The sequence below is a fragment of the Knoellia locipacati genome (assembly GCF_007992835.1).
Classification (GTDB): domain Bacteria; phylum Actinomycetota; class Actinomycetes; order Actinomycetales; family Dermatophilaceae; genus Knoellia; species Knoellia locipacati.
This window is the reverse complement of record NZ_BKBA01000003.1, coordinates 1-227,914: the sequence shown is the minus strand read 5'-3', so window position 1 is coordinate 227,914 and position 227,914 is coordinate 1. Positions and strand designations below refer to the sequence as shown.

General features: G+C 71.6%; 209 protein-coding genes and 1 riboswitch (1 of these 210 cut by a window edge). Of the genes, 96 read left to right on the top strand and 113 right to left on the bottom strand.

The genetic code is table 11. From position 1 onward, the window contains the following. Positions 1-231, top strand: partial view of a hypothetical protein gene (locus KLO01_RS02565; protein WP_147061984.1) — the 3' portion only. 114 nt of this gene lie to the left of the window's left edge; the window shows 231 of its 345 coding nt (coding positions 115-345); its start codon lies beyond the left edge, outside the window; it ends in the stop codon at positions 229-231. 45 nt (positions 232-276) lie between these two features. On the opposite strand, the gene KLO01_RS02560 is transcribed toward KLO01_RS02565, so the two are convergent. From KLO01_RS02560 to KLO01_RS02525, 8 genes are read right to left on the bottom strand one after another with little or no spacing between them, the layout of a single operon-like run. Next, entirely contained in the window at positions 277-1,278 is a 1,002-nt protein-coding gene (locus KLO01_RS02560) for a quinone oxidoreductase family protein (RefSeq protein ID WP_147061983.1), read from the bottom strand. Between the two features lie 22 nt (positions 1,279-1,300). Then, positions 1,301-2,332 carry a sulfate/molybdate ABC transporter ATP-binding protein gene (locus KLO01_RS02555; RefSeq protein WP_246136019.1) on the bottom strand — a complete coding sequence of 344 codons (1,032 nt, stop codon included), beginning with the start codon at positions 2,330-2,332 and terminating at the stop codon, positions 1,301-1,303. Between the two features lie 23 nt (positions 2,333-2,355). Further along, a complete protein-coding gene (locus KLO01_RS02550; RefSeq protein ID WP_147061981.1) occupies positions 2,356-3,150 on the bottom strand; it encodes an ABC transporter permease in 795 nt (264 codons plus the stop codon). Positions 3,151-3,160: 10 nt separating this feature from the next. After that, a complete protein-coding gene (gene modA / locus KLO01_RS02545) occupies positions 3,161-4,006 on the bottom strand; it encodes a molybdate ABC transporter substrate-binding protein (protein ID WP_147061980.1) in 846 nt (281 codons plus the stop codon). After that, a complete protein-coding gene (locus KLO01_RS02540; protein WP_147061979.1) occupies positions 4,003-4,395 on the bottom strand; it encodes a TOBE domain-containing protein in 393 nt (130 codons plus the stop codon). The genes modA and KLO01_RS02540 overlap by 4 nt, the downstream gene beginning before the upstream one ends. A gap of 41 nt (positions 4,396-4,436) precedes the next feature. Further along, entirely contained in the window at positions 4,437-5,294 is an 858-nt protein-coding gene (locus KLO01_RS02535) for a uracil-DNA glycosylase (protein WP_147061978.1), read from the bottom strand. Then, entirely contained in the window at positions 5,291-6,280 is a 990-nt protein-coding gene (ligD, locus tag KLO01_RS02530; protein WP_147061977.1) for a non-homologous end-joining DNA ligase, read from the bottom strand. The genes KLO01_RS02535 and ligD overlap by 4 nt, the downstream gene beginning before the upstream one ends. Positions 6,281-6,339: 59 nt before the next feature. Beyond that, positions 6,340-8,055 carry an HNH endonuclease signature motif containing protein gene (locus KLO01_RS02525; protein ID WP_147061976.1) on the bottom strand — a complete coding sequence of 572 codons (1,716 nt, stop codon included), beginning with the start codon at positions 8,053-8,055 and terminating at the stop codon, positions 6,340-6,342. Positions 8,056-8,324: 269 nt separating this feature from the next. Between KLO01_RS02525 and KLO01_RS02520 the strand changes: the two genes are divergently transcribed. Both KLO01_RS02520 and KLO01_RS02515 read left to right on the top strand, forming a co-directional pair. Beyond that, the gene (locus KLO01_RS02520; protein ID WP_147061975.1) at positions 8,325-8,669 is read left to right on the top strand and encodes a PadR family transcriptional regulator; all 345 of its coding nucleotides are present in this window, start codon (positions 8,325-8,327) and stop codon (positions 8,667-8,669) included. Positions 8,670-8,731: 62 nt separating this feature from the next. Beyond that, on the top strand, positions 8,732-9,340 hold the full coding sequence (locus KLO01_RS02515) for a hypothetical protein (RefSeq protein WP_147061974.1): 609 nt from the start codon (positions 8,732-8,734) through the stop codon (positions 9,338-9,340). Positions 9,341-9,379: 39 nt separating this feature from the next. Here KLO01_RS02515 and KLO01_RS02510 read toward each other — a convergent pair whose 3' ends face one another. Further along, entirely contained in the window at positions 9,380-9,958 is a 579-nt protein-coding gene (locus KLO01_RS02510) for a TMEM165/GDT1 family protein (protein ID WP_147061973.1), read from the bottom strand. Positions 9,959-10,259: 301 nt separating this feature from the next. Between KLO01_RS02510 and pcrA the strand changes: the two genes are divergently transcribed. Further along, a complete protein-coding gene (gene pcrA, locus KLO01_RS02505) occupies positions 10,260-12,749 on the top strand; it encodes a DNA helicase PcrA (RefSeq protein ID WP_147061972.1) in 2,490 nt (829 codons plus the stop codon). Positions 12,750-12,886: 137 nt separating this feature from the next. Here the strand turns inward: pcrA and KLO01_RS02500 are convergent, their stop codons facing one another. Further along, positions 12,887-13,585: a M23 family metallopeptidase gene (locus KLO01_RS02500; protein ID WP_147061971.1), complete on the bottom strand. Its 699-nt coding sequence runs from the start codon at positions 13,583-13,585 to the stop codon at positions 12,887-12,889. 246 nt (positions 13,586-13,831) lie between these two features. Further along, positions 13,832-14,830 carry an esterase/lipase family protein gene (locus KLO01_RS02495; protein ID WP_246136018.1) on the bottom strand — a complete coding sequence of 333 codons (999 nt, stop codon included), beginning with the start codon at positions 14,828-14,830 and terminating at the stop codon, positions 13,832-13,834. A gap of 170 nt (positions 14,831-15,000) precedes the next feature. Here KLO01_RS02495 and sucC point away from each other — a divergent pair, with 170 nt between their 5' ends. The 7 genes from sucC to KLO01_RS17025 all read left to right on the top strand — a co-directional run bounded on the left by sucC (position 15,001) and on the right by KLO01_RS17025 (position 21,808). Continuing rightward, positions 15,001-16,173 (top strand): ADP-forming succinate--CoA ligase subunit beta, encoded by a 1,173-nt coding sequence (sucC, locus tag KLO01_RS02490; protein WP_147061970.1) that lies wholly within the window; start codon positions 15,001-15,003, stop codon positions 16,171-16,173. 39 nt (positions 16,174-16,212) lie between these two features. Beyond that, on the top strand, positions 16,213-17,094 hold the full coding sequence (gene sucD, locus KLO01_RS02485) for a succinate--CoA ligase subunit alpha (RefSeq protein ID WP_147061969.1): 882 nt from the start codon (positions 16,213-16,215) through the stop codon (positions 17,092-17,094). A 149-nt stretch (positions 17,095-17,243) separates the two neighbouring features. Beyond that, complete coding sequence (locus KLO01_RS02480) at positions 17,244-18,491, top strand: cell division protein PerM (protein WP_147061968.1); 1,248 nt, start codon at positions 17,244-17,246, stop codon at positions 18,489-18,491. Between the two features lie 23 nt (positions 18,492-18,514). Beyond that, positions 18,515-19,114: a phosphoribosylglycinamide formyltransferase gene (purN, locus tag KLO01_RS02475; RefSeq protein ID WP_147061967.1), complete on the top strand. Its 600-nt coding sequence runs from the start codon at positions 18,515-18,517 to the stop codon at positions 19,112-19,114. A gap of 1 nt (position 19,115) precedes the next feature. Continuing rightward, positions 19,116-19,195, top strand: a riboswitch (ZMP/ZTP riboswitch). 48 nt (positions 19,196-19,243) lie between these two features. Beyond that, positions 19,244-20,881 (top strand): bifunctional phosphoribosylaminoimidazolecarboxamide formyltransferase/IMP cyclohydrolase, encoded by a 1,638-nt coding sequence (gene purH, locus KLO01_RS02470; RefSeq protein ID WP_147061966.1) that lies wholly within the window; start codon positions 19,244-19,246, stop codon positions 20,879-20,881. 557 nt (positions 20,882-21,438) lie between these two features. Further along, positions 21,439-21,639 (top strand): hypothetical protein, encoded by a 201-nt coding sequence (locus tag KLO01_RS02465; protein WP_147061965.1) that lies wholly within the window; start codon positions 21,439-21,441, stop codon positions 21,637-21,639. Then, a complete protein-coding gene (locus KLO01_RS17025) occupies positions 21,632-21,808 on the top strand; it encodes a hypothetical protein (protein WP_186827886.1) in 177 nt (58 codons plus the stop codon). The genes KLO01_RS02465 and KLO01_RS17025 overlap by 8 nt, the downstream gene beginning before the upstream one ends. Before the next feature lie 56 nt (positions 21,809-21,864). Here the strand turns inward: KLO01_RS17025 and bar are convergent, their stop codons facing one another. The 18 genes from bar to KLO01_RS02375 form a co-directional block, all read right to left on the bottom strand. Next, the gene (bar, locus tag KLO01_RS02460; protein ID WP_147061964.1) at positions 21,865-23,013 is read right to left on the bottom strand and encodes a barbiturase; all 1,149 of its coding nucleotides are present in this window, start codon (positions 23,011-23,013) and stop codon (positions 21,865-21,867) included. 65 nt (positions 23,014-23,078) lie between these two features. Next, positions 23,079-24,020 carry a carbamate kinase gene (locus tag KLO01_RS02455; RefSeq protein ID WP_222611912.1) on the bottom strand — a complete coding sequence of 314 codons (942 nt, stop codon included), beginning with the start codon at positions 24,018-24,020 and terminating at the stop codon, positions 23,079-23,081. Positions 24,021-24,203: 183 nt separating this feature from the next. Next, positions 24,204-25,730: a carboxyl transferase domain-containing protein gene (locus tag KLO01_RS02450; protein ID WP_147061962.1), complete on the bottom strand. Its 1,527-nt coding sequence runs from the start codon at positions 25,728-25,730 to the stop codon at positions 24,204-24,206. Then, the gene (locus KLO01_RS02445) at positions 25,727-26,899 is read right to left on the bottom strand and encodes a CaiB/BaiF CoA transferase family protein (protein ID WP_147061961.1); all 1,173 of its coding nucleotides are present in this window, start codon (positions 26,897-26,899) and stop codon (positions 25,727-25,729) included. The genes KLO01_RS02450 and KLO01_RS02445 overlap by 4 nt, the downstream gene beginning before the upstream one ends. Positions 26,900-27,010: 111 nt before the next feature. Next, entirely contained in the window at positions 27,011-27,625 is a 615-nt protein-coding gene (locus KLO01_RS02440; RefSeq protein ID WP_147061960.1) for a DUF1700 domain-containing protein, read from the bottom strand. After that, positions 27,622-27,966 (bottom strand): PadR family transcriptional regulator, encoded by a 345-nt coding sequence (locus KLO01_RS02435; protein WP_147061959.1) that lies wholly within the window; start codon positions 27,964-27,966, stop codon positions 27,622-27,624. Before KLO01_RS02435 ends, KLO01_RS02440 begins: the two co-directional genes overlap by 4 nt. 53 nt (positions 27,967-28,019) lie before the next feature. Further along, complete coding sequence (locus KLO01_RS02430) at positions 28,020-28,496, bottom strand: nucleoside deaminase (RefSeq protein ID WP_147061958.1); 477 nt, start codon at positions 28,494-28,496, stop codon at positions 28,020-28,022. A 57-nt stretch (positions 28,497-28,553) separates the two neighbouring features. Next, positions 28,554-29,063: a hypothetical protein gene (locus tag KLO01_RS02425; protein WP_147061957.1), complete on the bottom strand. Its 510-nt coding sequence runs from the start codon at positions 29,061-29,063 to the stop codon at positions 28,554-28,556. Positions 29,064-29,150: 87 nt separating this feature from the next. Further along, the gene (locus KLO01_RS02420; RefSeq protein WP_147061956.1) at positions 29,151-30,020 is read right to left on the bottom strand and encodes an NmrA family NAD(P)-binding protein; all 870 of its coding nucleotides are present in this window, start codon (positions 30,018-30,020) and stop codon (positions 29,151-29,153) included. A gap of 7 nt (positions 30,021-30,027) precedes the next feature. Then, complete coding sequence (locus tag KLO01_RS02415) at positions 30,028-32,025, bottom strand: hydantoinase B/oxoprolinase family protein (protein ID WP_246136016.1); 1,998 nt, start codon at positions 32,023-32,025, stop codon at positions 30,028-30,030. Then, entirely contained in the window at positions 32,022-34,127 is a 2,106-nt protein-coding gene (locus tag KLO01_RS02410) for a hydantoinase/oxoprolinase family protein (RefSeq protein WP_147061955.1), read from the bottom strand. The genes KLO01_RS02415 and KLO01_RS02410 overlap by 4 nt, the downstream gene beginning before the upstream one ends. A 370-nt stretch (positions 34,128-34,497) precedes the next feature. After that, positions 34,498-35,430 carry a carbon-nitrogen hydrolase family protein gene (locus tag KLO01_RS02405; RefSeq protein ID WP_147061954.1) on the bottom strand — a complete coding sequence of 311 codons (933 nt, stop codon included), beginning with the start codon at positions 35,428-35,430 and terminating at the stop codon, positions 34,498-34,500. Then, positions 35,430-36,092: an SRPBCC family protein gene (locus KLO01_RS02400; RefSeq protein WP_147061953.1), complete on the bottom strand. Its 663-nt coding sequence runs from the start codon at positions 36,090-36,092 to the stop codon at positions 35,430-35,432. Before KLO01_RS02400 ends, KLO01_RS02405 begins: the two co-directional genes overlap by 1 nt. Beyond that, the gene (cutA, locus tag KLO01_RS02395; protein ID WP_147061952.1) at positions 36,089-38,527 is read right to left on the bottom strand and encodes an aerobic carbon-monoxide dehydrogenase large subunit; all 2,439 of its coding nucleotides are present in this window, start codon (positions 38,525-38,527) and stop codon (positions 36,089-36,091) included. The genes KLO01_RS02400 and cutA overlap by 4 nt, the downstream gene beginning before the upstream one ends. Next, complete coding sequence (locus KLO01_RS02390) at positions 38,524-39,057, bottom strand: (2Fe-2S)-binding protein (RefSeq protein WP_147061951.1); 534 nt, start codon at positions 39,055-39,057, stop codon at positions 38,524-38,526. The genes cutA and KLO01_RS02390 overlap by 4 nt, the downstream gene beginning before the upstream one ends. Continuing rightward, entirely contained in the window at positions 39,054-39,956 is a 903-nt protein-coding gene (locus KLO01_RS02385; RefSeq protein WP_147061950.1) for an FAD binding domain-containing protein, read from the bottom strand. Before KLO01_RS02385 ends, KLO01_RS02390 begins: the two co-directional genes overlap by 4 nt. A 94-nt stretch (positions 39,957-40,050) precedes the next feature. Next, positions 40,051-41,562, bottom strand: a complete 1,512-nt coding sequence (locus KLO01_RS02380; protein ID WP_147061949.1) for a uracil-xanthine permease family protein — start codon at positions 41,560-41,562, stop codon at positions 40,051-40,053. A 162-nt stretch (positions 41,563-41,724) separates the two neighbouring features. After that, positions 41,725-42,927: an ROK family transcriptional regulator gene (locus tag KLO01_RS02375; RefSeq protein ID WP_147061948.1), complete on the bottom strand. Its 1,203-nt coding sequence runs from the start codon at positions 42,925-42,927 to the stop codon at positions 41,725-41,727. Positions 42,928-43,047: 120 nt separating this feature from the next. Between KLO01_RS02375 and KLO01_RS02370 the strand changes: the two genes are divergently transcribed. Continuing rightward, positions 43,048-44,334, top strand: a complete 1,287-nt coding sequence (locus KLO01_RS02370) for a DUF1479 domain-containing protein (RefSeq protein WP_147061947.1) — start codon at positions 43,048-43,050, stop codon at positions 44,332-44,334. A 211-nt stretch (positions 44,335-44,545) separates the two neighbouring features. Here KLO01_RS02370 and KLO01_RS02365 read toward each other — a convergent pair whose 3' ends face one another. Beyond that, entirely contained in the window at positions 44,546-45,874 is a 1,329-nt protein-coding gene (locus KLO01_RS02365; RefSeq protein ID WP_246136015.1) for a PucR family transcriptional regulator, read from the bottom strand. A gap of 78 nt (positions 45,875-45,952) precedes the next feature. On the opposite strand from KLO01_RS02365, the gene KLO01_RS02360 reads away from it, so the two are divergent. The 4 genes from KLO01_RS02360 (at position 45,953) to KLO01_RS02345 (ending at position 50,647) form a co-directional block, all read left to right on the top strand. Further along, complete coding sequence (locus tag KLO01_RS02360; RefSeq protein ID WP_186827885.1) at positions 45,953-46,648, top strand: oxamate carbamoyltransferase subunit AllH family protein; 696 nt, start codon at positions 45,953-45,955, stop codon at positions 46,646-46,648. Further along, entirely contained in the window at positions 46,645-48,141 is a 1,497-nt protein-coding gene (locus KLO01_RS02355) for an AllF/FdrA family protein (protein WP_147061945.1), read from the top strand. The genes KLO01_RS02360 and KLO01_RS02355 overlap by 4 nt, the downstream gene beginning before the upstream one ends. Then, positions 48,138-49,577, top strand: coding sequence for a YlbE family protein (locus KLO01_RS02350; protein WP_147061944.1), 1,440 nt, complete (start codon positions 48,138-48,140; stop codon positions 49,575-49,577). The genes KLO01_RS02355 and KLO01_RS02350 overlap by 4 nt, the downstream gene beginning before the upstream one ends. Positions 49,578-49,783: 206 nt before the next feature. Beyond that, positions 49,784-50,647 (top strand): bifunctional methylenetetrahydrofolate dehydrogenase/methenyltetrahydrofolate cyclohydrolase, encoded by an 864-nt coding sequence (locus KLO01_RS02345; RefSeq protein ID WP_147061943.1) that lies wholly within the window; start codon positions 49,784-49,786, stop codon positions 50,645-50,647. A 161-nt stretch (positions 50,648-50,808) separates the two neighbouring features. On the opposite strand, the gene KLO01_RS02340 is transcribed toward KLO01_RS02345, so the two are convergent. The 4 genes from KLO01_RS02340 to KLO01_RS02325 all read right to left on the bottom strand — a co-directional run bounded on the left by KLO01_RS02340 (position 50,809) and on the right by KLO01_RS02325 (position 55,465). Continuing rightward, a complete protein-coding gene (locus KLO01_RS02340; RefSeq protein ID WP_246136014.1) occupies positions 50,809-52,275 on the bottom strand; it encodes a S8 family peptidase in 1,467 nt (488 codons plus the stop codon). A 180-nt stretch (positions 52,276-52,455) separates the two neighbouring features. Beyond that, positions 52,456-53,499, bottom strand: coding sequence for a glutathione synthetase (locus tag KLO01_RS02335; RefSeq protein WP_147061942.1), 1,044 nt, complete (start codon positions 53,497-53,499; stop codon positions 52,456-52,458). Beyond that, a complete protein-coding gene (locus KLO01_RS02330; protein WP_147061941.1) occupies positions 53,496-54,665 on the bottom strand; it encodes a peptidase MATCAP family protein in 1,170 nt (389 codons plus the stop codon). Before KLO01_RS02330 ends, KLO01_RS02335 begins: the two co-directional genes overlap by 4 nt. After that, positions 54,662-55,465: an N-formylglutamate amidohydrolase gene (locus KLO01_RS02325; RefSeq protein WP_147061940.1), complete on the bottom strand. Its 804-nt coding sequence runs from the start codon at positions 55,463-55,465 to the stop codon at positions 54,662-54,664. The genes KLO01_RS02330 and KLO01_RS02325 overlap by 4 nt, the downstream gene beginning before the upstream one ends. Before the next feature lie 92 nt (positions 55,466-55,557). Between KLO01_RS02325 and KLO01_RS02320 the strand changes: the two genes are divergently transcribed. After that, a complete protein-coding gene (locus KLO01_RS02320; RefSeq protein WP_246136013.1) occupies positions 55,558-56,427 on the top strand; it encodes a ceramidase domain-containing protein in 870 nt (289 codons plus the stop codon). Between the two features lie 60 nt (positions 56,428-56,487). Here the strand turns inward: KLO01_RS02320 and KLO01_RS02315 are convergent, their stop codons facing one another. Continuing rightward, the gene (locus KLO01_RS02315; RefSeq protein WP_147061939.1) at positions 56,488-57,477 is read right to left on the bottom strand and encodes a malate dehydrogenase; all 990 of its coding nucleotides are present in this window, start codon (positions 57,475-57,477) and stop codon (positions 56,488-56,490) included. A 96-nt stretch (positions 57,478-57,573) separates the two neighbouring features. Between KLO01_RS02315 and galE the strand changes: the two genes are divergently transcribed. Further along, a complete protein-coding gene (gene galE, locus KLO01_RS02310; protein ID WP_147061938.1) occupies positions 57,574-58,587 on the top strand; it encodes a UDP-glucose 4-epimerase GalE in 1,014 nt (337 codons plus the stop codon). Further along, a complete protein-coding gene (locus KLO01_RS02305) occupies positions 58,584-59,039 on the top strand; it encodes a GNAT family N-acetyltransferase (RefSeq protein ID WP_147061937.1) in 456 nt (151 codons plus the stop codon). The genes galE and KLO01_RS02305 overlap by 4 nt, the downstream gene beginning before the upstream one ends. Before the next feature lie 79 nt (positions 59,040-59,118). Here KLO01_RS02305 and KLO01_RS02300 read toward each other — a convergent pair whose 3' ends face one another. The 3 genes from KLO01_RS02300 to aqpZ form a co-directional block, all read right to left on the bottom strand. Beyond that, entirely contained in the window at positions 59,119-59,529 is a 411-nt protein-coding gene (locus tag KLO01_RS02300; protein ID WP_147061936.1) for a nitroreductase family deazaflavin-dependent oxidoreductase, read from the bottom strand. An 88-nt stretch (positions 59,530-59,617) separates the two neighbouring features. Further along, entirely contained in the window at positions 59,618-61,828 is a 2,211-nt protein-coding gene (locus tag KLO01_RS02295; protein ID WP_147061935.1) for an NADP-dependent isocitrate dehydrogenase, read from the bottom strand. A 66-nt stretch (positions 61,829-61,894) separates the two neighbouring features. Next, positions 61,895-62,731, bottom strand: a complete 837-nt coding sequence (gene aqpZ / locus KLO01_RS02290) for an aquaporin Z (RefSeq protein WP_222611911.1) — start codon at positions 62,729-62,731, stop codon at positions 61,895-61,897. A gap of 85 nt (positions 62,732-62,816) precedes the next feature. On the opposite strand from aqpZ, the gene KLO01_RS02285 reads away from it, so the two are divergent. The 4 genes from KLO01_RS02285 (at position 62,817) to KLO01_RS02270 (ending at position 67,945) form a co-directional block, all read left to right on the top strand. Further along, entirely contained in the window at positions 62,817-63,983 is a 1,167-nt protein-coding gene (locus KLO01_RS02285) for a nucleotide sugar dehydrogenase (protein WP_147061933.1), read from the top strand. A 530-nt stretch (positions 63,984-64,513) separates the two neighbouring features. Beyond that, positions 64,514-65,437 (top strand): O-antigen ligase family protein, encoded by a 924-nt coding sequence (locus KLO01_RS02280; protein WP_147061932.1) that lies wholly within the window; start codon positions 64,514-64,516, stop codon positions 65,435-65,437. After that, a complete protein-coding gene (locus tag KLO01_RS02275) occupies positions 65,434-66,501 on the top strand; it encodes a glycosyltransferase (protein ID WP_147061931.1) in 1,068 nt (355 codons plus the stop codon). Before KLO01_RS02280 ends, KLO01_RS02275 begins: the two co-directional genes overlap by 4 nt. Position 66,502: 1 nt before the next feature. Next, positions 66,503-67,945, top strand: coding sequence for a lipopolysaccharide biosynthesis protein (locus KLO01_RS02270; RefSeq protein ID WP_147061930.1), 1,443 nt, complete (start codon positions 66,503-66,505; stop codon positions 67,943-67,945). Here the strand turns inward: KLO01_RS02270 and KLO01_RS02265 are convergent. From KLO01_RS02265 to KLO01_RS02225, 9 genes are read right to left on the bottom strand one after another with little or no spacing between them, the layout of a single operon-like run. After that, positions 67,919-69,148 carry a glycosyltransferase gene (locus KLO01_RS02265; RefSeq protein ID WP_147061929.1) on the bottom strand — a complete coding sequence of 410 codons (1,230 nt, stop codon included), beginning with the start codon at positions 69,146-69,148 and terminating at the stop codon, positions 67,919-67,921. The two genes, KLO01_RS02270 and KLO01_RS02265, sit on opposite strands and share 27 nt — an antisense overlap. Beyond that, positions 69,145-70,278: a non-hydrolyzing UDP-N-acetylglucosamine 2-epimerase gene (wecB, locus tag KLO01_RS02260; RefSeq protein ID WP_147061928.1), complete on the bottom strand. Its 1,134-nt coding sequence runs from the start codon at positions 70,276-70,278 to the stop codon at positions 69,145-69,147. Before wecB (KLO01_RS02260) ends, KLO01_RS02265 begins: the two co-directional genes overlap by 4 nt. Next, on the bottom strand, positions 70,275-71,381 hold the full coding sequence (locus KLO01_RS02255; protein ID WP_147061927.1) for a polysaccharide biosynthesis C-terminal domain-containing protein: 1,107 nt from the start codon (positions 71,379-71,381) through the stop codon (positions 70,275-70,277). Before KLO01_RS02255 ends, wecB (KLO01_RS02260) begins: the two co-directional genes overlap by 4 nt. Then, on the bottom strand, positions 71,378-72,406 hold the full coding sequence (locus KLO01_RS02250; protein ID WP_147061926.1) for a polysaccharide biosynthesis protein: 1,029 nt from the start codon (positions 72,404-72,406) through the stop codon (positions 71,378-71,380). Before KLO01_RS02250 ends, KLO01_RS02255 begins: the two co-directional genes overlap by 4 nt. Continuing rightward, the gene (locus KLO01_RS02245) at positions 72,403-73,623 is read right to left on the bottom strand and encodes a glycosyltransferase family 4 protein (protein WP_147061925.1); all 1,221 of its coding nucleotides are present in this window, start codon (positions 73,621-73,623) and stop codon (positions 72,403-72,405) included. Before KLO01_RS02245 ends, KLO01_RS02250 begins: the two co-directional genes overlap by 4 nt. Next, a complete protein-coding gene (locus KLO01_RS02240) occupies positions 73,620-74,243 on the bottom strand; it encodes an acetyltransferase (protein ID WP_147061924.1) in 624 nt (207 codons plus the stop codon). The genes KLO01_RS02245 and KLO01_RS02240 overlap by 4 nt, the downstream gene beginning before the upstream one ends. Next, positions 74,240-74,854: a sugar transferase gene (locus KLO01_RS02235; RefSeq protein WP_147061923.1), complete on the bottom strand. Its 615-nt coding sequence runs from the start codon at positions 74,852-74,854 to the stop codon at positions 74,240-74,242. The genes KLO01_RS02240 and KLO01_RS02235 overlap by 4 nt, the downstream gene beginning before the upstream one ends. Beyond that, a complete protein-coding gene (locus KLO01_RS02230; protein WP_186827884.1) occupies positions 74,851-75,999 on the bottom strand; it encodes a DegT/DnrJ/EryC1/StrS family aminotransferase in 1,149 nt (382 codons plus the stop codon). Before KLO01_RS02230 ends, KLO01_RS02235 begins: the two co-directional genes overlap by 4 nt. Next, entirely contained in the window at positions 75,996-77,807 is a 1,812-nt protein-coding gene (locus tag KLO01_RS02225) for a polysaccharide biosynthesis protein (RefSeq protein WP_147061921.1), read from the bottom strand. Before KLO01_RS02225 ends, KLO01_RS02230 begins: the two co-directional genes overlap by 4 nt. A gap of 150 nt (positions 77,808-77,957) precedes the next feature. Between KLO01_RS02225 and KLO01_RS02220 the strand changes: the two genes are divergently transcribed. Then, a complete protein-coding gene (locus KLO01_RS02220; protein ID WP_147063045.1) occupies positions 77,958-79,400 on the top strand; it encodes a tyrosine-protein kinase domain-containing protein in 1,443 nt (480 codons plus the stop codon). A gap of 78 nt (positions 79,401-79,478) precedes the next feature. On the opposite strand, the gene KLO01_RS02215 is transcribed toward KLO01_RS02220, so the two are convergent. Beyond that, a complete protein-coding gene (locus tag KLO01_RS02215) occupies positions 79,479-80,063 on the bottom strand; it encodes an arsenate reductase/protein-tyrosine-phosphatase family protein (RefSeq protein WP_147061920.1) in 585 nt (194 codons plus the stop codon). A gap of 95 nt (positions 80,064-80,158) precedes the next feature. Here KLO01_RS02215 and KLO01_RS02210 point away from each other — a divergent pair, with 95 nt between their 5' ends. Next, entirely contained in the window at positions 80,159-80,968 is an 810-nt protein-coding gene (locus KLO01_RS02210; RefSeq protein ID WP_147061919.1) for an exodeoxyribonuclease III, read from the top strand. On the opposite strand, the gene galK is transcribed toward KLO01_RS02210, so the two are convergent. After that, a complete protein-coding gene (gene galK, locus KLO01_RS02205) occupies positions 80,955-82,124 on the bottom strand; it encodes a galactokinase (RefSeq protein ID WP_147061918.1) in 1,170 nt (389 codons plus the stop codon). The genes KLO01_RS02210 and galK overlap by 14 nt on opposite strands. Positions 82,125-82,155: 31 nt before the next feature. Between galK and trpS the strand changes: the two genes are divergently transcribed. From trpS to KLO01_RS02190, 3 genes are read left to right on the top strand one after another with little or no spacing between them, the layout of a single operon-like run. Continuing rightward, the gene (gene trpS, locus KLO01_RS02200) at positions 82,156-83,190 is read left to right on the top strand and encodes a tryptophan--tRNA ligase (protein WP_147061917.1); all 1,035 of its coding nucleotides are present in this window, start codon (positions 82,156-82,158) and stop codon (positions 83,188-83,190) included. A gap of 10 nt (positions 83,191-83,200) precedes the next feature. After that, positions 83,201-83,713, top strand: a complete 513-nt coding sequence (locus KLO01_RS02195) for a 2'-5' RNA ligase family protein (RefSeq protein ID WP_147061916.1) — start codon at positions 83,201-83,203, stop codon at positions 83,711-83,713. A gap of 2 nt (positions 83,714-83,715) precedes the next feature. Further along, the gene (locus tag KLO01_RS02190; protein WP_147061915.1) at positions 83,716-84,903 is read left to right on the top strand and encodes a YihY/virulence factor BrkB family protein; all 1,188 of its coding nucleotides are present in this window, start codon (positions 83,716-83,718) and stop codon (positions 84,901-84,903) included. Between the two features lie 12 nt (positions 84,904-84,915). Here the strand turns inward: KLO01_RS02190 and KLO01_RS02185 are convergent, their stop codons facing one another. The 3 genes from KLO01_RS02185 to manA all read right to left on the bottom strand — a co-directional run bounded on the left by KLO01_RS02185 (position 84,916) and on the right by manA (position 88,678). After that, positions 84,916-86,205, bottom strand: coding sequence for a D-alanyl-D-alanine carboxypeptidase family protein (locus KLO01_RS02185; RefSeq protein ID WP_147061914.1), 1,290 nt, complete (start codon positions 86,203-86,205; stop codon positions 84,916-84,918). Positions 86,206-86,253: 48 nt separating this feature from the next. Then, positions 86,254-87,420: a glycosyltransferase family 4 protein gene (locus KLO01_RS02180; protein WP_186827883.1), complete on the bottom strand. Its 1,167-nt coding sequence runs from the start codon at positions 87,418-87,420 to the stop codon at positions 86,254-86,256. Positions 87,421-87,493: 73 nt separating this feature from the next. Beyond that, positions 87,494-88,678 carry a mannose-6-phosphate isomerase, class I gene (manA, locus tag KLO01_RS02175; RefSeq protein ID WP_147061913.1) on the bottom strand — a complete coding sequence of 395 codons (1,185 nt, stop codon included), beginning with the start codon at positions 88,676-88,678 and terminating at the stop codon, positions 87,494-87,496. Between the two features lie 73 nt (positions 88,679-88,751). Here manA and KLO01_RS02170 point away from each other — a divergent pair, with 73 nt between their 5' ends. Then, positions 88,752-89,837: a mannose-1-phosphate guanylyltransferase gene (locus tag KLO01_RS02170; RefSeq protein WP_147061912.1), complete on the top strand. Its 1,086-nt coding sequence runs from the start codon at positions 88,752-88,754 to the stop codon at positions 89,835-89,837. A gap of 49 nt (positions 89,838-89,886) precedes the next feature. Here KLO01_RS02170 and KLO01_RS02165 read toward each other — a convergent pair whose 3' ends face one another. After that, on the bottom strand, positions 89,887-91,479 hold the full coding sequence (locus KLO01_RS02165; protein ID WP_147061911.1) for an ABC transporter permease: 1,593 nt from the start codon (positions 91,477-91,479) through the stop codon (positions 89,887-89,889). Continuing rightward, positions 91,476-92,417, bottom strand: coding sequence for an ABC transporter ATP-binding protein (locus KLO01_RS02160; RefSeq protein ID WP_147061910.1), 942 nt, complete (start codon positions 92,415-92,417; stop codon positions 91,476-91,478). Before KLO01_RS02160 ends, KLO01_RS02165 begins: the two co-directional genes overlap by 4 nt. 53 nt (positions 92,418-92,470) lie before the next feature. Between KLO01_RS02160 and KLO01_RS02155 the strand changes: the two genes are divergently transcribed. The 6 genes from KLO01_RS02155 to KLO01_RS02130 all read left to right on the top strand — a co-directional run bounded on the left by KLO01_RS02155 (position 92,471) and on the right by KLO01_RS02130 (position 98,230). Next, on the top strand, positions 92,471-92,989 hold the full coding sequence (locus tag KLO01_RS02155) for a GbsR/MarR family transcriptional regulator (RefSeq protein WP_147061909.1): 519 nt from the start codon (positions 92,471-92,473) through the stop codon (positions 92,987-92,989). A gap of 109 nt (positions 92,990-93,098) precedes the next feature. Continuing rightward, a complete protein-coding gene (locus tag KLO01_RS02150) occupies positions 93,099-94,322 on the top strand; it encodes an amidohydrolase (RefSeq protein ID WP_147061908.1) in 1,224 nt (407 codons plus the stop codon). Continuing rightward, positions 94,315-94,713, top strand: a complete 399-nt coding sequence (locus KLO01_RS02145) for a cytidine deaminase (RefSeq protein WP_147061907.1) — start codon at positions 94,315-94,317, stop codon at positions 94,711-94,713. The genes KLO01_RS02150 and KLO01_RS02145 overlap by 8 nt, the downstream gene beginning before the upstream one ends. A gap of 49 nt (positions 94,714-94,762) precedes the next feature. Beyond that, positions 94,763-96,052: a thymidine phosphorylase gene (locus tag KLO01_RS02140; RefSeq protein ID WP_147061906.1), complete on the top strand. Its 1,290-nt coding sequence runs from the start codon at positions 94,763-94,765 to the stop codon at positions 96,050-96,052. After that, positions 96,052-97,149: an adenosine deaminase gene (locus KLO01_RS02135; RefSeq protein ID WP_147061905.1), complete on the top strand. Its 1,098-nt coding sequence runs from the start codon at positions 96,052-96,054 to the stop codon at positions 97,147-97,149. The genes KLO01_RS02140 and KLO01_RS02135 overlap by 1 nt, the downstream gene beginning before the upstream one ends. 166 nt (positions 97,150-97,315) lie before the next feature. Then, positions 97,316-98,230, top strand: coding sequence for a putative endonuclease domain-containing protein (locus KLO01_RS02130; RefSeq protein WP_147061904.1), 915 nt, complete (start codon positions 97,316-97,318; stop codon positions 98,228-98,230). A 180-nt stretch (positions 98,231-98,410) separates the two neighbouring features. On the opposite strand, the gene KLO01_RS02125 is transcribed toward KLO01_RS02130, so the two are convergent. After that, positions 98,411-99,232, bottom strand: a complete 822-nt coding sequence (locus tag KLO01_RS02125) for an RDD family protein (RefSeq protein WP_147061903.1) — start codon at positions 99,230-99,232, stop codon at positions 98,411-98,413. A gap of 43 nt (positions 99,233-99,275) precedes the next feature. Between KLO01_RS02125 and KLO01_RS02120 the strand changes: the two genes are divergently transcribed. Continuing rightward, positions 99,276-100,271, top strand: coding sequence for a stage II sporulation protein M (locus KLO01_RS02120; protein ID WP_147061902.1), 996 nt, complete (start codon positions 99,276-99,278; stop codon positions 100,269-100,271). A gap of 126 nt (positions 100,272-100,397) precedes the next feature. Here KLO01_RS02120 and KLO01_RS02115 read toward each other — a convergent pair whose 3' ends face one another. The 14 genes from KLO01_RS02115 to KLO01_RS02050 all read right to left on the bottom strand — a co-directional run bounded on the left by KLO01_RS02115 (position 100,398) and on the right by KLO01_RS02050 (position 116,663). Then, the gene (locus KLO01_RS02115) at positions 100,398-101,690 is read right to left on the bottom strand and encodes a DUF58 domain-containing protein (RefSeq protein ID WP_147061901.1); all 1,293 of its coding nucleotides are present in this window, start codon (positions 101,688-101,690) and stop codon (positions 100,398-100,400) included. Between the two features lie 18 nt (positions 101,691-101,708). Then, entirely contained in the window at positions 101,709-102,752 is a 1,044-nt protein-coding gene (locus KLO01_RS02110) for an AAA family ATPase (protein WP_147061900.1), read from the bottom strand. Next, positions 102,749-103,936: a DUF4350 domain-containing protein gene (locus KLO01_RS02105; protein WP_147061899.1), complete on the bottom strand. Its 1,188-nt coding sequence runs from the start codon at positions 103,934-103,936 to the stop codon at positions 102,749-102,751. The genes KLO01_RS02110 and KLO01_RS02105 overlap by 4 nt, the downstream gene beginning before the upstream one ends. Then, the gene (locus KLO01_RS02100; protein WP_147061898.1) at positions 103,933-104,565 is read right to left on the bottom strand and encodes a DUF4129 domain-containing protein; all 633 of its coding nucleotides are present in this window, start codon (positions 104,563-104,565) and stop codon (positions 103,933-103,935) included. The genes KLO01_RS02105 and KLO01_RS02100 overlap by 4 nt, the downstream gene beginning before the upstream one ends. Next, positions 104,562-105,788 (bottom strand): DUF7544 domain-containing protein, encoded by a 1,227-nt coding sequence (locus tag KLO01_RS02095; protein ID WP_147061897.1) that lies wholly within the window; start codon positions 105,786-105,788, stop codon positions 104,562-104,564. The genes KLO01_RS02100 and KLO01_RS02095 overlap by 4 nt, the downstream gene beginning before the upstream one ends. 73 nt (positions 105,789-105,861) lie before the next feature. After that, positions 105,862-107,874, bottom strand: a complete 2,013-nt coding sequence (locus tag KLO01_RS02090) for a vWA domain-containing protein (RefSeq protein WP_147061896.1) — start codon at positions 107,872-107,874, stop codon at positions 105,862-105,864. Positions 107,875-107,979: 105 nt separating this feature from the next. Beyond that, positions 107,980-109,365 (bottom strand): magnesium chelatase ATPase subunit I, encoded by a 1,386-nt coding sequence (locus tag KLO01_RS02085; RefSeq protein WP_147061895.1) that lies wholly within the window; start codon positions 109,363-109,365, stop codon positions 107,980-107,982. A 77-nt stretch (positions 109,366-109,442) separates the two neighbouring features. Next, a complete protein-coding gene (locus KLO01_RS02080; protein ID WP_147061894.1) occupies positions 109,443-110,060 on the bottom strand; it encodes a uridine kinase family protein in 618 nt (205 codons plus the stop codon). Next, positions 110,057-110,968 (bottom strand): aldehyde dehydrogenase family protein, encoded by a 912-nt coding sequence (locus KLO01_RS02075; RefSeq protein ID WP_147063041.1) that lies wholly within the window; start codon positions 110,966-110,968, stop codon positions 110,057-110,059. Before KLO01_RS02075 ends, KLO01_RS02080 begins: the two co-directional genes overlap by 4 nt. Before the next feature lie 8 nt (positions 110,969-110,976). Beyond that, the gene (locus KLO01_RS02070) at positions 110,977-112,416 is read right to left on the bottom strand and encodes an aldehyde dehydrogenase family protein (RefSeq protein WP_147061893.1); all 1,440 of its coding nucleotides are present in this window, start codon (positions 112,414-112,416) and stop codon (positions 110,977-110,979) included. A 29-nt stretch (positions 112,417-112,445) separates the two neighbouring features. Next, on the bottom strand, positions 112,446-113,456 hold the full coding sequence (gene deoC / locus KLO01_RS02065; RefSeq protein WP_222611910.1) for a deoxyribose-phosphate aldolase: 1,011 nt from the start codon (positions 113,454-113,456) through the stop codon (positions 112,446-112,448). A gap of 47 nt (positions 113,457-113,503) precedes the next feature. After that, positions 113,504-113,977, bottom strand: a complete 474-nt coding sequence (locus tag KLO01_RS02060; protein WP_147061892.1) for a DnaJ family domain-containing protein — start codon at positions 113,975-113,977, stop codon at positions 113,504-113,506. 120 nt (positions 113,978-114,097) lie between these two features. Beyond that, positions 114,098-115,804 carry a phospho-sugar mutase gene (locus KLO01_RS02055; RefSeq protein WP_147061891.1) on the bottom strand — a complete coding sequence of 569 codons (1,707 nt, stop codon included), beginning with the start codon at positions 115,802-115,804 and terminating at the stop codon, positions 114,098-114,100. Between the two features lie 10 nt (positions 115,805-115,814). Continuing rightward, positions 115,815-116,663, bottom strand: a complete 849-nt coding sequence (locus KLO01_RS02050; RefSeq protein WP_147061890.1) for a purine-nucleoside phosphorylase — start codon at positions 116,661-116,663, stop codon at positions 115,815-115,817. 37 nt (positions 116,664-116,700) lie between these two features. Here KLO01_RS02050 and KLO01_RS02045 point away from each other — a divergent pair, with 37 nt between their 5' ends. Together KLO01_RS02045 and KLO01_RS02040 are read left to right on the top strand one after the other, a co-directional pair. Further along, positions 116,701-118,110: an NAD(P)H-quinone dehydrogenase gene (locus KLO01_RS02045; RefSeq protein WP_246136012.1), complete on the top strand. Its 1,410-nt coding sequence runs from the start codon at positions 116,701-116,703 to the stop codon at positions 118,108-118,110. A 96-nt stretch (positions 118,111-118,206) separates the two neighbouring features. After that, entirely contained in the window at positions 118,207-118,950 is a 744-nt protein-coding gene (locus tag KLO01_RS02040; protein WP_147061888.1) for an antitoxin, read from the top strand. Positions 118,951-119,025: 75 nt separating this feature from the next. On the opposite strand, the gene KLO01_RS02035 is transcribed toward KLO01_RS02040, so the two are convergent. From KLO01_RS02035 to KLO01_RS02025, 3 genes are all read right to left on the bottom strand, one after another. Beyond that, positions 119,026-119,718 (bottom strand): peptidylprolyl isomerase, encoded by a 693-nt coding sequence (locus tag KLO01_RS02035; protein ID WP_147061887.1) that lies wholly within the window; start codon positions 119,716-119,718, stop codon positions 119,026-119,028. 89 nt (positions 119,719-119,807) lie between these two features. Further along, positions 119,808-121,580, bottom strand: a complete 1,773-nt coding sequence (locus tag KLO01_RS02030; protein WP_147061886.1) for an acetyl/propionyl/methylcrotonyl-CoA carboxylase subunit alpha — start codon at positions 121,578-121,580, stop codon at positions 119,808-119,810. Positions 121,581-121,660: 80 nt separating this feature from the next. Beyond that, entirely contained in the window at positions 121,661-122,164 is a 504-nt protein-coding gene (locus KLO01_RS02025) for a MarR family winged helix-turn-helix transcriptional regulator (protein ID WP_147061885.1), read from the bottom strand. Positions 122,165-122,204: 40 nt separating this feature from the next. Between KLO01_RS02025 and KLO01_RS02020 the strand changes: the two genes are divergently transcribed. Next, positions 122,205-123,206 carry an EamA family transporter gene (locus KLO01_RS02020; protein ID WP_246136011.1) on the top strand — a complete coding sequence of 334 codons (1,002 nt, stop codon included), beginning with the start codon at positions 122,205-122,207 and terminating at the stop codon, positions 123,204-123,206. Continuing rightward, positions 123,182-124,018: an aldo/keto reductase gene (locus KLO01_RS02015; RefSeq protein WP_147061884.1), complete on the top strand. Its 837-nt coding sequence runs from the start codon at positions 123,182-123,184 to the stop codon at positions 124,016-124,018. The genes KLO01_RS02020 and KLO01_RS02015 overlap by 25 nt, the downstream gene beginning before the upstream one ends. A gap of 117 nt (positions 124,019-124,135) precedes the next feature. Here KLO01_RS02015 and KLO01_RS02010 read toward each other — a convergent pair whose 3' ends face one another. Beyond that, entirely contained in the window at positions 124,136-125,596 is a 1,461-nt protein-coding gene (locus KLO01_RS02010) for a VWA domain-containing protein (protein ID WP_147061883.1), read from the bottom strand. A gap of 20 nt (positions 125,597-125,616) precedes the next feature. Further along, positions 125,617-126,525, bottom strand: a complete 909-nt coding sequence (locus KLO01_RS02005; RefSeq protein WP_147061882.1) for an AAA family ATPase — start codon at positions 126,523-126,525, stop codon at positions 125,617-125,619. 45 nt (positions 126,526-126,570) lie between these two features. Between KLO01_RS02005 and KLO01_RS02000 the strand changes: the two genes are divergently transcribed. Next, a complete protein-coding gene (locus KLO01_RS02000) occupies positions 126,571-127,494 on the top strand; it encodes a PfkB family carbohydrate kinase (protein ID WP_186827882.1) in 924 nt (307 codons plus the stop codon). 19 nt (positions 127,495-127,513) lie between these two features. Here the strand turns inward: KLO01_RS02000 and KLO01_RS01995 are convergent, their stop codons facing one another. The 4 genes from KLO01_RS01995 to KLO01_RS01980 all read right to left on the bottom strand — a co-directional run bounded on the left by KLO01_RS01995 (position 127,514) and on the right by KLO01_RS01980 (position 130,260). Then, on the bottom strand, positions 127,514-128,284 hold the full coding sequence (locus KLO01_RS01995; protein WP_147061881.1) for a LuxR C-terminal-related transcriptional regulator: 771 nt from the start codon (positions 128,282-128,284) through the stop codon (positions 127,514-127,516). Further along, entirely contained in the window at positions 128,281-129,507 is a 1,227-nt protein-coding gene (locus KLO01_RS01990) for an ATP-binding protein (RefSeq protein WP_147061880.1), read from the bottom strand. Before KLO01_RS01990 ends, KLO01_RS01995 begins: the two co-directional genes overlap by 4 nt. A gap of 121 nt (positions 129,508-129,628) precedes the next feature. Beyond that, on the bottom strand, positions 129,629-129,820 hold the full coding sequence (locus KLO01_RS01985) for a hypothetical protein (RefSeq protein ID WP_147061879.1): 192 nt from the start codon (positions 129,818-129,820) through the stop codon (positions 129,629-129,631). Positions 129,821-129,849: 29 nt separating this feature from the next. Further along, the gene (locus tag KLO01_RS01980) at positions 129,850-130,260 is read right to left on the bottom strand and encodes a MerR family transcriptional regulator (protein WP_147061878.1); all 411 of its coding nucleotides are present in this window, start codon (positions 130,258-130,260) and stop codon (positions 129,850-129,852) included. A 63-nt stretch (positions 130,261-130,323) separates the two neighbouring features. Here KLO01_RS01980 and KLO01_RS01975 point away from each other — a divergent pair, with 63 nt between their 5' ends. From KLO01_RS01975 to KLO01_RS01965, 3 genes are all read left to right on the top strand, one after another. After that, positions 130,324-131,514, top strand: coding sequence for an acyl-CoA dehydrogenase family protein (locus tag KLO01_RS01975; RefSeq protein WP_147061877.1), 1,191 nt, complete (start codon positions 130,324-130,326; stop codon positions 131,512-131,514). A 44-nt stretch (positions 131,515-131,558) separates the two neighbouring features. Continuing rightward, positions 131,559-133,136 (top strand): acyl-CoA carboxylase subunit beta, encoded by a 1,578-nt coding sequence (locus tag KLO01_RS01970; protein WP_147061876.1) that lies wholly within the window; start codon positions 131,559-131,561, stop codon positions 133,134-133,136. A 105-nt stretch (positions 133,137-133,241) separates the two neighbouring features. Then, positions 133,242-134,306 carry a S8 family serine peptidase gene (locus tag KLO01_RS01965; protein ID WP_147061875.1) on the top strand — a complete coding sequence of 355 codons (1,065 nt, stop codon included), beginning with the start codon at positions 133,242-133,244 and terminating at the stop codon, positions 134,304-134,306. 58 nt (positions 134,307-134,364) lie between these two features. Here KLO01_RS01965 and KLO01_RS01960 read toward each other — a convergent pair whose 3' ends face one another. From KLO01_RS01960 to KLO01_RS01950, 3 genes are read right to left on the bottom strand one after another with little or no spacing between them, the layout of a single operon-like run. Next, on the bottom strand, positions 134,365-134,670 hold the full coding sequence (locus KLO01_RS01960) for a winged helix-turn-helix domain-containing protein (RefSeq protein ID WP_147061874.1): 306 nt from the start codon (positions 134,668-134,670) through the stop codon (positions 134,365-134,367). Then, positions 134,667-135,173, bottom strand: coding sequence for a hypothetical protein (locus KLO01_RS01955; protein WP_147061873.1), 507 nt, complete (start codon positions 135,171-135,173; stop codon positions 134,667-134,669). The genes KLO01_RS01960 and KLO01_RS01955 overlap by 4 nt, the downstream gene beginning before the upstream one ends. 31 nt (positions 135,174-135,204) lie before the next feature. Further along, positions 135,205-135,885, bottom strand: a complete 681-nt coding sequence (locus KLO01_RS01950) for a Maf family protein (RefSeq protein ID WP_147061872.1) — start codon at positions 135,883-135,885, stop codon at positions 135,205-135,207. Positions 135,886-135,959: 74 nt separating this feature from the next. Here KLO01_RS01950 and KLO01_RS17020 point away from each other — a divergent pair, with 74 nt between their 5' ends. Next, entirely contained in the window at positions 135,960-136,556 is a 597-nt protein-coding gene (locus KLO01_RS17020) for a hypothetical protein (RefSeq protein ID WP_186827881.1), read from the top strand. A gap of 98 nt (positions 136,557-136,654) precedes the next feature. On the opposite strand, the gene KLO01_RS01940 is transcribed toward KLO01_RS17020, so the two are convergent. Beyond that, positions 136,655-138,553 (bottom strand): Na+/H+ antiporter, encoded by a 1,899-nt coding sequence (locus KLO01_RS01940; RefSeq protein WP_246136010.1) that lies wholly within the window; start codon positions 138,551-138,553, stop codon positions 136,655-136,657. Between the two features lie 130 nt (positions 138,554-138,683). Here KLO01_RS01940 and KLO01_RS17340 point away from each other — a divergent pair, with 130 nt between their 5' ends. Further along, positions 138,684-139,115, top strand: a complete 432-nt coding sequence (locus tag KLO01_RS17340; RefSeq protein WP_246136009.1) for a hypothetical protein — start codon at positions 138,684-138,686, stop codon at positions 139,113-139,115. Beyond that, positions 139,116-139,961, top strand: a complete 846-nt coding sequence (locus tag KLO01_RS01935) for a lipase family protein (protein WP_246136008.1) — start codon at positions 139,116-139,118, stop codon at positions 139,959-139,961. It abuts the gene before it with no gap. A gap of 100 nt (positions 139,962-140,061) precedes the next feature. Here KLO01_RS01935 and KLO01_RS01930 read toward each other — a convergent pair whose 3' ends face one another. Next, the gene (locus KLO01_RS01930) at positions 140,062-141,795 is read right to left on the bottom strand and encodes a DUF885 domain-containing protein (RefSeq protein WP_246136007.1); all 1,734 of its coding nucleotides are present in this window, start codon (positions 141,793-141,795) and stop codon (positions 140,062-140,064) included. A gap of 194 nt (positions 141,796-141,989) precedes the next feature. Further along, positions 141,990-142,904 carry an endonuclease domain-containing protein gene (locus KLO01_RS01925; RefSeq protein ID WP_186827880.1) on the bottom strand — a complete coding sequence of 305 codons (915 nt, stop codon included), beginning with the start codon at positions 142,902-142,904 and terminating at the stop codon, positions 141,990-141,992. Between the two features lie 68 nt (positions 142,905-142,972). On the opposite strand from KLO01_RS01925, the gene KLO01_RS01920 reads away from it, so the two are divergent. After that, positions 142,973-143,629: an MOSC domain-containing protein gene (locus KLO01_RS01920; RefSeq protein ID WP_147061868.1), complete on the top strand. Its 657-nt coding sequence runs from the start codon at positions 142,973-142,975 to the stop codon at positions 143,627-143,629. Between the two features lie 187 nt (positions 143,630-143,816). On the opposite strand, the gene KLO01_RS01915 is transcribed toward KLO01_RS01920, so the two are convergent. Continuing rightward, positions 143,817-144,080 (bottom strand): acyl-CoA carboxylase epsilon subunit, encoded by a 264-nt coding sequence (locus KLO01_RS01915; RefSeq protein ID WP_222611909.1) that lies wholly within the window; start codon positions 144,078-144,080, stop codon positions 143,817-143,819. Positions 144,081-144,118: 38 nt separating this feature from the next. After that, the gene (locus tag KLO01_RS01910) at positions 144,119-145,759 is read right to left on the bottom strand and encodes an acyl-CoA carboxylase subunit beta (protein ID WP_147061866.1); all 1,641 of its coding nucleotides are present in this window, start codon (positions 145,757-145,759) and stop codon (positions 144,119-144,121) included. Between the two features lie 24 nt (positions 145,760-145,783). Between KLO01_RS01910 and KLO01_RS01905 the strand changes: the two genes are divergently transcribed. From KLO01_RS01905 to KLO01_RS01890, 4 genes are read left to right on the top strand one after another with little or no spacing between them, the layout of a single operon-like run. Next, positions 145,784-146,545 carry a biotin--[acetyl-CoA-carboxylase] ligase gene (locus KLO01_RS01905; RefSeq protein WP_246136006.1) on the top strand — a complete coding sequence of 254 codons (762 nt, stop codon included), beginning with the start codon at positions 145,784-145,786 and terminating at the stop codon, positions 146,543-146,545. Between the two features lie 27 nt (positions 146,546-146,572). Continuing rightward, positions 146,573-147,640, top strand: coding sequence for an adenylate/guanylate cyclase domain-containing protein (locus tag KLO01_RS01900; protein ID WP_246136005.1), 1,068 nt, complete (start codon positions 146,573-146,575; stop codon positions 147,638-147,640). 28 nt (positions 147,641-147,668) lie between these two features. Beyond that, the gene (locus KLO01_RS01895) at positions 147,669-148,346 is read left to right on the top strand and encodes a response regulator transcription factor (RefSeq protein ID WP_147061865.1); all 678 of its coding nucleotides are present in this window, start codon (positions 147,669-147,671) and stop codon (positions 148,344-148,346) included. Positions 148,347-148,353: 7 nt separating this feature from the next. Then, positions 148,354-149,370, top strand: a complete 1,017-nt coding sequence (locus KLO01_RS01890) for a sensor histidine kinase (RefSeq protein WP_147061864.1) — start codon at positions 148,354-148,356, stop codon at positions 149,368-149,370. A 14-nt stretch (positions 149,371-149,384) separates the two neighbouring features. Here the strand turns inward: KLO01_RS01890 and KLO01_RS01885 are convergent, their stop codons facing one another. Further along, a complete protein-coding gene (locus tag KLO01_RS01885; protein WP_246136004.1) occupies positions 149,385-149,876 on the bottom strand; it encodes a GtrA family protein in 492 nt (163 codons plus the stop codon). A 69-nt stretch (positions 149,877-149,945) separates the two neighbouring features. Between KLO01_RS01885 and KLO01_RS01880 the strand changes: the two genes are divergently transcribed. Both KLO01_RS01880 and purE read left to right on the top strand, forming a co-directional pair. Next, on the top strand, positions 149,946-151,118 hold the full coding sequence (locus tag KLO01_RS01880) for a 5-(carboxyamino)imidazole ribonucleotide synthase (protein ID WP_147061862.1): 1,173 nt from the start codon (positions 149,946-149,948) through the stop codon (positions 151,116-151,118). Continuing rightward, positions 151,115-151,654 carry a 5-(carboxyamino)imidazole ribonucleotide mutase gene (gene purE, locus KLO01_RS01875; protein WP_147061861.1) on the top strand — a complete coding sequence of 180 codons (540 nt, stop codon included), beginning with the start codon at positions 151,115-151,117 and terminating at the stop codon, positions 151,652-151,654. Before KLO01_RS01880 ends, purE begins: the two co-directional genes overlap by 4 nt. A gap of 33 nt (positions 151,655-151,687) precedes the next feature. On the opposite strand, the gene KLO01_RS01870 is transcribed toward purE, so the two are convergent. Continuing rightward, entirely contained in the window at positions 151,688-152,140 is a 453-nt protein-coding gene (locus KLO01_RS01870; RefSeq protein WP_147061860.1) for a CoA-binding protein, read from the bottom strand. A 62-nt stretch (positions 152,141-152,202) separates the two neighbouring features. On the opposite strand from KLO01_RS01870, the gene KLO01_RS01865 reads away from it, so the two are divergent. The 4 genes from KLO01_RS01865 (at position 152,203) to KLO01_RS17465 (ending at position 158,488) form a co-directional block, all read left to right on the top strand. Then, complete coding sequence (locus tag KLO01_RS01865) at positions 152,203-153,219, top strand: LLM class F420-dependent oxidoreductase (protein ID WP_147061859.1); 1,017 nt, start codon at positions 152,203-152,205, stop codon at positions 153,217-153,219. A gap of 71 nt (positions 153,220-153,290) precedes the next feature. Continuing rightward, on the top strand, positions 153,291-155,378 hold the full coding sequence (locus KLO01_RS01860) for an acyltransferase family protein (RefSeq protein ID WP_147061858.1): 2,088 nt from the start codon (positions 153,291-153,293) through the stop codon (positions 155,376-155,378). A 78-nt stretch (positions 155,379-155,456) separates the two neighbouring features. Beyond that, positions 155,457-156,623: an acyl-CoA dehydrogenase family protein gene (locus tag KLO01_RS01855; RefSeq protein ID WP_147061857.1), complete on the top strand. Its 1,167-nt coding sequence runs from the start codon at positions 155,457-155,459 to the stop codon at positions 156,621-156,623. A 65-nt stretch (positions 156,624-156,688) separates the two neighbouring features. Next, positions 156,689-158,488, top strand: coding sequence for a glycosyltransferase (locus tag KLO01_RS17465; protein ID WP_147061856.1), 1,800 nt, complete (start codon positions 156,689-156,691; stop codon positions 158,486-158,488). Positions 158,489-158,567: 79 nt separating this feature from the next. On the opposite strand, the gene KLO01_RS01845 is transcribed toward KLO01_RS17465, so the two are convergent. Further along, entirely contained in the window at positions 158,568-159,896 is a 1,329-nt protein-coding gene (locus KLO01_RS01845) for an LCP family protein (protein ID WP_246136003.1), read from the bottom strand. 95 nt (positions 159,897-159,991) lie between these two features. Here KLO01_RS01845 and KLO01_RS01840 point away from each other — a divergent pair, with 95 nt between their 5' ends. The 5 genes from KLO01_RS01840 to KLO01_RS01820 all read left to right on the top strand — a co-directional run bounded on the left by KLO01_RS01840 (position 159,992) and on the right by KLO01_RS01820 (position 165,063). After that, positions 159,992-160,999, top strand: coding sequence for a glycosyltransferase family 2 protein (locus tag KLO01_RS01840; protein WP_147061855.1), 1,008 nt, complete (start codon positions 159,992-159,994; stop codon positions 160,997-160,999). Next, positions 160,996-162,189: a glycosyltransferase gene (locus KLO01_RS01835; protein WP_222611908.1), complete on the top strand. Its 1,194-nt coding sequence runs from the start codon at positions 160,996-160,998 to the stop codon at positions 162,187-162,189. Before KLO01_RS01840 ends, KLO01_RS01835 begins: the two co-directional genes overlap by 4 nt. 67 nt (positions 162,190-162,256) lie before the next feature. Further along, a complete protein-coding gene (locus KLO01_RS01830; RefSeq protein WP_246136002.1) occupies positions 162,257-163,147 on the top strand; it encodes an ABC transporter permease in 891 nt (296 codons plus the stop codon). Further along, on the top strand, positions 163,125-163,955 hold the full coding sequence (locus tag KLO01_RS01825; RefSeq protein ID WP_246136001.1) for an ABC transporter ATP-binding protein: 831 nt from the start codon (positions 163,125-163,127) through the stop codon (positions 163,953-163,955). The genes KLO01_RS01830 and KLO01_RS01825 overlap by 23 nt, the downstream gene beginning before the upstream one ends. 4 nt (positions 163,956-163,959) lie before the next feature. Beyond that, positions 163,960-165,063 (top strand): glycosyltransferase, encoded by a 1,104-nt coding sequence (locus tag KLO01_RS01820; protein WP_147061853.1) that lies wholly within the window; start codon positions 163,960-163,962, stop codon positions 165,061-165,063. On the opposite strand, the gene KLO01_RS01815 is transcribed toward KLO01_RS01820, so the two are convergent. Together KLO01_RS01815 and KLO01_RS01810 are read right to left on the bottom strand one after the other, a co-directional pair. Next, the gene (locus KLO01_RS01815; RefSeq protein WP_147061852.1) at positions 165,056-165,817 is read right to left on the bottom strand and encodes a hypothetical protein; all 762 of its coding nucleotides are present in this window, start codon (positions 165,815-165,817) and stop codon (positions 165,056-165,058) included. The genes KLO01_RS01820 and KLO01_RS01815 overlap by 8 nt on opposite strands. Next, positions 165,814-167,166, bottom strand: a complete 1,353-nt coding sequence (locus KLO01_RS01810; RefSeq protein WP_147061851.1) for a glycosyltransferase — start codon at positions 167,164-167,166, stop codon at positions 165,814-165,816. Before KLO01_RS01810 ends, KLO01_RS01815 begins: the two co-directional genes overlap by 4 nt. 71 nt (positions 167,167-167,237) lie before the next feature. On the opposite strand from KLO01_RS01810, the gene KLO01_RS01805 reads away from it, so the two are divergent. From KLO01_RS01805 to KLO01_RS01790, 4 genes are read left to right on the top strand one after another with little or no spacing between them, the layout of a single operon-like run. Beyond that, the gene (locus tag KLO01_RS01805) at positions 167,238-168,356 is read left to right on the top strand and encodes a glycosyltransferase family protein (RefSeq protein WP_147061850.1); all 1,119 of its coding nucleotides are present in this window, start codon (positions 167,238-167,240) and stop codon (positions 168,354-168,356) included. A gap of 43 nt (positions 168,357-168,399) precedes the next feature. Next, positions 168,400-168,999, top strand: a complete 600-nt coding sequence (locus tag KLO01_RS01800) for an acyltransferase (protein WP_147061849.1) — start codon at positions 168,400-168,402, stop codon at positions 168,997-168,999. Continuing rightward, positions 168,996-170,093 (top strand): DegT/DnrJ/EryC1/StrS family aminotransferase, encoded by a 1,098-nt coding sequence (locus tag KLO01_RS01795; protein WP_147061848.1) that lies wholly within the window; start codon positions 168,996-168,998, stop codon positions 170,091-170,093. The genes KLO01_RS01800 and KLO01_RS01795 overlap by 4 nt, the downstream gene beginning before the upstream one ends. After that, positions 170,093-171,079, top strand: coding sequence for a Gfo/Idh/MocA family protein (locus KLO01_RS01790; protein ID WP_147061847.1), 987 nt, complete (start codon positions 170,093-170,095; stop codon positions 171,077-171,079). The genes KLO01_RS01795 and KLO01_RS01790 overlap by 1 nt, the downstream gene beginning before the upstream one ends. An 86-nt stretch (positions 171,080-171,165) precedes the next feature. Here the strand turns inward: KLO01_RS01790 and wecB (KLO01_RS01785) are convergent, their stop codons facing one another. Further along, positions 171,166-172,233: a non-hydrolyzing UDP-N-acetylglucosamine 2-epimerase gene (wecB, locus tag KLO01_RS01785; protein ID WP_147061846.1), complete on the bottom strand. Its 1,068-nt coding sequence runs from the start codon at positions 172,231-172,233 to the stop codon at positions 171,166-171,168. A 96-nt stretch (positions 172,234-172,329) separates the two neighbouring features. On the opposite strand from wecB (KLO01_RS01785), the gene KLO01_RS01780 reads away from it, so the two are divergent. From KLO01_RS01780 to KLO01_RS01755, 6 genes are all read left to right on the top strand, one after another. After that, positions 172,330-173,010, top strand: coding sequence for a class I SAM-dependent methyltransferase (locus KLO01_RS01780; RefSeq protein WP_147061845.1), 681 nt, complete (start codon positions 172,330-172,332; stop codon positions 173,008-173,010). Then, a complete protein-coding gene (locus KLO01_RS01775; protein WP_147061844.1) occupies positions 173,011-173,757 on the top strand; it encodes a hypothetical protein in 747 nt (248 codons plus the stop codon). Between the two features lie 127 nt (positions 173,758-173,884). Continuing rightward, positions 173,885-175,375 (top strand): FG-GAP repeat domain-containing protein, encoded by a 1,491-nt coding sequence (locus tag KLO01_RS01770; RefSeq protein ID WP_147061843.1) that lies wholly within the window; start codon positions 173,885-173,887, stop codon positions 175,373-175,375. After that, a complete protein-coding gene (locus KLO01_RS01765) occupies positions 175,372-176,349 on the top strand; it encodes a hypothetical protein (RefSeq protein WP_147061842.1) in 978 nt (325 codons plus the stop codon). The genes KLO01_RS01770 and KLO01_RS01765 overlap by 4 nt, the downstream gene beginning before the upstream one ends. 111 nt (positions 176,350-176,460) lie before the next feature. Then, the gene (locus tag KLO01_RS01760) at positions 176,461-177,771 is read left to right on the top strand and encodes a nucleotide sugar dehydrogenase (RefSeq protein WP_147061841.1); all 1,311 of its coding nucleotides are present in this window, start codon (positions 176,461-176,463) and stop codon (positions 177,769-177,771) included. A 2-nt stretch (positions 177,772-177,773) separates the two neighbouring features. Then, positions 177,774-180,365 carry a glycosyltransferase gene (locus KLO01_RS01755; RefSeq protein ID WP_246136000.1) on the top strand — a complete coding sequence of 864 codons (2,592 nt, stop codon included), beginning with the start codon at positions 177,774-177,776 and terminating at the stop codon, positions 180,363-180,365. Between the two features lie 79 nt (positions 180,366-180,444). On the opposite strand, the gene KLO01_RS01750 is transcribed toward KLO01_RS01755, so the two are convergent. Then, positions 180,445-181,914: an FG-GAP repeat domain-containing protein gene (locus KLO01_RS01750; RefSeq protein ID WP_147061840.1), complete on the bottom strand. Its 1,470-nt coding sequence runs from the start codon at positions 181,912-181,914 to the stop codon at positions 180,445-180,447. 170 nt (positions 181,915-182,084) lie between these two features. Here KLO01_RS01750 and KLO01_RS01745 point away from each other — a divergent pair, with 170 nt between their 5' ends. Further along, the gene (locus tag KLO01_RS01745) at positions 182,085-184,037 is read left to right on the top strand and encodes an FG-GAP-like repeat-containing protein (protein ID WP_147061839.1); all 1,953 of its coding nucleotides are present in this window, start codon (positions 182,085-182,087) and stop codon (positions 184,035-184,037) included. A gap of 84 nt (positions 184,038-184,121) precedes the next feature. Here the strand turns inward: KLO01_RS01745 and KLO01_RS01740 are convergent, their stop codons facing one another. After that, a complete protein-coding gene (locus tag KLO01_RS01740) occupies positions 184,122-184,760 on the bottom strand; it encodes a 3-oxoacid CoA-transferase subunit B (protein ID WP_147061838.1) in 639 nt (212 codons plus the stop codon). 3 nt (positions 184,761-184,763) lie between these two features. Beyond that, positions 184,764-185,549, bottom strand: coding sequence for a CoA transferase subunit A (locus KLO01_RS01735; protein WP_147061837.1), 786 nt, complete (start codon positions 185,547-185,549; stop codon positions 184,764-184,766). Positions 185,550-185,846: 297 nt separating this feature from the next. Here KLO01_RS01735 and KLO01_RS01730 point away from each other — a divergent pair, with 297 nt between their 5' ends. Beyond that, positions 185,847-187,709, top strand: coding sequence for a peptidoglycan-binding domain-containing protein (locus KLO01_RS01730; RefSeq protein ID WP_147061836.1), 1,863 nt, complete (start codon positions 185,847-185,849; stop codon positions 187,707-187,709). Between the two features lie 30 nt (positions 187,710-187,739). Here the strand turns inward: KLO01_RS01730 and KLO01_RS01725 are convergent, their stop codons facing one another. Beyond that, positions 187,740-188,444, bottom strand: coding sequence for a TIGR03089 family protein (locus tag KLO01_RS01725; RefSeq protein ID WP_147061835.1), 705 nt, complete (start codon positions 188,442-188,444; stop codon positions 187,740-187,742). A 101-nt stretch (positions 188,445-188,545) separates the two neighbouring features. On the opposite strand from KLO01_RS01725, the gene KLO01_RS01720 reads away from it, so the two are divergent. Next, positions 188,546-190,654: a hypothetical protein gene (locus KLO01_RS01720; protein ID WP_147061834.1), complete on the top strand. Its 2,109-nt coding sequence runs from the start codon at positions 188,546-188,548 to the stop codon at positions 190,652-190,654. Positions 190,655-190,761: 107 nt separating this feature from the next. On the opposite strand, the gene KLO01_RS01715 is transcribed toward KLO01_RS01720, so the two are convergent. The 3 genes from KLO01_RS01715 to KLO01_RS01705 form a co-directional block, all read right to left on the bottom strand. Further along, positions 190,762-191,550, bottom strand: a complete 789-nt coding sequence (locus tag KLO01_RS01715) for an inositol monophosphatase family protein (protein ID WP_147061833.1) — start codon at positions 191,548-191,550, stop codon at positions 190,762-190,764. Between the two features lie 194 nt (positions 191,551-191,744). After that, positions 191,745-192,785, bottom strand: coding sequence for a succinylglutamate desuccinylase/aspartoacylase family protein (locus tag KLO01_RS01710; protein WP_147061832.1), 1,041 nt, complete (start codon positions 192,783-192,785; stop codon positions 191,745-191,747). Beyond that, the gene (locus KLO01_RS01705; RefSeq protein ID WP_147061831.1) at positions 192,782-193,261 is read right to left on the bottom strand and encodes an ATP-dependent zinc protease family protein; all 480 of its coding nucleotides are present in this window, start codon (positions 193,259-193,261) and stop codon (positions 192,782-192,784) included. The genes KLO01_RS01710 and KLO01_RS01705 overlap by 4 nt, the downstream gene beginning before the upstream one ends. Positions 193,262-193,286: 25 nt before the next feature. Between KLO01_RS01705 and KLO01_RS01700 the strand changes: the two genes are divergently transcribed. Next, complete coding sequence (locus KLO01_RS01700) at positions 193,287-194,477, top strand: RimK family alpha-L-glutamate ligase (protein WP_147061830.1); 1,191 nt, start codon at positions 193,287-193,289, stop codon at positions 194,475-194,477. 173 nt (positions 194,478-194,650) lie between these two features. On the opposite strand, the gene KLO01_RS01695 is transcribed toward KLO01_RS01700, so the two are convergent. After that, complete coding sequence (locus tag KLO01_RS01695; protein WP_147061829.1) at positions 194,651-195,688, bottom strand: DNA polymerase III subunit beta family protein; 1,038 nt, start codon at positions 195,686-195,688, stop codon at positions 194,651-194,653. A 176-nt stretch (positions 195,689-195,864) separates the two neighbouring features. Continuing rightward, positions 195,865-196,065 (bottom strand): hypothetical protein, encoded by a 201-nt coding sequence (locus KLO01_RS01690; protein ID WP_147061828.1) that lies wholly within the window; start codon positions 196,063-196,065, stop codon positions 195,865-195,867. A gap of 127 nt (positions 196,066-196,192) precedes the next feature. Between KLO01_RS01690 and KLO01_RS01685 the strand changes: the two genes are divergently transcribed. Further along, complete coding sequence (locus KLO01_RS01685; protein ID WP_147061827.1) at positions 196,193-196,888, top strand: class I SAM-dependent methyltransferase; 696 nt, start codon at positions 196,193-196,195, stop codon at positions 196,886-196,888. Positions 196,889-196,915: 27 nt separating this feature from the next. Here the strand turns inward: KLO01_RS01685 and KLO01_RS01680 are convergent, their stop codons facing one another. Next, complete coding sequence (locus tag KLO01_RS01680) at positions 196,916-197,551, bottom strand: trimeric intracellular cation channel family protein (protein WP_186827879.1); 636 nt, start codon at positions 197,549-197,551, stop codon at positions 196,916-196,918. 69 nt (positions 197,552-197,620) lie between these two features. Between KLO01_RS01680 and KLO01_RS01675 the strand changes: the two genes are divergently transcribed. From KLO01_RS01675 to KLO01_RS01650, 6 genes are read left to right on the top strand one after another with little or no spacing between them, the layout of a single operon-like run. Further along, on the top strand, positions 197,621-198,841 hold the full coding sequence (locus KLO01_RS01675) for an MFS transporter (RefSeq protein WP_246135999.1): 1,221 nt from the start codon (positions 197,621-197,623) through the stop codon (positions 198,839-198,841). Between the two features lie 11 nt (positions 198,842-198,852). Further along, entirely contained in the window at positions 198,853-199,920 is a 1,068-nt protein-coding gene (locus tag KLO01_RS01670; protein WP_147061825.1) for a glycosyltransferase family 2 protein, read from the top strand. Continuing rightward, complete coding sequence (locus KLO01_RS01665; RefSeq protein ID WP_147061824.1) at positions 199,913-201,850, top strand: glycosyltransferase family 4 protein; 1,938 nt, start codon at positions 199,913-199,915, stop codon at positions 201,848-201,850. Before KLO01_RS01670 ends, KLO01_RS01665 begins: the two co-directional genes overlap by 8 nt. Positions 201,851-201,871: 21 nt before the next feature. Further along, a complete protein-coding gene (locus tag KLO01_RS01660) occupies positions 201,872-202,804 on the top strand; it encodes a lysylphosphatidylglycerol synthase domain-containing protein (protein ID WP_147061823.1) in 933 nt (310 codons plus the stop codon). Next, complete coding sequence (locus KLO01_RS01655; protein ID WP_222611907.1) at positions 202,801-203,655, top strand: class I SAM-dependent methyltransferase; 855 nt, start codon at positions 202,801-202,803, stop codon at positions 203,653-203,655. Before KLO01_RS01660 ends, KLO01_RS01655 begins: the two co-directional genes overlap by 4 nt. Beyond that, a complete protein-coding gene (locus tag KLO01_RS01650) occupies positions 203,652-204,584 on the top strand; it encodes a DNA-3-methyladenine glycosylase family protein (RefSeq protein WP_147061822.1) in 933 nt (310 codons plus the stop codon). The genes KLO01_RS01655 and KLO01_RS01650 overlap by 4 nt, the downstream gene beginning before the upstream one ends. Positions 204,585-204,605: 21 nt before the next feature. Here the strand turns inward: KLO01_RS01650 and KLO01_RS01645 are convergent, their stop codons facing one another. From KLO01_RS01645 to cofD, 4 genes are all read right to left on the bottom strand, one after another. Next, on the bottom strand, positions 204,606-206,237 hold the full coding sequence (locus tag KLO01_RS01645; protein ID WP_147061821.1) for a vWA domain-containing protein: 1,632 nt from the start codon (positions 206,235-206,237) through the stop codon (positions 204,606-204,608). Positions 206,238-206,298: 61 nt separating this feature from the next. Then, the gene (locus KLO01_RS01640; RefSeq protein ID WP_147061820.1) at positions 206,299-206,910 is read right to left on the bottom strand and encodes a hypothetical protein; all 612 of its coding nucleotides are present in this window, start codon (positions 206,908-206,910) and stop codon (positions 206,299-206,301) included. An 84-nt stretch (positions 206,911-206,994) separates the two neighbouring features. Continuing rightward, positions 206,995-208,131, bottom strand: coding sequence for a coenzyme F420-0:L-glutamate ligase (locus tag KLO01_RS01635; protein WP_147061819.1), 1,137 nt, complete (start codon positions 208,129-208,131; stop codon positions 206,995-206,997). Continuing rightward, positions 208,128-209,096, bottom strand: coding sequence for a 2-phospho-L-lactate transferase (cofD, locus tag KLO01_RS01630; RefSeq protein WP_147061818.1), 969 nt, complete (start codon positions 209,094-209,096; stop codon positions 208,128-208,130). Before cofD ends, KLO01_RS01635 begins: the two co-directional genes overlap by 4 nt. A gap of 200 nt (positions 209,097-209,296) precedes the next feature. On the opposite strand from cofD, the gene KLO01_RS01625 reads away from it, so the two are divergent. From KLO01_RS01625 to KLO01_RS01615, 3 genes are read left to right on the top strand one after another with little or no spacing between them, the layout of a single operon-like run. Continuing rightward, entirely contained in the window at positions 209,297-209,560 is a 264-nt protein-coding gene (locus KLO01_RS01625; RefSeq protein WP_147061817.1) for a WhiB family transcriptional regulator, read from the top strand. Positions 209,561-209,600: 40 nt separating this feature from the next. After that, positions 209,601-212,624 (top strand): glycosyltransferase, encoded by a 3,024-nt coding sequence (locus KLO01_RS01620; protein WP_186827878.1) that lies wholly within the window; start codon positions 209,601-209,603, stop codon positions 212,622-212,624. Continuing rightward, entirely contained in the window at positions 212,621-214,099 is a 1,479-nt protein-coding gene (locus KLO01_RS01615; RefSeq protein WP_147061815.1) for a DUF5719 family protein, read from the top strand. The genes KLO01_RS01620 and KLO01_RS01615 overlap by 4 nt, the downstream gene beginning before the upstream one ends. Before the next feature lie 13 nt (positions 214,100-214,112). Here KLO01_RS01615 and KLO01_RS01610 read toward each other — a convergent pair whose 3' ends face one another. After that, positions 214,113-214,538, bottom strand: a complete 426-nt coding sequence (locus KLO01_RS01610) for a metallopeptidase family protein (RefSeq protein ID WP_246135998.1) — start codon at positions 214,536-214,538, stop codon at positions 214,113-214,115. Between the two features lie 60 nt (positions 214,539-214,598). Between KLO01_RS01610 and KLO01_RS01605 the strand changes: the two genes are divergently transcribed. Further along, positions 214,599-214,970, top strand: coding sequence for a DUF3499 domain-containing protein (locus tag KLO01_RS01605; protein WP_147061814.1), 372 nt, complete (start codon positions 214,599-214,601; stop codon positions 214,968-214,970). Positions 214,971-215,085: 115 nt separating this feature from the next. Here the strand turns inward: KLO01_RS01605 and KLO01_RS01600 are convergent, their stop codons facing one another. Beyond that, positions 215,086-217,449, bottom strand: a complete 2,364-nt coding sequence (locus KLO01_RS01600; protein ID WP_147061813.1) for an ATP-binding cassette domain-containing protein — start codon at positions 217,447-217,449, stop codon at positions 215,086-215,088. Between the two features lie 54 nt (positions 217,450-217,503). Between KLO01_RS01600 and KLO01_RS01595 the strand changes: the two genes are divergently transcribed. Genes KLO01_RS01595 through KLO01_RS01585 form a run of 3 tightly spaced genes read left to right on the top strand, consistent with a single transcriptional unit; the run spans position 217,504 to position 220,349 of the window. After that, the gene (locus KLO01_RS01595) at positions 217,504-218,952 is read left to right on the top strand and encodes a phosphomannomutase/phosphoglucomutase (protein WP_147061812.1); all 1,449 of its coding nucleotides are present in this window, start codon (positions 217,504-217,506) and stop codon (positions 218,950-218,952) included. Then, positions 218,952-219,137 (top strand): Trm112 family protein, encoded by a 186-nt coding sequence (locus KLO01_RS01590; RefSeq protein ID WP_147061811.1) that lies wholly within the window; start codon positions 218,952-218,954, stop codon positions 219,135-219,137. The genes KLO01_RS01595 and KLO01_RS01590 overlap by 1 nt, the downstream gene beginning before the upstream one ends. Positions 219,138-219,167: 30 nt before the next feature. Next, on the top strand, positions 219,168-220,349 hold the full coding sequence (locus KLO01_RS01585; RefSeq protein WP_147061810.1) for an SIS domain-containing protein: 1,182 nt from the start codon (positions 219,168-219,170) through the stop codon (positions 220,347-220,349). 24 nt (positions 220,350-220,373) lie between these two features. On the opposite strand, the gene KLO01_RS01580 is transcribed toward KLO01_RS01585, so the two are convergent. Both KLO01_RS01580 and KLO01_RS01575 read right to left on the bottom strand, forming a co-directional pair. Then, on the bottom strand, positions 220,374-220,934 hold the full coding sequence (locus KLO01_RS01580; protein WP_147061809.1) for a YbaK/EbsC family protein: 561 nt from the start codon (positions 220,932-220,934) through the stop codon (positions 220,374-220,376). A 5-nt stretch (positions 220,935-220,939) separates the two neighbouring features. Next, complete coding sequence (locus tag KLO01_RS01575) at positions 220,940-221,932, bottom strand: DUF808 domain-containing protein (RefSeq protein WP_147061808.1); 993 nt, start codon at positions 221,930-221,932, stop codon at positions 220,940-220,942. Between the two features lie 254 nt (positions 221,933-222,186). Between KLO01_RS01575 and KLO01_RS01570 the strand changes: the two genes are divergently transcribed. Continuing rightward, complete coding sequence (locus KLO01_RS01570; protein ID WP_186827877.1) at positions 222,187-222,813, top strand: C39 family peptidase; 627 nt, start codon at positions 222,187-222,189, stop codon at positions 222,811-222,813. Between the two features lie 46 nt (positions 222,814-222,859). On the opposite strand, the gene KLO01_RS01565 is transcribed toward KLO01_RS01570, so the two are convergent. Then, the gene (locus KLO01_RS01565; protein WP_147061806.1) at positions 222,860-223,153 is read right to left on the bottom strand and encodes a hypothetical protein; all 294 of its coding nucleotides are present in this window, start codon (positions 223,151-223,153) and stop codon (positions 222,860-222,862) included. Between the two features lie 177 nt (positions 223,154-223,330). Here KLO01_RS01565 and ahcY point away from each other — a divergent pair, with 177 nt between their 5' ends. Next, the gene (gene ahcY / locus KLO01_RS01560; protein ID WP_147061805.1) at positions 223,331-224,764 is read left to right on the top strand and encodes an adenosylhomocysteinase; all 1,434 of its coding nucleotides are present in this window, start codon (positions 223,331-223,333) and stop codon (positions 224,762-224,764) included. A gap of 77 nt (positions 224,765-224,841) precedes the next feature. On the opposite strand, the gene KLO01_RS01555 is transcribed toward ahcY, so the two are convergent. Together KLO01_RS01555 and KLO01_RS01550 are read right to left on the bottom strand one after the other, a co-directional pair. After that, positions 224,842-226,320 carry a hypothetical protein gene (locus KLO01_RS01555; protein ID WP_147061804.1) on the bottom strand — a complete coding sequence of 493 codons (1,479 nt, stop codon included), beginning with the start codon at positions 226,318-226,320 and terminating at the stop codon, positions 224,842-224,844. Beyond that, the gene (locus KLO01_RS01550) at positions 226,317-226,940 is read right to left on the bottom strand and encodes a methyltransferase family protein (protein ID WP_186827876.1); all 624 of its coding nucleotides are present in this window, start codon (positions 226,938-226,940) and stop codon (positions 226,317-226,319) included. The genes KLO01_RS01555 and KLO01_RS01550 overlap by 4 nt, the downstream gene beginning before the upstream one ends. A 371-nt stretch (positions 226,941-227,311) precedes the next feature. Between KLO01_RS01550 and KLO01_RS17015 the strand changes: the two genes are divergently transcribed. Genes KLO01_RS17015 through KLO01_RS01540 form a run of 3 tightly spaced genes read left to right on the top strand, consistent with a single transcriptional unit; the run spans position 227,312 to position 227,879 of the window. Continuing rightward, positions 227,312-227,482 carry a hypothetical protein gene (locus KLO01_RS17015; RefSeq protein ID WP_186827875.1) on the top strand — a complete coding sequence of 57 codons (171 nt, stop codon included), beginning with the start codon at positions 227,312-227,314 and terminating at the stop codon, positions 227,480-227,482. Between the two features lie 41 nt (positions 227,483-227,523). Continuing rightward, the gene (locus tag KLO01_RS01545) at positions 227,524-227,694 is read left to right on the top strand and encodes a Flp family type IVb pilin (protein WP_147061802.1); all 171 of its coding nucleotides are present in this window, start codon (positions 227,524-227,526) and stop codon (positions 227,692-227,694) included. Positions 227,695-227,708: 14 nt separating this feature from the next. After that, entirely contained in the window at positions 227,709-227,879 is a 171-nt protein-coding gene (locus KLO01_RS01540) for a Flp family type IVb pilin (protein WP_147061801.1), read from the top strand. Positions 227,880-227,914 lie beyond the last annotated feature (35 nt).

Genomic DNA, 227,914 nt, shown 5'->3' with positions numbered 1-227,914 from the left:
GCTCGCGCGCAGATCCTCACCGGGCTGCTGCTCGTCGGGCTCAACGAGGCCGGTGACGACCCGGTCAACCACACCAAGGTCGCCGTCAAGCTGCTCGTCGCGCTCGGGGTCGCCGCGTGCGCCGAGATCGCCGCCGGTCGCGAGCGTCGCGGCGAGGGCAACCCCAACCTCGTGCACGCCGCGGGCGGGCTCGCCGTGCTCAACACCCTCGTAGCGGTCCTGTGGACCTGACCCAGCTCTGACACTTTTCGACCAAGTGGTCCAAAAGTGTCGACGTCAGGGGACGAGGATGAGCTTGCCCTGCGTGCGTCGTCCCTCGAGATCGGCGTATGCCGTCCGCGCGTCCTCGAGCGGGTAGCGCCCCCCGATCGTCACCTGGACGTCGCCGGACTCGATCCAGTCGAACAGCTCGGTCGTGCGGGCCCGCAGCTCGTCAGGGGTCGCGATGTAGGCGCCCAGGCTCGGACGGGTGACGAAGAGCGAGCCGAGCTTGTTGAGCCGCTGGAGGTCGAAGGGCGGGACCTGCCCGCTCGCGCCGCCGTAGAGCACCATGAGGCCGCGCGGCTTGAGTGAGTTGAGCGACGCCTCGAAGGTGTCCTTGCCGACGCCGTCGTAGACGACGTCGACCCCGACGCCGTCGGTGAGCTCGCGCACGGCGGCGGCGATGTCGTCGACCTGGCTGTAGTCGATGAGCTCGTCGGCGCCTCGAGCGCGTGCGGTCTCGAGCTTCTCGGCGGAGCCGGCCGTGGCGATGACCCGGCCGCCGCGCTTCTTGACCATCTGGGTGAGCAGCTGGCCGACGCCGCCCGCTGCGGCGTGGACGAGGGCCACGGTGCCCTGCTGGACGGCATACGTGCTCGTCGAGAGGTAGTGCGCGGTGAGGCCCTGGAGCATCGCGGCGGCAGCGGTCTCGAGGTCGACGCCCGGGGGGACGTGGACGAGGTTCTTGGTGTCGACGGGGGCGTAGGCCTGCGACGAGCCGAGGCCCTGGCCCCACGCGACCCGGTCACCGACGACGAAGTTGCTCACGCCGTCGCCGACCTGCACGACCTCGCCGGCCCCCTCGCTCCCGGACACGAACGGCGTCGGGATCGGGTAGACGCCCTCGCGCTGGTAGGTGTCGATGAAGTTGACCCCGGCGGCCGCGACCCGCACGAGCACCTGGTCGGGGCCGGGCTGGGCGAGCGGCTGGTCGCGCACCTCGAGCACGTCGCCACCGCCGTTGCGGGTCACGACGAGGGCGGGGGCGGACTCGGGCAGGGAGGAACCGGACGTCATCACCTCAGGCTAGCGACGTGCCTCAGGCCGGGTGCAGGTGGACCTCGGTGGCCTTCACGGAGAGCACGACGCGCGACCCGCGGGCCAGACCGAGGTCGGCGACGGCGGGCGGGGTGATGTCGGCGCTGAGGAGGTCGGTGCGGACCCGGACGAGCTGGCCGTGCGGCTCGAGGTCGGTGACCGTCGCGTTCAGGCTGTTGCGGGGGCTGCCGTGCGGGGTGTCGAGGTGGACGCTCACCGCGGAGGGGGCGACGACGGCGGCCGCGGGGGCGCCGTCGTCGAGCGCGGTCTCGGCGATGCCGTGGAGGAGGCGACCGTCCGGCATACGGAGGTCGCCGTCGCTCGCGACGCCCCGCACGAGGTTGAGCCCGGCGAACCGCGCGCCGAAGTCGCTCGTCGGCCGGCTGAGGACCCGGCTCGTCTCACCCTCCTCGACAACGCGGCCGGCGTGCAGGACGGCGACCCGGTCGGCGAGGAGCGCAGCGTCGAGGACGTCGTGGGTCACGACGAGGGTGGTCCGGTCGTGGGTCACCCGGCGCAGGAGGTCGCGCACGTCGGGTGCGGACTCGACGTCGAGGGCGGACAGCGGCTCGTCGACGAGGAGGACGGCGGGTTCGGTGGCGAGGGCGCGGGCGATCGCGACCTTCTGCGCCTGGCCTCCCGAGAGCTCGCGCGGGCGACGACGCGCGTATGCCGTCATGCCCACCTCCTCGAGCCAGCGCGTGGCCACGGTGGTGGCGTCGCGTCGTGGGGTGCCCTGTGACCGGGGCCCGAAGGCGACGTTGTCGAGGGCGCTGAGGTGGGGGAAGAGGCGCGCGTCCTGGGCGAGGAGCGCGATCCGGCGCTCGTGCGGCGGGACCCAGGTGCGGGTGGCGGCGTCGAAGAGGGCGCGGTCGCCGAGCCTGATGCTGCCGCGGTCGGGTCGCAGCAGGCCCGCGACGGCCCCGAGGACGGTGGACTTGCCGGCGCCGTTGGGGCCGAGCAGGGCGACGGTCTCGCCCTGCCCGACCGTGAGGTCGAGGGCGACGTCGCGGTCGTCGACGGTGAGGTCCACGTGGAGTGCGTGGGGTTCGCCCGTCACGGGGCGCCCCCGGCGAGGGAGTCGCGACGCGCGCGGGTGAGCCCGATGACGAGGACCGCGACGGCGACGAGCACGAGGCTCAGGGCGACCGCGGCCCTCGGGTCGCCCTCGCGCTGGAGGTAGATCTCGAGCGGCAGCGTCCGGGTCGTGCCCTGCAGGCTGCCGGCGAAGGTGATCGTCGCGCCGAACTCACCGAGGCAGCGGGCGAAGGCGAGGATCGAGCCGGAGATGAGGCCCGGGAGCGCCAGCGGGATCGTCACCCGGCGGAAGGTCGTCGTCGGTCCGGCGCCGAGGGTGGCGGACACGTCCTCGTAGCGCGTGCCCGCGGTGCGCAGCGCGCCCTCGAGGCTGAGGACGAGGAAGGGCATCGCGACGAAGGTCTGGGCGATGACGACGGCCGTGGTCGAGAAGGCGACCTGGAGCCCGAGGACGTCGAGGGTGGAGCCGAGCAGGCCCCGGCGCCCGAAGGCTTGGAGCAGCGCGATGCCTCCGACGACCGGTGGGATGACGAGGGGGACGAGGACGAGCGAGCGCAGAAGGGTGGCGGCCGTGCCGGTCGCCCGGGCGAGGACGACGGCGAGCGGGATGCCGAGGATGAGGCACAGGAGCGTGCTGACGGCGGCGGTGCGCAGGCTGAGGAGGAGGGCGTCGGTGGAGGCCTCGGTCGTCACGAGCGACCCGAAGCTGGACCAGTCGACGCTCAGCGCCATCGCGACGATGGGCAGCCCGACGAAGAGGGTTCCGAGGGCGGCCGGGACGAGCAGCCACCGCGGGACCAGCGTGGTGGTCACGGCGCGCGTCTCACGGCGCGGTGAAGCCCGCGTCGGCAAGGGTCTCGAGACCCTGGGTGCCGGTGACGGCCTCGACGAACTCGTCGGCGAGCGAGGCGTCGGCGGCGTCGCGCAGGGTGGCGATCGGGTAGGTGTTGACGGCGGATGCAGCCTCGGGGAAGTCGATGCCGGTGACCTCGTCGCCGGCACCCGCGACGTCGGTGACGTAGACGAGCCCGGCGTCGGCCTCGCCCGAGCGCACCTTGCCGAGGACGTCCGTGACCGACTGCTCCTCGCTCACCGGTGTGAGGTCGACCCCGGCGGCCTTCTCGACGGCGGCGCTCGCGGACCCGCACGGCACGGCGGGCGCGCAGAGCACGACCTTGGTGCCGGACCTGGTGAGGTCGGCGAGCGAGGAGATCCTCGCCGGGTTGTCGGCGGGGACGACGATCTGGAGGGTGTTCGACGCGAACGGCGTGGGTGTTCCCTTGACGAGGTCGTCGGCGACGGCCTTGGCCATGGTCTGCTCGTTGGCCGTGGCGAGGACGTCGGCCGGTGCGCCCTCGGAGAGCTGCGCGACGAGCCCGGACGAGCCGCCGAAGCTGAACTTCACCGTCACGCCCGGGTGCGACCCCTCGAACGCCCGGCCGATCTGCTCGAACGGCTTCTGGAGCGAGGCGGCGGCGAAGACGGTGAGCGTGCGTGCCTCGGTCGGCTGCGAGCCGCCCTCCGTCCCCAGGGGCTCGGGCGTCCCGCTCGACGTCCCGCAGCCGGCGAGGACGAGGGCCGCCGTCGCGGCGACCACGGCGGCCGCGACGACAGCGGTCCTGGAGCGGACGGCATACGACGTCCTGGAGCGGACGGCATACGACGTCATGGCGTCTCCACGATCACCGAGGTGGACTTCACGACGGCCACGGCGACCGAACCCGGCTCGAGCCCCAGCTCTCGGACGGCTTCGGACGACATGAGCGACACGACGCGGAAGGGCCCGCACTGGAGCTCGACCTGCGCCATGACGGTGTCCATCGTGATCTCGGTGACGAGCCCGACGAACCGGTTGCGGGCCGAGCGGCCGACGGTGGACGGGTCCGCGACAGCGCGCGCCTGCTCGCGGGCGAGGAGGGCGACGGCGTGTCCGTCGACGACCTTGCGCCCGGCGTCGTCGACCGAGGCGTCGAGGGCGCCGCTGTCGACCCAGCGTCGGACGGTGTCGTCACTGACGCCGAGGAACATTGCGGCTTCGGAGAGGCGCATCTGCGGCATGGGGAGGAGTCTAGCCCCGCAGGTGCGGTGAGGAGTGCCCGTCAGTGCCGCAGGCTCGTGAGGACGTCGTCGAGCATCGCCGGGGTGAGCCGCTTGGTGTAGGTGTTGTGCGGGCTCACGTGGTAGCAGCCGACGAGCCGCACCGGGTGGCCCGTCGGGGTGTGCAGGGTGGCCTCGGCGGCGTGGCCGAACCGGGGGCGCGGGCGGGGTACGACCCAGCCGAGGGTCGTGGTGGCGGCCAGGACGCCGCGCCAGCCGATCTCGCCGAGCGTCATGATGACGCGCAGCCGGTCGCCGAGCAGCTCGAGGTCGCGGCCGAGCCAGGTGGCGCAGGTGGCGCGTTCGGCCGGGGTGGGGACGTTCGCGGGTGGCGCGCAGCGCACGGCCGCGGCGATCCGTATGCCGTCCAGCTCGAGACCGTCGCCGGCACCGACCGAGGTGGGCTGGCTGGCGTAGCCGGTGCGGTGGAGCGCGGCGTAGAGGAAGTCGCCGGAGGCGTCGCCGGTGAACATGCGGCCGGTGCGGTTGGTGCCGTTGGCGGCGGGAGCGAGGCCGACGATGAGAGTGTCGGCGTCGGGGTCGCCGAACGACGGACCCGGGCGGCCCCAGTAGGGCTCGTCGGCGAACGAGGCCCGACGGTCCTGTCTTGCAACGGTTTCGCGCCACTCGACGAGTCGCGGACAGGCGCGGCACACGGAGACGCGGGCGTCGAGGTCCGCGAGGGTGTGGGCGTCGGCGGCGAGGGCGGCGACGTCGTCCGCGGTGTGGGCGACGGGGGTGCTCGCGTCGGCGGGGTCGGTCGGCCAGCCGGTGCCGGGAGGGACGGGGGAGAGGAAGGGGTCGTGTGTGAGCGGGTGCGGGTCGGGTCCGACGCGGACGACGTCATCGTCCTGGGTCATGGCTTCGTGTCGTCGTCCTCGGGCTCTGGTGGCGTGTCCGCGCCCTCGCGCTCGTCGCGCTCAGCCCACTCGAGCAGCGGCGTGATGTCGAAGACGGCCTTGTCGATGTCGGCATGCAGGTCGCCGAGCTCGGCGAAGCGCGCCGGGACGGTGGCGATCGTGAAGTCCTGCGGCTCGACGTCGTCGACCTCGTCCCACCGGATCGGGGTCGAGACGGTGCCGATCGGGTTGCCGCGCACCGAGTACGCGCTGGCGATCGTGTGGTCTCGCGCGTTCTGGTTGTAGTCGACGAAGACAGCCGCGGGGTGGCGGTCCTTGCGCCACCACGTCGTCGTGACGTCCTCGGGTGAGCGGCGCTCCACCTCGCGGGCGAAGGCGAGTGCGGCGCGGCGCACCTCCTTGAACCCGTGGTCGGGGGTGATCCGCACGTAGACGTGGAGTCCGTTGCCGCCGCTCGTCTTGGGCCAGCCGGTGGCGCCGAGCTCGTCGAGGACCTCGTGCGCGACGTGGGCGACGCGACGAACGCGGTCGAACGGCGCGTCCGGCATCGGGTCGAGGTCGATCCGCCACTCGTCGGGCTTCTCGGTGTCGGCACGGCGGCTGTTCCACGGGTGGAACTCGACGGTGCTCATCTGAACGGCCCACACGACGTGCGCGAGGTCGGTCGGGCAGAGCTCGTCGGCGTGGAGCCCGTAGCGCGGGAAGTGCAGCCGGACGGTCTCGAGCCACGGGGGTGCACCGCGGGGGACCCGCTTCTGGTGGACCTTGGCGCCGTCGACGCCGTCGGGGAACCGGTGCAGCATGGTCGGTCGCTCGCGCAGGGCGTTGACGATCCCGTCGCCCACGGAGATGTAGTAGTTCGCGAGGTCGAGCTTGGTCTCACCGCGCTCCGAGAAGTAGACGAGCTCCGGGCTCGACAGCCTGATCTCGTGGCCGGCGACGTCGAGGATCACCGGTTCGCCGAACTTCCCCTTGCTCGAGGCCATGCACGACACCGTATGCCGTCCGACTCCCGATCCGGGGCCCTCTGGGCCGCGTTCGGTGCTCAGAAGGGGATCGCCTCAGGGTCGGCTGTCGACCGGTACGGGCGGTGGCGTCGGTGCGCCAGGTCGAGGACGAGGGTGTGGTGGCGTCCGGTGGTGGGGTGGGTCAGGTGTCCGGGGGCGGTGTCGATGCGCGGTGGGGGTCCGCAGATGAGGCGTCCTCGGGCGTCCCAGACCTTCGGGTGGGCTCGGGGTTCCAGGGGGATGGCTTCGTGCTCGAGGAGGGCGGCGAGCTCGTCCTCGAACGTGGAGGGCGGCGGCACGTGCGGTCCGGGAGTGGGTGCGGGCGTGCTGGAGCGTGTGGCGGTGGCGAGGTGGAGGTGGTCCACGGGCCACGTGGTGCTCTCGTGCCCGGTGGGGTCGCGCCAGGTGACGGTGCGGTCGGGGTGCAGGCGCAGGGTCCAGCCGGTTCGTTGCTTGATGCGGTGGTGGTGTCGGCACAGGGCGATGAGGTTGGCCGCGCTGGTGGGTCCGAGCGGCCAGGGTCGGACGTGGTCGAGGTCGCAGAGGCGGGCGGGGGTGGAGCAGCCGGGGAAGCGGCAGGATCCGTCGCGCAGCCGCACGAGCCGGGCCATCGCGGCGGGGATCCGGTAGGCCTCGCTGGCGTCTTCACCGGCCCGATTGCTGCGTCGGGTGCGGCCGGAGGCGAGGGAGGCGGGTACGTCGCCGGACAGCAGCGCGCCGGTGTCGGGGTCGCACACGAGCCCGCTGTCCTGGTCGAGTGCACTGTCTGCGGCGGCGAGGGCGTCGTCGACCCAGGCGCGACGCACGAACGTCGTGCCGGGCGCGCCGAGGCCGCCGACCTCCATCAGTCCGTCGGCACAGGAGGGGGCCGCCGGACCAGGGTCTTCGTCGCTGCCAAATGCGCTGCCCGCGTTGGCGTCGGTGCTGTTGCCCGACGTGGCGCTGGTCGCCGGGGCGGCCTCGTCGGTGGCGGCGCGGGTGGTGTGGACGACGACGGACACGTCGCTGTGGTCCAGGACGAGCTCCATGAGCGCATCGGCACGGGCGATCTCGAGAGTGGGAGCGGACCCCTCACGGACCTTGCGTCGGGCGAGCTCGGTGACCGCGGCCCACGCGGCCCGCGACTGCTCGACGAGGAACTCCCCACGCCACGCGTCGGTGCCGTGGCTGCCCACCCGCCGGGTCAGCCCTCGGCGGGAACGTTCGTCCTCGGCGTGCGCAGCCACGGCGTCGGGGTCCACGATCGCCGCAGCCCGCGCCAGGAGCCGGCGCAGCGGTCCGACGGTCAGCTCACTCCAGCGGGGAGCGACCAGCCCGATGACCGCGGCAGCCGACTCTGCTGTCAGGAACTCGGTCTCCTCGGTCACGGCCGCGGCCCGCTGCTCGTCGAGGTCCCCGCACGCCATCGCATCCACCACTGCGGGGGTGCGGGTCAGCTGGTCGATCGCCTGGCTCACCCGCCGGGTGGCGACGTGCACCGAGACCCCCATCCGTGGTGCCGCGAGCTCGGGAGCGTCCATCCGCTGGTGACCGACCCCGTGGTGGACCTCGACCGTGGTGCCGTCCTCGAGCAGGTGCGGCTCACGCGCCGACAGGTGCGCCAACGCCACCGCCTGCCGCGCCGACGCCGCGTCCTTCTCCCGCTGCGCGTCCTCGATGACCTCGAGCAGCTCCTGCGTGCTCAGCCCCGCCACCTCGGCGAGCAGCACGGCATACCGGCCCTCGTGGGCGGCAGACGCGGAGGTGGCTTCCATGAACCGATCTTACTCGAACACGCGTTCGATGGCAAGCCTTTGGCACGCGAATCCCGTTCTGCTGCAGGCGAAATCGAAGTGAGGTGGCGGTGGCCGCGGCGCGGCCGAACTCCGTGACGGGCGCAAGGCTGCAGAACTAGTTGACATTCCTAACTAGGTTGCAGAACCATCTAGCCATGGCGCTCCTGGGGCTGATCCGCGCGGCGGGGGCAGCGCCCACCGACACATCGACACATCGACACATCGAGCTGGATCGGAGCCGACCCGACATGGGCCGTCGCAACGTACGTGAGGACAGGCAGAGCCAGTGGCTCAAGGGCGTCCTCGACCTGGCCGTGCTCGCGGCCCTGTCGCGGGAGACGTCGGCCTACGGCTACACCCTCATGGCGTCGCTCGCCGACCTCGGGTTCGACGGGATCAAGGGCGGCACGATCTACCCGCTCCTCGGTCGGCTCGAGGACGACGGGCTCGTTAAGAGCGAGTGGGTGACGGGTGAGGCGGGGCCGCCGCGCAAGTACTTCTGGCTCACCGCCGCCGGTCGTGCGGAGCTCGACGCCGGCCGCGACGGATGGCACACCTTCTCGACGTCGATGACCAAGGCACTGGAGGGGTGACGATGTCGACATCGCAGTGGCACTACAGCAGAGCCCTCGCGGAACAGCTCCGCATCAACGGGGTGAGTGAGTCGAAGGTGCGCGAGATCGTCGCGCAGGTCGAGTCGCATGTCGGTTCGACGGGTGAGGATCCGGTCGACGCCTTCGGGCAGCCCGTCGCGTATGCCGCTCAGTGGCAGCCGTTGTCACCGTTGTGGTGGGTGCGGCGAGTTGGCGTGGCGGGCGTCGTGAGCGTCGGGGTCTTCTGTGTCGTCATGGCGGTCGTCAAGGGTGGTCCGTGGACCGCTGCCGTCACGATCGACCGCAGCGATGTCGTCACCCTCGCGACCCTGTTCGTCCTCCTCGCGATCCTGCCGTGGACGAGCGAGCTCTGGCTGAGTCGCCGGCGCGGAGCCAACCTCGGAGAGAGCCACCCGCCGTCCGACTGGCCGGTTCGCATCGCGTCATCGGCGGTCGCCATCCTCGGTGTCACGGCCTTCGCCTGGCTCAGCGATGGTTCCGAGTCCACGATCCTGCAGGTCACTCGGTGGCACCTGGTTGTCGTCGGTCTGATCGGAATGAGCCTCATGTTCCGGGCCCCGGCTCACCCCGGCGACCCTGCCCGTCCGGTCGACGCCCCATGGGCGCCACACCGCACGTGGCGAACTCGGCTGCGCCGGCTCCTGCCCTGAGCCCGGACCAGGGGGCGGAGCCGGCGCCACCGAACAGCGTCAGCGCGAGGTGATGCCCTCGATGATGAGGATGACGCCGAACACGACGAACGCGATCGTCGCGCCGTACTTGATCGCCTTCTCGGGCAGCTTCTTGCCGAGCAGGGCGCCGGCGCCGATGGCGAGCGCGTCGGCGAGGACCATGCCGAGCGTGCTGCCGATCCACGTGCCGAACCAGCCCTCCTGGGTGGCGAGGGTGATCGTGGCGAGCATCGTCTTGTCGCCGAGCTCGGCGAGGAAGAACGCCACACCGACGGCGAGCACGGCCGCGCCGGTGCTGCGACGGGCCTTGTCGGCCTCGTCCTCGGTGAGCTCGTCCCCGCGCAGCGTCCACGCCGCGAACGCGAGGAACGCGACACCGGCGACGATCGAGATGAGCCACTGGTAGCTCGAGAAGCTCGTCCCCACCCACGCCCCGATGCCGACGGAGAGCAGGTGGACGATCGCGGTGGCGGCGGTGATGCCGATGAGCACCTGTTTGACGGTGTAGCGGGTGGCGAACGTCATCGCCATGAGCTGGCTCTTGTCACCCAGCTCCGCCACGAAAATCACGACGGTGCTCAGCAGGAATGCGTACATGGGGGTCTCGGTCTCCTTGTCGCCCGGCCGAGGATCCCCGGGGGGACGTCCCTTCGACCAGGCACGTCCGGTCAAAGGGTCGTGGTACTGGTCGAAAGTCTCGTCCGCCACCTCGAGGTGGCCCACCGCACCGGACCCGGAGGTCAGTATGTCGACGCGGTTGTTGGGGACTACTCCCTTTCGCACCTCGAGCATAACGGCGCCGCCGGCGCATCCGAAAATCGTCCGTATGCCGGCCGCCCACCCGAGCGCCCGAGACGGGTCGGCGCTGTGGGCGCCACGACGTAGGGTTGGACGCGAGATGAGCACCCTTTTCGACGGCATGGACTTCGGTCACTCCGACTCCGCCAAGGACCCGCAGACCGCCCCCTCGACCGACCCCGCCACGCACGACAGCGCGCACGCCGCCCTGGTCAACGCGGCCGGTGTCCCGTCGTGGGCGGTCTCCGACGCCGCCGGCGAACAGGCTGCACCCGCGCCCTCCTGGGGCGGACGCACGCACGACCCCGACGAGCTGCTCGAAGGCCTCAACGAGGAGCAGCGCGAGGCCGTCCTGCACGCCGGCAGCCCGCTGCTCATCATCGCCGGCGCCGGCTCGGGCAAGACCCGGGTCCTCACCCACCGCATCGCCTACCTCCTGGCGGCACGCGGTGTTCAGCCCGGTCAGGTCCTCGCCATCACCTTCACCAACAAGGCCGCGGCCGAGATGCGCGAGCGCGTCGCCGACCTCGTCGGCCCGCGTGCCAAGGCCATGTGGGTCATGACCTTCCACAGCGCGTGCGTGCGGATCCTGCGCCGCGAGGCCGACAAGGTCGGCATGAAGTCGACCTTCTCGATCTACGACGCCGCCGACAGCCAGCGCCTCATGTCGATGGTCATCCGTGACATGGACCTCGACCCCAAGCGCTACAACCCCCGCACCTTCAGCCACCAGGTCTCCAACCTCAAGAACGAGCTCGTCGACGAGGAGACGTATGCCGCCCGCGTGGGTTCCGAGCCCAGCGCCGAGAACCCGGGTGGCACCCACACCGAGCGGCTCCTCGCGGAGGCCTACACGGCATACCAACGTCGTCTACGGCAGGCGAACGCGCTCGACTTCGACGACATCATCATGCTCACGGTCCACATGTTCCAGGCGTTCCCGGACGTGGCCGAGCACTACCGACGGCGGTTCCGGCACGTCATGGTCGACGAGTACCAGGACACCAACCACGCGCAGTACCAGCTGATCCGTGAGCTCGTCGGGCACGAGGGCAAGCGGTCCGAGCACGCCGTCGAGCCGAGCGAGCTCGTCGTCGTCGGTGACGCCGACCAGTCGATCTATGCCTTCCGGGGCGCGACGATCCGCAACATCGTCGAGTTCGAGGAGGACTACCCGGACGCGCGCACGATCCTGCTCGAGCGCAACTACCGCTCGACCCAGACGATCCTCACCGCCGCCAACGCGGTGATCTCGCGCAACGAGTCGCGGCGCAAGAAGAACCTCTGGACCGACTCCGGTGCGGGTGCCTCGATCATCGGCTATGTCGGCGACAACGAGCACGACGAGGCGTCGTTCGTCGCGCGCAGCATCGACAGGCTCGGCGACGAGCACGGCACCAAGCCCGGTGACGTCGCGGTGTTCTACCGCACCAACGCGCAGTCGCGTGCCCTCGAGGAGGTCTTCGTCCGGGTCGGCCTGCCCTACAAGGTCGTCGGCGGCACCCGGTTCTACGAGCGGCGCGAGGTCAAGGACGCGCTCGCCTACCTGCGCGTGCTCTCCAACCCCGCGGACACGGTCAACCTGCGTCGCATCCTCAACGTGCCCAAGCGCGGCATCGGGGACCGCGCCGAGGCGGTCGTGGCCGCTCTCGCCGAGCGCGAGCGGATCTCGTTCGTCGAGGCGCTGGGTCGCCCGGAGGATGCACCCGGCATCGCCACCCGCTCGGTGACGTCGATCAAGGCCTTCACCGCGCTGCTCGAGGACCTCGGCAAAGTCCGTGACGACGACGAGGCCGGGGTGTCCGACCTGCTCGAGGCGATCGTCGAGAAGTCCGGCTACCTCGCCGAGCTCCGCGCCAGCCACGACCCGCAGGACGAGACCCGGATCGAGAACCTCGCCGAGCTCGTCGCCGTCGCCCGCGAGTTCGACGAGGCCCGGGCCGAGACCGGCGAGGTCAACAGCCTCGAGGACTTCCTCGAGCGCGTCTCGCTCGTCGCCGACGCCGACGAGATCCCCGACTCCGCCGAGGCCGAGGAGCAGGGCGTCGTCACGCTCATGACGCTGCACACCGCCAAGGGCCTCGAGTTCCCCGTCGTCTTCCTCACCGGCATGGAGGACGGCACCTTCCCGCACCTGCGTTCGCTCGGCGACCCCAAGGAGCTCGAGGAGGAGCGGCGGCTCGCCTACGTCGGCATCACCCGCGCCCGCGAGCGGCTCCACCTCTCGCGCGCGGCGGTGCGGTCGGCCTGGGGCGCGCCCCAGTACAACCCGCCCAGCCGGTTCCTCGACGAGATCCCCACCGAGCTCCTCACCTGGGAGCGCGAGCTCAGCGGTGCCGCGGCGATCGGCCACCGCGGTCAGCGCCCGGCCGTCGCCTCGCTCGCCGCCCGCCCCGGCGTCCGCTCACCGGGCAACCGCCCGATCATCCCGCTCTCGGCCGGCGACAAGGTCACCCACGACGCGTTCGGGCTCGGCTCCGTCGTGCGCACGATGGGGGAGGGCGACAAGACGCAGGCCGAGGTCGACTTCGGTGGCGACACCGGCGTCAAGCGCTTCCTCCTGCGGTTCGCACCGCTCGAGAAGCTCTGACCTCGCTCGAGAAGCTCTGAGCCGCTAAGCGGGCGCTGACCCGCGCGGCCCGGACACGGCATACGCGAAGGAACGCCGAAGGGCGGCACCCGAGGTGGGTGCCGCCCTTTGTGACGGTGTCGTGCCGGAGCCTCAGCTCACTGCAGGCCCTTGGCGCGCAGCCACGGGGCGGGGTTGACCGCGCCGCCGCCGTTCGGGTGGATCTCGAGGTGCAGGTGCGGGCCGGTCGAGCGACCGGTGTTGCCGCTGCGGCCGACGATGTCACCGGGCATGACCGTCTCGCCGACGTGCGCCGAGAAGCTGTCCATGTGCGCGTAGTAGGACTCGGTGCCGTCCCAGTACTTGATCCGGACGAGGTTGCCCATGTTGCCGTGGCGGCCGACGAAGGTGACCTCGCCGCGCGACATGGCGCGCAGGGGAGTGCCGACGGCGGTGCCGAAGTCGTTGCCGTAGTGCATCCGGCCCCAGCGCATGCCGTAGCCCGACGTGAACTGGGCGCCCGCGATGGGGCTGACCCAGCGCTTGCCCTCGCGCTCGGCCTTCGCCTCGGCGACGGCGAGCGCGGCAGCCTTGGCCTTGGCGGCAGCGGCGACACGGGCGTTGTTGCGGGCGACGCGCTTCTTCTCCGTGGCGCGGCCCTGGAGGGCGGCGGTCTGGATCGCGATCTGCTGGCGACGCGTCGAGAGGTCGGCCTGCTCGGCGACCTCCGTGGCGGCCTGGTCACGCGCCGTCTGCGCCTGGGCAGCGGTCAGGTCCAGGGTCAGCGGAGCGGACTCGGCGACGGAGGCACCGGTGGCCGTGACGACGAGCGCCGCGGCAGCGGCGCTGGGCAACACGAAGCCCGGGTGCAGGGCGCGCGGGACTCGACTTGTCGCAGGTTTGCGATGCCGGCCACGGTGGCGCCCCTCATAGGGGGTACTCAAGGCAGGGATACCTCACGTGCAGGGGACACGGGAGCGTCAACCGTACCGTGACCTGACCGTTATCCAAACCCGAGTGTGGAAAATCGGTGGAAGGGGGTAGGTCGCGCGAGGCCGTTTCCCCCGTCTCACCTCGGTGTTCACCTCACGGTGTGACGCACGTCACTTTTGTGAGGACGCCGTATGCCGTCCGCCCACCTCGCGTGTCGCGGGCCTCGAGCCGTGGCCCTGGCGGCCGCGGGGAGCAAGCGGGGTGACGCCCGGCGTGACCGTCGCGCCCTCGGGGTCGAGCTCGGCGAGGGCCGTCGAGATCCCGTGGACGACGTCGCCGACGATCGCGAGCGAGATGTGCCCGACGCCGTGCAGGCGGATGTTGCGCACGGACAGGTCGGGGTGACGCAGCGCGCCGCTGCTCTGCGGGACGATGACGAGGTCGCTGTCGGACCAGTAGCAGATGAAGCGCGTCGTGCAGCCGGGCGCGGGCTCGTCGAGCTCGCGGATGAGGCCGCTGCCCGGGCGCATCTGGCCGATGAGCCGCGTGGGGGCGGCGTACGCGGCATACGTGCCCTGGTGGGGCGTGCCGAGCGTGACGAGGGTGTGGACGCGCTCGTCGCCGCCGAGACGGGTGACGTAGTAGCGCGCGATGAGGCCGCCGAGGCTGTGGCCGACGATGTGGATCTTCTCGTAGCCGGTCTCGGCGACGATCGCCTCGATCTCCTCGCCGAGCTGGGCCGCGGCGGTGCGCACGTCGGCGGTGAACGGCGAGTAGTTCATGGCATAGATCGAGCCGAAGCCGCGACGGGTCAGTCCGCGACGCAGCAGCGTGAAGATCGAGCGGTTGTCGATGAGGCCGTGCACGAGCAGGATCGGCGTCCCCGCCGCCTCGACGTTGGAGATGAGCAGGCCGCGCTGCACCGGGGCGAGGTGCTCGATCCGGTAGGGGTGGCGGCCGTCGGCGCGCTCCTGGAAGATCCCGAGCGGGTAGGTCGCGAGGTGCGTACTCATCCAGGCCGTCTCGATGGCCATCCCGACCATGGCCCGCGGGGTGAGCAGCGGGCCGAGGCCGCGGGCGGCCGCCGAGGCGCTGCCCAGGGCGCGACGGGCGCGACCCATCGCTGACGTCCGCGGCTCCGCGGGCTGCATCCACATCGAGGCATCCATGGTTTCCTCACCGTATAGCGCCGTCGGCGGCCGTGCGGTTGTCGTGAGGATCACGGTTTGTCACGTGTCCGGATCGAGACCCGTGGACGAGGCCACCCCCGTCACGGCGCTAGTCTCGTCCCGGACAAACCAGTGGTCACCCAATGACACGTGAGGACGGGAACGAATCCGTGGACCTTTTCGAGTACCAGGCACGAGATGTGTTCGAGAAGCACGGTGTACCCGTGCTGGCAGGCGCGGTGGCCACCACCGCCGCGGAGGCCCGAGCGGCCGCCGAGACCATCGGGGCCAAGAGCGGCGGCGTCACCGTCGTCAAGGCCCAGGTCAAGACGGGCGGGCGTGGCAAGGCCGGCGGCGTCAAGGTGGCCAAGTCGGCTGACGAGGCCGAGCAGCTCGCCGGCGACATCCTCGGCATGGACATCAAGGGCCACACGGTCCACCAGGTGATGATCGCCCAGGGCGCGCAGATCGACGAGGAGTACTACTTCTCCGTCCTGCTCGACCGGACCAACCGCACCTACCTTGCGATGTGCAGCAAGGAGGGCGGCATGGAGATCGAGCAGCTCGCCGTCGAGCGTCCCGAGGCCCTCGCCCGGGTCGCCGTCGACCCCAACGTCGGCATCGACACCGCCAAGGCGCAGGAGATCGTCGACGAGGCCGGCTTCGACGCCGAGACCGGCGCCAAGATCGTGCCCGTCCTCGAGAAGCTGTGGCTCGTCTACCGCGACGAGGACGCGACGCTCGTCGAGGTCAACCCGCTCGTGCGGACCAACGACGGCGACATCGTCGCGCTCGACGGCAAGGTCACCCTCGACGAGAACGCGGAGTTCCGTCACGAGGACCACGCGGCGCTCGAGGACAAGGCCGCGGCCGACCCGCTCGAGGCCAAGGCCAAGGCCAAGGGCCTCAACTACGTCAAGCTCGACGGCCAGGTCGGCATCATCGGCAACGGCGCGGGGCTCGTCATGAGCACGCTCGACGTCGTCGCCTACGCCGGCGAGAAGGACGGCGTGAAGCCCGCGAACTTCCTCGACATCGGTGGCGGCGCCAACGCGCAGGTCATGGCCGACGGCCTCGACGTCATCCTCGGCGACGAGCAGGTCCGCGCCGTCTTCGTCAACGTCTTCGGTGGCATCACCGCCTGTGACGAGGTCGCCAACGGCATCAAGGGTGCGCTCGAGATCCTCGGCGACCACGCCACCAAGCCCCTCGTCGTCCGCCTCGACGGCAACAACGTCGACCAGGGCCGGGCCATCCTCAACGAGCTGGACCACCCGCTCGTGACCCAGGTCGACACGATGGACGGCGCCGCGGCCAAGGCCGCCGAGCTGGCCGCCAACTGACCGCCCGACGGCTGACGAACTTCAAGGAAGCGCACACACATGTCTATCTACCTCAACGCTGACAGCAAGATCATCGTCCAGGGCATGACCGGCGGCATGGGCTCCAAGCACACCGCCCTCATGCTCGACGCCGGCTCCAACATCGTCGGTGGCGTCAACGCCCGCAAGGCCGGCACCACCGCCGAGATCGGCGGCAAGGAGCTGCCCGTCTTCGGGTCCGTCAAGGAGGCCATGGAGGCCACCGGCGCCAACGTCTCCGTCGCCTTCGTCCCGCCGCAGTTCGCCAAGGACGCCGCGATCGAGGCCATCGACGCCGAGATCCCGCTGCTCGTGGTCATCACCGAGGGCATCCCGGTCAAGGACACCGCCGAGTTCTTCAACTACTCGATCGGCAAGAAGACCCGGATCATCGGCCCGAACTGCCCCGGCATCATCACGCCGGAGGAGTCGCTCGCCGGCATCACGCCGCACACCATCGCGGGCAAGGGCCCGATCGGCCTCGTCTCGAAGTCCGGCACCCTGACCTACCAGATGATGTACGAGCTGCGTGACTACGGCTTCACGACGGCCATCGGCATCGGCGGCGACCCGATCATCGGCACGACGCACATCGACGCCCTCGAGGCGTTCGAGGCCGACCCCGAGACCAAGGCGATCGTCATGATCGGCGAGATCGGTGGCGACGCCGAGGAGCGTGCCGCGGCCTACATCAAGGAGCACGTCACGAAGCCGGTCGTCGGCTACGTCGCCGGCTTCACCGCCCCCGAGGGCAAGACCATGGGCCACGCCGGCGCCATCGTCTCCGGCTCCTCCGGCACCGCGCAGGCCAAGAAGGAGGCCCTCGAGGCCGCCGGCGTCAAGGTCGGCAAGACGCCGTCCGAGACCGCCGACCTCATGCGCGAGATCATGCGGAGCCTCTGACCCAGAGCCTCGCAGCGCACCGCGAGCGGGCGGCATACCGAGAAGTCCTTCGGTATGCCGCCCGCTCGCGTTCCCCGGTCCGCTCGCGATCGCGTCCCTCGGCGTGTGCGCCGGGGAGCGGCGGGCCGTTCGGGGGAGACTGGGGCGCGATGACGGTTCTGGAGATGCTTCGTGGTGCGCGCCCCTCGGCGGACGAGGTGGGTGGCGCCCCGTCGCAGCGTCCCTCGTGGCTGCCCGGACCGGTGCGGGACGTCCTCGTCGGTGTCGCCACCGGCGTCCTCTCGCTCCTGCTCGTGGTCGTCCCCACCGTGCTGGGCTGGTTGCTCGACCCGCGCCCCGGCGCCTCGCTGGCCGAGCCCCTCGGGGCCGGCTCGTCGCTGTGGCTGCTCGTCCAGGGCGCCCACCTCGGTGCCGGCGCGACCAAGGTCGCCTTCGTCCCGCTCGCCCTCGGCGCTCTCGTGGTCTGGCTCGCCTCCCGCGGTGCCGGCCGGGCCCTCGAGACCTCCGACGTCGACGACGAGTTCCTCGGCGACCTGCTTCCTCGCTCGGTCACGGCCGTCGCCGCCCGCTGGTGGCTCGGGTATGCCGTCACCGTCGGTCTCGCCTCGGCCCTCACCCTCGTGGGGTCGCTCCCGCTGCGCTGGCTCAGCCTGCCCGTGCCCGTCCTCGTCGTCCCTGCGCTGGCCCTCGTGCTGGCGGTGCGGCGGCTCAGCCGTGGGGCCGACGTGCTCGGGCCCCGGTTCGACGTCCTCGTGCCGCCCGAGACCGCCCGCCGCGCGGCCGGGCCGGCCGTCCGGGGGCTGGCCATGCTGCTCGGACTCGCGACCCTGACCGTCCTCGCCGCCGTGTTCGTGCGCTGGGACGCGGTCTCCGGCCTCCAGGGCGAGATCGGTGCCGGGTTCCTCGGTGGTCTCCTCCTCACCGGCGCACAGGCCGCCGCCCTGCCCAACCTCGCCCTCTGGGTCGTCGCCCTGCTGGCGGGGCCGGGCTTCTCGGTCGTCGACGGCGCGCACACCTCGCTCGCCGGGTCGGCCAGCGGGCTCATGCCGCTCGTGCCGGTGCTCGGCGCCATGCCCGGGCCGGGTCCGTGGCCGTGGTTCGCGCGCCTCCTCGTCCTCGTGCCGGTCCTCGTCGGGGCCTACGTCGGTCGGCGCTCGCTCAACGCCGTGGCCCGGCTGTCGTCGCTGCGCACCAAGGCGTCGGTGGCGGTCCTCGCCTGCGTGGTCGTCGCCGTCGTCATCGGGCTGCTCGACGGTCTGGGCGGTGGGTCCCTCGGGGCCTACCGGCTCTCGGACATCGGGGCGCACGCGCTCAGCACGGCGGTCGCCGTCGGCGGCGAGCTCCTCGTCGGTGCCCTCGCCGTGGTGGCGTGGGACGCCTGGCGCCTGCGCCGCTGAGCCCACCCGTGCTAGTCGATAGGGTGCTGGGCGTGACTGAACCCGCCGGCATCGTCGTCCTCGTCTCGGGCTCGGGAACCCTGCTCCAGGCGCTGCTCGACGCGAGTCTCGACCCGGCATACGGGGTCCGGGTCGTCGCGGTGGGAGCGGACCGGGACGACATCGAGGGCCTGCGTCGCGCCGAGCGTGCCGGGGTCGAGACGTTCGTGTGCCGGGTGCGCGACTTCGCGGACCGTGGCGCGTGGGACGAGGCGCTGGCTGGCGAGATCGCCTCACGCGCACCGGACTTCGTCGTCACGGCCGGGTTCATGAAGATCCTCGGGCCCGCGACGCTGGCCGAGCGGACCATCCTCAACACCCACCCGGCGCTGCTGCCCAGCTTCCCCGGCGCGCACGCCGTGCGGGACGCGCTGGCCCACGGCGTCAAGGTCACAGGGACGACGGCGCACCTCGTCGACGCCGGGGTCGACACCGGTCCGATCCTCGCCCAGCGAGCGGTCGAGATCCGTGCCGACGACACCGAGGACTCGCTGCACGAGCGGATCAAGGTGGAGGAGCGTGAGCTGCTCGTCGACCTCGTCGGGCGGCTGGGGCGTGACGAGCTGCCCCTGCCCGGCCGGTAGTATCGGGGGCGACGACTGGCGAGGGTGGACCACCACCGGGGAGTCACATTGGGAGCTGCATCGCCCGCCTGGGTGCACCCGGTAGTTCACCGCCCGACCGCACCCAACGCCGCGAATGGAGCCATCACCATGGCCGTCTCCGTCACCCCTCCCGGACCCACGCAGGACGTCCGCCCCGTCCGCCGGGCGCTCGTCTCGGTCTTCGACAAGACCGGGCTCGAGGACCTCGCACGAGGTCTGCACGAGGCCGGTGTCGCGATCGTCTCGACCGGTGGCTCGGCTGCCCTCATCGAGGGTCTGGGCATCCCCGTGACCGAGGTCGCGGACCTCACCGGCTTCCCCGAGTGCCTCGAGGGTCGCGTCAAGACCCTCCACCCGCTCGTGCACGCCGGCATCCTCGCCGACACCCGCAAGTTCGACCACGTCGAGCAGCTGGGTGGGCTCGGCGTCGAGCCGTTCGACCTCGTCGTCGTCAACCTCTACCCGTTCGCCGACACGGTGGCCTCCGGCGCCGACCCCGACGCCATCGTCGAGAACATCGACATCGGTGGCCCGTCGATGGTCCGTGCGGCCGCGAAGAACCACCCGAGCGTGGCCGTGGTCGTCGACCCGACGGCATACGACACGGTCCTGGAGGCGGTGCGCGGGGGCGGGTTCACGTTCGAGCAGCGCAAGGCCCTCGCCGCGAAGGCGTTCGTGCACACGGCGACCTACGACGTGCACGTGGCTTCGTGGATGGGCAACGCCTACACCGACTCCTCCGACGGGTCCGGCTTCCCTGCGTGGGCCGGTGCGACGTGGACGAAGTCGGCGGTGCTCCGCTACGGCGAGAACCCGCACCAGGGCGCCGCGCTCTATGCCAACGGCTTCGCGCCCCAGCCGGGTCTGGCCCAGGCGAAGCAGCTCCACGGCAAGGAGATGTCCTACAACAACTACGTCGACGCCGACGCCGCGGTGCGCGCCGCCCACGACCACGGAGACCAGCCGACCGTCGCGGTCGTCAAGCACGCCAACCCGTGCGGGATCGCGGTCGGCGCGGACGTCGCCGACGCCCACGCCAAGGCGCACGCGTGCGACCCGGTCTCGGCGTTCGGCGGCATCATCGCCACCAACCGCCCGGTCACCGTCGAGATGGCGCGCACCATCGCCGACATCTTCACCGAGGTCGTCGTCGCGCCCGGGTTCGACGACGACGCCCTCGAGGTGCTCACGGCGAAGAAGAACATCCGGCTGCTCGAGGCAGCAGCTCCCGCGCGCGAGGGCGCCGAGATCCGCCCGATCTCCGGCGGCCTGCTCATGCAGCAGCGCGACACGGTGGACGCGGTCGTCACCGACGACTCGGGCGCCGTGACCGGCGGCGACGACGCGGCCAACTGGCGTCTGGTGTCGGGGGAGGCGGCCGACGAGGCGACGCTCGCCGACCTCCAGTTCGCGTGGCGCTCGGTGCGTGCGGTGAAGTCCAACGCCATCCTGCTGGCCTCCGGCGGCGCGTCGGTGGGCATCGGCATGGGCCAGGTCAACCGGGTCGACTCGTGCCACCTCGCGGTCTCGCGGGCCAACTCCGGCGAGGTGGAGCGGGCCAGGGGCGCCGTGGCCGCGTCAGACGCGTTCTTCCCGTTCGCCGACGGCCTTCAGGTCCTCCTCGACGCGGGCGTCAGCGCCGTCGTCGCACCGGGTGGGTCGATGCGCGACCCGGAGGTCATCGAGGCCGCGCAGGCCGCCGGCGTGACGATGTACTTCACCGGGACCCGCCACTTCGCCCACTGACCAGCCCGTCGGGGTGCTGGGCTCCGCGCGGCTTTGGCGGCACACTGGCCTCGACACCGGCATCGTCGCCGGTGGAGAGGAGCAGGGGGCCATGGCAGTCGGGGTACTCATGATGGGGGTCATTGCGCTCGTGGTGGCGCTGGCCGTCGGGGTCGTCATCGCCGTCGTGGCGTCGGCCGGACGATCCCGGGCGGGAGGTGGTCGCTGATGTTCTGGACCCTCGCCGGGATCGTGCTAATCGCCGTGCTGGTCGGAGCCTGGCTCTACGACCGGAGGTTCGGTCATGACAGGACCTACCGCGGGGCGGGTGGCGCCGACCAGGGGCGGGCCGACGGGTCGGTGACCCAGCTCGGCCAATGGAATGGCCCTGGCTGACCCGGACCTCCCGCGCTTCTTGCCCCAGGACCACCGTTCGGGCCCGAAAATGGGGCTGTGACGGTGGTCCTCGGGCAAGAAGTGCACCTGTGGGCCAGGTCCATCGGGCCCTCGACAGGCCCCTGAGCCGGGTCCACACTGGTCCCGACCCGACAGCGGTGCCGGGTGGAAGGAGAGGTCCCATGCTCTGGCTCTGGGGAACGATCGCCCTCGTCCTGGCCGTCGTGTTCGTCGCGTCCACCTTCTACGACCGTCGCCACAAGGGCTCGACCTTCGGTGAGGGCCTCGAGACCCGGCGTCACGCGCAGGACGCGAAGAACGACCAGGACAACTTCGGCGGGGCTGGCGGGTTCAGCGGCGGCATGGGTGGGGGCGGTGGCTGACGTGTTCTGGGTCATCGCCGGCATCGTGCTGCTGGTCGTGCTCGCGGCGGCCTGGCTCTGGGACCGCGGACACACCTCGGGGTTCACCCCGCGTGACAGGCAGGACATGGACCGGGCCCAACGCGACGCCGTCGCGGACTGGTTCAACGCCGGCGGCACCCGGCCCTGACGACCGAGTGCCCCGGGACGGTGGTCCCGGGGCACTCGGTCGCTGCAGCGCCGGGGTCAGGCGTTGGGGGCTCCCGGAGCGGCGTAGCCGGTGGGCTCGCCCTCACCGAGGTCGACGATCGCGGCGACGGGGCCACCACCGTCGGGGCCCTGGTGGGCGGCCGACACGGACACGAACACGGCCGGGTCGCCGGTCACCGAGGCGGTGACGCCACCGACGGCGGACTTGATCTGGCGGTGCCAGTGCACGTCCGAGTCGTCGAGCATGGCGTTGCGGCGACCACGGACCGCGCCGTCCTGGCTGACCTCGCACTTGAGGAACACGTTGACGAGGCGGCCCTTGATGTCGCTCGTGTGGGGGCGCTCGGGCAGCTCGAGGCCGGCGTCCTTGATGGCCTCCCAGATGCCGTCGGCGTCGAGGGCGTCACGCATGACGGAGTGGCCGATGCGGTAGCGGCCACCGACACCGCGGGCGTTGCCCACGACGACGACCTGGGCCTGGTCGAGCTCGACGCCGGACGAGCACGAGGCCACCGACGAGAAGAGCGAGCGGTTCTCCATGACGTCCGCGTCGGTGGGCATCTCGATCTCGCCGAGGGCGACGGCGATGCCGAGACCCGTCGTGCCGTTGGAGAGGTCCATCGACTCGTGCGTGTGGTGGGTCCACACCTTCTCGCCGCGCGACTCCGCGTCACGGATCGTGTGGATCGTGAGCAGCGGGGTCTTGGTCTGGACGTAGTGCACGTCCTTGGGGTCGGTGATGCCGGCGCGCTCCATGGCGACCTTCACGGCCTCGGCGACCTTGGAGATCATGCCGGTGTAGCCGATCTCCTCGGGCTTGATCGGCTCACTCATGGCGAAGCCGACGGTGAGCCGCGGCTCGTCGGTCTTCTCGGTCTTGTCCTCGGGCACGGTCGCGAAGATCGTGGCGTGGGGGCTGATGATGCCGTCGGTGCCGCCGGACCACACGATCGGGACCTGCTTGACCTGGTCGGCGGGGGCGCCCTTCTCGACGAGCACCTCACGGAACGCGCGGTCGGCGATGATCCGGGTGTAGTCGTTGACGCCACCGTTGCCCTCGGTCTTGCCGATGATGGCGATGACGCGGCTGGCCTCCATCACGCCGTCGTCGATGAGCTTGGCGAGCTCGGAGGCGTCCGAGACGCTGTGGATCGGAACCTTGCGGACCTCGATGGCTTCTGGCACGGCGTGACCTTTCTGGATGCGGAAACCGCAGTGGGACAGCGGAACTGGTGGGTGAATCGGGTGGATCAGTCTTCGGGGCTGGCGTCGATGACGGTGCCGAACTCGCTCTCGACCGCATCGGTGATGTGCTCGAGGGACGTGATGATGCTGCGGCCACCACTCTCGGCGAAACGCAGCGCGGCGTCGACCTTGGGGCCCATCGAGCCGGACGCGAACTGGCCGTCCGCGGCATACGACTGCATCTGCGCGAGCGAGGTGACGCCGAGCGGACGCTCGTCCGGGGTGCCGTAGTCGACCATGGCGTGGTCGACGTCGGTGGCGATGATGAGGATGTCGCAACCGAGCGCCCTGGCGAGCAGGGCCGCGGTGAGGTCCTTGTCGATGACCGCCTCGACGCCACGCAGGGTGCCGTCCTCCTCGCGGACGACGGGGATGCCGCCACCGCCGGCGGCGACGACGACGTGCCCGGTCTCGACGAGGGCGCGGATGGCGCCGAGGTCGAGGATCTCCTGGGGCTCGGGGGAGGCGACGACGCGGCGCCAGCCCTTGTCGCCGCGGTCCTCCCACTGCTGTCCGTGGTCGATCATCTGCTGCGCCTGGTCGGCCGGCAGGTAGCGCCCGACGGGCTTGGTGGGCGACTGGAAGTGCGGGTCCTGTGCGTCGACGAGGGTGCGGGTGACGAGCGCGGCGACCGGACGGGCGACACCGCGGCGGGCGAGCGCGGGCTCGAGGGCGTCGAGGATGGTGAAGCCGATCGTCCCCTGCGTCTGCGCGCCGCACCAGTCGAGCGGCACCGGCGGGACGACGTGCGCGGCGACCTCGTTCTTGACGAGCAGGTTGCCCACCTGGGGGCCGTTGCCGTGGGTGAGGACGACGTCGTGGCCGGCGCTGACGAGCTCCGCGACGTGCTCCATCGCCTCGCTGATGGCGCGGACCTGGTCGGCCGGGTGGGCCGTCCCGTCGGGGGACGTCATGGCGTTGCCGCCGAGTGCCACGAGTACGCGCACCGACCCACCTCCTGCTCGGGGAGGCACACCCCGTCGGTATGCCGTTGCGGCGAGCCTATGGAGGGGGCCGGGTACGGGCGTTGGCATGACCTGACAGGTGAGGCGTCCCCGTTTGGCAGGTGTCGGTGGTCACGGGGCCCGGGTGCTGGTGGGCGTGCGGTCGTGCCCGCCGGCGCGCACGCCTCAGCGCGGGTCGGCGCCCCCGCCGAGGCGACGGTAGCGGGCGTGGCGGTCGTGCAGGCGCCGCTCGCGGTCGCGGTCGCCGAGGTCGGCGAGCTCGTGCCGGATCGCCTGGGCCATGCGGCGGCAGAACGCCTCCGGCTCGTCGGACGCGTCGGGGTGCTCGGCGACGATCCGGTCGACGATCCCGTCCTCGAGCAGGTCGAGGGATCGCACGCGCTGGCGCTCGGCGAGCTCGGGCGCGCGGTCCGGGGTGCGGTAGAGGATGGCCGACGCGCCCTCCGGTGGCAGCGGGGACAGCCACGAGTGTTGGGCGCTGATGACGCGGTCCGCGGGCATGAGGGCGAGGGCGCCACCGCCGGTGCCCTGGCCGAGCAGCACGCAGACCGTCGGCACCTCGAGCACGACGAGCTCGGAGAGGCAGCGGGCGATCTCGCCGGCCATGCCGCCCTCCTCGGCCTCCTTGGAGAGTGCGGCGCCGGCGGTGTCGATGATGGACACCAGCGGCAGGTCGAGCTCGGTCGCGAGCTTCATGCCACGACGGGCGACGCGCAGGCCCGACGGGCTGAGCGGCGCCTCGGTCTGCTCGCCGCGACGGTCCTGCCCGAGGACGACGCACGGGGTGCCCTCGAACCGGGCGAGCGCGAGGAAGAGCGAGCGGTCCCACTCGCCGGCGCCGGTGCCGAACAGCGGGAGCACGTCGGTGGCGCCGAGCTTGAGCAGCGCCCGAACGCCGGGGCGAGCAGCGTTGCGGGAGCGCACGATCGAGTCCCAGGCCGGGACGTCGGCCAGCGGCTCCTTCGGCACGTCCGGTGCCGGAGTCGAGTCGTGCGGCGCGAGCACGAGGTCGAGGAAGCGGGCCGCCGTGGCGGTGAGCAGCTCGACCGGGAGCACCGCGTCGAGCAGGCCGTGGGCGAAGAGGTTCTCGGCGGTCTGCACGTCGTCGGGGAACGGCTGGCCGTAGAGCGCCTCGTAGACCCGGGCGCCGAGGAAGCCGATGGTCGCGCCGGGCTCGCCGACGGTGACGTGACCGAGCGAGCCCCACGAGGCGAACACGCCGCCGGTCGTGGGGTGGCGCAGGTAGGTGATGTAGGGCAGGTGCTCGCGCTTGTAGGCGGCGACCGCCGCCGAGATCTTCACCATCGTCACGAACGCCGGGGTGCCCTCCTGCATGCGCGTGCCGCCGGAGGCGGGTGCAGCGAAGAGGGGCAGGCGCTCGCGGGTGGCTCGCTCGAAGGCGAGTACGATGCGCTCCGCGGCGGCGACGCCGATCGACCCCGCGAGGAACTTGAACTCGCCCGCGATGACCGCGACGCGGTGACCACCGATCCGCCCCTCGCCGGTGACGATGGACTCGTCGGTGCCGGCCTTCTCGGCAGCGGCGGTGAGCTCGACGGCATACGGGCTGCCCTCCTGCGCCACGGCGAGAGGTGCCTCGTCCCAGCTCTGCCACGTGCCGTCGTCGAGGACGGCCGCGATGAGCTCGCTGGAGGTGGGACGTGCCGGCTTGGCGGTGGGCCCGTCGCTCATGCCGGGTCCTCGTCGGCGAGCCAGGCGCGCACGCTCTCGTTGTGCTGGCCCAGCATCGGTGGCGCGAGGTGCGTCTCGCGACCTCCGGCGAAGGCGTTGTCGTCCAAGCGGATCGGCGGGCCGGGGATCTCGATCGACCCGAGCACGGGGTGGTCGACATCGAGGACGAGCCCCTGCGACCGCGTCTGGTCCCAGTCGTAGACGCGGTCGATGGTGCGGACCTCGCCGGCCGGGATGCCGAGCTCGTCGAGCCGGGGGAGGAGGTCGTCGAGGCGCCACGTCGAGAACGCCTCGTTGAGGGCGGCGGTCACCCGGTCGCGGTTGGCCGCGCGCTCGCGGTTGGTCGCCATGCCCGGCGTCGCAGGGTCGATCCCGAACGCGTTGGCGAGCTTGACCCACAGCGACTCGCTGCCGCACGCGACCTGGACGTCGCCGTCGGCGCAGTGGAACAGGCCGTAGGGCGACAGGGCCGGGTGGTGGTTGCCCTGGGCGTGCCCGACGTGTCCGGCGACCGTGTAGGCCGTGCCCTGGAACGCGTGCGCGCCGACGACCGCTGCGAGCAGCGACGTGCGCACGACGCGTCCGGTGCCGGTGGTGTTGCGCTCGTGGAGGGCGGAGACGACGCCGTAGGCGCCGTACATGCCCGCGAGGAGGTCGCCGATGGGGACGCCGACCCGCTGCGGGGTGTCCGCGTCGGGACCGGTGACGGACATGAGCCCGGCCTCACCCTGCGCGATCTGGTCGTAGCCCGCGCGCCCGCCCTGCGGACCGTCGTGTCCGAAGCCGCTGATCGCCAGGACGACGAGGCGCGGGTTGAGCTCGTGGAGGCGCTCGTTGCCGAAGCCGAGGCGGTCCATGACGCCCGGACGGAAGTTCTCGATGAGGACGTCGGCGCGCTGCACGAGCCTCGTGAGGACGTCGCGCCCGTCGTCGGACTTGAGGTCGAGGGTGATCGACTCCTTGTTGCGGTTGGCGCTGAGGAAGTACGTCGAGATCGGGTCGTCCTCGGGCCCGACGAAGGGTGGCCCCCAGCCCCGGGTGTCGTCGCCCGTGGGCGACTCGACTTTGATGACGCGAGCACCCATGTCGCCCAGCATCATCGCGGCGTGCGGGCCGGCGAGAGCTCGGGACAGGTCGACGACGGTGATGTCCTGCAGGGGTCCGGTCATGTCCCGAGCCTAGGGAGCGCGGTTGCTCTCGTGATCGGGCAGGTCGTGGCAAGACGGACCCCGCAGCGTGTCACCTTCTGCCAAAACCCAGCCGTATGCCGTGTGCTCACCTCAGCGCAGCGCGCTGCGTCCCAGCCGGACGAGGACGCACAGGGCTGCACCGAGCACGGCCAACGTGGGCACGAGGTTGACGGGGTGCGGACCGATGAGCGCCATCATGATCCCGATGACCAGTGTCACTGCGACGACTGTCGTGGGGATGACGAGCGCCGATATCGCCTTCTCACGTGGATTCCACCGTGCGCTCATCGCCGTGAGGACGCACACCACGAGCCATGGCAGGACGAAGACGGGGAAGGCGAACAGGAGGCTTGACGCAGCCGAGATCCCGAAGGTGACCAGCGGTAGCAGGAGGAGGAGCGCGAAAGCATTCCCGGCAGTTGCGAGAACCGCGGTCCACGGCGACGCGGGGCGACGCGGAGACGGGACGACAACGGTCGCGGGGCGGCCGGCATACGCCTCATCGGCGACCGACTGCGGTGAGCCGAGCTCGGTCAGGACCCGGCGGACGTCGTCCTCGGACGCGTCCCGACGCAGGCTCGCGTCGAGGTGCTCGTGGACGCCGGCGAGGACCTCGGCGCGTTCGCCCGGATCGACGCCGTGGAGCAGCAGCTCGAGGTCACGCAGCCAAGCAGCCGCGAGCGGGTGGGTCGTGGCTGGAGTCATGCTGGGCCCCCTTGGATGGCGGAGTCGACCGCGTCCCGGAACGGCTTCCAGGTGCGGGTGAAGGTGTCGAGAGCGGCGCGCCCGTCGCGGGTGAGGACGTAGTAGCGCCGGGGCGGGCCCTCGGCGGACTCGCGCCACGTCGTGTCCACCAGCCCGGCCTTGCGGAGCCGTGCGAGGAGTGGGTAGAGCGTGCCCTCGCCGGAGAGGAGGATCCCGTCGGTGCTGAGCCGGCGAGCGATGTCGAGGCCGTAGAGCTCGTCGTCGCGCAGCATGGCGAGCACGCAGTACTCCAGCGCACCGCGCCGCAGGTGCGTCAGGATGGCGTCGTCGCCGGGTACCATGCGAGACAAGATAGCGCACCTGCGACCGGATGAGGGTCGACCGGTGGAAAGGCTCAGTAGGCCGTGCGGTCGGCCGTCGCGGTCCAGGCGGCGAAGGGCTCGTCCGACCGTAGTGTCGGCAGGTGGACACGACGCAGCGGCCACGCGTCGAGGTCGGGCGAGGGGTCGAGGAGGCCGTGGAACTCGGCGTCGTCGAAGCCGGCCCCCGCAGCGGCGTGCCGGTCGGCGGCGTGCACGACGGCGTCGACCCGGGCCCACAGCGCCGCGGAGAGGCAGAGGGGGCAGGGCTCGCACGACGCGTAGACCGTGGCGCCCTCGAGCGAGAAGTCGCCGACGGCCTGACAGGCGGCGCGGATCGCGACGACCTCGGCATGCGCCGTCGGGTCGAGCGTGGCCGTGACGCGGTTGGCTCCCTCGCCGACGATGACGCCGTCGCGTACGACGACCGCTCCGAACGGGCCGCCGCCGTCGGCGACGTTGGCGATGGCGAGGTCGACGGCGCGGTCGAGGAAGGTCTGGTGGTCGGTCACCGGCTCATGGTGCCACCGGCACCCCGGTGGCCGGGGTCGGGGCCGGTGGCCCGCCCCTCAGATGCCGGACGACGGGTCGCGGTCGGCCTCGGGCTCGGCGTGCGTCATGAACTCCCAGACGAGCCAGTGGGCCAGGGCCACGAGGAGGATGAGCAGCGTCGCCTCCGCCTGGAGCGGGGTGACCCCCAGCGGCTCCACGATCTCGGGTGCCACTCCGAGCACCGCGATGAGCAGGTAGATCGTCGCGGCGATCCAGCGGTGCCGGGCGAACAGGCCCGAGTCCCCGTCGGCCCGCGAGCGCTGGAGGAGCCGCAGCGTCGACCAGCACCCGATGAGCGCCACGACGACGAAGCTCACCCGCCAGATCGCCGGGTTCTCGGTCCCGCCGACCTGCGCGAAGAGCCCCATGAGTGCGGGGAGGAGGAACGCGAGGTAGATGCCACCCGCGTCGCGCCGGCCGTGCGGGGTTCGCAGCCACGCCTCGTGCCGCTGGACGACGGTCCACCACAGCCCGACGAGCGTGAAGCACGTGGCGGAGAACAGCGCATAGAACGTCGACACATCCATCCCGGGCCTCCCGCTGCGGACGTCCGTCAACGCTAGCGCCGGTCGCGACGCACGCCTAGGCCCCGCGGATGACCCGGAGGTGCGGGGTCAGGCAGTGGCGGCGTCGGCGAGCACGTCGGTCCAGGTGCGCGGCTCGCGTCCGAGGAGGTCACGCAGCGTGCCGACGCCGCCGACGAGCCCGTCGCGGTCGTAGGACCGGAACATCGCCAGCAGGTCGTCGCGGGCCTGCGCCGTGAGCGATGCGCCGGGACCCGTGGTCCAGGTGTCACGGGAGAGCTCCGCTGCCTCGACCGGACGACCCAGGACGGCCGTGGCCCGCGCGGCCATCTCCCGGACGGTGAGGGCCTCGGGACCGGCGAGGTCGAGGGTCTCGTCCTCGAGCCTGCCGTCGCAGAGCACGAGCGCCGCCACCTCGGCCACGTCGTCGAGGTCGACGTTCGTGAACGCCGAGTCGAGCGAGTAGGGGACGACCATCCGTCCCGCGAGAGCGGCGTCGACGAGGTTCTGGTGGTACGCCGCCGGACGCAGGACCGTGGCGGTCCTGACGAACGACCGGATCTCACGCTCGGCCTCGGCCTTGCGCAGGTGGTGGGGCATCGACGCGTCGTCCGGGTGCAGCACGGAGTGGAAGGCGAAGCGTGAGACGCCCTCTGCCACAGCGGCTTCCGCGACCCGTCTCGCGATCCCGACCTCGTCGGGGTGGACGTTGGGTGCGAGGTGGTAGACCCCGCTGACGCCGGCCATCGCGACCGGCAGCCCGGCCCCGGACTCGAGGTCCACGGGGACGGTGTGGACCTCGGGAGCCGCGTCGGTCCCGGGACCGGGCACGCCGGCATACACCGCACTGCTCGACCCGGGACGGACCGCAGCCCGCACGGTGACCCCACGCGCCAGCAGCGCGCGCGTCACGGCGCGACCGGTCTTGCCGGCCGCGCCGATGACGAGCACCTCGGTCATCGACCGGTCACATCCAGTCGTACTCGCTGGCCGTGGCGCCGTCCGCCAGCTGGGCGTAGCCGGGGCCGCGGTCGAAGAACGGCTCGTCCGAACGCTGCTCGCGCATCTGCGCACGAAGCGACTCGCTCGCTTCGACGTCGATGCTCACGTCGTCCTTGCCGCCCGTGGCGACGACGCCGTATGCCGTCCGCGCACCGTCGAAGGACACCTTGCCCCAGCGGAGGTCGCGCTCGACCTCGTCGAGGGGGCGCTCGAGCGGGTCGCCCCAACCGCCACCACCGGTGGTGCGGATGCGGATGACCTGCCCGGCCTTGACCGGCTCGGCGTCGGCGAGGGCGTCGACGACGCGCTCGTCGGGCCCACCCACGTCGATGGTGACGTGGAACGGCATACCGGCCTTGCCACCCTTGACGCCCCAGCAGGCGAGGATCGAGCGGTCGGCGATGGACATGAAGTTCGCGTCCTGGAGCATCCGGATGTGCTTCTCGTAGCCCAGGCCGCCGCGGTAGCGCCCGGCGCCACCGGAGTCCACGGCGAGGCCGAGGCGCTCGACGATGAACGGGAAGCGCGACTCGGTGAACTCGGTCGGGAGGTTCCGCGAGTCCGGGACGACGTGGATGGTGTCCTCGCCGTCGGCGTAGTAGCGACCGCCGGAGCCACCGCCGAGCACCTCGCGCATGAGGTAGTCGTTGCCGTCGCGGTCCTTGCCGTAGACGCCGGTGTAGCGGATCGTCTCCTGGTCGGCCGGCATCTTGCCGTCGACGGCCTTGGCGACGACGCCGCCGAGGACACCGAGCAGGCGCAGGATGACGAACGTACGGGCGTTGGTCGGCGCGGGGTAGATCGGCGTGAGCAGCGTGCCCTTCTCGGGGAAGCGCATCTCGATGAGCGGCACGATGCCCTCGTTGACGTCGAGCTCGGCCATCCGCTCGGGGGTGTCGGCGAGGTTGCGCAGGATCGGCGCGAGCCACTTCTTGAGGAAGTTGCCACCGACGTAGTCGCCGCAGTGGTTGATCGGGCCCTTGGCCTGCTTCGCGGTGCCGGTGAAGTCGACGATGAGTCGTGCGCCGCCGGTGAAGTTCGTATCCGGGTCGGCGGGTGCGTCGTCGACCTTGGTGAGCGTGATGCGCTGCGTGTGCAGCATCGGCTCGTCGACGCCGTCGTGCTCGGCGTAGTCCTCCCAGACGTAGGTGCCAGCGGGGATCTTCGACAGGATCTCGCGACGGTAGGTCTCCGTCGTGCTGTCGAGGATCGCGTCGAACGCCGCTTCCACGCTGTCACGGCCGTAGCGCGCGAACAGGTCCGAGAGCCGGCGGGCACCCATGAGGCAGGCGGAGCACTCGGCGTCGAGGTCGGCGGCGAGGCTGTCGGGCATGCGCGAGTTGCGCGTCATGATCCGCAGCGCGGCCTTGTTGGGCACGCCGGCGTCCCACAGCTTGATCGGGGGGACCGACAGGCCCTCCTCGAAGACCGACTGCGCGCCGCTGGGCATGGAGCCGGGGCAGGCGCCGCCGATGTCGTCGTGGTGGCCGAAGGCCTGGACGAACGCGACGACCTCGCCGTCGTGGAAGACGGGCACGGTGACGCAGAGGTCGGGGAGGTGGCCGATGCCACCCTCGGACTCGTAGACGTCGTTGTGGAAGAAGACGTCGCCCTCGTTCATCTCCTCGAGCGGGAAGTCCCGCGCGATCGGGTGGACGAGCGCCGAGTACGAGCGGCCGGTGAGCTTGCGCAGCTGGCGGTCGTGGATGCCGGCGCGGAAGTCGTGGGCGTCGCGGATCATGGGGGAGCGCGAGGTGCGGGCGATCGAGGTCTCGACCTCCATCTCGACGCTCGCCAGGGTGCCCTGGACGATCTCGACGAGGATCGGGTCGACGGTGCTTCCGGGCTCGGTGAGCCGCTTGCCGTGCTCGTATGCCGTGGGCAGGCCGGCGGGGTTTCCCGACGCGGCCGGCGCGGCTGGGGTGGCCGGCGTGGCCTGGGGCGCAGCGGACGTGGTGCTCACTTGTCCTCCTTGGTGATGACGAGGTTGCCGTAGGTGTCGACGCGGACGACGAAGCCGGGGTGCACGGGGACCGTGGAGCCGAACTCCTCGATGATCGCCGGGCCGGTGATCGTGTCGCCGACGGCGAGATCGGGGCGCCACCAGACGCCGGTCTCGACGTAGCCGTCCTCGGCGTCGAAGCAGACCTCACGGGTCGAGCGGCGGGCACGGTCCTCGACCGAGCCTGCGTCGTCGGCGACGGGGGCCAGCTCCTGCAGCTCGGGGCGCGTGATCGGGCCGACGCCGGTGACGCGCAGGTTGACCCACTCGACCTGCTGAGTCGGGTCGTTCCGGAAGTCGTAGCCGTAGAGCTGGCGGTGCTCGTCGTGGAAGGCCTCTGCGACCTTCGCGGCATACGCGTCGTCGATGGCGGCGTCGGTCGGTGCGTTGACGCGGACCTCGTAGGCCTGGCCGAAGTAGCGCAGGTCGACGGTGCGGGTGAACTGGTGCTCCTCCGCGGCGAAGCCCTCCTTGGACAGGGCGGCGGCGGCGCGCTCGGTGAGCGAGGAGAAGGTCTTCTCGATCGCGGCGTGGTCGAGCGCGGCCTGCTTGGCGACCTGCGTCTGCACGTAGTCGTTCTTGACGTCGACGGTGAGCAGGCCGAAGGCGCTGACGTTGCCCGGGTTCGGCGGGACGACGACACCGGCGAGGTCGAGGATGTCGACGAGGCGGCAGGCGAGCAGCGAGCCGGAGCCGCCGAAGGTGGTGAGCATGAAGTCGCGGACGTCGAGCCCACGCTTGACGCTCACCTGGCGCAGGGCGTTGGCCTGGTTCCACGCGGAGATCTCGAGGATGCCGGTGGCGCAGCGCTCGAAGTCGAGACCGAGCCGCTCGGCGAGGGCCTGCACGCCGGTGCGCGCGGCCTCCACGTCGAGCGGGATCTCACCGCCGAGGAGGTGCGGCGGGATCCGGCCGAGGGTGACGTGCGCGTCGGTGATGGTCGGCTCGGTGCCGCCCTTGCCGTAGCAGAGCGGGCCCGGGTCGGCGCCGGCCGAGTGCGGGCCGACCTTGAGGGCGCCCTCGGGCGAGACCCAAGCGATCGAGCCGCCGCCCGCGCCGACGGTGACGACGTCGATCATCGGGATCTTGCTCGGGTAGGCGCCGACGGTGCCCTCGGTCGTGAGGGTGGGCTCGCCGTCGAGGACGACGGAGACGTCGGTCGAGGTGCCGCCACCGTCACAGGTGAGGATCTTGTCGAAGCCGGCCTTCTGCGCGATGAGCGCGGCGCCGAGCGCACCGGCGGCGGGGCCGGACATCGTCGTCGTGATCGGCTGGTGCACGACCTCGTCCGCGGAGAGGACGCCACCGTTGGACTTCATGATGTAGAAGGGGATCTGGCGGCCGGAGCCCTGGGTGAAGCCGTCGAGCCGCTCGTGGATGTTGGTGACGTAGCGGCTGACGTTGGGCTTGACCGCGGCGTCGACGAGGGTGGTCATCGAACGCTCGTACTCGCGGTACTCGCGCAGCACCTCGCTCGAGATCGACACGATCGCCTCGGGGTGCTCCTCGCGCAGGATCTCGCGCATCCGCAGCTCGTGCTCGTCGTTGGCGTAGGAGTGCAGGAAGCAGACGCCGATCGTCGTGATGCCCTGGTCCTTGAACCAGCGGGCCGCGGCGACGGCGCTCTCCTCGTCGAAGGGGCGGATCTCGTTGCCCTCGAAGTCGAAGCGGCCACCGACGGTGCGGACCGACTCGGCGGGGACGATGCGCGCCGGCTTGACCCAGAAGTAGGAGTTGCCGTAGCCGTCGGGCACGGCCTGGCGGGCGATCTCGAGCATGAACTCGTAGCCCTCGGTCGTGATGAACCCGAGCTGCTCGACCTTGCCCTCGAGGAGCTTGTTGGTCGCCACCGTGGTGCCGTGGCAGACGGCGGTGATGTCGTCGCCGCTGGCCTCCATCAGACCGAGCACCTTGTCGATGCCGTTGATGAACCCGTCGGCGGGGTTGCTGGGGGTGCTGGGGGTCTTCGTCGTGACGAGATCCCCCGAGTCCTCGTCGAAGGCCACCACGTCCGTGAACGTGCCGCCGGTGTCGATCCCGATCCTGATGCGTCGCTGAGCCATGTCAGAGATTCAAGCGGGGTATGCCGGGTGGTCGCCTTGTCAATCTCTGCCAACGGATCGCGGATATCGCCCCAAACCCCACCAAGTGCCGCGTCGTCGCCGGGTGGGGTCGCCTGCGCGACGTCTCCGTCGCGTCCCGCGCTGTGCACTGCTGCGCCGTGGTGCAGCAGTGCACTGTCTGCCCGAACGGCACAGTGCAGTGCTGCGCTGGGGTACAGCAGTGCACTGTCAGCCCGAACGGCACAGTGCAGTGCTGCGCTGGGGTGCAGCACTGCACTGCCGCCCCGAACAGCACTGTGCACTGCTGCGCGAGGGCGCAGCAGTGCACAGTGGCGACGGCCCATCGTGGCCGCGGCGAGCCTTCGAGCGGTCAGTCGCCTTCGGGCTTGTGGTCCGGGCGCGGGCCGCCGTGCGGGAACGCCGTCTTGGCCGGCGACTCGAGCTCCTCGCGGTGGCCGCGGATGAGGTCGAGGTTGCGGTCACGCAGGTGGTCGAACCCCTGCGAGATGTTCGAGCCCGGGGTGAGCGACGACAACGCCGTCTCGGGGTCGAGACGGGCCGAGACCCAGCCCTCGTGCGACGCGGCCTTGGCCACGATCGTCGCGTTGGGCGTGACGATGTGGCTGTTGCCGAAGTAGATGACCCCGGCCGGGTCGATGCCGGTCGCGTTGGCGCCGATGACGTAGACGTGGTTGTCGTAGGCACGGGCCCGCGACGTGAGCTCCCAGATGTCGGCCGAGCGGAGCAGCGCCGACGGCCGGCAGATGATCTCGGCGCCCTGGACGGCCTGGATCCGCGACAGCTCCGGGTAGTCGCCGTCGAAGCAGATGATCATGCCGATGCGGCCGAGGGCGGTGTCGGACACCGTGACCGTATCGCCCGGCGTGACCCAGCCACCGCCGGAGACGGCCTCGGTGCAGAACGGGTGGGTCTTGCGATAGACGCCGAGCAGCGAGCCGTCGGTGTCGACGAGGATCGACGCGTTGTAGACGATCCCGCGCTCGGGGCCGCGCTCGTAGGTCCCGACGCAGAGGACGATGCCGAGCTCACGGGCGAGGTCCTGGAACGGCTGCGACATGGCGCCCGGCAGCTCGCTCACGAGGTCCCAGAGCTGCTCGGTCGAGCAGTCCGGCGTGAAGCCGGTCGTCGCCGACTCGGGCAGCACGACGAGCTCGGCACCGGTCTCGGCGACGCAGCGCCGCACGAAGTCGAGGCACCGCTCGATGTTGGCCTCGATGACCTGGGGGGTGAGCGACCCGCGGACGGGCGCCACCTGGATGGCAGCAGCAGTGAACGGACGCATCAGCGACCTCCGATGAGCCAGCCGACGACGACGCCGGCGAGTGCGACGCCCGCTCCGAAGAGGGCGCCCTGGACAAAACCCGAGCCGGAACCGCCGGCCGCAGCGGAAGCCGCGGAGCCGGCATACACGCCGGTCTGCTGTGCGCCGACGGGTGCGGGCACGCCCGCGCCACCAGCGACGGCCCCCGCACCGACAGCCGCGGGTGCGGCGGCTGCGGGACGCTCGCCTGCGATGTCGCGGTCGAGGGCGGTGAACATCTGGCCGGCCATCTTGCGGGCGACGCCGGCGAGCATGCGCTGGCCGACACCGCCGATGGGTCCGCCGACGATGGCGTCGGCCTCGTAGGAGATCGCCGTGCCGCCGCCCTCACCCGGCGCGAGCGAGACGTCGACGGTCGTCGCGATCGTGCCCGGAGCGCCGGCGCCCTCGGCCTTCATCGTGAAGGCGGTCGGCTCGGTGACGTCGGTGATCGCGACCTCGCCGTCGTACGAGCCCTTGATCGCCGCGACACCCGCCATGACGGTCATGGCGTAGCGGCCGGGTGAGAGCTCGCGCAGCGACTGGCACCCGGGGATGCAGCGTGCGAGGACGGCGGGGTCGTGGACCGCGGTCCACACCTGCTCGGGGGAGGCGGCCATGGTGGCCGTGCCGGAGATCTTCATGCGGACTCCTGGGTCGGGGTCGTCGTCGTGGTCGGGGTCGAGGCGCTCGTGGACTGCGCGGCGGCGGCGTGCTCACGTCGCAGGTCCCAGAGCTCGGTCGGGCTGATGGGCATCGAGCGGATCGGGAAGCCCTCGGCGTCCTCGATGGCCGACGCGATGACGGCGGTGACGGGGATGGTGCCTGCCTCGCCGGCACCCTTGATCCCCAACGGGTTGAGGGGCGAGGGCGTCTCGAGGTGGTCGGTCTCGATGTGCGGGACCTCGGAGGCGTAGGGGATGAGGAAGTCCATGAACGACGCGTTGAGCAGCTGCCCGGTCTCGTCGTAGGCCATCCGCTCGTAGAGCGCGCCGCCGACGCCCTGCGCGACGCCGCCGTGGACCTGGCCCTCGACGATCATCGGGTTGACGACGGTGCCGCAGTCGTGGATGACGCAGTAGCGCAGGATCGTGATCTCGGCGGTGACCGGGTCGGTCTCGACGATGGCGGCGTGCATGCCGTTGGCGAAGGTCGCCTGCGTGGGCGAGTAGTAGTCCTTGCCCTCGAGGCCGGGCTCGTCGTCGTCGGCGACCGGCGGCTTGTCGGGGTCGAACGCGCCGGCGAACTGCGTCGCGGCCTTGGCCGACTCGTCGAAGGCGTAGCGGAGCGGGTTCGACATCACGGCCACGGTCGACAGCGCGATGGAGGCGTGCGGTGCGCCCTTGACGCTGATCGTGCCGTCCTCGATCTGGAGGTCGGCCTCGCTGACCTCGAGCGCGTCGGCGGCGATCCGCAGCGCCTTGGCCCTCACCGCACGCGCGGCCAGTGCCACGGCGTTGCCCGACATCACGGCACCGCGCGACGCGAACGTCCCCACGGCATACGGCATCCGCCTCGTGTCACCGGTGGTGACGTGGACGTCGTCGATCGAGACGCCGAGCTCGTCGGCGACGATCTGGGCGAGGATCGTCTGGTGCCCCTGGCCCTGGGTGGTGAGGCCGGTGGCGACGTTGACCCGTCCGCTCGTCTCGACGTGGACGTGCCCGCCCTCGTAGGGGCCGACTCCGGTGCCCTCGACGTAGCAGCCGATGCCGAGACCGACCTTGCGCCCCTCGGCCTCCGCCTGCTCCCGGTATGCCGTGAAGTCGTCCCAGCCCACGAGCGCCTTGAGCTTGGCGAGGGAGGCGGGGAAGTCGCCCGAGTCGTACTTGAGCGGGCGGCCGTCCTGGAAGAGCAGGCCCTGGTCGTAGGGCATCTCCTCGGGCTGGATGAAGTTGCGCGAGCGGACCTCGGTGCGGTCGATGCCGAGCTCGGCGGCGATGGCGTCCATCGTCCGCTCCATCGCGAAGCAGCCCTGGGGGCGGCCGGCGCCCCGATAGGGCGTCACGAGAACGGTGTTGGTGTACATCGACCAGAACTCGACGCGGTAGTTCTGCGGCTTGTAGGGGCCGAGCAGCTGGGTCGCGGTGATGATCGGGACGATGACGCCATAGGGGAGGTAGGCGCCGTTGTCGTGCCAGAACTTCACGTCGAGGGCGAGCAGCCGCCCGTCGTCGTCGAACCCGACGGTGACCTGCTGGAGCTGGCCGCGCTCATGGGCGCTGGAGGTGAAGTGCTCGCGGCGGTCCTCGGTCCACTTGACGTCGTGGTCGAGCCTGCGCGCGGCCCACGGGATGAGCACCTCCTCCGGCCACGGGTGCATGATCTTGACGCCGAAGCCGCCGCCGACGTCGGGCGCGATGCACTCGACCTGGGCGAGGGGCAGCTGGAGCTTGGAGGCGACGGCGGCGCGCACACCGGTCGTGGTCTGCGTGGACGAGTGGATGCGCATCCGCTGCTCGTCGGCGTCCCAGTGCGCGAGGACGCCCTTGCCCTCCATCGGCATGCACGCGCTGCGCTCGATCTCGAGGTCGAGGGTGAGGGTGCGCGGCGCCTTGGCCATCGCGGCCTCGACGTTGCCGACCTCCTGGAGCAGGTGTGCCGCGACGTTGCCCGGTGCGTCGTCGTGGACGAGACCCTCGCCGTCACGGGACTTCTCCAGCCCGACGATGGGAGGCAGGAAGTCGTAGCTCACGACGATGCGCTGGGCGGCGTCCTCGGCGAGGTAGCGGTCGCGCGCGACGACCATGACGATGGCCTCGCCGACGTGGTTGACGTCGTCCTTGGCCAGGGCGTGGCCGGTGCGCCCGGCGACGATGCTCGGGTGGGGGATGAGCAGCGGGAGGCGGTCGCCGACCGGACCGTCGAGGTCCTCGTGGGTGTAGACGGCGATGACCCCGTCGACCTCGAGCGCGCCGTCGACGTCGATGTCGGTGATCCGCGCGTGGGCGTGCGGGCTGCGGACGAAGGCGACCTCGTATGCCGTGTGCCCCAGGTCGTCGAGGTAGCGCCCGTTGCCGGTGACGAGGCGCGGGTCCTCCTTGCGCTGGACGGGGGCGCCGAACTGGCGGGTGGTCACGCGCGCTCACCCGCCTCGGTGCTGCTCGTGGACCGCTCGCGCCTGATCTCGGCGGCGCGCACGACGGCCTTGCAGATGTTCTGGTAGCCGGTGCAGCGACAGAGGTTGCCCGAGATCGCCTCGCGCGCCTCCTCGAGCGTGGGGTCGGGGTTCTCCTCGATGAAGGCGGAGATCGTCGTGACGAATCCCGGTGTGCAGAAGCCGCACTGGAGTCCGTGGCACTCGACGAACGCCTGCTGGACGGGGCCCATGGCCTCCTGCGTGCCGAGGCCCTCGACCGTCGTGAGCTCGTGCTCCTGGGCCGAGACGGCGAACATCAGGCACGAGCGCATCGGGTCGCCGTCGACGAGGACGGTGCACGCGCCGCAGACGCCGTGCTCGCACCCGACGTGGGTGCCGGTGAGCCGCAGGTCGTGGCGCAGGAAGTCCGAGAGCAGGCGGCGGGGTTCGACGGTCCGGGTGTGCTCGACGCCGTTGACCCGAAGCGTCACGTCCACGAGGGCGGGTGCGGTCTGGTCGGTGTCGGTCATGCGTGTCCCTCGGTCGTGGTGGTCGCCGGCTCGGTGGTCGTGGCTGCAGTGGTCAGCGCCCGCCTGGTGAGCTCGACGGCGAGCGCGCGGCGGTAGTCGCTGCTCGCGTGGATGTCGGCCTCGGGCGCGATACCCGCCTGCACGAGCTCCTCGACGCCGTCCCAGCTCGCCGACGAGACCCGCTGTCCCGCAACGGCTTCGGAGAGGTCGAGGACGACGGGGATGTCCGTGACCGAGACGTATGCCGCACGCGCACCGCGCACGACCGCGTCGGGTCCGTCGCCCTCGACGTCGACGGCGACGCCGAGCCCGGCGAGGGCGTAGTCGCCGTGGCGGCGGGCGGACTCGAGGAACGCGGTGCGGGTGCCGGGGGCGAAACGTCCGAAGCGCACGGCCTCGAGGATCTCGTCGGCCTCGAGCAGCGTCTGGAGCGGCCCCTCGAAGAACTCGCGCGCTGCGATCTCGCGTCGACCGCGCGGCCCGATCGCCTCGATGACGGCGTCGGTGAGGACGGCGATCGAGGGCATCTCACCGGCGGCGTCGGCGTGCGCGATGGAGCCGACCGTGGTGCCGCGGTTGCGGATGGCCGGGTGGGCCACGTTGCGGAGCGCCTGACGCAGGAGGGGGAGGACGGCATACGCGCCGTCGTGCTTCTCGAGCTGCGCGTGCCGCACGATGGCACCGACACGCACGGAGGTGTCGGTGACGGTCACGGTGTCGAGGCCGGCCACCCGGTTGATGTCGACGAGGTGCGCGGGCTGCGCGAGCCGCATGTTGAGCACCGGGATGAGGCTCTGGCCTCCGGCGAGGACCTTGCCGTCGTGCCCCACGTCACCGAGGACCGCGACGGCCTCGTCGAGCGTGCGGGGGGAGTGGTGCACGAACGGTGCGGGTTTCACCTGGAGGGCTCCTTGCCTGCTGGTCGTGCTGTGCGTTCTGGGGGAATGGCGCCGCCCCGCCCGGAGTCGGCCCCGGGCGGGGCGGCGGTGAGTCTCAGGGCCTGCGGTCGCGGTCCTGGTCGCGCCGGCCCGGGTCGCCCGGGTAGCCGGACTGGTAGAGGTCGTCGATGCCGTCCTCGTCACCGTAGACGCGGTCTCCGGTGGTGATCGCGGTGCCTCCGGTGGCCCCGTGCCCGTCGGCGCGGTGGCGCAGGTCGGCGGGTGCGATCGAGCGGGCGAGGTGGAAGGCGCCGATGGCGACGATCGTGCCGAGGGCGATGCCGCTCAGGGTGAAGTCCTCGCTGAACTTCATCTTGACGTCACCGATGCCGATGACGATGCCGGCCGCGACCGGGACGAGGTTGATCGGGTTCGCGAAGTCGACCCCGTTCTCCTTCCAGATCTTGGCGCCGAGCAGGCCGATCATGCCGTAGAGGACGACCGTGATGCCGCCGAGGACGCCGCCGGGGACGGAGGCCACGAGGGCGCCGAACTTGGGCGAGAGGCCGAAGAGGATGGCGACGAGCGCGGCGACGTAGTAGGCGGCGGTCGAGTAGACGCGGGTCGCGGCCATGACACCGATGTTCTCGGCGTAGGTCGTGGTCGGCGAGCCACCCACGGAGGAGGCGAGGATCGTGCCGACGCCGTCGGCGGCGATCGCGCGGCCCATGTCCTTGTCGAGGTTGTGGCCGGTCATCTCGGCGACGGCCTTGACGTGGCCGGTGTTCTCGGCGATGAGGGCGATGACGGCGGGGAGCACGAGGAGGATCGCCGCGGTGGAGAAGCTCGGGGTGTGCCAGCCGGGGACCTCGGTGCCGTCGGCGTTGAAGATCGTCTTGGCCGGGAAGCCGAACCAGGCGGCGTCACCGATGCCCGCGGTGTTCCAGCGGAAGTGGTCGGTCGCCTCGGTGGCGCCACCGAGGACGGAGTTGATCTGACCCGCGGTCTTGTCGAGGATCCACGAGAGCAGCGTGCCGAAGATCAGCGCGAGGAAGATCGCGATCCGGCTGATGAAGCCCTTGAAGGCCACGGCGCAGACGATCGTGAAGAGCATCGTCAGCAGGGCGACCCACTGGTCCTGCGGCCAGTAGATGTTGGCCACGACGGGGGCGAGGTTGAAGCCGATGAGCATGACGACCGCGCCGGTGACGACGGGCGGCAGCACCTTGTGCAGCACGCCAGAGCCGACGAAGTGGATCGCGACGCCGACGAGGGCGAGCACGACACCGGCCACGAGGATCGCGCCGGTGACCTCCGAGGAGTCGCCACCCTGCGCGCGGATGGCGGCGACACCACCGACGAACGCGGCGGACGTGCCGAGGTAGCTCGGGACGCGGCCCTGGACGATGAGCAGGAACGCGATGGTCGCGATACCGCTCATCATGATCGCCAGCTGGGGGTTGAGACCCATGACCAGCGGGAAGACGAAGGTGGCGCCGAACATCGCGACCACGTGCTGTGCGCCGAGGCCGACGGTGCGACCCCAGTCCAGGCGCTCGTCGGGCGCGACGACGTCATCGAGCCCGAGCGTGCCCTCCTTGACCTTCCAACCAAGACCAAGAGCCATGTGTGCCTACTTTCGTCAGCGGACGGCGTGCAGGGGTCACGTCGTCGTGGTGATGAGGACGCTAGTTGTGCGGTCCTCCGGGACATTCGTCAATCTCTGACAGGGGAGCCCGCGGACCGTTGGCAACTCGGGGTGGCCCGTGTCACACGGCTGTCATACGCGTCATGTTGACACGGTGCCCGGCTGCGCGGACCACGTTGCGAGCAACTCGCCGAGAGCGTGGATCCGGGCTCCGGTGAGGGGTGCGTCGTCGGTGATGCCGGCGCGTTCGACCGTGGTGGCGACGCCTCCCGCGTCGGCGAGCGCGGTGGTCACCGCCTCCACGACCTCCGTATGCCGTCCCCAGCGTCCGCTGAGCACGACCAGCTCCGGGTCGAGCAGGTAGGCGTGGGCCCGGGCGACCTCGGCGACGGCGGCAGCGAGGCGCCTGGCCTGGCCGGCACCGCGGTCGAGGTCCTCGAGCAGCGACTCGACCTCGATGGCCTTGCTGCCCTCGCGGAGGTAGCCGAGCGAGGCGACGCACTCCATGAGCGTGCCGCTGGGAGCGGCAGACGTGGCCTGGGTGCTCCGGGTGCCCCGGGTGCCCCGGGTGCCCCGGGTGCCCCGGGTGCCCCGGGTCGGGACCGAGGTGCGCGAGTAGGCGACCTCACCGGCAAGGCCGCGGGCGCCGTGCAGCGGTCGGCCACCGGCCCACATCGCAGCACCCATGCCCTCGTCGAGGTGGAGCTGGAGGACGTCGTCGACCCCGACCGCGACGCCCTCGGTGTGCTCGGCGAGCAGGGCCCAGCTGACGTCGTTGTCGACGACCGGTGGGACGGGGACGACCTTGGCGAGGAGCCGGACGGGGTCGAGCTCGCCGACGAGGAAGGGGCTGGCGGGCAGCTCGACCACCCGGCCGGTGCGGCGGTCGACGGGGTCGGCGACGGACACGGTGACGACACGGACCGGTCCGGGGGAGTCGGAGGTGAGCGCACGGCATACGGCGGTCAGGGCGCGACCGAGCGAGCCCGGGGTGACGGGCGACGACAGGGTGCGCCGATGCGTGGCGAGCACCCGGCCGTCGAGGGCGACGACCTCCCCGACGACACCCTCGGGCCCGGCCTGCACGGCGAGCGCGCAGCCGGCCGCGTCGTTGACCGTGAGGTAGGTGCCGGCCCGGCCACGCCCGCCCGAGGCGCGCTCGCCTTCGACGACGACCCCGGCCTCGAGGAGGCGGGCGACGCTCTGGGACACGGTGGGCTTTGACAGGCCGGTCGCCGTGGCCGCTGCGGCGCGGGTGAGCTGGCCCGCGCTCGCGACGGCGGCGAGGACGTGCCGGTCGCTGAGCGAGCGGAGCAGGTCGAGCGAGGGGAGGTCGACGGTCACGGACCAGCCTTTCGTTAGGACTCCTTGCAAACTAGCAGAGGTCGCCGCTACGATCGGCGCAACGGGTTCCAGTCAGGAGTCCTTACGAACCGCAGTCGAGTGAAGAGGGAGTGGTCGAGGATGACCGCGAACGTCGAGGCCCATCCCCTGCCGCACTGGGAGACCAAGCCGGAGGACGTCACCGGCGCGACCGTCGAGATCAAGCGGGCGCTCAAGGCGCGCATCGCGCAGAGCGGCCGCACCGTCGAGGAGCTCTTCGCCGAGCTCGAGGCCCGCATCGCCCGGCGCGTCGAGGCGATCAAGGCCGAGCGCGAGGCCGGCGAGCAGGTCTGGCCCGTCATCGACTTCGCCGACATCGAGGCCGGGACCGTGCCGGCCGAGCTCGTGGCCAAGGTCAAGGAGCGCGGCTGCGCCGTCGTCCGCGGCACCTTCCCGCACGAGCAGGCGCTCCAGTGGGACCGTGACATCGTCGACTACACGACGCGCAACGAGTTCTTCGAGAAGTACACCGGGCCCGCCGACGACTTCTTCGCCAGCGTCGAGAGCGCACCCGAGATCTACCCGATCTACTGGTCGCAGCCGCAGATGGAGGCGCGCCAGAGCCCGAGGATGGCGGCGGTGCAGGGCTTCCTCAACAGCCAGTGGACCCACGAGTCGCAGGGCCGCCAGTGGTTCGACCCGAACCGCGACTCGCTCTACCCGGACCGCATCCGGCGCCGCCCGCCGGGCACCGACTCCGCGGGGCTCGGCACGCACCTCGACACCGGCAGCATCGACCTCTACATGACGCAGGGCTACCAGGAGGTCTTCCGCCACCTCTTCTCGGGCGACGTCGAGAGCTACGACCCGTGGGACGCGGCGCACCGCACCGACGCGGTGAACTACCCGGCGTCGACGATGTGCTCGGCGTTCCGCACCTTCCAGGGGTGGACGGCCCTGTCCGATATGGGCCACGACCAGGGCGTCCTGCACACGGTGCCGATCCCCGAGGCGATGGCCTACCTCATGCTCCGTCCGCTGCTCGACGACGTCGCCGACGACGAGCTCTGCGGGATCGCGCACAACCAGACCTTCCCGATCTCGTGGAAGTGGCACCCGCTGCTCATGGAGGCTGTCTCGGGCATCCCGGACGTGCAGGCCGGCGACACCGTGTGGTGGCACTGCGACCTCATCCACTCCGTGGCGGAGGTCGAGGACCAAGTGGGCTGGGGCAACGTCATGTACATCCCGGCCGCGCCGTGGTGCCCCCGCAACGAGGCGTATGCCGGGTCCGTGCGAGAGGCGTTCCTCACCGGTTCCAGCCCGAGCGACTTCCCCGAGGAGCACTACGAGCGCGACTGGGAGGGGCGCTTCCAGCCCGAGCAGCTCAACGAGATCGGTCGCCGCGGCCTCGGCATGACCGACTGACCACCTGCCGACCGGCCGACCGGCCGACCGCACGAGCGGCGCACAACGTGACGAGGGGCGCAGCATGGCTGCGCCCCTCGTCACGTCCTGCGCCGGTGACCCGTTCTCGCCCCCGGTCACCCCCGACTTATTGCCCGAAGGGGAGATTCCGCGGCCGCAAAGGCCGCGACATACGTCCCATTCGGGCAATAAGTCGCTGAGGGGGGTTGCGTCAGACGCCGCGCATCTGACGGATCCGCAGTGCCAGCGCGAGGGTCAACCGGAGCTGCGGGTCGGTCGTGAACGGGCCGAGCATCTGCTCGAGCTTGGCGATCCGGTAGCGCAGCGTGTTGTAGTGGAAGAAGAGGATGCGCGCGGTCTCGGCGACGTTGAGGTTGGTGTCGAGGAGCACCTGGAGCGTCTGGCGCAGGTCGGCGTAGGACGACTGGTCGTCCGTGGCCAGCTCACCGAGCGCCTCGTCGACGAAGGCCCGCAGGTCGGCCGAGTCGGGGATGAGCGACAGCAGCCGATAGATCCCCAGGGCGTCGAAGTGCATCACCGCGGCCTCGCCCTGCATCTGCCGTCCGACGGCGACGGCACGCAGCGCCTCGGAGTACGCGCGCGGGATGTCGGCCACCGACTCCAGGGGGCGCGACACACCGGTCGAGAACGACCGACGCCCGCCACCACCGTCACCGCTGACGACCTTGATGATCTCGCCGACCGAGCGCATCACCGTCTCCTGCTCGCCCTCGCCACCGCAGGGTGCGGGGAGCAGTGCGACGACCTCCTGCGAGAACCCGGCCACCGGGGCCTTGGGCTCGCGGGTCCGCACCGCCTGCACCCAGGCCCGCACGAACCGCTCCTGGAGCGAGCGGACCTCGTCACTGGCCCGCGAGGTGTGGGAGTCGTCCTCGTCGGTCTCGGCGACGACGACGACCATCCGCCGGTCGAGGTCCCAGCCGAGCGAGGCGGCGTGGGCGACCGCCTCCGCGGGTCCGCCCCCGCGCCCGACGAGGGTGTCGCGCAGGAACTCCGCGCGGTACTTGCCCTCGACGGCCGAGACCGCCTGCTCCTTGGTGATGGCGAGCGCGGCGACGGTGGCCGCCCGCTCGAGCCCGTGCACGTCGGTCGTCGTCAGGGTCCGCCCGGGAGTGAACACCGCGAGCAGCCCGTGGTCCGAGGTCCCGGCCACGATCCGCACCAGGGTCCGCTCGGACTTCACCCCACCGGGCTCGCGCTCGCCGACCGGCTCGTCCTCGACGATGAGCCGGCCGGTGCGGTCGAAGCAGTCGAGCGCCAGCACCTCGGCGACGTCCTCCTCGGAGCCCGCCGTCGTCATGACCCGGCCGTCGGTCGTCAGGACGAGCGCGACCCCGGTGAAGAGCTCGACCAGCGCCTCGCAGAGATCGCCCAGCGAGCCTCCGCGCAGCACGGTCTGCACGAGGATCCGGTTGACCTCGTCCTCGCGGCGCAGCAGCTCGGCCTGGTGGTCGACGACGCGTCGCAGCGACTCCACGGTCGTGGCGTCCTCGACGGTGCCCGGGCCGTCCGATGGCAACTGCTGGGCCTGAGACGCCGGATCGTTGGCAACTTTTACCATCCGGCCAGAGTAGCCCGGCTGACTAGCGTCATCAGGGTGCATCCCAGAATCCCGGCCGCGGCCTCACCGCTCACGCAGGGTCTCGTCACGGGTGCACGCCGTCCCGCCGTCGTGCTCGCGGCCTTCCCGACCGCGCTCTACCTCGGGCTGCCCGACCACGCGTCGGTCCTGCCCGTGGTCACGAGCGACGCGCTCATCCTGCCGACGGCGATCCGCCTGCCGACCCCCGGTCCGCGCGACTGGGGCGTGCGCGCCGGAGACGTCGTGACCGTGGGTGGCTACGTCGTCTCGCTGCCGAGCCACGGCATACGCGTCGTGCGGTCGTGGCGGCCCCGACAGGTCACGAGCGGCGCCGCGCGAGCGGACGGCTTCGACTGGGCCCCGCTGCTCGCCGAGGTCGGTCGCGGCGAGGGACTCACCCCGCGCGCCGACGACGTCCTCTGCGGGGCGCTCCTCGCCGCTCGCGCCCTCGGTCTCGCGCTGCCGGAGGCCCTCCCGCTCGAGCGCACCACGAGCCTGTCGGCGTCACTCCTCGTCGCTGCCAGGGCCGGGTATGCCGTGTCCTGCGTCGTCGACCACGTCACCGACGCGGTGGCCGGCGTCGCCGACCTCACCCCCACCCGCGAGCGTGTCCTCGCCATCGGACACACCTCCGGCGAGGCACTCCTCGCCGGAGTCGACCTCGCCCTGAACCACGTCAACAGCCCTCTGCCGGAAGGAATCCCGTCGTGAGCATCACCCACGTCGATGTGCGCCGAGGCGCCTACCACGACTCCGTGACCCTGCTCCAGGTGTCACGGACCGTCGCCGACGTCGACGGCGTCGAAGCCGCCCAGGTCGCCATGGCCACCGAGCTCAACGTCGAGGTGCTGAGCGGCATGGGCTTCGACGTCCCCGAGGGCGCCGGCGCCAACGACCTCGTCGTCGCCGTCCGCGCCGCCGACGAGGATGGCGTGGCCGCCGGCATCGCCGCCGCCGAGGCCGCCCTCTCCGCGAAGTCGACCACCCCCAGCGGTGGCTTCGGTGACCCGCCGCCCCCGCGCACGACCGCCGCGGCCGTCCGCGCCGGTGGGGCCGACATCGCGCTCATCTCCGTGCCCGGCCGCTACGCCGCGACCGAGGCGCTCGACGCCATCGGCGCCGGGGCGTCCGTGATGCTGTTCTCGGACAACGTCTCCGTCGAGGACGAGGTCATGCTCAAGGACGCCGCGGCCGCCGCCGACGTCCTCGTCATGGGCCCGGACTGCGGCACCGCCGTCGTCGGGGGAGTGGCACTCGGCTTCGCCAACGTCGTGGGCGCCGGACCGGTCGGCATGGTCGCCGCGTCGGGCACCGGCGCGCAGCAGATCATGTGCCTGCTCGACGCCGCCGGCGTGGGCATCTCGCACTGTCTCGGCGTCGGTGGCCGCGACCTCAAGACCGCGGTCGGCGCCCGCTCCACCCGCCAGGCGCTGGCGGCGCTCGCCGCCGACGAGGGCACGACCTCGATCGTCGTCGTCTCCAAGCCGCCGGACGAGGAGGTCCTCGCCGACCTCGAGACGTATGCCGCCGGGCTGGGCGTCCCGGTCCGCTGGGCCACGCTCGGGTCGGGTCGTCCCGACCTCACCTCCGCCGTCGAGGCGGTGCTGCGGGCCGAGGGTCGCGACGTGCCGGAGTGGCCGAGCTGGGTGGCGGAGGGCGACCCCGAGGCGGGGTCGGTCGCCGGCAGCCTGCGCGGGCTCTTCTGTGGTGGCACCCTCGCCGACGACGCGATGTTGCTCGCCGCCGATGCGCTCGGCGACATCCGGTCCAACATCCCGCTGCGCGACGACCTCGCGCTCGGCTCGGACATGAGGGACGACGGTCACCTCGTCATCGACTTCGGCGACGACGGACTGACCCAGGGCCGGGCGCACCCGATGATCGACCCGACGCTGCGGATGGAGCGGATCGCGGCCGAGGCCGCCGACCCGACGTGCGGCGTCCTGCTGCTCGACCTCGTGCTCGGCTTCGGTGCGCACCAGGACCCCGCCGGCGAGCTCGCCGACGCGATCCGAGCCGCCAAGGAGTCGGCCCGTGCGCAGGGCCGTGAGCTCCCCGTCGTCGTCTCGGTCACCGGCACCGAGTCCGACCCGCAGGGCCTCACCCGCACCGGCGAAACCCTCGCTGCCGCCGGTGCCTCCGTCTTCCTGTCCAACCGCGATGCCACCCGGCACGCCCTGTCCTTCCTCGGGAGCACACGATGACGTCGCCCACCACCGCCACCTCCACCGGCTCCCCGCTGCGCGGTCTGCTGTCCGTCGAGTCGCCGGCCGTCGCCACCGCCGGTGTCGGGCTCTTCGCCGACGCGCTGCGCGGCCAGGCCGTGACCGTCGCCGAGGCCGACTGGCAGCCGCCGATGCCCGGGACCGAGGCCGACCTCGCCCGCGTCATGGCCGACGCGCGTCGAGCGGAAGCCAACGCGACGGCATACGCGCGTCTCATCGCCTCGACCGCCGAGCTCTGCGACGTCAAGCAGGCCAAGGACGCGCTCGGGCTCGAGCGCGGCACGTTCCTGCACGCGGGACCGCCCATCGACTGGGAGCGGGCCTCGGGTCCACTGAGGGGTGCGTTCATCGGCGCCGTCCTCTTCGAGGGCCTGGCCGACAACGCCGAGGAGGCCGAGAAGAAGCTCGCTGCCGGCGAGTTCACCTTCGAGCCGTGCCACCACCGCGACGCCGTCGGCCCGATGGCCGGTGTCGTGTCGCCGTCGATGTGGATGTACGGCCTGCGCGACGAGGTCCACGACGCGTGGTCCTGGTGCTCGCTCAACGAGGGTCTGGGCAAGGTGCTGCGCTACGGCGCCTACGGGCCCGAGGTCGTCGACCGCCTGCACTGGATGACCGACGTCCTCGGCCCCATCCTCCAGCAGTCGGTGCGGGCGACGGGTCCGTTCGACATCAAGTCGATCCTCGCGCAGATGCTCCAGATGGGCGACGAGGGCCACAACCGCAACCGCGCCGGCTCGCTCATGCTTCTGCGCGAGCTGCTCCCGGGGATGATCACGGCCGACGCGTCGTCGAACGACATCGCCGAGGCGGTGCGCTTCTCGGGTGCCAACGAGCACTTCTTCCTCAACCTCGGTATGCCGGCCTGCAAGCTCGCGACGATGGCGGCGCACGGCGTCCCGGGCTCCTCGCTCGTGACGACCATGGCGCGCAACGGCACCGACTTCGGGATCCGGGTCTCGGGCACCGGCGACGAGTGGTTCACCGGTCCGGCCAACACGCCGCAGGGACTCTTCCTCGGCGACTACGGACCCGACGACGCGAACCCCGACATCGGCGACTCGGCGATCACCGAGACGGCGGGCATCGGTGGGTTCGCGATGGCGGCGGCCCCGGCGATCGTCAAGTTCGTCGGTGGCGACGTGCCGTTCGCGCTGCGGGCGACCCAGACGATGTACGAGATCACGCTCGGCGAGCACCCGATGTTCCAGGTGCCGATCCTCGACTTCCGGGGCACGCCCACGGGCATCGACGTCGTCTCCGTCGTGCGGACCGGGATCCTGCCGCAGATCAACACCGGCATGGCCGGTCGGGTCGCGGGCACGGGCCAGGTCGGCGCCGGGCTCGTCAACCCGCCCACCGAGTGCTTCCCGGCGGCGCTGGCCGCGCTGGGCCGGGCGGTCCCACTCGCCTGACCTCCGTCCCGGGGGGTGTCTTTGCTCCCCCCGGTGACGCAAAGACACCCCCATCTGCTTCGCCTCGTGACGCGAAGGCCCGTTGCGTCAGGCACCGGAGCGAATGGGGGTGTCTTTGCATTGTGGGGTGGAGCAAAGACACTCCTCCGGCGAGGTGGTGGGTGGCGCCGCCCGCCCGGGGGCGTGGCTCTGGGAGGATTGCCGTCGTGACGGCTCAGATACTCGACGGCAAGGCGATCCTCGCGACCATCAAGGAGGAGCTGCGCGGCCGCGTGGCCGTCCTCGCGGAGCGCGGCATCACGCCGGGGCTCGGCACCGTGCTCGTCGGTGACGACCCGGGCAGCACCTGGTACGTCGGCGCCAAGCACAAGGACTGCGCCGACATCGGGCTGTCGAGCATCCGGCGCGACCTGCCCGCGTCGTCCTCGCTCGACGACGTGCTCGCCGTCGTGCGCGAGCTCAACGCCGACCCCGCCTGCACCGGCTTCCTCGTCCAGCAGCCCACCGGGCTCGACGAGAACCGCATCCTCGCCGAGGTCGACCCGGCCAAGGACGTCGACGGCCTCCACCCGACCAACCTCGGCTGGCTCGTCCTCGGACAGGAGGCCCCCCTGCCGTGCACACCCGTCGGCGTGGTCGAGCTCCTGCGCCGCTACGACGTGCCGATCGCCGGCGCCCGCGTCGTCGTCGTCGGTCGCGGCATCACCGTCGGCCGCCCGCTCTCGCTCATCCTCACCCGACGCTCGGAGAACGCGACCGTCGTCCAGTGCCACACCGGCACGGTCGACCTCGCTGCCGAGGTGCGCCGCGCCGACATCGTCGTCGCGGCGGCAGGTGTCCCCGGTCTCATTACCGGCTCGATGGTCAAGCCGGGCGCCGCCGTGCTCGACGTCGGCGTCAGCCGGGTCGTCGAGGACGGCAAGTCGGTCATCGCCGGCGACGTGGCCGCCGACGTCGCCGAGGTCGCCGGCTGGGTCAGCCCGAACCCGGGCGGTGTCGGACCGATGACGCGCGCGATGCTCCTCACCAACGTCGTCGAGATCGCCGAGAAGCAGGCCGGCCTGCGCTGAGCCGCAGCCCTGCGCTGAGCCGCAGCCCTGCCCGCCGCACCCACCGCAGCACGCACGAGGCCCGTGTCCCCCAGGGAGGGGGCACGGGCCTCGTGGTCCGGCGGTGGGTCAGCAGCGGCTCAGCAGCGGCTCAGCCGCCGGTCACCTGCTCAGGACGGGCGTCACGGGGTGACGGCGTCCAGGGCGTCGACGAGGCCGGCGCCGTAGTAGCCGGCGCCCTTCGCGCCGCCCTCGCACGTGGCGTCGTTCACGCCGTCACGGTTGGCGTCGTAGAACTCCGGGCAGGCCAGAGTGTCGGCCTCGCGCTCGAGGGTCTTGACCGTCTGCTTGGCGTTGAGCTTCATCTCCGTGCCACGCAGCAGGGCGACGACGCCGGCCACGTGCGGGCCCGCCATCGAGGTGCCCTGCTTGTAGCCCCAGCCGCCACCGACGACGGTGGAGAGGATGCGGCCGTTCTTGTCGGGGGTGTTCGCGGCGACGCGCGAGTCGCCACCGGGAGCGGTCACGTCGATGACGTTGCGGCCCCAGTTGGAGTAGTACGACTTCACGGCCGTCGGGCCGACCGACGACACGGCGACGGTGTTGCCGAGCTCGACGGGCATGTCGTAGCAGTGCTGGTCGGTGTCACGCGGCTGCGGCTCGGGCGTGTTGTTGGGGCTGCCCGTGTCGGTGATCGGCTTGGAGAGGTCCCAGGCCGAGTTGCCGGCGGACGCGACGTTGACGACGTTCTTCTTCTCGGAGTACTTCAGCGCCCGCTCGACGGCGAGGATCGCGGCCTTCTCGTCGAGGTTGGACTTGCACCAGAGGGCGTACGGGTCGATGTAGTACGAGTTGTTCGTGACCTGCATGCCCTTCTCCGCCGCCCAGATGAAGCCGCAGATGGCGTACTCCGGGTAGATGTAGCCGGCGTCCTCGACGACCTTGACCGAGGCGAGCTTGACGTTGGGGGCGACACCGACGATGCCGATGCCGTTGCGGGCCGCGGCGATCGTGCCGGCCACGTGGGTGCCGTGGTCGGACGTCGTGGGCTGCCACTTCGCGGGGCTCGTGTTGGGGACGCCGCGGTCGGTGCAGTCGACCGACTGCGAGGCGTCGACGTTGGCGGCGAGGTCGGGGTGGTCGGCCTCGATGCCGGAGTCGAGCACGCCGACGGTGATGGCGCGGTTGCCGTCGGTCTTGAGGTGGGCCTTGTCTGCACCGATCTGGCGCATGTCCCACTGGTTGGCGTTGAGCGGCTCCTTGGTGTCGTCACCACCGGACGTGCCCGGGCCGAGACCCTTGACCGTGCCGTCGGGGACGATCGTCGAGGCGGGCTCGTAGGCCTGCATCGCGCGCGAGGGGCCCGCGGCGACGATGCCGGGGGAGGTGCGTGCCTTGTCGTCGAAGGTGTCGTCGCTCGCGCTCGCGATGACGATGCCGATCTGCGGCCACTCCTGCACCACGGTGCCACCGGCGGCCTTGACGGCGGCGACGGCCTTGTCCGTGCCGGTGCCGCCCTGGGCGACGATGAACGACGTCGATCCGATCGGGGCTGCTCCGGCGGGAGCGGACGCCATGGCGGTGGCTGCCAGCGCGCACGTCGCTGTGGCGGCGATGGCGGCGGCCTTGCGCATGAAGGTCGGGTTCACGTTTTCCTCCTGGTCGTGGACCGCCCCATCGCGGCCCCACACGCACCCTGCCAGCGCCGCGGGACCCGCGTCCATAGTCCTCACAGTTTTTTCTGCGATTCGCCTGCGCGGATCCACGAAAAGAGGTATGCCGTCCGCGCGGGGTGCGCGGACGGCATACCGGGTCGTTCGAAGGGACCCTCAGAGGGTGGCGAGACGCAGGTTCGTCAGCTCGTTCGGGTAGTGGCGCTTGATGCCGACCTTGCGCTCGAGGTCGGCGATGATGGGCGGCGCGTAGTCGTGGCCGTAGAGCTGCTGGCACGAGCCGAGGCCGCCGGGGCTGAAGACGTTGACCTCCATGAGCTTGTCGCCCACGATGTCGAGCCCGACGAGGAACATCCCGTCGGCGACGAGCTTGGGGCGCACGGCCTCGACGAGTGCGAGCATCTCGTCGGTGACCGCGACCTTGCTCGCCTTCCCACCGGCCGACATGTTGGAGCGGAGGTCCTCGCTGCTGCTCTTGCGGCGGAACGCGGCGACGCGTCCGTCGACCTCGAGCGGCCGTCCGTTGAGGACGAACATCCGCACGTCGCCCTCCGAGGCCGCCGGGAGGTACTCCTGCGCGACGACGTAGCCGTCGCGGGCGATGGCCTCGATGATCTGGCTGAGGTTGGGTGACTCGTCGCTGTTGACGAGGAAGACCCCGCTGCCACCGGAGCCCTGGAGGGGCTTGAGGACCGCGCGGCCGCCGAGGTCGGAGATGAAGGACGCGATCTGGTCCTCGTCGCGCGAGATGAGCGTCTGCGGGCGGACGGCCTCGGGGAAGTGCTGGAAGTAGGCCTTCGACAGGGCCTGGGCGAGGTTGGTGGGGTCGTTGACGACGAGGACGCCGGAGGCGGCGAAGAGCTCACCGAACGCCACGGCCGCGGTGTTGGCCCACGGCCGTTCCTCGGCGTCCTCGGCGGGGTCGTTGCGCAGCATGACCACGTCGAACTCGCCGAGCGGGAGGCGTTCCTCCACGTCCGGCTTCTGCACGTCGGCGAGGTAGCGCTCGTGCGAGCGGTAGCTCTTGGCCTTGCCACCTCGCGCCCGGGCCGTGAGCGAGCCGTCCGGCTCGTAGGCGAAGTCCCCGATGCCCATGAGGTAGGCCTCGTGGCCCATTTGGGTCGCGGCCATGGCGAGCCTCGTCGTGGTGTAGACGGGGGACTCGCTGAGGACGTCGTTGACGACGAAACCGATCTTCATGCTGCTCCTTGGATGAGGTGCGCGACGTCGTCGGCCTGGTCGGCCGCGGTGACGAGTCGCTGTGCTGCTTCGGGGTCCTCGAGATAACGAGGGGTGAGTCGGGGAGGGTTGAGCACGCCGCGCTCGTCGAGGTCGCGGATGAGCGGCAGGTCCTCGAGCGAGAACTTGCCGAGCCACAGCAGGTCGAGGTCGCCGCCGCCACGCAGGTGGCCGAGGAGCTCGACGAGGCCGCGCAGGTAGATCGCGTCCTTGCTCAGGCCGCCGGAACGGTAGGCGCGCATCGTCGTGGTGAAGGCGCTGTTCTCGGGGAAGCCCTCGTCGACGAGTGCCCGCCAGGCCTCGACGAAGTCGGCGCCGCCGTGCATCCGGTGCACGGTGAGCACGCGGGCTGCGAGCTGGCGCAGGCGGAAGGGCGTGAGCTGGCCGCACCCGATCTCGGCGAGCACCGCCAGGCCCTCCTGCGTCTCGTCGTAGCCCGCGAGACCCGAGCCGAGGACCCGGACCGGCTGGGCGGCGCCGTTGACCTGGGTGACGAGGTGGGTGCCGACCTCGTGCTGGATGAGCGCGTTGGCCCGGGCGCGCTGGACGACGGAGTCACGGTCGATGAGCAGCGTGTTGCCGCTCACCATGACGCCGTTGACGTCGTCGCGCACCTCGGCGTGGATGTCGATCTCGGGGTCGATCTCGCGGTAGTGCTCGATCTCGGCCTGCGCCAGCTCGAGGAACTCGCTCGCCTCGAGGCTGTCGCCGGCGCTCTCGGTGCGGTGGACCCGGGCAAGGATGTTCTCGGCCTGCGTCCGCAGCTCGGGGGAGGCGGCGCCGTAGAGCTGGATGCTCAGGGCGCTGAAGTCCTCGGTGTCGCGCGCCTTGAGCATCTCGATCTGGAGCGCGAGCTCGCGGTGCTTGGCCCGCAGCAGGTGCCCGAGCGTGGGGTCCTCGACGGTCGCGACGTCGATGTTGTCGAGGGCCTTGGCGAGGACGTCGGGCGAGACCTCGAGCGGGCGGTAGGTGAACTCGGGCTCGGCGACGTGGCCGTCCGCGAACTCCTGACGGACCTCGTCGGCGTTGACCGGCGTGACGTCGAGCAGGAACTGCATGCCGCCGGCCGTCTGCGCCAGGGCGTGGTCGATCGCGAGGTCCGCGATCGACAGGGTGACGCGGCTCATCGAGCCGAGCTCGACCCCAGCGCGCGCAGCACCGGGTCGACGGTCTCGCCGAGGGCCTGCGCCAGGGCCGCGATCCGTGCCCGGTCGGGCTGCCCGGTCCACTCGTCCATGTAGGTCTTCTTGAACTCGAGTGCGAGGGCGATGCCGTGGTCGGGGTAGCGGCCGTGGACCCACGCGCAGAGGTGGGCGCCCTTGAACCGGACGTTCTCGCGCACGTCGATCTCGCCGCCGGCCGTCTGCGTTCCGCCGAGCGTCGTCATGAAGGTGTCGACGACGTCGCCCCAGCGGTCGCGGTCGAGCGAGCCGGTGCCGACGTTGACCTCGGGGTTGTCCTCGCCGGGCGCCTCGGGCTCGTCGGCGCCGTCCCGGCGGTGGTTGTAGGAGTGCACGTCGTAGAGGACGAACGGGCCGCGCTCGGCGACACGGTCGAGCCGCTCGCCGAGCTCCGCGTAGAAGGCGTCATGGATGGCGAGCGAGCGCTCGGTGACGTCGTCGGGCAGCGGCGTCTCCCGCCAGACCCCGAGGTCCCAGGCGTCCTCGGGCCGGCGGTAGACCGCCTCCTCGCGGGCGCGGTTGAGGTCGACCTCGAACCGGGACCGGTGGACGACGAGCCGGGCCGGGCAGGCCGCGCCGATCGCGTCGGTGAACGGGTCCTCCTCGCGCAGCCGCGTGGCCTCGTCGAGGACCATGTGGGAGGCGGTCTCCTCGCGCAGGTCGTGTCCGGTGTGGATGGCCGTGGCGACGAGCTGGCCGCTCCAGTCGCCATCGAAGGAGAAGGCATCGTTGCTGGTGGGAGGCATCCGACCTGTCTACCTGACGCACCCCCGGGTGCAGGTCACTGGCCCTGACCAACTTCGATCTGGTGCTCCGGAGCCGCAGATATCGTGACGCTGTGACGAGCCGGGGCGCGGAGCAGACGCGCGAGCATTCGCAGGAGCGGACGCGGGACGTGCCCGACCGGCGCCCGCTGCTCGTCACCGGGGTCACCGCGGCCGCCTCGCTCGCCCTCGTCCTCGCCGCCGTGCGGTGGGGGTGGCTCGGTCCCGACATGGGCCGCGGCGACGGCTTCTGCGAGGCCGCGCGCCCCGGCTGGGTGCGGCAGCCCGCCAACACGTGGAGCAACCTCGGCTTCGTCCTCGCGGGCCTCGCAGTCGCCGCGCACGCCGCTCACCGTCACCGCCTCGGCCTCACCCTGGGCGCCCACCCGGGCCTCGCGACCGCGTTCGCCGCGCTCGCCGTCCTCCTCGGGCCGGGGAGCATGGCGATGCACGCCACCCAGAGCGACCTCGGCGGCCACCTCGACCTGCTGAGCATGTTCCTCGTGTCGGGCTTCGCCCTCGCGTATGCCGTGATGCGCTTCCTGCGCCGCGGGCCCGTGGTCTTCGCCGCGGTCTTCGTCGTGGCCGTCCTCGCCGGCATGGCCGTGCACCTGCGTGGCGGCAGCGTCCCCGTCCTCGGACACGTCGGCAACGCCGCCTTCGCCGCCGAGCTGTGGCTCGCGATCGCGCTCGAGGTGGTGCTCGCCCGCCGCCCGGAGGCACGCCAGGACAGGTGGTGGGCGCTGGCGTCGGTCCTCACCCTCGGGGTCGCCTTCGCCATCTGGACCACGGGCACGCGGGGTCACGCGTGGTGCCGCCCGGACTCGCTGCTCCAGCAGCACGGGGTCTGGCACCTGCTCTGCGCCGCCGCGGCCTACCTCCTCTTTCGGCACTACGCGGCCGAGCGGCCCCGGGAACGCGAGCACCCGGCATACCGTCCCTGAGAAGGAGGTATGCCGGGTGCCCGGCTCGCGCTGTCGCGCTCGGCTCAGATGAGGCGCGCCTTAAATCAGACCCAGGCCCTTGACGGCGTCGCGCTCCTCGGCGAGCTCGGCCACGGAGGCGTCGATCTTGCCGCGGGAGAACTCGTCGATGTCGAGGCCCTGGACGATGCTCCACTGGCCGTCCTTGACGGTGACGGGGAAGGAGCTGATGAGCCCCTCCTCGACGCCGTAGGAGCCGTCGGAGCGCACGGCCATCGAGACCCAGTCGCCCTCGGCGGTGCCCTCGACCCAGGTGCGGGCGTGGTCGATGGTCGCGCTCGCGGCGGAGGCGGCCGAGGACGCACCGCGCGCCTCGATGATGGCGGCGCCGCGCTTGGCGACGGTGGGGATAAAGGTGTCGGCGAGCCAGGCCTGGTCGCCCACGGTCTCGGCGGCGTTCTTGCCGGAGACCTCGGCGTGGAAGAGGTCGGGGTACTGGGTCGCGGAGTGGTTGCCCCAGATCGTCATCTTCTTGATCTCGGTGACCGGGACGCCGAGCTTGGCTGCGAGCTGGCTGATGGCGCGGTTGTGGTCGAGGCGGGTCAGCGCCGAGAACTGCGACGTGGGGATGTCGGGGGCGTTGCTCATCGCGATGAGGGCGTTGGTGTTGGCCGGGTTGCCGGTGACGGTGATGTGCACGTCGTCGGCGGCGACCTTGTTGAGGGCCTTGCCCTGCGGGGCGAAGATGCCGCCGTTGGCCTCGAGGAGGTCACCGCGCTCCATGCCCGGGCCGCGCGGACGGGCGCCGACGAGGAGGGCGTGGTTGACGCCGTCGAACACCTTCTCGGCGTCGTCGCCGATCTCGACCTTGGCGAGCGTCGGGAACGCGCAGTCGTCGAGCTCCATGACGACGCCCTCGAGGGACTTGAGTGCGGGGGTGATCTCGAGCAGTCGCAGCTCGACGGGGGTGTCGGGGCCGAGCAGGGCGCCGGACGCGATGCGGAACAGCAGGCTGTAGCCGATCTGACCGGCAGCGCCGGTGACGGCCACCTTGACGGGGGTCGGGCTCACGATGAGTACCTCTTCATGCGGGGACGAGAGTGGTCGCTCTCGACGCTATCAGCGCCCGCACAGGGTTGGTGCAGAGCCCGGCCCTAGGGTGGGAGCATGCACGTTCTCGTCTCCGGGGGAGCCGGCTACATCGGCTCGCACACCGTCGTCCAGCTCGTCGCCGCGGGGCACGGGGTCACCGTCGTCGACTCGTTCGCCAACGCCAAGCCGTCGGTCGTCGGACGACTCGAGGCGCTCACCGGGCAGCCGCTCGACGTGCGGTCGTTCGACCTCACCGACCGCGACAAGACCGAGGCGACGTTCGTCGACACGCAGATCGACGCGGTGATCCACTTCGCGGGGTTCAAGGCCGTCGGGCAGAGCGTCTCGGAGCCGCTGGCCTACTACGAGAACAACCTCGACACGACCCTGTCGCTGCTGCGGGCCATGGACCGGCACGGCGTGCGCAAGCTCGTCTTCTCGAGCTCGGCCACGGTCTACGGCGCCACGCCCGTCGTGCCGATGACCGAGGAGGCGCCCACCTCGGCGACCAACCCCTACGGCTGGACCAAGGTCATGAACGAGCAGGTCCTGCGCGACATGGCCGTCGCCGACCCGACGTGGCGGATCGCGCTGCTGCGCTACTTCAACCCGGTCGGCGCGCACTCGAGCGGCACCATCGGCGAGGACCCGAGCGACGTGCCCAACAACCTCATGCCCTATCTCGCACAGGTGGCCGTGGGCCGGCGCGAGAAGCTCTCGGTCTATGGAGGCGACTACCCGACGCCCGACGGCACCGGAGTGCGCGACTACATCCACGTCGAGGACCTGGCCGCCGGTCACGTCGCCGCGCTGCACCGCCTGGGCGCCACCGACACCGCGCTCAACACGTGGAACCTCGGCACCGGACACGGCACGTCGGTCCTCGAGATGCTCCACGCCTTCGAGCGGGCGGTGGGTCGCGAGCTGCCGCACGAGATCGTCGACCGGCGTCCGGGCGACATCGCCGAGTCCTATGCCGACCCGACCAAGGCCGAGGCCGAGCTCGGGTGGCGGGCGACCCGCACCGTCGACGACATGTGCGCCGACACGTGGCGGTGGCAGAGCGGCAACCCGGACGGCTACCCGTGAGCGGGGTGCAGGTGCGGCGGGCCACCCGCGAGGACGTGCCGGCCATCGTCGCCCTCCTCGCCGACGACCCGCTGGCAGCCGCGCGCGAGGACCTGAGCGACCCGGCGGCATACCTCACGGCGTTCGACGCGATCGACGCCGACCCGGCGCACAAGCTCGTCGTCCTCGACGACGGCGGCGTGGTCGTGGGGACGCTGCAGCTCACCCTGCTGCCCGGCCTGTCGCGGCACGGTGCGACCCGCGCCCTCGTCGAGGCCGTGCGTGTGGCGTCGTCGCACCGCGGGCAGCGGCTCGGCGAGCAGCTCCTCGGTTGGGCTGTCGACGAGGCGCGACGTCGCGGGGCGGTCCTGATGCAGCTCACGACCGACGCGAGCCGCGTCGATGCCCAGCGCTTCTACGAGCGGCTCGGCTTCGTCGGGAGCCACGTGGGGATGAAGCTCCCGCTCACCTGAGCCCGCGCGACCCGTTCTGGTGTCGGGGATGTGGGGTCACGACCCCACGCATTCGCCCGGATCACCGACACCCGGTGGCTCACCCGACTCGGCGTAGCCGCAGAACCGGCATGACCCGGTCGGTCTTCTTCTCGTACTCACCGAACCCGGGCGCCTCGGCGACGATGGCCGGCCACACGGCGGCACGCTCGTCGGCGGTGAGCACCTCCGCCTCGACCGGGAACGCCTCGGTGCCGACCGCGACCTCGAAGCGCGGGTTCGCCCGGATGTTGTGGAACCAGTCGGGGTTGTCCGGCGCCCCGCCCTTGGACGCGATGATGAGCATCGACCCGTCGTCCTGCGGGAAGTAGCGCAGCGGCGAGACCCGCACGGTCCCGGTCCTCGCACCGATGTGGTGGATGAGGATCATCGGCGCCCCCTGGAAGGGCCCGCCGACCCGGCCCTCGTTGGCCCTGAACTCCTCGATGACGCCCTTGTTCCAGTCGCTCATGCTCCGACGCTACGTCCGATCCCGAGAAACGGGTATGCCGTGTGCTCACCCAGGGTGAGCACACGGCATACGTCGTGGTGTCGACGCGTCAGCGCAGGGCAGCCAGTGCGTCGTTGAACGTCGCCGACGGGCGCATCACGGCCGAGGTCTTGTCGGCATCCGGGCGGTAGTAGCCGCCGATGTCGACGGGGGAGCCCTGGACGGCGATCAGCTCGTCGTTGATCTTCTGCTCGTCACGCGTGAGCGACTCGGCGACGCCGGAGAACGCGGACGCGAGGTCGGCGTCGTCGGTCTGCTTGGCGAGCTCCTGCGCCCAGTAGAGGGCGAGGTAGAAGTGGCTGCCGCGGTTGTCGATCTGGCCGACCTTGCGCGCCGGGCCCTTGTTCTCCTGGAGGAGGGTCTCGGTGGCGCGGTCGAGCGTCTCGGCGAGGACGCGGGCCTTGGCGTTGTCGGTCGAGTCCGCGAGGTGGCGGAACGACTCGGCGAGCGCCATGAACTCGCCGAGGCTGTCCCAGCGCAGGTAGTTCTCCTGGACGAGCTGCTGCACGTGCTTGGGGGCGGAGCCACCGGCGCCGGTCTCGAAGAGGCCGCCACCGTTCATGAGCGGCACGACCGAGAGCATCTTGGCGGAGGTGCCGAGCTCGAGGATCGGGAAGAGGTCGGTGTTGTAGTCACGCAGGACGTTGCCGGTGACCGAGATGGTGTCCTCGCCGCGACGGATGCGCTCGATGGAGACCTTGGTGGCCTCGACGGGGGACTTGATCGAGATGTCGAGACCGTCGGTGTCCTCGTCGGCGAGGTAGGTCCTGACCTTGGCGATGAGGTTGGCGTCGTGGGCGCGGGCCTCGTCGAGCCAGAAGATCGCGGGCGTCTTCGACGCGCGGGCGCGGGTCACGGCGAGCTTGACCCAGTCGCGGATCGGGGCGTCCTTCGTCTGGCAGGCGCGCCAGATGTCACCGGCGGCCACCTCGTGCTCGAGGAGCACGTCGCCGGCGGCGTTGACGACCTGCACGCGGCCGGCCTCGGAGAGCTCGAACGTCTTGTCGTGCGAGCCGTACTCCTCGGCCTTCTGCGCCATGAGGCCGACGTTGGGCACCGAGCCCATGGTCGTGGGGTCGAAGGCGCCGTGGGCGCGGCAGTCGTCGATGACGGCCTGGTAGACACCGGCGTAGGAGCTGTCGGGGACGACGGCCAGCGTGTCGGCCTCCTCGCCGTCCGGGCCCCACATGTGGCCGGAGGTGCGGATCATCGCCGGCATCGAGGCGTCGATGATGACGTCGCTCGGCACGTGCAGGTTGGTGATGCCCTTGTCGGAGTTGACCATCGCCAGCTCGGGACCGGCGGCGAGCCCGGCCTCGATGTCGGCCTTGATCTCGTCGCCGTTCGGGACGGCCGACAGACCGTCGAGGATGGCGCCGAGACCGTTGTTGGGGGAGAGGCCGGCGGCGTCGAGCGCGGCGCCGTGCTTCTCGAAGACCTCGGGCAGGAACGCGCGCACGACGTGGCCGAAGATGATCGGGTCCGAGACCTTCATCATCGTCGCCTTGAGGTGGACGCTGAAGAGGACGCCGTCGGCCTTGGCCTTGGCGACCTGCTCCTTGAGGAAGGTGTCGAGCGCGGCGGCGCGCATGACGGTGGCGTCGACGACCTCGCCCTCGAGGACCTTGAGGCCGTCCTTGAGGACGGTCGTGCCGGAGTCGGTGACGAGCTGGATCGTCAGGGTGTCGGCCTGGTCGAGGACGACCGACTTCTCGTTGCTGGCGAAGTCGTCGTGGCCCATCGTCGCGACGTTGGTCTTGCTGTCGCTGCTCCAGGCGCCCATCGAGTGCGGGTGCGCCTTGGCGTAGTTCTTCACCGCGGCGGGGGCGCGGCGGTCGGAGTTGCCCTCACGCAGTACCGGGTTGACGGCGCTGCCCTTGACCGAGTCGTAGCGCGCCTTGGCGTCGCGGTCGGCGTCCGTGGTCGGCTCGTCGACGTAGGCCGGCAGGTCGAAGCCCTGGCCCTGGAGCTCCTTGATCGCGGCCTTGAGCTGCGGCACGGAGGCGCTGATGTTGGGGAGCTTGATGATGTTGGCCTCGGGCGTCTTGGCCAGGTCTCCCAGCTCGGCCAGCGCGTCCGCGGTCTTCTGGTCGTCGGGCAGCCGGTCCGCGAAGGCGGCCAGGATGCGCGCCGCGACGGAGATGTCGCGCGTCTCGACGTCGACGCCAGCGGTGGAGGCGAAGGCCTCGATCACCGGGAGGAAGGAGTAGGTCGCGAGGAGGGGTGCCTCGTCGGTGAGGGTGTAGATGATCTTCGCCATGCGGCGAATCTATCGAATGGCGTCGACGGCGGCGTATGCCGCCCGCGCACCGGCCGCTCTCGGCGCTCAGACTGCGGGGCGGGGGGCGTCCGGGTCGACGCCGTCGGCCACGACGGCGTCCTCGGCCCGGACCTGGCCGGTGATGTCGCGGTCGCGACGGTCGACACCGGTGATGAGGTGGAAGGTCGCACCGGCGATCGCGGCGCCGATGACCGGTGCGAGCCAGAAGAGCCACAGCTGCCCGGGGGCGCCGTTGCCGTTGAAGAACGCGACCGCCGTGGAGCGGGCCGGGTTGACCGACGTGTTCGAGATCGGGATCGAGATGAGGTGGATGAGCGTGAGGCAGAAGCCGATGGCGAGCGGCGCGAAGCCGGTCGGGGCGCTCTCTCGCGTGACCCCGAGGATGACGTAGACGAAGAACATCGTCAGCAGCACCTCGGCGCACAGCACGGCGAACATCGAGTAGCCGCCGGGGGAGTGCTCGGCGAAGCCGTTGGCCGCGAGGTTGCCGGTGGCCACGAAGCCGTCACGGCCGCGGGCGATGGCCCACAGTGCGCCACCGGCGGCGAGACCGCCGAGGACCTGGGCGACGACGTAGCCGGGCACGTCCTTCCACTCGAAGCGCTTGGCGATGGTGATGCCGATCGTCACCGCGGGGTTGAAGTGCGCACCGGAGACGTGGCCCACGGCATACGCCATCGTCACGACCGTGAGACCGAAGGCGAGCGCGACGCCGAGGAAGCCGATCCCGAGGTGCGTCGGCGCGCCCGAGCCCAGGGTGGGGGTCGAGAGGAAGCCGGCGGCGAAGATCGCCGAGCCGCACCCGCCGAAGACCAGCCAGAACGTGCCGACGAACTCCGCGAGCAGGCGCTTCGACATCTCAGGGATCAGCATGGCGCCCATTGTTGCCCAAAGGGGCGGTCCGGAGGGTGATGGGACGAGGGCACCGCACCGTGTCGGGCCGGGCGCTCCCCGGTAGGTTGGCGGCGTGAAGATCTCCGTGGTGGGCCTGGGTTATGTCGGCCTCTCCAACGCAGTCGTACTCGCCCAGCACCACGACGTCGTCGCCGTGGACCTCAACCCCCACCGCGTCGACCAGGTCAACCGGCGCGAGTCGCCGTTGGTCGATCCCGAGCTCGAGGACTACCTCGCGCACCACGAGCTGAGGCTCACCGCGACGACCTCGGCCGACGAGGCGCTGCCCGGCTCGGACTTCGTCGTCGTCGCCACCCCGACCGACTACGACCCGGACCGCGACTTCTTCGACACCTCGTCGGTCGAGTCGGTCATCGAGTCGGTGTCACGGCTGGCTCCCGGGGCGACCGTCGTCGTCAAGTCCACGGTGCCGGTCGGGTTCACGGAACGGATGCGGACGGCATACGCCGGTCTCGACGTCGTCTTCTCGCCCGAGTTCCTGCGCGAGGGACGCGCGCTCTACGACAACCTCCACCCGAGCCGGGTCGTCGTCGGCGGGGCGAGCGACGCGGCCCGGCGCTTCGGCGAGCTGCTCGTCGAGGGCGCGATCGACGCCGACGTGCCCGTGCTGCACACGAACCCCACCGAGGCGGAGGCGATCAAGCTCTTCGCGAACACGTTCCTCGCGATGCGGGTCGCCTACTTCAACGAGCTCGACACGTATGCCGTGTCGCACGGTCTCGACACCCGCGCGATCATCGACGGGGTCGGGCTCGACCCGCGGATCGGGTCGCACTACAACAACCCGTCGTTCGGCTACGGCGGCTACTGCCTGCCCAAGGACACGCGCCAGCTGCTCGCGAACTACGACCAGGTGCCGCAGAACCTCATCCGCGCGATCGTCGACTCCAACACGACGCGCAAGGACTTCATCGCCACCGACATCCTGCGCCGCCAGCCCCGCGTCGTCGGGATGTACCGCCTCATCATGAAGGCCGGCTCGGACAACTTCAGGGTGTCGAGCATCCAGGGGATCATGAAGCGGATCAAGGCCAAGGGGATCGAGGTCGTGCTCTACGAGCCGGCGCTCGAGGACGACCGGTTCTACAACTCCGAGGTTGTGCGCGACCTCGACGAGTTCAAGGCTCGCGCGGATGTCATCGTGGCGAACCGGCTGAGCGACGACCTCGACGACGTGTCCGACAAGGTCTACACCCGCGATCTCTTCGGCCGGGACTGAGTGTCTTGACGTACACAGGCGGACATTCCCAACCGAAGCGGTCCCACCCTGCGCGGGTGAACCAACCAAGGTCGAACCTCAGGCAAGATCGATCGCGAGCCGTTCGAATCTCTGACCCCGAAAGTCGAGTAGGGGGCTCATCGCGTGGGACGACTGCGGGAGCGGGGTCCCGATGGCGAGCCTCAGAGCTAGTACTTGTCGCCTTGCCGCCCCTCTCCGCGCTTTCGGTATGGGTGTCGCCCGTCCCCGGGGCGGCGTCACAGCCATATGCGTCTCGGATTCTTATCCTTGCCGCAATCCTCCCGACGTTAATTATCGCAATTCGTGAGCGCGTGTATTCCCGGGGTCTCAACCTCCTCGTGGTGATCACGGCCCTATTCGCGGTCTGGGGGACACTGTCGCTGCAGTGGAGTCAGAATCCTGCCCAAGGATCCCGCCAGGTTGTTGCTTCCATTTTTGGCTGCGTAGGGGCCGTCATTATCGCAGTGCTCTGTCGAACACCGTCCGCCCATCGGGCAGCACGCATAGGCATGGTGCTTGCCTTGGGAGCGCTCGCGATCATGGGGCTCATTGAGTACGTCACCGGAGTCTCTTGGGAGGCGAGAGCTGGAAGGCAGTGGCTGGCCGGCGATGCCCTTGGCGGTCCGTACATCAATCCGAACAACTATGCGTCCTTTCTGGTGGCTTTCGTGGGGCCAACCATCGTGGTGGCACGGCGCACGGCCTCCAAGCTGCTTCGGTTCTCCTGCCTTCTTCTGATCGTCCTCGCAGGTTTTCTTGCCATTCATACACTCAGTCGCACGGCCGTCATCGCGGGATTGCTGGTGCTTTGCGTGGGTATGCTCTGGCCGCTTCATGGGCAGAACCGGCATGTGCTGTCCATCCCAGCGATGCTTCTTTCGGCCGGAGTTGCAGCACTCCTCTTCTCGGGACGCATCATCTCGTCAATGAGTGGAACGTTCTCTGACGTCGATGCACAGAGCGACGAAATGCGCGTCGGACTCGCGCAGGCGGCAGCCAAGTACGCCATCGACTCCGACGGTCTGGGTATCGGTCCGGGAAGCTTCGTCTCCTATCTGCGCAGTGATCCCGGGCGAAACGTGGGCCTAGTGACCGACGCGCACAACACCTTTCTCCAGATCGGCGCCGAGTACGGCGTCATCGTCTTCGTTCCAGTTGTATGGATGATGTTCTGGCTGGCGTCATCCGTCCTGCACAAGGAGCACGGACGGGTTGTGCGCTGGACGGGACACATACGTTTGGAGCTTTCCTTGGTACTCATTGGTGTGCTGGCCGGCGGCCTCTCGGCAAGTTCGCTTATCGCGGACGGGACTTGGTGGCTGCTTATCGGCTATTCCGTCGCACTCGCAGGCCTGATACGCGCCACACCCTCTGTCGAGGGTGAGAACGAGCCCGCCGCTTCGCCTGATCGCCAGGCGGGGAGTCGCCAATGATCAACAACCCGTTACTCGCTATCGGGCCGGCCAACTATGCAGGTCAGGCCCATCAGTGGGCGCGAGCGGTGCACCTATATTCCTCGATAGATGCTGAATCGTTTGAGTATGTCGGCGGCAATCCCGGCTTCAATTTCTCAGCCGACAACCAGATTCCGGGTACTCGCTCCAACCCATGGGTTCGAAGGCGTGCCGCCGACTCGCTCCTTAAAAGGTTCACGCATGTAGCAGTCGACGGATTCCAGCGAGTCTATTCAATGCCACGTGTCGGCTCGCTCCTCAGGGATTATCGTCGTGTGGCGGGGAACGGGCGCGAACTCATTCTCATCTCACATGGATCTGACACTCGCGATCCAGATGCGCATCTGAGTCGCGTACCCTACTCGTACTTCAAATATGCTGATGGCGAATTCGTTGACCAGGCGCGCCAGCGGGTGCGACAGAATCGGCGTGTCCGTGATGCCCTGGGAGCACCGTTGCTCGTTTCCACGCCGGATTTGCTCATCGACAATCCTGAGGCGATCTGGCTCCCTCTCTGTGTAGATGTGGACCGATTTTCCGCGGGCGCGGTTGCTTTCAGCTCCGCCAAGCCCAAGGTGCTCCACATGCCTACCCGTAGAAATCCCCCCATCAAGGGTTCGCAGTTCATCGAGCCAGCCCTGGAGCAACTGGAGCGTGAGGGGGCTATCACGTGGATTCGGGGGCGGCATGTGTCGCACGCCGAGATGCCCGCATTGCTCCAGGAGGCCGACATTGTGGTTGATCAGGTGCTCACGGATTCTTTTGGAGTCAGCGCAGTGGAAGCCATGGCCTCGGGCCGGCTGACCATCGCTAACGTTGGCGCGGCTACCCGGAGGGTAATCGGGCGCGAGTTGCCGATCGTGGACCTTGATCCCGGCACCTTCTTGCAAGGATTCCGAGAGGTGCTATCAGACCGATCGCATCTACAGCGCTTGGCCAGCGCAGGCCCTGAATATGTGGCCAGTGTTCACGGTGGCCAACGGTCGGCCGCGGTCTTGGTTGAAGCGATGGGTCGGACCGCAGACATGGAGAAGCATGCCTAGTTTGAGATGGGAGCGTGTCGACTTCAATAGAGAGATCGGCTCGAGCTCGATAGGTAAGGGCGGCCTGCTCGGCATGCTTGGTGTCGGCTGGCAGGGTGGTGTCCGGTTCGTCACGAACATCCTCATCGGTAATGTGGCCGGGGCGATTCTGCTCGGTCTCACGGCCACGGCTCTCTCCATTTCACAGTTGATTGTCCTGCTCTGGCCCGCTGCTGCCGGCGCGGCAGCGTCGCGCTTCGTTGGACTGGCGCTGGGGAGGCGCGATGTCGGTGAAATGCAGAAAGTGGCCGGCTACTTCATCCGTCGCCTGATGATCTTCCAACTGGTCGCGGCCGTGATGAGCCTTACCTACTGGAGGCTCGTGGAGCGTGGTTCCTGGCTTGAGTGTCTTACGGTTGTCCTCCTCACCCTCGGTCTGGCGGGTTGGACCACAACCCGAGGAATTCTCTTCGGTTCGGGGAATGTGCGCCGCGCGGTCTTCACTGACGTTTTGACCGGCGCTGCGGGCCTCGTTGGGCTTTGTTTGTTCATGGTCTTTGGAATCCGCAGTATCGTCGTTCTCCTGCCGGTAGCCTGCGGGTACGCCCTTTACACAATCTTGTCGATTCCTCGGCTTGCCGGTTCAGACTTCGATCAGGTGCTCAACAAGGAAATTCGTAGATTCGTCATTCTCGGTACGGTAGGAACCATCAGCAGCGCAGGATTCCTCCAACTGTCCCTTTTGGCGGCGCGTCACTTTGCGGGGCTGGAAGGCGCAGGACAATATTCGGCCTCTTTGACGTTGGCGACGCCCCTCTCCTTGGTGGCTGCAGGTCTGAGTGTCGTGCTCTACCCCACCTTGGCAAGGGCTTGGGGTGGTGGATCAACTCATGAGTTCCGCAGGATTACGGATCAGGCGACGAGGGTGTTGTGTCTGGCCCTGATTGGCGGACTGGGGGTGGTGGTGATCGTCCGGGAAGGCCTTGTTGACCTTCTCTGGGGCCCCGACTTCCCTGATGTCGTCGTCGTCATGCCGCTTCTGCTTGCAGCCGTCGCTATCGGCGGGATCAGTTCGCCGTCAGTGAGTGCCATCACCACCAGATCTGAGGTTGGGATGCGAATCTCAGCCGCATCGTCTCTCTCTGGCGCGCTCGTAGGCTGCATCGCATGGGCGATCTTCGGTTCGTTGGGGGTGCAAGCCATCGCGTGGGGCTACGTCGCGGGATCGCTGATCATCGCCTTGGTCCCCATCGCGGTGACTTGGTACCGCGATGGCCACGCTTGGGTCGGGCTATCGCTCAAAGTCTTTGCAGCGTTGCTGTTGGTATGGGGCCTGAGCGTGCTGACGGAGGGGACTTCAGTGGTCGTCCAGGTGTGCGGGGCCGTTGCGTTCCTTGGCGTCTGGCTCGCCTTGAACCGAGCCGAGGCCAGCCTTGTCCTACGAGGAGTTAGCGGCAGACGCTGAGTTGGTTGAACGCATCCGCTCAATGATCGGTGCGAACTCGCCTTCCCACGTGAGGGCTGTCTCGCCCAAGTCTCGACAGTGTTGACCCATCACGTCGAGATCAATGGTGGTGTTGGCCACCTCGACGATCGAATGTGCCAGCGCCTCTTCCGAGACGTCGGTCAGCCAGCCCGCCTGGTGCTGAGTCACGAACTTGCGATTCTCGGGTAGGTCTCCTGCCAAGACTGGTCGCCCTGATGCAATGCACTCGAGAAGCTTGTTTGATAGTCCATCGTTGCCAGGGTCGAGGGACTCGTACAGAACGACACCGACGTGCGCATCCAGGTATGCGCGGCTGACTTGGTCGCTCGGTAGCGAGCCGGCCCAGACGATCGTGCGGTCCGCCCCGAGCTCGCTAGAAAGGTTCTTGAGGTGACCAGTAAAACTGTCGCGGCCCTTTCCGTAGATGTATATCTGGAAGTTCGCGTCCTTCTGAGCACGCGCAGCGGCCCGAATCAGAGTCTCGTAGCCCCGTCCTTCGAAAATGCTGCCTATGACGGCGAAACGTACTGGTGAGGGTGGCATATCGACGTATGGGGCAAGCCACGATTTCATCGGAGCGTTCCGTACCTGCACAACATCATCGAAGCCGCGGTCGCGCAGGTGGTGAACGTCCGGCTCCACCACGACCGAAGCGACATCGACAAAGGGCCGTGCGGCCCGAAGGACGATGCGTTCTACGCGGGCAAACGCGGCTGCAGCGGAACCTCGGGCCGCGACAGCTCCCGGTCGTTCCGGGATGTCCAGTACGAATTTCGATCTGTGAAGCACTTTGTGGGCAACGCCTAGAAGCGAGAGCGCGGACCCTGTCGTATGGACGACCCCAGCCGGAGTGCCGAGCGCCTCTTTGGCCATCCGGAAGATGGCGGGTACGTAGGTAAGTGCGACATTGCGAACGATGTTCAGCCTTGTTGGTTCAAGGTCTGGTGCCCGCATGTCGACGCTGAGGATATCGATCCCATCGGCGCGCGTCCTGCCCGCTGGCGACCACCTTCCGGTACGTCCAGCGCGAGACATGCCCACAAACTGAACGCGCATGCCTGCTTCGGCATAAGCCCGAGCGGCCTTGCGGGATCGCGTTGAAAGGGGGTAGGAGTCGAAAGTGATCACGACGACGTCCGCGTCGCGATTGTTCGGATCAACCTGAGCGGTCCGGTTCCTCATGAGGTTCTCCGGATGCCCGCCCACGCGTGGTGGCGGTTGGCCGTTGAGAGGATGAAGTTGATGGTGCGCTCGCTCGTGTTGTCGATGAGGTAGTCGTCGGGCGTGAGGTGGCTGACGCCGTCGCGACCACGAGGGGTGGCCATCGCCGCGCGCACCCCCGCCACGACGTCGTCGGCGTGCAGACCGGTCATGATGATGCCGCCGGTGTCGAGGGCCTCCGGGCGTTCGATCGAGTCCCGCAGCGTGACGGCGGGGAAGCCGAGCAGCGTCGACTCCTCGGCGATCGTCCCCGAGTCGGACAGGCAGCACGCGGCGGAGAGCTGGAGCTTGTTGTAGTCGTGGAAGCCGAGCGGGTCGCTGAAGGTGATGCCCTCGGGCTCGGACCAGTCCGGCAGCGCCTCGAGCCGCTTGCGGGTGCGCGGGTGGGTCGAGACGAACACGGGAAGGCCGAACGCGGCATACACCGCTGTGAGGCAGTCGATGAGGGCGCGCAGGCGCTCGGGGGAGTCGACGTTCTCCTCGCGGTGGGCGCTCACGAGGTAGTAGCCGCCCTCGGTGAGCTCGAACCGGTCGAGGACGTCGGAGGCGAGGATCTCGTCGCGGTAGGCGTCGAGGACCTCGCGCATCGGCGAGCCCGTCTTGATGATGCGGCGCGGGTGCAGGCCCTCGGCGAGGAGGTTGCGGCGGCCGTGCTCGGTGTAGACGAGGTTGAAGTCGGCGACGTGGTCGACGAGGCGACGGTTGGTCTCCTCGGGGACGTTCTCGTCGAAGCAGCGGTTGCCGGCCTCCATGTGGTAGGTCGGGATGCGCAGGCGCTTGGCCATGACCGCGGCGATGCAGGAGTTCGTGTCACCCAGGACGAGGACCGCGTCGGGGCGCTCCTCGAGCATGACCTTCTCGGCCGCGATGAGGGTGCCGCCGAGGACCGCGCCCAGGCTGGACGTGTCGACGCCGAGCATGTGGTCGGGCTTGCGGATGCCGAGGTCGCTGAAGAAGACCTCATTGAGGGCATAGTCGTAGTTCTGGCCCGTGTGCACGAGGACGTGGTCGACGGTCTCGTCGAGCCGGTGGATCACTCGGGACAGGCGGATCAGCTCGGGACGGGTCCCGACGATCGTCATGACCTTCATGCGGATGCTCCCTGCGGGCGGACGGGCTCGGGGTAGGTGTCGGGGTCCTCCGGTCGGTGCAGCTCGTGCGACCAGAACTGTGTGACAAGGGTGTCAGCGCCCGTGTTGGTGATGTTGTGGACCCAGCCGACGGGCATGTCGACGGCGCAGGGCTCCTCGCCGGTGACGTCGAAGTCGACGACCTCGTCGGTGAACATCCTGCGAAGGGAGATGCGTGCCTCGCCTGAGATGACGGCGAACCGCTCGATCTTGCGCAGGTGGTAGTGCTCGCCGCGGGTGATGCCGGGGACCGTGGTCGAGAAGGACGCCTGGCCCTCACCGCCGCGGACCCGGATCGTCTCGACGAACGTTCCGCGCGGGTCGGTGTGGGGCGTGAGCGCGATCGGGTAGTGCTCGGGGAAGAGCGCCGCGCGGTAGGTGTTGAACAGGTCCACCCGGAACGGCGTCGACAGGTCGGGGATCTCACCGGTGTCGTAGGACGCCTTGAACTCCTGGAGCAGGTCGAGCACCTCGCGCACCGTGACCGGCGTGCTGCCCGGGTCGATGCGGCGGGCGTCGCCGGTGAGACCGTCGAGGAGGGATGCGGCCGCACCCTGCGCGTGGAGCAGGCCGACCGTGTTGTCGTTCACGGTCGGTGTCGAGACGTCGCGGACGGCGTGGACGAACGTCGCGACGAACGAGTTGTATGCCGGCCGCCCGTGCTCGCCGAAGAGGTTCGGCAGCCGCACGTCGACGAGCGAGCCCCCGGTCGCCTCGGCGGACGCGGCGAGGACCTCGCGGGCGCGGCCCTTGCCGATCCCGTATGCCGTGCCGTTGCCGTCCTGGATCGAGTTGGCGTAGACGACGCGGACCGGACGACCCGAGGCGGACACTGCCGCGGCGACGTCGCGCGCGAGGTCCTCGTTGCCCTGACGGACGGTGTCGTCGTCGGCGCGGTTGACACCGGCGATGTGGATGACCGCGTCGGCGTCGGACACGGCCTCGGTCAGGCCCGCCCACGAGGTGCGGTCGACGGGGACGACCTCGTGGTCGGTGAGCGCCGCGAGACGCAGCCGCGTGTGCCAGCCGAGGAAGCCGCCGGCGCCGGTGAGGACGACCTTCACGCGACCGTCTCCCCGGTGAGCTGCTGGATCTCGGGGAGTGTGCGCAGCAGGTCGCAGGTCTGCTCGACCGTCATGCGCTCGGTGTTGTTGGAGTCGTAGTCCGTGACGTCGCGGATGTCGGTCTCGCCCTCCTCGACGAAGAGCTCGTACTCGAGCGAGCGCGCGTCGAGCGGCACCCGGAAGTAGTCGCCCTGGTCCTCGGACTTGAGCAGCTCCTCGCGGGTCAGCAGCGTCTCGAACATCTTCTCGCCGTGGCGCATGCCGATCCGTCGCACCTCGGGGTCGCCGTGGCCGAGGACGATCGAGACCGCGCGGGCCAGCGTCTCGACGGTGGAGGCCGGCGCCTTCTTGACGAAGAGGTCGCCGCTCTCGGCGTGGTGGAAGGCGTGCTCGACGAGGTCGACCGACTCCTGGAGCGACATGAGGTAGCGCGTCATCGTCGGCTCGGTGACGGTGAGCGGCTTGCCCTCCTGGAGCTGGCGGACGAAGAGGGGGATGACCGACCCGCGCGAGTACATGACGTTGCCGTAGCGGGTGATCGAGACGGTGGTGGGGGAGTTCGGGTGGTTGCGCGCGAACGCCTGCGCCGTCTTCTCCATGAGCGCCTTGGACATGCCCATGGCGTTGACCGGGTAGACGGCCTTGTCGGTGCTGAGGCAGACCACGGACTTCACGCCGGCCCGGTGCGAGGCCTCGATGACGTTGCGGCTGCCGGTGACGTTGGTCTTGACCGCCTGGTCGGGGAAGAACTCGCACGACGGGACCTGCTTGAGCGCCGCGGCGTGGAAGACGAAGTCGGCACCGATGACCGAGCTCTCGACGCTGGAGTAGTCCCGGACGTCGCCGACGAAGAACTTGACCCGCGAGTCCCCGAGCCGCTGGCGCATCTCGTCCTGCTTGGCCTCGTCACGGCTGAGGATGTTGATCCGGTCGACCCCCCGCTCGAGGAGGGAGTGGACCATCGTCGAGCCGAACGACCCGGTGCCCCCGGTGATCGTCACGAAGGCCCCGGCCATCGAACTCATTGCTGCCCTTTCGTCGCGGCCTCGAGGACCATGCTCTCCAGACGCGAAAGACCCACGTCCGGAGCGAAGATGTTTTCGTAGTGCCGCCTCGCCGCGGCGCCCCTGCGCGCCCAGGTCTGGGGCGATGTCGCCAGCGTGCGTATGCCGTGTGCCACCTCACGGTGGTTGCCCGGCGTCACGGCCACGCCGGCACCGGAGTCGGTCACGACATCGGCGACGTCACCGGCGCCGTGCACGAGGATCGGCTTGCCGGCCGCCAGCGAGGACTGCACCTTGCTCGGCATCGTGGCCCGGAGCAGGGGGGAGTCCTGGAGCGAGACGACGAGGACGTCGGCGGAGCTGAGGTGTCGGCCGACGACGTCGGACGGGACGCTGTCGTGGACGTGCACGTTGCCCGCCGGTGCGGCCTGCGCGGCGCGGGTGAGCTCGTCCTTCTCGATGCCGTCGCCCATGAGGACGAGCTGCGCCTCGGGGACCTCCTTGAAGGCCTCGACGAGCGGAAGGAGGCCCTGGAGCGTGCCGAGGTTGCCGGCATACAGGAAGAGAGGGCCCTCGGGCAGGCCGAGTGCGCGGCGCTCGCTGCTGTCCGCCACCTGGGCGCTGTCGCTCCAGTTCGGGACCCAGCGGATCTTGTCGGCCGGGACACCACGGTCGACGAGGATGTGCTCCATGCTCGGCGCGATGACGCCGATGCGGCTCGCGACCCGGTAGGACGCGTTGGTGAAGACGTGGAGCGCGCGCTCCATCGCCTTGAGGGTGCGGCCCTCGACGAAGTGGCTGCCGGTGACGCTGTCGGGCCACAGGTCCTGCATGTGCAGGCAGATCGGTGCGCGGCGGCCACGGCGGGCGAGCAGGGCGGGCACGGCTGCCGTCGCCGGCGACGAGTAGACGAGCCAGGCGTCGGGCCGCGGCACGCGAAGGTTCGCCGTCATCGTCGCCGAGGCCGCGAAGCTCAGGTAGTTGCCCATGCGGTGCACGGCGCTCTTGTCGTGGCTGGCGTAGAGGGGGCTGCGGTGCAGCGTGACGCCGGGTGCGTACTCCTCGCGGAGGTAGGACTGCTGCTTCCAGCCCTCCTGGATGCGGCCCGTCGGGTAGTTCGGGAAGCCCGTGATGACGTCGACCTCGTGGCCTCGCTCGGCGAGACCGGTCGCGATGCCGGCGGCCACGTGGGTGCCGGGCTCGGGCGGGAACCACTGGGTGATGTAGCCGATCCTCATCGGGCCGGCACCCCCTTGACGACGGTGTCCTGGGGCGTGTCGCGGACGACGACGGCCCCTGCTCCGACGGTGCTGCCGTCACCGACGACGAGTCCTTGGAGCACGACCGCGGCGGCGCCGATGTAGGCGCGCTCGCCGATCGACACGTTGCCCGAGATGCAGGCGGCGGGGTTGAGCCGGGCGCAGGCGCCGACCCGCGTGTCGTGGCCGATGGTGGCGTTCTGGTCGACGTGCACGTGGCTGCCGAGGATGACGTCCGCGCTGACCCTCGCGCCGGGGGCGATGACGACGCCGGGCTCGAGGACCGCGGAGTCGGCGACTGTCGCGTCCGGGTGCACGAGCACCGCGAAGCGCGCGCCCCGGTCCGCGAGGCAGGCGGCGATCGAGGCTCGCGCTGCCGGGTCTCCGATGGCGATGACGCAGGTGTCGTGCGGATCGGGGACCCACGCGTCGAGGGTGCCGAGTGAGGTCGCGCCGTGCCCGGCCATGAGCCGCAGCGCGTCGTGGCTCGGGGCGTCGTCGACGAAGGCCAGGGCCAGGCCCGGGTAGGCGCGGCGGGCGATCTCCGTGGTCTCTCGGGCGAACCCGCCGGCGCCGACGATGACGAGGCGTGCGCTCATGCGCGGCCGCCCCCCTCACCCATGAACTCGGGCATCGTCACGTCGCCTTCGGCCGCGATGCCGTCACGCTTGAGGACGGCACGCACCGTGCGGGCGATGATGGCGAGGTCGCCCCGCAGGGTGTGGGTGTCGACGTACTCGACGTCGAGGGCGAGGCGCTGCTCCCAGCTCGTGGCATTGCGGCCGCTCACCTGGGCGAGCCCGGTCAGGCCGGGGCGCACCTCGTGCCTGCGGGCCTGCTCGGGGGAGTAGCGCTCGAGGTAGCGCACGAGCAGCGGGCGCGGCCCGACGACCGACATGTCTCCGCGCACGATGTTCCAGAGGGTGGGGAGCTCGTCCAGGCTCGTGGACCTCAGGAAGACGCCGAACGGCGTGAGCCGGTCGGCGTCGGAGATCAGGCCCTTGGCGGGGTCGGGTTCGAGCATCGTGCGGAACTTGCGCATGACGAAGACCTCGCCGTCGAGGCCGGGCCGCTCCTGCGCGAAGAGGACGGGCGAGCCGAGCTTGCGGCGCACGGCGACGGCGACGGCGGCCTGCACCGGGAGGGAGAGCACCAGGGCAGGCGTCGTGACGACGAGGTCGAAGACCCGCTTGCGGTCGATCCGGCTCATGACGCGAGCAGGAGCCGCCGCGTCTCCGCGATCACTCGGTCGATCTGCTCGTCACCGAGCTCGGAACCGGAGGGCAGGGTCACGCCCGTGGCGAAGAGACGCTCGCTCACCCCGGTGAGGGCGGCGCGGCGGTCGGCGTGGATCGGCTGGAGGTGCATCGGCTTCCACAGGTGGCGCGCCTCGATGCCGGCGGCGTCCAGACCTGCCATGAGCGTGGTCGGGTCGACGGCGACGCTGTCCGGGTCCAGCGAGATGCAGGTGAGCCAGTGGTTGTCGTTGGCCTCGCCGGAGGCGTCACCGTCGGCGCCTCGACCGAGGAAGGTCAAGCCTTCGATGTCGGCGAACCCGGCGGTGTAGCGACGGCGGATCTCGCGGCGACGCCCGATCATCGAGTCGAGGCGCTCGAGCTGACCGACGCCCAACGCCGCGAGGATGTTGGACATCCGGTAGTTGTAGCCGATCTCGGTGTGCTCGTACCAGGCTGCGGGCTGGCGCGCCTGAGTCGAGAGGTAGCGGGCCCGGGCCAGGAGCTCGAGGTCGTCGCTGAGCAGCATCCCGCCACCCGAGGTGGTCATGATCTTGTTGCCGTTGAACGACAGCGCCGCGGCCCGGCCGAACGAGCCGGCGGGGCGGCCGGCGTGGCTCGCGCCCAGGGCCTCGGCGGCGTCCTCGACCAGCGGCACTCCGAGGCGCTCGAGGCGGTCACCGAGCGCGGTGTAGTCGCAGCAGCGCCCGAAGAGGTCGACGGTCATCACTGCGGTGACCGTGCGGCCCTCGGAGAGCAGCGTCTCGACCGTCTCGACGAGGAGGTCGACGTCGACGTTGGCGTCGTCGGTCGAGTCGACGAACACCGGCTCCGCGCCGGTGTAGGCGACGGCGTTGGCCGAGGCGGCGAAGGTCATCGAGGGCAGGACGACGACGGTGTCGGGGCCGGCGCCGAGCTCGAGCAGTGCCAGGTGCAGGGCGGCGGTGCCGGACGAGAGCGCGAGCGCCCCGGCGACGCCGCTGCGCTCGGCGACCTCGCGCTCGAAGCGGTCGACCATGGGTCCAAGGGGGGCGACCCAGCCGGAGCGCAGGGCCTCGAGGACGTACTTCTCCTCGACGTCGGTGACGTGGGCTCGCGAGAGGTGGATCCGCTCGCTCACGGCTGCATCACGTCCTGCATCGACTGGGTCAGCATCCATCGCCGGGCATCCTCGGGTTCGGTGACCTGGGCCTGCGCGACCTCAGTCAGTGACATCGCGGGGACCTCGACCTTGCTGATGAGGGAGTGCCCTGCGGAGATGATCTGCTCGCCGGGGGCGAAGAGCTCCTCCGACATCTTCTCGCCGGGACGCAGCCCGGTGAAGACGACCTCGATCCCGGGCTTGCCCGAGAGGTCGATGAGGGTGTGGGCGACGTCGAGGATCTTCACCGGCTCGCCCATGTCGAGGACCATGACGTCGCCGTTGGCACCGATCGCAGCCGCCTGCAGGACGAGCTGGCTCGCCTCGGGGATGAGCATGAAGAAGCGCTCGACGTCGGGGTGGGTGATCGTCACGGGTCCACCCTGCTCTATCTGGGCGGTGAAGGCCGTGATGACAGACCCACGCGAACCGAGAACGTTGCCGAACCGGACGCTGACGAACGTGCCGTGATGGTGGCCGGCGAATTCGGCCGTGAGGCGCTCGGCGAGCCGCTTGCTGTAGCCGAGGACGCAGGTGGGGTTGGCCGCCTTGTCGGTGGAGATGTTGACGAAGGTCTCGACCTCGACGTCCTGGGCGGCGGCGAGCACGTTGGCGGTGCCGAGCACGTTGGTCTGCCACGCCTCGAGGGGGTACTGCTCGAGCAGGGTCAGGTGCTTGAGCGCCGCCGCGTGGAAGACGACCTCCGGTCGCTCCTGTTCGAAGATCCGGCGCAGGGCCTCGGGGTCCCGGATGTCGCAGAGCGCGAGGGTGCCGTCGTCGAGGAGTGCGCGACCGGTGAGGCTCATCTGCGTCCCGTGCAGCGCCGACTCGTCGCGATCGAGGAGGATGAGCTTGGCCGGGCCGAAGCGGGCGATCTGGCGGGCGAGCTCGGAGCCAATCGAGCCACCGGCGCCGGTGACGAGGACCCGCTTGCCGGTGATGGACTCCGAGATCGAGCCCGGGTCCATGGTGATGCGCTGGCGGCCGAGGAGGTCCTCGAGGTTGAGCTTGTGGAGGTCGGCGCCGCTGGCCGGACCGAGGAGGCGCCCCACGGGAGGAAGCACGAGGAGCTCGAGGTGGTGGGAGCGGGCCAGGTCGCGGATCTCGCGTAGCCGGTCGGCCGGGATGGAGGGCATGGCCACGGCGAGCGTCGTCGCCCCCGTGCGCTCGACGACGTCGGCCAGCCGGCCGGCGCCGCCCGCGACACGCAGGCCGTCGATGACCATGCGCCGCTTGCGAGGGTCGTCGTCGATGACGGCGACCGGGACCATCCGTCCATCCGTCGTCGTGTCGCGGACGAGGGCGCGCACGAGCTGGCGGCCACCCTCACCGGCGCCGTAGACGACGACCGGCACGTCGTTCTCACGGAGCGGGCCGCGCCCCCAGCGGTAGGAGCGGACGATGAACCGCAGCGCGAACATGCCGACGAGGGCAAGGACGGGAGCGCCGAAGGGCAGGCTGCGCGGCACGTCGAAGACGTTGGTGAGGAACCTCAGCCCGATCAGGACGACGGCGACGACGAGCGCCGCCCGCGCCACCTGGGCGGTCTCCTCGAACGAGCCGCGGCGGTGCTGGTGGTACATGAGGCCGAATGCGAGGCCGACGATGAACTGCAGCGCACCCGCCGCGCCGGCGAAGGCCAGGACATCGCGCTGAGTCGCGAGCGCGGTGTCCATGTCGAAGCGGAGCCACGCCGAGGCGATGACGGCCGTCCCGGCGATCCCGGCGTCCACGAGGGCCCAGGCGAGGCGCACTGCGAGGTCGCGTCGATCTCCGGTCGTGTGCACGGGTGTGATCGCTCCATCTGTCGTCGGGGGTGCGCCGGGACGAGGGCTTGCCCCCAAACTTCCCGCGCGGCAGTCGTCGAGTGCGGCAGGTACTGTTGCGTTGAACCCATGGCCGCGCGGCCACCCATGTGAGGATGCCCCTTGGACCTGATGAGTTACGTGCAGATAGTACGCCGTCGCTGGCGCACTCTGGTCGCTGTCTCACTCGTCGTGCTCGCCCTCGCGGCCGGGCTGACGCTGATCTCGACCCCCCTGTACACGTCCAGCACCCAGTTCTTCGTGTCCACCGCGGACTCGGCGAGCAGCACTCAGCTCGCCGTGGGTTCGACGTTCACCCAACAGCGTGTGAAGTCCTACAGCCAGCTGCTCAAGACCCCGCGCCTCCTCGACCCGGTCATCGCCAAGTCAGGGGCGAGCGACACGCCCGGGGGACTCGCCGGCAAGATCACCGCGACTACGCCACCGGACACCGTCCTCATCGATGTGTCGGTCACGGACCCCGACGCCACCAAGGCGCGCGACATCGCTCAAGCCATCTCAGCGGAATTTCCGAAGATGGTGGACGACCTCGAGCGAGTGAGCGCAGACGCCGACAGTCCGGTCAAGGTCACCGTCGTGCGAGAGCCCTCGGTGGCCTCCTCGCCCGTGAGTCCTCGTCCTGCGCGCAACCTCGCCCTCGGGCTCGTGCTCGGACTCCTCGCGGGCTTCGCCGCCGCGGTGGTCAAGCAGATGCTCGACACCAAGCTCCGCACCAAGGAGGACGTCGAGGCCATGACCGACGCCGTCGTCCTCGGCGGGATCCCGTTCGACGCCGACGCCGAGAAGCACCCGCTCATCATCCAGGCCGACCCGCTCTCCGGGCGCGCCGAGGCCTTTCGGTCGCTGCGCACGAACCTCCAGTTCGTCGACGCCGCCAACCACCCCCGCGTCCTCGTCGTCACCTCGTCGATCGCCGGTGAGGGCAAGTCGACGACGACCGCGAACCTCGCGCTGGCCATGGCCGAGTCGGGCGCCAGCGTCTGCGTCGTCGAGGGTGACCTCCGCCGCCCGCGTCTGCTGACCTACCTCGGGCTCGAGGGCTCCGTCGGTCTCACCGACGTGCTCATCGGCCGCTACGAGCTCGACGACGTGCTCCAGCCGTTCGGTGCGCACTCGCTCACCGTGCTCGGCGCGGGCGCCTCGCCGCCCAACCCCAGCGAGCTGCTCGGCTCCACGTCGATGCGCAACACGCTCGACGAGCTGCGCCGCCGCTTCGACTACGTCCTCATCGACGGTGCCCCGGTGCTGCCCGTGACCGACTCGACGGTCCTCACCCGCCTCGCCGACGGTGCCATCATCGTGGCCGGCAGCGGCGTCGTCACCAAGGACCAGTTCGACCACGCGCTCGAGACGTTCGAGACGGTCAACGGCACCGTCCTGGGTGTCGTGCTCAACCGCATCCCGCGCCAGTCGCGCGGCGGCTACTACGACTACCGCTACGAGTACCGCCCGGAGGGCCAGCCCTCGAGCAAGCGCAGCGAGAAGAGCGGTCGCCGTCGTCGCGGTCAGGACGACACGACGACCCGTCCCCGCAAGGATCTCGTCGGGAGCTGAGTCACCGCTCGACCCGGCACGCAGGGACGCCCACGGCTCAGGCCGTGGGCGTCCCTGCGTCTGTGTCCGGGGCCGGCGTCAGTGGCGCAGCGCCGCGACGACCGCGGGGAGCGAGGCGGAGATCTCGGTGACCATCTGGTCGAAGACCTCGGGAGACTGGCGGTAGGGGTCGACGATGCCGGACTGCTCGGGCAGCCGCGGGTTGACGATGCCGCGCCGACCGATCGCTGCAGCGGCCACCTTGGCCACCCGGTTGTGGCCGGGAGCGGCGGCGATCTCCTGCGGCGTCACGTCGGCGAGCAGGTCGCCGAGGTCATGGAGGGCGAACGAGTAGCGCAGCGCCCGCGGGTGCAGCGGCACGACCTCGGACAGGTGCTCGCGCGTCGCGCCGATGATGAGGTCGGAGGCCGCGACGATCTCGCGGGTGATCTGGCGGGCGGCGAACCCCTCGGCGTTGGCGCCCACGGCGACGAGGCGCTGGGCGGACTCGGGGTCGACCGGGGAGCCCACGAGGGCGCCGGTGCCGGCGCTCGACACCGCGATCCCCGTGCCGGAGAGCTCGCGTGCGAGGACCCGCTCGATGTAGGGGGAGCGGCAGATGTTGCCGGTGCACACCACGAGGATGCGGCCGTTGGTGACGTCGGGACCGCTCACTGCTGACATGCCCCTCACCCTATGCAAGTCTCCTGACCGGGAACTGTGAACACTCGGGTCGCGGACGTTGAACTGCGCGTTCACCCCTCATCTAGGCTTCTCCGGTGCGTCTCACCTCGGCCAACGTCAACGGCATCCGTGCCGCCGCCCGCCGTGGTGGCCTGGACTGGCTCCGGGCCCAGCACGCCGACGTCCTCACTCTCCAGGAGGTGAGGGCGCGCGACGACCAGCTCGCCCAGGTCCTCGCCGACGGCGGCCTCGGCGACTGGCACGTCACCTCGGCGCCGGGCCGCACCAAGGGCCACGCGGGCGTCGCCGTGCTCACCCGGCAGCCGCCGCTGCGCACGAGCACCGACATCGGCCCCGTGGAGTTCAGCGACGCCGGGCGGTGGGTCGAGGTCGACGTGCGCGGGCCCGACGGGCCGGTCACCGTCATCTCGACCTACGTCCACACCGGTGAGGCGCGCACCCCGCGCCAGGACGAGAAGATGCGCTTCCTCGACGCCGTCGGCTCGCGTCTCGAGACCCTCACGGCGAACGACGGGTATGCCGTCCTCACCGGTGACCTCAACATCTGCCACTCCGCGGACGACCTCAAGAACTGGAAGGGCAACACCGGCAAGTCCGGCTTCCTCCCCGAGGAGCAGGCCCACCTCGACCGCTGGATGGCCGAGCACGCCTACGTCGACGTCCACCGGGCGCTGCACGGTCCGGGGCCGGGCCCCTACACGTGGTGGTCGTGGCGCGGGAAGGCGTTCGACAACGACGCCGGCTGGCGGATCGACTACCAGTTCGCCAGCGCGCCGCTCGCCGCCCTGGCGACGCGTGCGGAGGTCGGCCGCGCGGCGGCATACGACCAGCGGTGGAGCGACCACGCCGCCCTCACGGTCGACTACGAGATCACGCTGGGCTGAGCCGGTCGCGGGCTGCGGAGCCCGCCGCGGTGACCGCGAACGACACCGGCGCCGTCAGCCGTGCCTCGGCGAAGGCGTCCTCGATCGCGGACGACACCCGGTCGACGTCCTCGGCACGGACGAGCGAGATCGCCGACCCGCCGAAGCCTCCACCGGTCATCCGGGCACCGAAAGCGCCTTGAGCGACGGCCGTGTCGACGACGAGGTCGAGCTCGGTGCACGAGACCTCGTAGTCGTCGCGCAGCGACTCGTGCGAGGCGACGAAGAGCCGCCCGACCTCGTCGAGGTCGCCGTCGCGCAGTGCGTCGACGACGGCGTCGACCCGCTCGATCTCGGTGACGACGTGACGGGTGCGGCGTCGCAGCTCGTCGTCGGGCAGTGCGTCGAGCGTCTCGTCCAGGGGTCGGTCGACGACGTCGCGCAGGAACTCCACGCCGAGCAGGTCGGCGGCCTTCTCGCAGGCGTCGCGTCGTGCGCCGTACTGCCCGTCGGCGAGGGCGTGGCTCGCCCGGGTGTCGGTGACGAGGAGGACGACGTCGTGCGCCTCGAGGTCGAACGGCACCTGCGACGTCGCGCCGTCGCGGCAGTCGAGGCGCAGCGCGTGGGCCGGGGTGCAGTGCATCGCCGCGGCCTGGTCCATGCCGCCGGTCGGTGCGCCGGCGACGTCGTTCTCGGCCCGCTGGCAGGCGGCGGCGAGCGCCGCTCGTCCCTCGGCCGACTCGAGCAGCCCCAGCCCGAACAGGTCGGAGGCTGCGGCCGCCACGGAGCACTCGAGGGCCGCGGAGCTCGACAGGCCCGCGCCGAGGGGCACCCGGCCGTCGACGAGGACGTCGAGGCCGCGGACGGCATACCCGGCTTCTCGAAGCGCCCACAGGACACCCGCGACGTATGCCGTCCACCCGCTCGGGTGCCCGGCCGCGACCTCGTCGATGCGCACCTCGACGGACGACTCCTCCTGGAGGGAGGCGATCCGCAGGACGTCGTCGTCGCGGGCCGAGGCCGCGCACGAGGTGCGGTGGGGGAGGGCGATGGGCAGGGCGAGCCCGCCGTTGTAGTCGGTGTGCTCGCCGATGAGGTTGACCCGGCCGGGCGCCGACCACACGCCGTCGGGGGCGTGGCCGTAGAGCGTGGCGAAGGTCTCCGGGAGGCGCGGCACGGTGCGAGTCTAGGTGGGCCCACCTGACACAATGACGCGCATGTCCGCACCCGTGACCCCCCAGGCGGCTCCCCGGATCCTCTCCGGGATGCAGCCCACCAGCGACTCGCTCCACCTCGGCAACTACCTCGGGGCACTGGTCAACTGGGTGACGCTGCAGGACGAGTTCGACGCCTACTACTTCGTCGCCGACCTCCACGCCCTCACCGTCCCGACCGACCCGGCGGTGCTGCGCGCCCGCACCCGCGCCACCGCGGCACAGTTCATCGCCGGCGGCGTGGACCCCGAGCGCTCGGCGGTGTTCTGCCAGAGCCACATCACCGAGCACGCCGAGCTCGGCTGGGTCATGAACTGCCTCACCGCCGACGGCGAGGCCCGCCGGATGACGCAGTTCAAGGACAAGACGGCCAAGGGGCAGAACGCCAACGTCGGGCTGCTGACCTACCCGATGCTCATGGCCGCCGACATCCTCATGTACGACGCCGCGTTCGTGCCCGTCGGTGAGGACCAACGCCAGCACCTCGAGATCACCCGCGACCTCGCGACCCGCTTCAACACCCGGTTTGGTGAGGCGCTCGTCGTCCCCGAGCCCTACATCGTCAAGGGCGCGGCCAAGATCCAGGACCTCCAGGAGCCGACCGCCAAGATGAGCAAGACCGGGTCGTCGCCCAAGGGGCTCATCGACCTCATGCAGGACCCGGCCAAGATCGCCAAGAACATCCGGTCGGCCGTCACCGACACCGACGCCGAGATCCGCTACGACGTCGACACCAAGCCGGGTGTCTCCAACCTGCTCGTCATCCACTCGATCCTGTCCGGCACACCGGTCCCGGAGCTCGAGGCGGCGTTCGCCGGTCGTGGCTACGGCGACCTCAAGAAGGAGGTCGCCGACGTCGTCGTCGCGGCCGTCGAGCCCTTCCAGGCGCGGATGCGCGAGCTGCTCGACGACCCCGCCGAGCTCGACCGGATCCTCGCGTCCGGTGCCGAGCGGGCCCGGGTCGTGGCGCGCGCGACGATGGAACGTGTGCGGGACCGGGTCGGCCTCCTGCCCTCTGCATCCCGATAGGGTCGAGCGCATGCCCACCCACGGAGTGGCCATCACCGTGCCCGAACCCCATGGCTCGGCGCTGCAGGACGCGCGCGAACGCTTCGGGGACCCCTTGGCCCGGTTCATCCCGCCCCACATCACCCTCCTGCCACCGACCGAGATCGACGAGCCGTCGCTCGACGCGTTCCAGACCCACCTCGGCGTCGTCGCCGCGGCGCACGCGCCGTTCCGGATGACGCTCGCCGGCACGGGCACGTTCCGGCCGCTGTCACCCGTCGTGTTCGTCCAGGTGTCCTCGGGCATCTCGCAGTGCGAGCTTCTTGAGACGGCCGTGCGCTCCGGACCGGTGGAGCGCACCCTGGAGTTCAACTACCACCCGCACGTGACGATCGCCCACCACCTCGACGAGGACCGGCTCGACGTCGCGTTCGACGGGCTCGTCGACTACCGCTGCAGCTTTGACGTGACGTCGTTCGAGCTGTTCCACCAGACCGACGACGGCGTCTGGCGCCCGCTGTCCTCGTACGCGCTGGAAGGCTGAGCATGGACCGCCTCAAGGCGATCTGGGCCAGCGTCCAGCGAACCCGGCTCTGGCACGCGTGGAAGCGCTACGGCGACTCGCGCGGCAACCTGCTCGCGGGCGGCATCGCGTACTTCGCGTTCTTCTCGCTCTTCCCGGTCATGGCCCTGGCCTTCACCGTCTTCGGCGTCCTGCTCCAGGACAACCAGCAGTGGCTGGACCAGATCCGCGACTACCTCAACCAGACGCTGCCGGGCTTCATCAAGGACGGCGACTCCGGGATCATCCCGCTCGAGACGCCCGGTGACGGCGCGCTGACGATCACAGGTCTCGTCGGGCTCGCCGGCCTCCTGTATGCCGGCCTCGGCTGGCTGGGTGCCCTGCGCGACGGCATCCGCACGGTCTTCGGCGCCGAGGGCGAGCCCGGCAACGCCATCACCACCAAGCTGCGCGACCTCGGCGTGCTCGTCCTGCTCGGGTTCGCCATCGTCGTCTCGGCGGCGGTGACCGGTGTCGCGAGCGCACTCACCGGCTGGATCGCCGAGGCGATCGGTCTCGGGGGCCAGCAGTGGCTGCTGCGCGGCATCGCCCTCGTCATCGGCGCCGCGCTCGACGGGCTCGTCGTCCTCGTCATGCTCCGGCTGCTCTCCGGGGTGGACGTCCCGTGGCGCGGCCTCGTCGGCGGCGCCGTCGTCGGCGGGATCGGCCTCACGCTGCTCAAGGTCCTCGGCACGAGCCTCATCGCCGGCACGACCAACAACCCGCTCTTCGCGTCGATCGCCCTCGTCGTCGGACTGCTCGCGTGGCTGAACTTCATGTCGCGCATCGTCCTGCTCGCCGCTGCGTGGAGCGCGAACTCGCTCGAGTCCGGGGCGCTGGCCGACCTCAGCGAGGGACAGCGCTCCAAGCTCGCCGAGGGTCCGGCCCTGCCGGTCTCGGCAGCCGTCGACCCCACGGTGCCCGACCCGGTGTGGCTCGGTGCGTCGCCGGAGTCCGCCTCCCGGGCGAGCAGGGCCTCCGGGGTGAGCCCAGCGGACGCGGCGCGGACCGCGGACGGGGGCGGCCGGCATACCGACCGGGTCGTGGCACCACGCGCGAAGCGGGCCGACGACCGGGTCAACCTCGCGATCGGGGCGGCACTCGGTGCGTCCGCCGCGGCCGGCCTCGGCCTGGCCACGGGGATCCTGCGCCGCGTCACCGGCCGCCGCTAGGCCCCTCGGACCTCAGCGGTGGCGGCGCGCGCCTGACGCCCGGCGCGGACGGGCGCGGCGACGGCGGGTCACGAGGAGCAGGGCCACGAGCGCTGCGCCACCGGCCAGCGGCAGGAGCGAGGGCGTGACCGATCCTCTGGAAGCGGTGAGTGACGCTGCCACCGAGGTGGCGGGGTCGTCGCCGCGCTCGCCGCTGCGCTGTTGCGTGTCCGGTGCTGCCGCAGCCGGTGGCTGGGGCACCTCGCCACGGTCGACGAGCCGGCCGATCGGCGTGACCTTGTCGCCGTGGGCGAAGGCCCAGTCGAGCAGCGAGGCGGCGGGTCGCCAGCTGCTGCCCGTGCCGTACATCTCGGTGACGATGTAGGTCTTGCCGCCACGGCGGGCGGCACCGATGAACGTCCGGTGCGCCGCCTTGGTGAAGCCGTTCTTGACGCCGATGGTGCCCGGGTAGTTCCACAGCAGGCGGTTGTGGTTGCCGATCGCGTAGGTGGGGCGGGCCGCGCCACGGACGGCGCGCGCCGGGAAGGTCGACGCCTTGGTCGTCGCGATCCGGACGTAGTCGGGGTTCGCGATGGCGGCGCGCCCGATGAGGGCGAGGTCGTAGGCGCTGGACTGCTGGCCGGGAGCGTCGAGACCGCTGGGGTCGACGACGACGGTGTCGTGGGCCCCGAGCTCGTCGGCGAGGGCGTTGAGCTCGGTGACCGTCTTGGCGACGCCGCCGTTGAGGGAGGCCAACCCGTATGCCGCGTCGTTGCCGGACGACATGATGAGCGCCTCGAAGAGCTGCTTGGCGGCGTAGGCCTGGCCCGCGACCATGCCGACCCGAGTGCCCTCGGCGTTGGTCTCGGCCGCGGTGGCGGTGAGCACCGCCGCCGGGTCGATGCGCGGCAGCAGGTGGATCGCGGTGAGCGCCTTGAGCGTGCTCGCCGGGAGCAGGGGCGCGTGCGGGTTGCGTGCCGCGAGGATCTCGCCGGTGTCGGCGTCGGCGATGAGCCACGCGACGTCGCTCACGGCCGGCGGTGCCGGGACACCGGCCGGTGCGTCGAGCAGCAGGGTGTCCATGGGTGCCAGGCCCGGGCCGCCGATGCTCTCGGCAGGGTCGAGGCGGCGCGTCACCGGCGGCAGCGTGGGGCTGGGTGAGGCGGTCGCTGCGGGGCTGGTGGGACTGCTCGGGCTGGTCGGCGCGGCCGCCCGGGTCGGAGCAGGGGTGGGAGTGGGGGCGGCGGTGGCGGTCGTCGGGCCGGCCACGAGGGCCGCCGAGACCAGAGCCGCAGCTCCTGCGGTGATCACACCGCTGCGCATCCGGGCCTCCTCTCGACCGGCCCTCTCCGCTGGAGGGCCCCGAAGAGGTTACGCGACGCGCTGCGCCCGTGAGGCCCGTGCCGTGTCGTAGTGCTCGACGAGCTGCGCCGTGAGGCTCTCCCACGAGCGGCCGCGCACGGCGAGCTCTGCGTCGTGTCCCATGGCCTCGCGCCATGCGGCGTCACCCACCAGCGCGTCGACGTGGTCGTGCAGCGACCCGGGCGTGTCGGGGTCGAAGAGCAGTCCGGTGCGTCCGTGCTCGACGATGTCGAGCGGGCCACCGCGCGCCGGGGCGACGACGGGCAGGCCGACCGCGGCAGCCTCCTGGAGGGTCTGGCCGAAGGTCTCGCGGGTGCCCGTGTGGACGAAGACGTCGAACGCGGCATACGCGCGGGCGAGGTCGTCACCCGATCGCCGGCCGAGGAAGACGGGGGAGCGGTTGGGGCGGCCCGGCATCGAGGCGACCGCTTCGGTGAGCCGGGCGCCGACCTGGGCGCGGCTCGGCCCGTCACCGACGATGACGAGGCGCGTCCCGGGAATCTGCGCCACCTCGGTGAGCCGCCACAGCTCCTTCTCGGGAGCCAGCCGGCCGACGTAGCCCAGCAGCACCTCGCCGCTCGGGGCCAGGGCCCGGCGCAGCTCGGCCGTGCCCGCGTCGGTGCGCCAGTGCGGCGAGAACAGCCCCGTGTCGACCCCCCGCGCCCACAGATCGGTGCGGGGCACGCCGTGGCGCCGGAGCTCGTCGAGGGTCTGCGTCGACGGCGCGAGGGTGAGGTCGGCGTGGGCGTGCATGCGCCGGATCCAGCGCCAGGCGGCGCTCGCGGCACTCGCACCGACCCGGCCGGGACCGTGCTGCCGCAGGTAGCTCGGCATGTCGGTCTGGTAGATCGCGACGGCCGGGGTGCGGGTGCGGTCGGCCAGCTGGAGCGCGCGGGCACCGAGGACGAACGGCGAGGCGGCGTGGACGACGTCCGGCTCGAAGTCCTCGAGGGCGTGCCGCAGCGCCGGTGTCGGCACGCCGGTGGGGAACTGACGGACGCTGACCGAGGGCAGCCCGCGCACCGCGAACCCCTCGAAGGTCGCCGGCGCCGGCCCGGGGGCGAGGATGAGCGCCTCGTGGCCGAGCGCCCTCAGCGACTGGGCCACCCGGCATACGCTCGTCGTCACACCGTTGAGCGTCGGGAGGAACGACTCGGTGACCATCGCGACTCGCATGGCTCCACGGTCCCGGGGCCGCGTGCTGCGCGGGCAGCGGCCGGTGGTGTGTCAGGTGAGCAGCAGGTGAACGTCAGATCGTGGGCAGCGTGACGAGGTAGACCTCGCCGCTGCCGGTCGCGACGACGTCGTGGTCGCGGGCGGAGAGGAAGGCCGCCTGCACCGGTCCGAGCGCGAGGGACCCGGTGGGCCCGGCGAGCAGGACGTCGCCGTGGAGGCACAGGACGAGCCGCGGCGTGCCGTCCCCGGGGAGCAGCTGACCCGCGGGGGTGTGCAGCCGGCGCAGGGCGAAGCGGTCCGACGAGCTCGGGAAGCAGTCCGTCGCGGGCAGGTCGGGGTCGCGCTCGGCGTGGCCCACGAGACCGTCGGCCTCGGGGTCGACGATGCGCAGGAGCTCGGGGATGTTGATCTCCTTGCCGGTGAGACCGGCGCGGACGACGTTGTCGGAGTTGGCGAGGACCTCGATGCCCAGGCCGCTCACGTAGGAGTGCAGGACGCCGGCGGGCACGTCGATGTAGTCGCCCGGCTCGAGGACGTGGTGACGCATGAGCAGGAGCACGGCGAGCCCGATGTCGTCGGGGTGGTCCTCGGCGACCCGGACGACGGCGGCGCACTGGTGGCCCGCGTCGTCGGGGCTCGACGAGACCCGCACGCAGGCGGCGACGAGCTCGCGCACGAACCCGGCCTGCTCGGGCTTCGGGATGGCGAGGATCGCGGCGAGCAGGCTGTGCGCGGGGTCCGGGGCGGTGCGGGCGTCGTCGACGAGGGTGCTCAGCCGGGTCACGCCGAGCCGCTTGGCGAGATCGGCGACCTCGTCGGGGGAGCGCATGCCGACGAACACGCGGAACGGCGAGATGGCGACGAGCATCTCGGGCTTGGCCCAGTCGTCGACGTAGGTCGCGTCTTTGTCCCCCGCCTCCCGGTCGCGCGCGCGGATCTCGCTCGCCTGCGCGGCCGTCGGGTGGGCCTGGATCGAGATCGCGCGTCCGGGCGCGAGGACCTTGAGGAGGAACGGCAGACGGCCCTCGTATGCCGTGCAGCACTCGGCGCCCATCTCACCCTCGGGGTCCGCGCGGATGACGTCGGCGAGAGTGGTGGCGACGCCGTCGCGGACGAGCCCGCAGGGTCCGCTCTCGTGGGCGCCCATCCACAGCTCGGACTCGGGCTCGGCACTCGGGATGGAGCGGCCCTGGAGGCTGGCGATGGAGACGTGCGAACCCCAGGCGTCGGTGAAGAGCACCGGCTCCAGCTGGTCCATCGCCCTGCACCTCCCGTGTCGTGGTTCCCGAGGATCCTAGATGGGCCCGTTCGGGCTTGGTTAGCCTGACGCCATGTCAGAGATCCCCGGCTTCTGGGCCGTCATCCCCGCGGGCGGGGCAGGCACCCGGCTGTGGCCGCTGTCCCGAGCCGGGCACCCCAAGTTCCTCCACGACCTCACCGGGTCGGGGCGCAGCCTGCTCCAGCAGACCCTCGACCGGGTCTCGCCGCTGGCGGGCGAGCGGGTCGTCGTCGTCACCGGCGCCGCCCACGCCGACGCGGTGCGCGAGCAGCTGCCGTCGCTCGGTGCCGGCGAGCTCATCGCCGAGCCGGCCCCGCGGGACTCGATGGCGGCGATCGGTCTCGCGGCCGCCATCGTCGAGGCGCGCGACCCCGAGGCGGTCATCGGCTCCTTCGCGGCCGACCACGTCATCCCCGACGCCGAGGCCTTCCGCGCCTGCGTCGTCGAGGCCGTCGAGGTGGCGCGCGAGGGGCAGGTCGTGACGATCGGCATCGAGCCGACCCACCCGTCGACGGGGTTCGGCTACATCCAGATGGGGCGTGCGCTCGCCGGCGCGCCGACCGCCCGGCGGGTGCGCCAGTTCGTCGAGAAGCCCGACGCCCGGCGCGCAGCCGCCTATCTCTCGACCGGCGAGTTCCGGTGGAACGCAGGGATGTTCGTCGTGCGCGCCGCGACACTGCTCGACCTGCTGCACCGCTGGCACCCGGAGCTCGCCTCGGGGTTGCGGACGATCGCCGCCGACCCCTCGCGGTTGGAGGAGATCTGGCCGACCCTCGAGAAGATCGCGATCGACCACGCCGTCGCCGAGCCCGCCGCCGACATCGGGGTCGTGGCCGTCGTGCCCGGCGACTTCGCGTGGGACGACATCGGCGACTTCGCGAGCCTCGCCGCCCTCCTGCCCGAGCGCGGGGAGGGCGAGGGGCCGCGGGTTCTCGGCGACGCGTCGCTCGTGCACTCGGTGGACTCCACCGGTCTCGTCTCGCCGCGGGGCGGCCGGCCGGTGGCCGTCGTCGGTCTCGAGGACGTCGTCGTCATCGACTCCGGCGACGCCGTGCTCGTGACGACGCTCGCGCGCGCCCAGGACGTCAAGCGGATCGTCGAGCAGCTCAAGGAGCAGGGCCGCACGGACCTCACCTGAGCGGCTCTCGTGCGGGGCCCGCCGCGGGACCGGGCACCCGCAGGACGGGTCAGGCGGCGTCGCGGACCCGGTATGCCGCGAACGCCAGTCCCGTCGTCACTGCCGCGACCGCGCAGAGCACGAGCGTCGAGGCCGGCGTGAAGTCGCCACCGGGCAGCGGCGGCACGTGCGCGAACGGCGAGACGTCGATGAGCCACTGCGGCAGCCCGACCGTCGCACCCAGCTCGCCGAGCCCGAACGCCACGGCCAGCGCGCCCCAGGCGATGGCCGAGGCGTGGGTCGGCACCGCGGCGGCCGCGAGCACGGCGATCGCCACGAGGACGAGGACAGCCGGGACGCGGGCGAGCGAGGCCCCGAGCATCGGGACGAGCCCGGGCGCCTCGCCCTGGCCGTGCGCCGTGACGGCGACCGCGAGGCCGATGGCGAGCAGGAGCACGACGGGGAGGGCGACGGCATACAGGGTGTGGGCGCCGAGCCACGACCGACGCGAGGTCGCGGTCGCGAGCACTGGCTCACCCCGGCCGGCGCGCTCCTCGGAGGCGAGCCGGAGCGCGACCGAGATGCCGGCGGCGGCCGCGGCGACGGCGACGAAGGCGAGCTCGGTGGAGAGATAGATGTCGGTGATCGTGCCGGCGCTGCCGCCGAGCTTGGTGAGCATGTCGACGATCGCCGGGTCGGACGCCATGTCGGCGACCGACGCGACGAGCCCGCCGAGGACGACTCCGAGCACGACGAACGCCGTGAGCCAGCCGAGCGCGGCCGGACGCGCCAACCGTCCGACGAGACCGAGCGGGGTGCCGAGCCCGTCGCGCGCCCGGTCCGGACCGGGACGGGGTGAGATGAGGCCCGAGCCGACGTCGCGACGGTCGAGCAGCGAGAACGCGAGGGCGACGAGGGCGCCGGTGAGGACCAGCGCGGGGCCGAGGACCCAGAGACGGTTGTCGCCGTAGGCCGCCACCCTGGACGACCAGCCGAGCGGGCTGGCCCACGACAGCACCGACGCGGAGCCACCGGCGGTGTCGCCCACGGCGCGCAGCAGGAACATCACGCCGAGCACGCCGAGCGCGATCCCCGCGCAGGCCCGGGCGCTCGTCGTGAGCTGGGCGGCGACGGCGGTGACACCGACCATCGCCAGCCCGGCGACCACCCAGGCGACGCCGAGGGCGACCGAACCGAGGGGGTCGAGGCCGACCGCGACGAGGCCGACGGTGGACAGGGCGCCGGCGCCGACGACGGCCGCGGTGGCGAGGGTCATCGCCGCCGTGAGGGGAGCGCGGCGTCCGACGACGGCGGCGCCGACGAGCTCGAGCCGACCGACCTCCTCCTCGACGCGCGTGTGCCGGCGCACCACGGCATACGCGAGGAGCCCGACGAAGACCGCACCCATGAGCACCGTCTTGAACACCGAGAGGGCGTCGCGGTTCTCGGCGCCGATCGGGCCGTACATCGCGACGACGGACGGGTTGGCGAGCACGCCGCTGAGCCCGGCGCGTGCCTCGGCGTCGGTCGGGTAGAGCGCGATCGTCGCCTGGGCCGAGCCGACGGAGAGCGCGGTGAGGGCCAGGAGGCTGACGGGGATGAGCACCCGGTCGCGCCGCCAAGCGAGGCGGAGGAGGGTGCCGGTCCCGGTGAGGGTGCTCATCGGACCTGCGCATCCTCGCTGCTGGGGGTGGTCGCGCCGGTCGCGCTCTCCGTGCCGTAGTGCGCGAGGAAGAGGTCCTCGAGGCTCGCCGGCTCGCAGGTGAGGGTGACGAGGCCGAGCCGGTCGAGCCGGCTCACCGCCTCGCCGACATGGGCCGCGTCGACCGCCAACCGGATGTCGGTGCCAGACTCGCCGACGTGGACGTCCTCGACACCCGGCCACGTCGAGATGTCCTGTGCTGCAGGCGTTCTCACGATCGCGTGCACCGTCGACCGCGAGAGGTGGCGCAGCTCGGTGAGCGAGCCGGACTCGACGATGCGACCCGAGCGCACGATGCTCACGCGATCGCAGGCGCGCTCGACCTCGCTGAGGATGTGGCTCGAGAGGAGCGCGGAGTGGCCCCGCGAGCGTGCCGCGTGCAGCTCGTCCTGGAACACCCGCTCCATGAGGGGGTCCAGGCCCGACGTCGGCTCGTCGAGGATGAGCAGGGGAGCGTCGGAGGCCAGCGCCGCGACGAGGGCGACCTTCTGCCGGTTGCCCTTCGAGTACGACCGCGCCTTCTTGGTGGGGTCGAGCTCGAAGCGCTCGACGAGGTCGCGACGACGCCGCTCGTCGAGCCCGCCGCGCAGCCGCGCGAGGACGTCGATGGTCTCGCCGCCGGTGAGGTTGGGCCACAGGGCGACGTCGCCGGGGACGTAGGCCACCCGCCGGTGCAGGTCGGTCGCGTCGGTCCACGCGTCCCGTCCGAAGAGGCGGGCCTGCCCGGAGTCGGCACGCATCAGCCCGAGGAGGATGCGGACGGTCGTGGACTTGCCCGAGCCGTTCGGCCCGAGGAAGCCGTGCACCTCGCCCTCCGCGACGGTGAGGGCGAGGCCGTCGAGGGCGACGGTGCTGCCGAACGTCTTGCGCAGGTCCTGGGTCTCGATGACGCTGTCCACGACATCGAGCGTACGCCTGTTTCACAAATTCGTGAATGCTCTAAACTTTCGGTATGCCGTCTCGCCCAGCCACCGCTGCCCGCGCACCCCAGGTGACCGAGGGGACCCCGGCGAGCCACCGGGAGTCGCACGCCGTCGTCGAGCGGCTCGGGGCGGCCCTGTCCACGGCGGGGTTCCCGCCCATGCCCTCGCGGGTGTTCGCCGCGCTGCTCGTCGACGACGACGGCCGGATGACCTCGGCCGAGCTCACCGACGAGCTGTCGGTGAGCCCGGCCGCGGTGTCGGGGGCGGTGCGCTACCTCACCCACGTCGGCCTGCTGCGCCGCGAGCGCGAGCGGGGTGGACGGCGTGACGTCTTCGTCGTCCTCGACGACGCGTTCCACGGTGCGCTCACCAACACCGACCAGGTCTATGCCGGGATGATCCAGGCGCTCGCCGACGGGGTCGACCACCTCGGCGCCGGGTCGACCGCGGGCCAGCGGCTGCAGCTGTCGCGCGAGTTCCTCGAGTTCGTCACCGAGGAGATGAGCGGCATCATCGACCGCTGGGAGGCCTACAAGGCGACCCGCTGACGCCCGTGCTCGGTGCGGCGGCGTCGACGGTGGCTCGTGCAGCCGTTGGCGCGGACGTTGCGGACGCGCAGGGGGCGCCGACCCGAGCCCCAGTAGCATGGGTGCTCCCATGACAGACACCCTCACCGCCCTCGGCGCCAGCGTCGCGTCGGTCCTGCCCGAGCTCATCGAGATCCGCCGGGACCTCCACGCCCACCCCGAGCTCTCGCGCCAGGAGACCCGCACCACGGGCATCGTCGCCGCCCGCCTCGAGCAGGCGGGCATCCGCGTCCGCCGACTGCCGGGCACGGGACTGGTCGCCGACCTCGGAGCCGACTCGCCGGCATACCGGGTCGCCCTGCGCGCGGACATGGACGCCCTCCCGGTGCAGGAGCAGACGGGGCTGCCGTTCGCCTCGGTGACCGACGGCGTCACGCACGCGTGCGGCCACGACGTCCACGTCACCGCCCTCCTCGGCGCCCTGCTCGCCCTCAAGGAGCAGGAGCAGGCGCTGCTCGAGCGGGGCACTGCTGTGCGCGCGATCTTCCAGGCGGCCGAGGAGGTCATCCCCGGTGGCGCGCTCGAGGCGATCGCCGACGGCGTCATGGAGGGTGTCGACGCGATCTTCGCCGTCCACTGCGACCCGTCGCTCGACGTCGGTCAGGTGGGGCTGCGCGAGGGCCCGATCACCGCGGCGTGCGACCACCTCCGTGTGCACCTCAGCGGTCGCGGCGGGCACACGTCCCGGCCGCAGCTCACCGAGGACCTCACCTACGCGCTCGCCAAGGTCGTCACCGACGTCCCCGCGGCCCTGTCGCGCCGCCTCGACCCGCGGGCCGGCGCCGCGCTGGTCTGGGGCACGGTGCGGGCGGGCACCGCGAGCAACGTCATCCCGAGCACGGGGGAGTGCAGCGGGACCCTGCGCATGCTCGACGCCAACGCCTGGCTGTCCGTCGGGCCGCTGCTCGACGAGATCGTCCAGGGCGTCGTCGCCCCCTACGGCGTCGAGGCCCGGCTCGAGCGGGTCAAGGGCGTGCCACCCGTGGTCAACCAGGCCGACGCCATCGACGCGCTGCGCTTCGCGTGCCTCGGCACCGGGCTGCAGATCGCGCCGACCGTGCAGTCGCTCGGCGGCGAGGACTACTCCTGGTACCTCGCGCACGCACCCGGTGCCATGGCCCGGCTCGGGACGCGCACGCCGGGCGGCCGCAGCTACGACCTGCACCAGGGTGACGTCATCGTCGACGAGGACGCGATCGGTTGCGGCGCACGGCTGCTCGCGTCCGTCGTCGTCGCCCACACCGTCAAGGCCGGCGGAGACATCATCGACATCAGGACGGGTGCTCATGAGTGACATCGACTGGGATGCGTTGCGCGACAGGGCGATCGAGATGACGAAGCTCGCCTATGCGCCCTACTCGAACTACCGGGTCGGCGTGGCCGGTCTCACCGACGACGGCCGGGTGGTCGCGGGCTGCAACGTCGAGAACGCCGCCTACGGCGTGACCCTCTGTGCGGAGTGCGGCATGGTCTCCGAGCTGCACGCCACCGGCGGCGGCCTGCTCGTCGCGGTCTACTGCGTCGACGGTCGTGGCGAGGCCCTCATGCCGTGCGGCCGGTGCCGCCAGCTCCTGTGGGAGAACGGCGGTGCGTCCTGCCTGTTCATGACGCCCGAGGGCATCCAGACGATGGACCAGGTGCTCCCGCAGGCCTTCGGCCCGGACAACCTCGCGCAGCGTCCCTGACCCGCTCGAGCCGTGTCGGCGCGTTCGCGCCGGGTGACATGATGACGCCATGAGTGAGAGCCACGACGCCGTCGACGTCATCACGACCAAGCGCGACAAGCGAGAGCTGAGCGACGACCAGATCCGTTGGGTCATCGACGCCTACACGCGAGGCGCCGTCGCCGACGAGCAGATGAGCGCGCTCGCGATGGCCGTCCTCATCAACGGGATGAACCGGCGCGAGATCGCGACGTGGACGGCGGCGATGATCGCCAGCGGCGAGCGGATGGACTTCTCGTCGCTGTCGCGCCCGACCGCCGACAAGCACTCGACCGGCGGGGTCGGCGACAAGATCACCCTGCCGCTCGCGCCGCTCGTGGCCGTCTTCGACGTCGCCGTGCCGCAGCTGTCCGGGCGCGGCCTGGGCCACACCGGAGGCACGCTCGACAAGCTCGAGTCCATCCCCGGCTGGCGTGCCGACCTCACCAACGAGGCGATGCTCGCGCAGCTCGACGACGTCGGCGCCGTCATCTGCGCGGCGGGCACCGGACTGGCCCCGGCCGACAAGAAGCTCTACGCCCTGCGCGACGTCACCGGGACCGTCGAGGCCATCCCGCTCATCGCGAGCTCGATCATGAGCAAGAAGATCGCCGAGGGCACCGGCGCGCTCGTCCTCGACGTCAAGGTCGGCTCCGGCGCCTTCATGAAGAACCGCGAGGACGCCACCGAGCTCGCCCGCACCATGGTCGAGCTCGGCACCGATGCCGGGGTCAAGACCGTCGCCCTGCTCACCAACATGCAGACGCCCCTGGGCCTCACGGCCGGCAACGCGCTCGAGGTGCGGGAGTCCGTCGAGGTGCTCGCCGGTGGCGGTCCCGAGGACGTCGTCGAGCTCACCGTGGCCCTCGCGCAGGAGATGCTCAAGGCAGCCGGTCGCGACGGCGACGACGTCGCCGCGGCCCTCAAGGACGGCCGTGCCATGGACGCCTGGCGCCGCATGATCGCGGCCCAGGGCGGCGACCCGGACGCCGAGCTCCCCGTCGCCAAGCACACCGAGGAGATCCTCGCGCCCGCCGACGGCGTCCTCACCCAGCTCGACGCGTATGCCGTGGGCGTCGCCGCCTGGCGTCTCGGCGCCGGCCGGGCCCGCAAGGAGGACCCGGTGCAGGCCGGCGCCGGCATCGAGCTGCACGCGAAGCCCGGCGCCGTCGTGCGTGGTGGCGAGAAGCTCATGACGCTCCACACCGACACCCCCGACAAGTTCGAGCGCGCCAAGGAGGCGCTCGAGGGCGGCTTCACCATCGCCCCCGAGGGCTCGCGTCCCGACCTCCTCCCGCTCCTCATCGACAGGATCTCCTGATGGCCGACAGCGCCACCGTCCCGGCGGCGATCGTCGCCCGCGCGCCCAAGGCGCTCCTCCACGACCACCTCGACGGCGGACTCCGACCGCAGACGATCATCGAGCTCGCGGGCGAGTCGGGCTACGACGGGCTGCCGGCCACCGACGCCGACGAGCTCGGTGCGTGGTTCCGTGACAGTGCCGACTCCGGCTCGCTCGTGCGCTACCTCGAGACGTTCAGCCACACCGTCGCCGTCATGCAGACGCCCGACCAGCTGCGCCGGGTCGCTCGCGAGTGCGCCCTCGACCTCGCGGCCGACGGTGTCGTCTATGCCGAGTCGCGCTTCGCCCCCGAGCTCCACGTCGAGGGTGGGCTGAGCCTGCCCGAGGTCGTCGAGGCCGTCCTCGCCGGGCTGCGCGAGGGCGAGGCCGAGGCGGCCGCGGCGGGCACGCCGATCCGCATGGTCTCGCTGCTTACCGCGATGCGGCACGCCGCCAAGAGCGACGAGATCGCCCAGCTCGCCATCCGCTACCGCGACCAGGGTGTGGGCGGGTTCGACATCGCTGGCGCCGAGGCGGGCTTCCCGCCCAGCCGGCACCTCTCGGCCTTCGAGTACCTCCGCCGCGAGAACGCCCACTTCACCATCCACGCCGGCGAGGCCTTCGGTCTGCCGAGCATCTGGGAGGCCATCCAGTGGTGCGGCGCCGACCGGCTCGGCCACGGCGTCCGCATCGTCGACGACATCACGAGCGAGGGTGACACGCACACGCTCGGCCGCCTCGCGGCATACGTGCGTGACCGCCGGATCCCGCTCGAGATGTGCCCCACCTCCAACCTGCAGACCGGCGCGGCCGAGTCGATCGCGGAGCACCCGATCACCCTGCTCAAGGACCTGCGCTTCCGGGTCACGATCAACACCGACAACCGGCTCATGTCGGGCACGTCGATGTCGCGCGAGATGCAGCTCCTCGTCGACGACGCCGGCTGGACCCTCGACGACCTGCGCTGGGCGACGATCAACGCGATGAAGTCGGCGTTCATCCCCTTCGACGAGCGGCTCGCGATCATCGAGCGCGTCGTCAAGCCGGGGTATGCCGCGTTGTCCGCCGCCACCTGACCCTTTGCGTCTGCGGATTCGGCGGTTCTAGCCGCCGGATCCGCAGACGCAAGAACGTCGTGGGTATGCCGTCCGCCCGTCCACAGGCTGCCGGCTCGCCGTGCGTCGTCCACAGGTCGCCCGCGTCCGGGTACCGGCGAAGGGCTGGCTGGTCGAGCGTGTCTGGATGCCGACTCGCCGCCCCCATCCAGACCTGGCCGACGACCTCGAGGTGACCGCGGGAGTCCTCCCCTCCGCGGCACTTCGCCGTGCGGGGGTGAGTCGGGGACTGAGAAGGGCGATGGTCGACGGCGGTCGCTGGAGGGCGGTGCCCGGCAAGGGGATCGTCGTGCCGGGCGGTCGCGCCGACGAGGCGAGGTGGCGCGAGGCGCTCATGAGGGTGGGTCCGCAGGCCCGGCTCGGTGGGGTGACGGCCCTCGAGGTCGACGGAATGCGTGGGTTCACCGAGCCGTGGATCCACATTTGGGTGCCGAAGGGACTCGAGAAGCAGCGGGTCCCCGGGGTCCGGCTCCACGAGACCCGGAGGTGGACCGCGGCGGACGCCGCCGGAAGCGGTGTGCCGCGCTCCAACCGCGCGGTCTCGACCGTGCAGGCAGCCCTGTGGTCCGTCACCCTGCGACAGGCGATGCTGTGCCTCGTCATGCCGATCCAGCAGCGGATCGTCCCGGCGGAGCAGGTCGCCGGCGAGCTCGACCGCATCACCCGACACCGCTTCCGAGCACCGTTGCAGGCGGTGTTGCGTGACATTCGGCTCGGGGTCGAGTCGCTCAACGAGCTCGACTTCGCCGTCGAGTGCCGCCGTCGCGGTCTGCCCGAGCCTCACCGCCAGGTGGTGCGACGGCTCTCGCACGGGCGGGCCGTCCTCGACGTCCTGTGGGAGGACTACGCCGTCGTGGTCGAGGTCAACGGCGCGGGCCACCACGCTCTGGACATCGCGATGCGTGACGAGGTTCGGATCACCGACCTCCAGGCACAGGGCAACGCCGTGATTCCTGTCTCGGTGCTCACGCTCCGGTGTCACCCCGACGCGCTGTTCGACGCCCTCGCCAACCTCCTGCGCAGTCGCGGCTGGCCCGGCTGACCCCGTGCGTGCCGGGTGGCCCTTGCGTCTGCGGATGTGGCGGCTCTAGCAACCGAAGACGCAGACGCAAGGAGGGCGGCGAGGAGGGCGCCGTCCTTGCGTCTGCGGATGTGGCGGCTCTAGCAACCGAAGGCGCAGACGCAAGGGGTGGGGAGGGGGCGAGGGTTGGCCGACGGAGCGTCACCCGAGCGGGTCGGGCGGGAGGAGACGGTGCGCTCGCGCCGCCTCCGAGTGCAGCCGGTCGAGGTCGCGGCGGCGGCGCTCGGCGAGGACTGCGCGCAGGACCCACTCGGCGTGGATGCCCGGCGGCGGGGGCGGTGACACGTGCCGGAGCACCTGCGCCGACAGGTCCTGGCCGAGGTGGGCGCGCGCCTGCGGCGTGAGGCTGCCCGTCCGGGTGAGGAACTGCCGCACGCCGATGGCGAGCGATGCCGGCATGGGTCCGATGTCGGTGGCGCGCACCCAGTGCTCGAGCGCAGGTGGCGCCTCGGGCGGGCTCGTCACCTGGAGCTTGTGGCGCAGCGACATCGCATAGGTGCCGGCCGCCATGTCACCCAGACGCTTGGCCCGGGGCGAGATGACGGCGGCGACGACGGCGGGCGCGCCCTGGAGCAGATAGAACTCGACGAACCCCACGAGGTGCCGGATCACGCTGTGCCGCACCGTGATCGGGCCACCGTCGTCCCGGACGACCCGCAGCCCGAGGGCGTACTTGCCGGGGCTGCGGCCCTTGGTCACCACCTCGAAGAGCACCGGGAGGATGACGGTGAGTCCGACCACCAGCACGATGACCGCGGCCTGGGTCACCGCGTCCGACATCGACCCGACGAGCATGCCGACGACGAAGACCGCAGCGATGGCCAGGACGAAGGTGATGACGAGGTCGATGAGCCGAGCGGCGACCCGGCTGATGACGCTGGCCACGGGGACCTCGACGGAGACACCCTCGCCCGTGACGACGTCGTCGCCGGCATAGGTGCGATAGCCCCCGTCGATGCTCATGAACGGAAGGCTAACCCCGCACGCGTCGACATAGAGTGACGCCGTGGATCTCGACGCGTTCATCGCCACCCATCTGGGTCAGTGGCGTCGGCTCGAGGAGCTCGTCGGGCGGCGCCGGCTCAGCGGCGCCGAGTCGGACGAGCTGCTCGATCTCTACCAGCGGGTCTCCACCCACCTCTCCGTCGTGCGGTCCTCGAGCCCCGACCCCTCGCTCGTGAGCTACCTGTCCGCGCTCCTCGCGCGGGCACGGCATACGGCCACGGGGTCCCGGGCCACGACGTGGCGCGACGGGGCACGCTTCTTCACCCAGACGTTCCCGGCCGCGCTCTACCGCACGCGCCGGTGGTGGCTCGCGACGATGGTCGGCAGCGTCCTGCTCGCGCTCGTCGTCGGCGCCTGGGCGGTGCGCCACCCCGAGGTCTTCACCCAGCAGATGACCCGCGGCGAGATCGACGCCTACGTCGGCACCGACTTCGAGAACTACTACTCCGAGTACCCGCACCACGAGTTCGCGACGCTCGTGTGGACCAACAACGCGTGGGTGGCGGCGCAGTGCATCGCGATGGGCGTCCTCGGGCTGCCGGTGCTCTGGGTGCTGGCGCAGAACGTCATCAGCGTCGGGCTCGCCGGGGCGCTCATGGTGAGCCACGACCGCGGGTCGCTCTTCTTCGGGCTGATCCTCCCGCACGGGTTGCTCGAGCTCACCGCGATCTTCGTCGCCGCGGCCGTCGGGCTCCGGCTGTTCTGGTCGTGGATCGAGCCCGGACCCCGCAGCCGCCTCGACTCGCTCGCGGCCGAGGGTCGCACCGCCGCCGGCATCGCGCTGGGCCTCGTCGTCGTGCTGTTCGTCAGCGGCGGCATCGAGGGGTTCGTGACGCCGTCGGGCCTGCCGACATGGGGCCGGATCCTCATCGGGATCGTGGCCGAGTCGCTCTTCTTCGCCTACGTGTTCGTCGTCGGGCGCCGGGCGGCCCGAGCCGGTGTCACCGGTGACGTGGCCGAGAGCGACCAGGTCGCCACAGCACCCGTCGCCGCCTGACGCGTCGATCCAGCGCGCTCGTCGCCGCGCTCGGGCAGCTGGGTCACGACAGCGCTGTGCAGTGCTGCGCCACAGCGCAGCAGTGCACAGCGCCGCGCGCACACCCGGCGCGCGCCCCGCGTCACCTCAGAGCAGGCCCTGACGCTTGAGCGCGAGGTAGTGGTCGACCAGCGCCAGCGGCAACCGGTCCGGCGTCTCGTCGAGCACCTCGACGCCGAGCGAGCGGAACGCCCCGGCGGTGCGCTGGCGCAGCCCCACGGTGCGCTCGGCCGCGGCCGCGGCATACACGTCCGTCGCCGAGTCTCGACCACGACGCATCCGGTCGACGGCGGGGTCGGCGACCGAGGCCACGACCACCCGGTGACGCGCCGCCAGGGCGGGCAGCACCGGCAGCAGGCCCTCCTCGAGCGCGGAGGACTCGAGCGGGGTGATGAGGACGACGAGCGCCCGCTGCGTGCCGACCCGCGCCACCTCGGCGGCAAGGAGGCGCCAGTCGGCCTCGATGAGCCGGGCGTCGACGGGAGCGAGCTCCGAGATCGCGTCGTGGAGCACGCCGACGCGGTCGTGGCCGGAGACGTGCGCGCGCACCTCGCGGTCCCCGGCGATGACGTGGATCCGGTCGCGGGCGTGCCCGGCGATGGCGGTGAGGAAGAGCGCGGCGTCCATCCCCGAGTCCAGCCGCGGTGAGTCGTCGATGCGACCGGCACTCGTGCGCGACGTGTCGAGCACGATGATGATCCGCCGGTGCTGCTCGGGCTGCCAGGTGCGCACGACGAGGTCGCGGCGACGCGCGGTCGCGCGCCAGTCGATCGAGCGGACGTCGTCGCCCTCGACGTAGTCGCGCAGCGAGTCGAACTCGGTGCCCTGCCCTCGGGTTCGCATCGCCGCACGTCCGTCGAGCTGGCGCAGCACCGCGAGCCGGCTGGGGATGTGGCGGCGCGACGGGAAGGCGTGCAGGACACGCAGCCGCCCGGGCACCTCGACCGACGCCTGTCGGGCGGCGACGCCGAGCGGACCGCGTAGCCGCAGGGTCACGCGGTCGGCCTGTCGGTCGCCACGGCGCGTCGGGGTGAGCAGGGTCGTCAGCCGGGTGCGCTCGCCGCCGGGAAGGCGGAGCGTATGCCGGGTCAGCTCGGCTCCCGCGGACGGCGGCCATGCGTCACGCAGCAGCCCTCGGACCGACCGTGACCCCGGGTTGGTGACGAACAACGACGTGCGCACCGACTCACCCAGCCGCACCGACGCGGGCAGCTCGCGCTCGAGGTGCAGCGACCTCGGGCGCGGGGCCAGCAGCACGTCCACCGCGACGACCACCGCGCACAGCAGCAGCCACAGCCACACCGTCGACGCGGCAGGCCGCAGCACCACCGGGACGATGCCGAGGAGGACGAGCCAGAGGGCTCTCGGGGTCAGTGCCATCGAAGGGGGACCGGCGGCTCAGCGGGGGACGGGGACGGAGCCCAGGGCGCTGTCGAGGACGGCGGAGACGTCGACCCCCTCGAGCTCGGCCTCGGGCCGCAGCGACAGGCGGTGGGCGAGGGTCGCGTGGGCGAGGGCCTTGACGTCGTCGGGCGTGACGTAGCCCCGTCCGTTGAGCCAGGCCCAGGCCCGCGCGGTCGACATGAGGGCGGTGGCGCCGCGCGGGCTCACGCCGAGCGAGAGCGACGGGGAGTGCCGGGTCGCGCGGGCGATGTCGACGACGTAGGCCGCGACGTCGTCGCTGACCTCGACCCGGCGGACCGCCTGTGCGCCCGCCTCGAGGTCGGCTCCCGACGCGACGGCGCGCAGCCCGGCGGCACCGAGGTCGCGGGGGTCGAAGCCGTCGGCGTGCCGGCGGAGCACGGCGACCTCGTCATCGCGAGGAGGCAGCGGCAGCGTCACCTTGAGCAGGAAGCGGTCGAGCTGGGCCTCGGGCAGCGGGTAGGTGCCTTCGTACTCGACCGGGTTCTGGGTGGCGGCGACCATGAACGGCGAGGGCAGCGGGTGCGGCTGGCCGTCGACGCTGACCTGTCGCTCCTCCATCGCCTCGAGCAGGGCCGACTGGGTCTTCGGCGGCGTCCGGTTGATCTCGTCCGCGAGCAGGATGTTGGTGAACACCGGGCCCTGTCGGAACGTGAAGTCGCTCGTGCGCGCGTCGAAGACGAGCGAGCCGGTGAGGTCGCCGGGCATGAGGTCGGGCGTGAACTGGACCCGCTTCGTCTGCACGTCGAGGGCCTGCGAGAGCGACCGGACGAGCAGCGTCTTGGCGACGCCGGGCACGCCCTCGAGCAGGATGTGGCCCCGGCAGAGCAGGGCGACGAGCAGACCGGTGACGGCGGCGTCCTGGCCGACCACGGCCTTGGCGACCTCGGCGCGCACGCGCAGGAGGGCGTCACGCGCCTCCGGGGCGGTGGCCTGCGGTGCGTTGGCCTGCGGTGCGGTGGCCCGCGGGGCGGCGGCGCTGGCCTGCGGGTCGGTGGTGCGGGTGGGGTTCTCGGTCATGGGCGGTGTGCCTTCTCCTCGAGGTCGGACAGGTCCTGGGCGAGCCGCACGAGGGCGGCATCGTCGGTGGGTGGGGGGCCGGCGACGAGGTCGAGGACCTCGCTGACCGGGCGGCCGGTGGCGGCCGAGATGGCGCGGGTGACGGTCTCGACGGAGTCGCCGCGCCGCAGCCCGAGCCGGGAGCGCAGCCGGTCGAGCGTGGCGAGCCGCAGCACGGTCGCGGCGCGCGGACGGTCCTGTGCCCGGCGATAGAGGCGTCCCCGGCTCTCGGTCGTCTCCACGGCCCGCACGACGACGGGCAGCGGCTCGCGCACGAGGCGGCCGAGCCGACGACCGCGGACGAGCGCGAGCACGATGAGCGAGAACGCGACGAGGGCCAGGGCCGGGGCGAACCACGGCGGGAGCAGCGCGCCGTCCTCGGTGTCGTCGGCCGAGTCGGCGAGGTCGGTGACGTCCGGCTGGTACCAGAGCAGGCGGGGCGAGCCGCCGAGCAGCCTCAGCGCGATCGCGGCGTTGTGCTCCTGCGTGATGGCGCCGTTGGTGAAGCCGACGGTCGTGCCGATGACGGTGATCGGCGGGTGGCCCGAGGTGGACGGCAGGTCGAGGAGACCGGCGCCGTGGTCACCGGCCCCGTCACCACCGTCCGCGTCCGGGATCGTCAGTGGAAAGCACTCCTTGGCACCGGAGGCGGAGCTGCCGGGCTCGTAGCGCGCGTCGATCTCGACCATCGAGTCGCCCTCGTCGACGGTGCCGATGTCGCACTGGCTCTCGACGCGCACGCCGGCACCGATCGGCAGCGCCGTGGCGTCGGCCCGCAGCGCCCGCAGCTGGCCGGTCGACGGCGACAGCACGACGACCCGGTCGACACCGAGGCTCTCCTGCCGCAGGGTCGTGGCGGCGGCGGTGCCGAGGTTGCTCGTGTTGGCGACGACCACCGTGGTGTCGTCGTCGCGCTCGGCGAGGGCGTCTCGCACGTCGTCGATCGAGGTGAAGGTCTCGACGTCGACGCCGTTCTGCTCGAGGACCGCCACGAGCGCCGCCCCACCCCGCGGTCCCATGTCCTCGGGGTCCATCGCGTTGCCGGGGGGAGTCGTGGCGATGGCGATCGCCGCCAGCGCACCGATGCCCAGCAGGATCGCGAGGGCCCACAGACCGGTGCGCCGCCACCGGGCCACGACGGTCATCGCTGCGCTCCCACGGGACGCAGCTCGGGGCGCGCGCGCCCGACCCGCTCGTCGAGGTCGAGGACCGCGCGAGCGTCGGACTCGCTCGCCCGGTCGTGGCCGTAGCGCACGGCGTCGAACCGGTCGGCCGCCGCGCGCACCCCGTCGCCCTCGGTCGGGAAGGCCTGCGAGAGCTCGAGCGACGCCTCGTGCGCGGTGCGCCCGGGCAGGTCGTCGAGGACGGTCCGCTCCACCGAGCCGGCCACGATGGCGCGGTAGCCGTCGAGCACCACCGTGTCCCAGTCGCCCTGTCGCGCAGCGTCCTTCGCCCGAAGCCGGTATGCCGTGGCATCCACTCCGCGTTCGTCGAGGACTCCGCGGTCGGTCGCCGACCGGCGGGCCCGCGCCTCGGGCCTCAGCAGCACCACGACGACGAGGGCGACGACGGCGAGGGCGACGAGCACGACGAGGACGAACACCCACGAGGGCAGCCCGGGGCCGGTGGGGCCGTCGAGCAGGCCGAGCAGCCACTCACGGAAGCGGTCCCAGAGACTGGGCTTGACGGCATACCGAGGTTTGGAGAGCTCCTCCTCGAGCAGGCGTCGGCCCTCGCTTCGCGTGGGGTCGAGCGGCGGCGTGTCCAGGATCATGCGGTGGCGCGGGGCCAGGGCGGTGCCGCCGTGCCCTGCGCGGTCTGGACGAGCTGGACGTCGAGGCCCTCGCGACGGATGCGGTGGTCGACGTAGAGGAGGGAGTCGAGGCCGGCGGTCACGGGCGTGGTGATCGCGCCGGCGATGACACCGCTGACGCCGGTGACGACGGCCTGCCAGACGTACATCTGGTCCATCGGGATGCCGGTGAAGGCGAGGGCGGCGCCGATGATCGCGAGCGGGGCGGTGATGAGCGAACCGACGATGCCGATGGCGAACGACGCGAGGAGCCGGATGCCGAACAGCCGCCAGAACCCCGACCCCGAGGTGAGCTGCCACGAGCGGGCGAAGGCGCGACCGACGCCGAGGTCCTCGAGGATGAGCGACGGGGTGACGAACGCGAGGCGGGTCCACAGGAAGGCGAGCGCGGGGAGGGCGAGGACGAGCGCGAGCAGCATGAGGATGAGCCCCGCCGCCAGGGTGCCGTCGCTGCCGCTCGTGCCGCCACCGATGAGCAGAGCGAACGGGACACCGAGGATGACGGCCATCGTGCCGATGAAGACGAGCGAGGTGAGCAGGGTGGCGCCGACGAGGGCCCAGATGCGCCGGATCGTGCCGCGCCACGTCTCACCGGCGCTGACCTTGCGGCCGAGGACGGCCTGGCCGATGACGTAGGCGAGGAACCCGGCGAGCAGGATCGTCGAGAGCCAGCTGCCGACCGACGGGACGAGCGAGCCGAGGGAGCCGACGAGGCCGGCGGTGTCGCTGTTGACGGACTCCTCGAGCGAGATCGACTCCTCGTTGCTCGACACCCACGCACCGAGGGCGGTGAAGGGCACGAGGAAGACGAGCGAGGTGAGGGCGGCGAGCCCGACGGTGGCGCCGACGTTGCCCCTCACGGCGCGGAAGACGCCGCCGAAGAGGTCGTTCATCGTCAGGGGCCGCAGGGGGATGATGCCGGGCCGGAAGTCGAGGTGGCGCAGCTGCTGCGGCGGCACGTACGCGGGCCGCTGCGGGGGGAAGCCGGCGTAGCCGGGCGCCGGAGCCTGGCCGGGGTACGCGGCGTTGCCGGCGTACCCGGCGTTGCCGGGCGGGGGAGCCTGGCCGGGGTACGCGCCCGGCGCGGGCGGTGGGCCGGGAGGAGGACCGGGGCGACCGGCATACGGGTCCTGCTCGGGACGTCCGGAAGCGCTTCCCGGTGCGGACCAACCCTGGTCGCTCATCTGTGCGTGCCTCCCCGTGGCGCTGACTGGTCAGAACCCTAACCGAGGCACCCTGCCTGCCGACGGCACCTCGTCAGACCCAGAAGCCGCGTCCGCCGCTCCAGTCGCCGAAGTGGTCGCGGTAGGACGTGCCCGGGCCGCGGGACCCGAGGTAGGAGCCGACGACCGCCGCACCGAGGTCGTCGAGCTCGGGACTCACCATCCGTCCTCCGACTCGCCGCGCCATCGACTCGATGAACCGCGCCAGGCCCGGGTCCTCGCCCAGCCGGAAGAAGGTCACCTGCGCCCCGAGGCGGGCCGAGCCGTCGAGCTCGCGCACCGAGTGGGCGATGGTCACGGGGTCGGGCGGGTAGGAGAACCAGACCTCGCCGTCGGACTCGAGGTGGGCGGTGGGCTCACCGTCGGTGACGACGAGCAGCACCGGCTGCGCGTTGGGGTGCTTGCGGAAGAAGCGGTTGGCCAGGAGCAGCGCGTGGTGGAGGTTCGTGCCCTTGGCCCAGCGGGCGTCGAGGGCGGTGAGCTGCTCGATCTCCATGACCTCCGCGTGCCGCCCGAAGCCGATGAGCTCGAGGTGGTCGCCGCGGAAGCGCGAGCGGATGAGCTGGTGCAGCGCCAGTGCGGTGCGCTTCATCGGCACCCAGCGTCCGTCCATCGCCATCGAGAAGGACGTGTCGACGAGCAGCGCCACGGCCGCCTGCGTGCGGGCCTCGGTCTCGGCGACCTCGACGTCGTCGATCTGGATCCGGACCGGCGAGCCACCGTCGCGCAGGACGGCGTTGGTGATGGTGCGGGGCACGTCCCACGGCTCGGTGGTGCCGAACTCCCACCGCCTCGTCGCTCCCGAGGGCTCGCCCGCCATCCCGGTCGTGCGTGACTCGCGGGCGCCGGCACGTCCGCTCATGCGGTCGGCGACGTCGCGCAGGAGCGCCTTGCCGAGCTGTCGCATGGCCTTGGGTGACAGGCGCAGCTCGCCGTCGGAGCCGCGCTTGAGGTAGCCGCTGTCGCGCAGCGCGCGTTCGAGCTCCTGGAGGGTGCGGGCATCGACGGCGGCCTCGTCGCCGAGCTGGCGCGCGAGGGCGTCGAGGTCGATGTCGTCGAGCCGGGCCCCGCCGTAGGACTGGGAGAGCTGGTCGGAGAGCGCGTCGAGCTGGGCGAGGTCCTGCAGCGCCCCGGTGCCGTCGCCGAGCCCGAGCCCCTCGCCACCCTCGAAGCTCTCGGACCCCGACCAGTCCTCGCCGGGCCGCAGCGCCTGGAGGTTGGCGTCCATCCGGGAGAGCTGCTCCATGAGCCCGGCCGACCCGAACGCCTGTTGCGACAGCTCCATGAGCTCGGCCCGCTGCTCGGGGGTCATCGAGGCGAGCATCCGCTGGGCGGCCGCGGCACGCTGGGCCAGCGAGTCCAGCAGCTCCTCGATGGTCTCGGGGTTCTCGGGGAAGTAGTCGCCGTGCCTGCCCATGAACTCGGCGAAGGCACGGTCGACCTCTGCCTTCTGCTCGGGTGAGCCGTCGGACTGCGCGTGCTTCTCGAGGAGGTCGTTCAAGTCGGAGAGCATCTGCTGCACTGCCGCGCGGTCCTCGTCGGTAGCGCCCTCGAGCGCCTGCTTCATCCCGGCGAAGCGCTGGTCGAGCAGCTCGCGGCCGAGGAGGTCCTTGATCTGCTCGTAGGCCTCGCGGGCGTCGGTGCTCTGCCAGTCGTAGGACGACAGCTCGGTGACGGCGGCCGCCGTCGACGAGGGGAGCGCGCCGAGCTGGAGCTCGCGGAAGGCGCGGTCGTCGTCGTCCATGGTGATGTCGCGGGCGAGCTGGCCGCGCTCGGCGGTGAGGGCCTTGTCGAGGAGCTCGCGCACCTCGCGCATCGTGCCGCCGAGGTCGTGGCGCTCGAGGATCTCGCGGCGGCGCTCGGCGAGCCGCCGGGCGAGGTCGTCGAGCCCGGCCTGGTCCCGGCCGCCCCGGCGCAGGAACTCGCTCATCGCCCGCTCGGGGGAGTAGCCCGCCATGACGTCCTGACCGATGGCGTCGAGCGCCTCGGCGAGGTCGACGGGTGCGGCGAGCGGGTCCCCGCCGTCGTACCTGCGGTAGCGGCTCATCGGGACCCGGCCGACCCGAGCGGCGCGGCCGCTCCGGCCGCTCCGACCGGCGCGGCCGACACGACCGGCCCGGCCGCCCCCACCGACACGGCATACGGAGGGAGCTCAGCCATAGACGGTCTCACCGCGGCCCGACTCCTTGCCGATCCGGCGGGCGAGGAACAACCCCTCGAGGGCGAGCTCGATCGCCCCGGCGCGCGACCCGTCGTCGGTCGCACCCAGCCGCTCGGTGATCTGGTCGTAGACGTCGGACTCGCCGAGCACCGGCAGCCCGGCGAGGAAGTCACGGGCGCTCACGCGCGCACCGGTCGTGACGATCGCGCCGTCCTCGATGGCGTCGACGAGCAGCCGGAGGTCGACCCCGGCGAGGTGCGCCCGCACTGTCTCGGCGATGGCGGTGCGCAGCAGGTGGGTGAGGATCTCGGACTCGCGCCCCTCCTCGCCGGTCTCGAACTCGATCTTGCCGCCGAGCACCTCGACGGCGGTCTCGAGGTCGACGACGCGGGCCACGGGCGACTCCTCGCCCTGGGTCGTCGCACGGTGCAGCGCCGCGGCGGCGATGGTCTCGGCGCCCGCGATCGCGAACCGGGCGCTCACCCCGGAGCGCTGGTCGACGCTCGAGGACTCGCGCAGGGCACGGGTGAAGCGGGCCAGCACCTCGAGCAGGTGGTCGGGCACGGCGGCGACGAGGTCGGCCTCCTGGGCGATGACCGCGATCTCCTCGGTGACCTCGTGCGGGTAGTGGGTGCGGATCTCGGCGCCGAAGCGGTCCTTGAGCGGGGTGATGATCCGGCCGCGGTTGGTGTAGTCCTCGGGGTTGGCGCTCGCGACGACGAGGACGTCGAGCGGCAGCCGCAGGACGTAGCCACGGATCTGGATGTCGCGCTCCTCCATGACGTTGAGCATCGCGACCTGGATCCGCTCGGCGAGGTCGGGCAGCTCGTTGATCGCGACGATGCCGCGGTGGCTGCGCGGGATGAGCCCGAAGTGGATCGTCTCGGGGTCGCCCAAGCTGCGGCCCTCGGCCACCTTCATCGGGTCGACGTCGCCGATGAGGTCGGCGACGCTCGTGTCGGGGGTCGCGAGCTTCTCGGCGTAGCGCTCCTCACGGCTGCGCCACGTCACGGGCAGGTCGTCGCCGAGCTCGGCGGCCCGGCGGATCGACGCCGGCGTGATCGGTTCGAAGGGGTCCTCGCCGAGCTCGGAGCCCTCGATGACCGGGGTCCACTCGTCGAGCAGGCCGACGAGGGCCCGCAGCAGGCGGGTCTTGCCCTGCCCGCGCTCACCGAGGAGAACGATGTCGTGGCCGGCGAGCAGCGCCCGCTCGACCTGGGGGATCACCGAGTCGGCGAACCCGTGCAGTCCCGGCCAGGGGTCCTCCCCGGCACGGAGCTTCGCGAGCAGGTTGTCGCGGATCTCCTGACGCAGGCGCTTGGGGTGGTGGCCGGCCGCGCGCAGCTGGCCGACGGTCCGGGGCTCAGGTGCAGTCACCCCTCCACGCTAACCCCGGGCGCAAGGGGTTCCACAGGCCCTGTCCGTATGCCGTGACGCAGGTGGGAGGGCCGGGCTCAGCCGTGCGCGTGGCTCAGGCGGGCCTCGACGTCCTTGGCGCGGGCCGGCTCGGCACCCAGCGCGACCTGCCGGCTGATGACCTCGGGCTCGGCCCGCATGAGCGCGAGCCCGCGCCGGACGAGGACCATGGGCGGCTTGCGCCGCTCCTTGAGGTCACGCGCGAGCCGTCTCACGAACGTCACGAACGGCCGGTGGTGGATGCACCAGGCGCTGTGCAGCACACCGGCCGCCTTGAGCTCCCGGACGACCTCGGCCGCGAAGATGCCCTCGGCGAGCACCAGCTCACCGGGTGCGGCGGTCACCGTCGTCGAGCCCACGGTCTGGCTCTGCGACAGGTCGTAGACGGGCGTGAGGGTCGAGCCCGTGTCGACGAGCTCGCACAGCGAGGCCACGGCAGCGGCCTCGTTCCACGAGTCTGGGTGGTCCCAGTCGATGATCCCGAGCTCCTCGCTGCGGGGCATCGAGGGGTCGTCCAGGTCGCGGTAGAAGTCGTCGAGGCGCACGATCGGCCACCCGTGGGTGTGGTGCAGCCGCTCGGCCAGACGCGACTTGCCGGCCCCGCTCGGTCCGGCGAGGACGACGACGCGCGCCCGACCGGTCTCGGACGCAGTCACCGGCCCTTGGGGTGCCAGACCGTCTTGGTCTCGAGGAAGGCGGTGAGACGGGACAGGTCGGGGGTCGCGGTCCAGTCGGGCTCGACGGCCTCGGCCCCACTGCCGCCGGGGCGGAGCACGCGCTTCAAGTTGTCGGCGCTGGCCTCCTCGAGTGTGGCCCAGTCGACGCCCTCGGCACCCGCGGCACCGGTGAGGTCGATGGCGTTGACGTCGCGGTGGCTCGCGAGCCACGGTGCGATCTCGGCGGCGCGACCGCTGATGACGTTGACCACGCCACCGGGCACGTCGGACGTGGCCAGGCACTCCGCGAGCGTGATCGCCGGCAGCGGGCGCTCGGCGCTCGTCACGACGACGACGGCGTTGCCCGAGACGATGACGGGCGCGATGACCGACACGAGGCCGAGCAGGCTCGACTCCTGCGGCGCGAGGACGGCGACGACGCCGGTCGGCTCGGACGCGGAGATGTTGAAGTACGGACCCGCGACGGGGTTGAGCCCACCGAGGATCTGGACGTACTTGTCGGACCACCCGGCATACCAGACCCAGCGGTCGATCGCCTGCGAGACGACGGCTTCGGCCGCGGCGGGGGACAGGCCCTCGGCGTCACGGACCTCCTGCACGAGCTGCGGGCGGCGCGACTCCATGACCTCGGCGACGCGGTAGAGGACCTGACCGCGGTTGTATGCCGTGGCACCGGCCCAGCCGGGCTGCGCGGCGCGCGCCGCGGTCACCGCGTCGCGGGCGTCCTTGCGCGAACCCTGCGCCGCGTTGGCGAGGAAACGCGGTGCGGTAGAACGGGATCGGCCGGAGGGGGCGGCATACACCTCGTAGGAACGACCGCTCTCGCTGCGGGGGAACTTGCCCCCGATGTAGAGCTTGTAGGTCTTCTTGACGTCGACGCGACTCATGGTCGGGCTCACGCTCCGGTCTTCACGTAGGGCTCGAGACCGTGGCGACCGCCCTCGCGGCCGTACCCGGACTCCTTGTATCCACCGAACGGGCTCGTCGGGTCGAACTGGTTGAACGTGTTGGCCCACACGACACCGGCCTTGAGCTGGTCGGCCATCCAGAGGATGCGCGAGCCCTTCTCGGTCCAGATGCCCGCGGACAGGCCGTAGGGGGTGTTGTTGGCCTTGGCGACGGCCTCCTGCGGCGTGCGGAAGGTCAGCACCGACAGGACGGGTCCGAAGATCTCCTCCTGCGCGATGCGGTGCGTCTGCGTCACACCGGTGAACACCGTCGGCCTGAACCAGAACCCCTTGCTGGGGAGCTCGCAGCCGTTGTCCCAGCGGGTCGCGCCCTCGCCCTCGCCGGCGTCGGTCAGCGCGACGATGCGGTCGAGCTGGGCGCGGCTGTTGATGGCGCCCACGTCGGTGTTCTTGTCGAGCGGGTCACCGACGCGCAGGGTGCCCAGGCGGCGCTTGAGGCGGCTCTCGACTTCGCTCGCGATGGACTCCTGCACGAGCAGGCGCGAGCCGGCGCAGCAGACGTGGCCCTGGTTGAAGAAGATGCCGTTGACGATGCCCTCGACGGCCTGGTCGATGGGTGCGTCGTCGAAGACGATGTTGGCCGCCTTGCCACCGAGCTCGAGTGTGGCCTTCTTGCGGGTGCCGGAGATGGCGCGGGCGATCATCTTGCCGACGCCGGTCGAGCCGGTGAACGCGAGCTTGTCGATGCCGGCGTGGTCGACGATCGCCTGGCCGGTCGGACCCGCGCCGGTGACGATGTTGACGACACCCGGCGGGAGGTCGGCCTGCTGGCAGACCTCGGCGAAGAGCAGCGCCGTGAGGGGCGTGGTCTCGGCGGGCTTGAGGACGACGGTGTTGCCGGTGGCCAGCGCCGGGGCGATCTTCCACGCGAGCATGAGCATCGGGAAGTTCCACGGGATGATCTGGCCGACGACGCCGTGGGGGCGCGGGTTGGTGCCGAGCGAGGCGTACTCGAGCTTGTCGGCCCAGCCGGCGTTGTAGAAGAAGTGCGCCGCCGCGAGCGGGATGTCGATGTCCCGGCTCTCCTTGATCGGCTTGCCGTTGTCGAGGCTCTCGAGGACGGCGAACTCACGGGCGCGCTCCTGGAGGATGCGCGCGATCCGGTACAGGTACTTGCCGCGGTCGGTGCCGCTCATCCGCGACCAGACGCGCGTGTATGCCGTCCGCGCGGCCCTCACGGCCGCGTCGACGTCCGCGTCGGTGGCCTCGGAGACCTCGGCGAGGACCTCCTCGGTGGCGGGGCTGATCGACTTGAAGCCAGTGCCGCTGCCGTCGACGAACTCGCCGTTGATGAACAGCCCGTAGCTGCTCTGGAGGTCGACGACGGCCCGGGACTCGGGGGCCGGTGCGTACTCGAAGGTGGGCATCTGTGCGTTCCTTGTCGTCTCGTGGGCGCTCAGTAGGCCGTGGAGGGGGAGTCGTCGGCGATGTAGCTGCCACCGGAGTAGGCGCCGGTGCTCATCCGCTGGCGCTGGAGGAGGAGGTCGTTGAGCAGGCTGCTCGCGCCGAAGCGGAACCAGTGGTTGTCGAGCCAGTCCTCGCCCGCGATCTCGCTCACGGTGACGAGGAACTTGATCGCGTCCTTGCTCGTCTTGATGCCACCCGCGGGCTTGACGCCGACTTGTCTGTTGGTGAGGTCGCGCCAGTCGCGGACCGCCTCGAGCATGATGAGCGTGACGGGGAGGGTCGCGGCGGGCTGGATCTTGCCGGTGCTCGTCTTGATGAAGTCGCCGCCGGCGAGCATCGAGAGCCAGCTGGCGCGGCGGACGTTGTCGTAGGTCACGAGCTCGCCGGTCTCCATGATGACCTTGAGGCGCGCGTCGCCGCACACCTGCTTGACGGCGGCGATCTGGTTGAACACGGTGAGGTAGTCGCCGCTGAGGAAGGCCCCGCGGTCGATGACCATGTCGATTTCGTCGGCGCCCGCCTTGACGGCGTCCTTGGTGTCGGCGAGCTTGACCGCCATGCTCGCGCGCCCGCTGGGGAAGGCGGTGGCGACCGCAGCGACCTTGACGCCGGAGTCACCGAGCGCCGCCTTGGCCGTCTCGACCATGTCGCCGTAGACGCAGACCGCTGCCGGGCGCGGTGTCGAGAGGTCGCTCGGGTCGGGCAGGAGCGCCTTGGCGGCGAGCCCACGGACGCGCCCCTTGGTGTCGGCACCCTCGAGCGTCGTGAGGTCGATCATCGAGATGGCGAGGTCGATGGCCCACTGCTTGCTCGTCGTCTTGATCGAGCGCGTGCCCAGTCCGGCGGCGCGCGCCTCGCAGCCGACCTGGTCCACGCCGGGCAGGCCGTGCAGCCAGCGGGTCAGGGCCTGGTTGGTCAGGCGCGTGACGCCGAGCAGGTCGCGGGCGCGGGCCGTGGCGTCGGTCGCGGCGGCGACGGGGAGGTCAGTGCTGGTGCTCACCCCGGGAGTCTACCGGCGCTGGGGAGGGGCTCCTTGCGGCGAGAACCTCAGGCCCGCCAGAGCCGCCGCCACCAGCCCAGCCGCCGCACGACGTCGGGCGTCACCTGCGCCGGCTCCGTCTCCGGCTGACGCTCGGCGCGCAGCACCTTCCACTGCTCGACCATGTCGTCGACGTCGACCGTCGGCGCCCAGACGGGTGAGGCCTTGCCCACGACCGGGCGACGCCGGTCGTCGACGACGCGTGCGTTGTAGTCGCGCAGGATCTCGCGCACGCCCTCCTCGGTCCGGACGTCGGCGAGCGACTCGGGATAGGTCGCGCGCTCACGCCGGAGCAGCATGACCGGCGGCAGCGCGTCGGAGGGGTCGAGCCCTTCACGGGCCATCATCTTCTTGAGCCACCAGTCGGGGTCGGGGTCGTCGAGTCCCTCCAGCGGCTTCCCCGCGCCGGGCAGGTTGTCGAACTCACCCCGCTCCTGCGCCTCGCGGATCTGCTTCTCGACCCAGGACTCGTGAAAGGCCATGGAGCCATTCTCACCCGCCGTGTCGGGGATCCGGGGCTTCGAGGAGACGGATGACCCCCAGCTCCCGACACCCAGCACCCGACCGTCGACCGCCCGACGTGCCGGGCGGTCGACTCCTGCTCAGGTGGCGGTGGCCGCCTCGAAGTGGGTCCGGATCGCGGCGAGCCGCTCGGCAGCGCGCGAGCGTGCACCGGTCAGGTCGTCGTCGGAGACGGACTCGATGACCTCGAGATAGACCTTGAGCTTCGGCTCCGTGCCCGACGGCCGCGCGATGATGCGGGAGTGGTCGGCGAGGAACCAGCGCAGCCCCTCGGTCGGGGGCAGCCCACCGTCACCGGCGGCGAGGTCGTCGACCCGCGAGACCTCGACTCCGGCAACCTCGGCCATCGGCTCGGCACGCAGGCGGGCCATGATCGCCTCGATGAGCGAGAGGTCCTCGACCCTCACCGAGAACGAGTCCGTCGCGTGGACGCCGTGCTCGACCGCGAGCTCATCGAGGCGGTCGGTGATCGAACGACCCTGCGCCTTGAGCGTCGCGGCGATCTCGGCCACGACGAGTGCGGCGGACACCCCGTCCTTGTCGCGCACCTGAGCCGGGTCGACGCAGTAGCCGAGCGCCTCCTCGTAGCCGTAGCGCAGCCCGGGGACGCGCGAGATCCACTTGAACCCCGTGAGCGTCTCCTCGTGCGCCACCCCGCGCGAGCGGCAGACGGTCGCGAGCATCCGGGACGACACGATCGAGTTGGCGTAGACGTCACCCTCGGACACCCCGCGGTCGAGCAGGTGGGCGCCGAGCAGCACGCCGACCTCGTCGCCGCGCAGCATCCGCCAGCCACCGGGACCGGGGACGGCGACGGCGCAGCGGTCGGCGTCCGGGTCGTTGGCGATGACGACGTCGGGGCCGGTCTGCTCGGCGAGGTCGAGGGCGGCGTCCATCGCGCCCGGCTCCTCGGGGTTGGGGAACGAGACCGTGGGGAACGCCGGGTCCGGCTGCGCCTGGCTGGGCACGGGCAGGGGAGCGGGGTAGCCCGCCGCCTCGAAGGCCCGCGCCACCGTCTCGGAGCCGACACCGTGCAGCGCGGTGTGGACGACGACGAGGTCGCGGGGCGAGTCGGCCGTGACGACACCGGTGACCGTCGAGAGATAGCTCTCGAGCACCTCGTCGTCGAGGGTGTGCCAGCCGTCGTCGGGGCGGTGCACGTCGGCGACGCGGTCGACCCTCGCGATCTCGGCGGCGATCTCGGCGTCGGACGGCGACACGATCTGCGACCCGTCACCGAGGTAGACCTTGTAGCCGTTGTCCTGCGGCGGGTTGTGGCTCGCCGTCACCATGACGCCCGCGTCCGCGCCGAGGTGGCGGATGGCGTACGCGAGGACCGGTGTGGGCAGCGGACGGGGGAGCACGACGGCCTGACCACCCGCGCCGAGGACGACCGCGGCGGTGTCGCGCGCGAAGACGTCGGAGTTGGTCCGTGCGTCGAACCCGATGACGACGAACGGGTCGTGGTCCTTCTTCTTGAGGTATGCCGTGAGGCCGGCTGCCGCTCGGATCACGACGACGCGGTTCATCCGGTTCGGGCCGGCCCCGAGGGCGCCACGCAGACCGGCGGTGCCGAACTCGAGCATCCCGGCGAACCGGTCGGCGAGGTCGGTGAGCGCCGCGTCGTCCCCGCCGTTGGCGGCGTCGAGCACGGCCTGGAGCTCGGCGCGGGTGGCCTCGTCGGGGTCGTCCTCGAGCCAGGCCTGCGCCGCGGCGAGCAGCTCGGAGTGCTCGGCGACGGCGGAGGGTGAGGTGTCAGCGGACTCGTGGCGGCCGGCATACGTCATGGCGTGTTCCTCAGATCTTTGCCACGACGGCGGCGAGGAGGCGACCACAGCGCTCGGCGGCCGCCTTGCCGGCCTCGAGGACCTCTTCGTGGTTGAGCGGGGTCTTGGAGATGCCGGCCGCGGGGTTGGTCACGAGCGAGATGCCGAGGACGTCCATGCCGCTCTGGCGCGCCGCGATCGTCTCGAGCGAGGTCGACATGCCGACGAGGTCGCCGCCGAGGACCTTGGCCATCTGCACCTCGGCCGGCGTCTCGTAGTGGGGGCCGCGGAACTGGACGTAGACGCCCTCCTGGAGGTCGGCGTCCACCTCGCGGGCGAGGTCGCGCAGGCGCGGGGTGTAGACGTCGGTGAGGTCGACGAAGTTCGCGCCCTCGATGGGGGAGTGAGCGGTGAGGTTGATGTGGTCGCGGATGAGGACCGGGGTCCCGGGGAGCCAGTCCTCGTGGAGGCCACCGCAACCGTTGGTGAGGACGATGGTGCGGCAGCCGAGCGCCGCCGCGGTGCGGACGCCGTGGACGACGGCGCGGACGCCGCGGCCCTCGTAGAAGTGGGTGCGGGTGCCGAAGACCAGCGCGCGACGGCCGGTGTCGCCGATCGCGACCGAACGCATCATGCCCGAGTGGCCCGCAACTGCGGCCTTGCCGAAGCCGGGGACGTCGGTGTTGTCGATCTCGGTGAGGGTCTCGCCGACGAGGTCGCCCGTCTGGCCCCAGCCGGACCCGAGGACGAGCGCCACGTGGTGGGTCTCGACGCCGGTGCGCTCGCGGATCACGGAGGCCGCGGCCTCCGCGACGGCGAACGGGTCGGTCGCCGGGTCGGCGAGGTCGAGCGGGTGCGGGGCGGCGGCGTTGTCGGTCACGCGAGCAGGGTATCGGCAGCGTGGTTGGATGGTCCGCGTGAATGCGCGAACGACTCGAGTGGTCATCCTCGGCGGCGGACCGGGTGGGTACGAGGCGGCTCTCGTCGCAGCCCACCTCGGGGGAGAGGTGACGATCGTCGACCGCGACGGGCTCGGTGGCGCGGCCGTCCTCACCGACTGCGTCCCCTCCAAGACGCTCATCTCCACCGCGGACTACATGTCCGAGTTCGAGACCGCCGCCGACCTCGGGGTCCACCTCGAGGACGGCGAGGGCGACGAGGTGAGCGACGCCAAGGCCGAGCTCGCCGAGGTCAACTCGCGGGTCAAGGACCTCGCCGCCGCGCAGAGCCGCGACATCACCGACCGTGTCGAGGAGGTCGGGGTCCGGATCGTCCCCGGCACCGGGCGCCTCGTGTCGCCGTCGAAGGTCGAGGCCACCCTCGCCGACGGTGGGACCGAGATGCTCGACGCCGACGTCGTGCTCATCGCCACCGGCGCGACGCCCCGCGTCATGGACACCGCGCAGCCCGACGGCGAGCGCATCCTCACCTGGCAGCAGATCTACGAGCTCGACGCCCTTCCCGAGCGCCTCGTCGTCGTCGGGTCCGGCGTCACCGGGGCCGAGCTGGCGCAGGCCTACCTCGGCCTGGGCTCCGACGTCGTCCTCGTCTCCTCGCGCGACCGCGTCCTGCCCGGCGAGGACCCGGACGCCGCGACCGTCATCGAGGACGTCTTCAAGCGGCGTGGCATGGAGGTCCTCGGACGCTCTCGCATGGCCGGTGTCGAGCGTCGCGGCGATGGTGTCGTCGTCCGCCTCGTCGACGGCCGCGAGGTCGAGGGCTCGCACGCGCTGCTCGCCGTCGGGTCGATCCCCCAGACCGCGGGCATGGGTCTCGAGGAGGTCGGTGTCGAGCTCACCGAGTCCGGCCACATCGCCGTCGACCGCGTCTCGCGCACGTCGGTGAGAGGCGTGTATGCCGCGGGCGACTGCACCGGTGTCCTCCCCCTCGCGTCCGTGGCCGCGATGCAGGGCCGGATCGCGATGTCGCACGCCCTCGGCGACGCGGTCGCCCCGCTCAACCTCGGGGTGGTGTCCGCCAACATCTTCACCGACCCCGAGATCGCGACCGTCGGCATCTCCCAGAAGGCCATCGACGAGGGCACGGTCGACGCCGACGTCGTCACCCTGCCGCTGTCGCGCAACCCGCGCGCCAAGATGTCCGGCATCAACGACGGCTTCGTCAAGCTGTTCGCGCAGAAGGGTTCCGGCGCCCTCATCGGCGGCGTCGTCGTCGCACCCCGCGCCTCGGAGCTGATCTTCCCCGTGACGCTCGCGGTCCACCACCGGCTCAACGTCGACCAGGTGGCCAACACCTTCACGGTCTACCCGTCGCTGTCGGGGTCGATCGCCGAGGCGGCCCGTCGCCTCCACTCGACGCTCGGCTGACCTGCTCCATCCGTCGGCCGTCAAGGCCCACTTCGCCCTTGGGCGTGGCTAGTTTGGAAATCACCCGAACCGTCCACGCAGTGGGAGTGATGTCCGATGAGTGACCAGAAGCGGCCGATCAGCGGCGACGAGGCCATCAACAAGGCCAAGGAGTACGCCAAGGACAACCCGGACTCGGCCCGCAGCGCGATCGACAAGGTCGAGGACTTCCTCGACTCGAAGACCGGCGGCAAGTTCTCCGGGATGATCGACAAGGGCGGCGACCTGGTCGAGAAGGGCCTCGGGATCCCGAGCAACGAGGGCGGCACGCTGCCCTCCGACCCGAGCGCCCCACCGGCAGACCCTGGCTCGACCCCGACCACCCCCACGACCCCCCTGCCCCCGTCGGAGCCGGCTCCGCCGACGACCCCTGCCGAGCCGGCGCCCACGACGCCCACCGAGCCGACGTCGCCCTCCCAGCCGGAGCAGCCGTCCGAGGTGCCCGTCCCGAACCCGTCGCCGGGCACGGGCGACCCGCAGCCGCAGCAGGACCCGACGCAGGGCGACCCCAGCGCTTCCGGTGGCTCCTCGGGCAGCACGGCGCCGCCGTCGACGATCCCCGGCGAGGGCGCCGAGCAGGTGCCGGAGCCCGCGTTCCCACCGTCCGACGCCGAGCCCCGGACCCCGGGCACGCCCAGCCCGGGCGAGGGCGGCGGGCTGCCCGAGGGCGGTTCGACCCAGCAGGGCGACCCCGGGACGACCTCCGCTCCCGGTGGCAGCCAGCCCGCCGACGGCGGCAACGAGATCGACCTCGGTCAGGACGACGTCTCCGGTGGCGGAGGCGCGCCACCCACCCGCTGACCCCCGCGAGGTGACGCGCGAACGCCCCGTGTGCCGGACGGCATACGGGGCGTTCGCGTTGTGCGGGAGGGTCGCTCAGCCGCGCTGGCCGACGACGCGCACGTCCGAGATCCAGACCGGCGACGCGGGCGGGCCGTCCCGGTCGGGGTCGGCGATACCGGCGGCGACGATGGCGTCGAGCGCGTCGTAGCCGCTCACGAGGTGCCCCATGACGGTGTAGTTGGGGGAGATGTTGGCGAAGCTGTGGACGACGAAGAACTCGCTTCCGTTGGTCCCCGGACCCTGGTTGCCCATGGCGATCGTGCCGCGCGGGTAGGTCAGGGACGGGTTCACCTCGTCGTCGAACTCGTAGCCGGGGCCGCCCTCCTCCTGCCGGTAGATGTCGCCGCACTGGAGCACGCCGAGCCGCGCGGTGTCGGTGAGCCGGAAGCACTGGCTCATGTCGTAGAAGTCGGCCTTGGCGAGGTGGGCCAGGCTGCCGACCGCGCACGGTGCCAGCTCGCGGTCGAGCCGGAAGACCATCGGCCCGTAGTTCGTCGTGATGCGCACGTCGACGGTCCCGTGCGACTTCTGTTTCGCCTTCGGGATCGAGACCGGGCGTGCGGCGGGGCGGTCGGGGGTGGGCCGGAACTCGCAGGTCGCGGGCTGCTTGCCGCGCTCCTGGCTCGCGTATGCCGTCCCGCCCGGGATCGCGGTGAGCGCGAGGAGGGCGCCCGCTGCGGTCGCCGTGGCCAGGGTGCGTCGAAGGGTGCTCGAGGAGGTTCGCATCCCTCGAACGTAGCGACGCGGCGCCGGTCCCGCTCGGTGAGCGAGGGCCGGCGCCGCGTCGGTTCGTGCGGTGCGCGCGGTGGCGCGGGTCAGGCGTCCTTGATCTCGCAGAGGACCTGGCCGTTGGTCACGGTGGCGCCGACCTCGGCGGAGAGCCCGCTGACGGTGCCGGCCTTGTGGGCGGTGATCGGCTGCTCCATCTTCATCGCCTCGAGCACGACGATGAGGTCGCCCTCGGCCACCTCGGCGCCGTCCTCGACGTTGATCTTGACGATGGTGCCCTGCATGGGCGCGGCGAGGGAGTCCCCGGACGCGGCCGCGCCCGCCTTGCTGCCACCCGAGCGCTTGGGCGCCTTCTTCTTGGCCGCGGCACCACCGCCACCACCGAGCGACAGGCCCGCGGGCAGGACGACCTCGAGGCGGCGCCCGCCGACCTCGACGGTGACGCGCTGACGCTCGCCCTGCTCCTCGCCCTCAGCGGCGGTGTCGCCGGCGAAGGGCGCGATCTGGTTGTCGAACTCGGTCTCGATCCAGCGCGTGTGGACCGTGAAGGGGGTGTCGCCCTCGGGCGCGAAGGCCGGGTCGGCGACGACCGCGCGGTGGAACGGCAGGACGGTCGGCATGCCGTCGACCTCGAGCTCGCCGAGCGCGCGACGCGAGCGCTCGAGCGCCTCGTGACGGGTGCGGCCGGTGACGATGAGCTTGGCGATCATCGAGTCGAACGCCCCTGCCACGGTGTCGCCCTCGACGATGCCTGCGTCCCAGCGCACGCCGGGGCCGTGGGGGACGACCATGCGCGAGACCGTGCCCGGCGCGGGCATGAAGTTGCGGCCGGCGTCCTCGCCGTTGATGCGGAACTCGAACGAGTGGGCACGCGGGGCCGGGTCGTCGAAGCCGAGCTCCTCGCCGTTGGCGATGCGGAACTGCTCGCGCACGAGGTCGATGCCGGTGACCTCCTCGGTCACGGGGTGCTCGACCTGGAGGCGGGTGTTGACCTCGAGGAAGCTGATGGTGCCGTCCTTGGCGACGAGGTACTCGCAGGTGCCGGCGCCGACGTAGCCCGCCTCGCGCAGGATCGCCTTGGAGGCGCGCACGAGCTCGGCGTTCTGCTCGTCGGTGAGGAACGGCGCGGGCGCCTCCTCGACGAGCTTCTGGTTGCGGCGCTGGAGCGAGCAGTCACGGGTCGACACGACGACGACGTTGCCGTGCTGGTCGGCGAGGCACTGGGTCTCGACGTGGCGGGGCTTGTCGAGGAACTTCTCGACGAGGCACTCGCCGCGACCGAACGCCGTCACGGCCTCGCGGACGGCGGACTCGTAGAGCTCGGGGATCTCCTCGAGGGTGTGGGCGACCTTGAGGCCGCGACCGCCACCGCCGTAGACCGCCTTGATCGCGATGGGCAGCCCAAACTCCTTGGCGAGCTCGACGACCTCGTCGGCGTCCTTGACCGGGTCCTTGGTGCCTGGGGCCAGCGGTGCGTCCGCCTTGACGGCGATGTGCTTGGCCTTGGCCTTGTCGCCGAGGGCGTCGATCGCCTCGGGGGAGGGGCCGATCCAGGTGAGCCCGGCGTCGATGACGGCCTGGGCGAAGTCGGCGTTCTCGGCGAGGAAGCCGTAGCCGGGGTGGACGGCGTCGGCACCGGCCTCCTTGGCGACCTCGATCAGCTTGTCCTGGAGGAGGTAGGAGTCGGCCGGGGTCGTGCCACCCAGCGCGTAGGCCTCGTCGGCCACCTTGACGTGCAGCGCGTCCCGGTCGGGCTCGGCGTAGACGGCGACGGAGCCGATGCCGGAGTCCTTGCAGGCGCGGGCGATACGGACGGCGATCTCGCCACGGTTGGCGATGAGGACTTTGCTGATGGCCATGACCGGGACTGTAGTGGGTCGGCGCGGGAGTCGCTTTCGAAGGTCTCGCGGGGTCGGTCACACCCGCACGCCGCCCGGGGTCAGACGTCGAGGGAGCGGGCGAGGGCGAGCAGGCCACGCTCGAGACCAGCGCGTTCGGCGGGGGAGAGGACCTCGAGGAGGCGGGCCTCGTTGGCCATGTGGGCGGTGAATGCGCGGTCGATGAGCTCGCGGCCCTTGGGGGTGAGGGCGACGAGCCGGGAGCGGCCGTCGGTCCCGCTCGGGCGGCGTTCGACGAGGCCCAGGGTGACGAGGCGGTCGACCCGCTTGGTCACGGCGCCGCTCGTGACCACGGTCTGCTCGGACAGGTCCGACGGGGTGAGGGCGAAGTCGCCACCCTGTCGGCGCAGGGTGGCGAGCACGTCGAACTCGCCCTCGCCCAGGCCGTACTCGTTGTAGACGCGTACGAGCTCGGCGGTCAGCGCCGCGGCGACGCGGTGCAGCCGGCCGATGACGAGGAACGGCGTGGGATCGAGGTCGGGACGCTCGCTGCGCCACTGCTCGACGATCTGCTCGGCGCGGTCGGCGGGGGGCTGGTCGGGCATGGGCTAGATAATACCTTCCTCGGAAGGTATTATCTCTTCCGTGGAAACTATCTCTGGGAAGAGTCTCGGTGGGCTGGCGCTCGTCGCCGTCACCGCGATCGCCCCGGTCGTCTGGGGATCGACGTATGCCGTGACGCACCTCTTCCTCCCGGCCGACCGCCCGCTCTTCGCCGGGGTCATGCGGATCCTGCCCGTCGGGCTGCTGCTCCTGCTCTGGCACCGGCGCCTGCCACGCGGGTCGTGGTGGTGGCGCTCGGTGGTCCTCGGCACGCTGACGATGGGGCTGTTCGTCGCCCTGCTCTTCGTCGCGGCGACCCGCCTGCCGAGCGGGCTCGGAGCGACGATGACCGCCATCGCACCGATGGTCACCATGGGACTGGCGTGGGCGATCCTGCGGGAACGAGCCACGACGGCCACCGTCGTCGCCTCGGTCGTGGGTGCCCTCGGCGTCCTCCTGCTCGTCCTCGAGGGCGACGGGGGCGGTCACGTCGATCTCGTCGGGCTGCTCGCCTCCGTGGGCGCGGTGACGTCCGCCAGCGCCGGGTTCGTCCTCACCAAGCGCTGGACCGTCGACGAGCGCGTCCTCGTCGTTACCACGTGGCAGCTCGTCGCGGGCGGGCTCGTGCTCCTGCCCTTCGCGCTCCTCCTCGAGGGCCCGCCGCCCGCACTGCCGCTCTCCGGGTGGCTCGCACTGGTCTACCTCGGCATCATCGGCTCGGGCGTCGCCTACGTCGCGTGGTTCAAGGGGCTCGCGTCGATGAGCGCCGGGGCCGTCGCCGTCATCGGCCTGCTCAACCCGGTCTCGGGCACCGTCCTCGGCGTCGTCCTCCTCGGGGAGCCCTTCGGGCCCGTCCACCTGCTCGGCCTGACGCTCGTCCTCGGCAGCGTCGTCCTCGCCCAGCCCCAGACCCGCCGCCTCCTTGCGTCTGCGTCGTCGGCGGTTCTAGCGACCGGATCCGCAGACGCTGGGGGTGGCGGGGGCCCACGGGAGGTGGGCACCCGGCATACGGTGGACGCATGCCCATCAACGACATCACCCTGACGTCCGGTCCGCAGAAGGTCACCATCCCGCAGGTCGGGTTCGGCGTCTGGCAGGTCCCCGACGACGAGGTCGACGCCGCCGTGCTGGCCGCGCTCGAGACCGGCTACCGCCACTTCGACACGGCCAAGCTCTACAACAACGAGTCCGGCGTCGGCCGGGCGCTCGCGGCGACCGACGTGCCGCGCGACGAGATCTTCGTGACGACCAAGGTGTGGCCGAGCGAGTTCGGCGCGCAGCAGACCGTCGAGTCGTTCACCGCCTCGATGGACCGTCTCGGCCTCGACACCCTCGACCTGTTCCTGCTGCACTGGCCGTTCCCGCAGCAGGACCGCTACGTCGACGCGTGGAAGGCGCTCCAGGCCCTGCGCGACGCCGGACGGGTGCGCGCCGTGGGTGTCTGCAACTTCCACGTCGAGCACCTGCAGCGGCTCTTCGACGAGACCGGCGAGTGGCCGGCGATCAACCAGGTCGAGCTGCACCCCTACCTCCAGCAGCGCGAGGTGGCGGAGTTCAACGCCACCCACGGCATCGTCACCGAGTCGTGGAGCCCGCTCGCGTCCGGCAAGCAGGTGCTCGACGACCCGGTCATCGGTGGGATCGCCCAGCGCCTCGACGCCACCCCGGCCCAGGTCGTCATCGCCTGGCACATCGCCCGCGGCTTCGTGGTCCTGCCCAAGTCGGTGACCCCGTCGCGCATCGCCGAGAACTTCGCCGCCGCCGAGATCACGCTGACCGAGGACGACATGGCGCAGATCGCCGGGCTCGACCGCGGCTTCCGCACCGGCCCGAACCCCGACGAGTTCAACGGCTGACCTCACCGCCACCTCGGGGACCCTTCTCCGGGGACGGCGGGAATGAGGCCCCGAGCAAGGGAACAGTCCCCTTGCTCGGGGCCCCTTTTGCGGGGACGGCGGGAAACGAACCCCGGGTCAGACGGGGAGGAGGCGGCTCACGAACTCCCTGAGCTGGGCGACGTTGCGGCACTCGTGCATGTCGACGATCTCGCTGTAGCGCAGCGCCACCGAGTCGCCGCTGCCCCACATGCGGGCCGGTTCGGGGTTGAGCCAGGAGACGTGGCGGGCGCGGCCGGCGATCTCGCGGAGCATGTCGAACTGCGGGTCGGTGTGGTTGGAGCGGGCGTCGCCGAGGATGAGCACGGCCGAGCGGTGGCTGATCGCGTCGAGATGGTGCTCGACGACGTCGGCGAAGACGGCGCCGTAGTCGCTGTTGCGGTGCCAGCGGGTCATCCGCGACAGGTCGTCGAAGGCATGGCTGAGGTCGCTGCCGGGTGCCGCCCCGATGACGTCGTCGGTGAGGTCGTCGACCCGGTTGACGAAGCCGAGGATGCGGACCCGGCGGAACTGGGTGGCGAGGGCCTGCACGAGCAGGATCGTGAACCGCGAGAAGCCGGCGACCGAGGACGACAGGTCGCAGAGGATGACGAGGTCCGGCCGGTGCGGGCTCGCGTGCTGGAGAGCAGGACGGATCGGTATGCCGCCCGTGCTGAGTGAGCGTCGCAGCGTGCGCCTGATGTCGATCGAGCCGCGCGACGCGCGTCGTCGCCGGGCGGCCAGCCGCGTCGCCAGCTTGCGGGAGAGCGGCTGGATGGCTCCCCGCAGCTCGTCGAGCTCGGCCGGCCCGGCGAGGAGGAAGGGCGTCTGCTCGGCGGGTGCGCGGACGGCATAGCGGCTGATCCGGTCGGCACCGCGGGCCTCGGCGTTGCGACGACGGGTCTCGGTCTCGACCCGACGACGGAACGCCGCGACCTCGGAGCGGAGCTCGTCACGGGTGAACCGGGAGGCGAAGGAGGCGCCGCTCGCCGGGCCGCTCACACCCGAACCGGCGCCGCCGGACCCGCCGCTGCCGTCACCGGATCCGCCGGGTGCGTCCTCGTCGGCGTCCTGCATCCGGGCGAGGGCACCGGCGATCGCCGTCTGGGGAGCGAGGCTGTCGAGCGCCTGCTGCGCCGACCAGGAGCCGGTGGTCGCCGCGTTGGCGAGGGCCCCCAGCTCGGCGACGACCCGGGCGGCGAGCTCGTCGAGCGCCCGCTCGTCACCGGCGGCGAGGGCGCGCGCGAGGTCGTCGCGCAGCTCGGCGGCGCGGGTGCGGCGGTCCTGCACCGTCGCCGGGGGAGCCTCCGACAGGACGCCGTCCCGGTCACCCAGCGCCGCGGGGAACCACACGTCGTAGAGGTCGTCGAAGACCTGTCGCTGCCCTGCCCGGCGCAGCAGCGCGGCGGCGAGCCCCTCGCGCAGGCGCTCGCGGTCCTCGAGCCCGAGGACGTGGGCGGCCGCGCCGGCGTCGACGACCTCGCTCGTCCCGACGACGACCCCGTGGCCGCGCAGGGCGCGGGCGAAGCCGACGAGCCGGGAGTCGAGTGCGGTGGACATGGCGTGTCGTCGGCCGGCCGTCAGGTCGCGGGCAGGTCGAGGGCGACGGCGGCGCGCTCGATGTCGTCCTGGTGCTTGAGCAGGACGCCGAGGTTGTCGCGGACGAGCTCGGCGCTGAGGTCGCCGTCCTGCGTGGCGCCGAGGGCGATGAGGGTGCGCGCCCAGTCGACGGTCTCGGCGACCGACGGCGCCTTGCGCAGCCGCAGCTCGCGCAGCCGTTGGACGAGACGCACCACGGAGGCGACGAGGGCGTCGTCGAGACCCGGCGCGCGCAGCGTGACGATGCGTTGCTCGAGCTCGGCGCTCGGGTAGTCGATGTGGAGGAAGAGGCAGCGGCGGCGCAGCGCCTCGGAGAGCTCGCGCGTCGCGTTGGAGGTGAGGACGACGAACGGGCGGTGGGTCGCGTGGATCGTCCCGAGCTCGGGGACGGTGACCTGGAAGTCACCGAGGATCTCGAGCAGCAGGCCCTCGATCTCGACGTCGGCCTTGTCGAGCTCGTCGACGAGCAGCACCACGGGCTCCTCGCTCCGGATCGCCGCCAGCAGAGGTCGGGGGAGCAGGAACTCGTCGCTGAAGATGTTGTCGCGCAACGCGTCCCAGCCGTCGGCCGAGTCACGCTCGGCGGTGATGCGGAGCAGCTGCTTGGCGTGGTTCCACTCGTAGAGCGCGCGCGACTCGTCGACACCCTCGTAGCACTGGAGCCGGATGAGCCTCGCGCCGGTGGCAGCCGCGACCGCCTTGGCCAGCTCGGTCTTGCCGACCCCGGCCGGGCCCTCGACCAGCAGCGGCTTGCCCAGCCGGTCGGCGAGGAACGTCGTCGTCGCGATGGCGTCGGACGCGAGGTAGCCGGTCTCGCCCAGCCGGTCGCGGGCGTCGTCGATCGAGTCGAAGCGGGGCGTCGCGGGGGCCTGGGGTGCCGGTGTGCTCACGTCGACATCCTCGCAGCCGGGCCCGCACGGCATACGCTGCGGTCCATGTCTCCCCGGGTGATCCACACCGCTCAGGCACTGGTCGACGTCGTCGTGGACGTGCCGTCGCTGCCGCGTCGTGGTGGCAACGTCATGGCGCCCCCGCCGAACGAGTACGCCGGGGGCGCGGTCAACATCCTCCTCGCCGCCGCGCGTCAGGGGGCGGAGTGCGTCCACGCCGGCGCGACCGGCACGGGGCCGCACGGTGACCTCGTGAGGGCGGCGCTGGCCGGGGAGGGTGTCTCCGTCTCAAGCCCGGTCGTCCCCGACCTCGACACCGGCATCTGCGTCGTCATGCTCGAACCGACCGCCGAGCGCACCTTCGTCACGACCCAGGCAGCCGAGCGCGTCATCAGTGTCGAGTCGCTCCAGACGTCGCGGCCCGAGGCGGGTGACCTCGTCTGCGTGAGTGGCTACAGCCTCACCGGGACGACGCGAGATCCGTTGCTGCAGTGGCTTGCTGGGCTCCCGGCCGGTGTCGAGGTGGTGCTGGACCCCGGGGCGATCTTCGCCGAGCTCGAGGACGACATCCGCCACCGGATGCTCGCGCTGACGACGGTGTGGACCGGCAACGCCGAGGAGAGCGAGGCGCTCACCGGCGAGACCGACATCGTCGTGGCCGCGGCCCTCTGCGTCGAGCACCTGCCCGACGGAGCCGTCGCCATCGTGCGTGACGGTCCGGAGGGATGTGCCGTGCACGCCGAGGGTGAGACCACGGACCTCGACGGCTACCCGCAGAAGCCGGTCGACACCAACGGCGCCGGCGACACCCACACCGGCGTGCTCGTGGCCTGCCGGGCCGCCGGCACCGGCTGGGTCGAGGCAGCACGGCGCGCCAACGCCGGGGGAGCGATCAAGGTGACGCGTCGCGGTCCTGCGACGGCCCCGACGGCTGACGAGATCGACGCGTTCCTCGCCGAGCACGCCTGAGAGCCCGTATGCCGTCCGCTCACCGAGTCGGGCGCAGTCGCCACCACGGTTCGGCCCGGCGTTCGGCCACCGCGGGAGCCGGGGCCACCGCTGCACCGGAGGCGACTGGTGCGCCCGCGGCGCCCGTTCCGGTGACCCCGACGGGCGTCGGCCAGTACTCGAGCAGGTCGCCCGGGCCCAACCCGAGCGCGTGCTCGAGCTCGGCGGGCACGACCCGCTGGAAGTGCTCGGAGACGCTGCGGCTCACCTCGGCCCAGTAGCCGCGCAGCGTGGACTCCGACAGGTGCAGCTGGGTGCTCATTTCGGCGTAGGTGAGCCCGCGTGCGCGCCCGGCGAGCACCTGGCGCTGGCGCTCGGACAGGATCGTCAGGCTGTTGCGCCGGACGAGCACCTCGACGAGCCCGATGACCGACGGCGGCACGACGACCTCACCCTCGGCGACGGCGGTGATGACCTCCTCGGCGCGAGCGGTGGGCGCCGACTTCGAGACGACACCCCGCGCACCGGCGGCGAGGCATGCCGCGAGGACGAACCGCCGCTCCTCCTGGCTGAAGACGCACACCCGGTAGCCCGCGGCCACGGCGGCGCGGATCGCCGCGACGCCCTGCCGGACGTCGGGCTGGCTGGCGTTGCTCAGGTGCAGGTCGAGGACGAGGGCGTCGGCCACGGGCCGGGCGGCCAGGAGCGCCTCGATGGTCGAGTAGCCACCGGCGAACGCCAGCCGTGGCATGAGCGCCGGCAGCGACTCGCGGATGACGGTGGCGTCGTCGACGACCGCGACCGTCCTCATCGGGTCCCCTCGTCGGACATCGCCAGGCACGGCCCGGTGAGGGTCACGGTGGTGCCGACCCCGGGGGTCGACGAGATGGTCACGTCCATCCCGCGGCGGCGCATCTCGCCCACGACGACCTGTCGCAGCCCGACGCCCATCGAGGCGGCACTGACCTCGAAGCCGACGCCGTCGTCGTGGAGCGTGACGACCCACGTCTCGGCGTCGCCGTCGGCCGCCGGGGGCGCGTCGGCGTGCACGACGACCGACTCGGCACCGGCGTGGTCGCGCACGTTGAGGAGCAGGCTGGCGAGGGCCTGGTCGAGGGCTGCTGCCTGGCCCGCATCGACGTGGGCACCCTCGGCGAGGTCGACGTTGAGGTGCAGCGGGAGGTCGAGGAAGCGGTCGCAGGTCGCACCCACGACGTCGCGCAACGCGACGCCGTGCGCACCGGACGCCGGGCCGACCTGGGTCGCGCCGCGGCCCTGGAGGTAGGACCGCATCCGCGCCGACTCGAGCTGGGCCTCCTTCTGGAGGAAGCGCCGGGTCTGCTCGTCGATGGTCGGGTCACTCAGCATCCGGATCACCGCCGCCCCGTTGTGGATCGCGAGCTGGGCCCGCCGCTCCTCCTCGCGTCGACCGAGCTCCGTGGCCTCTGCCCGGGCCAGGTCGCCGTCCTGCGCGACCCGCCGGAAGTAGCCCAGGGTGAGCCGGCCGACGCTCGACAGGACGACGAGCGTGAGGACGTTGGCGACGATCGTCGTGGCGGTGTCGGAGTCCCACGCAGGCGCCGCGAAGACGAAGCTCGCCGCGCACGCCGCCACCACGCCGCACACCCACTGCCATCGGGGCATGAGCACCGCGGCACCGGTGCAGAGCACGGCGAGAAGGTGGGCGGGGAAGGGTGCGATCCACGAGCCGACGAGGAACGCGTCGGTCACGGTGAGCGAGCCCAGCAGCATGAGGGCGATCGCCAGCGAGAGGTCGAGCGTGAACCCGCCGCGGCTCAGCGGGCCTCCTCGCCGGAACACCACGAGGCTCACGACGAGGCTGCTGGCGGCAGCGGCACCCCAGCACACGGCATACAGGCCGGGTCGTGGCGAGATCGAGACCCCCTGCACGAGCCCGGGCACCATCTGGACGAGGGTGCCCAAACGGATGCCCATGGTGAGCAGCGCCACGGCGTGGTCGGTGCCGCGAGCCGTGCTCGGCAGCCGCCCCGCATAGTCCGCCCAGCGGCTCACGGTGCCTCGCCCGCGCCCTGGTGTCGTCCCCACCCGTCAGATCTTGCCGCACCGGCCCAGTCTGGGTCGCGGGCGGCGGTGGCGACACCCACGAAACCGCGGACCCGGGGGAGCGCGCGGCTCAGCTCGGGTGGCCCTCGGACTCGGCCTGCGCGTCGTCGTCCGCCGCGGCCGCTTGGGCGTCGCTCGCCTCGAGCGCTGCACGGGCCCGACGCCGGTCGAGCAGGAACTTGCCCAACCCTGCGGCGACGACGGCGGTCACCGTGCCGGACATGATCCAGGCGAAGGCGGACGGTTCGTCCGAGCGGTCCATGCGGGGGTCTCCTTGCGGGGTGGGTGGGCTCAGCGCGGGATCTTCGACAGGTCCTCGCGACAACGGTCCTCGAAGCGACCGAGCTCGGTCAAGGCGTCGTCCAGGTCGCGGCGCCGCTGCTCGAGGTCGGCACGCCGCTCGTCGATCTGGGCCAGGACGTACTCGAGCTGGCTGCGCCGGCCCCGCGGGGCGTCGTAGAGGTCGATGATCGTGCGGATCTCCTCGAGCGGGAAGCCCAGGCGCTTGCCACGCAGGATGAGCCCGAGGCGGGTCCGGTCGCGACGGTGGTAGATGCGGGTCGTGCCACGACGCTCGGGGGAGATGAGGCCGAGCTCCTCGTAGTGACGGACCGTGCGATGGGTCACGTCGAACTCCTCGGCGACCTCACGGATCGTCCAGGTCTGCTCGGTGCCCTCGGGGGCCTCGCTCCGGGTTGCCACGGGCCGCAGTATTGCTTTACGTTGACGTCAACGTCAAGACCTGACCGCCACGAGAGGACACCGATGTTCGAGCTCAGCCAGGACCACGAGGACTTCCGCAAGGTCGTGCGCGACTTCGCCGAGCGCGAGGTCGAGCCGCACGTCGCCCAGTGGGACAGGGACTCGCACTTCCCGACCGACCTCGTGCCCAAGATGGGCGACCTCGGCCTGTTCGGGCTCGTCGTCCCCGAGGAGTTCGGCGGCAGCCTCGACCCCGACGAGGGTGGCGCGTTCACGAGCCTCTGCGTCGCCATCGAGGAGCTCGGCCGCGTCGACCAGTCGATCGGCATCACGCTGAGCGCCGGCGTCGGCCTCGGCATCAACCCGATCCTCAGCTACGGCACCGACGAGCAGAAGCAGCAGTGGCTGCCCGACCTCGTCGCCGGTCGCGCCCTCGCCGGCTTCGGGCTCACCGAGCCCGACGCCGGCTCCGACGCCGGCGCCACCCGCACCAAGGCCGTCCGTGACGGCGACGAGTGGGTCGTCGACGGCGCCAAGGCGTTCATCACGAACTCCGGCACCGACATCACCTCCGTCGTCACGGTGACGGCGCGCACGGGCACCGACGACAAGGGTCGCCCGGAGATCAGTGCGATCATGATCCCCTCCGGCACACCGGGATTCACCGTCGAGGAGCCCTACCACAAGCTCGGCTGGCACATCTCGGACACCCACGGCCTCAGCTTCGCCGGCGCCCGCGTCCCGGCGACGAACCTCCTCGGCGAGCAGGGGAGTGGCTTCAAGCAGTTCCTCAAGACCCTCGACGACGGCCGCATCGCCATCTCCGCCCTCGCGCTGGGACTCATCGAGCGGATGCTCGCCGAGAGCACGGCATACGCGTCCTCCCGCACCGCGTTCGGCAAGCCGATCGCGGTCAACCAGGGCATCTCGTTCCAGCTCGCCGACCTCGCCGTCATGGCCGAGACGAGCCACGTACTCACCTACAAGGCCGCGTGGCTCAAGGACGAGCACGACGCCGGTCGCCGCTCGGTCGCCGAGGTCAAGAAGGCCGCCGCGATCGCCAAGCTCTACACGAGCGAGGCCGCGGTCTCCGCGACCCGCATCGCCACCCAGGTGTTCGGCGGCAACGGCTTCATGGAGGAGTACCCCGTCGCCCGCTTCTACCGCGACGCCAAGATCCTCGAGATCGGTGAGGGCACGAGCGAGGTGCAGCGGATGGTCATCGCGCGTCACCTCGGTCTGCCGACCGCCTGAGCGCGCGACCGCCCGATCGTCCGTCCGACTGAAAGAGTGAGGGTATGCCGGTGAGCGACTCCTCGACCCCGTCCAGCGATCCTCGGGTCGCCGACGTCCGCGCCCGCCTCGAGGCGGCGCGCGTCGCGTCGGCATCGGCTCCCGAGAAGGCCGCGGCCAAGCTCGCCTCGCAGGGCAAGCTCTATGTCCGCGACCGGATCGCGCTGCTCGTCGACGAGGGCAGCTTCGTCGAGGACGGCCGCTACGCCAACGCCCTCGCGACCGGGCTCCCGGCCGATGGCGTCGTCACGGGCCGCGGCACCGTCGACGGCCGGCCGGTGGTCGTCATCGCCAACGACCCGACGGTCAAGGCCGGGTCCTGGGGCGCGCGCACGGTCGAGAAGATCGTGCGAGCCACCGAGATGGCGCTGCGCGAGGAGCTGCCGGTCTTCTGGTTCGTCGACTCCGCGGGTGCGCGCATCACCGACCAGGTCGAGATGTTCCCGGGGCGTCGCGGTGCGGGCCGCATCTTCCACAACCAGGTCGCGCTCTCGGGCAAGGTCCCGCAGATCTGCTGCCTCTTCGGCCCGTCGGCCGCGGGTGGCGCCTACATCCCGAGCTTCACCGACCTGCTCATCATGGTCGAGGGCAACGCCTCCATGTACCTCGGCAGCCCGCGCATGGCCGAGATGGTCGTCGGCGAGAAGGTCTCGCTCGAGGACATGGGTGGCGCACGGATGCACTGCACCGTCTCGGGCGTCGGCGACATCCTCGCGTCCGACGACACCGAGGCCATCGAGCTCGCCAGGCTCTACTTCTCCTACATGCCGCAGAACTGGCGCTCACCCCTGCCCTCGTATGCCGTGGAGCCGCCGGCCGCGCCGCTCACCAGGGCGTCGGTCCCCGAGCGCGAGAGCCAGCCGTTCGACGTGCACGACGTCATCGACGGGCTCGTCGACGACGACAGCTTCTTCGAGATCAAGGCGCTCTTCGCGGCCGAGCTCGTCATCGGCCTCGGCCGGATCGACGGCGAGACCGTCGGCATCGTCGCCAACAACTCGATGGTCAAGGGCGGCGTGCTCTTCACCGACAGCGCCGACAAGGCCGCCCGGTTCATCTGGCTCTGCGACGCCTACTCGATCCCGCTCATCTACCTCGCCGACGTCCCCGGCTTCATGATCGGCTCCGAGGTGGAGCGCGGCGGCATCATCCGTCACGGCGCCAAGATGGTGTCGGCGGTGTCGTCGGCCACGGTGCCGCAGTTCTGCGTCGTGGTCCGCAAGGCCTACGGCGCCGGGCTCTATGCCATGGGAGGACCCGGGTTCGGACCCGACGCCACGATCGCGCTGCCGACAGCGCGCATCGCCGTCATGGGGCCCGAGGCCGCCGTCAACGCGGTCTACGCCAACAAGATCGCCGAGGTCGAGGCGGCCGAGGGTGTCGAGGCGCGCGACGCCTTCGTCGCCGCTCGCCGGGCCGAGTACGAGCAGGACGTGGACCTCGAGCGACTCGCCGCCGACCTCGTCATCGACCACGTCGTCGAGCCCGAGGACCTGCGGGACGAGCTCGTCCACCGGCTGCGCTACGCCGCGCACCGGGACCGTGCGTTCGCGACCAAGCGACGCGGCATACCTCCCGTCTGACGATCGTTGCGCAGGTCACGTCGGTCGCACCGTAATGGTTTCTCTGGGTAACCTCGAAGGGTCAGGCCTCACCGTCGAGGCTGAACCCAGCGAAAGGTTCCCCTGATGCGCGCACTCCGCCGCACCACCGCCCTGGCGGGCGTCCTCGGACTCACCGCCCTCGTCGCGAGCGCCACACCGGCCAGCGCCGCGACCAACGACCCGCTGCGAGGCAAGCAGTGGGGCCTCACCCAGGTCCGTGCCGAGCAGGCGTGGCCGACCTCACGAGGCGCGGGCGCGACCATCGCCGTCGTCGACACCGGCGTGGACCTCACCCACCCCGACCTCGCTGCCAAGCTCGTCCCGGGCGCGACCTTCGTCGGGTGCACCGGCGGCGCGACCGTCTGCAGCGACGGCAACTGGAAGGGGGTGGACGGCGTTGGCCAGGAGCCCGACGCTCACGGCACGCACGTCTCCGGCATCGCCGCCGCGATCACCGACAACGGGACCGGCGTCGCGGGCGTGGCCCCGGACGCCCGCATCATGCCGATCAAGGTCCTCGAGGACGGCTCCGGCAACACCGCCGACATCGCGCGGGGCATCCGCTGGGCGGCCGACCACGGCGCCGACGTCATCAACCTCTCGCTCGGCTCGCTCCCGGGCACGCAGGTGCTCTCGATCGTCGGTGTCGACCCAGAGGTCGAGGAGGCGATCGACTACGCCCGCACCAAGGGCGCGGTCTCGGTGATCGCGGCCGGCAACACCTCGACCATCGCCTGCACGAGCCCCGGGTTCTCGAGCTCGGGCATCTGCGTGGGCTCCACCGACAAGAACGAGCTGCACTCGGCGTTCTCGGAGCTGCCGATCAAGCCCGACCTCAAGGTCGTCTCGGCCCCCGGTGGCTTCGCCTTCGGCGCGTGTGACGACGACGTGTGGTCGACGGTCCCGACCGAGGCGACGAGCGGCTGTGGCGTCGCCGGCTACGACGCGTTCGCCGGCACCTCGATGGCGACGCCGCACGTGGCCGGTGTGGCCGCGCTGCTCCTCGCGCAGGGCCGCACGGTCGACCAGACCGAGAAGGCGATCCTCACGACCGCCCGCACGCCGGTGCTCGGCCTGCGCGGCCAGTTCAGCCCGCTCTACGGCTACGGCGTCGTCGACGCCCAGGCCGCCGTCGCGTCGGCGCGCTGACCCCGGATGCAGGCGTGCCGTGGCGCGAGGGGGCGCCACGGCAGCCCTGCGTCGTGGCTCAGCCCCCGGCGATCTCGCGCAGGGCGGACAGATGCCTCGCGTATGCCGTCCGCCCCCGTCCCGTGAGTGAGAGCCAGGTGCGGGGACGCTTGCCGACGTATCCCTTGCGGACCTTGACGTAGCCCACGGCCTCGAGCGCGGCGCACTGCTTGGACAGCACGGAGTCGGACACCTCGATCGCGTCCCGGAGCGTGGCGAAGTCGCTCTCGTCGACCGTGGCGAGCGCGGCCACGATGCTGAAGCGCACCGGGGCGTGGATGGCCTCGTCGAGCTGGTGGCGGGCGTGTGCCCCGGCGGCGGTCACCGGCGCTGGCGGTCGATGAGGTGGCCGGCCACGAGCATCGGCAGGGCCGTGAGCAGGGCGGCGCACGCATAGACCCACCACGAGTCGACCTGGTCGGGCAGGCCGGCCCGGCGCGCGTCGCCCTGACGGACGTTGAGCCAGATGATCGACACCCAGGTCAGGGCGAGGGTGGCCCCGAGGCCGACGTAGCCGATGAGGCGACCGTTGCGCGGGATGGTGCCGGCGGCACGCTTCTGCCAGCCCGCCAGGGCCACGAGCGCGCCGAGGTAGAGCGCGGTGAGGACGCCGGTGCCCGCACCCGTGGTCTCGGCCACCCGGGAGGCCACGACGAACACCCCCATGGCCACGCCGAAACCGGCGATCGCGAGCGCGTGGACACGGCGGTCACGGTCGGTGCCGAGCCTCGCGCCGGAGGCATGGGCCAGGGCGGCGCGGGCGTCGGCGCTCGTGGGGCGGCCGGTCGCGGATGCGGGAGCGGAGGGTCGGTCCGGGGTCGAGGTCATGAACTCAAGCTAGAAAGTACTTTCCATGTTGTCAACTAGTTGTCCCACTGGCACGAAGGTGTCGCCAGGCGACCCCGAGGTCGCCCAGCAGCTCGCGCAGCAGCGGGAGCGACACCCCCACGACGTTCGACGGGTCTCCCTCGATCGCCGTGACGTAGGGCGCTCCGAGGCCGTCGAGGGTGAACGCCCCGGCCACCCGCATCGGCTCGCCGGTCGCGACATAGGCGGCGATCTCCTCGTCGTCGAGGTCGGCGAAGTGCACCGTCGTCGAGGCGGTCGCCCCGAGGCTGCCGGAGGTGCCGCCCTCGTCCGGGTCGCGGTCGTCGACCACCCAGTGCCCCGTGTGCAGGACGCCCGAACGGCCCCGCATGCGGCGCCAGCGGTCGGTCGCCTGAGCTGCGTCGGCCGGCTTGCCGTGCACCTCGCCGTCGAGCTCGAGCACCGAGTCGCAGCCCAGGACGAGCGACTCGACCTCGTCGCCGTCGATGCGGGCCCTCGCCACGGACTCGGCCTTGGCGCGGGCCAGGAGGAGCGCGACGTCGGCCGGTTCGAGGGGTCCGTGCACGGCCTCGGCGGCGTTCAGAGCGGCGTCCTCGTCGACGTCGCTCACGTGGACGAGGGGCTCGATCCCAGCCGCGCGGAGGGTGGCCAGACGGGCCGGCGAGGCCGACGCGAGGACGAGCAGGAGCGAAGGTGAAGTGGTCTCAGGCACCCAGACACCGTAAGGTGTCGGGCGTTTGTGGCCCGACCGTCAGGTCTGGTCCGAACGACGAAGAGGAGGTTCTCATGCGCTCGATGACACGTCGGGACCGCTCCCACGGTCTCGCGACGACGCGCCGACTCATCGTGGTCGGTGCCGCCCTCGTCCTGGTGGGCACGGCTGCCGAGCTCCAGCAGGCGGTCGACGACGGGTCCTCGCGACCCGGTCAGGTCGAGGCCGGAGGCGCGCCGCGGGGCTCCCAGGGCCCGACCGACGCGACGGGACCCACCGGCACCACGGGACCCACCGGTGCCACGGGCACCACGGGCACCGTCGGCACGACGGGGACGAGCGGCTCGCCCGCCGGGGCCGGCTCGACGCTCGACGCGGCCGCAACACCCGGCTCGACCGCGGCGCCCACCGCGACCCCGACCCCGACCGCGAGCCCCAGCAGCACGACGACCGAGCCGACCGTGTCGCGCTCGACGGCGGCATCGAGGTCGGTCACCCGCACCCCGGCCCCCACGACCGACCCGACGGCGACGCCCACGAAGCCGGGGAAGCCGCGACCGACCCACTCGCCGCGACCGACGCCGCACCCCTCGCCGTCCGACGACGAGGACTCGGTGCTCGACAGCCTCCTGGGCCTGTTCGGCACCGGTTCGAGCCGCACCGGCCTCTGACGCGCCGGGTCACCTGCGTTGACGCGCGGGGTGGCCTAGGTGGGCGCGGGGTGGCCTGCGTTGGCGCGCCGCATCGCGTCCGACGTGTCAGGTCGGCGTCAGCCGAGCGCCCCGTCCACGAAGCACCAGCGCCACGCCTCGCCGGGCTCGAGCGAGCGCATGACCGGGTGCTGCGTCGTGGCGAAGTGCTTGCTCGCGTGCTGACCCTCTGACGAGTCGCAGCACCCGACGTTGCCGCAGCGGGTGCAGATCCGCAGGTGCACCCACGTCATGCCCTCGCGCAGGCAGTCCACACATCCCTGAGTGCTCGTCGGGACGGCGCAGTCCGGCTCGGACTCGAGGTGCTCGCACGCCGTGGCCACCTGGTCGGGGGCCCGGAGCTCGGCGTCGCGAAGCCGTGCCGCCTTGGCCGTCGTCCACGAGAGCGCAGCCTCCTCGGCGTCGAGCTGGTTCATGACGCCGGCGAGGATCTCGTGGTCGACGTCGTCCTCGTCACGGATGCGGAGCAGCTCGTCGCGCTCGGCCTCGAGCATGACGGTGCGCAGCCGCCGCCGGGCCTCGCTGGGCGTCTCGTCCTCGCGCTGGCCCAGCGTGCCCAGGCGCTCCCAGATGTTGTTGACGCGCAGCTCGGCGTTGCCGCGCAGGTCCTGCGCCACGGAGGGGTCGACGTCGCGCTCGGCGTCGAGGGCCCGGAGGCCGGCCCCGGTGGTGGCGCGGAGCACGGTCGCCTCCTGCAGGGCGTCCTCGCGCGGGTCCGGCCCCCGCACGTCGAGCGCACGGGCGAGCATGGGCAGCGTCGACGACTGGAGCGCCAAGGTGCCGATGGTGACGATGAGCGCGATGAGGACGAGCGCGGGCCGGTGGTCCGTGGACTCGGGGAGCGTGAGGGCGGCCGCCAGCGTGACCACCCCCCGCATCCCGGCCCAGGACGTGACCGCGGTGCTCGGCACGTCGAGCGGGGCCCGGTCCGACGACGACAGTCTGTCCACGAGCCAGGTGAACGGGAAGAGCCAGAGCGGGCGCAGCAGCAGCACGGCCACGAGGACGACGACGCCAACGACGGCAGCGCGGCCCAGGGAGATCTCACTGGCGCGCACGTCGGTGACGAGCCGCGAGAGCTGGAGGCCGATGAGCAGGAAGACGGTGTTCTCGAGGAGGAAGGTGATGCTCGCCCAGTTGACCCGCTCGCTGAGGCGCGAGGCCGCCGACTGCAGGACCGGTGCCTTGTGCGCGAGCATCAGGCCGGTCGTCACGACCGCGAGCACGCCGCTGGCGCCGAGGAGCTCGGCGGGCAGGTAGGACAGGAACGGCGCCGTGAACGACAGGGCCGTGTCCGAGGCGGCCTCGGTGAGGTGCTTGCGGATGACGCCGATGAGGATGAAGACCACCCATCCCACGCCGACGCCTCCGACGACCGCGAGGCCGAAGTCGCGGACGACCGAGCCGACCGAGACCGCGCCGTGCGAGGCGAAGCCGTGGTGGGAGGTGGCCAGCCCGGCGGCGGCGATGGCGGTGCGGAGCGTGACGAGCGCGGTCGCGTCGTTGAGCAGCGACTCGCCCTCGAGGATCGTCGTGACCCTCCGGGGCAGGCCGATGCCGCGGGCCACGGCGGTCGCCGCGACGGCGTCCGGGGGAGCGACGATCGCCCCGAGCGCCACCGCGACCGGGAACGTGATCGGCAGCAGCCACCAGGCGACGAGCGCGACCCCGAACGTCGTGAAGAGCACGAGCCCCACCGACAGCCCGAAGATCGCGCGCCGGTTCGCGCGGATGTCCACGAGCGACGTGCCGCGAGCCGCGGCATACAGCAGCGGTGGGAGCAGCCCGAGCAGGACCACGTCGGGCTCGAGCGAGACGTCGGGAACGAACGGGAGCACCGAGGCCACGAGCCCGACCACGAGCAGGGCGATCGGGGAGGGCAGTCCGAACGGGGCGCACAGCCGCGCGACGACGATGACCGTCACGGCGATGGCGACGAGGGTGAGGGCGAAGGTCACCGCCACATTGTCCGCGCCGGGGGACCCCAGGGCGAGCGTCGTCCACAACCGCATCTGTTGCGACCCCGGTTACTCCTCGGTAGGTTCGCGGCAGCGCCCCGCGCGCCTCCACCTCGAACGAAGGCTGACAATGACGTCACGCATGCTCCGCCGGGTCCTCGTCCCACTCGCCGCGCTCGGCCTCGTGGCCGCCGTCGCCGCTCCGGCCTCCGCCGGTCCCGACTCGGTCCCGGGCACCGCCGGCGCCACGACCGTCACGGGCGCACCCGAGCCCGCCCGCCCGGCGTTCTACGAACCTCCGGCCGTCCTCCCCGCCACGCCCGGCGCGGTCATCCGCACCGAGCCCGCGACCTTCTTCCTCGACCCGCTCGGACTGTCCGGCCTCGGCCTCACCGCGACGCGTGTCATGTACGCGTCCAAGGACCGTCTCGACCGCAGCGTTGCCGTCACCGGCACCATCTTCGAGCCGAAGGCGCCGTGGGTCGGCGTCGGCTCGCGCCCGCTCATCAGCTATGCCGTCGGCACGCAGGGCATGGGTGACCGGTGCGCGCCGTCGCGCTAGATGTCCGAGACGCTCACCGAGTACGAGCACTACCTGCTCAAGGGCTACCTCGTGCGGGGCTATGCCGTCGCGCTCACCGACTACCAGGGGCTCGGCACCCCCGGCACCCACACCTACGTCAACCGCGTCGCCCAGGCCCGGGCGGTGCTCGACATCGCGCGGGCAGCGATCCGTCGACCGGGCACCACGCTGACGTCCTCGACGCCGGTCGGCCTGTACGGCTACTCCCAGGGTGGGGGAGCGACCGCGGCCGCGGCCGAGCTCGCCCCGACCTATGCCCCCGAGCTCCGGGTCAAGGGTGCGCTCGCTGGCGCACCGCCCGCGGACCTCACCCCTGTCGCCGCCAACCTCGACGGCAGCGCCTACGCCGAGTTCCTCAACTTCGCCCTGCTGGGGCTGTCGGCCGGCTACGGCGTCGACCTCCGCGACTACCTCAACGACAAGGGCAGGGCGGTCGCGGCGGCCACCGAGAACCACTGCGTCCTCGACCTCGCCTCGTCGGCGTTCCAGAGGTCGAGCACGCTGACTCGGGACGGCCGCCCGCTCACGGCCCACCTCGCCGAGGAGCCGTTCGCCTCGATCGTCGCCGACAACCGGATCGGCCGGATCAAGCCGACCGTGCCGGTGCTCATCTCGCACTCGGGCCTCGACGATGTCATTCCCTATGCCGTCGGGCGCCAGCTCGCGAAGGACTGGTGCGCGAAGGGCGCGAACGTCCGGCTCTCGACCAACGTCGTGCCCCTGCACGTCGGCGGCGTGGCGCCCTCGTCGGCCGAGAGCTATGCGTTCTTCGAGGCCCGCTTCGCCGGTATCCCCCAGGTCAGCGGGTGCTGGGCGATCTGGTGAGCGCGCCTGTCGCGCAACGGTTCTGAACGACGAAGGTATGCCGTCCGCTCGAGGTGAGCGGACGGCATACCTTCGTCTTCGGCTGCGCGAGAAACGGGACTCAGCGACGCATGGCCTCGACGAGCACGTCGAGCCCGACCGAGCCGACGTCGAGGGCGCGCCGGTGGAACGCCTTGGAGTCGAACGAGTCGCCCTCTGCCGCAGCGGTCTCGTCACGCAGCTGCATCCAGATGCGCTCGCCGATCTTGTAGCTCGGTGCCTGCCCCGGCCAGCCGAGGTAGCGGTCGAGCTCGAAGCGCAGCGAGGCCTCGTCGTTGTTGGCGTGGGCGCTGAGGAACTGCCACGCCTTGTCGTAGGTCCAGTCGCCGCCGCCGACCTCCTCGGGGGCCTCGAAGCCGCAGTGGATGCCGATGTCGAGGACGACGCGGGCCGCGCGCAGCGACTGGGCGTCGAGGAAGCCGAGGTAGTTGCCCGGGTCGTCCATGAAGCCGAGCTCGGTCATGAGCCGCTCGGCGTAGAGCGCCCAGCCCTCGCCGTGGCCGCTGACCCAGCAGAGCATCCGGCGCCAGCGGTTGAGCAGCTCGGCGCGGTAGGTCGTCTGCGCGACCTGGAGGTGGTGACCGGGGACGCCCTCGTGGTAGACGGTGCTCAGCTCGGCCCACGTCCCGAACGTCTCCACGCCCTTGGGCACCGACCACCACATGCGGCCCGGTCGGGTGAAGTCCTCGCTGGGGCCGGTGTAGTAGATGCCGCCGGTGTGGGTCGGCGCGATGCGGCACTCGATGGTGCGGACCGGGCCCGGGATGTCGAAGTGCGTGCCGTCGAGCCAGTCCATGACCTCGTCGGCCTTGGTCTGCATCCAGGCCTGGAGCTCGTCGGTGCCGTGGAGCCGGTAGGCCGGGTCCTCGTTGAGGTGTGCCATCGCCTCCTTGACGGTGGACCCCGGCAGGATGCGCTCGGCGGTGCGGCGCATCTCCGCGTCGAGGCGCGCGGTCTCCTCCTGGCCCCACGCGTAGGTCTCCTCGAGGTCGACCGTCGCGCCGAGGAAGTGGCGGCTGGCGAGCTGGTAGTGCTCGCGACCGACGGCGTCCTCCTCGCGGGCCCGGGGCAGGATCTGCTCGCCGAGGAAGACTTTGAGGGCGGCGTAGGAGTCCGCAGCGCGGCGACCGGCCGCACCGAGGTCGGCGGCGAGGGCCTCGGGCAGGGGCTGGCCGTCCTGCGTTCGGGCTCCGCCGGTGAACGTCGCAAAGAAGCCGTCGTCCCCGACGAGGTCGCCGCACTGGGCCATGCACGCCTCGACCTGGCGACGGGCCGAGATGTGCGCCGGGTCGGCGTCGACGGAGGCGAGCAGCGAGCCCTGCCACTGCTCGAGCGCGCGGGGGAGGGCGTCGAGGCGGCGGGTCACCGTCGCCCACTGCTCCTGCGTGTCGGTGGGCATGAGGTCGAAGACGTCGCGCACCGACTGCATCGGGGAGGCGATGACGTTGAGGTCGCACTGGTCGAGCCCCGCCTCGTGGATGTCGACGTCGAGCTGGAGCCGCTCGCGCATCGCGGCGATCGTCACGCGGTCGATGTCGTCGACCGGCTCGGCGGTCTCGAGCCGGGCGAGGGTCGCGCGGGCGAGGTCGGCCCGGGCGCGGTAGCCGGCGGGGGAGAAGTCGTCGAGCTCGTCCTGGCGCACGTCCACGCCGAGGTACGTCGCCTCGATCGGGCTGTTCTCCATGACGGCGTCGAAGTGGCTCTCGGCGATGGCGTCGACGGCGGTGGGCGTCCGGTGCGGCGCCGCGTCGGTGGCGAGGTCGGTGGCGAGGTCGGAGGAGGAGGTGTCGGTCACCCGCCGCACGCTACCCGCGTCGGCCCGTGCTCAACTCACCAATTCCTCCCCTCCGCCACACGGCCAGCCCGTATGCCGTCCGCCCACCTCCCGTGGCCAACTCACCAATTCCTCCCCCCCACCACCGACCAGCCCGTATGCCGTCCGCCCACCTCCCGTGGCCAACTCACCAATTCCTCCCCTCCACCACATGATCAGGCCACATCCCCGCGCGGCTGGAACCAGCGTTGGTAGGTCATCGCCGGCTTGACCTGAGCCCCGCGACTCCGCAGTGCCTCGGCGACCTCGGTCACCACGGTGTCGGGATGGTCGTAGAGGTCGGGGGCTCGGATCACGATGATGATCCAGCCGTTCGCCCGCATCTCTGCCCGTCGTGCCTCATCCTTGGCGCGCTGCTCCGGCTCGTCGTGCCATCGCCCGTCGTACTCGAGGGCTACCTTGAGCTCCACCCACGCCAGGTCGAGCCGGAACCGCTCGATGCCATCGACGACGTAGGAGTGGTTGCACGCGGGCTCGGGCAGTCCAGCCAGAACCATGAGCAACCGTGACTGTGTCTCGGGAACCGACTCGGACCGCTCACGCACGAGTCGCGCGGCTGCGATGGCGGCCCTGCGTCCGTGCCCCTCCCACGCCTCGGTGGCGGCAATGAGCTCGGACGGTGAGATGGCTCCACGCGCGACCAGACGGTCCCCGAAGCAGACGAGTCCGACGAGGTCCAGGTGTACGGCGAGGTGGATGAACGTCATCGCCGGGCCGGTCACCGGGAGCCCGTGCCGGTGCCACCGTTCCATGGGGTAGCGGAATCGATGGGTCCGGATTCCGTCACCGATGGTCTTGACGCCCTTGCTGAACGAGAGGTGCACATCGCTGCTCCGCGTCCACGAGGGCACCCAGAGCTGAGCCGCGCTCTCGTGGCTCACCAGGGCATGGTCGGGAGCGCGCAGCAAGGCAGCGCGGGCACGGACGACGAGAGAGTCCGGGATGTCGGCCGCGATGTGGACTCCGCGGAAGATCTGCCGGTACGCCGGCCCAGCGAGCTCGCGCCAGCCCACACCCGCAGTGCGCGCCCAGGCCGTGAGGAAGGGCCGGTGAGGATCGAAGTCGGACATGCCCCCACTTTGGCGACCACACGGCATACCGGATCTGCGTTTTCCACAGCCTGCCTAGGATGCAGGCCATGGGAGCGCGAGTTCACTCGGTCAACGTCGGTCAGGCGAAGGACGGGATCATCAAGCGCCCGACCGGGATCGACAAGCGTGCAACGGACGAGGTGCACGTGGCCGACCCCGGGCCCAAGGGGAAGGGCGGCAGCGGCGTCGCCGGTGATGCGGTAATGAACCGCCGGCACCACGGCGGGACCGAGCAGGCGGTCTACGCGTTCTCGCGCGAGGAGCTCGACTGGTGGAGCGTCGACCTCGGCCGGGAGATCTCGGACGGGATGTTCGGCGAGAACCTCACCACCGCCGGCTTCGACGTCGACGCCTCGGTTATCGGTGAGCAGTGGCGGATCGGCGGGGCGACCGTCCTCACGGTGACAGGCCCGCGCGTGCCCTGCGCGACGTTCGCTGCTCACATGGGCGAGCGCGGGTGGGTCAAGGCGTTCACGGCGCGTGGGCGAACGGGCGCCTACCTCTCCGTGACCCAATCAGGCACGATCCGGCCGGGTGACGAGCTGCAGGTGGCATGGCGTCCCGGGCACGGCATCACGGTGCCGATGGCGTTCCGAGCCTGGATGGGCGACCGCGACCTCGCGCGGATGATCCTGGACGAGCAGGCGCTTGCTCCCGCGGGGCACGCCGAGCTTGCGGGCAGGCTGGCTCGCTGGAGGGACTAGGCGACCTGGGTCGACGGACCGCTCCTCCGGTGGCACAGGGGAGGAATTGGTGAGTTGGTCACCCCCTACGCCGTGGCGGAGGGGAGGAATTGGTGAGTTGGTCACCGCTCCTTCCGTGGCGGAGGGGAGGAATTGGTGAGTTGTTCACGCCTCACCGCATTGCGCAGAGGGGTCAGGTGCTGCGGGGTCAGGGGCGGAGGGAGCGCTGCCAGGCGCCGGGGCCACCTGGGGCGAGCGGTCGGCGCACCTTCGCGGCCGGTGCCGACCACGCCGACGTATGCCGTGGTGCCGCCTCCGTGCCCGCCGCGCCTGACGCTGCCGACAGGACGGCGACGAGCGCCGCGACCTGCTCGGGGGTGGCGTCGCCGATCACCTCGATGCGCTGTGCCGCAACCGAGCCCGCCTGCTGCTCCTGCTGCTCCTGCTGCTCCTGCGCCGACCCCGTCGTCACAGCGCCGGGTCCCCCTGAGCTCTGAGCCTGCGAAGAGGTCATAGGGGAATGTTCCCGTGCTTCTTGGGCGGCAGGGTCTCGCGCTTGGTGCGCAGCGCCCGCAGCGCCTTGGTGACGTTCATCCGCGTGTTCGAGGGCGTGATGACCGTGTCGATGTAGCCGCGCTCGGCGGCGACGTAGGGGTTGGCCAGCGTGTCCTCGTACTCGGCGATGAACTTCTGCCGGGCCGCGTCGACGTCGTCGCCCTGCTCGGCCGCCGCCGCGAGCTGCTTGCGGTAGAGGATGTTGACGGCGCCCTGCGCGCCCATGACGGCGATCTGGGCGGTCGGCCACGCGAGGTTGATGTCGGCGCCGAGGTGCTTGGACCCCATGACGTCGTAGGCGCCGCCGTAGGCCTTGCGGGTGATGACGGTGACGAGCGGGACGGTGGCCTCGGCGTAGGCGTAGATGAGCTTGGCGCCGCGGCGGATGATGCCGTCCCACTCCTGGTCGGTGCCGGGCAGGAAGCCGGGCACGTCGACGAAGGTGAGGATCGGCACGTTGAAGGCGTCGCAGGTGCGCACGAACCGTGCAGCCTTCTCGGACGCGTCGATGTCGAGCGTGCCGGCGAACTGCATCGGGTTGTTGGCGACGACGCCGACCGAGCGGCCCTCGATCCGGGCGAAGCCGATGACGATGTTGGGCGCGAAGAGCGGGGAGACCTCGAGGAAGTCGCCGTCGTCGACGACGGCCTCGATGACCTGGTGCATGTCGTAGGGCTGGTTGGGGCTGTCCGGGATGATCGTGTCGAGGAAGCGGTCCTCGTCGGTCACCTCGAGCGAGAGCTCGTCGTCACCGAACGACGGCGGCTCCTCCATGTTGTTGGAGGGCAGGTAGGACAGCAGCGCCTTGACGTACTCGACCGCGTCCTCCTCGTCGTTGCCCATGTAGTGGGCGACGCCGGACTTGGAGTTGTGGGTCCGGGCGCCACCGAGCTCCTCGAAGCCCACGTCCTCACCGGTGACGGTCTTGATGACGTCGGGTCCGGTGATGAACATGTGCGAGGTCTGGTCGACCATGACCGTGAAGTCCGTGACGGCGGGGGAGTAGACCGCACCGCCGGCGCACGGGCCCATGATGAGCGAGATCTGCGGGATGACGCCCGACGCGTGGACGTTGCGGCGGAAGATCTCGCCGTAGAGCCCGAGTGAGACCACGCCCTCTTGAATGCGGGCGCCACCGGAGTCGTTGAGGCCGACGACGGGGCAGCCGACCTTCATCGCGAAGTCCATGACCTTGGTGATCTTCTCGCCGAAGACCTCGCCGAGGGAGCCACCGAAGACGGTGAAGTCCTGGGCGAACACCGCGACCGTCCGGCCGTCGACCGTGCCGTAGCCGGTGACGACGCCGTCGCCGTAGGGCCGGTTCGCGTCCTGGCCGAAGGCGACCGAGCGGTGCCGGGCGTACTTGTCCATCTCGACGAACGAGCCCTCGTCGAGCAGCATGTCGAGGCGCTCGCGGGCGGTCTTCTTGCCGCGCGCGTGCTGCTTCTCGATCGCCCGCTCGGAGCCGGCGTGGGCGACCTCGCCGACGCGCCGCTTGAGGTCGGCGAGCTTGCCGGCGGTGGTGTGGATGTCGATGCCCGTGTCCGCGGCGGGGAGGTCTGTACCGCCGGTGGGCTGGGTGTCGGTCTGCGCCATGGAGGCGACTCTAGCCTTGACCCCATGACCCTTCCTGCTGCCCGACTCCCGATGGATGCGTCCCTCATCACACCGGGCCCGCCATGGCTCCCTGCGGACGTGCGCGACAGCGTGGGATCGACCAACGCCGAGCTCGCGGGCGACCCGCTCCCGTGGCGCGTCGTCACCGCCGAGGAGCAGCGCGAGGGCCGCGGTCGGCTCGACCGGGCGTGGACGACGACGCCGGGCACGAGCATCGCGGCGAGCGTCCTCGTGCCCCGCCCGGCCCGGGCGCCGCTGGGCTGGGTCCCCCTCGTCGTCGGGCTCGCGCTGCGCCAGGCCCTCACCTCCACGAGCGGGGTCGAGATCGCCCTCAAGTGGCCCAACGACCTGCTCGTCCCGGCCGACGGCGACCGCAAGGTCGCGGGCATCCTCGCCGAGCTGACCCCCGCCGGCGTCGTCGTCGGGACCGGCGTCAACATCGACCAGGAGCGCTCCGACCTGCCGGTCGACACGGCCACGTCGCTCCGTCTCGCCGGCGCGCCGGGAGTGAGCCGCGAAGCCGTGCTCACGGCATACCTGCGTTCTCTCGCAACGCTGCTGGGCAACCTCGATGCGGACCCGTATGCCGTCCGCTCGGCCTACGTGGCCGCGTGCGCGACCGTGGGGCGCCGGGTGCGGGTGCACCTGCCGGGCTCGGACCTGACCGGGTTGGCCACCGGCGTCGACGCAGACGGCAGACTGTCCCTGACGACGGAGTCCGGCACCCACGCGGTGGCCGCCGGCGACGTCGTCCACGTCCGGTGAGTCCCGCGATCCTCCAGGAGGCTGCAGGTGCCTGAGCACTTCGGGCAGTCCGGCGACCTCGAGGCCGAGATCGAGGAGCGCCTGCTCGGCCGCCGGGCCACCATGGGCCGGCGCGAGATCAGCCGCGAGGCCTCGGTGTCGGTGCAGTCGGCCCGCAAGCTCTGGCACGCGCTCGGCTTCCAGATCGTCGACGACGAGGAGGTGATGTTCACCGAGGCCGACCTCGGGGCGCTCATCCGCGTCTCCGACCTCGTGCGCGACAACGACCTCGACGAGGACCTCGCGCTGTCGATGGCCCGGGCCTTCGCACGCACCTCCGACCGGCTCGCCGTGTGGCAGACCCAGCTCGTCGCGGAGTACCTCACGCCGGCCGACCAGGAGGCCGAGATCGGCGAGAAGGACGCCCGCGCCGTCCCAGACCGCTCCGTCGCCGAGGCCGCCGCGACCCAGCTCGCCGACCTCGTCGACCAGCTCGAGCCGCTCATGGTCTATGTCTGGCGCCGCCACCTCACCTCCGCGATCACCCGCATGCTCGAGGACGCCCGTGACACCGACCACGACCCCAGCGCGCCGCTGCGGGTCGTCGGGTTCGCCGACCTCGTCTCGTTCACCTCGCTCGTGCGCCGGATGACCGAGCGGCAGCTCGGAACCCTCGTCCAGAGGTTCGAGGAGCTCGCCAGCGACGTCGTGACGACCCATGGCGGGCGGATCATCAAGACCGTGGGCGACGAGGTGCTCTTCGTCCACGTCGACGCCGACGCGGCGGCCGCCATCGGGCTCGACCTCGTCGACTCCATGGCCGAGGACCCGCTGCTGCCCGACGTCCGGGTCGGGATGGCCTCGGGCAAGGTCATCAGCCGACTCGGAGACGTCTTCGGCACCACCGTCAACCGCGCCAGCCGGCTCACCGCCGTCACCCCGCCCGGGCGCGTCTTCGTCGACGACGAGGTGGCGCGGGCCCTCGGAGCCCTCTCCGGCTTCTCCATGACCGAGCAGCGGTCCCGCCACCTCAGGGGCATCGGCGCCGTCACGCCCTTCGAGCTGGCCCGCTCCACCGGGGCGCGGCGCGCGCGTCCCTGGGAGCACCACGCGTGAACGCCCCTGTCACCACTACCATCGCCGCATGACCCGTGTGCTGCTCGCCGAGGACGACCCGGCGATCTCCGAGCCGCTCGCGCGCGCGCTGCGCCGCGAGGGCTACGACGTCGACGTCCGCGCCGACGGCCGTGAGGCCCTGGAGGCCGCGCGGGACAACCCCGACCTCGTCGTCCTCGACCTCGGCCTGCCCACGATGGACGGTCTCGAGGTCTGCCGGCGGCTGCGTGGCGAGGGCTACACCGTGCCCGTGCTCGTCCTCACCGCCCGGGCCGACGAGGTCGACACCGTCGTCGGGCTCGACGCCGGGGCCGACGACTACGTCACCAAGCCCTTCCGGCTCGCCGAGCTCCTGGCCCGGGCCCGGGCGCTGCTGCGCCGCGGCATCCCCGAGGCCCCCGTCACCGGCGACGTCGACGTCCGCGTCGACACCGAGTCGCGGCGCGTCTTCCTCCACGGCGAGGAGATCCAGCTCACCGCCAAGGAGTACGAGCTGCTCCGGGTGCTCGCCCGCAACCAGGGCAAGGTCATCTCCCGCGAGCAGCTCATGCGCGAGGTCTGGGAGACCGCCTGGTACGGCTCCACCAAGACCCTCGACATGCACATCTCCGTGCTCCGCAAGAAGCTCGGCGACGACGCCATGCAGCCCCGCTACATCACGACGATCCGGGGCGTCGGCTTCCGGTTCGACCCGGCGGGGGAATGACGCCTCCATGCGTCGCCTCCTGCTGAGGTCCACGCTCGCGGCCGTCGGCGCCACGCTCGCGATCTTCGGCATCCCCCTGCTCGTCATGGGGCTCCTCATCGCCCTGGCGTCCACCGAGCGGCGGGCGAGCTTCGTCGAGACCACGACCGGCCTGCGGGGTGCGCTCATCCTCACCGGTGTGGTGCTCGCCCTCGTCGTGCTCGGCCTGGCCGCGGGCTGGTTCGTGGCCCAGCGCCGGGCCCGCCTCATCGGTGACCCGCTCACCGAGCTCGCCGCCCGCGCCGAGCGACTGGGTGCGGGGGAGTCGCGGTTCATGCCGCTCGACTCCGGCATCGAGGAGCTCGACCGGATCAGCGACGTCCTCTCCCGCAGCGCCAACCAGGTCACCCGCAACCTCGCCGCCGAGCGCGACTTCGCGGCCGACGCCTCGCACCAGCTCCGCACGCCGCTCACCGCGCTGCTCATGCGGCTGGACGAGATCGCCTCGACCGACGACCTCGTCGTCGTCCAGGAGGAGGCCCAGGTCGCGATCGACCAGGTCGAGCGGCTGAGCAAGGTCGTCGACGACCTCATGGGTCGCACCCGGGTGAGCGACCCGGCCCGCCCCAGCGTCTCCCTCGACGCGGTGCTCGCCTCGCTCCAGCGCGAGTGGCAGCCGGCGTTCGCGTCCTCGAAGCGGAGCATGCGCATCCACGGCGAGCGGGGCCTGCGGGTGCGGGCCACCCCGGTCGCCCTGGCCCAGATCCTCTCCACGCTCGTCGAGAACGCCCTCGCGCACGGCCGCGGCACGGTCGACATCGCCGCCCGCCGTGCGGGGCCCTCGGTCGTCATCGAGCTCGGCGACGAGGGCGAGGGCGTGGCCGCCTCGATCGCGCCGCACATCTTCGAGCGCTCGGTCTCGTCGACCGGATCGGGCCTGGGCCTCACCCTCGCCCGTGACCTCGCCGAGGACAACGGTGGCCGGCTCGAGCTCGTGAGCACCCAGCCGGCGGTCTTCGCCGTGTTCCTCTCCGAAGCCGACTGACCGCGACGTCGCGGTCAGTCGTGCGCGAGGGGTGAGGTGTCGACGTCGATGGGCTCACCGGCGAAGACGAAGCGACGGTAGGCCCAGAACCGGAACAGCGTGCCCAGCCCGATCGCGACGACCTTGGTGATGTTGTCGGCGGTGAGCGAGGTGAGCCCCAGCACGTAGTTCGTGAACGCGATCGCCGCCGCCTGGATCACGAGGGCGACGCCGTTGGTACCGGCGAACAGCGCGGCCTCGTGGTGGGCGGGCCGGTTGCGTCGGTGCCGGAAGGTCCACATCCGGTTGCCGACCCACGCGAACGCCGTCGCGAGCGAGGCCGAGACGATGACCGCCGCGGTCGGCTTGTCGTCGAGGACCGTGTGGCGCAGGAGGTTGAAGCTGCCCATGTCGATCACGAAGGCGAGGAGCCCGATGACGCCGAACTTGATGGCCTCGCGGTAGAGCACGTCGATGGCTCCGCGGAGCCGCGCGATGAGGCCCCCTGCGGGAGTCGTGGACGTCACCGGGTGAGCGTAGCCGCCCAAGACCTGCCCGTATGCCGTGAGTGCACCCCTCGCCGATATCCTCGCCGGGTGACTGCCCCCCTGCGTGCTCCCGGAGGATTCCCCGTCGTCGGCATCATCGGGGGCGGCCAGCTCGCCCGGATGTGCGCGGCGCCCGCGGCCGAGCTGGGGATCACCCTCAGCGTGCTCGCCGAGGCGCCCGACGCCAGCGCCGCGCTCGTCATCCCGTCGGCCCCGGTCGGCGCCCACGGCGACGTCGACGCCGTCCTCGCCTTCGCGGCCGAGTGCGACGTCGTGACCTTCGACCACGAGCACGTCCCCGCCGACGTGCTCGCCGCGCTCGCGGAGGCCGGTGCCGTGATGCACCCGACCCCTCAGGCGCTCGTCTTCGCGCAGGACAAGCTCGAGATGCGCGAGCGCCTCACCGCGCTCGGCGTGCCGTGCCCGCGCTGGGCCAGGGCGCTCACCGTCGACGAGGTCACCGCCTTCGGTGACGAGGTCGGGTGGCCGGTCGTCGCCAAGACCCCGCGTGGCGGCTACGACGGCAAGGGCGTGCGGGTCGTGGCCTCCGGCGAGGAGCTCCACGACTGGCTCGACCGGGCGAGCGCCGAGGACTCGCCGCTGCTCCTCGAGGAGAAGGTCCCCTTCACCCGTGAGATCGCGGTCCTGCTCGCGCGCAGCCCCTCCGGGCAGGCCGCGGCGTGGCCGGTCGTCGAGACCGTCCAGACCGACGGGATCTGCACCGAGGTCATCGCGCCGGCGCCCGACCTCGACCCCGACCTGGCCGCCCGGGCGACCGAGGCCGGGCTGCGCATCGCCGGCGAGCTCGGCGTCACAGGTGTGCTCGCCGTCGAGATGTTCGAGCTCCCCGGTGGCGAGTTCGTCGTCAACGAGCTCGCGATGCGTCCGCACAACAGTGGCCACTGGTCGATGGACGGGGCCGTCACCGGACAGTTCGAGCAGCACCTGCGCGCGGTGCTCGACCTGCCGCTCGGCTCACCGAGGCCGCGCCACCCGTGGACGGTGATGGGCAACGTCCTGGGCGGGCACCACACCGAGCTGTACCCGGCATACCGGCACGTCATGGCGCGAGACCCGGAGATCAAGGCGCACCTCTATGGCAAGGGGGTGCGGCCCGGGAGGAAGATAGGGCACGTCAACGTCAGCGGTGATAGCCTCACCGACTTGCGCGCGCGGGCACGGCACGCCGCGGACTACATCGAGGGAGCAGTCACCGAATGAGCTCAACCACCGGGTCTGCAGCACCCGTCGTCGGCGTCGTCATGGGCAGCGACAGCGACTGGCCCGTCATGCAGCTCGCGACCAAGGTCCTCGACGACTTCGGCGTCCCGCACGAGGTCGAGGTCGTCTCGGCCCACCGGATGCCCGACGAGATGATCACCTACGGCCTCGAGGCCGAGGAGCGCGGTCTGCGCGTCATCATCGCCGGTGCCGGTGGCGCCGCCCACCTGCCCGGGATGCTCGCCTCGGTGACCTCGCTGCCGGTCGTCGGTGTGCCGGTCCCGCTCGAGCACCTCAACGGCATGGACTCGCTGCTCTCGATCGTGCAGATGCCGAGCGGTGTCCCGGTCGCGACCGTCTCGGTCGGTGGAGCCCGCAACGCCGGCCTGCTCGCCGTGCGGATCCTCAGCGCCGGTGACAGCGACGAGGCCGTCCGCCTGCGCCGTGAGATGGGCGAGTTCCGCAAGGGGCTGCGCAACCAGGCGCACGCCAAGGGCGAGGCCCTGCGCGAGCTCCGCGCCGTGGCCGGCAGCTGACGCGGGGCCCTCGGGCCGCTCAGCAGGCGTCGCTCAGCGCGCCGATCCTTCGCCGCGGACCCGCGGCCACTCGATGCGCGGGCACGTGTCCATGACGACCTCGAGCCCGGCCTTGCGTGCCCTCTCGGCGGCGGCGGTGTCCACGACGCCCTGCTGCATCCAGACCGCGTCGATCTGCAGCCGGTCCTTGTGCTCGATGGCCTGGTCGACGACGGCGCCGACGTGCTCGGAGTTGACGAAGCAGTCGATCACCTTGATGTCCTGGTCCGGGATGTCGGCCAGGCTCGCGTAGCCCTGCTCGGCGTGGACCGTCTCGGCCTTGGGGTGCACGGGGATGATCCCCTTGTTGAGCTCGTGCTTGAGCCACCGCGCGACGTCGTATGCCGGTCGCTGCGTGTTGCTACTCAGGCCCACGACCACCCAGGTGCCGGGGTCGTTGAGCAGCTCGCGGATGGTGTCGGGGTCATTGCGGTGTCGGAACGTCACCTCCGCATCATGCCCCGGATGCAGGGCTTGCGGGGGAGGAGGCTGACAGGTTGAGTGAGCCCATGAGATTCGGCATCTTCATCCCGCAGGGCTGGCGTCACGACCTCGTCGGCATCGACCCCGACCAGCACTGGGGCGTGATGGCAGGGCTCGCGAGGCGGGCCGACGGCATCCGCGACTGGGAGTCCATCTGGGTCTTCGACCACTTCCACCCCGTGCCGCACCCCACGCAGGAGGCGGTGCACGAGGCGTGGTCCCTCATGGCGGCGTTCGCAGGCGTGACCGGCCGGGTCCGCATCGGCCAGATGTGCACGTGCATGAGCTATCGCAACCCCGCCTACCTCGCCAAGGTGGCCGCGACGGTCGACGTCATCTCCGAGGGGCGGCTCGAGATGGGCATCGGCGCGGGCTGGTACGAGCACGAGTGGCGGGCCTACGGCTACGGCTTCCCGAGCGCCGGCGAGCGCCTCGCCCGGCTGCGCGAGGGCGTCGAGATCTTCCAGCAGATGTGGACCACCGGGACCGCGACGCTCGACGGCGAGCACTACCAGGTCGACGGCGCGATGTGCTTCCCGAGGCCGCTGCAGGGCACGGCGTTCGAGGGGTCCGAGCGCAACGGCATCCCCATGTGGATCGCCGGTGGCGGCGAGCGCAAGACGCTGCGGATCGCAGCCGAGTACGCCGACTACACGAACTTCCTCGGCGACCGCGAGGTCTTCGAGAGGAAGAGCGAGATCCTCAAGGAGCACTGCCGCGACGTCGGTCGCGACTTCGAGACGATCACCCGCTCGTCGAACTTCAACGTCGTCATCGGGCGCAACGACAAGGAGGTGGAGGACCGCTTCCGCTGGATCGAGAGCCACCTGCGCGGCGCCGGCGTCCCCGACGAGGCGGTCGCCCGGACGATGCAGACGTACCGCGAGGGCACGGCGGTCGGCACGCCCGACCAGATCGCGAGCGCCCTGGCCGACATGCAGGACCTCGGCATGACCTACGCGATCACGAACTTCGCCGAGTCCGCCTACGACCTCTCCGGGGTCGAGCTGTTCGAGCGCGAGGTCATCCCCGCCCTGCGCTGAGGCAGGGGCCGCGGCCCCCGGGAGCGCTCGAATAGGGGCTTTCGGGAGGTCGCGGATAGCATGTTCGCCCGATGAGCACCTCCGACGCGACGACTGTGGCCACCCGGGCGCAGCGCCACCAGAAGCCGCGACCGGCGTCGGACTTCCGACCCGACATCCAGGGACTGCGGGCGATCGCCGTCGGTCTCGTCGTGCTCTACCACCTGTGGCCCAAGCGGCTCAGTGGCGGCTACGTCGGTGTCGACGTCTTCTTCGTCATCTCGGGCTTCCTCATCACCTCGCACATCCACCGTGAGGTCGCCTCGACGGCGCACCTCAAGGTGACGCGGTTCTGGGCCCGCCGGATCCGGCGCCTGCTGCCCGCGAGCCTGCTCGTCCTCATCCTCTCGGGCCTCGGGGTCCTGCTGCTCACGCCGAGCACGACGTGGTCCCAGTCGGCGCACGAGATCGGGGCGAGCGCGCTCTACGTCCAGAACTGGCAGCTCGCGACGTCGGCCGTGGACTACATGGCCCTCGACAACGTCCCCACCGTCGCCCAGCACTTCTGGTCGCTCTCGGTCGAGGAGCAGTTCTACGCCGTCTGGCCGCTGCTCATCCTCGGGCTGCTCGCCGTCATGCGGCTGCGCGGCCACCGTGACGCCCGCAAGGCGATCCTCGCCGGGCTGAGCGTCATCTTCGTCGCCTCGCTCACCTGGTCGGTCGTCTCGACGAGCCAGAGCCAGCCGTTCGCCTACATGAGCACGCTCACCCGGGTGTGGGAGTTCGCCGCGGGGGGCATCGCCGCCCTCGTGCTCTTCCGCCTGCGGAGCCGGGCGAACGAAGTGCTCACCGCCCTCGGGCTCGTCTCGGTCGTCGCGTCCGGCTTCCTGCTCACCGAGTCGAGCCTCTTCCCGGGGTGGGTGGCGCTCTTCCCCGTGCTCGGCACGGTCGCGCTGCTGCTCGCCGGACCCACGACCGTCGGGCGGTTCCTCACGACGCGTCCCATGACCTTCGTCGGTGACATCTCCTACTCGGTCTACCTCGTGCACTGGCCGCTCATCGTGCTCGTCCCGCACGTCACCGGGCACGCGCTCAGCTGGGTCGAGAAGCTCGGCATCCTCGCCGTCACCGGCGTCCTCGCCTGGCTGTCCAAGACCTATGTCGAGGACCCGCTGCGCACGAGGCCGCTGCTGGCCAAGGCCCCGCGTCGCGCGTTCGTCTTCGCCGTCGTCGGCATGGCCGTCGTCGTCGGGTCCACCGCCACGTGGAGCACCGCGCTCGAGCGCCGCGAGGCCTCCGCGCGGCAGGACGCCGCCGACCGGCTCACCGGTGGAGACAGGTGCATCGGCCCCGGCGCGCTCGTCGCCGCGAACGACTGCGGCCCGGTCGCCGGCGACGGTCCGCTCGTCGCCCCGCCCGAGGTCGTCATCGTCCAGAACGAGGAGCCGCTGCTCCGCAAGTGCCAGCAGTCGCTCGGCGGCGCCGGCCTGCTCGACTGCGTCGTCGGCGACCCGTCCGGCCGCAACGGCACGATCGCCCTCGTCGGCGACTCCCACGCCGGCGCCTTCGTCCCCATGGTCGACGAGCTCGGCAAGCGTCGCGGCTGGAAGGTCGTCGTGCACACCAAGGGCTCGTGCCCGTCGAACGACGCCGCCCGGGTGCTGCCCACCGAGACCTCGGGGGAGCGGCAGGCGAGCTGCACGGCATACAACGAGGCCGTCGACAAGGTGGTCCTCGGGGACCCGTCGATCTCCCTGGTGCTGGCCACGTCCTACACGCGGGCCTACGACTGGCTGGGCGCCGACGGGGCCAAGGGTGCCGCGGCCGGCGAGGCTGGCTTCGCGTCGCGGTTCAGCCGCTGGACGAAGGCGGGCAAGGACGTCGCCGTCATCGCCGACGTGCCCGCCACCGCCGGTGGCGTCGTGCCCACGTGCATCGCCGCCAACCCGGACGACCCGCAGAAGTGCGCGGTCCCGCGGGGCCGGGCGGTCGTGCCGGACCTCGCCGTCGCGGCGGCCAAGGCAGCGAGCGTGCCCGTCATCGACCTCACCGACCTCTTCTGCGACGCGACGTCGTGCTTCAGCCGGGTCGGCGACGTCATCGTCTACAAGGACCGCAGCCACCTGAGCACGGAGTACTCCAAGCTGCTCGCGCCGTTCGTCGACCAGCGACTGGGCTGACGCGGGCGCCCTCTCGACGTGGGCGGTCCCACACGCCGGACGGCAGGAGGCGCTCCTACGCGTCGGTAGGATCGACGGGTGAGCGCGAACACCGACTTCCCCCTGTTCCAGGTCAACGAGGACCACGAGGCGATCCGTGAGGCCGTCCGTGACGTGGCCGAGGCCAAGATCGCCCCGTTCGCGGCGGCGGTCGACGAGGAGTCGCGCTACCCCCAGGAGGCGCACGACGCCCTCGTGGCCTCCGACTTCTTCGCGCCGCACGTGCCCGAGGAGTACGACGGGGTCGGCGCCGACGCGCTCGCGACCTGCATCGTCATCGAGGAGGTGGCCCGCGTCTGCGCGAGCTCCTCGCTCATCCCTGCCGTCAACAAGCTCGGCTCGCTCCCCGTCATCCTCGGCGGCTCCGAGGAGGTCAAGCGCAAGTACCTCCCGGCGCTGGCGCGCGGCGAGGCCGGGTTCTCCTACGGCCTGTCCGAGCGCGAGGCCGGCTCCGACACCGCCGCGATGAAGTGCCGCGCCAAGCCCGACGGTGACGACTGGATCCTCAGCGGGCAGAAGTCGTGGATCACCAACGCCGGTGTCTCCGAGTACTACACCGTCCTCGCCGTGACCGACCCCGACGGCGCCCGAGGCAACAACATCACCGCGTTCGTCGTCGAGAAGTCCGACGAGGGCTTCACGTTCGGTGAGAAGGAGCGCAAGCTCGGCATCAAGGGCAGCCCGACCCGTGAGCTGATCTTCGACAACGTCCGCATCCCGGGCGACCGCATCGTCGGCGCACCCGGCGAGGGCCTCAAGATCGCGCTGCGCACCCTCGACCACACCCGCGTCACCATCGGCGCGCAGGCGGTCGGCATCGCGCAGGGCGCGCTCGAGCAGGCCACGGCCTACGTCAAGGAGCGCCAGCAGTTCGGCAAGCGCATCGCCGACTTCCAGGGCATCCAGTTCATGCTCGCCGACATGGCGATGGAGCTCGAGGCGGCACGGCAGATGGTCTACGTCGCCGCGGCCAAGTCCGAGCGTGGCGACGCCGACCTGCCCTTCTTCGGTGCGGCGGCCAAGTGCTACGCCTCCGACGTCGCGATGAAGGTGACGACCGACGCCGTGCAGCTGCTCGGCGGAGCCGGCTACACCCGCGACTTCCCGCTCGAGCGGATGATGCGCGACGCCAAGATCACCCAGATCTACGAAGGCACCAACCAGGTGCAGCGCATCGTCATGGCCCGCCAGCTGCTCAAGGGCTGACCCGGGCCCGGACGTCCCGGATGCGATACTGCATCCCGTCCTTGCCCGTCGTCTGGAGCGAGCCCATGCCGGAGTCACCCCCGCAGCAGGTCCACCCCCTGCTCGCCGACCTGCGCGCCGTCACCGGTGCCCCCTGGACCGCCGAGCAGGTCGACGACCTGGCCCGCACCGGCACCGGGGAGCCCCTGGCGGACGCCGCCGCCGCGAGCGGCCGGCCCGACCTTGCCGAGGGCGAGCGGGCACCCCACGTCGTCATGCTCGCCGGCAACACGATCTCGAGCGACGCCCGGGTCATGAAGGCCATGAACACCGTGAGCCGCTTCGGCGTCGACGTCACCGCCGTCGGCCTCATCCGGCCCGGGTTCTCCGCCGACGAGGACCTCGGCGACGGCATGCGCATCCTGCGGGTGGCCCCCGGCAACCGCATCGCCAGCAGTGGCGCGCGCGCCCGGTGGAAGAAGGCGCGGCAGGGGCTCGGCGACGTCGGCTCGGCCCTCGCGCCGTGGTTCACCACCCAGGACGACTACAAGAACTCCGTCGCCCGCTGGGAGCACCGCACCCGCGAGCTCGCGGCCGAGCGCGGCCGGGCCGCCCAGCGCACCGACGCCGCCGCCACGGGCGGCGCCCCGGGCGGCGCTCCCGGCGGCGCCGACAAGGTCGCCCGCGCCCTCACCTGGCGCCTCCTCAAGGCCGAGCGGGTCCTGCTCAAGGGTCGTGCCGTGCCGGTCAAGCTCTCGTCGATGCGCAAGAAGCGTGCCGCGAGCACCGACTCCGGCGTCGGCCGCCGCCGCGAGGCGCTCATCTCGGCCTACACCGCAGTCCCCGGCCTCGGCCGCTGGAAGAGCGTCCTGCCCGAGATCCTCGACCAGGACCTCGCCATCGGGCCGATCCTCGCGCGCCTCGAGCCCGACGTCATCCACGTCCACGACGTCTTCATGATCGGCATCGCCGTCCGCGCGGCGCAGCGGGCCGCACTCCAGGGCCGCACCGTCAAGGTCGTCTACGACGCGCACGAGTTCGTCCCCGGGCTCGCGATGGTCCCGCCGCGGCAGGTCGCGGCCTACGCCGACCTCGAGCGCAGCTTCATCCACGACGTCGACCGCGTCATCACGGTCTCGCCCGAGCTGGCCGACCTGCTCCAGCGCACGCACTCGCTGCCGCGCCGCCCCGACGTCGTGCTCAACGCCCCCATCGCCGACGACCCCTCGACGCGGGTCGTGGGTGTCCGCGACGTCTGCGGGCTCGGCGCCGACGTGCCCCTCGTCGTCTACGGCGGTGGTGTGCACGCGGCCCGCGGCGTCCAGACCGTCCTCGCGGCGCTCGAGCAGCTCCCCGACGTGCACCTCGCCATCGTCGTGCGGGGCATGTACGCCTACTCCAAGGAGCTGCGCGCCGTGGCCGACCGCGCCGGCTACGGCGACCGCGTGCACTTCGCGCCGTTCGTCCCGCCGGCCTTCGTGCCGCGCTACCTCTCCTCTGCGACGGTCGGCGTCAGCCCGCTCCTGCACGCGATCAACCACGACGTCGCGATCACCAACAAGTTCTGCGAGTACCTCCAGGGCGGGCTGCCCATCGTCACGAGCGACACCCCGGCACAGGCCGACCTCGTGCGCGAGCTCGGCCTCGGCGAGGTGCACGTGGCGGGTGACGTCGACGACTGCGCGCGCGCCATCCGTGCCGGGCTCGCCTCCGCCGAGCAGACCCGTCGCCGGATCGAGGGCGATGCCGAGCTGCGGCACCGCTTCTCGTGGAGCGCGCAGGCCGAGACGCTGCGCACCGCGTTCGACGAGGTGCTCCCGCAGGGCCTTCCCGAGGTCGCGTGGGCGCCCGGCGCGACCCAGGTGGGCTCGCTCCGAGGTCAGTGACCTCGGCGGGCCGCTCCTGACGGGAACGACGGCGTATGCCGTCCGCCCCCGTTCCCCGGGGCGGCGGCGCCTCGGCGGGTCAGCCTCCGGAGGGCTTCCCGTCGGTCCCGGCCGGGGGAGCCTCGAGCGGCTGGTCCTCGCGCAGCATGGTGAACAGCGCCTTGGCGCGGTCGGTGTCCCACTTGACCGAGATGCCGGCGCGGGTCTGGTAGGCCGTGTCCGAGATCGGGACGGTGAGGCTGAGCGTCGAGTCGTTGCCGGCGCCCCGCATGGCGAGCAGGATGTTGGCCGAGTCGCGCATCGAGGTGTCCTGACCGACCCCGACCGCACCGGCGGCGGTGTGCGTGAAGGCCCAGTAGCGGAACGGGTTGAGGACGGTCGACGGGGTCGCCGCCCCCTTCATGATCGCCGCGAGGAACTGGCGCTGGCGGTCGGCGCGGCCGATGTCGCCGCGGGGGTCGGAGTAGCGGGCGCGCACGAAGCCGAGGGCGTTCTTGCCGTCGAGGACCTGGCAGCCCTTCTTGAGGTTGATGTGCGCCTTCTTGTCGTCCATGTCGAACGGGACGCAGATGTCGACGCCGTCGAGGCTGTTGACGACGTCGGCGAACCCGCCGAACCCGATCTCGAGGTAGCCGTCGATGCGCAGGTCGGTGACCTGCTCGAGCGTCTGGACGAGGAGCCGGGGGCCGCCGATCGAGTAGGCGGCGTTGACCTTGTTGCTGCCGTGCCCGGGGATGGGCATGTAGCTGTCTCGGGGGATCGAGATGATGACCGACTTGCCGCCGCCCGCGGGCACGTGGACGAGCATGATCGAGTCGGTGCGCCGGCCCTCGGCGGCGCCGGTGCCGAGCGCGTTGCGCTCCTCGCGGGTGAGGTCGTCACGCGAGTCGGACCCGACGAGCAGGTAGGTGTTCCCCTTCGTCTCGGCGGGCCGGTCGCCCGTGGGGGCGTCGTCGACGCGCGTCACGGTGTTCCATGCGTGGAACGGCGTGATGACGAGGAACGCGAGCCACAGCAGGATGACGACCGGGATGAGGCGCCACCAGCGACGCCGGCGGCGGGGCTCGTCACCGTCCTCGAGGGGGACGGGACGGCCACCACGCGGCGGAGCGGGGCGGCGCCCGTCGGGACGCAGTGCCGGGGCGGGGGCTGCGGCCCGGCGGGGGTCGCCGCCGTCGCGGGGGTCGGGGCGCTCCCGGCGGACCGGCCGCTCGCGGGGCTCGGGACGGGCTCGCTGCTCCCCGCGGACCGGTCGGGCGGGGCGTGCGGACCCGCCACGGCGCCGACCGCGGGTGTCGACGGTGAAGACGCCGTCGTCCTCGTCGTCGAGGTCGGGGCGCGGGACATCCGGCCGTCCCCGCTGGGGAATCGGCCGGGCGTCGTCTCGGCGAGGCGGGCGTTCGGGCATCGCCCCATAGTGTGCGCGCGGCACATCACGACGCAAAACGGCACGCCGACCCCAGCGTGCGAATCGGGGCCGCCGGCTGGGGGAGAATCGGGTCGATGAGCGAGCCTGCCGACCCCGACGACAGCACCGCCGCGCTCCCACCCGTGAGCGTGGTGATCCCGGTCCTCAACGAGGAGCGGCACCTCCGCGACGCCGTGGGTCAGGTCCTCAGGCAGTCGTATGCCGGGGACCTCGAGGTCGTCCTCGCGCTCGGCCCCTCGACGGACCGGACCGACGAGGTCGCCGCCGAGCTCGCCTCGGCCGACCCCCGGGTCCGCACGGTGCCCAACCCGAGCGGCCGGACCCCGGCGGCGCTCAACGCGGGGATCGGCGCCTCCCGGCACGACGTCGTCGTCCGGGTCGACGGTCACGCCGAGATCCCCGAGGACTACGTCGCGACCGCGGTGCGCACGCTCGACGAGACCGGCGCCGACAACGTGGGCGGGCTGATGAAGGCCGTGGGGCGCAGCGCCTTCGAGCGCGCCGTCGCCTGTGCCATGCGGAGCCGGATCGGGGTCGGTGGCGGCACCTTCCACGTCGGCGGGGGAGCGGGGCCGGTCGACACCGTCTATCTCGGCGCCTTCCGCCGCAGCGCCCTCGAGCGCGTCGGGGGCTACGACGAGCGCTACACCCGGACCCAGGACTGGCACCTCAACCTGCGTCTGCGCCAGACCGGGGGGACCGTGTGGTTCACCCCCGACATGGAGGTCACCTACCGTCCCCGCTCGAGCGTCCGGGCCCTGGCGCGGCAGTACTTCCAGTACGGCCAGTGGCGCCGGGTGGTCGCCCGCGAGCACCCCGAGACGATGAACGCCCGCTACCTCGCGCCGCCGGTCATGGTGGCGGGGACGACCGCGGCGACCCTGCTGGGACTGGTCTGGGCGCCCGCGCTCCTCGTGCCCACGGCATACGTCGTGGGTGTGGTCGTCGGCGGCGCCGCCATCAGCGCGGGTGAGCCGGCACGCACGCGGGCTCTCGCGCCCGTCGTCCTCGCCACGATGCACTGGGCGTGGGGTGTGGGCTTCCTCACGAGCCCGCGCTCGCTCGGACGGGAGACCCCGTGACGACGCCGACCGCGCCGGTCGACCTCACCGGCCGCACCGTGCTCATGCTCGTGTGGACCGGTGTCGCCACCGACACGCGGGTGCTGCGCGAGGCGACGACGCTCGTCTCCGCCGGCGCCCGCGTCCACATCATCGGCCGCGCCGTCCCGGCGGACTTCGTGCCGCCGGCGGGCATCACCGTCGAGAGCGCCGGCCGGGCGCCGTCGGCGGCCTCACGCACCCGCGAGCTCACGGCGCCCGAGCGGCTGGCCCGCTGGGCGCTCCTGCCTGTGCACGTCCGGCGGCGCTGGACGGCGTGGCAGCGCGAGGCGACCGACCGTGCCTTCGAGTGGTCGGGCTCGACCGGCCTCGTCCCCGACGTCGTCCACGTCCACGACTACACCGCCCTCGCCGCGGGCCACGCGCTCGCCGACAGCTGGGGCGTGCCCTTCGTCTACGACACGCACGAGTACTGGGTTGGGCGCCCCGTCGAGGGACGCCGTGCGCCGCTGCTCCGTCGTCGCGAGCGGCTCGAGGAGGGGCGACTCGCCCGGGACGCGGCCGCCGTGGTCACGGTCGGCGCCGGGGTCGCCGACGCCCTGCGGTCCGACCACCCCGACTGGCCGCGGGTCACGGTCGTGCGCAACACCTTCCCGCTGCGTGACGACGCGGCACCCGAGGCGGAGGCGGCCGGCCCGCCGACCCGGCTCGTCTACGGAGGCCGGCTCGCGGCATACCGGGAGCTCGAGGTCATCGCGGACGCGAGCGAGCGCTCGGCGCTGCCGATCACCGTGCTCGGCCCGGGTGACGACGAGTGGCTGCGGACCTTCGACGCCAAGGCGCTCGAGGTCCTGCCCGCCGAGCCCCTCCCGCAGCTCGACGAGCGGCTGCGCCGCGCCGGAGCCGCGCTCGTCACCCACAGCGACCGCTGGCTCAACCACCGGCTCGCCATGCCCAACAAGCTCTTCCACGCGGTGAGCCTGGGGTTGCCGGTCGTCGCCACCGACGTGGGCGACCTCGGCGCGCTCGTGCGCGAGCACGGGCTCGGGACGCTCTACGCACCCGGCGACGCCGACGGGCTCGTGCGGGCCATCGACGAGCTCGTCGCAGATCACGGGCGTTTTCGTGCCGCGGTCGCCGCGGCGAGGACGGCGCTGTCGTGGAGTGCGGACGGCGACGCGCTGCTGGGCGTGTACGGCGGCGTGCTGTGACGACGCCGACCTCCACTAGACTCGGCCAGTCGAGCGCACCCGCGCCATCGGCCGGAGAGCGAGGATGATGAGCACCGACAAGCAGGTCGTGAAGACCGAACCGGAGAACGAGTTCACCACGACCCACCACGTCTACGAGCCCCACCGGGCCGGGATCCCGCCCCTGGCCAACTACACCCGAGAGCTCTGGAAGCGGCGCGAGTTCGCCTCCGAGATGTCGAAGGCGACGCTGCGCGGCGCCAACACGCTGACGATGTTCGGTCAGCTGTGGCTCGTCCTCAACCCGCTGCTCCTCGCCGGCGTCTACTTCCTGCTCGTGCAGGTCCTCTCCGGTGGCAACCGTGGCGGCATGGACTACTTCGCCCAGCTCTGCGGTGGGCTCTTCACCTTCTACTTCGTGGCCGGGTCGATGTCCACGGGTGCCGCATCCGTCGTCGGTGGCGGCAAGCTCCTGCTCAACACGGCCTTCCCGCGCCTGCTCATGCCGTTCTCGGCGGTGCGGACCGCGTTCTTCCGGTTCCTGCCGACGCTGCCCGTCTACTTCCTCTTCCACATCCTCGCGGGCCTGGGCTTCCACCTGTCGATGGTCGTGTCGATCTACTTCCTCGGCCTGCTCATCGTCTTCGCGCTCGGTGTCGCGGCGTTCTTCGCGACGATGCAGGTCTACTTCCGCGACACGACGAGCTTCATGCCGTACTTCAACCGGATCTGGCTCTACATGTCGCCGGTCATCTGGTCGATCGAGCAGGTCCCCGCCCGGTTCACCAAGGTGCTCAACATCCTCGAGGTCGCCAACCCGCTGCACTCGATGCTCGGCGGGTTCACGGAGTGCCTCGTCAACGGTGACATCCCGAGCCTTCGGACCTTCGTCACCGCGACCGTGTGGGCCTTCGGCGTCTTCGCGATCGGGTCCCTCTTCTTCATGTCAAGGGAGCGTGAGTTCGCTGTCCGCCTCTGAGTCCGTCCCGACCCCGGTCCCGACCCCTGTCCCCTCGGGGAAGCCGCTCACCGTCAAGGTCGAGAACCTCTCCGTCACCTACCGCACCACCTTCGAGCGGGTGCCGACGTTCAAGAACGCCATCACCCGCCTCGGCCGTGGCCAGCGGGCGGTGCGCGAGATCGAGGCCCTCAAGGACGTCTCCTTCGATGTCCCCGACGGCACCGCGCTCGGCATCATCGGCAACAACGGCGCCGGCAAGTCCACGCTCATGCGCGCGCTCGCCGGCATCCTTCCGCCCAACAAGGGGCGGATCGAGGTCCACGGCCGCATCAGCCCGCTGCTGTCGCTCGGCGTCGGCTTCAACGCCAACCTCTCGGGGCGCGAGAACATCATCCTCGGTGGCCTCGCCAGCGGGCTCTCCCGCGCCCAGGTCGAGGCCCGGGCCGAGGACGTCACGACGTTCGCCGGCCTCGAGGAGTTCATCGACGCACCGATGCGCACCTACAGCTCGGGCATGTACTCGCGGCTCGCGTTCTCGGTCGCCGTGCACATGGACCCCGACATCCTCATGATCGACGAGGCGCTGTCGGCCGGTGACGCAACGTTCAAGACCAAGGCCGCCGGCAAGATGGCCGAGCTGCGCGAGAACGCCCGCGCGTTCTTCCTCGTGAGCCACTCGCTCGCGTCGATCCAGCAGCTCTGCAACGACGCGATCTGGCTCCACAAGGGCGAGCTCATGATGCGCGGCACCCCGCAAGAGGTGTGTGCGGCATACACGAAGTTCGTCCAGGTCGGTGACTCCGCTGTCATCCTCGAGGACCTCTGACCGCGTGCCGGTCGACGTCAGCTTCGTCACGAGCGGACACGACGTCGCCGACGCGCGCCTGCACCGCCTCGCGGCCGCCGCGCGCCGGGTCGGGCTGAGCGTCGAGGTCCTCGGGCTCGGCGATGCCGCCGACGCCCCGCGCGTCGACCACGTCACCGCGACCGCGCGTGGCTCGTTCGCGCGCCGCGCGGCCCTGGCCCTCCGGTATGCCGTCCGCGCCCGTGGGCGTGTCCTCGTCGCCCTCGACCCGGACTCGCTCCTGGCGTGCCTCGCCGTGACCCGGGGTCGCAGCCGCAAGGTCGTCGCCGACATCCACGAGGACTACGAGGCGCTGCTGGCCGACCGGCCCTGGGCCCGCGGCCCCAAGGGGGTCGTCGCGACCCGGCTCGCCCGCGCGGCGACGGCGGCGGCCCGGCGCGCCGACCTCGTCATCGTCGCCGACGCCCACATCCCGCCGCACGACGTGCCCGGACGCCTCGTCGTGCGCAACGTCCCAGACCTCACGATGCTGCCCGAGCCGTGCGGGCTCGACGCCGAGCCGCGCGCCATCTACATCGGTGACGTGCGCGGGTCCCGCGGGCTCGCCGCGATGCTCGACGCCCTCGAGGCGGCGCCCGGCTGGAGGCTCGACGTCGTCGGTCCCGTCGCCGAGCCCGACGCGGGCTCCGTCACCGACGACGAGCTGCGACGCCGCGGCCTCGACGGCCGGGTGACCTTCCACGGGCGCCAGCCGCCCGAGCGGGCCTGGCGCCTCGCCGCCGGCGCGTGGTGCGGCCTCGCGCTGCTCGAGGACACGCCGGCGTTCCACGACGCCGTGCCGAGCAAGCTCTACGAGTACCTCGGGAGCGGGCTCGCGGTCGTCGTGTCGGACCTGCCGCGGCAGCGACAGCTCGTCGACCACGCCGGCGCGGGAGCCGTGGTGCCGGCGGGTGACCGGTCAGGCGCAGAGTGCGGCCGGGTGCTGCGCGAGTGGTCGGCGGACCCGGCCCTCGTCGAGGCACACCGGGACCGCGCCCGCCAGTGGCGCGAGGTCGCCCTCGAGACCGGCGGCTACGACGACGCGATGAGGGCGCTCGGCGCGCTGGCCGGACGGCCCGCGATCAGCTGAGGCCGCCGTCGCGGTCGAGCGCGACGATGCGGGCCGCCGCCGGGATGCCGACGACGACCTCGGGTCCGGCGATGCGACGGGCGAGCAGCCACGCCGCGCGGTGCGAGTTCTGGTCGAGGGCGACGACGAGGTCGGCGCCGGCGACCGCGCGGCGCACTGCGGGGCTCTGGGCGCAGCCGAGGGCGAAGTGGGTCGCGAGACCGCCGGGGGTCACGGCTCCGCGCAGGCGACGGACCTTGGTGCTGCCACCGATCCGCTGGGCCACCGGGTGGCGCTGGACGGTGAGCCGCAGCCGGTTGGCCCGCCACTTGAGGGCGTGCCCGACGCGACGGGCGCCCGTGCGCCGGGTCGCGCCGTCGCCCTGGTCGGCGAGCACGTCGTCGGTGTCACCCGGGTCGGCGGCGTCGGTCTCGGCATCGTCGATGTCGTCGACGACGTCGAGGGTGGTGACCTCCTCGAGCGGCTCGACGTCGGCGTCGGCGACGAGGGCGGTGAGGTCGGCGAGGTCGTGCGGCTCACCCGCGTCCGGCTCGTCGAGCACGACCGGGTCGACGCGGGCGTAGCGCACGCGGCCGCTGGGGGAGAGCATCGGGCCGACGACGAGGTGGGACGCGACGCGCAGGCGCCCGATCGGCGGGTTCCACGAGACGACGGTCATGTGCTCGGCGTCCTGGGGCTCGAGCCCGAGCTCCTCGCGCGCGGTGTCGACCATGTGGGGGCGCAGGCGGCGGGTGCTGAGCAGGACGACCTTCATGCCGTCACCTCCGAGTCGACCAGCGGGGGTTGCCAACCGAGCCGTCCGGCGATGGCGTCGAGGCGGGGGTCGAGCTGGAGCTCGCGCGAGTAGCGACGGGAGAACTCGGCGCAGGCCGCACGGACCTCGGGCGAGGCGGAGCGGGCGGCCTCGGCGGCCTCCTCGAGGGCGCGGGCGACGGTCTCGGGCTCGAGGTCGGTGACGGGGAACCACAGCGGGTAGCCCTGGAGGACGTCCTTGGCGGCGTTCTCGGGGCTGTGCACCGACACGATGGGCAGGGCGGCGGCGGTGTACTCGAAGACCTTGCCGCTCGTGACGTAGAGCCCGGCGCCGAGGATGAGCAGCGTCGCGTCGAACGTGGAGTAGACGTCCTTGACCTGGCCCTTGGGCAGCGGGCCGCGGTAGACGACACCGTCGTCGGCGTGGTCCTCGATGAGGTCGACGAGGTCCTGGCTCGGGCTGCCGTAGTAGCCGAGGTAGCCCCAGATCTCGGCCGTGGCGCCGGCGAGGGCCTCGGAGCGCGAGCGGGCGAGGCTCCAGCCCGCGGCGAACTCGGCGAGCGGGACCTTGCCGCTCACGGTGCCGATGTAGCCGAACCGCAGCGGAGCCCCGGGGTCGGGGGAGTGCGGCTGCGACGAGGGCGCGAGGTCGGGGTCGTAGCCGTTGGCGACGACGTGCATCCGGTCCGCGGCCTCGGGGTAGCGCTTCTGGTGCCAGACCCTGATGGGCTCGTTGACGAACCAGATCTCGGAGGCGTTGCCGATGAAGCGCTTCTCGAGCTTCGAGACCCGCGAGCCCTCCTCGTGGAGCAGACCGCCGTCGAAGACGTCGAGCATCCAGGCGTCGCGGTAGTCCATGACGTAGGGGACGCGTGCCGTGCGGTGCAGGTGGTCGGCGACCGCGAAGTCGACGTTGGGGTTGGCCGAGGCGACGACCATGTCGACCGGGTCGGCGGCGTGGATGCGGTCCGCGGCCTCGAGCAGCGGCTTCTTCCAGGGGCCGTAGGACTTCTCGGGAAAGTCCAGGACGTCGAGCCTGAGCCGGGCCCGGCGCCACACCCGCGGCATGAACGCCCGCAGGGGGCTCCACTGGCGGACGTCCATCTCGAGGTGCGGCCACGAGAACGGCACGCGCACGACCTCGACGCGGGGGTCGACGAGGGCCTCGAGCGAGGTGTCGGCCCCGGTGAACTTGATGAAGGTCTCACGGGTCGCGGTGAGCACGGTGACGCGGAAACCCTTGGCCGCCAGGCCGTTGACCGTGGCCAGGGCGCGGTAGACCCCACCTCCGCGGCACGGGGGGAACCCCCAGGCGACGTAGAGGACGTGCGGGGCTGTGCCGGGGGCCATGCGGGCGGGCTCCTTGGAGGTCTGGGACGGTCCCGGGGAGGGGGACGACGTGGCGCCTAGACTAGGGCACCATGTCAGCCGAGCACGGTCCGGGAGAGCCTCACGAGCACGACGATGCGGCCGTGCGCCTGCTCGTCGCCTCGGCCAACTTCGCCGGTCAGGGCAGGGCCTGGGCTCACTCCGCGGCGACCCTCCCCGGAGTGAGCGCGACGAGCCTCGCGGTGGAGGACCCGACCGGGCTCACGCTGCCCGCGCACCGCTCGGTGAGCAAGGAGGACTTCGCCGACCCCGCGTGGGCCGCCGACAACGAGGCCTGGGTGCGGACGTTCACCCACGTGCTCATCGAGGCCGGCCGCCCGGTGACCGGCCAGGTCCACGGACTCGACGCCGCGGGTGACGACGCCGTGCTGCGCGAGGCCGGGATCACGGTGGCGATGGTGGCCCACGGGTCCGACGTCCGGCGACCCGACCGGCACGAGCAGGTCGAGCCCGACTCGCCGTTCCCCAGGGTCTCGGCCAAGGTGCGCGCGACGCGCCAGAAGTACGCCGACCGGATCGCGCCCCTCATGGACGGCTGCGAGTGGTCGTTCGTCTCCACCCCCGACCTCGTCGACGACGTCCCCCGGGCGCGCTGGCTGCCCGTCGTCGTCGACGTCGAGCGGTGGTCGAGCGAGCCGATCGCGGTCCGCGAGCCCGGAGACCCGCCCGTGGTGAGCCACATCCCGTCGAACGCCATGTGGAAGGGGACCGAGCTCGTCGAGCCCACCCTCGAGCGCCTCGGCGCGGAGGGCTCCATCCGCTACCAGCCCGTGCGGGGCGTGCCCCAGCCCGAGATGCCCGCCGCCATCGCGGCCGCGGAGATCGTCCTCGACCAGTTCTCGCTCGGCAGCTACGGCGTCGCCGCCGTCGAGGCGATGGCGGCCGGCCGCGTCGTCGTCGGTCACGTGCGCCCCGAGGTGCGCGCCCGCGTCCTCGCCGAGACCGGGCTGGAGCTGCCCATCGTGCAGGCGCGGGCGGGTGAGGTCGCGGACGTGCTCGCCGACCTCGCGAGCGACCCGGCCCGTTGCCGGCAGCTGGGCGAGGACGGGGTGGTCTTCGCCCGGGCCGTGCACGACGGTCGGGCCTCCGCCGCCGTCCTCGAGGACTATCTCCTGGGGGCGCCCGCCGCCCGTCGCGTCGCGGGGGCCTGACGCCGTAGCCTGTTCCGGGACCACCCCCTACGAAGGAGCACGAGTGGCAGTCAGGATCCAGGACAGCGCGGACGTCTCACCCGAGGCGCAGCTCGGCGAAGGCACGTCCGTGTGGCACCTCGCCCAGGTCCGTGAGAAGGCCGTCCTCGGCGAGAACTGCATCGTCGGCCGTGGCGCCTACGTCGGCACCGGCGTGACGATGGGCGACAACTGCAAGCTGCAGAACTACGCCCTCGTCTACGAGCCCGCGGTCCTCGAGGACGGCGTCTTCGTCGGACCCGCCGTCGTGTTCACCAACGACTACTTCCCCCGGGCCATCGACCCCGACGGCACCCTCAAGCGCGGTGACGACTGGGAGGCCGTGGGCGTGACCTGCAAGCAGGGCTCGTCGATCGGCGCGCGCTCCGTGTGCGTCGCCCCCGTGACCATCGGCCGGTGGGCGCTCGTCGCCGCCGGGTCCGTCGTCACCAAGGACGTGCCCGACTTCGCCCTCGTCGCCGGGGTGCCCGCGAGGCGGATAAGGTGGGTCGGCCGTGCTGGCGTCCCACTCGAGGCCGGCGACGAGCCCAACACGTGGGTCTGCCCCAAGACCGGCGAGACCTACATCGAAGACCACGAGAGCCTGACGGAGGCCCCGAAGTGAACGAGTTCATCCCCCCGGCGAAGCCGCTCATCGGTGACGAGGAGCGCGCGGCTGTCGACCGCGTCCTGCGCAGCGGAATGCTGGCACAGGGTCCCGAGGTCAAGGCGTTCGAGGAGGAGTTCTCCGAGCACTTCAAGCTGGGACGCGCCTGCGTGGCCGTGAACTCCGGCACCAGCGGCCAGCACCTCGGCCTGCTCTCCAGCGGCGTCAAGGCCGGCGACGAGGTCATCGTCCCCTCCTTCACCTTCGCCGCGACCTGCAACTCGGTGGCCCTCACCGGTGCCAAGCCCGTCTTCGCCGACATCGACGCCGACGACTTCTGCATCAGCCCGGCCGCCATCGAGGCCACGATCACCGACAAGACCGTCGGCATCATGCCGGTCCACCTCTACGGCCACCCCGCCAAGATGGACCAGATCATGGCGATCGCCGACAAGCACGGCCTCCAGGTCTACGAGGACGCGGCCCAGGCCCACGGCGCCTCGCTGGGCGGCACCCCCGTCGGCGCGTTCGGCACCTTCGCGATGTTCTCGCTCTACCCGACCAAGAACATGACCTCCGGCGAGGGTGGCATGGTCTCCATCGCCGACCCCGAGGTCGAGCGCCTCATGCGCCTCTACCGCAACCAGGGCATGGAGAAGCAGTACCACAACGAGGTCGTCGGCTTTAACACCCGCATGACCGACATCCACGCCGCCATCGGCCGCGAGCAGCTCAAGAAGGTCGACGCCTGGACCAAGGCGCGCCAGGACAACGCCGCCTTCCTCAGCGCGAACCTCGAGGGCGTCACGCCCCCGCCACTCGCCGACGGCGCCGTGCACGTCTACCACCAGTACACCGTGCGCGTGGCCGAGGACCGTGACGGCTTCGCCGCCGCGCTCAAGGAGCAGTTCAACGTCGGTTCGGGCATGTTCTACCCGGTGCCCAACCACCAGCTCAAGCCCTTCGCCGGTGGCACCGACGACGCCGACCTGCCCGAGACGATGAAGGCCGCCCGCGAGTGCCTCTCGCTCCCGGTGCACCCGTCGCTCAGCCAGTCCGACCTCGAGCGCATCGTCGAGGGCGTCAACACCCTCGCCAAGGCAGGTGCCTGATGGCCAACCTGCGCGCCGGCCTCATCGGCCTCGGCATGATGGGCCGCCACCACGGCCGCGTGCTCGCGAGCCTGCCGGGCGTCGACCTCGTCGCGGTGGCCGACCCGGGCGGCGACGTCCACGGCATCGCCGGTGGTCGTCCCGTCCTCGAGAGCGTCGAGCAGCTCATCGAGCAGGGCATCGACTACTGCATGGTCGCCGTCCCGACGATCTACCACGAGCAGGTCGGTCTGGCCCTCGCCGAGGCGGGCGTCCACGCGATCATCGAGAAGCCCCTCGCCCAGGACACCCCGGCCGCCACCAAGGTCGCCGAGGCGTTCGAGGCCAAGGGTCTCGTCGGCGCCGTGGGCCACATCGAGCGCTACAACCCGGCCCTGCAGGAGGCGCGCCGCCGCCTCGAGGCCGGCGACCTCGGTGACGTCTACCAGGTGAGCACCCGACGCCAGGGCCCGTTCCCGGCACGCATCGCCGACGTCGGCGTCGTCAAGGACCTCGGCACGCACGACATCGACCTCACGGCCTGGGTCACGCAGCAGACCTTCACCGCGGTCGCCGCGCGCACGGCATACAAGAGCGGTCGTGAGTTCGAGGACCTCGTCGCCGTGACCGGTCAGCTGTCCAACGGCGTCGTGACCAACCACCTCGTCAACTGGCTGTCGCCGCTCAAGGAGCGCGTCACGATCATCACGGGGACCAAGGGCGCCTACGTCGCCGACACCCTCACCGCCGACCTCACCTTCTACGCCAACGGCGAGGTGCAGACGACCTGGGACGACATCGCGAACTTCCGCGGCGTCTCCGAGGGCGACGTCGTCCGCTACGCGATCTCCAAGCCGGAGCCGCTGCGCGTCGAGCACGAGCAGTTCCGCGACGCGGTGCTCGGCAAGGACGCCGACATCGTCACGATGACCCAGGGCCTGCAGACGGTGCGCGTCGCCGAGGCCTGCATCGAGTCGGCGAGGACCGGTCAGACCGTCACGCTCTGACAGCACGCACGACGAAGGCCCGCCCCACTGTGGGGCGGGCCTTCGTCGTGGTCGGGCAGGACCGGCGTATGCCGTCCGCCCCCGTCTCAGGAGCGGGGCCGGACCCGCTCGGCGAGCGCGGCGACGGTGGCCTCGGCGGCGTGGCCGTCCCCGTAGGGCGTGGCGTCGGTGGGCTCGGGCGCGGGGCGGGCGACGAGCTCGGCGAGCCGGTCGAGGTCGAGCGCGAGGACGTTCCAGCCGAGGTCGACGGTCTCGGTCCACTCGGTCTCGGTGCGCACCGTCGTGCACGGCGTGCGCAGGAGGAACGCCTCCTTCTGCAGCCCTCCGGAGTCGGTGACGACGGCGCGTGCGGCCTTCACGGCGGCGACCATCGTGGGGTACTCCATCGGCTCGATGGTGTGGAGTGAGCCGACGGTGAGGTCGAGGCCCTGCTCCTTGGCCTTGGCGACGAGGCGCGGGTGGGCCGTGAGGACGACGGGGTGGGGCAGGGCGGCCAGGCCCTCGACGATCGCGCGCAGCCGGGCCGGGTCGTCGGTGTTCTCGGCGCGGTGGAGGGTCGCGAGGAAGAAGTCGTCGCCGACATCGCCGGCGAAGGGGAGGGCGTCGGCCGTGGCCTCGGCGGCGACCTTGAGGCAGACGTCGGTCATGACGTCGCCCGTGAGGGTCGAGCGCTCGGCGAGCCCCTCGGCGGCGAGGTGTCCCATGGCCACCTCGGTCGGCGCGAGGCACAGGTCGGCGGCGTGGTCGGTGAGCACGCGGTTGTGCTCCTCGGGCATCCGTCGGTTGAACGAGCGGAGCCCGGCCTCGAGGTGGGCGAGCGGGTAGTGCAGCTTCACCGCCGAGAGGGCGCCGGCGATGGTGCTGTTGGTGTCGCCGTAGACGAGGACCCAGTCGGGGTCGTGCTCGTCGAGCACCGCGTCGAGCTGGGTGAGCATCGAGCCGGTCTGGACACCGTGGGAGCCCGAGCCGACACCGAGGTGAACGTCGGGGGTGGGGATGCCGAGGTCGGTGAAGAAGACGTCGGACATCTTGGCGTCGTAGTGCTGGCCGGTGTGGACGATGACGTGCTCGTGCCCGGCGGCCGCGAGGGCGTGCGCGATGGGTGCGAGCTTCACGAACTGGGGGCGGGCACCGACGATGGACAGGACTCGCATGGGCGGGTGGGAGCTCCCTCGATTGTTGTCGCACGGGGCCACGACGTGGCGTCCCTAGGCTAGCGTGTCCGCCACCACACCCCTGCGGAGGTTTCGTTGTCAGAGCAGTCGACGGCCGGGGCCCTGGCGTCACCGCAGGGCCTGTCCGCCGCCCAGTCGCGCGCCTACTGGGACAAGCGACACGCCAGTGCGAGCGCCCTGGCCTCCGGGGGCAACATCGGCTTCGACGAGCCGACCAACGCGATGCTGTATGCCGTGCGCGCCGCCCGTCTCGTGACGGCCCTCGGGCCGGGGACCGACCCGGGCGCGGCGCGCCGGGTGCTCGACGCGGGGTGCGGCAAGGGCTACTACACGCGGGTGCTCTCGGCCTACGGCCACCGCGTCGACGGCATCGACACCAGCCCCCACGCGATCGCCGAGTGCCGCAGCCTCGCCGGACCGCGGCAGAGCTACCACGTGTCGGCGCTCACCGACTGGTCGCCTGCCTACCTCTACGACGCGATCGTGAGCATCGACGTGCTCTACCACCTCATGGACGACGTGGAGTGGGAGGCGAGCGTGCGCCACCTCGCGAGCCTCGTCCGGCTCGGCGGCCGGATCGGGCTCGTCGACCACGACCGCGACGAGGACAAGGTCTGGAGGGACTACCAGAAGACCCGGGCGAACGGCCGCTACCGTGAGGTCCTGGAGTCCTGCGGCTTCGTCGTCCTCGACTTCATCCGCAACGACTTCCACGATGATCCGTCCGGAATGCACTTGGCTGTGAGGGTGTCCTGAATGTCTCTGACCGACTACGTCCAGACCACGCGGACGGGCCTGGGCGACACGGCCGGCGTCAGCCTGCTCGACGACTCCGAGGCGCTGCGCGGTGCCGTGCCCGAGGAGGCCGGGACCGAGGCCGACGGCCGCTCGGTCGTCGTCGCCCACGCCCAGCTCGGTGACGAGGTCGCCGCGCTCGGCCGTCTGGCCGACGCCATCGGCGACGGCGGCATTGGCGTGCTCGCGCTCGTCGCGGAGCCCTCGGCCCTGCCCGTCGGACCTCTCCTCGCGGCCGCCACGGAGCACGGTCTGCGCGTCGTGCGAGCCCAGGGGGTCGCCCACCGGCGTGCCCGCACCGTGCTCAGCGTGACGCGCGACGCGGAGGTGCCGGTCACGGCATACCTCTCGCAGACGCCCGTCGCCACGGACGAGCGCGCCGCGCTGCGGCTCGCCAACGAGTGGGTCGTCGAGGGCGTCGCCCTGCGCGCGTCCGTCTACCAGCTCACCGAGCGTCTGCGGGGCTCCGACGAGGAGGCCCGCCTGCTGCGGGTGCGGCTCGACGACCTCCAGACCAGCGCGAAGTCGCAGCGGCAGGCCCTCGAGCAGGAGCTCGCGGCGGCCCGCAAGAGCGCCCGCGAGGCCACGGCGAGGGCGGCCCAGGGTCCGGCGGTCAAGGTCAAGCGTGCCGTGGCGGTGCTCCGCGAGGATCCAGTGGCCGGGTCGCGGCGCCTGGCACGCGCGGCGGCGCGGCGCGTGCGCGGCTGACCCCTGCCTCTCGGTTCGGGAACATTTCTCCCGAAGGCGTGCGCTTCGTGCCACTCGTTGCTACGGTGCCGCGACGAGGGGGACGCTGGCTCCTGCCTCGTGGAACCAGGGGAGAAGCATGCAGTTCGTGGCGCGCACCATGTCGACGGCACTCGTGGGAGGTCTCGTCGCAGCGGCAGCGCTCGTCGCGACGGCACCCGCCGGGGCCGCAGAACCACGTCCGGGGTCGCTGACCCGGCTCGACCGGCCGGGACCCGTGGGCTCCGGCGCGACCGCGACGGGAACCGACCGGCGCGCGTCCGGACGAATCGGGGCCGACGGGGTCGTGCCCCGACGCGAGGCTGCGGCGGCGGCCGCGCTGCCGACCGTCGAGACCGTGTGTCCCACGGGGCAGCAGGTCCGCGCGGCCTACGCCACCGCCGGGTTCGAGGACGGCAGGGTGCCCAACCCCGACTACTCGGTCGGCTGGACGGTCGGCCCTCCGCAGGTGGGGCCGGCGCCGGAGGGCGACCTAGTGGCCGAGTCCGCGTCTTCGGGTGAGGAGCCGTTCGAAAGCGTCATCAACCCGATCTACACGTCCGTGGACCCCAAGGCGAGCCTCTATGTGTCGTTGACCTACCGCGGAACCTTCGACGCCGGCGAGGCCGGCCTCTACGTCAACGACCAGAGCGGCGCGCTCGCGCCGTCGGCCGAGTGGCGCACCGTGCGGGTCGACGCCTCGGCTGCAGCCGACTTCGCGACCGCCGAAGTCTTCGTCGACCTCCTCACCGGTGGCGGCCCGCTGAGCACCATCGAGATCGACGACGTCCGCGTCTGGTCCTGCGCAGCTCCCACGGTGCCACCGCCGCCGCCGGCCACGGGCATCCGCGGTGACTGGACGGGCGACGCGGTCGTGGACCTCTTCGGGGTCACCGAGGCCGGCGACCTCTGGCTGTACCCCGGCCGCGGCACCGGCGCCGTGAGCAGCGGTGTCCGCATCGGTGGCGGCTGGTCGACCTACACGTGGGTCGGCAGCCCGGGCGACGTCACCGGCGACCGCCGCTCCGACCTCGTGGGTCGCGGCGCCGACGGTCGCATGTACCTCCACGCCGGGGTCGGCGGTGGCGCGTTCAGGGCCCGCACCCAGGTCGGCTCGGGCTGGGGCGCGATGACCGCCTTCGCGACGCCGACTGACATGGACCTCGACGGCGTGCCCGAGCTGCTCGCCCGGCGCTCGGACTCGACCCTCCACCTCTACTCGTTCTCGTCCACCGGTGCCCTGCGCTACCGCAAGCAGCTCGGCAGCGGCTGGAACGGCATGTCGTGGATCATCGGCATGGGCGACCTCAACGCCGACCGCCGGGGCGACACCGTGGGCGTCAACCGCGGTAACGGCTGCCTCTACGCCTACGTCACGACCCCGTCGCTCGCCCTCGGCTCGGCGTCCAAGGTCGGCTGCGGCTGGTCGGGGATGACCTTCCTCGCCTCTCCCGGTGACCTCGACGGCGACCGGCTCGGCGACCTCGTCGCCCGCGCCGCCGACGGCGGGCTCTGGTTCTATCCCGGCAAGGCCGGCGGAGGAGTCCGCAGCGGTACCAAGGTCGGGTCCGGCTGGAACGCCATGGCGGTGATCCTGTGAACGCGCTCGCGGTCGGCACCGGTCGGGCCGTGCGGCGCGGGGGACTCGTCGCCCTCGCCCTGGCCCTCGTCGTGGTCGTCGTCGGGCAGACCTCGACGGCGTGGGCCTACGTCAAGGTCGCCTACGCGCCGCGCGGTCTCGTCATGACCGAGCGGCCACCGACGAGCCTGGGCGAGGTGCGCGCCACGCTCACCCTCACGCTGGCAGCGGGGGAGGCAAGGCTGCTCCGTGCCGAGAGCAAGGTCTACGACGGCTACCCGGACCGCAACGCCATCGGCCAGAAGATCACCTGCGAGCGGCCCGACGGCACGATCCTCAAGGAGTCGTGGACCGGCACCAACCTGCTCGCACGCAACGGCCTCACGCCCGTCTCGCAGCGCCTCCTCTTCGTGGCGCCGACGGCCGGCACCTACCACTGCCGACTGCGCGTCTACGTCAACTCGCACTACGCCACCCCGGGCCGCGCGACGCTCTACAGCGGCTTCGTCGGTGACGTCCAGGGCACCCTGACGACACAGCGTCTCGGGATCTCGCGCCAGACCTACGGCGTGCAGATGTTCGAGGCCGGCGACACCACCGTGCGCAAGATGGCCCCGATCTTCCGCTACCTGCCGCCGGCGGGCGCCACGAAGATCGACGCGCGCAGCGACGTCTACCTCACCAACTGCTACGGACCCGGCGGCGCCGGCTGCCCGCGCCGGACCTTCCCGGCCAAGGGGTCCTCGACGTTCGCGGTGCAGAGCTTCCTCGTGCCGGCCAACCCTGCCTGCAGGACGGTGGCGACGACCCGGACGGTGAAGACCTTCGACTACCAGACCCACCACATCGGCCAGTCCCTCGACATGACGGCGCCGCTGCCCACCGGGGTCAACTGCGGCGCCTGGACGACCTACACGTCGGTGCAGTGGCTGGCCGGGCTGCCGTTCGTGGTCCACCTGTACCCCTACTCGCAGTCCTCGATCATCGGGTCCTGACGTCGGCGTCCCCGCCCGGCCCGAGCCGGGCGGGAACGTGCGCGTCGTCGGCCGGTGCCGGGAATCCGTATGATCTGGGGGTCGCCTTCTCTCGATCAGGACGGAACCCCAGTGAAGATCTGCGTTGTTGCCCTCGGCAAGATCGGGCTGCCCCTCGCGGTGCAGTTCGCGAGCAAGGGACACGACGTCGTGGGCGTCGATGTCAACCAAGCGACCGTGGACTCGGTCAACGAGGCGCGCGAGCCCTTCCCCGGTGAGGCACACCTCCAGGAGAAGCTGACCGAGCTCGTGCCCGCCGGCCGCCTGCGCGCGACCACCGACTACGCCGACGCCGTCCCCGGCGCCGACGCGATCGTCCTCGTCGTCCCGCTCTTCGTCGACGGCGACGGCAAGCCCGACTTCGGCTGGATGGACAGCGCCACCCGCGAGCTCTCCAAGCACCTCACGCCCGGCACGCTCGTCTCCTACGAGACCACGCTGCCCGTCGGCACGACCCGCAACCGCTGGAAGCCGATGATCGAGGAGGGCTCCGGCCTCGTCGAGGGCAAGGACTTCCACCTCGTCTTCAGCCCCGAGCGCGTCCTCACCGGCCGCGTCTTCGAGGACCTGCGCAAGTACCCCAAGCTCATCGGCGGTCTCTCGCAGGCCGGCGCCGACAAGGCCCGCGAGTTCTACGAGGCGGTCCTCGACTTCAACGAGCGCCCCGACCTCGAGCGCGGCAACGGCGTCTGGGACCTCGGCGCGGCCGAGGCCTCCGAGCTCGCCAAGCTCGCCGAGACGACCTACCGCGACGTCAACATCGGCCTGGCCAACCAGTTCGCGCAGTTCGCGGCGACGCAGGGCATCGACGTCTTCCAGGTCATCGACGCGAGCAACAGCCAGCCCTACAGCCACATCCACCGTCCCGGCATCGCCGTCGGTGGGCACTGCATCCCGGTCTACCCGCGCCTCTACCTGCACACCGACCCGGCCGCGACCGTCGTCAGCGCCGCGCGGGCCGCGAACGCTGCGATGCCGGCATACACGACCAACCTCCTCGAGGGCGCCCACGGCGACCTCGCCGGTGCCAAGGTCGTCGTCCTCGGCGCCGCCTACCGCGGTGGCGTCAAGGAGACCGCGTTCTCGGGCGTCTTCGACACCGTGACCTCGCTCAAGGGCCTGGGCGCCGACGTCCTCGTGCACGACCCGCTCTACAGCGACGAGGAGCTCGAGTCGCTGGGCTTCACGGCCTACCACCTCGGTGAGCCGGTCGACGCGGCCGTCATCCAGGCCGACCACGCCGAGTACCGCGAGCTCACCCCCGCGGACCTGCCCGGTCTCAAGACGCTCGTCGACGGTCGCCGCCTCACGCAGGCCGCCGACTGGCCCGGGGTCACGCACCGCACCGTGGGCGTGGCAGCCACCGAGCCCGCCGCGGGCTGACCGTGGCGGCCCGGGCGCAGGGTGGCGCCCCCAAGATCGTGATGATGGTGGGCAACGACATCGCCCACGACACCAGGGTCCTCAAGATGGGGCTCACCCTCGCCGACGCGGGCCTCGACGTGACCCTGCTCGGGTACGCCTCGTCCGGGGTGCGCGAGGAGCGCCGGTTCGGCAACGTCCGGATCCTGCGGGTGCCGGTCGCGTGGCGCATGCGCGACGCGGCCGCCGCCCGCAAGAAGGAGCGTCGGGCCCGGCTCGACCTCGCCATGGACCCGGCGCACCGCCGCACCCTCGACCTCGAGGCGAGCCTGCGCCGACGCGAGGCCGAGAGCGGCGCCGGACTCGTGACGCAGGGGCGTCGCGGCTCGATCAAGGCCCGGCGCTTCCTCGCCCGGGCCCGCTCGGGTGCCGACCGTCGCCTCCGCTCGTACGAGACGCGTGCCTGGAAGGCCGTCGACGGGGTCACCCACAGGACCCCGTATGCCGCGCAGTGGCGCCGGATCCTCCCGGAGATCGACGACTACGAGCTGGCCTTCGGCCCGGTGCTCGACCAGCTCGACTGGGACGTGCTGCACGCCCACGACGTCCACCTCGTCGGCGTGGCCTCGCGTGCCGTGGCACGGCGCAAGGCGCAGGGACGCCCGGCCGCCTGGGTCTACGACGCGCACGAGTACGTGCGTGGCCTGTCGATCTATGGCCCGCGCACGGTGCGCCGCCGCGCCGGCTACCTCGACCTCGAGAGCGAGTACGTCCGCGACGCCGACGCGGTGGTCACCGTGACCGAGCCGCTCGCGGACCAGCTCAGGAGCGACCACCGGCTGCCCGTCGTGCCTGCGGTCGTCATGAACAGCCCCATGCTCGGCGCCGCCGACCACGTCGTCGAGCGCACGATCCGCGACGACGTGGGCCTGGCGCCCGACGTGCCGCTCATGGTCTACAGCGGCGGCGTGACCGCGGTGCGTGGCGTCGACACGGCCGTCGAGGCCCTCGTCGACCTGCCCGACGTCCACCTCGCCGTCGTCGCCGTGCCCCACCGCGAGATCGCGGCGGCCAAGTCCCTGCACAAGCTCGCGGTGCGCCTCGGCGTGGCCGACCGGCTCCACCTGCTCGACCCGGTGCGACCCGACGAGGTGGCGGCCTACCTGCGGACCGCCGACGTCGGCCTGCTCCCGATCCACCACTACGGCAGCCACGAGGTGGCCCTGCCCAACAAGGTCTTCGAGTACCTCCACGCGGGCATCCCGATGCTCGTGAGCGACACCCGGGCCACGGCCGAGTTCGTCGAGAAGCACGGTGTCGGTGCCGTCCACGTCGCGAAGGACACGGCGTCGTTCGTCAGCGCCTTCCGTGACATCTGGGGCCGGCGGGACGCCCTGCGGGCGCGCATCGCCGACGACCCCGAGCTGCTCACGCCGTTCGCGTGGGACCGCCAGGAGCGCGTCCTGCGCGACGTCTACCGCGGCATCCTCGGCGACGAGGTTGTGCACGAGCCCGAGCGCTCGACCCCGCTCGAGGGGCTGCGCGAGGAGCCGTTCGTCCGCAACGACCGGGCCTCGGTCCTCGTCATCGGGCCCGCCAACATGGCTGGTCAGGCCTGGGCCTGGGCCAAGGCCGTCGAGCGCGACGTCGACGGCGTCCGCACCGAGGTCATCTCGGTCGACCGCGGCAGCCCCATCCTCTTCGAGGCCGACGAGATCGTCCCGGCCGCGACCTACGCCAACGACCCCCGCTGGGCCCAGAGCCTCGAGGCGCGAGGCCTGGAGCAGTGGACGCACGTGCTCCTCGAGGCCGGACGTCCCATCTTCGGCCTGCGCCACGGTCGTGACTTCACCGGTGACGTCCCCGTGCTGCGCTCGGTCGGCGTCGAGGTCGGCCTCGTGCTGCACGGCAGCGAGATCCGCAACCCGCGCCGTCACGCGCAGTCCTCGCCGTGGTCGCCGTTCGCCGACCCCGACGACGACCTCACCGCGCGGCTGCAGCGCCAGTGGGAGGTCCTCCACCCGCTCGTCACGGCGTTCGACGGCCCCGTCTTCGTCTCCACGCCGGACCTGCTCGAGGACGTCCCGGGGGCCCATCTGCTCCCGGTCGTCGTCGACCCGCAGCGGTGGAGCACCGACACCCCGGCCATGGAGCGCGACGTCCCGGTCGTCCTGCACGCCCCGAGCCGCGCGTCGATCAAGGGAACCGACCACGTCGAGGCCGCCGTGCGCCCCCTCGCCGAGGCCGGTCTCGTCGAGTACCGCCTGCTCGAGGGCGTCGCGCCCGACGGGATGCCCGCGGCGATCGCCGACGCCGACATCGTGCTCGACCAGTTCACCCTCGGCAGCTACGGCGTCATGGCCGTGCAGGCCCTCGCGGCCGGCCGGGTCGTCGTCGGTCACGTCACCGACGAGGTGCGGGCCGGCTTCCCCGGGACCAACCCGATCGTCGAGGCCACGCCCGACACGCTGCGCGAGGTCGTCGAGCGGCTCGTCGCCGAGCGCGACGAGGCACGGGCAGCGGCGGCCGCGGGGCCGGCATACGTCGCGGAGCACCACGACGGTCGGCGCTCCTCCACGATCCTGCGCGAGGTGCTCGGCCTGCGGGGCGAGTGAGCGGACGGGTCGCAGGAGCGGCCCGTCGACACGAAGGAGCCCGGGTCGCAACGCGACCCGGGCTCCTTCGTGCGTGGTGTCAGAGGATGAACTTCATCGAGCCCCAGCTCGAACCGACCTTGACGCCGGAGTAGACGCCGCCGCCGGAGCGGCCCGGGTAGAACCACAGCGAGCCGTCGGCGGCGCGCGCGGTGAGGTCGCCGAAGCCGTCGCCGTTGAGGTCGCCGGCGCTCGTCAGCCAGGTCATCGAGCTCCACCCGCAGCCGACCTTGCCCTTGAGGCTGAGCGTCGAGGTGGCGGTCGCGTTGTAGGCGTAGAGGCAGCCGTCGGTGCTGTTGACGGCGACGACGTCACCACGGCTGTCGCGGTTGAGGTCACCCATGCCGATGATCCACTTCATGGCGTTGAACTTGAAGCCGATGTCCTTGACCTTGGAGATGTCGCCGAAGGTGTCGAACGCGTAGAGGCCGAGGGTGCCCGCGGAGTCACGGGCGATGAGGTCCGGGCTGCCGTCGCCGGTCATGTCGGTGGGGGTGACGATCGCGGTGAACCCGCCCCAGCCGTTGCCGATCTGGCGGGCGGCCTGGAAGCGGCCACCGCCTCGTCCGGAGTACAGGTAGAGGCGCCCGTCACCCGAGACCCCGAGCAGGTCGGTCACGCTGTTGCTGTCGACGTCGCCGGGGGAGCCGGCCCAGGTGAAGGAGGACCAGCCGGGGCCGACGAGCTGGCCGCTGCTCACCCCGCCGTTGCCCTTGCCCGGATAGAGGTAGAGGTTGCCGTTGCCGTGGATCCCCATGAGGTCGACCCGCTGGTCGCCGGTCCAGTCGCCCCGGGTGAACGGGGTGGGGACGCAGGTGTAGACGCGGACCTCGTCGACCCGCAGCGACGAGGCCTGGGTGGAGGTGGCCGTCGTGTCGTTGAAGAAGAAGGCGTCGATGTAGCCGGCGTTGGTGCGGGCCTCGGAGGTGACGTCGAGCGCGACGTGGCTCCAGTCCTCGTTGGGCGCCAGGCTGCCGCCGGAGTTGTTGACCGAGAAGCCCACCGTGTCGTTGCCGGATCCCTTGTAGGAGAACGACATCCCAATGCGCGTCCCGGCGGGGACGGCGACGTGAGTGCTGTTGACGTAGGTGAGGACCGAGGCGCCGGCGCTGATGGTGCTCGACGCGTTGTAGCTGCCGTCCGTCGCGCCGCCGCTCGTCGTCGCGTTGAAGCCGTAGGAGTCGGCCGGGTAGGGGAGCGAGCCCTCGAAGCTCGCCTTGCTGAGCAGCCTGCCCGGCTTGTAGCCGGTGGCGCAGTAGCCCGGGAGCTCGGGCACCGACGACGCCGCCGCCGAGCGGGCACCCGGCGACGCGGGCGCGAGCCGAGAGTCGCCGCGTCGCAGCACGGGCACGTCGTGCCCGCGGACGGCGTTGCCGACCGGGGCGGCAGCAGGGGTCACGGGTTCGGTCGGGGCGCCCACGGCCGGGGCGCCCACGGCGGGGGCTGCGAGCCCGGCGACGAGCGCGCCCGCGCTCACCAGGGTCGCGACGAGGGATCGGCGGACGGACATGCGGGACTCCGATGCAGGTGAAGGGCAGGAAGCCGGCGATCGACGGGCCCCTGGAGGCAAGATAGCAGCGCCGCTGATCCGCCCCGTGAGACTTCCTAGTCCCAACGGTGGTGCTGCAGTAACTGAAGTGACTACAGTGACCGGGCATCCCACCCGATCTGGAGGTCCCCATGCGGCCCGGAATCCGAGCAGCCCTCACCCGAGTCGTGGCGCTGACCCTGCCTGCCGCCGTCCTGTACGGCGTGCCCGCGCAGGCGTCCCCGACGGCCAGCCCCGGGGGCGAGGCGCACCGCGCGGCCGCCTTCCGGGAGCCCGCGCCCCGCGCCGAGCAGGCCGACCTGACAGGAGCCGACCGGCGCGTCGCGCAGGAGCACGACGTGAGCCCGGTCGTGTCCTCCGTGACCGACCCGCTGCCCGTGCGTGGCGTGGCCAGCGCGGTCGGCGTCTCGTGGTCGGGCAAGGCACCCGCCGGTGTCCTCCAGTGGAGGTTCACCTCGACCTCCGGTGAGACCGGTGAGTGGGCGGAGCTGCCGATCGAGGCCCACGGCCCCGACGCGGGATCGAAGGAGGCCGAGGGCGCGCGCCGCGCCTCCGAGCCCCTGCTCACGACCGACCCCGGCTCGGTCGAGCTGAGGCTGCTCGGTGGGCGCCGGGGCGAGGCCGCCACCGTGAAGGCCACCATCGACGAGGTGTCCGCGCCGTCGAAGGCCGCACCCGCCGGCAAGGGCACGACCTCGGCCCGGACCACGGCGGCGGAGCAGACCGCACTCGCCGGGGCGCCGTCGATCAAGACCCGCGCCGACTGGGGCGCCGACGAGTCGCTGCGCAAGAGCGCGCCGTCCTACGGCGCCGTCAAGGGCGAGGTCGTCCACCACACCGTCAACGCCAACAGCTACGCCGCCAACCAGGTGCCCTCGCTCATCCGGGCGATCTACGAGTACCACGTCAAGAACAACGGCTGGAACGACATCGGCTACAACTTCCTCATCGACCGCTTCGGCCAGACCTGGGAGGGCCGCTACGGCGGGACCACCAAGGCGGTCGTCGGCGCGCACGCCCCGGGGGTCAACTCCTGGACGACGTCGGCCTCGACCATCGGCAACTTCACGAGCAGCGGCACGGCCGTCCCCACAGCGGTGACGACGGCATACAAGAACCTCTTCGCCTGGAAGGCACAGCTGCACCAGCTCGACCCCGACTGGACGGTCAACCTCGGCGGTCACACCCAGCGCTCGATCTCGGGCCACAAGGACAACACGTCCACCGAGTGCCCGGGTGCGGCGCTCTACGCCAAGATCCCGTCGATCACGGCGGCGACCGCCGCCGCCGTCCCGAACTCGCCGGCCCTCACGGTGCGCCGCGACGCGGACAACGCCGGTGACAACGACGTCCTCGTGACGACCTCCGACGGCCGCGTGTCGCTCGTCCACGCGGTGGACGGGCAGCTGTCACTACCCGAGGCGAGCGGCATCGTCGCGGAAGGGCTCGACATGGTCCGCGTCGCCGGTGACTGGAACGGCGACGGTGCGGTCGACGTCATCGCCCGCGTCAAGAGCACGGGAGCCCTCCACCTGTATGCCGGTGACGGCACCGGAGGCTTCCGCGGCCCGGTGCAGATCGGCAAGGGCTGGAACACCATGCGGATCATGACCTCGGTGGGCGATGTCACCGGTGACCGGGTGCCCGACCTCATCGCGGCGACGAGCATCGACTCCGAGCTGCGCGTCTACCCCGGCGACGGCAAGGGCAGCTTCCTGCGGCCCAAGGTCATCGGCTACCGGTGGAACGGCATCCGCTCGCTCGTCGGGATCGGTGACTGGAACCGCGACGGGCGCCCCGACGTGCTCGGCATCATGAAGACCGGCGAGCCCATCGTCTACAACAACGCCGGTGGCGGCGTGCTCGGCAACGGCCCGCGGCTCAACTTCGTGGCCCCCGAGGGCGCCACCGTCTCCGCGATCGGCGACGTCACCGGCGACTCCGGCGTCGACCTCGTGGTGCGGGACGCGGTCGGCACGGTCCGGGTCGCGGCGAGCACCGCGAACGTCGCGGTGATCCGTTGGATCGACCAGTCGCCCGAGACGATCAGCACCTGGCGGGACGTCGAGCCGCACGAGGGCTGACCCCAGCCGGACCAGCACGACGGACGAAGGAGCCCCGGTCACCACGACCGGGGCTCCTTCGTCGGTGCGGGGGAGGGTTCTGCGTCAGCCGAGCTCGAAGGTCAGCTCGGGGCCGGTCTTCTCACGCAGCTCGTCCTCGGTGACGCCGGGGGCGAGCTCGCGCACGACGAGGCCGTCGGCCGTGATGTCGATGACCGCGAGGTCGCTGATGATCCGCTGGACGACGCCGAGACCGGTGATCGGCAGGTCGCACTCGTCGACGATCTTGTGGCTGCCGTCCTTGGCGACGTGCTCCATGAGGACGATGACCCGCTTGGCGCCGTGGACGAGGTCCATCGCGCCGCCCATGCCCTTGACCATCTTGCCGGGGATCATCCAGTTGGCGATGTCGCCCTTGGCGCTGACCTGCATGGCGCCGAGGATGGCCGCGTCGACCTTGCCGCCACGGATCATGCCGAAGCTCGTGGCGCTGTCGAAGTAGCTCGCGCCGCGCCGGGTCGTCACGGTCTCCTTGCCGGCGTTGATGAGGTCGGGGTCGACCGCGTCGTCGCTGGGGTAGGCCCCGACGCCGAGGATGCCGTTCTCGGACTGGAGCACGATCTCGACGTCGTCGGGGACGTGGTTGGGGACCAGCGTCGGGAGGCCGATGCCGAGGTTGACGTAGGAACCGTCGGTGAGCTCGGAGGCTGCGCGGGCAGCCATCTCGTCACGGGTGAGCGCCATGGCTCAGGCCTCCTTGGGGGTCTGGGTGGTCACGGTGCGCTTCTCGATCCGCTTGTCGGCGGCCTGCTCGGGGGTGAGCGGCACGACGCGCTGGACGTAGATGCCGGGCAGGTGGATCTCGTCGGGGTCGAGCTCGCCGGGCTCGACGAGCTCCTCGACCTCGGCGATCGTCACCCGGCCCGACATGGCGCACAGCGGGTTGAAGTTGCGCGAGGACTTGTTGAAGACGAGGTTGCCGTGGCGGTCGCCCTTCCAGGCGCGCACGAGGCCGAAGTCTGCGGCGATGCCCTCCTCCAGCACGAAGGTCCGCTCCTCGCCGCCGAGGCCGAAGGTGCGCGTCTCCTTGGGAGGTGAGGCGACCGCGACACTGCCGTCCGCGGCATACCGCCAGGGAAGTCCGCCATCGGCGACCTGGCTGCCGACACCGGTCGGCGTGAAGAACGCCGCGATCCCGGCACCACCGGCGCGCAGGCGCTCGGCGAGGGTGCCCTGCGGGGTGAGCTCGACCTCGAGCTCGCCCTCGAGGTACTGGCGGGCGAACTCCTTGTTCTCGCCGACGTACGAGGAGACCATCCGCCGGATCTGCTTGGCGCCGAGGAGGATGCCCAGGCCCCAGTCGTCGACGCCGCAGTTGTTCGAGAAGACCTCGAGGTCACGCACCCCCCGGGCGTGCAGCTCGGCGATGAGAACGCTGGGGATCCCGCAGAGCCCGAACCCGCCGACGGCCAGGCTGGCACCGTCGCGGACGTCCTCGAGGGCTGCGGATGCAGAGGAGACGACCTTGTCCATGCGGGCACTCTAGTTCCCGGCCCGAGGGCGTCCGATGTGGTGGGGGTCCAGTGGTCCGAGTGGGTCATGGGGTGACGACACGCTCCGAAGATCCTCTCGACTTGTGCGCCGTATGCCGCAAATCCTGCGCCGACATGGGGGGTGAAACGAAGTACATGCGTGTAATTTGCGGGATTTACTTGCGAAACCAGTGTGACTGATGGGACAACTATCGAGCCAACGTGTCTGGAGTGACGTCTGTGACGACCCGCCAGGCACTCTTCCCGCCCCAGCACGCTCGCCCCTGAGGAGCTTTCGTTGACGCGCGCCACCCTGCCTGCCACGTCGACCCGAGGACCCGTTCGCGCCCTCGGTGCCGTCTCCGTCTCCCTGCTCTCGATCCCGCTCGGCTTCTCGGTCGCGGGTGGCAGCGCCACCGCGGCCGTGCATGCGAGCGTGCCGCCGCCGCCGACGAAGGCGCTGCCGGCGGAGCTCGACATCGCACCGAAGTACCAGGCCGGCTACCGCTGCCTCACCGGTGACCTGCCGGGTCCGACGGCCTTCGCGCAGCTGCTCAACGCGACCTACGGCAAGCACGTCTACGGCATCAACCGCACCTGCGCCGCCGAGCACGGCGAGGGCCGTGCGCTCGACTGGATGAACAACGCGTACACCGCGGACGGGCTGGCGCTGGGCAACGCGATCACCCGCTGGCTGGCCGCACCCGACGCGCAGGGTCGCCCGGGTGCCATGGCGCGCCGGTTCGGCATCAACTACATCATCTGGAACCGCCAGATGTGGCGTGCCTACGACCCGGGTCGCGGCTGGGCGCCCTACAGCGGCGTCTCGCCGCACACCGACCACATCCACATCTCGTTCACCTGGGACGGCGCCTACAAGCAGACCTCGTGGTGGACCGGCAAGGCCCTCACCGAGGTCCGCTTCACCGGTCCCACGACGAGCGCCGGCGCCCCGCTGCCCGTCGTCACCCCGCCGCTCACGGCGAGCGGCTACCCGCTGCTCAAGCGTGGCGACTCCGGCAAGGACGTCCAGCTGGCCCAGGGCGTGCTCGGCCTCACCAAGGACGGCCAGTTCGGCCCCGGCACCGAGACCACGCTCAAGTCGTGGCAGACCCGCAACGCCGTCCCGGTGACCGGCCAGCTCGACAACGCCACGTGGACCAAGATGGTCGCGCTCAAGCTCGTCCCGTCGCGCAACGGCGGCTCGACGACGACCACCAGCCCGCTCTCGGCCTACGTCGACACCGTCCTGCAGCGTGGCTCCAAGGGTGCGGCCGTCGTCGCCCTCCAGAAGGCCCTGGGCCTGTCCGCCGACGGCAACTTCGGCCCGGGCACCGAGACCAAGGTCAAGGCCTACCAGACCTCGAAGAAGATCCCCGCGACCGGCATCGTCGCCAAGTCGACGTGGCAGGCGCTCATGGGCACCACGCCCACGTCGCCGACGGCGCACCCGCTCCAGCAGTTCGCGACCCAGGTGCTCCAGCGCGGCTCCAAGGGCGCGGCGGTCACGGCCCTGCAGAAGGCGCTCGCGATCGGTGCCGACGGCACCTTCGGCCCCGGCACCGAGGCCAAGGTCATCGCCTACCAGAAGGCCAAGGGCCTGACCCCGACCGGCGTCGTCGCCGCCACGACCTGGGCCGCCCTCATGGGCCAGACCTCGACGGGCACCCCGACGACGACCACCCCGCCCGCCCCGACGACCCCGACCCCGCCGCCCGCCTCGAGCGCGACGACGACGCAGTTCACGGCATACAAGTCGACCGTCCTGCGCCCGGGATCCAAGGGCGCGCCGGTCAAGGTGCTCCAAGCCGGGCTCGGCGGCGTCGCCGTCGATGGCTCCTTCGGTCCCGCCACGACCCGTGCGGTCCAGGCGCTGCAGAAGCGCTGGAGCCTCCCGGCGACCGGCATCGTCAACCTCAAGACGTGGAACCGGCTCGAGCTCACCGTCCACCCGCTCATCGGCTACTGGTCCACCGTCGCCAAGCTCGGCACGTCGGGGCGCAACGTCGCGGCGCTGCAGCAGGCGCTGCGGATCAAGGTCGACGGCAACTTCGGCCCGGCCACGCTGGCCGCCGTCAAGGCCGCCCAGGCCCGCGCCAAGCTGAGCCAGACCGGTGTCGTCGCGACCCTCACCTGGCGGGCCATCGAGAAGCAGATGTGAGCCGCTCCCGGGCTCGAGGAGTCGCGCCGGTCAGGGACCGGTGGCGCCCTCGACCCGGGACCGCTCGACGAGGACGTCCGCCGGCGCCTCGCCGCGACTGAGCACGACCGAGCCGTCGCTCGCCCACAGGGCGAGACAGGTGGCGAGGAAGTCGGCCGTGTCCGTCGTGGTGAGGTGCCGGCGTTCGCCTTGGGTGCCGGCGGGCGAGACGAGCGCGGCGTATGCCGTCCGCCCACCTGCGTGGACCAGTGCGGGGTCGTCGTCGGCCGGCTCCTCCCAGGCGGCGAACTGGTCGCCGTGGGTGCTCAGCTCCCTGGCCTCGTCCATGACGCCGGGCGGGACCGGCACGGCGGCGGAACGGGCCAGGCCCGCGAGCGTGACGAGCACGGCGGGGGAGTCGCTCGTGGCGGCGGCCCCGGGGTCGGTCGTGACGAGCAGGTCTGCGCCCCCGGTGTCGCCGACCGCCACCGCGCCTCCCACCGACCACGTCGCGAGCGCCCAGTACGCCGTGCGCCAGTGCGGCGGCAGGTCGAGGTGGACGGCGGAGCCGGGGGCGATGTCGAACTCGTCCTGCAGGGCGTTGGCGGCCTTGCTCACCCAGTTGGACAGGACCCGCGCGGACAGCTCGATCCGCTCACCGCGGGTCGGCCCGTCGGTGTCGTCGTAGGTCGTGATCCGCGGCTTCGCGGAGTCGGAGCGGAGCATCTGCTGGAGGACGTCGGCGGGTCGGGTCACGTGGTCGAGCGTAGGCGTCGCCCGCGTCCGGCAACCCGGCGACGTCACCACCGGAGTTGCGGACGCAGGGGACACCGGGTCGCCGGATAGCGTGGGCGACCATGAGCCGCTCGCCGCTGGTCGCTGACGAGGACCTCCCCACGACGACCTTCGAACGCGGTGCGGGGCACTGGCTCCAGACGATCGTCCTCGGCGCTGCCACCTGGGTCGTCGCCCTGGCGCTCCTGGCCGTCGTGCTCGCCGGCATCGGCATCTGGAACCCGTGGCTCGTGCTGCCGCTTGCCGCGGTACTCGCGCTGGCCTGCGGATGGTGGGCACGCGGCATACCGGCCCGGTCGTTGCCCGTCTGGACCGCGGTGCTCCTCGTCGTGGTGAGCGCCGGCGCCGGGATCTGGACTGCCGCAACGCATTCCGAGCAGGTCCTGCCGCGACGCGACTCGGGCAGCTACCTGCAGTCGGCGATCTCGATGGCCGAGACCTCACGTCGCGTCGTGCCCGTCGAGCTGGACCGGTTCGGCGGAGCCGAGCTGCTCGACATCGACGGCATCACCGTGTCGAGCCCCGCCTTCTACGAGGTCGACGGGGCGCAGGGACCTGCGGTGCAGCCGCAGTTCGTCATCGGCCCCGGTGCCATCTGGTCGCTCGGCGTGTGGCTCGGCGGTCCCGGCCTGGCGATGCTCCTGCCGGCCCTCATGTCCGCCATCGGCATCCTGGGCATCGGCCTGCTGACCGCGCGCATCGGTGCGCCGCGCTGGTCGCCGCTGGCCGCGGCCGGGGTCGCGCTGCTCTTCCCGGTGCTGCACACCGCGCGCTCGACGTACTCCGAGCCACTGGCGATGGTCACGCTGGGCGGTGGCCTGCTCGCGCTCACGGTCGCCTCACGCCGTGGCGCGCGCGGCGAGGTCGGTCGCGCCGCGCTGCTCGCCGGCATCCTCATCGGTGGCACGTCGTTCGTGCGGATCGACGGGCTCCGCGAGACGATCCTGCTCATCCCCGTCGCGGCGCTCGCGCTCGCGCAGGGGCAGCGCTGGGTTCGGGTCATGCTCCTCGGTGCGGCGGTGTCGACCGCGCTCGCCGGGCTCTCCGCGGCGTGGCTCTCGAACCAGTACCTCGGAACCATCGCTGCCAGCCTCGTGCCGCTCGTCGGTCTCGGGGTGCTCCTCGGGCTGCTCGCCGCTGCCCTGCTGTGGTGGCAGAAGCGCGGAGGCGCCGTGCCTGCGTCGGTCTCGCACCGTCTGCCCGACGCACTCGCGGTCGGAGTCGTCGTGCTCGGGCTGTTCCTCGCGAGCCGCCCGCTCTGGCAGACGGTCCGCCAGTCACCCGACGACCCGGGCTCGCGGGTGGTGGCCGGGCTCCAGCTGCGACAGGGGCTCCCCGTGGACGGCGGGCGCACCTATGCCGAGCAGACGGTGGCGTGGCTGTCGTGGTGGGTCGGCGTGCCGGCCCTCGTCATCGCGCTCGCGGCGCTCGCCTGGGCGGTGCGTGTGGCGGCGTCGAAGTGGACCGCAGGGGAGTCGCTCCCGCCGTGGACCGGGCCGCTGCTCATCGCCGCGGGGTCGACGGTGCTCACCCTCTGGCGCCCAGGCATCACCCCCGACCACCCGTGGGCCGAGCGGCGTCTCGTCATCGTCCTGCCGTTCGTCGTCCTCCTCTGCGTCGCCGCCGCCGCGTATGCAGTCCGCCACCTCTCGCGTCGCGCCCCCGTCGCCGTCGTGGTCGCCGCGGGAGTGGCGCTCGCGGCGGCGACGCTCGTGCCGACCGCGCTCGCGACGTGGCCGCACCGGTCCGAGCGGGTCGAGCTCGGCGAGCTCGAGGCGGTGGAGGGCGTCTGCACCCAGCTGGGCGACGACGACGTCGTCCTCGCCATCGACTCCCGAGCCGCCAACGAGTGGCCCCAGGTCATCCGTGGGCAGTGCGGCCGGGCCGCCCTGTCGACGACGTCGGCCCTGCGCAAGGACGACGCCGCCTTGGCGACGTCGGTCGCGGCGCTCGCGCAGCGCGTCGGCGAGGGTGGCGGGCGGCTGCTGCTGCTCGGCGCGGACTCACCGGACGTCATCGAGTCGCTCGCGCCGGGCTCGGCGCGGCTCGCCCTCGACACGACCGTCCTCGAGGACGCGCGCCTGCTGGAGCGACGCCCCGACCACCTCGTCACCCTGCCCCTGCAGGTGTGGCTGGGAGCCGTCCCGTCGTCGACCACAACCGCCCAATAGGTCACATCCGGTCGTCGCGCCCGACGACAATCGACCAATTGGTCACATCTGGTCGTCGCGGTCGACGACAATCGACCAATTGGTCACATCCGGTCGTCGCGGCCGGGTCAGCGGGAGGTGACGTCCTGCGGCATCCGGCGGGCGACAGCGGCATACGTCGTCCGGTCGGAGGCCACGATGAGTCCGGGCTGGGTCGAGCGCGGGCCGTAGGCGAGACCGTCGAGGTGACCGACGTGTCCGCCGGCCTCGGCGACCATGAGCGAGCCGGGTGCGTGGTCCCAGGCGTTGGAGCGGCTGTAGAGGATGAAGTCGACCGCGCCCTCGATGAGCTTGGGGTAGTCGACACCGCAGCAGACCCACGACGGCTGGAGCGCCGGGAGGTCGGCGAGGGCGTGGCCGCGCAGCGACCAGATCGAGGTGGCTCCCCGAGGGTCCTCGTCGGGGCCGACCGGCTGACGGGTCATCCGCTCGCCGTTGCGCTCGACGCCGGCGCCGAGCTCGGCCACCCAGGCGACCTCGTGCTCGGGCTGCCAGATCCAGCCGCGGACGGTCTGGCCGCCCTTGGTCTCGGCGATCATCACGGCGTGGTCGGGGCTGCCGTGGACGAAGTTCTTGGTGCCGTCGACCGGGTCCACGGTGAACGCGTGCTCGGCCGCCGTGTAGCGCTCGAGGATGCTCGGGTCGGCCGCGTGGGCCTCCTCGCCGAGCACGACCGCGTCGGGGTAGGCCGCGTTAAGTGCTGCCGTGAGGAGCACCTCGGCCTCGCGGTCGGCGACGGTGACGAGGTCACCGGGGTTCTTCTCGATCACCTCACCGTCGGCGAGGGAGCGGAACCGCGGGGTGATGACCTCGGCGGCCACCTGCTTCATGAGCTCGAGCACGTCGACTGTGTCCACGGGCGCCTACGCTTCCACAGCCGCGTGACGCACGGCACATCGGGTGCCGGGTTGCACCCGCAGAGGTGGTCGGGTTCGCGGCCAGGGTTGCGGACGTTCGCGTATGCCGGCCGGTTGCGTCCGCAAAGGTGGTCGGGTTCGCGACCAAGGTTGCGGACGCAAGGGGGATGAGGGGGGGCAGGAGCACCGGAGGGTCAGAGGACCGGGATCTCGTCGAGGGCGTCGAAGGCCTCGGCGGCATCGGGGTGGTCCGGCACGCCCGGAGGCTCGGCGCCCTCGATGTCGGCGATGTGGACGAGTGCGTCGCCGCGGTTGACGAGCGGTGCCGTGGTCCGGCCGATGACGAGCCCGGCCCGGTCGGCGCGCACGAGCCGCAGTGTCTTCCCGAAGGAGTCGCTGAGCCCACCGAGTCGGTCGCCGACCTCGACGCGCTGGCCGAGCGTGGCGTCGAGGTGCACGATCCCGCTGCGCCCGGCCCGGACCCAGCCGCTGCGTCGGCTCACGAGGCTCTGCGTGGGGCTGGCGTCGGCGACCGGGTCGATCATGTCGAGCGCCGCGAGGACGCGCAGCACACCGGTGACCCCGGCCTCGATCGCCCACTGGTCGAAGCGCATCGCCTCGCCGGACTCGAAGAGCAGCACCGTGGCACCGCGCTCGCGGGCGGCCGCGCGCAGCGAGCCGTCGCGCAGCTTGGCGTGGAGCATCACCGGGGCGCCGAAGGCCTCGGCGAGCGACCGCGTGCGCGGGTCGTCGAGGTCGGCCCGGATCTGGGGCAGGTTGGTGCGGCGGTCGGAGCCGGTGTGGAGGTCGATGCCGACCTCGCACTTGTCGATGACCTCGCGCATCATGAGGTGCGCGATGCGCCCGGCGAGCGAGCCGCGGGGGGACCCCGGGAACGACCGGTTGAGGTCGCGGCGGTCGGGCAGGTAGCGGTCGCCCGACATGAACCCGTGGACGTTGACGATCGGCAATGCGACGAGCGTGCCGCGCAGGGTCCTGGGGGACAGCGTCGCGAGGACGCGGCGGATGACCTCGACCCCGACGACCTCGTCGCCGTGGATGGCGGCGTCGAGCCACACGACGGGCCCGTCCTGGCGGCCGTGGAGGACGCGCACGGGCAGCGTCACCTCGGCGCCGGTGACGAGTTTGGTGATCGGCAGCCCCATCTCGCGGGCGTGACCGGGGCGGATCTTGACGGTGCCGATCGCGAACGACGGCCGGGCGGCAGGGCTCATGCGCGTCCTCGGTTGCGGCGCCGGAAGTGCACCTTGGGGCGCGGGCCGAGATAGGACTCCGCGGGGTCGACGAGGAAGCCGTGGCGCAGCGTCTCGCGCCCGATGAGCATCCGGAAGCCCATCTCGTCGCGACGGCTCAGCGTGACCTCGGTGGTGAGCCGGCGACGGGCCAGGACGATCTCGAGCTCGACGACGAGCCGCGGCTCCGACGAGCCGTTGGAGGAGCGCACGACGCGCTCGTCGACGACCGGGCGCTCGAGCACGACCGGGTCCTCGTCGGTCGCCTGCCACGGGTGGATCGAGAAGCGCACCCACGGCTCGCCCTCGCGCTCGAACCTCTCGAGGTCGAACGCGTGGACCGCCGACGACCGGGCACCGGTGTCGATCTTCGTCTTGATCCATGGGACGTCCGCGGACGGCATACGCACCCACTCACGCCATCCGACACGGATGGTTTGATGGGTTGCTCCGGACATCCGACCATCCTTGCAGGTACCCCACATGAAGCTAGCGATCCTCTCGCGCGCGCCCCGGGCCTATTCGACCCAGCGCCTGCGTACCGCCGCCCTCGACCGCGGGCACGACGTCAAGGTGCTCAACACCCTGCGCTTCGCGATCGACCTGTCGGGGCCCGAGCCCGACCTGCAGTTCCGCGGCCGGACGCTCTCGGACTACGACGCGATCCTGCCGCGCATCGGCAACTCGGTCACCTACTTCGGCACGGCCGTGGTGCGCCAGTTCGAGCAGATGGACGTCTACACCCCTAACACCGCCAACGGGATCTCGAACTCGCGCGACAAGCTCCGCGCGACCCAGATCCTCTCGCGCCACCAGATCGGTATGCCGGCCACGACCTTCGTGCGCAACCGGGCCGACGTGCCGGCCGCGATCGAGCGGGTCGGCGGCGCCCCCGTCGTCATCAAGCTGCTCGAGGGCACCCAGGGCATCGGCGTCATCCTCGCGCCCGACAACAAGGTCGCCGAGGCGATCATCGAGACCCTGCAGAGCACGAGCCAGAACGTCCTCATCCAGAGCTTCGTCAAGGAGAGCAAGGGCCGCGACATCCGCGCCCTCGTCGTCGGTGACCGCGTCGTGGCCGCGATGCGGCGGACCGCGCACGGTGACGAGTTCCGCTCCAACGTCCACCGCGGCGGTTCGGTCGAGGGCGTGACGCTCGACCCGGCGTTCGAGGAGGCCGCCGTGCGCTCGGCCCAGATCATGGGGCTGCGCGTCGCCGGTGTCGACATGCTCGAGGGCGCCGATGGGCCGCAGGTCATGGAGGTCAACTCCTCACCGGGGCTCGAGGGCATCGAGGCCGCGACCAAGCTCGACGTCGCCGGCGCGATCATCGACTACATCGGCAACCAGGTCGCCTTCCCCGAGATCGACGTGCGCCAGCGGCTCACCGTCTCGACCGGCTACGGCGTAGCCGAGCTCGTCGTCCACGGCTCCGCGGACCTCGTCGGCAAGACGATCGCCGAGTCCGGGCTCGAGGAGCGCGACATCACCGTGCTCACGCTGCACCGCGGCACCTCGGTCATCCCCAACCCACGCCGGCGCACCGCCCTCGAGGCCCAGGACCGCCTGCTCTGCTTCGGCAAGCTCGAGGAGATGCGCTCGATGATCCCCGAGCGCCGGCGGCGCCGGGCCAAGGTCCGCAAGCTCCCGAAGTCGCCCATCCACGAGGCCTGACAGCGGTCGTATGCCGTTCGCCCACCTCGGGCGCCCCGGTGCCGTCCGGTTGTCGGGGGCAGCGTGACGAGTCGGGGTGGAATGACACCCCGACGCGTCGAGCAACCCCCGACAACCGTGGCTGTTGCCGCTCCCGGTCGCCGGGTGGACCGCTCGCCCGTGCCGGCGGACCGTCAGGCGGGCTGGTCGAGCCGGACCGGCATGAGGACCGACGAGGTGCCGTCGCGCGCCGGGTCGCGGATCGCCAGGGGCGTGATCGGGTCGTCGAGCCCGAGGGTGAGCTGGTCACCGGCCTCGAGGGCCTGCAGGAGGAAGTCGCGGTTGACCGCCACCGTGAGCGCGTCCGGCTCGTCGGTCGGCCCGACGCGCACCCCGTGCTCGCCGACGCTGAGCAGGCTGACCTCGTAGCCGACGCCGTCGTCGCGGGTGAGCGTCGTGGTGGTTCCGGTGGCGAGGTCGGTCCGCAGGGCGGCCGCGTCGACGGGGACCTCCCGACGCCCGTGCTCGAGGAGGACCCGGTAGGACGGGAAGTCGACGTCGGGGACCTCCGCCGTGACGGTGCAGCCCGCGCCGGACAGGGTGACCGTCCCGTCGCCGCTGAGGACCTCGATCGAGCCTGAGACGTCGCTGTCGAGCAGTTCGTCGACGGCGGGTGTCGGGAGCAGCAGGTGCAGGTCGGTCGGTTCCGACGTCACGACCGCGCTGGTGGCGAGCCGGTGCCGGTCGGTGGCGACGACCCGGACGCGGCCGGGCTCGCTGTCGAGGTAGATGCCGTGCAGGCGAGGCTGGTCCGGGTCGTCGCAGACGGCATACCGGACCTCGCGCAGGGCGCGGACGAGGTCGACAGCGGGAAGGGTGCAGCGGTGCATGGGGGTCTCCGTGGTGTCGAGCAGGCGATGGACGATGGAGATCTCCCTGCGGGCGTCGGCCAGTCCGGCCTCGAGCCGGCCGAGGTGGGCGGCCAGGACCGGACCCGCTTGGGTCGGGTCGGTCACGACCGTCCTGATGTCGTCCAGCGGCAGCCCCACGCGGCGCAGGTGCGCCACCAGCCGGGCCTGCGCGACCCGGGCCGGCTCGTAGTAGCGGTACCCGGACGACGGGTCGACCAGGCTCGGTGCCAGGACGCCGGCTCCGTCGTAGAAGCGCAACGCGCTGACGGGTAGCCCGCTGAGGGCCGCGACCTTGCCGATGCCGAGCAGTTCGTTCTCCACGCCTGCACCCTCCTGTCTCACCCTGCTCGAGGGTCAAGCCCTCGTCGTCGGGCCGAGGGCGAAGCATGCCTCACCATCGCCGTCGGTGCTGCGGATCGCGCGCCCTGTCGCGCCCCTGGCAGCACCGAGCCCGCGGGCGCACCAGAGACGCCAATGTCTGACCTTCGACGTCGGGATCAGGAGCCGTCGCCGCCGAGGCCGCCGCCACCGGTGTAGTTCATCCCCCAGCTGGCGGCTGGCGACTTCTGGCCGGGCAGGTCCCGGTGGTGGCGGCGCCGGCCGCAGTTGGCGCACACCCGGACCTGCATGCTCTCCCCGGTCACGACGTGCCAGTGGTGCCACCCGACCCTGCACGTGAACCGCTTCCCCGTGTCCATGCCCCAGTGTGTCGCCCCTTCGACAGGAATGTCCACGGTCGCGACTCGGGAGGTGAAGGCCTGTCGGCTTGGTGCGCGTGCGGCATACCGGTAGGAAGGACGTCCACTCAGTCAGCCAGGGGGAGACATGACGACGACGGACTACGACGACTTCGCGGCGGCCTATGCGGCGGAGAACGAAAAGGGCCTGTTCAACGCCCACTACGCGCGACCGGCGGTCGTCGGCCTCGCCGGCGACGTCACGGGTCGCCGGGTCCTCGACGCCGGCTGCGGTTCGGGCCCGCTCATGGAGTCGATGCGTGCCGGAGGAGCCGACGTCGCCGGGTTCGACGTCAGCGCCGCCATGGTCGACCTCGCCCGCGAGCGGCTCGGCGACGACGCCGACCTGCGCGTGCTCGACCTCGCCGCGCCGCTGCCCTACGGGGACGGCGAGTTCGACGACGTCATCTGCTCCCTCGTCCTGCACTACCTCGAGGACTGGACCGCTCCGCTCGTCGAGCTGCGCCGCGTCCTGCGGCCCGGCGGGCGTCTCGTGGTCGTGGTCAACCACCCCACGGCATACGCGGTCGTCTATCCGGACGCCGACTACTTCGCGGTCACCCGCTACACCGAGGACTACCTCTTTGATGGCCGGGAGGTCTTCCTCACCTTCTGGCACCGCCCGCTGAGCACGATGACCGACGCGTTCACCCGGGCCGGCTTCCGCATCGGCGTCGTCAGCGAGCCGCCGCTCGCACCCGACACCCCGGACGAGCTGCGCCCGCCCGGCTTCGAGGGGGAGGCGTTCATCTGCTTCCTCTTCTTCGTCCTCGAGGCGGTCTGACGCCGGTATGCCGTGACCGCGCGTCCGTCAGCGCGCGGACCTCGCGCGTCGTCCGGTCTGCCAGTCGAGGGACCAGGAGGACATGCGGATGGCGATGACGACGCCGATCCCGACGAGCGCCGAGACGAGGACGGGCAGCTCGAACGCCCGGAGCACGAAGTACGCCACACAGCCCGGGATCGCGGCGAGCACGTAGAACGAGCCGGGCTTGAAGTGCTCGGGTGTGGTGTTGATGAGGACGTCGCGGATGAGCGCGCCGCCGACCCCGGCCACCGTGCCGACGAAGACGCACGAGATCGGCGGCAGCCCGACCGTGATGGCGCGGTCGGTGCCGAGGATCGAGTACATCGCGAGGGACATGGCGTCGAGCAGGGTGAACGCGACGTCGCGACGGAAGCGCAACGGGCCCACGATCTTGAGCAGCGGGGCGACGAGCACACCGCCGATGAATGCCGACGGCAGCAGCCCCGGTGAGGTGAGCGCCCGGACCGGCACCTGGAGTAGGAGGTCACGCAGCAGTGCGCCGCCGAGACCGCCGATGACGGCGAGGAACAGCACGCCGACGATGTCGAAGCCCTGACGACGCGCGGCGAGGGCGCCGGCCAGCCCGCCGAACCCGACGGCGACCACGTCGAGCCACAGGGGGATGGCGAGCGAGTTCACGGCCACAGGCTATGTGGGCGGACGGCATACGTGCGTCCGGGTGTCGGAAGCATGCGGCAGGATGCGCAGGTGCTGGAGCGACTGGGATTCCCGAGGGTGGGCGAGCACCGCAGGTTCGTGTCCGCGATCGTCGCCGACACGATCGGCAGCGGTCTCTTCATGCCGATCACGATCCTGTACTTCCTCAAGGTCACCGACCTCTCGCTCGTCCAGGTGGGTGCGGCCCTGTCGGTGTCGGCGCTGCTCACCATGCCCGCCGCCTTCGTCATCGGCACGCTCGTCGACCGGTTCGGTGGCCGCCGGATGATGCTCGTCGGCAACCTCGTCCAGGGCGTGGGGATGCTCGCCTACCTCTGGGTCGAGGCGTTCTGGCCGGTGGCGCTCGCGACGGTGCTGCTCAACCTGGGGCGCCAGGCGCTCTGGGGCTCGTTCGGCAACGTCGTCACCGCCATCACGCGGCGTGGTGAGCGCGAGCTGTGGTTCGGCTTCCTCCAGGCGCTGCGCAACCTCGGGTTCGCCGTCGGCGGCGTCCTCGCCGGACTCGCGGTCCAGCTCGACACCGAGCTCGCCTTCCGGACCGTCGTCGTCGTCAACACGGCGACCTTCGTCCTCGCCTTCCTCCTGCTCCTCGACGTCCCGGACCACCGCTCGGTCGCCTCCGACGAGCAGCCGGCCGGGGGATGGGGTGACGTCGTGCGCGACCGCGCCTACCTGCGGCTCGTCCTGGGCCAGCTCACCTTCGTCGTCGGCATGATGGTGCTCAACTTCGCGCTCCCCGTGTACGCCGCGGAGACCCTCGACCTGCCCGGATGGCTCGTCGGGGCGATCTTCACGCTCAACACCATCCTCGTCGGGCTCGGGCAGGGGCTCATGGTCCGCTGGATGACCGGACGGGTGCGGGCCCGGATGATGGCGCTCGCCCAGGGCTTCTTCGTCCTGGGCTACGCGTGCTTCGTCCTCGCGGGGGTGCTGCCCGTGTGGATCGCCGTCCTCGCCATGCTTCTCGGCGCGATGGTCTACACCGGTGGTGAGCTCGCGGGAGGCCCGGTCTTCTCCGCCACGGCGGCCGAGGCGGCGCCGGACCACCTGCGTGGTCGCTACCTCGGGCTGGTCCAGCTCGTGTGGGGTCTCGGCGGTGCCGTCGCACCCGTGGCCTACACGTGGCTGCTCGAGCACGGCACCTACACGATCTGGGCTGTGCTCGGCCTCGTCGCCGTCCTCGGTGCGGCCCTGTCGACCCGTCTGCCACGCGCCCTGCCGACAGCGGGTGAACGCGTCACCGCCGGGTAGTCTCGACAGCGATGAACGAGCACCAGCAGACCCCCGCCCCGACCGCCGTCCCGCCGGCGCCGGCCCCGTCCCCGGCCACCGAGCCGATCACCGTGCGCACCGGCGAGCTCGCGGGCGGAAGTGGTGACCCGAGGTTCCAGGTCTCCGCCCGGTCCGACCCGCGCCCGGCCCTGCTCGAGGACGGCAGCGAGCGGCCCTACGTGACGATCGTGCTGCCCTGCTACAACGAGGGCGCGCACGTCCTCAAGGAGATCGACCGCATCACCGCGGCGATGAACTCCAGCGAGTTCACCTACGAGCTGCTCTGCATCGACGACGCCTCGACCGACGACACCCTCCAGGTCCTCGAGCAGGCGGCCCGCGACTTCGCCAACCTGCGGATCATGCCGTTCCGCCGCAACGGCGGCTCCGGCACGGCCCGCCGGATCGGCACCCAGCAGGCCCACGGCGAGATCGTCGTGTGGACCGACGCCGACATGACCTACGAGAACGAGCGGATCCCCGAGCTCGTCCGGATCCTGCGCGACGACCCGAGCTACGACCAGGTCGTCGGCGCGCGCACCACCGAGGAGGGCACCCACAAGTGGGCGCGCGTCCCCGCGAAGTGGCTCATCCGCAACATCGCCCAGTGGCTCACGAAGACCAGGATCCCCGACCTCAACTCCGGCCTGCGGGCCTTCCGCCGCGAGGTCTCGCTGCCCTACCTGCGGCTGCTGCCGGCCGGCTTCTCGTGCGTCACGACGATCACCATCGCGTTCCTGTCCAACCAGCACGACATCAAGTACGTCGAGACGAGCTATGCCAAGCGCGCCGGCGTCTCGAAGTTCCACTTCGTCAACGACGCCTACCGCTACATCCTCCAGGTGCTGCGGATGGTCATGTACTTCGACCCGCTCAAGGTGCTCATGCCGCCGGCCCTGTGGCTCGTCGTCATCGGGTTCGTCAAGGGCGTCGTCGACATGGTGAGGCACCCGTTCTACTTCCCCGCCTCGACCGTGCTCCTCGTCGTGAGCGGCATCATGATCGGCTCGCTCGCCCTTCTGTCCGACCTCGTGGTGAGGTCGCGCGACGGTGTCTGACGCGGACAGCCCGGCCTCGCTGCGGCTCGCGGTCGTGGGTCCGACGCACCCCTACAAGGGCGGCGTCGCCTCGCACACGACCGAGCTGTGCCACGAGCTCGCCGAGGCAGGGCACGACGTCACGCTCGTGTCGTGGAGCCACCTGTACCCGTCGTTCCTCTACCCGGGGGAGCAGGCGGTGCCCGGCGGCGCCCCCGACGTCGAGCCGTACCCCCGCACCATCCGTGCGCTGTCGTGGGCGCGCCCCGACACGTGGGTGCGCACCGGCCGCCGGCTGCGCGACATGGACGCGATCATCGTCGTCCACGTCATCCCGCAGGGGGTGCCCTCGAACCTCGCCGTGCTCCGGGCTGCCGGCGTGGGCCGCACCTCGAGCAGCGGGAGAGGTCCGCGCTCGATCGTCATCGCGCACAACGTCCTGCCGCACGAGACCCGTCCCGGCGACCGGCAGCTCATGGAGGCCCTGCTGCGCCGCGTGGACTCCGTCGTCGTGCACTCGGACTCGCAGGCCAAGCTCGCCAGCGAGCTCGGGGCCGGCCACGTGCGCGAGCTCGACCTCCCGCCCCACCTGCCCGGTGGCGAGCCCGAGAAGCACGTCGACTCGACCGGCCCGACGCGGCTGCTCGCGCTGGGGATCGTCCGCGACTACAAGGGCGTCGACCTGCTCCTCGACGCGATGCTCGACGTCCCCGACCTCACGCTCACCGTCGCCGGAGAGATGTGGGGCGACAGCGGCCGCCGCGTCAAGGAGCTCGCTGCCGACCCGCGCCTCGCCGGTCGCGTCGAGGTCCACAGCGGCTACGTCCCTGCCGACCGGATCGCCTCGCTCATGGCGCGCCACGACGTCCTCACCCTGACCTACCGTCACGCCACCGCCTCGCAGAACGTCCTGCTCGCCCGTCGCCACGGCCTCCCCGTGCTCGCCACCCACGTCGGCACGTTCGGCGCGCAGGTGCGCGACGGCGTCGACGGGCTCCTCGTCCCCGCCGGCGACCGGGCCGCCCTCGTCGACGCGTTGCGTCGCCTCTCCGACCGCACGTATGCCGGTGAGCTCCGTTCCGGGGTCCGCCCACCCGACCTGTCGGGACCGTGGGCGCACTACGTCGGCGGCATCGAGGCCCTGGCCAGCGCCGAGTCGGACGCGTTCGCGGACGAGGATACGGACGTCGACGAGCCGGTGCCGGCCGACACCCTCGTGCAGCGGGCCAAGGACCTCGTCACGGCGGCCCGGCTGCAGCGGCGCCGTCAGCTCCCGCTCCGCCCGAGCGACTTCCCCGAGTGGGTGCGCGCCTCCGACGTGCTCGCCCTCGACAACGACGCCCTCGACGCCCAGGACCTCGCCCGCGAGCTGGGACTGCCGCGCTGCTCGGACGCCGTCGCGGCCTGGGCGGCCGTCGGCGCTGTCGCCGCCGTCCTGCGCATCCGCGACGACGGCCGCCGTGGCGCCGTCATCGTCGACGAGTCGGGCACCAAGAGCCCGTTCGCGCGCTGGGTGCGCGCCCTCGGGTTCGAGCCGGTCGAGCTCGAGCTCACCGGACGCCGCACCTCGGTCGAGGTCCTCGACGTCGACACCGCGAGCCTCGACGTCATCGCGCGCATCCACCCCGGCGGCTGCGGCGCCGACGACATCGACCACGCGGTCGGTCAGGCGTCGTGGGCGCTGCGCTCCGGTGGGCTGCTCATCGTCACCCTTCCGATCGGCGAGGACGACCCCGAGTGGGCGGTCAGCCCCGCGGACATCCGCGGTGTCCTCGCCCGGGCCGACGACCTCGGGCTCGTGCTCGTCGGCGACGTCGACGGCGACATCACCGAGCGCATCCGGGCCGCGTCGACCTCGGCCCGCGAGGCACGCGCCACGCAACCTGAGGCGCGCCGCCGGGGTGTGACGCCGGCATACGGGATCCTGCGACTCACGTTCCGACGTCGGTGAGCCGATGGGCCCGGTGACCCCGTGACGCGCAAGCGGCTGTTCGACCTCGTCCGCATCGTCGTCGCCCTGCTCGTGCTCGTCGCCGTCGTCGTCGCGGTGTGGCGCAACTGGACCGACGTCTCCGCCCACCTCAGCGAAGTGCCCGGGGGAGTGCTCGCCGGTGCGTTCGTGCTCGCGCTGCTCGCGCCGGTGTTCTCGCAGCTCGGGTGGCGGGTGCTGCTCGCCGACCTCGGCACGCGGCTGCCGCTGCCGGCCGGTGCGAGCGTGTTCTTCGTGGGGCAGCTCGGCAAGTACCTCCCGGGCTCGGTCTGGAGCGTCGTCGCGCAGGCCGACATGGGGTCGCGACTCGGTGTGCCGCGACGGCGCATGGGCGTCGTCGGTCTGCTCTCGATCCTGCTGTCGGTCATCACCGGTGCGATCGTCGGGATCCCGGCCGTGCCGCTGCTCGTCGCGCGCTCGGGTGAGGTGACGTCGCTGTGGTGGTTCGCACCGGCGGTCGTCCTGCTCCTCCTGCTCTGGCCGCGGCTGCTCAACTGGGGCATCGCGACGCTCCTGCGCCTGCTGCGCCGTGACCCGCTCGAGCACTCTCTCACGGCGCCGGCGATCGCGCTGACGTCGATGTGGTTCGTGCTCGCCTGGCTCAGCGCGGGCCTGTCGATCCTCGCACTGGCACACGCGATGGCACCGGGGACGCCGGTGCGCGACCTGCTCGTCACGTCGATCTGCGGGTTCGCGCTGGCGTCGGCGATCGGCATGTTTTCGGTGTTCGTGCCGGCGGGGGTGGGCGTGCGCGACGGCGTGCTGGCGCTGCTGCTCGGCGCGCTCATGCCCTTCTCGGCGGCCATCGCCGTCGTCGTGGTCTCGCGCTTCTTCACGGTGGTCGCCGACGTCGTCGTCGCCGCCGTCGGCTGGGGCTGGGCGCGCTCGCACCACCTCCTAGGATCACGGGCATGAGCGGCGAGTCGGGCCAGGAGCGCGAGGGGCGCGAGGAGCAGCTGGCCTACTCCGAGCTCATGGACAAGATGCTCGACGAGAAGGCCCGGCGGCAGAAGGCCGCCAAGCTCATCGCGGTCCTCGCCCACGGTCTCGGCCGCCGCGCCGACGACGAGGGTGGACCGCTCGCCGGGCTCACCGCCGTGGACGTCGGCTGCTCGGCCGGGTTCATCGCCGACGAGCTGGCACTCGCCGGAGCCAGCACGACCGGCGTCGACATCGACGAGCCGGGTCTCGCCAAGGCGCGCGAGCGTTTCGGCGAGCGGGTCGACTTCCGGCTGGCCCGCGGCGAGGACCTGCCCTTCGAGGACGGCAGCGTCGACGTCGTCGTCCTCAACCACATCTACGAGCACGTCGTCGACCCCGAGGCCGTCGTCGCCGACATCCACCGGGTGCTCGCGCCCGGTGGTGTGCTCTACCTCGGCATCGGGCACCGCTGGCAGGTCATCGAGCCGCACCACCGGCTGCCGTTCCTGTCGTGGCTTCCCCAGCGCGCCGCCGACCGCTACATGCGGCTCACGGGCAAGGGGAAGCACTACTACGAGCGCTACTCCACGCCCGCCGGCCTGCGTCGCATGTTCGCGGCGTTCGACGTCTGGGACTACACGCTCCCGGTGCTCGCCGACCCGGCGGCGTTCTCCGGCGGCGACATCATCCCGGAGTGGGTGGGGCGGCTGCCCGAGAAGGCCCTGTCGGCGGCCCTTCCGCTCGTGCCGACCTACGTGTGGCTCGCGTTCAAGCAGCCCGCGACCCCTGCGGGTCCGCCGCTGCGGGTCGCCCCGCGCCACGTGACGCCCGCAGTCCACGGATGACCGCCACCTCGCATCTCACCCGGACCCACCGTCCGAGCCGACCCCTCCAGCTCGGTGCCGTCGTCCGGATCTTTCGCCGCGGCGGGGGAGACCCGACCTCGTGGAGCGACCGCGGTCGCACGTGGGTCTTCGCGTGGCGCGTGCCCACCGGTCCCGTGACCCTGAGACTCGTCGACCACCCGGGCCTCGGCGAGGTCGAGGCGCAGGCCTGGGGGGAGGGCGCCGAGTGGATCCTCGACCACCTCCCGGCGCTGCTCGGCGAGGACGACGACGACTCCGGCTTCGTGCCCCACCACGACATCGTCGCGGAGGCGCGGCGACGTTTCGACGGGTGGCGCGTCCCCGCCTCGGGACTCGTCGTCCAGGCCCTCATCCCGACCATCATCGAGCAGCGCGTCACCGGCAAGGAGGCGTTCGCGGCATACCGGATGTTGGTGCGCAACAACGGAACTCCTGCTCCCGGCATCGGTGCGGACCTCCGTCTCGTCGTCCCGCCCGAGCCGCGCACCTGGGCCCTCATCCCGTCGTGGGAGTGGCTGCGCGCCGGCGTCGACGGTGCCCGCTCGCGTCCCGCGGTCACCGTCGCCACCCGCGCCGGCCGGCTCGAGGAGACGGTCGGTATGCCGTGGCTCGAGGCCCGCCGCCGCATCGAGTCGCTGCCCGGCGTCGGACGGTGGTCCAGCGCCGAGGTGGCCCAGCGGGCGCTCGGGGACCCCGACGCGGTGAGCTTCGGCGACTACCACGTCGCCAAGAACATCGGCTGGGCCCTCACGGGCACCCCGGTGGACGACGACGGGCTCGCCGAGCTGCTCGAGCCGTATGCCGGGCACCGCTACCGCGTCCAGCGGCTGCTCGAGCTCGCGGGGGCGATGCGCCCTCGTCGCGGTCCCCGGTTCACCCTGCCGACGCACCTGCCCGGTCGCAGCTGAGGCGGCGCGGCGCGAGGGTCCTCACCGTGCCGCGACGACGTCGGTGAGCAGCGAGTCCAGCTCGCGAGCGCCGGGTGCGCCTGCCTGGACGAGGGCCCGGACGCGGCGCTGCAGCCCGTCGGGGTCGAGCTGCTCGCTCCCCTCACCACCCGTGCCGCCCTTGACGAACCGCGCGACGTCGGCGACGGCGGCCGCGACACCGAGGGTGCCGCCGGGCTGGGCGCCCGGGCCGAGCTCGAGGGCCAGTGCGTCCTCACGCCCCTCGCCGCCGTCGACCGAGCGCCAGCGCACCCGCACGGTCCCGAGGCGGTCGCCGCGCTCGGCCTGCGCGGTGGGCCGCACCTCGTAGAGCGCGGTCACCCGGTGCCCGGCACCGACCTCGCCGGCGTCGACGGCGTCGTCGTCGAAGTCCTCCTCGGCGAGCGCGCGGTTCTCGTAGCCGACGAGGCGGTACTCCGACACCGTCTCGGGGTCGAACTCGACCTGGATCTTCGCGTCCTTCGCCACCGGGGTGAGGGTGCTGCGCAGGTCCTCGACGAAGAGCCGCCTCGCCTCCTCGAAGGTGTCGACGTAGGCGTAGAAACCGTCGCCCCGGTCGGCGAGCTGCTCCATGAGGTCGTCGTTGTAGTTGCCCATGCCGTAGCCCACGGTGACGAGGTGGATCCCGCGGCGCCCGTTGTCACGGATCGCGGTGGCCAGCCGCCCACCGTCCGTGGTCCCGACGTTGGCGACACCGTCGGACGCGAGGAGCACGACGTTCGTCGCGCCGGACCGGTATGCCGTCCGCGCCCGGTCGTAGCCGAGCAGGAGTCCCGCCTCGAGGTTGGTGCTGCCACCGGCCCGGAGACGGTCGATCGCGGACAGGATGGTGTCGGCGTCGCGGACCGGTGTGGGTTCGAGCAGGGGCTCGGCGTCGGACTCGTAGGTCACGACGGCGATGGTGTCGCTCGGTCGCAGGCTCTCGACGAGGAGGGCGAGTGACGCCCGGACGAGCCCCAGGCGCTCGCGGATGTCCATCGACCCGGAGGTGTCGACGACCATCGTCAGGGCCACCGGCGGCCACTCCTGCTCGTCGACGTCCCGCGCCTGGAGACCGATCCGGACGAGCCGGGTGCCGTCCGTGCTCCCCGGTGCGACGGCCTGGTCGGAACGCAGCTCGAGGTCCGCGCGCGTCGGTGCCGGGAACCCGCTGTCGAACGCGTTGACCCACTCCTCGACCCGCACCGACTCGGGCGGCGGACGTTTGCCGTCGGCGAGCAGGGCACGGGCGACGCGGTACGAGCCGGTGTCCACGTCGGCGGCGAACGTCGAACGCGGCTGCTGCCGGGCGTCGACGAAGCCGCTCGTGCCGGCGTCGACGAAGGTGTTGTCGTCGAGCGGCCCGGGCGCCTCGGGTGCCTCGGGTACCGGGACCGTCCGAGGTGGACGTGGTGGCACCGCGGTCGATCCGGTCGAGCCGGTCGAGCCGGAGGAGGTCGAGGAGCCGGCACTGTCGCCGGTCACCGTCCCACCCGCTGTCGACTCGTCCTGGCGCTCGGGATAGCTGTCGAAGTAGGTCCTGGCGTCCGAGGACGAGTCGGAGCCCGGGGAGGTCGAGCACCCGGAGGCGACGACGAGGAGGCCGGCCACCAGCACTGCACGAAGGGGTCTCATGCGGGTGGGACGGCACTGTCCGCACGCAGGTTCCGGCCGTTGCCGAACCGCAACCTGGGGGTCAGGCGGGGTCCGCGGCGACCCGCCCCGCGGGCAGCGAGTCGAGCAGTGCCGCGAGCGGCCCAGGTGTCGCGTCGATGGTGAGCGCTGCGGCCATCGCCCCGGCGAGGAGCTCCTTGCGCCCCGAGGTCGTCGACCCGAACCTGCGCAGCTGGTCGAGGACCGGGCGCCCCTGCCAGGCGAGCTGGCGGGTGAACGCCTCGAAGGCCGCGCCCAGCCCCAGGCCGTCGAGCACCGCGAGACTGCCGTCGACACCGAGTGCCCTCAGGAGCTCGTCCTCGAGGTCACGTCGGCAGACGTGGAAGCCCAGTCCGGACAGGGTCGCGAGGGTGGGTGGTGCGGCAAGACCCAAAGCCTCACGGTGGGCGTCCAGGGCCCGCACGAACCATGGCGCCTCACGCTCGTCGCAGAGGCCGACCACCCGCGGACGGGGGAGGTGGTCCACGGCGAGGTCGAGGTGGCGACGGATGTTGGTCGCGCCGCCCATGTCCACGAGCACGCACGGGTCCTCGTCGGCCGCGATGCCTCGCGTGGCTCGCAGCGCGCGGACCGCCGCGACGTCGCTGGTGCCCTCGAGCAGGACCCAGGTGGGTTCCGGCTCGGAGGGGGTCATGACCCAGAGCCTCGCAAACGACCGCACCCGGGCGCCACGCAGTTCATGGGTGCCTGCACCGCCACGGGACCCGGTCGGGCCGAGTCAGGGTGCGGGCGTGAGGCGTGCGGACACCGTGTGCTCGGCGGTCGGCGCGCCGCTGAGGGCGGCGACGAGGTCCTCGCTCGCCGCGGCGACCTCGAGCCGCTGCGTGAGCCGACCGAGGGCGAAGTCGTCGGCCGCGCCGAGTGTGACGACCGCAGCCGCGTCCCTGTCGGCGGTCTCGGCCGTGACCTCGAGGTCGACGCTCGCGTCCTCGTCCGCCAAGAGCGTCAGCGCCACCACCCGCGAGACCCGGTCGGCGAAGGTCTCGGCACCCACCGACCGGATCCCGACGGCCTCCGAGTCGGGTGACCCCGGCGCGACGCCCAGCGCGGCCCGCACCGCCTCGACGTGCCCCATGGCGAACCAGTCGCCGGGGCCGGTGCGCACGAGCTGCGCTGCGCCAGGGGCGAGCTCGGGCCCGACACCCTCCGTCTCGCTCTCGCCGGTCACGTCCACGGCCGCGCCCTCCACCGTGAACCAGCTCGCCGGAAGGCCGCGCACGACGGCCGCGGCGACACCATCGGCCTTGCCCTTGACGAGGTCCGCGGCGGCGGCGACCTCGTCGGCCACGGCTCGCGCGGTGACCGACATGACCCGTCCGTCGACGTCGACCTCGCCGCGGTGGTCGAGCAGCACGCGCAGCCCGGCGGAGCCGAGCGCGAAGTCGGTCAGACCGGCTCGCCACGGACGGCCGGCGGTGTCGCTGAGGACGACCGCGAGAGGTGCGCCGGACGGCATACCGAGGCGGGCGAGGAGAGCAGAGCGGAGGTCGCGCGCACACGCGTCCGGGTCGCGGGGGAGGAGCAGCAGCGCGTCGGAGGGGCCGGTGTTCGAGGCGTCGATCCCGGCACCGGCCATGACCGGTCCCGCCACGGCCTCGACGACGCGGGTGACGTGCTCACCTGCCGTCCGCTCGGCCACGACCCGGACCGACTCACCCCTGACGAGGTCGGACTTGGTGGCGCCCACGGCCCTGAGCCCCAAGGCCTTCGACACGACCTTGCTCGACACGACGACCACGTCACCGGCCAGCACGCCGTCGGCGCTGAGTGCCACGGCGAGCAGCTCCGCAAGGTCGTCACCGGACTCGACCTCGGGCAGTCCGAGCACCGGCAGCACGGACAGCGCGCGCGTCACCGGCGGACCCGCTCGGCCAGCGCCAGGAGGCTCTCGGCCATCCGCGCGGCGGCGTCGACGTCGGTCATGAGCAGGGCCTCGGGGTGGACCGAGGTCTCGACGCCGCGGACGCGCACGTCGGCGTCGGCGGGGTCGACGAGCCACCCGTCGAGGAAGTCGGCATACAGCCCGGCCACCGCGGCGGCGGACGACTCGACGCCGATTGCCGACAGGCACGCGTCGGCGTGCCCGCGCACCGGACGGCCCGAGATGAGCGGCGACACCCCGACCACGGGTGCCCTGGAGCCGCGCAGGGCGTCACGCACGCCGGGGACGCCGAGGATGATGCCGATCGAGACCACCGGGTTCGAGGGCGGCAGCACGATGACGTCCGCCGACCGCAGCGCCTCGAGGACGCCCGGTGCGGCGGCAGCGCGGTCGAGCCCGGCCACGACGAACCTCGACGCCGGCACCTCGGCCCGCAGGCGCACCCACCACTCCTGGAAGTGCACGGCGCGCTGCTCGTCGCCCTCGTCGAGCACGACGTGCGTCTCGACCGGGGTGTCCGTCATCGGGAGCAGCGTGATGCCGCGGTCGGGCAGCCCCCACCGGGAGGCCAGGCGGGCCGTCACCTCGGTCGCGGTCTGCCCCTGCGCCAGCCACTGCGACCGCACGATGTGGGTGCCGAGGTCGAGGTCGCCGAGCGTGAACCACTGGGGGACCGCGCCGTAGGCCGCGAGCTCGCCTTGGACCCGGGTCGACTCGTCGGCCCGCCCCCAGCCCTGCTCCTCGTTGATGCCGCCGCCGAGGGTGTAGAGCAACGTGTCGATGTCGGGGCAGACCCGCAGGCCGTAGAGGCTGATGTCGTCACCGGTGTTGGCGATGACGGTGAGCTCGGATTGCGGTGCCACGACGTCGAGATGGGCCATGAGGCCCCTCAGGAACCGGGCACCGCCGACGCCGCCCGCGAGGGCCGTGATTCGCATGGGGGCCAGTCTGGACCACCCGCGAGTCGACCCGACACGCCGGTCCGGTCGAGAAAATTTCCCTCGATAGCAGAACCGGGCTTGACGGATGGGGATGACACGCGTGTAATTTCACCATTGTGTCCCAGCGAATACGTTCTCTCGCTCAGGGAGAAGGCCGGGGGCACGGTGTCGGGTCGCGAAGGGTCGAGGAGGCAACCATGCACGAGTTGACGTTGATCGACGCCATGGTCGAGGAGGAGACGGTTCTCTCCTGGCAGGAGCGCAGCCTGTGCGCACAGACGGATCCGGAGGCGTTCTTCCCCGAGAAGGGCGGGTCCACCCGGGAGGCCAAGAAGGTCTGCGTCGGGTGCGACGTCCGGTCCGAGTGCCTCGAGTACGCCCTGGCCAACGACGAGCGCTTCGGCATCTGGGGCGGACTCTCCGAGCGTGAGCGTCGCAAGCTGAAGAAGCGCGCGGTCTGACCGGGCCCGCGCCCACCCCATGACGCTGACGACTGCCCCCGTGCTGCCCCCTGCGCCCGCGCCCTCCGCGAGGCAGGCGGTGCGGGCTGTCGTCCTCACCTCCGGTGCGCAGCCGGGTCTGCGCGCGCTCCTCGACGCGCTCGCCGCCTCGACCACCCGCCCCGACCACGTCGTCGTCCTCGACTCCTCCGCCGACGGCGGCGCTGCCGACCTCGTCGCCGCTGCGACGTCCCGCACCTTCTCGGTCGACCACGTCGCCCTCGAGTCCCGTATGCCGGATCGCGTGACGGTCACGCGGTGGGTCGCCTCCGCCGACCTCACCGACGACGACCTCGTCTGGCTGCTGCCCGTCGGCTGCGTCCCCGAGCCGGAGACGCTGACTCGACTCCTCGCGGCCCACCGGCGCAGCCCGTCGGTCGGGCTCGTCGGCCCCAAGCACGTCGACGCCTCCGCACCGGGCACGCTGCGGTCGGTCGGGATCACGACCACGCGTTCGGGCCGGATCGTCGAGGACCCGCCGCTGGGCGAGCCCGACCAGGGCCAGTACGACCTGCGCCGCGACGTCATCGCGGTGCCCCTCGCCGGCATGCTGGCCACCGTCGGCGCCCTGCGCTCGCTGCGTGGCTGGGAGCGTTCGTTCGGCGACCTCGGTGGCGACCTCGACCTCGGCTGGCGGGCCCACCTCGCCGGCCACCGCGTCGTCGTCGCCCCCGACGCACGCATGCGCTCCGTCGCCGCCCTCGGCCTCGCCACCGCCACCGACGGGGTCCGGCGCCGCGCCGCCCGCCGGGTCGCGCTCGGTCGTGCGCCCTGGTGGCAGCTGCCGTTCCTCGCGCTCTGGGTGCTCCTCAGCTCGGTCGCCGCAGGCACCGGCCTGCTGCTGCTCAAGCGCCCGCGGGCAGCGGTGGCGGCGTTCTCGGACGCCGGCGCGCTCGACCCGTTCCGGGTGGCCGCGTCCCGCGTGCGCACGCGGGGCGGGCGCGAGCTGCACCACCGCGACATCGACACGCTCTTCGTCCCGGCGTCGACCATCGTGCGTCGCTCGCTCGACCGCGCCCACGAGGCGGTCGTCGCACCGTCCCGGCTGCCCGACGAGGGAGTGCGCGACCCCGAGGCCAGCTCGGGCCTCGGGCGACTGCTCGTCCACCCGGCCCTGCTGGCCGTGCTCGCGACCCTCGCGGTCGTCGCCGCCGCCGGCCGCGACATCGGTGGCGGCCTCCTGAGCAGGTTCGGCTCGGGTGTCACCGGGGGCGAGCTCGTCACCACGCGGGCGAGCGCGAGCACCCTGTGGCACGCCGCGTTCGACGGCTGGCACGGCACCGGTCTCGGTGGCGACGGGCCGGCCAGCCCCTCGCTGGCTCTGCTGGCCGTCCCCACGTGGATCCTCGAGCAGCTGCCCGGCGCCGGGGACCTCACGTCCTCGGCGGGCGCGCTCGTCGGTGCGCTGCTCGTCCTCGCCCTTCCCCTGGCCGCGGTGTCGGCCTACGTCTCGAGCCGGGTCATCACCTCGTCCCGCTCCCGCGCCGTCCGAGGGGTGGCCGCCCTGATCTGGGCCACGACCGGAGCCGCCGGTGCCTCGGTGGCGCAGGGGCGGCTCGGTGCCCTCGTCGCCCTCATCCTCCTCCCGGCGGTCCTCGCCGGGGTCGTCATGCTGGCCCGGCCCACGGGCACCGCCACCGGCGCCTTCGCCACGTCGCTGGGCGCCGCGGTGCTCGGCGCGTTCGCCCCTCCGCTGCTCGCCCTCGTCGTGCTCGCCTGCCTGGTCGTCGCCGTCGTCGGTGACAAGGGTGCACGGGCGCGAGCGCTGGTCCCCGCAGTCCTCGGCCCGCTGCTGCTGGGCCCGTGGCTCGTCGACGTCGTCGACGACTGGGCCCTCGCGGCCACCGGTCCGGGGCTGAGCCAGTGGGGTCCCACGACGACCGAGCCGCTCGCGCTCGCCCTGCTCCACCCCGGTGGCGCGGGCAGCACGCCCTGGTGGGTCGGCGCGGCGGTGGTCGCCGCCGGGCTGGCCGGGCTCGCCGCGCCCCGCCGGGTCCGGTCCGTCGCGACCGGTGCCGCGCTGCTGGGGCTCGTGTCCCTCGTCGCCGTCCTGGCGTCGCCGCGGCTCGACCTCGCCTCCGGAGCCGTCGTCACCGAGGGCGTCGTCACGCCCTGGGTCGGCACCTTCGTCCTCCCGCTCACCCTCGCGCTCATCGCGTCAGCCCTCCTCGGCGTCGAGGCGCTGCGCGGACGCGTGCGCGGCGTCGCCGTCCTCGCCCTGGGGCTCGTGGGTCTCGTGGGCGCCGGCGCACTGGGCTGGTTCGGCTTCGGCACCGTCCTGAGCACCTGGTCCGACCCCCGGCCCGCCGTCGCCGTCGAGCAGGCCGGCAACGACCTGGCCAACCGCACGGTCTTCGTCGACCCGGGACCCAGCGGAGCGGCATACCGGATCGTCGGTCGCGAGAGCGGAGCGCTCGCCCGCGCGCTGCCCCAGAGCGTCGCCAACGACGCAGCCCTCGCCGACGACGTGAGCGGGCTGCTCGACGGCACGCGCACCGACGCCGGTGCCCGCCTGGCGCAGCAGGCCGTCGGCTTCGTCGCGGTGGCCACGTCCGCCGGTGACGACGTGTCCCGCCGGCTCGACTCGGCGCGGGGCCTGTCCCGGCTGGCCAGCCGCAGCGGCTACGACGTCTGGCGTGTGGGCGCCCTCGGCAGCGCCACCAACCGTCCGGTCGCGCCCACGCGGCTCGCGCACGTCAGCGGCAAGTCGCACGCCCTCGTCGCCACGCTCGGGGAGCACGGCGCCACTGAGGCGACCGTGACCGCCCGTGAGGGGGACCTCCTCACGGTCGCCGAGCCGCCGCAGTGGGCCCGCCACGCCGAGGTGACCGTCGACGGCACCGAGCTCACCGCCGTGCCCGACGCGGAGCGCCCCACCTACGCCCTGCCGGCGGGGACGCACGACCTCGTCGTCGACGTCGTCACCGAGTACCCCTGGTGGCGCGTCCTCCAGGGGCTGGCGCTCCTCACCGTCGCCTTCCTCGCGATCCCGTTCGGGACCCGCGCGTTCAGGAGCAACCGATGACCCCCGCCCGCCTCGTCGGCCCCGGCCGCCTCGTCCTCACCGCCGCCGCGGGTACGGGTCTCGTGGCCCTGGCCACCCTCTCGCCGATGAGCGACGCCGGAGCGGGCCCGGCCCGGGCAGGCGCCACGTCCGGCGCAGCCGGCACGGCCGTCGCCGCAGCCCCGGTGTCGTCCAGCAGTGTCTCCTGCCCCGGCCCCGAGCTCAGCGGCGTCGGTGACGTCGACGACATCGAGGTGCCCGCCAGGATCGGCGCCGCCGCCGCACCCGAGGACGTCCTCGGCCCGGTGGAGCCCACCGGCGACGGCGACCTCGTCGTGCGCTCCGGCTCGAGCACCGCCGCGTCCTCGAGCGACCGGGGCGCCACGACGACGGCACCCACCCTCGACGGCCGAGCGAGCGACGTCGTCGCCGCCGGCACCATGGCGCCCGGCCTCGCCGCGACCCAGGAGTGGTCGGTGAGCCGTGACGAGATCCGCGGCCTCGCCACCGTGCCCTGCGCCGGCCCCGGCTCGGACCTGTGGCTCCTCGCCGGTGGCGGTGCCGCCGGTCGTCAGGAGCGCCTCGTGCTCACCAACCCGGGGGCCAACGAGGTCACCGTCGACGTGCAGGCCTTCGGTCTCAAGGGCCCGCTCGTGTCACCGACCGGCAGCACCGTCGTCCCCGCCCACGGCCGGGTCGCCCTCCTCGTCGATGCGGTCACCGGCGCCGAGGAGTCGCCCGCGGTGCGGGTGCGCGCCAGCGGCGGGTCGGTCCGCGCCGTCATCAGCGACATCTGGCTCGACGGCTCGGTCCCCGCCGGCGCCGAGACCACCGTGCCGACCGCGGCGCCCTCCACCCGTCAGGTCATCCCGGCCGCCATGATCTCGTCGTCCGGCTCCATCCGGATCGCGGTCCCCGACGCGCAGCAGGCCGTCGTGAGCGCGCGCATCATCGGCAAGGACGGCGCCGCCCCGCTTCCCGGCGGGGGAGTGGCCCGCGTCCCCGGGCGGTCCACCGGTGAGCTGTCGGTCACCGGACTGACCCAGAACATGTATGCCGTCGAGCTCACCTCCGACGTCCCGATCGTCGCCTCGCTGTTCGCCTCCTGGCGCAAGGGCGAGGAGCGCGGCGACTTCGTCTGGGCGCCGTCGACCGACGGGGCGACGGGACTTCTCGGCGCCGCCTTCGCCACGGCCGACGAGCCGCGGCGACGGATGCTGAGCGTCGTCTCGACCGCCGGTCCGTCGCGGGTCGCCGTGACCTGGCGGACGGGCGGGACGTGGACCACGCGCAGCATCGACCTCGCCCAGGACACGTCGACGGCGCTCGACCTCGGCGCCGCCGAGTCGGTGTGGGTCCGGCGGACGTCCGGCACCGGCGAGATCCGGTCCGGCGTGGGGTCGATGGTGGGGCGGGAGCAGCCGCTCGTGTCGGTGTCACCTCTCGCCGAGAGCGCCGTGACGTCCACAGTGAGCCGGGCGCACCCCGCCTCCTGAGCCCGACCCGGCCCTAGAGGTCGATCTCGGAGGGTGGCACGCCGAGGAGCGCCGCCACCTGCTCGGCGACGACCTCTCGCACGATGACCGAGACCTCGGCCGCGTCGCGCGCGCGGGTCTCGACCGGGCGTCGGTAGACGAGGATCCGGTGCCCCACGGCACCACCGACGGGGACGAGGCGCCCGAGGGGGGCCGCCTGCTCCTCCCACGGCGCGGGATCGGTGGGCGGGACCTCCTCGACGGCGAACTCGACCGCGGCATACCGGTTCCCGAGGTACTCGCGGGCGCGCTCGGCGACGTCGATGACGACGTCGTCGAAGGTCTCGCGCCGCGAGCGCATCGCGGGCACGGGCGGCCACGCCAGCGGACCCCTGGCGCCCCGCCCGCGACGGTCGCGACGAGGCGCGGACACGGGGTTTCGGGGGTCGACGGGAGCCACGGGACGAGACTACGGCGCGCCACCTCACCCTTGTCGGACCGGTGACCTAGAGTCTCTCGGGTGAACGCGTCGAGGAAGTGCAGCAAGACCGCGTGCTCCCAGCTCGCGGTGGCCACCCTGACCTACGCGTACGCCGACCGGGCCGTCGTCCTGGGGCCCTTGGCCACCTATGCCGAGCCCCACTCCTACGACCTGTGCGCCGACCACGCCACGCGGCTCACCGTCCCGCAGGGGTGGGAGTTCCTCCGTCTCGAGTCCGACGGCTACGCCCCCGCGCACGAGGTCGACGACCTCCTCGCCGTGGTCGACGCCGTGCGTGAGCGCCCCGCCCCACAGCCGACCGTGGCGAGTGTCGTCGTCAGCGCGATGCCTGTGGCCGGCGAGCAGCGTCGCGGTCACCTCCGGGTCCTGCCCGGCAGCGGCGAGGCCTGACCGACCCGCAGACCGGCGCCCCGCCGACCGGCAGACCGCCCCAGCCGACCACGTCGGTGCGAGACGACCACCTACAGGTGGTCCGCCCGTCACGAGCTGGTCGTCTCGTGGCGGCTCAGCCGCCGACGTAGGCGGCGAGGTGTGTGCCGGTGAGCGTGTCACCCTCGGCGACGAGGTCGGCCGGTGAGCCCTCGAACACGACGGTGCCACCCTCGTGCCCGGCGCCGGGCCCGAGGTCGATGACCCAGTCGGCGTGCGCCATGACCGCCTGGTGGTGCTCGATGACGATGACCGACTTGCCGCCGTCGACGAGCCGGTCGAGGAGGCCGAGGAGGTTCTCGACATCCGCGAGGTGCAGCCCCGTGGTCGGCTCGTCGAGGACGTAGACCTCGCCCTTGTCGGCCATCTGGACGGCGAGCTTGAGCCGCTGGCGCTCGCCACCGGACAGGGTCGTGAGCGGCTGCCCCAGGGTGAGGTAGCCCAGTCCGACGTCGACGAGCCGACCGAGGATCGTGTGGGCCGCGGGGATCCGCGACTCGCCCTCGGCGAAGAAGGCGAGGGCCTCGTCCATCGACATGGCGAGGACGTCGGCGATGTTGCGGCCGCCGAGGGTGTACTCGAGCACCGCCGCCTGGAAGCGCCGGCCCTCGCACTCCTCGCACGGTGACTCCACGGTGGCCATGACACCGAGCTCGGTGAAGATCACCCCGGCGCCGTTGCACGTCGAGCAGGCGCCCTCGGAGTTGGAGCTGAACAGCGCGGGCTTGACCCCGTTGGCCTTGGCGAACGCCTTGCGGATCGGCTCGAGCAGGCCGGTGTAGGTCGCGGGGTTGCTGCGGCGCGAGCCCTTGATGGCGCCCTGGTCGACGACGACCACGCCGTCGCGCCCGTCGACGGACCCGTGGATGAGCGAGCTCTTGCCCGACCCCGCGACGCCGGTGACGGCGACGAGGACCCCGAGCGGGATGTCGACGTCGACGTCGCGCAGGTTGTGCGTGGAGGCGCCCCGCACCTCCATCGAGCCCGTCGGCGTGCGCACCTCGGTCTTGAGCCGGGCCCGGTCGTCGAGGTGGCGGCCGGTGAGCGTGCCGGCCCGGCGCAGCTCCTCGACGGAGCCCTCGAAGACGATCTCGCCGCCTCCGGAGCCGGCACCTGGGCCGAGGTCGACGACGTGGTCGGCGATGGCGATCGTCTCGGGCTTGTGCTCGACGACGAGGACGGTGTTGCCCTTGTCGCGCAGCCGGACGAGGAGGTCGTTCATCCGGGCGATGTCGTGCGGGTGGAGCCCGATCGTCGGCTCGTCGAAGACGTAGGTGACGTCGGTGAGCGAGGACCCGAGGTGGCGGATCATCTTCGTGCGCTGGGCCTCGCCACCCGACAACGTCCCGGCCGGTCGGTCCAGCGAGAGGTAACCCAGCCCGATCTCGGTGAACGAGTCGAGCAGGTGCTGGAGCCCCTTGAGCAGCGGAGCCACCGACGGCTCGTCGAGCTCACGCACCCACGCGGCGAGGTCGCTGATCTGCATGGTGCAGAGGTCGGCGATGGACTTCCCGCCGATCTTCGACCTGAGCACGTCGGCGGTGAGGCGCGTCCCCTCGCACTCGGGGCACTGCTGGAAGGTCACGGCCCGCTCGACGAACCGGCGCACGTGCGGCTGCATCGCCTCGGGGTCCTTGGACAGCATCGACTTCTGGATCTTGGGGATGATGCCCTCGAAGGTGAGGTTGACGCCCTCGACCTTGATCTTGGTCGGTGGTGCGTAGAGCATCGTCTCGAGCTGCCTGGCGGTGAACGACTCGATGGGCTCGTCCATGGGGAGCCCCATGCCCTCGAAGAGCCGGCCGTACCAGCCGTCCATCGAGTAGCCCGGCACGGTGAGCGCGCCCTCGCTCAGCGACTTCGACGCGTCGTAGAGCGCGGTCCGGTCGATGTCGCTCACGTGCCCCATGCCCTCGCACCGCGGGCACATGCCACCGAGGTAGACCTGCTGCTGGGCGACGCGCTTCTCGGTGCGCCCGCCCTTCTCGGTCGTCATCACCCCGCTCGCCTTCCGTGTCGGCACGTTGAAGCTGTATGCCGTGGGCGGACCGACGTAGGGGGAGCCGATGCGGCTGAAGAGGATGCGGAGCATGGCGTTGGCGTCGGTCGCCGTGCCCACGGTCGAGCGGGGGTTGGCGCCCATCCGCTCCTGGTCGACGATGATCGCCGTGGTGAGGCCGTCGAGGTGGTCGACCTCGGGCCGGGCCAGCGAGGGCATGAACCCCTGGACGAACGCGCTGTAGGTCTCGTTGATCATCCGCTGCGACTCGGCGGCGATCGTCCCGAAGACGAGAGAGCTCTTGCCCGAGCCGGACACGCCGGTGAAGACGGTGAGCCGGCGCTTGGGCAGCTCGACGCTGACGTCCTTGAGGTTGTTCTCGCGTGCGCCCTGCACGCGGATGAGGTCGTGGGTGTCGGCGGCATGCGGCTGCGTGGTCACGGGCACACGCTAGTGGGATCGGCCGACATCCGAACCCCCTAGTAGGGTTCCTGCGTGCCTCCCCACCAGCTCGCCGACTTCGTCAAGGCCTACGACGTCCGAGGGCTCGTCCCGGAGCAGCTCGACGTCGACGTCGCGTGGGCGCTCGGCGCCGCGTTCGCCGAGGTCGTCATCACCCGCGAGGGCGGCAAGGGGTGCGTCATCGGCCACGACATGCGGGCCACCTCGCCCGAGCTCTCACGGGCGTTCGCCGCAGGGGTGACGAGCCGGGGTGTCGACGTCACCCTCATCGGGCTCGCGAGCACCGACGGTCTCTACTTCGCCAGCGGCCACCTCGACCTCGCGGGGGCGATGTTCACCGCGAGCCACAACCCCGCGGCATACAACGGCATCAAGCTCTGCCGACGGGGCGCGCGCCCGGTCGGCCAGGACTCCGGCCTGGGTGAGGTCCGCGACCTCGCCCAGGAGCTGCTCGACGGCACCGCCGAGCAGCGCCACGAGGAGGAGGGCACGCTCACGGAGCGCGACGTCCTCGCCGACTACGCCGGCTTCCTGCGCGGGCTCGTCGACCTCTCCGGCATCCGGCCCCTCAAGGTCGTCGTCGACGCCGGCAACGGCATGGGTGGCCACACCGTCCCTGCGGTCCTCGAGACCGGCGCCGGCCTGCCCGCCCTGCCCCTCACCGTCGTCCCGCTCTACTTCGAGCTCGACGGCACCTTCCCCAACCACGAGGCGAACCCGCTCGAGCCGGAGAACCTGCGTGACCTCCAGGCCGCGGTGGTCGAGCACGGAGCCGACCTCGGCCTCGCCTTCGACGGCGACGCCGACCGGTGCTTCGTCGTCGACGAGCGCGGCGAGCCCGTGAGCCCCAGCGCCATCACGGCCCTCATCGCCACCCGTGAGGTCGCCCGCGAGGTCGCGGCCGGCACGCCCGCGCACGAGGTCGCCATCGTCCACAACGTCATCACCTCGGCGCAGGTCCCCGAGGTCATCGCGGGCCTCGGCGCCCGCGCCGTCCGGACCCGGGTCGGGCACTCGTTCATCAAGGGCGAGATGGCACGCGCCGACGCCGTGTTCGGCGGCGAGCACAGCGCCCACTACTACTTCCGCGACTTCTGGTTCGCCGACACCGGCATGCTCGCCGCGATGCACGTCCTCGCGGCCCTCGGTGAGGAGGACGCACCGCTGAGCGAGCTCATGGCCGACTGGACGGCATACGCCGCCTCGGGCGAGATCAACTCGACCGTCGACGACGCGGCCGCGAGCACCGCCCGGGTCCGCGAGTGGGCGCGCGACAAGGACGTCGCCGTCGACGAGCTCGACGGGCTCACCCTGACCCACGAGGGAGGCGCGGGCGACCCGATGTGGTGGCTCAACCTGCGCGCCTCGAACACCGAACCCCTGCTGCGGCTCAACGTCGAGGCAGCCGATGCGGACACGATGGCCGCGATACGCGACGATGTCCTCAGCGTCGTACGTGGCACTTCACAAGGAGACAGCTGATGTCAACGATGGAGCCCTGGCTGCGCGAGATCCTGCGCTGCCCCAACTGCCGCGCCGAGCTGCGTGACGAGACCGGCACCGACGGTCCCGAGCTGGCGTGCACGTCCGAGACCTGTGGTCTCGTCTACCGGATCGACGACGGCGTCCCCGTCCTGCTCGTCGACGAGGGCCGCAAGCCGGTCTGACCGGCACCGCCTCGAGAAAGCCGCACCGCCATGCCGCACCTCGACGAGGACGTCCTCGACTCGGCCGACGCGCTCGAGCGCCTCGACAGTCGTGGCTCGCTCCGCGCGCTCGCCACGTCCGGTGCCCAGGTGCGCCGGGCCATCGTCGCCGCCCGTGAGGCGGGTGTGGATCGGGTCGCCGGCGGCGACCGCCCACGGTCGGTGCTCGTCGCGTCGCTCGGCGGCTCCGCCGTCGTGTGCGACGTCCTCGACGTCCTCGCCGAGCCGGGGTCCCCGGTCCCGCTGACGACCCGGCGCGAGGCTCCGCTGCCCGGCTGGATCGGTCCGCTCGACCTCGTCATCGCGGTGTCGCAGTCCGGCCGGGCCGCCGGCCCGCTGGCGCTCGCGGCCGAGGCTGCCCGGCGTGGTGCCTCGCTGCTCACCGTCGGGGCCCCGGACTCGCCGCTGGCCGACGTGTGCGCGCGAGGCCGAGGGGTCCATGTCGACATCGCGACCGACGTGCCCACGTCGCGCGCGGCGCTCTGGTCGATGCTCACCCCGGTGCTGCTCGCGGCCGACGGGCTGGGTCTCATCGACTGCCCCGAGGCGGTGCTCGAACGCGTCGCCGACCTCCTCGACGGCCGGGCCGAGGAGTGCCGCCCCTCGTCGGAGTCGTTCGTCAACCCCGCGAAGGTCCTCGCCGTCGGTCTGGCCGAGACCGTCCCCGTCGTCCTCGGCGACGGTGCCCTCACCGGGGTCGCCGCCGGTCGCGCGGCCGCGATGCTCGCCCGCACCGCGCGTATGCCGGCCACCTCGGGTGCGCTTCCCGATGCGGCCGCGCAGGTGGTCGCCTGCTTCGACGGCCCGTTCAGCGGCGCGGGCGACACCGGGCGGGGGAGCGGAGGCGACATCTTCGCCGACCCGTTCCTCGACGGTCCGCCGGCGCCGCAGCTGGGGCTGCTCCTCCTGCGCGACAACCCCGACGTCACGCCGCCCTCCTCGCTCCCACCCACGGCGGTGCCACCGGCACAGCTCGCCGACGCGGTCGCCGAGTCGGCCCGTGAGGCCGGGGTCAAGGTCTGGGAGGTCGAAGCCACCGGCGCGCACCCCATCGAGCGGCTGGCGTCGCTCATCGCGCTCACCGACTACGCCGCGACCTACCTCGCGCTCGGGCTCGGTCTGGACCCCGCCGTCTCACGGCACGTCACCGAGCTGCGCGACCGGACGAGCTGACCCGACAGGGGGAGCGGGTCGCCGTCAGTGCTGGGCGAGGTCGAGGACCTCGGCCGTCGGCAGCTGCGCCAGCGCGGCGCCATCGACGAGCACCTTGCTCGACCGCAGCCCGCTGCCGATGACGACCTCGCCGGCCGCGACGACGGCGGCATCGACGAGCACCGGCCAGCCGTCGGGCAGCCCGATGGGCGTGATCCCGCCGAACTCCATGCCGGTCAGCGACACCGCGTCGTCGTGCGGCGCGAACGAGATCTTGCGGACGCCGAGGTGACGGCGGACGACGCCGTTGATGTCGGCGCGGTCGGTCGCCAGGACCATGACGGCGGCGTAGGTCACCTCGCCGGCCCGCTTCCCGGCGACGACGACGCAGTTGGCGCTCGCCTCCGGCGCGACGTCGTATGCCGCACAGAACGCCTCCGTGTCGGCGAGCGTCGCGTCGATGGTCGCGACCTGCGCCGCTGCGACGCCCGCTGCGGCGCCCTCGGTGGCTCCCGGGGCCGTGAGGGCCGCGGCGACGGGAGGTGCGACGAGGTCTGGCGACCCGACGACGGGTGACCAGGACAGCGTTCCGCGGGCGGACGGCATACGGGTCAGTGGGTCGCGTCTGCGGCAGGTGCGTCGGCGGCAGCCTCGTCGTGACCGCCCTTGCGGGGGACGACGTGCATGATCGCCACGACGACGGCACCGACGAGGAAGCCGAGGATGGCCGAGCCGATGGTGTTGGTGACCCAGCCGAGGACACCGCCGAGCGCGCCGGTCGCGTCGTGCACCGCCTCCTCGGCGTGGTGGACCCACTCGTAGGGGTGGTGCAGCGGCGACCAGTACTCGCTGAGCTCGTCGAGGCCCACGAGGAGGATGTGGCCGCCGACCCAGATCATCGCGGCGATGCCGACGACGGACAGGGTCGAGAGCAGCTTCGGCATGGCGGCGACGAGGCCGCGGCCCAGACCGGCCCGCGCGCCGTCGCCCTTGGCGAGGTGCAGGCCGACGTCGTCCATCTTGACGATGAGCGCGACGACGCCGTAGACGAGCACGGTGATGAGGACCGCGACGACGGCGAGGATGATCGCCCGCGTGACGAAGGGCTCGTCCTTCACCTCGTTGAGCGAGATGACCATGATCTCGGCCGAGAGGATGAAGTCGGTGCGGATCGCGCCGCTCGTGATCGTCTTCTCGTCGGCGACCTGGCCCTCGTCGTGCGCCTTGCCGGCGGCGTCCTCGCCGTGGCCGCTCACGCGCTCCCAGATCTTCTCGACGCCCTCGAAGCAGAGGTAGGTGCCGCCGACCATGAGCAGCGGCGTGAGCGCCACGGGGAGGAACTGGCTGAGCAGCAGCGCCGCCGGGAGGATGAAGAGCAGCTTGTTGCGCAGTGAGCCGATCGCGATGGTCTTGATGATCGGGAGCTCGCGCTTGGGCTCGATGCCCTGCACGTACTGCGGGGTGACGGCCGTGTCGTCGACGATGACGCCACTCGCCTTGACGCTGGCCCGCCCGGCGGCCGCGGCGACGTCGTCGACGGAGGCGGCTGCCGCCTTGGCGAGCACAGCGACGTCGTCGAGCAGGGCGAAGAGTCCGCCGGCCATCAGGTCACCTTCGTGTCGGTGGGGGAGTCGTGGTCGAGCACGCGCTCAGCCTAGGGGAGAACGCGTGCCCGGCCGGCCCACGTCCGGACCCCGCGCGGCGACGGGGGGCCCGTTCGGGTCATGTGCCGCGCCCGGCCCACCACTAGCGTCGAGATGTCCGGAGGCTCTGGGGGGCTGGGGGTGTGTGCAGCAGCCGCCGAGGACGCACGGGCACGCAGTGCGCCATGTTCGATTCCAGTTCCAGGAGGGGTTCCATGTCCGCGATCGTCTCTCGTCGATCCCTGCTCGTCGCCGGTGCCGGCGCCGGGGTCGGCCTCGTCGCCACCGTGGCGGCTCCGGCCGCCCAGGCGGCCGGCACCAACTACGCCTACCAAGAGCAGAGCAGGTACAACTACTGCTCGGCCGCATCGTCCCGCATCGCCCTCAGCTCACCGATCCTGAGGCGCGACGCATCCGAGAACCGCACGGTCCCGAGCCAGAACAGCCTGGCCGAGAGCCTCAACCTCGACCCCTACGACGGCAGCGCGTCGACCACGGGGCTCAAGGACCCGACGCTCATCGCCACGGTCCTCAACCGGCGTCTTGGCATCGCGAGCCACGCGAACCGCTACCGGTTCCGCATCTCGCCCTCCGGCACGCTCTACACCGACCTGCAGAACAAGGTCCGCGAGAGCATCTCCGCCGGCTACCCGGTCGTCATCAACATGAACCAGGTCGACGGCGACCACTTCGACGGCCACTACATCGCCATCGTCGGCTACGGCCCCGACCGATACCAGATCGCCGACCCTTACCGTGCGTCACGCAACGGGGTGTGGCGCGACAAGCAGGACATCGTCGACTGGAACAAGCTCAACCGCTTCACCTGGTACGGCAGCTGACCGACCCGTCGTGGACCGTCCCCGGCCGGGGACGGTCCACGGCTCGTCACTCCTCCTCGTCGGCGCGACCGTCCTCGTCGTCCTCGGCGAGGTCGTCCTCCTCCTCGTCCTCACGAGGCGGCGTCTCGTCGTCGTCGTCGTCCTCCTCCTGCTCGGTGAGGGCAGGACGGGTCATCTCGGACTCCGGGTCGAGCGCGTAGTCCCCGCGCACCTCGTCCCAGGTGTCGAGCTTGGACTCGTCGAGGTCGAGGCGGACCTCGTCGCTCACCTCGTCGCCCTGCCGGGCCGGACCGCCCTCGCGTGTGCCGTCGGTCCCCGTGCCCTCGAAGGTGTCGCTCATCGTCTGCTCCGTCTCGTCGGCGTGCCGTGGCCACGGGCGGCGCCCGCGGCATTCCATGTCTACCGCGTGCAGTCGCTAGAGTGGGGGCCGCCGGCGCGGGTGATACCCCGCTCCTCGAGACCGCCCAGATGGGCTGCGCCGGGTCGCGAACCAGACACTCAACGGAAGAGATTTCGCATGTCCTTTGACTACAAGGTTGCCGACCTGGGCCTCGCCGAGGCCGGCCGTCACCAGATCCGTCTTGCCGAGCACGAGATGCCCGGTCTCATGTCGCTGCGCGAGGAGTTCGGCTCGTCCAAGCCGCTCACCGGCGCCCGCATCGCCGGCTCCCTCCACATGACCGTCCAGACCGCGGTCCTCATCGAGACGCTCACCGCGCTCGGTGCCGAGGTCCGCTGGGCCTCGTGCAACATCTACTCGACCCAGGACGAGGCGGCCGCGGCCGTCGTCGTCGGCCCCACGGGCACCGTCGAGGACCCCCAGGGTGTCCCCGTCTTCGCCTGGAAGGGCGAGACGCTCGAGGAGTACTGGGACTGCACCGAGCAGATCCTCACCTGGCCGGGCGAGGGCGCCAACATGATCCTCGACGACGGTGGCGACGCCACGATGCTCGTCCACAACGGTCGCGCCTGGGAGACCGCCGGACAGGTGCCCCCCACCGACGAGAAGGACTCCGAGGAGGTCGGCGTCTTCAAGGCGCTCGTGCGCCGCACCCTCGAGCAGGACCCGCAGAAGTGGACCAAGGTCTCGCAGGAGATCAAGGGCGTCACCGAGGAGACCACCACCGGTGTGCTCCGCCTCTACGACCTCGCCAAGGCCGGCGACCTGCTCTTCCCGGCGATCAACGTCAACGACTCGGTCACCAAGTCCAAGTTCGACAACAAGTACGGCTGCCGCCACTCCGTCATCGACGGCCTCAACCGCGCCACCGACGTCCTCATCGCCGGCAAGGTCGCGGTCGTCTGCGGCTACGGCGACGTGGGCAAGGGCGTCGCCCAGGCCCTCGCCGGACAGGGCGCCCGCGTCGTCGTCACCGAGGTCGACCCGATCTGCGCGCTGCAGGCCGCGATGGAGGGCTACCAGGTCGTCCGTCTCGAGAGCGTCGTCGAGTCCGCCGACATCTTCATCACGACGACCGGCAACTTCAACATCATCACGGCCGAGCACATGCAGGCCATGAAGAACAAGGCAATCGTCGCCAACATCGGCCACTTCGACAACGAGATCGACATCGCCGGTCTCGCCAAGGTCGAGGGCGTCACCAAGACCGAGATCAAGCCGCAGGTCCACGAGTGGACCTTCTCCACCGGCACGTCAATCATCGTGCTGTCCGAGGGTCGCCTGTTCAACCTCGGCAACGCCACGGGCCACCCGTCGTTCGTCATGAGCAACTCGTTCACGAACCAGACGATCGCCCAGATCGAGCTCTTCACCAAGACGAGCGAGTACGACAACGAGGTCTACGTGCTGCCCAAGCACCTCGACGAGAAGGTCGCCCGCCTGCACCTCGACGCGCTGGGCGTCGAGCTCACCGAGCTCACCAAGGAGCAGGCCGAGTACATCGGCGTCGACGTGGCCGGCCCCTACAAGGCTGACCACTACCGCTACTGAGACGTCTCAGACCCAGGGCACGACCCCGGTATGCCGTCCGCTCACCCGAGCGGGCGGCATACCGCGTTCTCAGGCCTTCAGGCCCCGGCCCCCGGGAGCCACACGGCCATCGGCCCGACAGGCCTGAGCTGGTTCCACACCTGGGGTGAGCCATCCGAACGAACACCCTTGGTGTCCCGGGGAAGGATCGCGCACGTCGTTCCCTCCGGTAGCGCCACGTCCGAAAGGTCGCCCAAGCGGCGCGTGGACTCAGCGATGGCGTCGGCCCCATAGACCTCTGTACGCATGTCGATCCACACCTTCACGTCCGTGCGCAGAAGCAGCGTCACTCCTGCAGCGTCTGCAGTCGCGAAGAGTCGGCAGCCGTGGGGAAGGTCCGCCATGATCTCGGCCTCAGGGTCGGGTCGACCAGGATCGTGTGATGCAACGAGAGCGACGGGGAGGAGGATGACGATCGCACCGGTGAGGATCGGTCGCCAGTAGGCGGCCTCGAGGCGACTGCGGAGGGCGCCGGATCGATCGGGGTTTGCCCGCCACTTGGCGGTGCTGACCGATATCTCTGCGGCCAGGACAGGAAGCAGGGTGAGGGCAGCCACGCCGAGGAAGCGAATGGCCACGAATCCGGCGAGCGCCGCGGCGAGACTCCCACCCAGGAGGATGACCTCCAGCGCCCAGCGAGCACGTTCTCGCGAGCCGGGGGCGCCGGGCCGCTGCCTTGCCACTCGGAGTACGCAGGCAAGAGCGAGTGTGAGAACAGCGATCGCGATCGGGAGCCATCTGGTCCGAGGTCCGTCTGCGAGCGGCGACATCCACTCGACGACCTGCCCGTCAGACGCTGCGCTGATCTCGGTCAGGAGTTGCCACACCGACCAGCCGTACGGCCCGAAGGTGCTGCCGAGCGCAATGCCGAGTCCCGCGACGGCCGTGAGGGTGAGACGCCAGCGGGGAGCGCCAGCGAGGAGGGCGGCGAGAGGAAGGGCCACGGCCAAGCCCACAGCGGTCACGCTCCACGAGACGTGCAGCCACGCGCCGCCCCAGCCGAGGGCAAGCCCTCCAAGAGCCACGACGGCAACCAGCCGCCATCCGGTGCGAAGAGGTCGCACCAGCAAGGCGTACCCGAGGGCGATGGTCGTGAGGAGTAGCGCCTCGACCGCTGTCGTCGCGCGAGGTGAGAGCAGCGGCAGTGCCAGCAGGGCAACCCCAGCAGTCGCAACGAGAGCGGGCAAGGGGCGTGAGCCGAGCCAGCGCGCCAGAACCAGGGCAACAACGAAGTACGCGAGAAGCCCCACGGCGCCGACGACGGCGATTCCTGCGAACCCCAGGGCGTCGTATCCGAGTCCGAGAGCGGTGTTCCAGGCCGGGGACGTCGGGCGGAAGGTCCCGGAAGGCTGCGCCCAGCTCCACGCGTCCGCTCTCGACAGGGGCATACCCGCCCATCGCTCGCTCCCGTCCCTGGCCTGCCAGTACGGGTCGCGTTCGACCAACCGAGAAGCGCGGATGATGACCAGGCCCGTGATCCAGGCGGCCAGAACGCCCCAGTCCCAACGTGCCTTCACGAGAATCCTCGGGTTCGCTCTGCGTATGCCGCGTAGCCGGGCACACGTTCGCGTAGCAGCTGCTCCTCCCAACGGGCGCGCAGGATCTGAAGGACACCGATGATAGCGACGACGACCCAGGCCCAGCCTCCACCGTTGACGATGGCGAGACCGATGGCGCTGATGTACTCGAAGACGTACAGGGGGTGGCGAAAGAACCTGTACGGACCCTCTGAGGCGAGTCCTCGGGACTGCGGCACGACGCTGATGTTCGTCCGGAGGTGGAGCAGAGCCCACACCGACAGGCCTACACCGACGACGATGAGGGCCGTGCCCACTGCGGCGAGGCCAGACCCAGTGCCGCCGGCACCGACGAGTGGGATCGCAAACCCGGAGAAGGTTGCCACGCCGGCGACCAGCCATCGTTCCCAGCGCCGATCCGTGTCCGTCGCCGCGTCCCGTCGGATGTACAGGATGACCAGCACGCCGTAGAACGCCAAGGCTGTCACCGTCCCGGCCGACTCGAGGAGGTGCGTCTCAGTGCCGGCACCGAGCAGCTTGGTCGCGTTGAGGACGAGAAGCGCTGCGAAGACCGGCACGAGAATGAGGCGGCCCAAGTCGAGACGGTGGGGAAGAGACATGGCGCCGAGTATGACCGGGGGAGGGTGGCTTCGCAGCATGTCGAAGAAAAAAGACTAGTACTTCAAAGCGGTCGCCAAGGGGCGATGGCCAGAAACCACCCCAGCCAACTATGGACAAAAACCATAGTCGTGAGGTACTACTTCGCTTGGAGCGAGCGAGTTTCGTGCTCAATTGCCCCCAGCTGGGGCAGGTTCTAGCACATGAACCTGCCGGAAGCATTCAATCGCGAGAGTCATCTGACTAATTTCATCTAGCCAGTCGTACCGTGCAGGTTTGACTAGTTCGGGCCATGTCCCAAATCTCCACGATCAGTGGAGGATCAGCCCGGGCCGGGCAGACCGGTACCTCTCACGAACAGGGGGAAGCCCAGATGTCGAAGGCTTTCGTCAAGCTCCGGAGCCGTGGTCTCTCCCAGAGAGTCACGGCGCCGGCCGAGGACGACCACGTGGTCGACCTCGGCGCCGTGGTCGTCATGACGGCACCAGGCCCCATGGGCCCCACCGTCGAGGCGATGTTCGCCGGCTGGCCCAGGTCCCTCTGAGCATTTCTCAACACCCACCACCACCAGAAGGAAGTCCCCTCATGTCCTCTTCGCTCCTCCGCCTCCGCAACCGTGTCCTCAGCTCCGAGAAGGGCGCGACGATGGTCGAGTACGGCCTCATGGTCGCGCTCGTCGCGGTCGTCGTCGCGGTTGCCGTCACGACCCTCGGCACCCGGATCGCCTCCATGTTCAACGGCCTCAGCTTCCCCTGAAAGGCGGTCCAGTCATGAGCATGCGCATCGCGCAGCTGCGTCGACGTCTCGCCTCCGAGGCCGGCGCGACGATGGTCGAGTACGGCCTCATGGTCGCTCTCGTTGCGGTCGTCGTCGCCGTCGCCGTCACGACCCTCGGCGGGGCCATCTCCTCGATGTTCACCTCGGTCGCCACGACGATCTGAGGGTCAACGTTTCGGGTCGGCGGCCTCGAGCCGCC

Bases quoted from the DNA above. Each gene is read 5' to 3' on its own strand.
- KLO01_RS02560 (WP_147061983.1), bottom strand. From the start codon at position 1,278: ATGACGTCCGGTTCCTCCCTGCCCGAGTCCGCCCCCGCCCTCGTCGTG.
- modA (WP_147061980.1), bottom strand. From the start codon at position 4,006: ATGACGTCGTATGCCGTCCGCTCCAGGACGTCGTATGCCGTCCGCTCC.
- KLO01_RS02540 (WP_147061979.1), bottom strand. From the start codon at position 4,395: ATGCCGCAGATGCGCCTCTCCGAAGCCGCAATGTTCCTCGGCGTCAGT.
- KLO01_RS02535 (WP_147061978.1), bottom strand. From the start codon at position 5,294: ATGACCCAGGACGATGACGTCGTCCGCGTCGGACCCGACCCGCACCCG.
- ligD (WP_147061977.1), bottom strand. From the start codon at position 6,280: ATGGCCTCGAGCAAGGGGAAGTTCGGCGAACCGGTGATCCTCGACGTC.
- KLO01_RS02525 (WP_147061976.1), bottom strand. From the start codon at position 8,055: ATGGAAGCCACCTCCGCGTCTGCCGCCCACGAGGGCCGGTATGCCGTG.
- KLO01_RS02520 (WP_147061975.1), top strand. From the start codon at position 8,325: ATGGGCCGTCGCAACGTACGTGAGGACAGGCAGAGCCAGTGGCTCAAG.
- KLO01_RS02510 (WP_147061973.1), bottom strand. From the start codon at position 9,958: ATGTACGCATTCCTGCTGAGCACCGTCGTGATTTTCGTGGCGGAGCTG.
- pcrA (WP_147061972.1), top strand. From the start codon at position 10,260: ATGAGCACCCTTTTCGACGGCATGGACTTCGGTCACTCCGACTCCGCC.
- KLO01_RS02495 (WP_246136018.1), bottom strand. From the start codon at position 14,830: ATGGATGCCTCGATGTGGATGCAGCCCGCGGAGCCGCGGACGTCAGCG.
- sucD (WP_147061969.1), top strand. From the start codon at position 16,213: ATGTCTATCTACCTCAACGCTGACAGCAAGATCATCGTCCAGGGCATG.
- KLO01_RS02480 (WP_147061968.1), top strand. From the start codon at position 17,244: ATGACGGTTCTGGAGATGCTTCGTGGTGCGCGCCCCTCGGCGGACGAG.
- purH (WP_147061966.1), top strand. From the start codon at position 19,244: ATGGCCGTCTCCGTCACCCCTCCCGGACCCACGCAGGACGTCCGCCCC.
- KLO01_RS02465 (WP_147061965.1), top strand. From the start codon at position 21,439: ATGCTCTGGCTCTGGGGAACGATCGCCCTCGTCCTGGCCGTCGTGTTC.
- KLO01_RS02450 (WP_147061962.1), bottom strand. From the start codon at position 25,730: ATGAGCGACGGGCCCACCGCCAAGCCGGCACGTCCCACCTCCAGCGAG.
- KLO01_RS02445 (WP_147061961.1), bottom strand. From the start codon at position 26,899: ATGACCGGACCCCTGCAGGACATCACCGTCGTCGACCTGTCCCGAGCT.
- KLO01_RS02440 (WP_147061960.1), bottom strand. From the start codon at position 27,625: ATGACTCCAGCCACGACCCACCCGCTCGCGGCTGCTTGGCTGCGTGAC.
- KLO01_RS02435 (WP_147061959.1), bottom strand. From the start codon at position 27,966: ATGGTACCCGGCGACGACGCCATCCTGACGCACCTGCGGCGCGGTGCG.
- KLO01_RS02425 (WP_147061957.1), bottom strand. From the start codon at position 29,063: ATGGATGTGTCGACGTTCTATGCGCTGTTCTCCGCCACGTGCTTCACG.
- KLO01_RS02420 (WP_147061956.1), bottom strand. From the start codon at position 30,020: ATGACCGAGGTGCTCGTCATCGGCGCGGCCGGCAAGACCGGTCGCGCC.
- KLO01_RS02410 (WP_147061955.1), bottom strand. From the start codon at position 34,127: ATGGCTCAGCGACGCATCAGGATCGGGATCGACACCGGCGGCACGTTC.
- KLO01_RS02405 (WP_147061954.1), bottom strand. From the start codon at position 35,430: ATGCGTCCGTTCACTGCTGCTGCCATCCAGGTGGCGCCCGTCCGCGGG.
- KLO01_RS02400 (WP_147061953.1), bottom strand. From the start codon at position 36,092: ATGAAGATCTCCGGCACGGCCACCATGGCCGCCTCCCCCGAGCAGGTG.
- KLO01_RS02390 (WP_147061951.1), bottom strand. From the start codon at position 39,057: ATGACCGACACCGACCAGACCGCACCCGCCCTCGTGGACGTGACGCTT.
- KLO01_RS02380 (WP_147061949.1), bottom strand. From the start codon at position 41,562: ATGGCTCTTGGTCTTGGTTGGAAGGTCAAGGAGGGCACGCTCGGGCTC.
- KLO01_RS02370 (WP_147061947.1), top strand. From the start codon at position 43,048: ATGACCGCGAACGTCGAGGCCCATCCCCTGCCGCACTGGGAGACCAAG.
- KLO01_RS02350 (WP_147061944.1), top strand. From the start codon at position 48,138: ATGACGTCGCCCACCACCGCCACCTCCACCGGCTCCCCGCTGCGCGGT.
- KLO01_RS02335 (WP_147061942.1), bottom strand. From the start codon at position 53,499: ATGAAGATCGGTTTCGTCGTCAACGACGTCCTCAGCGAGTCCCCCGTC.
- KLO01_RS02330 (WP_147061941.1), bottom strand. From the start codon at position 54,665: ATGAGCCGCGTCACCCTGTCGATCGCGGACCTCGCGATCGACCACGCC.
- KLO01_RS02325 (WP_147061940.1), bottom strand. From the start codon at position 55,465: ATGCCTCCCACCAGCAACGATGCCTTCTCCTTCGATGGCGACTGGAGC.
- galE (WP_147061938.1), top strand. From the start codon at position 57,574: ATGCACGTTCTCGTCTCCGGGGGAGCCGGCTACATCGGCTCGCACACC.
- KLO01_RS02300 (WP_147061936.1), bottom strand. From the start codon at position 59,529: ATGAGCGACTGGAACAAGGGCGTCATCGAGGAGTTCAGGGCCAACGAG.
- KLO01_RS02295 (WP_147061935.1), bottom strand. From the start codon at position 61,828: ATGGCGAAGATCATCTACACCCTCACCGACGAGGCACCCCTCCTCGCG.
- aqpZ (WP_222611911.1), bottom strand. From the start codon at position 62,731: ATGGGCGCCATGCTGATCCCTGAGATGTCGAAGCGCCTGCTCGCGGAG.
- KLO01_RS02280 (WP_147061932.1), top strand. From the start codon at position 64,514: ATGGTGCTTGCCTTGGGAGCGCTCGCGATCATGGGGCTCATTGAGTAC.
- KLO01_RS02275 (WP_147061931.1), top strand. From the start codon at position 65,434: ATGATCAACAACCCGTTACTCGCTATCGGGCCGGCCAACTATGCAGGT.
- KLO01_RS02265 (WP_147061929.1), bottom strand. From the start codon at position 69,148: ATGAGGAACCGGACCGCTCAGGTTGATCCGAACAATCGCGACGCGGAC.
- wecB (WP_147061928.1), bottom strand. From the start codon at position 70,278: ATGAAGGTCATGACGATCGTCGGGACCCGTCCCGAGCTGATCCGCCTG.
- KLO01_RS02250 (WP_147061926.1), bottom strand. From the start codon at position 72,406: ATGAGTTCGATGGCCGGGGCCTTCGTGACGATCACCGGGGGCACCGGG.
- KLO01_RS02245 (WP_147061925.1), bottom strand. From the start codon at position 73,623: ATGAGGATCGGCTACATCACCCAGTGGTTCCCGCCCGAGCCCGGCACC.
- KLO01_RS02240 (WP_147061924.1), bottom strand. From the start codon at position 74,243: ATGAGCGCACGCCTCGTCATCGTCGGCGCCGGCGGGTTCGCCCGAGAG.
- KLO01_RS02235 (WP_147061923.1), bottom strand. From the start codon at position 74,854: ATGAGCCGGATCGACCGCAAGCGGGTCTTCGACCTCGTCGTCACGACG.
- KLO01_RS02220 (WP_147063045.1), top strand. From the start codon at position 77,958: ATGAGTTACGTGCAGATAGTACGCCGTCGCTGGCGCACTCTGGTCGCT.
- KLO01_RS02215 (WP_147061920.1), bottom strand. From the start codon at position 80,063: ATGTCAGCAGTGAGCGGTCCCGACGTCACCAACGGCCGCATCCTCGTG.
- trpS (WP_147061917.1), top strand. From the start codon at position 82,156: ATGACGCGCATGTCCGCACCCGTGACCCCCCAGGCGGCTCCCCGGATC.
- KLO01_RS02195 (WP_147061916.1), top strand. From the start codon at position 83,201: ATGCCCACCCACGGAGTGGCCATCACCGTGCCCGAACCCCATGGCTCG.
- KLO01_RS02190 (WP_147061915.1), top strand. From the start codon at position 83,716: ATGGACCGCCTCAAGGCGATCTGGGCCAGCGTCCAGCGAACCCGGCTC.
- KLO01_RS02185 (WP_147061914.1), bottom strand. From the start codon at position 86,205: ATGCGCAGCGGTGTGATCACCGCAGGAGCTGCGGCTCTGGTCTCGGCG.
- KLO01_RS02180 (WP_186827883.1), bottom strand. From the start codon at position 87,420: ATGCGAGTCGCGATGGTCACCGAGTCGTTCCTCCCGACGCTCAACGGT.
- manA (WP_147061913.1), bottom strand. From the start codon at position 88,678: ATGGACCAGCTGGAGCCGGTGCTCTTCACCGACGCCTGGGGTTCGCAC.
- KLO01_RS02170 (WP_147061912.1), top strand. From the start codon at position 88,752: ATGTCAGAGATCCCCGGCTTCTGGGCCGTCATCCCCGCGGGCGGGGCA.
- KLO01_RS02165 (WP_147061911.1), bottom strand. From the start codon at position 91,479: ATGAGCACCCTCACCGGGACCGGCACCCTCCTCCGCCTCGCTTGGCGG.
- KLO01_RS02155 (WP_147061909.1), top strand. From the start codon at position 92,471: ATGCCGTCTCGCCCAGCCACCGCTGCCCGCGCACCCCAGGTGACCGAG.
- KLO01_RS02150 (WP_147061908.1), top strand. From the start codon at position 93,099: ATGACAGACACCCTCACCGCCCTCGGCGCCAGCGTCGCGTCGGTCCTG.
- KLO01_RS02145 (WP_147061907.1), top strand. From the start codon at position 94,315: ATGAGTGACATCGACTGGGATGCGTTGCGCGACAGGGCGATCGAGATG.
- KLO01_RS02140 (WP_147061906.1), top strand. From the start codon at position 94,763: ATGAGTGAGAGCCACGACGCCGTCGACGTCATCACGACCAAGCGCGAC.
- KLO01_RS02135 (WP_147061905.1), top strand. From the start codon at position 96,052: ATGGCCGACAGCGCCACCGTCCCGGCGGCGATCGTCGCCCGCGCGCCC.
- KLO01_RS02130 (WP_147061904.1), top strand. From the start codon at position 97,316: ATGCCGACTCGCCGCCCCCATCCAGACCTGGCCGACGACCTCGAGGTG.
- KLO01_RS02125 (WP_147061903.1), bottom strand. From the start codon at position 99,232: ATGAGCATCGACGGGGGCTATCGCACCTATGCCGGCGACGACGTCGTC.
- KLO01_RS02115 (WP_147061901.1), bottom strand. From the start codon at position 101,690: ATGGCACTGACCCCGAGAGCCCTCTGGCTCGTCCTCCTCGGCATCGTC.
- KLO01_RS02110 (WP_147061900.1), bottom strand. From the start codon at position 102,752: ATGACCGAGAACCCCACCCGCACCACCGACCCGCAGGCCAGCGCCGCC.
- KLO01_RS02105 (WP_147061899.1), bottom strand. From the start codon at position 103,936: ATGACCGTCGTGGCCCGGTGGCGGCGCACCGGTCTGTGGGCCCTCGCG.
- KLO01_RS02100 (WP_147061898.1), bottom strand. From the start codon at position 104,565: ATGATCCTGGACACGCCGCCGCTCGACCCCACGCGAAGCGAGGGCCGA.
- KLO01_RS02095 (WP_147061897.1), bottom strand. From the start codon at position 105,788: ATGAGCGACCAGGGTTGGTCCGCACCGGGAAGCGCTTCCGGACGTCCC.
- KLO01_RS02090 (WP_147061896.1), bottom strand. From the start codon at position 107,874: ATGAGCCGCTACCGCAGGTACGACGGCGGGGACCCGCTCGCCGCACCC.
- KLO01_RS02075 (WP_147063041.1), bottom strand. From the start codon at position 110,968: ATGAGTCGCGTCGACGTCAAGAAGACCTACAAGCTCTACATCGGGGGC.
- KLO01_RS02070 (WP_147061893.1), bottom strand. From the start codon at position 112,416: ATGCCCACCTTCGAGTACGCACCGGCCCCCGAGTCCCGGGCCGTCGTC.
- KLO01_RS02060 (WP_147061892.1), bottom strand. From the start codon at position 113,977: ATGGCCTTTCACGAGTCCTGGGTCGAGAAGCAGATCCGCGAGGCGCAG.
- KLO01_RS02055 (WP_147061891.1), bottom strand. From the start codon at position 115,804: ATGACGTATGCCGGCCGCCACGAGTCCGCTGACACCTCACCCTCCGCC.
- KLO01_RS02040 (WP_147061888.1), top strand. From the start codon at position 118,207: ATGAGTGACCAGAAGCGGCCGATCAGCGGCGACGAGGCCATCAACAAG.
- KLO01_RS02035 (WP_147061887.1), bottom strand. From the start codon at position 119,718: ATGCGAACCTCCTCGAGCACCCTTCGACGCACCCTGGCCACGGCGACC.
- KLO01_RS02030 (WP_147061886.1), bottom strand. From the start codon at position 121,580: ATGGCCATCAGCAAAGTCCTCATCGCCAACCGTGGCGAGATCGCCGTC.
- KLO01_RS02025 (WP_147061885.1), bottom strand. From the start codon at position 122,164: ATGCCCGACCAGCCCCCCGCCGACCGCGCCGAGCAGATCGTCGAGCAG.
- KLO01_RS02015 (WP_147061884.1), top strand. From the start codon at position 123,182: ATGCCCATCAACGACATCACCCTGACGTCCGGTCCGCAGAAGGTCACC.
- KLO01_RS02010 (WP_147061883.1), bottom strand. From the start codon at position 125,596: ATGTCCACCGCACTCGACTCCCGGCTCGTCGGCTTCGCCCGCGCCCTG.
- KLO01_RS02000 (WP_186827882.1), top strand. From the start codon at position 126,571: ATGTCTCCCCGGGTGATCCACACCGCTCAGGCACTGGTCGACGTCGTC.
- KLO01_RS01995 (WP_147061881.1), bottom strand. From the start codon at position 128,284: ATGAGGACGGTCGCGGTCGTCGACGACGCCACCGTCATCCGCGAGTCG.
- KLO01_RS01985 (WP_147061879.1), bottom strand. From the start codon at position 129,820: ATGGACCGCTCGGACGAACCGTCCGCCTTCGCCTGGATCATGTCCGGC.
- KLO01_RS01975 (WP_147061877.1), top strand. From the start codon at position 130,324: ATGTTCGAGCTCAGCCAGGACCACGAGGACTTCCGCAAGGTCGTGCGC.
- KLO01_RS01970 (WP_147061876.1), top strand. From the start codon at position 131,559: ATGCCGGTGAGCGACTCCTCGACCCCGTCCAGCGATCCTCGGGTCGCC.
- KLO01_RS01965 (WP_147061875.1), top strand. From the start codon at position 133,242: ATGCGCGCACTCCGCCGCACCACCGCCCTGGCGGGCGTCCTCGGACTC.
- KLO01_RS01955 (WP_147061873.1), bottom strand. From the start codon at position 135,173: ATGACCTCGACCCCGGACCGACCCTCCGCTCCCGCATCCGCGACCGGC.
- KLO01_RS17020 (WP_186827881.1), top strand. From the start codon at position 135,960: ATGCGCTCGATGACACGTCGGGACCGCTCCCACGGTCTCGCGACGACG.
- KLO01_RS17340 (WP_246136009.1), top strand. From the start codon at position 138,684: ATGACGTCACGCATGCTCCGCCGGGTCCTCGTCCCACTCGCCGCGCTC.
- KLO01_RS01935 (WP_246136008.1), top strand. From the start codon at position 139,116: ATGTCCGAGACGCTCACCGAGTACGAGCACTACCTGCTCAAGGGCTAC.
- KLO01_RS01925 (WP_186827880.1), bottom strand. From the start codon at position 142,904: ATGTCCGACTTCGATCCTCACCGGCCCTTCCTCACGGCCTGGGCGCGC.
- KLO01_RS01920 (WP_147061868.1), top strand. From the start codon at position 142,973: ATGGGAGCGCGAGTTCACTCGGTCAACGTCGGTCAGGCGAAGGACGGG.
- KLO01_RS01910 (WP_147061866.1), bottom strand. From the start codon at position 145,759: ATGGCGCAGACCGACACCCAGCCCACCGGCGGTACAGACCTCCCCGCC.
- KLO01_RS01905 (WP_246136006.1), top strand. From the start codon at position 145,784: ATGACCCTTCCTGCTGCCCGACTCCCGATGGATGCGTCCCTCATCACA.
- KLO01_RS01895 (WP_147061865.1), top strand. From the start codon at position 147,669: ATGACCCGTGTGCTGCTCGCCGAGGACGACCCGGCGATCTCCGAGCCG.
- KLO01_RS01890 (WP_147061864.1), top strand. From the start codon at position 148,354: ATGCGTCGCCTCCTGCTGAGGTCCACGCTCGCGGCCGTCGGCGCCACG.
- purE (WP_147061861.1), top strand. From the start codon at position 151,115: ATGAGCTCAACCACCGGGTCTGCAGCACCCGTCGTCGGCGTCGTCATG.
- KLO01_RS01865 (WP_147061859.1), top strand. From the start codon at position 152,203: ATGAGATTCGGCATCTTCATCCCGCAGGGCTGGCGTCACGACCTCGTC.
- KLO01_RS01860 (WP_147061858.1), top strand. From the start codon at position 153,291: ATGAGCACCTCCGACGCGACGACTGTGGCCACCCGGGCGCAGCGCCAC.
- KLO01_RS17465 (WP_147061856.1), top strand. From the start codon at position 156,689: ATGCCGGAGTCACCCCCGCAGCAGGTCCACCCCCTGCTCGCCGACCTG.
- KLO01_RS01845 (WP_246136003.1), bottom strand. From the start codon at position 159,896: ATGCCCGAACGCCCGCCTCGCCGAGACGACGCCCGGCCGATTCCCCAG.
- KLO01_RS01840 (WP_147061855.1), top strand. From the start codon at position 159,992: ATGAGCGAGCCTGCCGACCCCGACGACAGCACCGCCGCGCTCCCACCC.
- KLO01_RS01830 (WP_246136002.1), top strand. From the start codon at position 162,257: ATGAGCACCGACAAGCAGGTCGTGAAGACCGAACCGGAGAACGAGTTC.
- KLO01_RS01815 (WP_147061852.1), bottom strand. From the start codon at position 165,817: ATGAAGGTCGTCCTGCTCAGCACCCGCCGCCTGCGCCCCCACATGGTC.
- KLO01_RS01810 (WP_147061851.1), bottom strand. From the start codon at position 167,166: ATGGCCCCCGGCACAGCCCCGCACGTCCTCTACGTCGCCTGGGGGTTC.
- KLO01_RS01805 (WP_147061850.1), top strand. From the start codon at position 167,238: ATGTCAGCCGAGCACGGTCCGGGAGAGCCTCACGAGCACGACGATGCG.
- KLO01_RS01790 (WP_147061847.1), top strand. From the start codon at position 170,093: ATGGCCAACCTGCGCGCCGGCCTCATCGGCCTCGGCATGATGGGCCGC.
- wecB (WP_147061846.1), bottom strand. From the start codon at position 172,233: ATGCGAGTCCTGTCCATCGTCGGTGCCCGCCCCCAGTTCGTGAAGCTC.
- KLO01_RS01775 (WP_147061844.1), top strand. From the start codon at position 173,011: ATGTCTCTGACCGACTACGTCCAGACCACGCGGACGGGCCTGGGCGAC.
- KLO01_RS01750 (WP_147061840.1), bottom strand. From the start codon at position 181,914: ATGTCCGTCCGCCGATCCCTCGTCGCGACCCTGGTGAGCGCGGGCGCG.
- KLO01_RS01745 (WP_147061839.1), top strand. From the start codon at position 182,085: ATGCGGCCCGGAATCCGAGCAGCCCTCACCCGAGTCGTGGCGCTGACC.
- KLO01_RS01740 (WP_147061838.1), bottom strand. From the start codon at position 184,760: ATGGCGCTCACCCGTGACGAGATGGCTGCCCGCGCAGCCTCCGAGCTC.
- KLO01_RS01735 (WP_147061837.1), bottom strand. From the start codon at position 185,549: ATGGACAAGGTCGTCTCCTCTGCATCCGCAGCCCTCGAGGACGTCCGC.
- KLO01_RS01720 (WP_147061834.1), top strand. From the start codon at position 188,546: ATGAGCCGCTCGCCGCTGGTCGCTGACGAGGACCTCCCCACGACGACC.
- KLO01_RS01710 (WP_147061832.1), bottom strand. From the start codon at position 192,785: ATGAGCCCTGCCGCCCGGCCGTCGTTCGCGATCGGCACCGTCAAGATC.
- KLO01_RS01705 (WP_147061831.1), bottom strand. From the start codon at position 193,261: ATGTCCGGAGCAACCCATCAAACCATCCGTGTCGGATGGCGTGAGTGG.
- KLO01_RS01700 (WP_147061830.1), top strand. From the start codon at position 193,287: ATGAAGCTAGCGATCCTCTCGCGCGCGCCCCGGGCCTATTCGACCCAG.
- KLO01_RS01690 (WP_147061828.1), bottom strand. From the start codon at position 196,065: ATGGACACGGGGAAGCGGTTCACGTGCAGGGTCGGGTGGCACCACTGG.
- KLO01_RS01685 (WP_147061827.1), top strand. From the start codon at position 196,193: ATGACGACGACGGACTACGACGACTTCGCGGCGGCCTATGCGGCGGAG.
- KLO01_RS01670 (WP_147061825.1), top strand. From the start codon at position 198,853: ATGAACGAGCACCAGCAGACCCCCGCCCCGACCGCCGTCCCGCCGGCG.
- KLO01_RS01655 (WP_222611907.1), top strand. From the start codon at position 202,801: ATGAGCGGCGAGTCGGGCCAGGAGCGCGAGGGGCGCGAGGAGCAGCTG.
- KLO01_RS01650 (WP_147061822.1), top strand. From the start codon at position 203,652: ATGACCGCCACCTCGCATCTCACCCGGACCCACCGTCCGAGCCGACCC.
- KLO01_RS01645 (WP_147061821.1), bottom strand. From the start codon at position 206,237: ATGAGACCCCTTCGTGCAGTGCTGGTGGCCGGCCTCCTCGTCGTCGCC.
- KLO01_RS01640 (WP_147061820.1), bottom strand. From the start codon at position 206,910: ATGACCCCCTCCGAGCCGGAACCCACCTGGGTCCTGCTCGAGGGCACC.
- cofD (WP_147061818.1), bottom strand. From the start codon at position 209,096: ATGCGAATCACGGCCCTCGCGGGCGGCGTCGGCGGTGCCCGGTTCCTG.
- KLO01_RS01625 (WP_147061817.1), top strand. From the start codon at position 209,297: ATGCACGAGTTGACGTTGATCGACGCCATGGTCGAGGAGGAGACGGTT.
- KLO01_RS01615 (WP_147061815.1), top strand. From the start codon at position 212,621: ATGACCCCCGCCCGCCTCGTCGGCCCCGGCCGCCTCGTCCTCACCGCC.
- KLO01_RS01590 (WP_147061811.1), top strand. From the start codon at position 218,952: ATGTCAACGATGGAGCCCTGGCTGCGCGAGATCCTGCGCTGCCCCAAC.
- KLO01_RS01585 (WP_147061810.1), top strand. From the start codon at position 219,168: ATGCCGCACCTCGACGAGGACGTCCTCGACTCGGCCGACGCGCTCGAG.
- KLO01_RS01580 (WP_147061809.1), bottom strand. From the start codon at position 220,934: ATGCCGTCCGCCCGCGGAACGCTGTCCTGGTCACCCGTCGTCGGGTCG.
- KLO01_RS01575 (WP_147061808.1), bottom strand. From the start codon at position 221,932: ATGGCCGGCGGACTCTTCGCCCTGCTCGACGACGTCGCTGTGCTCGCC.
- KLO01_RS01570 (WP_186827877.1), top strand. From the start codon at position 222,187: ATGTCCGCGATCGTCTCTCGTCGATCCCTGCTCGTCGCCGGTGCCGGC.
- KLO01_RS01565 (WP_147061806.1), bottom strand. From the start codon at position 223,153: ATGAGCGACACCTTCGAGGGCACGGGGACCGACGGCACACGCGAGGGC.
- ahcY (WP_147061805.1), top strand. From the start codon at position 223,331: ATGTCCTTTGACTACAAGGTTGCCGACCTGGGCCTCGCCGAGGCCGGC.
- KLO01_RS01550 (WP_186827876.1), bottom strand. From the start codon at position 226,940: ATGTCTCTTCCCCACCGTCTCGACTTGGGCCGCCTCATTCTCGTGCCG.
- KLO01_RS17015 (WP_186827875.1), top strand. From the start codon at position 227,312: ATGTCGAAGGCTTTCGTCAAGCTCCGGAGCCGTGGTCTCTCCCAGAGA.
- KLO01_RS01545 (WP_147061802.1), top strand. From the start codon at position 227,524: ATGTCCTCTTCGCTCCTCCGCCTCCGCAACCGTGTCCTCAGCTCCGAG.
- KLO01_RS01540 (WP_147061801.1), top strand. From the start codon at position 227,709: ATGAGCATGCGCATCGCGCAGCTGCGTCGACGTCTCGCCTCCGAGGCC.